This is a genomic window from Clostridium sp. CM027 (genome assembly GCF_024730565.1).
In the GTDB taxonomy this organism is placed as follows: Bacteria; Bacillota; Clostridia; order Clostridiales; family Clostridiaceae; genus Clostridium_AD; species Clostridium_AD estertheticum_B.
In genome coordinates this window covers 1,557,133-1,787,818 of sequence record NZ_CP077725.1, presented here as the reverse complement: position 1 = coordinate 1,787,818, position 230,686 = coordinate 1,557,133, and the positions used below count along the sequence as shown (strand labels likewise).

The 230,686-nt window shown below is 32.0% G+C and carries 198 protein-coding genes, 2 tRNA genes, 3 pseudogenes and 3 riboswitches (1 of these 206 cut by a window edge); of the genes and pseudogenes, 164 read left to right on the top strand and 39 right to left on the bottom strand.

The features are described 5' to 3' along the window. The 19 genes from KTC92_RS08515 to KTC92_RS08425 form a co-directional block, all read left to right on the top strand. Positions 1-799: the 3' portion of a 1-propanol dehydrogenase PduQ gene (locus KTC92_RS08515; protein ID WP_216303430.1), read on the top strand. Its footprint begins 371 nt before the window's first position; 799 of the gene's 1,170 nt are visible here — the last part of the coding sequence; its start codon lies off the left edge, out of view; the stop codon is at positions 797-799. A gap of 220 nt (positions 800-1,019) precedes the next feature. Then, complete coding sequence (gene eutS, locus KTC92_RS08510) at positions 1,020-1,364, top strand: ethanolamine utilization microcompartment protein EutS (protein ID WP_165411568.1); 345 nt, start codon at positions 1,020-1,022, stop codon at positions 1,362-1,364. 9 nt (positions 1,365-1,373) lie between these two features. Continuing rightward, positions 1,374-1,805: a EutP/PduV family microcompartment system protein gene (locus KTC92_RS08505; RefSeq protein ID WP_220286410.1), complete on the top strand. Its 432-nt coding sequence runs from the start codon at positions 1,374-1,376 to the stop codon at positions 1,803-1,805. Between the two features lie 38 nt (positions 1,806-1,843). Then, a complete protein-coding gene (locus KTC92_RS08500) occupies positions 1,844-2,419 on the top strand; it encodes an ANTAR domain-containing response regulator (protein WP_165411570.1) in 576 nt (191 codons plus the stop codon). Beyond that, positions 2,409-3,818: a sensor histidine kinase gene (locus tag KTC92_RS08495; RefSeq protein WP_220286409.1), complete on the top strand. Its 1,410-nt coding sequence runs from the start codon at positions 2,409-2,411 to the stop codon at positions 3,816-3,818. The genes KTC92_RS08500 and KTC92_RS08495 overlap by 11 nt, the downstream gene beginning before the upstream one ends. A gap of 140 nt (positions 3,819-3,958) precedes the next feature. Next, positions 3,959-5,392: an ethanolamine ammonia-lyase reactivating factor EutA gene (gene eutA / locus KTC92_RS08490; RefSeq protein WP_220286408.1), complete on the top strand. Its 1,434-nt coding sequence runs from the start codon at positions 3,959-3,961 to the stop codon at positions 5,390-5,392. Between the two features lie 22 nt (positions 5,393-5,414). Continuing rightward, positions 5,415-6,779, top strand: coding sequence for an ethanolamine ammonia-lyase subunit EutB (locus KTC92_RS08485; protein WP_216303434.1), 1,365 nt, complete (start codon positions 5,415-5,417; stop codon positions 6,777-6,779). Between the two features lie 17 nt (positions 6,780-6,796). Continuing rightward, positions 6,797-7,675, top strand: a complete 879-nt coding sequence (gene eutC, locus KTC92_RS08480; RefSeq protein WP_216303435.1) for an ethanolamine ammonia-lyase subunit EutC — start codon at positions 6,797-6,799, stop codon at positions 7,673-7,675. Between the two features lie 30 nt (positions 7,676-7,705). Continuing rightward, positions 7,706-8,359 carry an ethanolamine utilization microcompartment protein EutL gene (eutL, locus tag KTC92_RS08475; RefSeq protein WP_165411575.1) on the top strand — a complete coding sequence of 218 codons (654 nt, stop codon included), beginning with the start codon at positions 7,706-7,708 and terminating at the stop codon, positions 8,357-8,359. A gap of 14 nt (positions 8,360-8,373) precedes the next feature. After that, complete coding sequence (locus KTC92_RS08470) at positions 8,374-8,952, top strand: BMC domain-containing protein (RefSeq protein WP_220286407.1); 579 nt, start codon at positions 8,374-8,376, stop codon at positions 8,950-8,952. A 14-nt stretch (positions 8,953-8,966) separates the two neighbouring features. Beyond that, positions 8,967-10,412 (top strand): acetaldehyde dehydrogenase (acetylating), encoded by a 1,446-nt coding sequence (locus KTC92_RS08465; protein WP_216303449.1) that lies wholly within the window; start codon positions 8,967-8,969, stop codon positions 10,410-10,412. Between the two features lie 47 nt (positions 10,413-10,459). Beyond that, positions 10,460-10,756 (top strand): ethanolamine utilization microcompartment protein EutM, encoded by a 297-nt coding sequence (gene eutM / locus KTC92_RS08460; RefSeq protein WP_165411577.1) that lies wholly within the window; start codon positions 10,460-10,462, stop codon positions 10,754-10,756. 85 nt (positions 10,757-10,841) lie between these two features. Continuing rightward, on the top strand, positions 10,842-11,597 hold the full coding sequence (locus KTC92_RS08455; RefSeq protein ID WP_216303437.1) for a cobalamin adenosyltransferase: 756 nt from the start codon (positions 10,842-10,844) through the stop codon (positions 11,595-11,597). A 13-nt stretch (positions 11,598-11,610) separates the two neighbouring features. Next, positions 11,611-12,237, top strand: coding sequence for an ethanolamine utilization phosphate acetyltransferase EutD (gene eutD / locus KTC92_RS08450; RefSeq protein WP_165411579.1), 627 nt, complete (start codon positions 11,611-11,613; stop codon positions 12,235-12,237). 97 nt (positions 12,238-12,334) lie between these two features. Next, positions 12,335-13,099, top strand: a complete 765-nt coding sequence (locus tag KTC92_RS08445) for a hypothetical protein (RefSeq protein ID WP_220286406.1) — start codon at positions 12,335-12,337, stop codon at positions 13,097-13,099. Positions 13,100-13,144: 45 nt separating this feature from the next. Then, the gene (locus KTC92_RS08440) at positions 13,145-13,423 is read left to right on the top strand and encodes a EutN/CcmL family microcompartment protein (RefSeq protein WP_220286405.1); all 279 of its coding nucleotides are present in this window, start codon (positions 13,145-13,147) and stop codon (positions 13,421-13,423) included. A gap of 42 nt (positions 13,424-13,465) precedes the next feature. Continuing rightward, entirely contained in the window at positions 13,466-14,008 is a 543-nt protein-coding gene (locus KTC92_RS08435; RefSeq protein ID WP_216303439.1) for a BMC domain-containing protein, read from the top strand. Between the two features lie 73 nt (positions 14,009-14,081). Beyond that, positions 14,082-15,179 carry an ethanolamine utilization protein EutH gene (gene eutH, locus KTC92_RS08430; protein ID WP_216303440.1) on the top strand — a complete coding sequence of 366 codons (1,098 nt, stop codon included), beginning with the start codon at positions 14,082-14,084 and terminating at the stop codon, positions 15,177-15,179. A 36-nt stretch (positions 15,180-15,215) separates the two neighbouring features. Then, positions 15,216-15,668 carry a cupin domain-containing protein gene (locus KTC92_RS08425; RefSeq protein ID WP_220286404.1) on the top strand — a complete coding sequence of 151 codons (453 nt, stop codon included), beginning with the start codon at positions 15,216-15,218 and terminating at the stop codon, positions 15,666-15,668. Positions 15,669-15,747: 79 nt separating this feature from the next. On the opposite strand, the gene KTC92_RS08420 is transcribed toward KTC92_RS08425, so the two are convergent. Further along, entirely contained in the window at positions 15,748-17,319 is a 1,572-nt protein-coding gene (locus KTC92_RS08420) for an acyl CoA:acetate/3-ketoacid CoA transferase (RefSeq protein WP_220286403.1), read from the bottom strand. Between the two features lie 222 nt (positions 17,320-17,541). Here KTC92_RS08420 and KTC92_RS08415 point away from each other — a divergent pair, with 222 nt between their 5' ends. From KTC92_RS08415 to KTC92_RS08310, 22 genes are all read left to right on the top strand, one after another. Then, entirely contained in the window at positions 17,542-18,705 is a 1,164-nt protein-coding gene (locus KTC92_RS08415) for an iron-containing alcohol dehydrogenase (protein ID WP_220286402.1), read from the top strand. Further along, positions 18,706-19,551: a class II fructose-bisphosphate aldolase gene (locus KTC92_RS08410; protein ID WP_220286401.1), complete on the top strand. Its 846-nt coding sequence runs from the start codon at positions 18,706-18,708 to the stop codon at positions 19,549-19,551. 9 nt (positions 19,552-19,560) lie between these two features. Continuing rightward, positions 19,561-20,577, top strand: a complete 1,017-nt coding sequence (gene iolC / locus KTC92_RS08405) for a 5-dehydro-2-deoxygluconokinase (RefSeq protein ID WP_216303445.1) — start codon at positions 19,561-19,563, stop codon at positions 20,575-20,577. Positions 20,578-20,588: 11 nt separating this feature from the next. After that, on the top strand, positions 20,589-21,377 hold the full coding sequence (locus tag KTC92_RS08400; protein ID WP_216303446.1) for a 5-deoxy-glucuronate isomerase: 789 nt from the start codon (positions 20,589-20,591) through the stop codon (positions 21,375-21,377). A 35-nt stretch (positions 21,378-21,412) separates the two neighbouring features. After that, positions 21,413-23,347, top strand: coding sequence for a 3D-(3,5/4)-trihydroxycyclohexane-1,2-dione acylhydrolase (decyclizing) (gene iolD, locus KTC92_RS08395; protein ID WP_216303447.1), 1,935 nt, complete (start codon positions 21,413-21,415; stop codon positions 23,345-23,347). 19 nt (positions 23,348-23,366) lie between these two features. Beyond that, positions 23,367-24,380 carry an inositol 2-dehydrogenase gene (gene iolG, locus KTC92_RS08390; protein WP_220287907.1) on the top strand — a complete coding sequence of 338 codons (1,014 nt, stop codon included), beginning with the start codon at positions 23,367-23,369 and terminating at the stop codon, positions 24,378-24,380. Between the two features lie 18 nt (positions 24,381-24,398). Continuing rightward, complete coding sequence (iolE, locus tag KTC92_RS08385; protein ID WP_220286536.1) at positions 24,399-25,295, top strand: myo-inosose-2 dehydratase; 897 nt, start codon at positions 24,399-24,401, stop codon at positions 25,293-25,295. 26 nt (positions 25,296-25,321) lie between these two features. After that, complete coding sequence (locus KTC92_RS08380) at positions 25,322-26,917, top strand: solute:sodium symporter family transporter (protein WP_216303165.1); 1,596 nt, start codon at positions 25,322-25,324, stop codon at positions 26,915-26,917. A 96-nt stretch (positions 26,918-27,013) separates the two neighbouring features. Continuing rightward, positions 27,014-27,769, top strand: a complete 756-nt coding sequence (locus KTC92_RS08375; RefSeq protein ID WP_216303164.1) for a DeoR/GlpR family DNA-binding transcription regulator — start codon at positions 27,014-27,016, stop codon at positions 27,767-27,769. A 627-nt stretch (positions 27,770-28,396) separates the two neighbouring features. Then, on the top strand, positions 28,397-29,095 hold the full coding sequence (locus KTC92_RS08370) for a FadR/GntR family transcriptional regulator (protein ID WP_216303163.1): 699 nt from the start codon (positions 28,397-28,399) through the stop codon (positions 29,093-29,095). Positions 29,096-29,311: 216 nt separating this feature from the next. Next, complete coding sequence (locus KTC92_RS08365; protein WP_216303162.1) at positions 29,312-30,100, top strand: electron transfer flavoprotein subunit beta/FixA family protein; 789 nt, start codon at positions 29,312-29,314, stop codon at positions 30,098-30,100. Between the two features lie 17 nt (positions 30,101-30,117). After that, the gene (locus KTC92_RS08360) at positions 30,118-31,326 is read left to right on the top strand and encodes an electron transfer flavoprotein subunit alpha (RefSeq protein WP_216303161.1); all 1,209 of its coding nucleotides are present in this window, start codon (positions 30,118-30,120) and stop codon (positions 31,324-31,326) included. Positions 31,327-31,415: 89 nt separating this feature from the next. Next, positions 31,416-32,813 (top strand): FAD-binding oxidoreductase, encoded by a 1,398-nt coding sequence (locus KTC92_RS08355; RefSeq protein ID WP_216303160.1) that lies wholly within the window; start codon positions 31,416-31,418, stop codon positions 32,811-32,813. A gap of 110 nt (positions 32,814-32,923) precedes the next feature. After that, positions 32,924-34,447, top strand: a complete 1,524-nt coding sequence (locus tag KTC92_RS08350) for an L-lactate permease (RefSeq protein ID WP_216303159.1) — start codon at positions 32,924-32,926, stop codon at positions 34,445-34,447. A gap of 12 nt (positions 34,448-34,459) precedes the next feature. Further along, positions 34,460-35,734, top strand: a complete 1,275-nt coding sequence (larA, locus tag KTC92_RS08345) for a nickel-dependent lactate racemase (RefSeq protein ID WP_216303158.1) — start codon at positions 34,460-34,462, stop codon at positions 35,732-35,734. Positions 35,735-36,250: 516 nt separating this feature from the next. Beyond that, positions 36,251-36,742, top strand: a complete 492-nt coding sequence (locus KTC92_RS08340; protein WP_220286535.1) for a molybdenum cofactor biosynthesis protein B — start codon at positions 36,251-36,253, stop codon at positions 36,740-36,742. A 17-nt stretch (positions 36,743-36,759) separates the two neighbouring features. Continuing rightward, positions 36,760-37,983, top strand: a complete 1,224-nt coding sequence (locus KTC92_RS08335; RefSeq protein WP_220286534.1) for a molybdopterin molybdotransferase MoeA — start codon at positions 36,760-36,762, stop codon at positions 37,981-37,983. A gap of 14 nt (positions 37,984-37,997) precedes the next feature. Further along, positions 37,998-39,905, top strand: a complete 1,908-nt coding sequence (locus KTC92_RS08330) for a molybdopterin biosynthesis protein (RefSeq protein WP_220286533.1) — start codon at positions 37,998-38,000, stop codon at positions 39,903-39,905. An 11-nt stretch (positions 39,906-39,916) separates the two neighbouring features. Further along, a complete protein-coding gene (gene moaA / locus KTC92_RS08325) occupies positions 39,917-40,876 on the top strand; it encodes a GTP 3',8-cyclase MoaA (protein ID WP_220286532.1) in 960 nt (319 codons plus the stop codon). A gap of 4 nt (positions 40,877-40,880) precedes the next feature. Beyond that, a complete protein-coding gene (gene moaC, locus KTC92_RS08320; protein ID WP_253198186.1) occupies positions 40,881-41,360 on the top strand; it encodes a cyclic pyranopterin monophosphate synthase MoaC in 480 nt (159 codons plus the stop codon). Beyond that, on the top strand, positions 41,360-41,794 hold the full coding sequence (locus tag KTC92_RS08315; RefSeq protein ID WP_165411605.1) for an MOSC domain-containing protein: 435 nt from the start codon (positions 41,360-41,362) through the stop codon (positions 41,792-41,794). Before moaC ends, KTC92_RS08315 begins: the two co-directional genes overlap by 1 nt. A 31-nt stretch (positions 41,795-41,825) precedes the next feature. Beyond that, positions 41,826-43,622, top strand: a complete 1,797-nt coding sequence (locus tag KTC92_RS08310; protein WP_220286531.1) for an aldehyde ferredoxin oxidoreductase family protein — start codon at positions 41,826-41,828, stop codon at positions 43,620-43,622. 175 nt (positions 43,623-43,797) lie between these two features. On the opposite strand, the gene KTC92_RS08305 is transcribed toward KTC92_RS08310, so the two are convergent. The 3 genes from KTC92_RS08305 to KTC92_RS08295 all read right to left on the bottom strand — a co-directional run bounded on the left by KTC92_RS08305 (position 43,798) and on the right by KTC92_RS08295 (position 46,815). Continuing rightward, positions 43,798-44,814, bottom strand: a complete 1,017-nt coding sequence (locus KTC92_RS08305; RefSeq protein WP_253198188.1) for an ABC transporter substrate-binding protein — start codon at positions 44,812-44,814, stop codon at positions 43,798-43,800. Between the two features lie 89 nt (positions 44,815-44,903). Further along, the gene (locus tag KTC92_RS08300; protein ID WP_220286530.1) at positions 44,904-45,686 is read right to left on the bottom strand and encodes an ABC transporter ATP-binding protein; all 783 of its coding nucleotides are present in this window, start codon (positions 45,684-45,686) and stop codon (positions 44,904-44,906) included. A gap of 85 nt (positions 45,687-45,771) precedes the next feature. Further along, the gene (locus tag KTC92_RS08295; RefSeq protein WP_220286542.1) at positions 45,772-46,815 is read right to left on the bottom strand and encodes an iron ABC transporter permease; all 1,044 of its coding nucleotides are present in this window, start codon (positions 46,813-46,815) and stop codon (positions 45,772-45,774) included. A 206-nt stretch (positions 46,816-47,021) separates the two neighbouring features. On the opposite strand from KTC92_RS08295, the gene KTC92_RS08290 reads away from it, so the two are divergent. The 6 genes from KTC92_RS08290 (at position 47,022) to KTC92_RS08265 (ending at position 52,796) form a co-directional block, all read left to right on the top strand. Continuing rightward, positions 47,022-47,113: transfer RNA gene (locus KTC92_RS08290), tRNA-Ser, on the top strand. Positions 47,114-47,582: 469 nt separating this feature from the next. Next, complete coding sequence (locus tag KTC92_RS08285; RefSeq protein WP_220286529.1) at positions 47,583-48,284, top strand: response regulator transcription factor; 702 nt, start codon at positions 47,583-47,585, stop codon at positions 48,282-48,284. Then, entirely contained in the window at positions 48,259-49,722 is a 1,464-nt protein-coding gene (locus KTC92_RS08280) for a cell wall metabolism sensor histidine kinase WalK (RefSeq protein WP_258876419.1), read from the top strand. The genes KTC92_RS08285 and KTC92_RS08280 overlap by 26 nt, the downstream gene beginning before the upstream one ends. Before the next feature lie 86 nt (positions 49,723-49,808). Next, positions 49,809-51,128, top strand: a complete 1,320-nt coding sequence (locus KTC92_RS08275; protein WP_220286527.1) for a hypothetical protein — start codon at positions 49,809-49,811, stop codon at positions 51,126-51,128. A gap of 84 nt (positions 51,129-51,212) precedes the next feature. Continuing rightward, positions 51,213-51,407, top strand: coding sequence for a hypothetical protein (locus KTC92_RS08270; RefSeq protein ID WP_258280748.1), 195 nt, complete (start codon positions 51,213-51,215; stop codon positions 51,405-51,407). Between the two features lie 249 nt (positions 51,408-51,656). Beyond that, positions 51,657-52,796, top strand: a complete 1,140-nt coding sequence (locus tag KTC92_RS08265; RefSeq protein WP_220286526.1) for an MFS transporter — start codon at positions 51,657-51,659, stop codon at positions 52,794-52,796. Positions 52,797-52,923: 127 nt separating this feature from the next. Here KTC92_RS08265 and KTC92_RS08260 read toward each other — a convergent pair whose 3' ends face one another. The 4 genes from KTC92_RS08260 to KTC92_RS08245 form a co-directional block, all read right to left on the bottom strand. Further along, the gene (locus KTC92_RS08260; protein WP_220286525.1) at positions 52,924-53,706 is read right to left on the bottom strand and encodes an ABC transporter ATP-binding protein; all 783 of its coding nucleotides are present in this window, start codon (positions 53,704-53,706) and stop codon (positions 52,924-52,926) included. A gap of 15 nt (positions 53,707-53,721) precedes the next feature. Then, positions 53,722-54,738 (bottom strand): iron ABC transporter permease, encoded by a 1,017-nt coding sequence (locus KTC92_RS08255; protein ID WP_216303146.1) that lies wholly within the window; start codon positions 54,736-54,738, stop codon positions 53,722-53,724. Then, the gene (locus KTC92_RS08250; RefSeq protein WP_258280747.1) at positions 54,738-55,769 is read right to left on the bottom strand and encodes an iron ABC transporter permease; all 1,032 of its coding nucleotides are present in this window, start codon (positions 55,767-55,769) and stop codon (positions 54,738-54,740) included. The genes KTC92_RS08255 and KTC92_RS08250 overlap by 1 nt, the downstream gene beginning before the upstream one ends. Positions 55,770-55,875: 106 nt before the next feature. Continuing rightward, entirely contained in the window at positions 55,876-56,814 is a 939-nt protein-coding gene (locus KTC92_RS08245) for an iron-hydroxamate ABC transporter substrate-binding protein (RefSeq protein ID WP_220286524.1), read from the bottom strand. Between the two features lie 326 nt (positions 56,815-57,140). Between KTC92_RS08245 and KTC92_RS08240 the strand changes: the two genes are divergently transcribed. Both KTC92_RS08240 and KTC92_RS08235 read left to right on the top strand, forming a co-directional pair. Then, positions 57,141-58,004, top strand: a complete 864-nt coding sequence (locus KTC92_RS08240; protein WP_216303144.1) for a YitT family protein — start codon at positions 57,141-57,143, stop codon at positions 58,002-58,004. Positions 58,005-58,042: 38 nt separating this feature from the next. After that, positions 58,043-58,960, top strand: coding sequence for an LD-carboxypeptidase (locus KTC92_RS08235; protein WP_216303143.1), 918 nt, complete (start codon positions 58,043-58,045; stop codon positions 58,958-58,960). Positions 58,961-59,009: 49 nt separating this feature from the next. On the opposite strand, the gene KTC92_RS08230 is transcribed toward KTC92_RS08235, so the two are convergent. After that, a complete protein-coding gene (locus KTC92_RS08230) occupies positions 59,010-60,395 on the bottom strand; it encodes a tryptophanase (RefSeq protein ID WP_216303142.1) in 1,386 nt (461 codons plus the stop codon). A 433-nt stretch (positions 60,396-60,828) separates the two neighbouring features. Here KTC92_RS08230 and KTC92_RS08225 point away from each other — a divergent pair, with 433 nt between their 5' ends. The 3 genes from KTC92_RS08225 to KTC92_RS08215 all read left to right on the top strand — a co-directional run bounded on the left by KTC92_RS08225 (position 60,829) and on the right by KTC92_RS08215 (position 63,233). After that, a complete protein-coding gene (locus tag KTC92_RS08225; protein ID WP_165413091.1) occupies positions 60,829-61,518 on the top strand; it encodes a transcriptional regulator in 690 nt (229 codons plus the stop codon). A 150-nt stretch (positions 61,519-61,668) separates the two neighbouring features. Further along, a complete protein-coding gene (locus KTC92_RS08220) occupies positions 61,669-62,631 on the top strand; it encodes an aromatic acid exporter family protein (protein ID WP_216303141.1) in 963 nt (320 codons plus the stop codon). 143 nt (positions 62,632-62,774) lie between these two features. Continuing rightward, the gene (locus KTC92_RS08215; RefSeq protein ID WP_165413093.1) at positions 62,775-63,233 is read left to right on the top strand and encodes a hypothetical protein; all 459 of its coding nucleotides are present in this window, start codon (positions 62,775-62,777) and stop codon (positions 63,231-63,233) included. 165 nt (positions 63,234-63,398) lie between these two features. On the opposite strand, the gene KTC92_RS08210 is transcribed toward KTC92_RS08215, so the two are convergent. Continuing rightward, positions 63,399-64,766: a hypothetical protein gene (locus tag KTC92_RS08210; RefSeq protein WP_220286523.1), complete on the bottom strand. Its 1,368-nt coding sequence runs from the start codon at positions 64,764-64,766 to the stop codon at positions 63,399-63,401. An 81-nt stretch (positions 64,767-64,847) separates the two neighbouring features. Continuing rightward, positions 64,848-65,114 carry a hypothetical protein gene (locus tag KTC92_RS08205; protein ID WP_220286522.1) on the bottom strand — a complete coding sequence of 89 codons (267 nt, stop codon included), beginning with the start codon at positions 65,112-65,114 and terminating at the stop codon, positions 64,848-64,850. 156 nt (positions 65,115-65,270) lie between these two features. Here KTC92_RS08205 and zwf point away from each other — a divergent pair, with 156 nt between their 5' ends. The 11 genes from zwf to nadE all read left to right on the top strand — a co-directional run bounded on the left by zwf (position 65,271) and on the right by nadE (position 76,317). Beyond that, the gene (gene zwf, locus KTC92_RS08200) at positions 65,271-66,776 is read left to right on the top strand and encodes a glucose-6-phosphate dehydrogenase (RefSeq protein WP_216303138.1); all 1,506 of its coding nucleotides are present in this window, start codon (positions 65,271-65,273) and stop codon (positions 66,774-66,776) included. Between the two features lie 11 nt (positions 66,777-66,787). Then, on the top strand, positions 66,788-67,414 hold the full coding sequence (locus KTC92_RS08195; RefSeq protein ID WP_216303137.1) for a cyclase family protein: 627 nt from the start codon (positions 66,788-66,790) through the stop codon (positions 67,412-67,414). A 136-nt stretch (positions 67,415-67,550) separates the two neighbouring features. Beyond that, complete coding sequence (locus KTC92_RS08190; protein WP_220286521.1) at positions 67,551-69,323, top strand: aminopeptidase P family protein; 1,773 nt, start codon at positions 67,551-67,553, stop codon at positions 69,321-69,323. A 560-nt stretch (positions 69,324-69,883) separates the two neighbouring features. Then, a complete protein-coding gene (locus KTC92_RS08185) occupies positions 69,884-70,303 on the top strand; it encodes a SoxR reducing system RseC family protein (RefSeq protein WP_309137243.1) in 420 nt (139 codons plus the stop codon). A 72-nt stretch (positions 70,304-70,375) separates the two neighbouring features. Continuing rightward, on the top strand, positions 70,376-71,713 hold the full coding sequence (gene rsxC / locus KTC92_RS08180) for an electron transport complex subunit RsxC (protein WP_216303136.1): 1,338 nt from the start codon (positions 70,376-70,378) through the stop codon (positions 71,711-71,713). Further along, a complete protein-coding gene (locus tag KTC92_RS08175) occupies positions 71,710-72,702 on the top strand; it encodes an RnfABCDGE type electron transport complex subunit D (protein ID WP_220286520.1) in 993 nt (330 codons plus the stop codon). The genes rsxC and KTC92_RS08175 overlap by 4 nt, the downstream gene beginning before the upstream one ends. Positions 72,703-72,708: 6 nt before the next feature. Continuing rightward, complete coding sequence (locus tag KTC92_RS08170; RefSeq protein ID WP_220286519.1) at positions 72,709-73,281, top strand: RnfABCDGE type electron transport complex subunit G; 573 nt, start codon at positions 72,709-72,711, stop codon at positions 73,279-73,281. Position 73,282: 1 nt separating this feature from the next. After that, on the top strand, positions 73,283-73,906 hold the full coding sequence (rsxE, locus tag KTC92_RS08165; RefSeq protein ID WP_165413101.1) for an electron transport complex subunit RsxE: 624 nt from the start codon (positions 73,283-73,285) through the stop codon (positions 73,904-73,906). Beyond that, the gene (locus KTC92_RS08160; protein WP_165413102.1) at positions 73,906-74,487 is read left to right on the top strand and encodes an electron transport complex protein RnfA; all 582 of its coding nucleotides are present in this window, start codon (positions 73,906-73,908) and stop codon (positions 74,485-74,487) included. The genes rsxE and KTC92_RS08160 overlap by 1 nt, the downstream gene beginning before the upstream one ends. A 29-nt stretch (positions 74,488-74,516) precedes the next feature. Then, entirely contained in the window at positions 74,517-75,383 is an 867-nt protein-coding gene (gene rnfB / locus KTC92_RS08155) for an RnfABCDGE type electron transport complex subunit B (RefSeq protein ID WP_165413126.1), read from the top strand. A gap of 130 nt (positions 75,384-75,513) precedes the next feature. Then, positions 75,514-76,317, top strand: a complete 804-nt coding sequence (gene nadE / locus KTC92_RS08150; protein ID WP_216303133.1) for an NAD(+) synthase — start codon at positions 75,514-75,516, stop codon at positions 76,315-76,317. Between the two features lie 87 nt (positions 76,318-76,404). Here the strand turns inward: nadE and KTC92_RS08145 are convergent, their stop codons facing one another. Beyond that, positions 76,405-78,030: a methyltransferase gene (locus KTC92_RS08145; protein WP_220286518.1), complete on the bottom strand. Its 1,626-nt coding sequence runs from the start codon at positions 78,028-78,030 to the stop codon at positions 76,405-76,407. A 292-nt stretch (positions 78,031-78,322) separates the two neighbouring features. On the opposite strand from KTC92_RS08145, the gene KTC92_RS08140 reads away from it, so the two are divergent. The 9 genes from KTC92_RS08140 to KTC92_RS08100 all read left to right on the top strand — a co-directional run bounded on the left by KTC92_RS08140 (position 78,323) and on the right by KTC92_RS08100 (position 87,815). Continuing rightward, on the top strand, positions 78,323-80,032 hold the full coding sequence (locus tag KTC92_RS08140) for a peptide ABC transporter substrate-binding protein (protein WP_220286517.1): 1,710 nt from the start codon (positions 78,323-78,325) through the stop codon (positions 80,030-80,032). A gap of 66 nt (positions 80,033-80,098) precedes the next feature. Next, positions 80,099-81,055, top strand: coding sequence for an ABC transporter permease (locus KTC92_RS08135; protein ID WP_220286516.1), 957 nt, complete (start codon positions 80,099-80,101; stop codon positions 81,053-81,055). 15 nt (positions 81,056-81,070) lie between these two features. Further along, positions 81,071-81,988 carry an ABC transporter permease gene (locus KTC92_RS08130; protein ID WP_216303130.1) on the top strand — a complete coding sequence of 306 codons (918 nt, stop codon included), beginning with the start codon at positions 81,071-81,073 and terminating at the stop codon, positions 81,986-81,988. Between the two features lie 13 nt (positions 81,989-82,001). Next, a complete protein-coding gene (locus KTC92_RS08125) occupies positions 82,002-83,027 on the top strand; it encodes an ABC transporter ATP-binding protein (RefSeq protein WP_216303129.1) in 1,026 nt (341 codons plus the stop codon). After that, positions 83,024-83,992 (top strand): ABC transporter ATP-binding protein, encoded by a 969-nt coding sequence (locus KTC92_RS08120; RefSeq protein ID WP_216303128.1) that lies wholly within the window; start codon positions 83,024-83,026, stop codon positions 83,990-83,992. Before KTC92_RS08125 ends, KTC92_RS08120 begins: the two co-directional genes overlap by 4 nt. 45 nt (positions 83,993-84,037) lie before the next feature. Then, positions 84,038-84,388, top strand: coding sequence for a hypothetical protein (locus KTC92_RS08115; RefSeq protein ID WP_216303127.1), 351 nt, complete (start codon positions 84,038-84,040; stop codon positions 84,386-84,388). A 210-nt stretch (positions 84,389-84,598) separates the two neighbouring features. Further along, positions 84,599-85,159 (top strand): nitroreductase family protein, encoded by a 561-nt coding sequence (locus tag KTC92_RS08110; protein WP_220286515.1) that lies wholly within the window; start codon positions 84,599-84,601, stop codon positions 85,157-85,159. Positions 85,160-85,408: 249 nt separating this feature from the next. After that, positions 85,409-85,485, top strand: a tRNA-Lys gene (locus KTC92_RS08105). 107 nt (positions 85,486-85,592) lie between these two features. Continuing rightward, a complete protein-coding gene (locus KTC92_RS08100; protein WP_220286514.1) occupies positions 85,593-87,815 on the top strand; it encodes a flotillin family protein in 2,223 nt (740 codons plus the stop codon). A 68-nt stretch (positions 87,816-87,883) separates the two neighbouring features. On the opposite strand, the gene KTC92_RS08095 is transcribed toward KTC92_RS08100, so the two are convergent. Together KTC92_RS08095 and KTC92_RS08090 are read right to left on the bottom strand one after the other, a co-directional pair. Next, complete coding sequence (locus KTC92_RS08095; protein ID WP_165413113.1) at positions 87,884-88,462, bottom strand: NUDIX hydrolase; 579 nt, start codon at positions 88,460-88,462, stop codon at positions 87,884-87,886. A 46-nt stretch (positions 88,463-88,508) separates the two neighbouring features. Next, on the bottom strand, positions 88,509-88,793 hold the full coding sequence (locus KTC92_RS08090; RefSeq protein ID WP_165413114.1) for a hypothetical protein: 285 nt from the start codon (positions 88,791-88,793) through the stop codon (positions 88,509-88,511). 744 nt (positions 88,794-89,537) lie between these two features. On the opposite strand from KTC92_RS08090, the gene KTC92_RS08085 reads away from it, so the two are divergent. From KTC92_RS08085 to KTC92_RS08045, 9 genes are all read left to right on the top strand, one after another. Next, positions 89,538-91,013 carry a Na+/H+ antiporter NhaC family protein gene (locus KTC92_RS08085; RefSeq protein ID WP_220286513.1) on the top strand — a complete coding sequence of 492 codons (1,476 nt, stop codon included), beginning with the start codon at positions 89,538-89,540 and terminating at the stop codon, positions 91,011-91,013. A gap of 209 nt (positions 91,014-91,222) precedes the next feature. After that, complete coding sequence (locus KTC92_RS08080) at positions 91,223-94,276, top strand: insulinase family protein (RefSeq protein WP_220286512.1); 3,054 nt, start codon at positions 91,223-91,225, stop codon at positions 94,274-94,276. Positions 94,277-94,419: 143 nt separating this feature from the next. Then, complete coding sequence (locus tag KTC92_RS08075) at positions 94,420-97,671, top strand: DEAD/DEAH box helicase (protein ID WP_220286511.1); 3,252 nt, start codon at positions 94,420-94,422, stop codon at positions 97,669-97,671. A 69-nt stretch (positions 97,672-97,740) separates the two neighbouring features. After that, positions 97,741-98,931, top strand: coding sequence for a sensor histidine kinase (locus KTC92_RS08070; RefSeq protein ID WP_216303121.1), 1,191 nt, complete (start codon positions 97,741-97,743; stop codon positions 98,929-98,931). Positions 98,932-98,981: 50 nt separating this feature from the next. Then, on the top strand, positions 98,982-99,656 hold the full coding sequence (locus KTC92_RS08065; RefSeq protein WP_220286510.1) for a response regulator transcription factor: 675 nt from the start codon (positions 98,982-98,984) through the stop codon (positions 99,654-99,656). Positions 99,657-99,782: 126 nt separating this feature from the next. Next, positions 99,783-100,922 (top strand): ABC transporter permease, encoded by a 1,140-nt coding sequence (locus KTC92_RS08060; RefSeq protein WP_220286509.1) that lies wholly within the window; start codon positions 99,783-99,785, stop codon positions 100,920-100,922. Between the two features lie 16 nt (positions 100,923-100,938). Further along, on the top strand, positions 100,939-101,643 hold the full coding sequence (locus KTC92_RS08055) for an ABC transporter ATP-binding protein (protein WP_216303118.1): 705 nt from the start codon (positions 100,939-100,941) through the stop codon (positions 101,641-101,643). After that, a complete protein-coding gene (locus KTC92_RS08050) occupies positions 101,621-102,751 on the top strand; it encodes an ABC transporter permease (protein WP_216303117.1) in 1,131 nt (376 codons plus the stop codon). Before KTC92_RS08055 ends, KTC92_RS08050 begins: the two co-directional genes overlap by 23 nt. Positions 102,752-102,834: 83 nt before the next feature. Then, positions 102,835-103,281, top strand: a complete 447-nt coding sequence (locus tag KTC92_RS08045; protein ID WP_220286508.1) for a DUF2383 domain-containing protein — start codon at positions 102,835-102,837, stop codon at positions 103,279-103,281. A 48-nt stretch (positions 103,282-103,329) separates the two neighbouring features. Here KTC92_RS08045 and KTC92_RS08040 read toward each other — a convergent pair whose 3' ends face one another. Next, the gene (locus tag KTC92_RS08040; RefSeq protein WP_220286507.1) at positions 103,330-104,082 is read right to left on the bottom strand and encodes a lipopolysaccharide assembly protein LapB; all 753 of its coding nucleotides are present in this window, start codon (positions 104,080-104,082) and stop codon (positions 103,330-103,332) included. Positions 104,083-104,246: 164 nt separating this feature from the next. Between KTC92_RS08040 and KTC92_RS08035 the strand changes: the two genes are divergently transcribed. The 3 genes from KTC92_RS08035 (at position 104,247) to KTC92_RS08025 (ending at position 107,260) form a co-directional block, all read left to right on the top strand. Continuing rightward, positions 104,247-105,062 carry a ZIP family metal transporter gene (locus tag KTC92_RS08035; protein WP_220286506.1) on the top strand — a complete coding sequence of 272 codons (816 nt, stop codon included), beginning with the start codon at positions 104,247-104,249 and terminating at the stop codon, positions 105,060-105,062. A 317-nt stretch (positions 105,063-105,379) separates the two neighbouring features. Further along, the gene (locus tag KTC92_RS08030; protein WP_216302928.1) at positions 105,380-105,940 is read left to right on the top strand and encodes a hypothetical protein; all 561 of its coding nucleotides are present in this window, start codon (positions 105,380-105,382) and stop codon (positions 105,938-105,940) included. A gap of 213 nt (positions 105,941-106,153) precedes the next feature. After that, entirely contained in the window at positions 106,154-107,260 is a 1,107-nt protein-coding gene (locus KTC92_RS08025) for a DEAD/DEAH box helicase (protein ID WP_216302927.1), read from the top strand. Positions 107,261-107,322: 62 nt separating this feature from the next. On the opposite strand, the gene KTC92_RS08020 is transcribed toward KTC92_RS08025, so the two are convergent. Next, complete coding sequence (locus tag KTC92_RS08020) at positions 107,323-108,567, bottom strand: HlyC/CorC family transporter (protein ID WP_165413161.1); 1,245 nt, start codon at positions 108,565-108,567, stop codon at positions 107,323-107,325. A 338-nt stretch (positions 108,568-108,905) separates the two neighbouring features. Between KTC92_RS08020 and KTC92_RS08015 the strand changes: the two genes are divergently transcribed. From KTC92_RS08015 to KTC92_RS07965, 11 genes are all read left to right on the top strand, one after another. Continuing rightward, positions 108,906-112,310: an ATP-binding protein gene (locus KTC92_RS08015; protein ID WP_220286505.1), complete on the top strand. Its 3,405-nt coding sequence runs from the start codon at positions 108,906-108,908 to the stop codon at positions 112,308-112,310. A 274-nt stretch (positions 112,311-112,584) separates the two neighbouring features. Beyond that, positions 112,585-113,490 (top strand): DUF2156 domain-containing protein, encoded by a 906-nt coding sequence (locus tag KTC92_RS08010; RefSeq protein ID WP_216302925.1) that lies wholly within the window; start codon positions 112,585-112,587, stop codon positions 113,488-113,490. A 120-nt stretch (positions 113,491-113,610) separates the two neighbouring features. Continuing rightward, complete coding sequence (locus KTC92_RS08005; protein WP_258280746.1) at positions 113,611-114,165, top strand: GNAT family N-acetyltransferase; 555 nt, start codon at positions 113,611-113,613, stop codon at positions 114,163-114,165. Between the two features lie 342 nt (positions 114,166-114,507). Continuing rightward, positions 114,508-115,002, top strand: coding sequence for a TspO/MBR family protein (locus tag KTC92_RS08000; protein WP_220286504.1), 495 nt, complete (start codon positions 114,508-114,510; stop codon positions 115,000-115,002). A 215-nt stretch (positions 115,003-115,217) separates the two neighbouring features. Beyond that, positions 115,218-118,013, top strand: a complete 2,796-nt coding sequence (locus KTC92_RS07995; protein WP_220286503.1) for a sigma-54-dependent transcriptional regulator — start codon at positions 115,218-115,220, stop codon at positions 118,011-118,013. 355 nt (positions 118,014-118,368) lie between these two features. Continuing rightward, complete coding sequence (locus tag KTC92_RS07990; RefSeq protein ID WP_216302922.1) at positions 118,369-118,842, top strand: mannose/fructose/sorbose PTS transporter subunit IIB; 474 nt, start codon at positions 118,369-118,371, stop codon at positions 118,840-118,842. 258 nt (positions 118,843-119,100) lie between these two features. Further along, a complete protein-coding gene (locus KTC92_RS07985) occupies positions 119,101-120,078 on the top strand; it encodes a mannose/fructose/sorbose PTS transporter subunit IIA (protein ID WP_220286502.1) in 978 nt (325 codons plus the stop codon). Positions 120,079-120,121: 43 nt separating this feature from the next. After that, positions 120,122-120,928, top strand: a complete 807-nt coding sequence (locus tag KTC92_RS07980; protein WP_216302920.1) for a PTS mannose/fructose/sorbose transporter subunit IIC — start codon at positions 120,122-120,124, stop codon at positions 120,926-120,928. Positions 120,929-120,947: 19 nt separating this feature from the next. Then, positions 120,948-121,859 (top strand): PTS system mannose/fructose/sorbose family transporter subunit IID, encoded by a 912-nt coding sequence (locus KTC92_RS07975; RefSeq protein ID WP_216302919.1) that lies wholly within the window; start codon positions 120,948-120,950, stop codon positions 121,857-121,859. 244 nt (positions 121,860-122,103) lie between these two features. Continuing rightward, positions 122,104-122,469 (top strand): DUF956 family protein, encoded by a 366-nt coding sequence (locus KTC92_RS07970; protein ID WP_216302918.1) that lies wholly within the window; start codon positions 122,104-122,106, stop codon positions 122,467-122,469. 135 nt (positions 122,470-122,604) lie between these two features. Further along, positions 122,605-124,047, top strand: coding sequence for an MDR family MFS transporter (locus KTC92_RS07965; protein ID WP_220286501.1), 1,443 nt, complete (start codon positions 122,605-122,607; stop codon positions 124,045-124,047). 1 nt (position 124,048) lies between these two features. Here KTC92_RS07965 and KTC92_RS07960 read toward each other — a convergent pair whose 3' ends face one another. Further along, complete coding sequence (locus KTC92_RS07960) at positions 124,049-125,167, bottom strand: AI-2E family transporter (RefSeq protein WP_216302916.1); 1,119 nt, start codon at positions 125,165-125,167, stop codon at positions 124,049-124,051. Positions 125,168-125,718: 551 nt separating this feature from the next. Here KTC92_RS07960 and KTC92_RS07955 point away from each other — a divergent pair. Both KTC92_RS07955 and KTC92_RS07950 read left to right on the top strand, forming a co-directional pair. After that, positions 125,719-126,318 (top strand): 50S ribosomal protein L25, encoded by a 600-nt coding sequence (locus tag KTC92_RS07955; protein WP_216302915.1) that lies wholly within the window; start codon positions 125,719-125,721, stop codon positions 126,316-126,318. Positions 126,319-126,474: 156 nt separating this feature from the next. Continuing rightward, positions 126,475-126,762, top strand: coding sequence for a hypothetical protein (locus KTC92_RS07950; protein ID WP_165413144.1), 288 nt, complete (start codon positions 126,475-126,477; stop codon positions 126,760-126,762). Between the two features lie 119 nt (positions 126,763-126,881). Here the strand turns inward: KTC92_RS07950 and KTC92_RS07945 are convergent, their stop codons facing one another. Then, a complete protein-coding gene (locus tag KTC92_RS07945; RefSeq protein WP_216302913.1) occupies positions 126,882-127,241 on the bottom strand; it encodes a hypothetical protein in 360 nt (119 codons plus the stop codon). A gap of 323 nt (positions 127,242-127,564) precedes the next feature. Between KTC92_RS07945 and glpK the strand changes: the two genes are divergently transcribed. From glpK to KTC92_RS07920, 5 genes are all read left to right on the top strand, one after another. Further along, positions 127,565-129,055 (top strand): glycerol kinase GlpK, encoded by a 1,491-nt coding sequence (glpK, locus tag KTC92_RS07940; protein WP_165413142.1) that lies wholly within the window; start codon positions 127,565-127,567, stop codon positions 129,053-129,055. A gap of 69 nt (positions 129,056-129,124) precedes the next feature. Then, a riboswitch (TPP riboswitch) is annotated at positions 129,125-129,235 on the top strand. A 146-nt stretch (positions 129,236-129,381) separates the two neighbouring features. After that, positions 129,382-130,206, top strand: a complete 825-nt coding sequence (gene thiD, locus KTC92_RS07935) for a bifunctional hydroxymethylpyrimidine kinase/phosphomethylpyrimidine kinase (RefSeq protein ID WP_216302911.1) — start codon at positions 129,382-129,384, stop codon at positions 130,204-130,206. A gap of 205 nt (positions 130,207-130,411) precedes the next feature. Then, entirely contained in the window at positions 130,412-131,248 is an 837-nt protein-coding gene (gene thiM / locus KTC92_RS07930; RefSeq protein WP_216302910.1) for a hydroxyethylthiazole kinase, read from the top strand. Continuing rightward, positions 131,238-131,867: a thiamine phosphate synthase gene (gene thiE / locus KTC92_RS07925; protein WP_216302909.1), complete on the top strand. Its 630-nt coding sequence runs from the start codon at positions 131,238-131,240 to the stop codon at positions 131,865-131,867. Before thiM ends, thiE begins: the two co-directional genes overlap by 11 nt. Before the next feature lie 19 nt (positions 131,868-131,886). Continuing rightward, positions 131,887-133,260 carry an SH3 domain-containing protein gene (locus tag KTC92_RS07920; protein WP_220286500.1) on the top strand — a complete coding sequence of 458 codons (1,374 nt, stop codon included), beginning with the start codon at positions 131,887-131,889 and terminating at the stop codon, positions 133,258-133,260. A gap of 189 nt (positions 133,261-133,449) precedes the next feature. On the opposite strand, the gene KTC92_RS07915 is transcribed toward KTC92_RS07920, so the two are convergent. After that, positions 133,450-134,664: a DHHA1 domain-containing protein gene (locus tag KTC92_RS07915; RefSeq protein ID WP_220286499.1), complete on the bottom strand. Its 1,215-nt coding sequence runs from the start codon at positions 134,662-134,664 to the stop codon at positions 133,450-133,452. Positions 134,665-134,945: 281 nt separating this feature from the next. On the opposite strand from KTC92_RS07915, the gene KTC92_RS07910 reads away from it, so the two are divergent. The 4 genes from KTC92_RS07910 (at position 134,946) to KTC92_RS07895 (ending at position 141,863) form a co-directional block, all read left to right on the top strand. After that, positions 134,946-137,057, top strand: a complete 2,112-nt coding sequence (locus KTC92_RS07910) for a PAS domain-containing sensor histidine kinase (RefSeq protein ID WP_220286498.1) — start codon at positions 134,946-134,948, stop codon at positions 137,055-137,057. 242 nt (positions 137,058-137,299) lie between these two features. Then, positions 137,300-138,310, top strand: coding sequence for a CPBP family intramembrane glutamic endopeptidase (locus KTC92_RS07905; RefSeq protein ID WP_220286497.1), 1,011 nt, complete (start codon positions 137,300-137,302; stop codon positions 138,308-138,310). A gap of 67 nt (positions 138,311-138,377) precedes the next feature. Continuing rightward, positions 138,378-138,477: riboswitch (purine riboswitch) on the top strand. 92 nt (positions 138,478-138,569) lie between these two features. Then, positions 138,570-139,562, top strand: coding sequence for an adenosine deaminase (add, locus tag KTC92_RS07900; protein WP_216302904.1), 993 nt, complete (start codon positions 138,570-138,572; stop codon positions 139,560-139,562). Positions 139,563-140,084: 522 nt separating this feature from the next. After that, on the top strand, positions 140,085-141,863 hold the full coding sequence (locus tag KTC92_RS07895; RefSeq protein WP_220286496.1) for a penicillin-binding protein 2: 1,779 nt from the start codon (positions 140,085-140,087) through the stop codon (positions 141,861-141,863). Positions 141,864-141,970: 107 nt separating this feature from the next. On the opposite strand, the gene KTC92_RS07890 is transcribed toward KTC92_RS07895, so the two are convergent. Both KTC92_RS07890 and KTC92_RS07885 read right to left on the bottom strand, forming a co-directional pair. Beyond that, a complete protein-coding gene (locus KTC92_RS07890) occupies positions 141,971-143,464 on the bottom strand; it encodes a DUF1538 domain-containing protein (protein ID WP_216302902.1) in 1,494 nt (497 codons plus the stop codon). Positions 143,465-143,514: 50 nt separating this feature from the next. Continuing rightward, positions 143,515-143,841: a helix-turn-helix domain-containing protein gene (locus tag KTC92_RS07885; protein WP_165413131.1), complete on the bottom strand. Its 327-nt coding sequence runs from the start codon at positions 143,839-143,841 to the stop codon at positions 143,515-143,517. Positions 143,842-144,360: 519 nt separating this feature from the next. Between KTC92_RS07885 and KTC92_RS07880 the strand changes: the two genes are divergently transcribed. From KTC92_RS07880 to KTC92_RS07805, 16 genes are all read left to right on the top strand, one after another. Beyond that, a complete protein-coding gene (locus tag KTC92_RS07880; protein ID WP_165413130.1) occupies positions 144,361-144,522 on the top strand; it encodes a hypothetical protein in 162 nt (53 codons plus the stop codon). A 115-nt stretch (positions 144,523-144,637) separates the two neighbouring features. After that, positions 144,638-147,235: an ATP-dependent chaperone ClpB gene (clpB, locus tag KTC92_RS07875; protein ID WP_220286495.1), complete on the top strand. Its 2,598-nt coding sequence runs from the start codon at positions 144,638-144,640 to the stop codon at positions 147,233-147,235. 271 nt (positions 147,236-147,506) lie between these two features. Next, positions 147,507-148,307, top strand: a complete 801-nt coding sequence (locus KTC92_RS07870; RefSeq protein ID WP_220286494.1) for a hypothetical protein — start codon at positions 147,507-147,509, stop codon at positions 148,305-148,307. A 96-nt stretch (positions 148,308-148,403) separates the two neighbouring features. Next, on the top strand, positions 148,404-148,814 hold the full coding sequence (locus tag KTC92_RS07865) for a nucleotidyltransferase domain-containing protein (RefSeq protein ID WP_220286493.1): 411 nt from the start codon (positions 148,404-148,406) through the stop codon (positions 148,812-148,814). Between the two features lie 218 nt (positions 148,815-149,032). Further along, a complete protein-coding gene (locus tag KTC92_RS07860) occupies positions 149,033-149,638 on the top strand; it encodes a TetR/AcrR family transcriptional regulator (protein ID WP_216302898.1) in 606 nt (201 codons plus the stop codon). Between the two features lie 10 nt (positions 149,639-149,648). Then, a complete protein-coding gene (locus KTC92_RS07855; RefSeq protein ID WP_220286492.1) occupies positions 149,649-150,353 on the top strand; it encodes an ABC transporter ATP-binding protein in 705 nt (234 codons plus the stop codon). A gap of 2 nt (positions 150,354-150,355) precedes the next feature. Further along, a complete protein-coding gene (locus KTC92_RS07850) occupies positions 150,356-152,857 on the top strand; it encodes an ABC transporter permease (RefSeq protein ID WP_220286491.1) in 2,502 nt (833 codons plus the stop codon). Positions 152,858-153,081: 224 nt separating this feature from the next. After that, complete coding sequence (locus KTC92_RS07845) at positions 153,082-153,717, top strand: phosphoribosyltransferase (RefSeq protein WP_258280745.1); 636 nt, start codon at positions 153,082-153,084, stop codon at positions 153,715-153,717. Between the two features lie 46 nt (positions 153,718-153,763). Further along, on the top strand, positions 153,764-154,255 hold the full coding sequence (locus KTC92_RS07840; protein WP_220286490.1) for a dCMP deaminase family protein: 492 nt from the start codon (positions 153,764-153,766) through the stop codon (positions 154,253-154,255). A gap of 107 nt (positions 154,256-154,362) precedes the next feature. Next, positions 154,363-155,211: a MurR/RpiR family transcriptional regulator gene (locus KTC92_RS07835; protein ID WP_220286489.1), complete on the top strand. Its 849-nt coding sequence runs from the start codon at positions 154,363-154,365 to the stop codon at positions 155,209-155,211. Positions 155,212-155,394: 183 nt separating this feature from the next. After that, the gene (gntK, locus tag KTC92_RS07830) at positions 155,395-156,918 is read left to right on the top strand and encodes a gluconokinase (protein ID WP_220286488.1); all 1,524 of its coding nucleotides are present in this window, start codon (positions 155,395-155,397) and stop codon (positions 156,916-156,918) included. Positions 156,919-156,932: 14 nt separating this feature from the next. Next, complete coding sequence (locus KTC92_RS07825; RefSeq protein ID WP_220286487.1) at positions 156,933-158,252, top strand: gluconate:H+ symporter; 1,320 nt, start codon at positions 156,933-156,935, stop codon at positions 158,250-158,252. A gap of 62 nt (positions 158,253-158,314) precedes the next feature. After that, positions 158,315-159,730: an NADP-dependent phosphogluconate dehydrogenase gene (gndA, locus tag KTC92_RS07820; RefSeq protein ID WP_220286486.1), complete on the top strand. Its 1,416-nt coding sequence runs from the start codon at positions 158,315-158,317 to the stop codon at positions 159,728-159,730. Between the two features lie 340 nt (positions 159,731-160,070). Continuing rightward, the gene (locus KTC92_RS07815; RefSeq protein ID WP_258280744.1) at positions 160,071-162,266 is read left to right on the top strand and encodes a glycosyl hydrolase family 18 protein; all 2,196 of its coding nucleotides are present in this window, start codon (positions 160,071-160,073) and stop codon (positions 162,264-162,266) included. Positions 162,267-162,469: 203 nt separating this feature from the next. Continuing rightward, positions 162,470-164,461 (top strand): glycosyl hydrolase family 18 protein, encoded by a 1,992-nt coding sequence (locus KTC92_RS07810; RefSeq protein WP_220286485.1) that lies wholly within the window; start codon positions 162,470-162,472, stop codon positions 164,459-164,461. Between the two features lie 168 nt (positions 164,462-164,629). Then, positions 164,630-166,540: a family 20 glycosylhydrolase gene (locus KTC92_RS07805; RefSeq protein WP_216302889.1), complete on the top strand. Its 1,911-nt coding sequence runs from the start codon at positions 164,630-164,632 to the stop codon at positions 166,538-166,540. Between the two features lie 103 nt (positions 166,541-166,643). On the opposite strand, the gene fetB is transcribed toward KTC92_RS07805, so the two are convergent. The 7 genes from fetB to KTC92_RS07770 all read right to left on the bottom strand — a co-directional run bounded on the left by fetB (position 166,644) and on the right by KTC92_RS07770 (position 173,646). Further along, positions 166,644-167,414 (bottom strand): ABC transporter permease, encoded by a 771-nt coding sequence (gene fetB / locus KTC92_RS07800; protein WP_216302888.1) that lies wholly within the window; start codon positions 167,412-167,414, stop codon positions 166,644-166,646. Positions 167,415-167,416: 2 nt separating this feature from the next. Next, positions 167,417-168,046, bottom strand: a complete 630-nt coding sequence (locus tag KTC92_RS07795; RefSeq protein ID WP_216302887.1) for an ATP-binding cassette domain-containing protein — start codon at positions 168,044-168,046, stop codon at positions 167,417-167,419. A gap of 87 nt (positions 168,047-168,133) precedes the next feature. Continuing rightward, on the bottom strand, positions 168,134-169,036 hold the full coding sequence (locus KTC92_RS07790; protein WP_220286484.1) for an ABC transporter ATP-binding protein: 903 nt from the start codon (positions 169,034-169,036) through the stop codon (positions 168,134-168,136). A gap of 6 nt (positions 169,037-169,042) precedes the next feature. Further along, positions 169,043-170,053, bottom strand: coding sequence for an ABC transporter ATP-binding protein (locus KTC92_RS07785; RefSeq protein ID WP_220286483.1), 1,011 nt, complete (start codon positions 170,051-170,053; stop codon positions 169,043-169,045). Positions 170,054-170,128: 75 nt separating this feature from the next. Next, on the bottom strand, positions 170,129-171,688 hold the full coding sequence (locus KTC92_RS07780; RefSeq protein WP_220286482.1) for an ABC transporter substrate-binding protein: 1,560 nt from the start codon (positions 171,686-171,688) through the stop codon (positions 170,129-170,131). Positions 171,689-171,763: 75 nt separating this feature from the next. Continuing rightward, positions 171,764-172,669 (bottom strand): ABC transporter permease, encoded by a 906-nt coding sequence (locus tag KTC92_RS07775; protein WP_220286481.1) that lies wholly within the window; start codon positions 172,667-172,669, stop codon positions 171,764-171,766. Continuing rightward, positions 172,639-173,646: an ABC transporter permease gene (locus tag KTC92_RS07770; protein WP_375294760.1), complete on the bottom strand. Its 1,008-nt coding sequence runs from the start codon at positions 173,644-173,646 to the stop codon at positions 172,639-172,641. The genes KTC92_RS07775 and KTC92_RS07770 overlap by 31 nt, the downstream gene beginning before the upstream one ends. A gap of 375 nt (positions 173,647-174,021) precedes the next feature. Between KTC92_RS07770 and KTC92_RS07765 the strand changes: the two genes are divergently transcribed. The 11 genes from KTC92_RS07765 (at position 174,022) to KTC92_RS07715 (ending at position 187,880) form a co-directional block, all read left to right on the top strand. Continuing rightward, the gene (locus KTC92_RS07765) at positions 174,022-175,041 is read left to right on the top strand and encodes an ABC transporter substrate-binding protein (RefSeq protein WP_216302881.1); all 1,020 of its coding nucleotides are present in this window, start codon (positions 174,022-174,024) and stop codon (positions 175,039-175,041) included. Positions 175,042-175,135: 94 nt separating this feature from the next. Further along, positions 175,136-176,245 (top strand): ABC transporter ATP-binding protein, encoded by a 1,110-nt coding sequence (locus tag KTC92_RS07760; protein WP_216302880.1) that lies wholly within the window; start codon positions 175,136-175,138, stop codon positions 176,243-176,245. Beyond that, entirely contained in the window at positions 176,235-177,899 is a 1,665-nt protein-coding gene (locus KTC92_RS07755) for an iron ABC transporter permease (RefSeq protein ID WP_216302879.1), read from the top strand. The genes KTC92_RS07760 and KTC92_RS07755 overlap by 11 nt, the downstream gene beginning before the upstream one ends. A gap of 23 nt (positions 177,900-177,922) precedes the next feature. After that, positions 177,923-179,608, top strand: coding sequence for a sensor histidine kinase (locus KTC92_RS07750; protein WP_220286479.1), 1,686 nt, complete (start codon positions 177,923-177,925; stop codon positions 179,606-179,608). 3 nt (positions 179,609-179,611) lie between these two features. After that, a complete protein-coding gene (locus KTC92_RS07745) occupies positions 179,612-180,430 on the top strand; it encodes a response regulator (protein ID WP_216302877.1) in 819 nt (272 codons plus the stop codon). Further along, the gene (locus KTC92_RS07740) at positions 180,417-181,235 is read left to right on the top strand and encodes a Cof-type HAD-IIB family hydrolase (RefSeq protein WP_216302876.1); all 819 of its coding nucleotides are present in this window, start codon (positions 180,417-180,419) and stop codon (positions 181,233-181,235) included. The genes KTC92_RS07745 and KTC92_RS07740 overlap by 14 nt, the downstream gene beginning before the upstream one ends. Before the next feature lie 168 nt (positions 181,236-181,403). Then, positions 181,404-182,510, top strand: a complete 1,107-nt coding sequence (locus KTC92_RS07735) for an alanine racemase (protein WP_216302875.1) — start codon at positions 181,404-181,406, stop codon at positions 182,508-182,510. Between the two features lie 84 nt (positions 182,511-182,594). Then, a riboswitch (NiCo riboswitch) is annotated at positions 182,595-182,690 on the top strand. Between the two features lie 80 nt (positions 182,691-182,770). Beyond that, complete coding sequence (locus KTC92_RS07730) at positions 182,771-183,934, top strand: AI-2E family transporter (RefSeq protein WP_220286478.1); 1,164 nt, start codon at positions 182,771-182,773, stop codon at positions 183,932-183,934. A gap of 146 nt (positions 183,935-184,080) precedes the next feature. Then, entirely contained in the window at positions 184,081-184,836 is a 756-nt protein-coding gene (locus tag KTC92_RS07725) for an NYN domain-containing protein (RefSeq protein ID WP_165414485.1), read from the top strand. 373 nt (positions 184,837-185,209) lie between these two features. Continuing rightward, positions 185,210-186,523 carry an aspartate kinase gene (locus tag KTC92_RS07720; RefSeq protein WP_165414486.1) on the top strand — a complete coding sequence of 438 codons (1,314 nt, stop codon included), beginning with the start codon at positions 185,210-185,212 and terminating at the stop codon, positions 186,521-186,523. A gap of 67 nt (positions 186,524-186,590) precedes the next feature. Beyond that, a complete protein-coding gene (locus KTC92_RS07715; protein ID WP_220286477.1) occupies positions 186,591-187,880 on the top strand; it encodes a homoserine dehydrogenase in 1,290 nt (429 codons plus the stop codon). A gap of 351 nt (positions 187,881-188,231) precedes the next feature. Here the strand turns inward: KTC92_RS07715 and KTC92_RS07710 are convergent, their stop codons facing one another. Beyond that, a complete protein-coding gene (locus KTC92_RS07710) occupies positions 188,232-190,613 on the bottom strand; it encodes a homocysteine S-methyltransferase family protein (RefSeq protein WP_220286538.1) in 2,382 nt (793 codons plus the stop codon). Then, positions 190,594-191,265, bottom strand: a complete 672-nt coding sequence (locus KTC92_RS07705; RefSeq protein WP_220286476.1) for a vitamin B12 dependent-methionine synthase activation domain-containing protein — start codon at positions 191,263-191,265, stop codon at positions 190,594-190,596. The genes KTC92_RS07710 and KTC92_RS07705 overlap by 20 nt, the downstream gene beginning before the upstream one ends. Before the next feature lie 237 nt (positions 191,266-191,502). Here KTC92_RS07705 and KTC92_RS07700 point away from each other — a divergent pair, with 237 nt between their 5' ends. From KTC92_RS07700 to KTC92_RS07660, 9 genes and pseudogenes are all read left to right on the top strand, one after another. After that, the gene (locus tag KTC92_RS07700; protein WP_216302872.1) at positions 191,503-192,720 is read left to right on the top strand and encodes a cofactor-independent phosphoglycerate mutase; all 1,218 of its coding nucleotides are present in this window, start codon (positions 191,503-191,505) and stop codon (positions 192,718-192,720) included. 14 nt (positions 192,721-192,734) lie between these two features. Further along, on the top strand, positions 192,735-194,225 hold the full coding sequence (gene thrC / locus KTC92_RS07695; protein WP_220286475.1) for a threonine synthase: 1,491 nt from the start codon (positions 192,735-192,737) through the stop codon (positions 194,223-194,225). A gap of 231 nt (positions 194,226-194,456) precedes the next feature. Further along, a complete protein-coding gene (locus tag KTC92_RS07690; protein WP_220286474.1) occupies positions 194,457-195,926 on the top strand; it encodes an NAD(P)/FAD-dependent oxidoreductase in 1,470 nt (489 codons plus the stop codon). After that, on the top strand, positions 195,917-197,158 hold the full coding sequence (locus tag KTC92_RS07685) for an NAD(P)/FAD-dependent oxidoreductase (protein WP_258875994.1): 1,242 nt from the start codon (positions 195,917-195,919) through the stop codon (positions 197,156-197,158). The genes KTC92_RS07690 and KTC92_RS07685 overlap by 10 nt, the downstream gene beginning before the upstream one ends. Continuing rightward, positions 197,155-197,517 (top strand): DUF1667 domain-containing protein, encoded by a 363-nt coding sequence (locus tag KTC92_RS07680; RefSeq protein ID WP_216302869.1) that lies wholly within the window; start codon positions 197,155-197,157, stop codon positions 197,515-197,517. The genes KTC92_RS07685 and KTC92_RS07680 overlap by 4 nt, the downstream gene beginning before the upstream one ends. A gap of 39 nt (positions 197,518-197,556) precedes the next feature. Further along, positions 197,557-198,492: an AEC family transporter gene (locus tag KTC92_RS07675; RefSeq protein WP_220286473.1), complete on the top strand. Its 936-nt coding sequence runs from the start codon at positions 197,557-197,559 to the stop codon at positions 198,490-198,492. 179 nt (positions 198,493-198,671) lie between these two features. After that, positions 198,672-198,854 (top strand): annotated as a pseudogene (locus KTC92_RS07670) (IS5/IS1182 family transposase); the annotation flags it as partial. Positions 198,855-199,572: 718 nt separating this feature from the next. Beyond that, entirely contained in the window at positions 199,573-201,339 is a 1,767-nt protein-coding gene (locus tag KTC92_RS07665; RefSeq protein ID WP_220287873.1) for a reverse transcriptase domain-containing protein, read from the top strand. Between the two features lie 232 nt (positions 201,340-201,571). Further along, positions 201,572-202,819: pseudogene (locus KTC92_RS07660) on the top strand (IS1182 family transposase); the annotation flags it as partial. Positions 202,820-203,199: 380 nt separating this feature from the next. On the opposite strand, the gene KTC92_RS07655 reads toward KTC92_RS07660, so the two are convergent. From KTC92_RS07655 to KTC92_RS07635, 5 genes are all read right to left on the bottom strand, one after another. After that, positions 203,200-203,358, bottom strand: a complete 159-nt coding sequence (locus KTC92_RS07655; RefSeq protein WP_220287046.1) for a hypothetical protein — start codon at positions 203,356-203,358, stop codon at positions 203,200-203,202. Between the two features lie 60 nt (positions 203,359-203,418). Then, the gene (locus KTC92_RS07650) at positions 203,419-204,087 is read right to left on the bottom strand and encodes an ABC-2 transporter permease (protein WP_220287045.1); all 669 of its coding nucleotides are present in this window, start codon (positions 204,085-204,087) and stop codon (positions 203,419-203,421) included. Then, the gene (locus KTC92_RS07645) at positions 204,087-204,947 is read right to left on the bottom strand and encodes an ABC transporter ATP-binding protein (RefSeq protein ID WP_220287044.1); all 861 of its coding nucleotides are present in this window, start codon (positions 204,945-204,947) and stop codon (positions 204,087-204,089) included. The genes KTC92_RS07650 and KTC92_RS07645 overlap by 1 nt, the downstream gene beginning before the upstream one ends. 44 nt (positions 204,948-204,991) lie before the next feature. Continuing rightward, a complete protein-coding gene (locus KTC92_RS07640) occupies positions 204,992-205,369 on the bottom strand; it encodes a GntR family transcriptional regulator (protein ID WP_216302864.1) in 378 nt (125 codons plus the stop codon). A gap of 212 nt (positions 205,370-205,581) precedes the next feature. Further along, positions 205,582-206,226, bottom strand: a complete 645-nt coding sequence (locus KTC92_RS07635) for a helix-turn-helix transcriptional regulator (protein ID WP_216302863.1) — start codon at positions 206,224-206,226, stop codon at positions 205,582-205,584. 189 nt (positions 206,227-206,415) lie between these two features. Between KTC92_RS07635 and KTC92_RS07630 the strand changes: the two genes are divergently transcribed. From KTC92_RS07630 to KTC92_RS07605, 6 genes are all read left to right on the top strand, one after another. Next, positions 206,416-206,844 (top strand): flavodoxin, encoded by a 429-nt coding sequence (locus KTC92_RS07630; RefSeq protein ID WP_220287043.1) that lies wholly within the window; start codon positions 206,416-206,418, stop codon positions 206,842-206,844. A gap of 62 nt (positions 206,845-206,906) precedes the next feature. Next, the gene (locus KTC92_RS07625; protein ID WP_220287042.1) at positions 206,907-207,599 is read left to right on the top strand and encodes a DUF3793 family protein; all 693 of its coding nucleotides are present in this window, start codon (positions 206,907-206,909) and stop codon (positions 207,597-207,599) included. 375 nt (positions 207,600-207,974) lie between these two features. Next, positions 207,975-209,120: an efflux RND transporter periplasmic adaptor subunit gene (locus KTC92_RS07620; RefSeq protein WP_216302860.1), complete on the top strand. Its 1,146-nt coding sequence runs from the start codon at positions 207,975-207,977 to the stop codon at positions 209,118-209,120. Then, positions 209,110-209,799 carry an ABC transporter ATP-binding protein gene (locus tag KTC92_RS07615; RefSeq protein ID WP_202881874.1) on the top strand — a complete coding sequence of 230 codons (690 nt, stop codon included), beginning with the start codon at positions 209,110-209,112 and terminating at the stop codon, positions 209,797-209,799. The genes KTC92_RS07620 and KTC92_RS07615 overlap by 11 nt, the downstream gene beginning before the upstream one ends. 2 nt (positions 209,800-209,801) lie before the next feature. After that, positions 209,802-210,986 (top strand): ABC transporter permease, encoded by a 1,185-nt coding sequence (locus tag KTC92_RS07610; protein ID WP_220287041.1) that lies wholly within the window; start codon positions 209,802-209,804, stop codon positions 210,984-210,986. 52 nt (positions 210,987-211,038) lie between these two features. Further along, on the top strand, positions 211,039-211,464 hold the full coding sequence (locus tag KTC92_RS07605; RefSeq protein WP_220287040.1) for a hypothetical protein: 426 nt from the start codon (positions 211,039-211,041) through the stop codon (positions 211,462-211,464). Between the two features lie 189 nt (positions 211,465-211,653). Here KTC92_RS07605 and KTC92_RS18675 read toward each other — a convergent pair whose 3' ends face one another. Then, positions 211,654-212,958 (bottom strand): hypothetical protein, encoded by a 1,305-nt coding sequence (locus KTC92_RS18675; RefSeq protein WP_375294759.1) that lies wholly within the window; start codon positions 212,956-212,958, stop codon positions 211,654-211,656. A gap of 288 nt (positions 212,959-213,246) precedes the next feature. Between KTC92_RS18675 and KTC92_RS07595 the strand changes: the two genes are divergently transcribed. The 6 genes from KTC92_RS07595 to KTC92_RS07570 all read left to right on the top strand — a co-directional run bounded on the left by KTC92_RS07595 (position 213,247) and on the right by KTC92_RS07570 (position 219,610). Further along, entirely contained in the window at positions 213,247-213,858 is a 612-nt protein-coding gene (locus tag KTC92_RS07595) for a DNA-3-methyladenine glycosylase (protein ID WP_216302856.1), read from the top strand. A gap of 257 nt (positions 213,859-214,115) precedes the next feature. Continuing rightward, positions 214,116-214,427 carry a hypothetical protein gene (locus tag KTC92_RS07590; RefSeq protein ID WP_165413217.1) on the top strand — a complete coding sequence of 104 codons (312 nt, stop codon included), beginning with the start codon at positions 214,116-214,118 and terminating at the stop codon, positions 214,425-214,427. A 157-nt stretch (positions 214,428-214,584) separates the two neighbouring features. After that, positions 214,585-215,184: an acetylglutamate kinase gene (locus tag KTC92_RS07585; RefSeq protein WP_258280743.1), complete on the top strand. Its 600-nt coding sequence runs from the start codon at positions 214,585-214,587 to the stop codon at positions 215,182-215,184. A gap of 372 nt (positions 215,185-215,556) precedes the next feature. Then, positions 215,557-216,813, top strand: coding sequence for a Bcr/CflA family efflux MFS transporter (locus KTC92_RS07580; protein WP_220287039.1), 1,257 nt, complete (start codon positions 215,557-215,559; stop codon positions 216,811-216,813). Between the two features lie 24 nt (positions 216,814-216,837). Beyond that, positions 216,838-217,593 (top strand): sulfite exporter TauE/SafE family protein, encoded by a 756-nt coding sequence (locus KTC92_RS07575; RefSeq protein ID WP_216302854.1) that lies wholly within the window; start codon positions 216,838-216,840, stop codon positions 217,591-217,593. Positions 217,594-217,864: 271 nt separating this feature from the next. After that, on the top strand, positions 217,865-219,610 hold the full coding sequence (locus KTC92_RS07570; protein ID WP_220287038.1) for a PocR ligand-binding domain-containing protein: 1,746 nt from the start codon (positions 217,865-217,867) through the stop codon (positions 219,608-219,610). A gap of 117 nt (positions 219,611-219,727) precedes the next feature. Here the strand turns inward: KTC92_RS07570 and KTC92_RS07565 are convergent, their stop codons facing one another. Further along, the gene (locus KTC92_RS07565; RefSeq protein WP_220287037.1) at positions 219,728-219,871 is read right to left on the bottom strand and encodes a hypothetical protein; all 144 of its coding nucleotides are present in this window, start codon (positions 219,869-219,871) and stop codon (positions 219,728-219,730) included. 63 nt (positions 219,872-219,934) lie between these two features. Then, the gene (locus KTC92_RS07560) at positions 219,935-220,534 is read right to left on the bottom strand and encodes a TetR/AcrR family transcriptional regulator (protein WP_220287036.1); all 600 of its coding nucleotides are present in this window, start codon (positions 220,532-220,534) and stop codon (positions 219,935-219,937) included. Between the two features lie 134 nt (positions 220,535-220,668). On the opposite strand from KTC92_RS07560, the gene KTC92_RS07555 reads away from it, so the two are divergent. The 3 genes from KTC92_RS07555 to KTC92_RS07545 all read left to right on the top strand — a co-directional run bounded on the left by KTC92_RS07555 (position 220,669) and on the right by KTC92_RS07545 (position 224,735). Next, positions 220,669-222,321 (top strand): MFS transporter, encoded by a 1,653-nt coding sequence (locus KTC92_RS07555; RefSeq protein ID WP_220287035.1) that lies wholly within the window; start codon positions 220,669-220,671, stop codon positions 222,319-222,321. Between the two features lie 508 nt (positions 222,322-222,829). Next, the gene (locus tag KTC92_RS07550; RefSeq protein WP_220287034.1) at positions 222,830-223,558 is read left to right on the top strand and encodes an ATP-binding cassette domain-containing protein; all 729 of its coding nucleotides are present in this window, start codon (positions 222,830-222,832) and stop codon (positions 223,556-223,558) included. Next, a complete protein-coding gene (locus KTC92_RS07545) occupies positions 223,551-224,735 on the top strand; it encodes an ABC transporter permease (RefSeq protein WP_216302848.1) in 1,185 nt (394 codons plus the stop codon). Before KTC92_RS07550 ends, KTC92_RS07545 begins: the two co-directional genes overlap by 8 nt. A gap of 123 nt (positions 224,736-224,858) precedes the next feature. On the opposite strand, the gene KTC92_RS07540 is transcribed toward KTC92_RS07545, so the two are convergent. Next, entirely contained in the window at positions 224,859-225,434 is a 576-nt protein-coding gene (locus KTC92_RS07540; RefSeq protein ID WP_220287033.1) for a C40 family peptidase, read from the bottom strand. Positions 225,435-225,639: 205 nt separating this feature from the next. On the opposite strand from KTC92_RS07540, the gene KTC92_RS07535 reads away from it, so the two are divergent. The 7 genes and pseudogenes from KTC92_RS07535 to KTC92_RS07510 all read left to right on the top strand — a co-directional run bounded on the left by KTC92_RS07535 (position 225,640) and on the right by KTC92_RS07510 (position 230,488). Continuing rightward, positions 225,640-225,966, top strand: coding sequence for a hypothetical protein (locus tag KTC92_RS07535; protein ID WP_216302846.1), 327 nt, complete (start codon positions 225,640-225,642; stop codon positions 225,964-225,966). A 190-nt stretch (positions 225,967-226,156) separates the two neighbouring features. Further along, positions 226,157-226,952: pseudogene (locus KTC92_RS07530) on the top strand (nitroreductase family protein). A gap of 461 nt (positions 226,953-227,413) precedes the next feature. Then, on the top strand, positions 227,414-228,829 hold the full coding sequence (gene iscB, locus KTC92_RS07525; RefSeq protein WP_258280742.1) for an RNA-guided endonuclease IscB: 1,416 nt from the start codon (positions 227,414-227,416) through the stop codon (positions 228,827-228,829). Next, the gene (tnpA, locus tag KTC92_RS07520) at positions 228,826-229,041 is read left to right on the top strand and encodes an IS200/IS605 family transposase (RefSeq protein ID WP_220287032.1); all 216 of its coding nucleotides are present in this window, start codon (positions 228,826-228,828) and stop codon (positions 229,039-229,041) included. The genes iscB and tnpA overlap by 4 nt, the downstream gene beginning before the upstream one ends. Before the next feature lie 111 nt (positions 229,042-229,152). Next, on the top strand, positions 229,153-229,383 hold the full coding sequence (locus tag KTC92_RS07515; protein ID WP_220287031.1) for a PspC domain-containing protein: 231 nt from the start codon (positions 229,153-229,155) through the stop codon (positions 229,381-229,383). Then, a complete protein-coding gene (locus tag KTC92_RS18670) occupies positions 229,377-229,517 on the top strand; it encodes an HIT domain-containing protein (RefSeq protein ID WP_220287049.1) in 141 nt (46 codons plus the stop codon). The genes KTC92_RS07515 and KTC92_RS18670 overlap by 7 nt, the downstream gene beginning before the upstream one ends. A 92-nt stretch (positions 229,518-229,609) precedes the next feature. After that, entirely contained in the window at positions 229,610-230,488 is an 879-nt protein-coding gene (locus KTC92_RS07510) for a MerR family transcriptional regulator (protein WP_220287030.1), read from the top strand. The last annotated feature ends 198 nt before the right edge of the window (positions 230,489-230,686 follow it).

Sequence of the window (230,686 nt, the reverse complement as noted above, 5' to 3'; positions counted from 1 at the left end):
TATAGCTATACCTACAACTAGTGGAACAGGTTCAGAGGTTACAAGTTTTTCTGTAATTACAGATAAAAGTAAGAATATAAAATATCCTTTAGTATCAGATGAACTACTACCTGACGAAGCTATATTAGATGCAGAACTTGTTACAACTGTGCCAAATTTTATTACAGGAGATACAGGGATGGATGTACTAACCCATGCTATAGAAGCTTATGTATCTACTAAAGCAACAGATTATACAGATGCATTAGCAGAAAAATCTATAAAATTGGTTTTTGAAAATTTAATGAGAGCTTATAAGAATGGTAATGATTTAGATGCAAGAAAAAAAATGCACAATGCTTCTTGTATAGCAGGGATAGCTTTTAATAATGCATCACTAGGGTTAAATCATGGAATGGCACATATTGTTGGTGGAAGATTTCATGTGTCTCATGGAAAAACTAATGCTATATTACTGCCATATGTAATAGAATACAATGCAGATTTAAAAGGTTTTAATTCAAATGATTATACAAAGGCCGCTAAAAGATATTCAGAAATATCCAAAATATTAGGATTGCCATCATCAAATGTTAGACAAGGGGTAAAAAGCCTAATAGCAGCTATAAATAAGCTTTTAAATGAATTAAATATGCCTACATCGCTAAAAGAAACAGGGATAAAGGCAGATGATTTTAAAAAAGAAGTTTCACAAATGGCCCTAATAGCTATAGAGGATAGATGTACTGAAACGAATCCACGAGTACCTAATATAGAGGAAATAATAGCTTTATTTGAAAGGGTTTTTGATAAAAAATAATAGGTCACATTGATATAAATAGCACGGAAAAATTAACAATATTAAAAACGTTTTCCATATTAATTTTTCATATTGACAAATTAGAATAAAGAGTATAATATTTAAGCATAGGTACACAATGGCGTGTACATTTTAAAGAAGGCAATGAGGCTTGTTAAAAATATAATTATATTTTTAGTGAGCCTATTTTTTTATAAAAATTCAAAGAAGTGGTGATACTATGGAAGAGAAACAAAGAGTAATACAAGAATATGTTCCTGGCAAGCAAGTTACATTAGCCCACTTAATTGCAAACCCCAACAAAGATCTATATAAAAAACTAGGACTTACAGCAGATCATAAGGATGCCTTAGGTATACTTACTATAACACCTAGCGAGGCCTCTATTATAGCAGCAGACGTGGCAACAAAGTCGGCAGATGTATCTATTGGATTTGTGGATAGATTTAGTGGATCAGTGGTTATAGTTGGTGATGTAGGCAGTGTAGAGTCAGCACTTACTGAAGTTATTAAGGTTCTTAGTAATGTACTCGATTTTTCTGAATGTAAGATAACCAGATCTTAGAGGTGATATATGAAAACCTTAATGTTAATTGGAAAAACATATTGTGGCAAAACTACTTTGACTCAAGCAATAAACGAAGACGAGTTACATTATAAGAAAACTCAGACAGTTGAAATTATCGACGGAATTATAGATACTCCTGGTGAGTACATTGAAAACAGATCTTATTATAGAGCTCTTATAGTTACTTCTGCAGATAGTGATGTAATCGCTATGATTCAGGATTGTACGCAGGAAGATAGTATTTTCCCGCCAAGCTTTGCTAGTATATTTGCAAAGCCTATTATTGGAATTATTACAAAAACTGATTTGTGCTGTGATGAAAACAAGTTAAAAGCAGCAGAAGAAGTTCTAGTAAGCGCAGGAGTAGAAAGAATTTTTAGAATAAGTGCTTTTGATAAATCTGGTTTAGAAAATTTAAAGGATTATATTATGAATTAAACTTTTTAAAAATCTATTTTTATTTTATGAGGTGAAGTATGAATAAAAAAATAGTAATAGCCGATGATGAGCCTATTACAAGAATGGATTTAAAAGAAATACTAGAAGCGGCAGGATACGATGTTGTAGGAGAAGCTTCAGATGGATTTGATGCAGTATCATTGTGTAGAAAACATTCACCAGATTTAGTGCTTATGGATATAAAGATGCCTCTTCTTGATGGATTAAATGCAGCTAAAATAATTCAAAATGAAAATTTGGCCAGTGGGATAGTTCTGCTAACTGCTTATAGTGGCAAAGAGTTTGTAGAAAAAGCTATCAAAGTAGGGGCTATAGGATACATAGTTAAGCCTATAGATGAAAAATCACTTATTCCAACTTTGGAGGTAGCTATATCCAAGAGCGCAGAAATAAAAAAAATGAAAATAGAAATTGAAAAAGGTTGTAGTAAGCTAGAAGAAAGAAAAATTATTGAAAAAGCTAAAGGCTTATTGATTCAAAGAGATAAAATTACTGAGCAAGATGCTTATGACCAGATTAGAACACTTAGTATGAATAAAAGATGTTCAATGGGAGATATAGCTGAGGCTATAATAATGAGTTATGAACAGTGAAAAAATATATGAACTATGTAGAATGTACACTAATTTAGATGAAGATGACATTTTAAAAATACAGCAAATGTCATCTTGTATTAAATATTTTGCCGACATTTTAAATGCAGATGTTTTTATAGATTGTCCAACTAGAGAAGCTGACGAAGCTATAGTAATAGCTGAGGCAAAACCTATTAATAGACCTTCGATGTATCAAAATACTGTAGTAGGAGAACTAGCATTAAGAGATAATGAGCCTGCTGTGCTTAGAACATTAGATCTTGGAATAACAACCAAAGACTTGAAGGCTGTAACTCAAGAACATATAAATGTACGACAAACGGTGTCACCTATAGAGAATAACGGCAAAATTATAGGGGTTCTAATAGTAGAGAAGGACATAACAGAAAAAATAAAAAAAAAAAAACATATGGAAATGCTAGCACAAGGCTACGAGGAGTTAGCTAATACTTTAGTATCTTCTACAGAAAATGAAAATAACATAGCTGATCACTTAGATGAAGCTATTATTATCTTTGATGAAGAAGGGGTAGTTAGGTTTAAAAATCCTATTGCTGATTTACTATATAAAAAGCTTGGCTACAAGGACAGCCTACTAGGCATGGATTATGATAATTTAGCCTTAGATGATATTAATTTTACGGAGGTAATGAATTTTCCTAATTCTAATGAATGTGAAGTGCATTTAGGAAAACTGTTTTTAAAAGTTAAGAGAATAATATTAACTGATAAAAAATTAAAACTTGTTACTATGATTAGGGATATAACAATGATGAAGGAAAAAGAGAAGGAATTAATTTTAAAATCTGTAGCTATTAAAGAAATTCACCATAGAGTGAAAAATAATCTACAGACTATAGCAAGTTTATTAAGACTTCAAGCAAGAAGAAGTGATAACCAGCAGACTAAAGATGCATTAAATGAAAGCATGAATAGAATTTTAAGTATAGCAGCTACCCATGAGATATTATCGCAAGAAGGTCTGGATGAAGTAAGTATACAAGAAGTTATTTCTAATATTAAAGATAACGCTATAAGATATTTTAATGCAACTAATAAGAATATTAAAGTGAATTTAATTGGAGGTAATTTTAAAGTAAGTTCAGATAAAGCAACTTCAATAGCTCTTGTAGTAAATGAATTACTTCATAATTCTATGCAATATGCTTTTGTAGATAAACCTTCAGGTAATATAGATATTGTAATCGAAAAAAGTGAAATATATTCTACCGTTGTAATAGTTGACAACGGTACGGGATTTGATATTAATAAGGTTAGAAAAAATAGTTTAGGACTTAGTATAGTAAAGACTATAGTTAAGGATAAGCTAAATGGAGATATTAATATAGCAACAGATTCAGAAGGAACTAGAGTTGTATTTGATTTCAAAAATTAATATGGATAATGGAAACACAAGGGCGTGTTTTTAAGATAAGCGATGAGGCTTAAAGTTATTTTTTAAATGACTTTAAGCCTTTTTTTGTTCTTAAACTGTGTTTCTGAAAATTCATAAGGCATTTGAAAAGAGGAATTAATATGAGAGAAGAAATTATAAGTGTTGGTATAGACATTGGTACTTCGACAACACAACTTGTATTTAGCAAGATAATTATAGAAAATTTGGCCTCAAATTTCTCTATACCTAGAATATCCATTGTGGATAAGGAAATTATATATAGAAGTGAAATATACTTCACACCACTTAAATCACAAAAGGAGATAGATGGTGAAAAGGTTCGCGAAATAGTAAAAAGAGAGTACCTTGCAGCAGGAATAGCGCCCTCAGATGTTATAACTGGGGCGGTTATAATAACAGGTGAAACTGCTAGAAAGCAAAATGCTAATGATGTTTTGCAAAAATTAAGTGGACTTGCAGGAGAGTTTGTTGTAGCTACTGCAGGACCTGATTTAGAATCAATAATCTCAGCAAAAGGTGCAGGAGCAGATAAAATTTCTGAGGATGAAGAGTCTACTGTAGTTAACTTGGATATTGGTGGAGGAACTACTAATATAGCAGTCTTCAAAGAAGGAAAACTTTTAGATACAGGATGTTTAGATATAGGTGGAAGACTTATTAAAATTGATAAGTCTTCGGGCAAAGTTCTATATATTGCGGAGAAGATAAAGGAATTAGCTAAGTTAAATCATGTTTCTATAGAAGAGGGGCAGAAGCCAACCTTTGAGGCTTTGAATATTATAGTCGATGAAATGGTTAAACTTTTAGAGGAAAGTGTGAATATAAGAGAAAAGAGCAGCTTCTATGAAAGAATACTTACCAATAAGGGAATTAGAAGCGATATAGCAATAGATTACATTACCTTTTCTGGAGGAGTTGCTGATTATGTTTGCAATCTGGAACCTGAAGAAATGTTTAAGTATGGAGATATAGGTATATTACTTGGTCAAGCTATTAGTAAGTCAAAGTTATGTACTAAAATTGTGGTTAAAAAATCTATAGAGACCATAAGGGCTACGGTGGTAGGAGCTGGTTCTCACACCACAGAAATTAGCGGCAGTACAATAACATATACAGAGGATAAGTTTCCTATTAAAAACCTTCCAATACTAAAACTTTCAGAGGATGAAGAAAATTCAGGTCATGAAAACATGGTTAAGGTTATAAAGGAAAAACTTAAGTGGTTTACATTAGAGAATGAGCTTCAACCCGTGGCTATAGCCATAAAAGGAAAGTTGAATCCTAGCTTTGTAGAGGTGCAAAAACTAGCGGAGACTTTGCTTTTGGGAATGGAAGAGATTTTGAAAGGTGATTTTCCAACTGTTTTAGTAGTTGAAAATGATATAGCTAAAGTCTTGGGACAAACTTTATATAGACAGCTTAATTTCAAAAAAGAAGTTGTGTGTATTGACACTATAAACGTCGAAAATGGCGATTACATAGACATAGGTAAACCTCTAGCAAATGGTAGGGTTGTACCAGTAATAATTAAAACACTAATATTTAATTCATAAAAAATAAGAGGGGTGAATTATCTTGAAATTAAAAACAAAGTTATTTGGAAAAGTGTATGATTTTAAATCAATAATGGAAGTTATGGCAAAGGCAAATGAAGAAAAGTCAGGAGATAAGCTTGCAGGAATTGCAGCAGAATCTTCAGAAGAAAGAGTGGCGGCTAAGGTAGTTTTAAGTCATTTAACTTTAGAGGATTTGAGGAATTGTCCAGCAGTACCTTATGAAATAGATGAGGTAACAAGAATAATTCAAGATGATGTCAATGAAAAGATATACGCTGGAATTAAAGACTTAACAGTATCTGAATTTAGAGAGTGGATATTAAATGAAAATACTACTGGAGAAGATATTAAAAGGATAAGTCGCGGACTTACTAGTGAGATGGTAGCTGCTGTAGCTAAGTTAATGTCTAATTTAGATTTAATTTATGGAGCAAAAAAAATAAGAATTACTGCACATTGTAATACAACAATAGGACTAGACGGAACCTTATCTGCAAGACTTCAACCTAACCATACCACAGATAATCCACAGGGAATTTTAGCTTCTCTTATGGAAGGATTAACTTATGGTGTTGGAGATGCGGTTATAGGCTTAAACCCAGTTGATGATTCCGTTGAAAGTGTAATGCGAGTTCTTAAAACCTTTGAAGACTTTAAGAATAAATGGGAAATACCAACTCAAAACTGTGTATTAGCTCATGTAACAACACAAATGGAAGCTATAAGACGTGGAGCTCCTGCGGATTTAATTTTCCAAAGTATAGCAGGTTCTCAAAAAGGAAATGAAGCTTTTGGAATAACTGCAGATATGATAGAAGAAGCAAGGCAGTTAGCACTTAAAGAAGGCACAGGATCTGGCCCTAATGTAATGTATTTTGAGACAGGACAGGGTTCAGAATTATCTTCAGATAGTCATAATGGTGTAGACCAGGTAACTATGGAAGCAAGATGTTATGGATTTGCTAAGAGATATAACCCATTCCTAGTAAATACTGTTGTTGGATTTATAGGACCCGAATATTTATATGATAGTAAAGAAGTTATAAGAGCAGGTCTTGAGGATCACTTCATGGGTAAATTAACTGGAGTACCAATGGGTGTTGATGCTTGTTATACAAACCATATGAAGGCAGATCAAAATGATATAGAAAATTTATCCGTACTTCTTACAGCGGCAGGATGTAACTTCTTTATGGGATTACCTCATGGTGATGATATAATGCTTAACTACCAGTCTACTGGATACCATGAAACAGCAACACTAAGAGATTTATTACACTTAAAACCAATAAAAGAGTTTGAAGTTTGGATGGAAAAAATGGGATTCACAAAAGATGGGAAATTGACTGAAAAAACAGGAGATGCATCTGTATTTCTTAAATAATGAGAGGAGGAAAAATAATGGTATCAGAAAATGATTTAAAAAAATTGGTTGAACAGGTACTACTTGAAATGACAAGTAAAGATAAGAAAGTTACAGCTAAAGTTGAAAATTCTATTAAAACAGAGGTTGAAGATGGATTTATTGATGATATTACAACTGTTGATATTAAAAAACAACTTTTAGTTCCAAATCCAGCAGATGCTAAGGGATATTTAAAAATGAAGGAGTCTACTCCAGCGAGATTAGGAATTTGGAGAGCAGGTCCTAGATATAAAACTGAAACAGCTTTAAGAGTTAGAGCAGATCATGCAGCAGCTCAAGATTCAGTTTTCTCAGATGTTTCAGAGGAATTCTTAAAGGAAATGAATTTATTTTCTGTTAAAACAGAATGCATCAATAAAGATGAATTTATAACAAGACCAGACCTTGGGAAAAAGATAACTGAAGAGGGTATAAAAGCTATAAAAACTAACTGCAAAATGAGACCACAGGTACAAATATATGTATCAGATGGATTAAGCTCAGCAGCTATAGAAGCTAATATTCGTGATGTACTTCCAGCTATGGTGCAGGGCCTTGAGGGTTACAGAATTTCTGTAGGAACTCCATTCTTCGTTAAAAATGGAAGAGTTGGCGTTATGGATGTAGTATCTGAAACCTTAGAAGCAGATGTTACTTGTGTACTTATAGGGGAAAGACCAGGCCTTGTTACAGCAGAAAGTATGAGTGCTTATATAGCATACAAAGCTACTGTAAATATGCCAGAAGCTAGAAGAACAGTTGTATCTAATATACATAAAGGTGGTACTCCTCCAGTAGAAGCAGGTGCTCATATATCTGACATAATAAAATTAATGCTAGAAAAGAAAGCAAGTGGAGTAGATTTAAAATTATAGTAAAGAAATTATAATTAGGAGGCAAAACACATGAAAAATGAAGCTATTCGTGCAACGGTATTAGGTGTAAAAATAATATCAAATGTTAGTCAAGATTTGGTAGAAGCCTTTAATTTAGCTCCACATCATAAGAGTTTAGGAATTATAACAGCAGATATAGATGATGTTACTTATACAGCTTTAGATGAAGCTACGAAATCAGCAGAGGTAGAAATAGTATATGCAAAATCAATGTATGCAGGTTCTGCAAATGCAAGTACAAAACTAGCAGGTGAAGTTATAGGAATAATGGCTGGACCAAGTCCAGCAGAGGTTAGAAGTGGACTTAATTCTGCTCTAGATTTCATAGAAAATGGAGCAAGTTTTACAAGTGCTAATGATGATAATACAGTTCCATATTATGCTCACTGTGTATCAAGAACAGGCAGCTTTTTATCGAAAACTGCGAACATTAAAGAGGGAGAGCCTATAGCTTATTTAATAGCTCCTCCACTTGAAGCTGTATATGCATTAGATGCTGCTTTAAAAGCAGCAGATGTTAAATTAGTAACTTTTTACGGACCACCATCAGAAACTAACTTTGGTGGAGCATTGCTTACAGGTAGCCAATCAGCTTGTCAAGCAGCTTGTGATGCTTTTGCAGCAGCAGTCCAATTTGTAGCTGAAAATCCTACAAATTTTTAAAGTGAGGCAATTAAATGTATAAGGGAGCATTAGGGTTAATTGAGGTACATGGGTACCTTGGTGCCATAGAAGCTGCAGATGTGGCACTTAAGACATCTAATGTAAATCTTATAGGTTGTGAAATAGTTGATGGTGGTTTGGTTACAGTAAAGATAAAGGGTGATGTTTCTTCAGTTAAAGCAGCTGTTGAAGCGGCTGAAATTGCTGTGACAAAGTTAAATATTTTAGTAGTAGCTCATGTAATTCCTGGACCAGACTTATCAGTATGGAACACTATTGTGGAAAATACAAGCACTAAGGATTGTGACCATAAGGAATGTAGTGAAGAGGTTTTAGTTGTTGAAAGTAAAAAAATCAAGAATGTAAATCAAGACAAAAAAACACAAGAGATTAAAGCGATAGAATTTGGAGATAACACTCTAAGTAATAGTACAAGCCTAAAAGAGCAGTTAGAGAGTGAAAAAGTAAATGAACTCAGAACATTAGCGAGAAGTCTTGACTTAGATAATATGACTAAGAAACAGATAAAGTTTGCTAAAAAAGATAGGCTTGTAGAAGAGATCGTATTATTCTATCAAAGGAGGAGTAAATAGTGGATAAGGATTTAATGTCAATTCAAGAAGTTAGGGACCTAATAGCTAAAGCAAAGATTGCACAAAAGAAATTAGGCGAAATGAGCCAAAGCGAAATCGACAGAATAGTTAAAGCCATTAGTGATTCAGCTTATAATAATGCTGAAAAATTAGCTAAAATGGCAGAAGAGGAAACTGGTTTTGGAAAATGGCAAGATAAGATTGTGAAAAATACTTTTGCTAGTAAGGGAGTTTATGAATATATAAAGGATTTAAAAACTGTAGGAATAATAAATGAAGATAAAGATAAAAAATTAGTTGAGGTGGCAGTTCCAGTAGGGGTTGTTGCAGGACTTATTCCATCAACTAACCCTACATCTACAGCTATATATAAAGCTATGATATCTATAAAAGCAGGAAATTCAATAGTTTTCTCACCACATCCAATGGGTAAAAAATGTATATTGGAAACTGTAAGAATAATATCTGAAGCAGCTGTGGCTGCAGGAGCACCAGAAGGAACTATTGGATGCATGTCTATACCTACTATGCAAGGTACAGATCAGTTAATGAAACATAGTGATATTTCATTAATACTCGCAACTGGTGGTACACCTATGGTTAAAGCAGCCTATAGCTCAGGTAATCCAGCTATAGGAGTAGGACCAGGAAATGGACCAGCTTTCATAGAAAAATCTGCAGATATTCCTTTAGCAGTAAAGAGAATATTAGATAGTAAGACTTTTGATAATGGAACTATCTGTGCTTCAGAACAATCTATAGTAGTTGAAGCTTGCTCTAAGGACAAAGTAGTTTCTGAATTAAAAGCACAGGGCGCTTATTTCTTAAATAGAGAAGAAGCTGATAGATTAGCAGGATTTATACTTAGAAGTAATGGTTCAATGAATCCTCAAATAGTAGGAAAAAGTGTTGAAGCTATAGCTAAAATGGCTAACTTAAATGTTCCTACTGGAGCTAGAGTACTTATATCTGAAGAAACAAATGTAGGACATAAGTATCCATACTCAAGAGAAAAGTTAGCTCCAATTTTAGGTTTCTTCTGTGAAGAAACTTGGGAAAAGGCTTGTGAAAAATGTATTGATATATTAAACAATGAGGGAGCAGGGCATACTCTTATAATACACTCAAATAATGAGGCTGTAATTAGAGAATTTGCACTTAAAAAACCTGTATCAAGATTATTAGTTAATACTCCAGGTTCACTAGGTGGAATAGGAGCTACTACAAGCTTAGTACCAGCTTTAACTTTAGGCTGTGGAGCAGTTGGCGGAAGTGCAACTTCTGATAATGTTGGACCTATGAACTTATTGAATATAAGAAGATTGGTTTATGGAACCCGTGAAATAGAGGATATAGTAGATAGAAGTAACACTGTTAATTCTAATATTAGCAAAGAAGATTTAAATGAAGACTCTATAAATCTAATAGTAGAAAAAATCATGGAAAAATTGAAAAGCTAGTTATATAAAATTAATATAGATAAAAAAAATTTTAGGAGGAATATAAAATGGCAAGTACAAACGCATTAGGAATGGTTGAAACAAGAGGACTCGTAGGTGCAATAGAAGCTGCAGATGCTATGGTTAAAGCTGCAAATGTTACATTGGTAGGAAAAGAGCAAATTGGTGCAGGACTCGTAACTGTAATGGTTAGAGGAGATGTTGGAGCTGTTAAAGCAGCTACAGATGCTGGAGCTGCTGCTGCAGAACGAGTAGGAGAATTAGTTTCTGTTCATGTAATTCCAAGACCACATGCTGAAGTAGATGCAATACTTCCAAAAGTAAAAGAAGTAATAGAAGAATAATATTTAAAAACATACTATCCCCACAATTCAAAAGGTTGTGGGGTAGTATGCTTATATACAATCTTCTCAAGGGGATGTGAGTTATATGAGTTTGTTAACTGAAAGTGAACTAAGAAAACAACTTAAAAATACAGATATTAAAGAATACGAAGTAGTAAAGGGTGTTATTATTACCCCCTCTGCAAAACAGTATCTACAAGATAAAAACATTAAACTAATAATTGTTGATACATTGAGTGCTAAGAAACAAGGTAATTCCAAAACTGAAAAGGAAGATGAAGGAAAAATTTTCCCGAAATATATTTGCCTCAAGGGTGGTTATGTAGAGGAAAAACCAGAGCATATGACACAGTTATATGGAAATAAATTAGTACCTAAAGATCATAGGAAAATAGAGTTTAGAGGAAGACTTGATAGTCTTCAATCTAAAATTTTGGAAGTTCAAGTAATAGCTTCAAAACTTCAAAATGAAGGAGTAGCAAAAGACTTAGAGGAGATTCTATCTTTTGTACGTAACATATTAAGGGCGGAAGTATTAGAAGAAAATCTTCCGGAATTCTCTATTTTAGGAATTGGTGAGAATGACCTGAGGGAAATGTCACATAATCCTAAAAAATATTTTAATATGGATCATTTTATGCCTAATTATAAAATGGGTGAAATAGTTGTTGGACTTAATTCCATAAGAAGTAATATAAGAGAAGTTGAAATATGTGGTTTCAAGGCATTTAAAGACATTGACGCAGAGATAACAAGAAACGATATTATAAGATATTTAAATAGATTAAGCAGCTGTTTATATATAATGATGTTTAAGTTTTTGTCAGGAAAATATAAATAGAGGGGGCACATCAGTGACCGGTATAGACATTGAATACATTATAGAAGAAGTCATAAAAAGAGTAAATGAAAAATTTAAAATTACAGTGGAAGCTTCAGGAAAACATGTTCATCTTTCAAGAGAAAGTATTGATACATTATTTGGTAAGGGTTATAAATTAACAGAGGTAAAGAAATTATCACAACCAGGTCAATATAGCTGCAACGAAAGAGTTAGCCTAACTGGGCCTAAAGGAACAATTAAAAATGTAGTTGTACTTGGACCAGAAAGAACACACACACAGGCTGAAATATCTAAGAGTGATGCTGTTATTTTAGGAGTAAAAGCACCAATTCGTGAATCAGGAAAATTACAGGGTAGTGCAGGTGTAACCATATCTACAGAAAAAGCTTCTTTAACAATTAAAGAGGGGTTAATAGTTGCAAAACGTCATATACATTTAACATTAGAAGATGCAAAGTTATTTAAGGTTCGTGATAAAGATATAGTTAAAGTTGAAGTTTCTGGGGAAAGACCGCTAATCTTTGATGATGTTGTAATTAGGGTAAAGAAAGAATTTAGAACATTTATGCACATAGATTATGATGAGGCAAATGCCTGTGGATATAATAAAGGCACTACTGCAAAAATTATAAAATAGAATTGTTGTTTTATAGATGATTTTAAAAATAAGATGATATACCTTATATGTTAAGCTGTATTAAACATTATAATTTTTATATAAGGAAGTGATTTAAGTGGATATAGAAAAATTAGTAGATATGATCACTAAGGAAGTTATGAAGAGGATTCCTAGCAGTAGAAATAGTACTGCAATGGATAAAGAAAAGGTATTGGTAATAAGTTCCTCTGAAGAAGAGTTAATAGTGATTAAAGAGCTTGTAGAAGATAAATACGAGGTTCATATTTATGATAAAGAAGATATAAATTTGAGAGACTATGAGCATATAATAGTTACAAATTTATGTAATAAAGGATTATCATCAATGGCGCTTGGGTTATGTAATAATGGTGTACAAGCGTTTATAGTAGAGGCTCTTTTTAACGGTAAGAAGGTTTATGTATTAAAAGAGGGAATACAGTACAGAAAACATTTAAGTACGTCTAATGAAGCTTTATATAATCTATATAATCAATATGAACACAAAATCATGTCTTATGGAATTGCTTTAGTCCATCAAAAGGATTTATTAAAAAGCATGCAAATGGGCGCTAATCGCAATGATGAATCAGTGCAAAAATCCTGCTCAATAGAATCAAATATAGTAATCGATGATATGCATAATAAAACTGAATCACAAGCTAAAAAAGCGGTTTCAGAGGATACTGTGCAATCTCATCAAATAGTAGAAATAAATAATAAAAGACTGATTACAGAATCAGACCTTAGAAAATTATATATGAACGGAATAAAGGAAGTAAACTTAATTAAAAAAGCTATATTAACCCCACTTGCTCAAGATTTTATAAGAATAAAACGATTAAAGATAAATAGAGTTTAGGGTTATTCTAAAACATTTTAAAAAATAAAAAGGGGGGGGCAGTTAATGGTTATTGGTAAAGTTATAGGCAATGTTTGGGCTACAAGAAAAGATGAAAAATTAAATGGATTAAAATTCTTAGTGATAGAACCATCTAAAGCTGCAGCCGGCGAGGGGAGCGGAATTTTTGTTGCCGCAGATATAGTAGGGGCTGGCATAGGGGATAGTGTATTAGTGACTAAAGGTAGCGCTGCAAGCGCATCACTGCATATAAAAGATGTGCCTGTGGATGCTGTTATAGTAGGTATAATAGATAGTTTAGAAGTAGATGCAGAATTTCTATAATAAAGCACTTCTCGTATAAATAAATTTATTTGGAGTGAATCTATGATTAAAACTTTAGGAATGATGGAATTTAGAAGTATTGCAAAAGGAATAGAAATAGCGGATGTAGTTCTAAAAGCAGCAGAGGTAGAATTAGTATTTTGTAGAACTATTTGTCCAGGGAAATTTATGATACTTATATCAGGAGAAGTAGGATCTGTTAAAGAAGCCTTAGACAAGGGGACGAATCAAAGTAAAGGTTTTTTGATAGGAAGTTTTCTACTTCCTAATGTACATAAGGATATTATACAATCATTAAAAAATAAAATAAAAGTAGTACCTAATGGAGCTATAGGAGTAGTGGAGACCACTAATGTAGTTTCTGGAATATTTATCTTAGATAAGGCGCTTAAAGCAGCGGAGGTAAGGCTTTTTAAGTTAAGTCTCGGCACTTTAATTGGTGGAAAATCTTATTTTATTATATATGGTGATGTGAGTTCTGTGCAGGAAGCTGTAAAAGAAGCTTTAAGAGAAATTGATGAGAAAAAAATAGTTTCAAGTATAGTAATTCCATCACCATCTAAGGAACTAATCAGTAGCTTATAATAATAGTTAACAATGTAGATAAATTCTAAAAAAATACATATGATCAAAAAATAATTTTCTGGAAGGAGAAAAAATGGGAATAAATGAAATTATTATATATATAATGGTTGTTTTCATGGTTTTAGGTGCAATAGATAAGTGCATAGGAAATAAATTTGGTTTAGGAGAACAATTTGAAGAGGGATTTATGGCAATGGGTTCATTAACTATAGCTATGGTTGGTGTAGTTTGTTTAGCACCAGTACTTGCTAGTGTATTAAAACCTGTAGTAGTCCCAATTTACACTGCATTAGGAGCAGATCCATCTATGTTTGCTACTACTTTACTTGCTTGTGATATGGGAGGATATCCTCTTGCAAAAGAACTTGCACAAACAGCACAAGCAGCAAGCTTCTCAGGCGTAATTATAGGATCTATGATGGGACCAACTATTGTATTTACTATACCAGTTGCTCTTGGAATAATTAAAAAAGAAGACCATAAATTTTTGGCAACAGGTGTACTTGCAGGGATAATAACAATTCCTATAGGAGCGCTTATAGGTGGACTTGTAGCTGGATTTGGAGTAATAATGTTACTTAAAAATCTTGTGCCAATAATAATATTTGCAGCACTTCTTGCTGTAGGATTATGGTTAATTCCTGAAAAAATGATAAAAGGCTTTACCGTTTTTGGAAAAGGTGTAGTTGTGCTTATAACAATAGGTCTTGCAGCTATAATAATAGAAACTTTAACAGGAGTAGTTGTTATACCTGGAATGGCACCACTATCCGAAGGTATTGAGATAGTAGGTTCTATTGCAATAGTACTCGCAGGAGCCTTCCCAATGGTTTATGTTATAACGAAAGTATTTAAAAAACCTCTAATGAAGCTTGGTTCATTACTAGGTATGAATGATATTTCAGCGGCAGGTATGGTGGCGAGTCTTGCAAATAGTATACCAATGTTTGGAATGATGAAAGACATGGATGAACGGGGTAAGATAATAAACGTTGCATTTGCAGTTAGTGCAGCTTTTGTATTTGGAGATCATTTAGGTTTTGTTGCTGGAGTAGAAAAAGGAATGATATTCCCTATGATAGTTGCAAAATTAGTCGGTGGAGTTGCAGCGGTTGCGTTAGCTTGTTTTATACTTTCGAAAAATAAAAAAAATAAGTCTGTTCAAGCATAATAGCATTATAAGATAATAATGAATGGAGGAATTAAAATGGAAAATATAGATGCAAAATTAATTGAGGACATGGTTAGAAAAATCATAGCAGAAAGTTTATCAAAGGAAAAATGTGAATTTGAAAAGCACGTAGATCCTAGTGGTATAATGTCAATAAAATTAGACACTGTAAAAATGGGTAAGTTTGATACTGGCAAAGAGGGAGATGACGTACTTTTAACAGATGTTTTAACATTAGAAGAAAGTCCGAGACTTGGATGCGGTCTTATGGAAATGAAAGAAACGTGCTTTGATTGGACATTAAAATATGATGAAATAGATTATGTTATAGAGGGAACTTTAGAAGTAAATATTGATGGAAGAAAAGTTGTAGCCAATAAAGGGGAAATGATTTTAATTCCTAAAAACTCAAAAATTCAATTCAGTGTTCCAGATTATGCAAAATTTATGTTTGTGACATATCCTGCTAATTGGGCCGATATAAAGTAGATATTTTTTAAGGTAAAGACTTAGAACAAAACAAAAAAAAAGCCTCATACTATTAATTTAGTATGAGGCCTTTATCTTATTAAATATCTTGCTCTCTTGATAAACTAAAATCTATTAATCCCATTGGTTTATCATAGAAAATACGCTCATCCATAAGTTTGGGAATATCATTCATTTTTGGCTTGAAAGCCATTAAATCTAAAACATCCTTTTGCAAATCAATACCTGGTGCTATTTCAGTAAGATAAAGTCCATCCTTTTTAAGTTCGAATACAGCTCTTTCAGTAATGTACATTACTGGCTGATTTACCTTTCGTGCATATTTCCCACTAAAAGTAATTTGCTCAACTTGATCAATAAATTTAAATAGCTTACCTTCTTGTTTGATAACAAGCTTTCCATCTTTTATTTCTTGTTTAAGTCCTTGGGCTGTAAATGTTCCACAGAATATAACTTTTTTTGCATTTTGGGTAATATTGATAAAGCCACCGCATCCTGCAACACGTGTTCCAAACTTACTTACATTTAAGTTACCGTCTTTATCAACTTGAGCTAATCCTAAGAATGCTAAATCAACTCCACCACCATCATAAAAATCAAATTGGCATGCTTGGTCTAGAATTGCTTCTGGATTTACTGATGCACCAAAAGCTAATCCACCCTGTGGCAATCCACCAACTGCTCCTGCTTCTACTGTAAGTGTCATATAATCGCAAATCCCTTCTTCACTAGCAACTAATGATATTACCTCAGGTATTCCAATTCCTAAATTTACAACAGTATTAGATTTAAGCTCAAAGGCAGCTCTCCTTGCTATTATTTTCCTAATATCTAAAGGTGTATTTTCAATTGAATCCATTATTGCTTTTATTTCACCTGTACAAGCTGGATTATATTCAAATCCAACGGTCTGCTCATGTTCCTCTGGTTTTGAAACAACAACATAGTCTACATATATACCAGGAATTTTCACAAGTCGTGGATCAAGGGTGCCAGCAGCTACTACTCTTTCAACTTGAACTACAACTATTCCACCGCAGTTTTTTGTTGCTTGAGTAATGGATGTTGCTTCAAGAGTAGCTATTTCTCTTTCTAGACTAATATTACCATTTTTATCTGCATATGTACCGCGTACAAAACAGATATCAATTGGAAATGATTTATATAGTAGCTTCTCCTCACCTTCGATTTCAATTATCTTTACAATATCCTCCTTTGTAATATCATTTAATTTCCCTCCTTCAATTCTAGGGTCAACAAATGTGTTTAGTCCTACATGAGTTATAGTACCGACCCTTTTACCAGCAATATCCCTAAAAAGCTGAGAAAGAGTTCCTTGTGGAAGATTATAGGCTTCTATTTTATTTTCTACAGCTAATTTTCCTAGGGCAGGTGCCATGTTATAATGACCACCTACTACTCTTTTAGTCATTCCTTCGTGTGCAAAATGATCTGCACCTCTTCCATTTTGATTACCCTGAGCAGCGGCGTATATAAGATTTAAATTTATAGGCTTACCAGTTTCTAAAAAACGCTTTTCTAAAGCTGTAGTAAGGGTTTCAGGACAACAACTGCCAACAAATCCATCTGTTACAATATAATCGCCATCCTTTACTAACTCAGCAGCTTCTTTAGGTTTTAATATTTTCATAGAACTACATCACCTTTCACAGTATACTGTAAAATTATTAATATAGATTAGCATCATAATTATAACTATTATTCAGTTGTCTAGGATATTCCAGGGAAAATGATAATGATAATGAATATGAAGAAATAATTAAATATACTACTATTATTAACATATATTGGTTAAGTTGCGCATAATATACTTAAGAAGTGACATTAAAACAACAACATGGGAGGTTATATAATGAGCAACTTGTTTTTAACACCAAGATATATAATTACTGGAAAGGAAGCACTTAATCTAGCTGGCGAAAACATTAAACAGCTAGGGGAAAAAGCTTTAATTGTAACCGATGATGTAATGGTCAAGATTGGAAGTTTAAAAAAAGTAACAGATATGTTGGATAGTATTAATATTGAATATGCAATCTATAGTGAAGTAAATAGTGAACCGACAGATATCATGGTAAACGATGGAACTAAAGCTTATAAAGAAGGAAAATGTGATTTCTTAATTGGATTAGGTGGAGGAAGCCCTATAGATACAATGAAAGCTGTAGGGGCTATGATAACGAATACAGGGGAAATTAATGATTATTTAGGGAAAACGATTCCTAATGCAACCCCTCCTCTAGTTGCATTACCTACAACAGCAGGAACGGGTTCAGAAGCAACTCAGTTCACTATAATATCGGATACAAAGAGGGACATAAAAATGTTGTTAAAGGGATCTTATCTAATGCCAACTTTAGCAATAATAGATCCGATTTTTACAACGACAGCTCCACCTAACGTAACAGCAGCTACAGGATTGGATGCATTAACTCATGCAATCGAAGCATATACATCAAAGAAATCGCAGACAATGTCAGATACATTTGCTCTTTCTGCGGTTAAAAGGATAACTAAGTATTTATTAAAAGCTTATCAAAATGGGAATGATGTTGAAGCTAGAACAGAAATGTCAATAGCTGCACTTGAAGCTGGAATTGCTTTTAATAACTCTTCAGTGACAATAGTTCACGGTATGAGTAGACCAGTGGGTGCACTTTATCATGTACCACATGGATTATCTAATGCTATATTGTTGCAAGATTGTTTGAATTTTGCATTATATGGAACACCAGAAAGATTTTGTGATTTAGCTAAAGCTATAGGCATCTATAAGAAAGGTGAGAGTGATATAGAAGCAGGTCAAGCTTTTATAAAAGAAATTGGAGATCTATGTAGAGACTTAAACATTCAAACCCTTGAAGAGGTTGGTGTTAATAAGCAAAAATTCTTTGAAAATTTAGAAAAAATGGCGGGTGATGCTTTAGACAGTGGCAGCCCAGGAAATACAAGAAGAAAGACTGAAAAGGAAGACATAATAAATATTTATAAATTATTATGGAAACAGGTGAAATAAATGCCACTAGTAAATATGCGGGATTTATTGAGTAAAGCAGAAAAAGGAAAATATGCTGTTGGATCTTTTAGCGTAGCAAATATGGAAATGTTAATCGGTGCTATAAAGGCTGGTGAAGAGTTAAATTCTCCGATGATAATTCAAATTGCAGAAGTAAGATTAAATGCATCGCCATTAGAGTTAATAGGATCTATGATGGTTGCAGGAGCAAAAAAAGCGAAAATACCAGTAGCTATACATTTTGATCATGGTTTAACTTTAGAAAAGATAAAGGAAGCTCTCCAGCTTGGATTTACTTCAGTTATGATAGATGGTTCAAAATATCCACTGAAAGATAATATAAGGTTAACAAGAGAAGTTATAGATGAAGCAAAAAAATATAATGCAGACGTAGAAGCTGAAATAGGACGAGTAGGCGGTAGTGAAGATGGCTTAAAAGAAATATCAGGTTTGTTTACTGGGGTAGATGAGGCAAAGGAGTTTTTCGATGCAACAGGCGTTGATGCATTAGCAGTGGCAATAGGAAATGCTCACGGAGTATATTTAGAAAATCCAAAATTAAATTTTGATGTATTAGACAAAATAAACAAAAGGGTAGATGTTCCATTAGTATTGCATGGGGGAACAGGTATAAGTGATGACGATTTTAGAAAATGTGTAAGTCTTGGAATTAGAAAAATTAATATAGCAACAGCAACATTTGCTTCAGTTGAAGAAAATGTTGGGAAATTATATGAAGAGTCCGAAAAAGTTGATTATTTCGAGTTGCATGAGAAAGAAATAGAAGGTGCTTATATTAATGTAAAGAGGCATATTAAGATATTCGGAAGTCAAAACAAAGCATAGGGGGAAATAATGGGTTACATTAAATTTGATAATAGTAGAGAATTTGATATTGTGCCACTCGGAAGAGCTGCAATTGATTTTAATCCTATTGATATAAATATGCCACTTTCAGAAAGTGCGACTTTTAAAAAATATTTAGGTGGGTCACCAGCTAATACTGCAGTTGGACTTGCAAGACTAGGTAAAAAGGTGGGGTTTATTGGTAAAGTATCAAATGATAGGTTTGGTGAATTTGTTATTAACTATTTTAAAAATGAAGAAATAGATACGACGCAAATTTATTTTGCTAAAAATGGAGAAAATTTAGGACTTACTTTTACTGAAATACTTAGTCCAACTGAAAGTAGTATTTTAATGTACAGAAATGGTGTTGCAGATTTAGCGCTGGAAGCCTCCGAAATTAGTGAAGAATATATTAAGAATACTAAAGCTATTATAATATCTGGGACTGCTTTATCTCAGAGTCCGTCAAGAGAAGCAACCTTGAAGGCATTAGAGTATGCAAAGAAAAATAATACAGTAGTTATTTTCGATATTGATTATAGAGAATATTCATGGACTAATAAGGATGAGATTGCAATTTATTATGCTCTAGTCGCAAAAAACAGTGATGTTATAATAGGGTCAAGAGAAGAATTTGATTTAACGCAAACAATAATTGGACAAGATAGTAGCGATCAGGAAACCGCTAATAGATGGTTTAATTATGGTAGTAAAATTGTTGTTATAAAGCATGGAAAAGATGGATCAACTGCTTATACATCAGATAAAAAAAGCTTTAATATAAAGCCTTTCCCAGTTAAACTTCTTAAATCTTTTGGTGGCGGGGATGCATATGGGTCTGCATTTGTTTATGGATTACTTGAAGGATGGGATATTATTGACTGCTTAGAGTTTGGTAGTGCTTCAGCTTCAATGTTAGTTGCAAGTCACAGCTGCTCTGATGCAATGCCAAAAGTCGAAGGGATTAATGAATTTATAAGAAAGAGCAAAGAGGAATATGGTGAAATGGTCGTAAAATCATAAGGAGGATTTAAATGGTAGAAAGTTTAGGTAATCTAAAATACGGTGAAAATACAATATGCGAGATTAACGGTAAAAATAAAGAAATGTTAATGGATATTGCTGTAATAAAACTTGAAAAAGGTTCAGTTAAAACGTACTATTCAGATTTCAAAGAATTGGCTGTATTGATGTTAACAGGAAAACTTGAAATTAGGTGGTCAGGAAATAAAAAAGTAATAGAGAGAACTTCAGTATTTGATGAAGGTCCCTGGTGTTTACATGTGCCAAAGGATACAAAGGTCCAAGTAGAAATTTTAGAACAAAGCGAAATACTTCTTCAATATACAGATAATAAAAATACCTTTGAAGCAAAATTATATTATCCAGAAGATTGTAAAAGTGAAGTATTTGGTGAAGGGGTATGGAATGGTACTGCAAGAAGAGTAGTTAGAACAGTATTTGATTATAAAAATGAACCATATTCAAACATGGTAATGGGAGAAGTTATTACTTATCCTGGTAAATGGTCAAGTTACCCACCACATCATCATCCACAACCTGAAGTTTATTACTATAAATTTAATAAACCTCAAGGATTTGGTTTATGTCTAATAGGTGAAAATGCTTATAAGATAACAGATAGAAGCTTTGCTTTAATTCAAGGAGGCCTTGTTCATCCTCAAACAGCTGCACCAGGTTATGCTATGTACTATTGTTGGATGATAAGACATTTAGATAATAACCCATGGACTGACAGAATAGATGATAAAGATCATACTTGGCTTTGGGACAAAAATGTTAAGATATGGCCAGAAAAATAGTATAAATGATTGATTAAGATATAAGGGGGTTTGAGATGGGTACAATTAGACTGACTACTGCACAAGCAGTGGTTAAATTTTTAAATAACCAGTTTGTAAGTTTTGATGGCAAAGAAGAAAGATTCATCGAAGGAATTTTCGCAATATTCGGACATGGAAATGTATTAGGTCTTGGTCAAGCATTAGAACAAGATCCTGGCAAATTAATAGTACGTCAAGGTAGAAATGAACAAGGCATGGCCCAAGCAGCTGTGGCTTTCGCTAAGCAAAAAAGAAGGAAAAAAATATATGCATGTACATCATCGGTAGGTCCTGGATCTGCTAATATGGTAACTGCTGCCGCAACAGCAACAGCAAATAATATACCTGTATTATTATTTCCAGGTGATACATTTGCTACAAGGCAGCCAGATCCTGTACTTCAACAAGTCGAACAAGATTATGATGCTTCAATTACTACAAATGATGCTTTTAAACCTGTAAGTAAATATTGGGATAGAGTGAGCAGACCAGAACAATTGATGTCAGCTATGATAAATGCAATGAGAGTATTAACAGATGAGGGAGATACTGGCGCAGTATGTATTGCACTGCCACAGGATGTTCAAGGAGAGGCTTACGATTATCCAGAATATTTTTTCAAGAAGAGAGTGCATAGAATTGAAAGAAGAAAAGCTACGGATTTAGAACTAGAAGATGCTATAAGTTTAATAGCTAGAAAGAAAAAACCATTAATCATTTGTGGCGGAGGAGCCAAATATTCAGAAGCAGGTGAAGAACTAAAGAAATTTGCGCAGGAATTTAATATACCTATTGCAGAAACGCAGGCAGGAAAAAGTGCAGTAGAATCAACCCATTATCTGAATCTAGGAGGTATTGGAGTTACAGGTACCCTTGCTGCAAATCTTATAGCTAAAGATGCAGACCTCATAATAGGACTTGGAACAAGATTTACAGATTTTACAACAGCTTCTAAAGGATTGTTTAAGAATGATGAAGTTGAATTCTTGACAATAAATACATCTAGATATAATGCAACTAAAATGGATGCTACTAAAGTGGTCGGGGATGTATTGGTTAATTTAGAACAACTTAGATATAAGCTTATTGAAAAAGGATATAAAAGCGAGTATAACAAGGAGATTTCTGATGCCAAAAATAAATGGGGAAAAGAAATTGAGAGATTATATAGTATAAAATATAGTGAAGATAATTTCAAACCTGAAATGCTAGGACAAAATGAAGCAAGCTTAAGAGAATTTTATGAACTTTGCGGAGAAGCTCTTCCACAAACCACAGTTATAGGTGAAATTAATAATTTTCTTAAAAAAGATTATGTTGTAGTGGGTGCTGCAGGAAGTTTACCAGGCGATTTACAAAAGTTATGGACTTCAAGAGATAAGTATAGCTACCACATGGAATATGGTTATTCATGTATGGGATACGAAATATCAGGAGCTTTAGGAGTGAAGCTTGCAGAACCTAATAAAGAAGTATATGCATTTGTTGGTGATGGAAGTTACTTAATGCTTCATTCGGAATTAATAACGTCTATTCAAGAAAACAAGAAGATAAATGTATTACTATTCGATAACAGCGGATTTGGTTGCATTAACAATCTAGAAATGGGAAATGGAATGGGCAGTTTTGGAACAGAGTTTAGATATAGAAATGAAAAAAGCGGCAAGCTTAATGGTGGATTGATTCCAATAGATTTTGCAAAATGTGCACAAGGGTATGGAGTAAAAAGCTATACAGTCAAAACAATAGAAGAGCTTAAAGAAGCGCTAGTAGATGCAAAAAAACAAACTAGATCTACTTTAATAGATATAAAAACACTTCCAAAAACAATGACAAACGGTTATGAGTCTTGGTGGCATGTAGGAGTTGCTGAGGTTTCTGATAAAGATTCAATAAAAAATGCGTACATTAACAAAACAGATAATCTTACAAATGTAAGAAAATATTAAAACGGGGAGAGATGTTATTATGTTAAAGGTTGGAATTATTGGTGTAGGAAGAATTGGGAAGGTACATGGAGAAAGTATATCAAAATATGTTAAAAATGCTGAAATTAAATCAATTGCTGATGCATACTTAAACGATGCTACAAGAGAATGGGCAAAGAGTAAGGGAATACTTGAGGTATATACTGACTATAAAAAAATATTAGAAGATCCAGAAATTGATGCAGTATTAATTTGCTCCTCAACAGATACACACTCACCAATCTCAATAGAAGCAATAAGAGCAGGAAAGCATGTTTTCTGTGAAAAACCAATTGATCATGATTTAACTAGAATAAAAGAAGTCATTAATGAATTAGGTAAATCTAAGGTTAAGTATCAAGTAGGGTTTAATAGAAGATTTGACCACAACTTTAAATCAATTAAGAATGCGGTTGCTAGTGGAAAAATTGGAGAACCTCATATTTTGAAAATAACTTCAAGAGATCCTGAGCCACCTTCAATAGATTATGTGAAGATTTCTGGTGGCATGTTCTTAGATATGACAATTCATGATTTTGATATGGCTAGATATCTTTTAGATAGTGAAGTTGAAGAAGTTTATGCACTCGGTAATGTATTGATAGACAACGCTATAGGCGAAGCTGGGGACATTGATACAGCTATTATAACATTAAAGATGCAAAACGGAACTTTAGCAGTAATTGATAACTCAAGGCAGTCAGCTTATGGATATGATCAAAGGGCTGAAGTGTTCGGATCATTAGGTCAGGTTTCAATAGCAAATGATAGCACTTCATCGGCAGTAGTATCAACTCAAGATGGTGTTACAGGAGAAAAACCATTATTCTTCTTCCTAGAAAGATATATGCAGGCTTATGCGCAGGAAGTAACAGAATTTATTGACGCAATTGTAAATAATACAGATACACCTGTAGATGGTGAAGATGGGTTACAAGCTGTATTAATTGGTGAAGCTGCTACAAAATCATTACATGAGAACAGACCAGTTAAATTATCTGAAATTAAATTTTAATTATGAGGGGTGTTAATTATGTTAAATAGTAAAAAGGTCAAATTAGGTATTGCTCCAATTGCATGGACAAATGATGATATGCCAGATTTAGGAAAAGAAAATACTTTTGATCAGTGCTTGAGTGAAGCCGCATTAGCCGGTTTCCAAGGAACAGAGGTCGGAAATAAGTATCCAAAGGATGTTAAAGTTTTAAAAAAGGCTTTAGAGCTTAGAGGGTTGGAAATTGCAAGTGCTTGGTTTAGTTCGTTCTTAACTACGAAACCATATGAAGAAACTGAGGCAGAATTTGTTAAGCATAGAGATTTTCTACATGATCTTGGGGCTGATGTAATCGTTGTAGCTGAGCAAGGACATAGCGTACAAGGTGAACTAGATACTCCAGTGTTTGATGGGAAGTACCATTTTAATGAGGAAGAATGGAAGCTGCTTGGAAATGGATTAAACAAGCTAGGAAAGTTAGCTCAAGATAAGGGAATGAAAATGGTTTACCATCATCATATGGGAACAGGAGTACAAACAACAAAAGAGATAGATAAGCTTATGAGTATTACTTATGAAAATTTAGTTTACTTGTTATTTGATTCAGGTCATTTAGTATATTCAGGTGAGGATCATATAGCAATACTTAAAAAATATATAAATAGAATCAAGCATGTTCATTTAAAAGATATTAGACCGGAAATAGTAAAAAAGGTTAAAGATGAAAAACTTAGTTTCTTAAAAGGAGTTCGATTAGGAGCTTTTACAGTGCCAGGTGATGGAAGCATTGATTTTAAGCCAATATTCAAAATTTTAGCAGACAATAATTATGAGGGTTGGCTATTGGTGGAAGCAGAGCAAGACCCAGCAAAGGCAAATCCATTTGAATATGCAGTAAAAGCAAGAAAATATATTAAAGATATATGCGGAGCATAATCCTATTACAAAAAGGGGGTGACTTAATGAATCTCTTTTCAGGAATTACATTTATGGCTATCGTTGCAACTGTATGGTTTATTGCTTGGAAAAAATCACAATTAATTAACAAAGATGATGCGGATGGTTATTTCCTTGGAGGACGAAGCCTAACAGGAATAACAATTGCTGGAACAATTCTAATGACGAATCTATCTACAGAGCAAATTGTTGGACAAAATGGCCAAAGTTACGTAGCTGGAATGGAGGTAATGGCTTGGGAGGTTACAGCTGCTTTTGCTTGTGTGCTACTGGCGTTTGTTTTCTTACCTAAATACTTAAAACATGGAATTAGTACTATTTCTGATTTTATTGAAATTCGTTATGATACAACGACTAAAAGAATTATATCATTTTTGTTTCTAGTAAGTTATACAGTTACTTTTTTACCGGTCGTATTGTTTTCAGGAGCGTTAGTTTTTAATAAACTTTTCCATATAGATAAGTTATTAAATGTAAATGGCCAAGTTGCAATTATAATTGTAGCAGCATTTATTGGCTTGGTTGGACTCTTGTATGTGTTGATTGGAGGAATTTCTTTAAGTGCCTTTAGTGATACGATTTATGGTGTTGGTTTAATTGTTGGAGGTATTTCAATTCCAATTTTAGGATTAATCTTGCTCGGTAACGGTAGTTTCACTGGAGGAATTCAATTAATAATCCAGCGAACTCCAGACAAATTAAATGCTATCGGAGCACTTGATTCAAAATTGATTCCTTGGCCGACATTGTTCCTCGGGATGTTTTTCAATAATCTATTTTATTGGTGTACTAATCAAATGATTGTTCAAAAAGCATTAGCTGGAAAGAATCTCAAAGAAGCACAAAAGGGTGCTTTATATGTAGGCTTTTTTAAAATTTTTGGAGCTTTATTTTTAGTTTTTCCGGGGATTATTGCATATAATATGTTTGGAAAGACACTAAAAGTAGCTGATGATGCGTACCCATCTTTAGTCACGGCAGTACTTCCAACATGGGCTTATGGTATTTTCGGAGCAGTAATTTTTGGAGCTATTTTAAGTTCTTTCGCAGGAGCTTTAAATAGTACTTCAACCCTATTCGCATTAGACTTTTATAAACCAATAATTCGTCCTAAAGCTTCTGACAAAGAAGTTGTTAAGGTTGGAAAAATAGTGACAGCATTTGTAGCAATAGTTTCAATAGTTGTAGCCCCTTTTATTGCTTATGCACCAGCAGGTTTGTATACTTTCCTTCAAGAATACAATGGCTTTTATAATATGCCATTACTAGCAATTATTCTGCTTGGTTTCTATACAAAACGTGTTCCTGCCTTAGCCGCAAAAGTAACAATGATTTTTCATATTATAGCCTATACGATTTCTAAATTTTTATTTGCTGATGTTAATTTTTTATACGTATTGAGTGGTTTATTTTTCTTGGATATTTTAATAATGTTATTAATTGGTAAATTAAAACCGATGGAAATACCATTCAAAATTCAAGATGATGAAAGTAAAGTTGATTTAACACCTTGGAAATATGGAAAGTGTATTGGAATAGCTGTTGTAATTTGTATGATCGGAATGTATATATTATTTTCACCACTAGGACTTGCTAGATAAAAAAGAAATAAGAGAATGTTCTTATGGGTTTTTGCTATAAATACTGAAATTACAATCTATCGCCTAGAAAAATCATGTGCGAAAGGATAATTGATTATGAAAATTAATAGAATCAAAGAAATTGAGGAATATATATTAAGAAATGAATCAGTCACTTTAGATTCATTATGCGATATTTTTAAAATCTCTAAAAATACAATTCGCCGATATATAAATGAACTTGTAAAAAAAGGGAGTGTAAAAAAAGTTTATGGAGGAGTAACAGCTATTATTAAAGAAATAATTCCTTTCGAAGAAAGAAACATTAAAAATAATTATGAAAAAATGGCAATAGCTAAGGTTGCATCTGAATTTGTAAATGATGGAGATGTAATATTCATTGATTCTGGGACAACAACAATTAATATGATAGACTTCTTAAAAAACAAAAATGATGTAACTATACTGACGAATAGTTTGAATGTTATAATAATCGCACTCCCTTTTCCAAATTTAAATGTTATTTGTACGGGAGGAAGGTTAATAAGAAAAACAAATTCTTTTGAGGTGATAAATACTCTTACAATATTCAAAGATTATAATATAAATAAAGCATTTATGGCTGCTTCAGGTATTTCTATATCTAATGGAGCCACAAATTCTTCACCATTAGAATATAAAATTAAAAAAATTATAGTAGAAAAGAGTAATGAGTTGTATTTGTTAGCAGATTCGTCTAAATTTGAAGTTTCATCACTTATGACTTATTGTCAATTAACAGATATAGATTATCTTATAACAGATAGAAAACCATCTGAAAAATATATAGAATTTTTTGAAGAAAATAAAATTAATTTTATTTTCTCTGAATAATGGTTCAAGGGCATTTTTAATTATTGAGGATTATAATAAAAATAATAAAAAATTTATCAAATTAAACTGTTTTTCAGTATAATTTTTTGTTATAATTATATTCATAAAGAACATCCCTTTTGGTTTTTGTTTGTTGTCATTCAATTATGCCAAATAAGGGGATGTCCTTCTATTTTTCAACCATAAATACTGAAATTAAAGGCTATCGCATTAAAAATTTATGTGAGAAGGCTTTGCTTCTAAAAATCAATCCAAATTAGCGGGAAAACTGAATAGCATGGTTCAAAATTTAAACTGTAAGATTAATTTTGCAGCGTCCAAGATGATGAGCAGCTACGAAGGTGATGATTTAACCGATAAGACTGTATGAGTCTTGTCGGTTTTTTAATCCACTCTGATGATGTTTATTATGCCAATCCACAATTATATATAGTTATTAAGAAATTTTTTGAAGTATTATGAAACTATAATTATTACGTTGCAATACATATATTATGTTATAATGTATATATTATGTGGAATTTGAATAAAATGTATTGTGCGGGTTTTGAATATTAGAAGAAGCGTAATAGATAAAAATGTAAAATTTATATTTAACTATTTGCAGAAATATACAGGGGGAACAAAATGTTTAGTCCAATAAAAAACACAAAAGTTTATGAACAGGTAATAGATCAAATAAAAAATATGATTGATAAAGGTACGCTTAAAAAGGGTGACAAACTTCCTTCAGAGAGGAATTTAGTGGAGCAATTAAAGGTAAGCAGGGCTTCTATCCGTGAAGCGCTTAGAACATTAGAAGTCATTGGACTTATAGAGTGCAGACAAGGAGAAGGTAGTTATATAAAAGCAAATTTTCAAGATAAATTATTTGAACCGCTATCAATTATGTTTATGTTAGAGGGAAGCAATCCAGAAGAGATATGGGAGCTTAGAAAGATTGTGGAGGTTGAGGCTTCAGGCCTTGCTGCGAATAGGATAACCAGTGAACAACTAAAAGAGTTAAAAGAGCTTACTCAAAGATTTATGAATTGTGCGGACGAGAATACTAATGTTGAAATTGATAAAGAGTTTCATTATAAGATTGCTGAGTGCTCGGGCAATGTTTTAGTATTTAACATTCTTAAAACAGTTTCAACGCTTGTAGATCATTTTATTAAGGATGCAAGAAAATTAATATTAGTTGACCCAGAAAATAAAGAAATACTTTTTTCTCAGCACAATGAGATATATTTATCTATGGAAAAACATAGCTCAGCTGATGCTAGAAAAGCAATGCGGGAACATTTAGATTTTGCAAATAGGTATATGAGTAAAATAAAATGATTTCAAAACATATAATTTTGTCCAGAGCAAAAAGTGAGAGTAATAACAAATATTACCCTCGCTTTTAAATTTTTAAATAAAATAAATATTGTTAATTAATTAATTAATAATAGTAGAAATATTTTCAATAGTGTGTTATTATGATTTAAAAGATGGTCAGACCATCTTACCATTAATGAGTTTTAGATTTTCTATAAAAAGAATGGAGGAGCACATATGGAAATTTTAGTTTGTATAAAGCAAGTTCCAGGAACTTCAAAAGTTGAAGTAGATCCAGTTACAGGTGTTTTAAAAAGAGATGGTGTAGATTCAAAAATGAATCCTTATGATTTATATGCATTAGAAACAGCACTTAGAATAAAGGAAGAAAAAGGTGGGGTAATTAAGGTTATAACTATGGGACCACCACAAGCAAATGATGTAATTCGCGAAGCATATATGATGGGAGCAGATGAAGGAGCACTTGTATCTGATAGAAAGTTTGCCGGAGCAGATGTTCTTGCTACAGCGTATACACTTTCACAAGGTGTAAGGAAAATGGGAGAATTTGATCTCATATTATGTGGAAAGCAGACAACAGACGGAGACACTGCTCAAGTAGGACCAGAAATGGCTGAATATCTTAATATTCCTCACATTGCAAACGTTTTAAAAATAATAGAAATAAAAGAAAAATCAATTATTGTAGAAATGGATATGGCAAATACTGTTGAAGTAGCAGAGATTCAATTTCCATGTCTTTTAACTGTAGATAAAGATATATTTCAACCAAGACTTCCATCTTATAGGAAAAAATTAGCTACAAAAGATAGAGAAATAAAAATGATAACACTAAACGATTTTGAAGATAAAGATGAAAAGAAATATGGACTTAATGGTTCACCAACTCAGGTAGAAAGAATATTTCCACCAGATGTAAATAATGATAGAGAAACATGGACAGGCAATGGTGCAGAGCTTAGTTTAAAAATAGCTGCAAAACTTAAAGAATTAAAATTTGTATAGAGAAGGGTGGAATTTTCATGAGTAAGTTAATTTGTAACCAAGAGAAAGTAAACGATTCAAATATTCAAGAATTAATAAAGGTTTGCCCTTTTGGTGCTATTGAATACATAGATGGTAAAATTGAAGTTAATGCAGGATGTAAAATGTGTAAGATTTGCGTTAAAAAAGGTCCAACAGGTGTAATGGAATTTATTGAAACAGAGGCCGTGCAAGTTGATAAAAGTTTATGGAAGGGTATAGGAGTATATGTTGACCATGTAGAAGGAGTTATACATCCTGTAACAATGGAGCTTATCGGGAAAGCTAGGGAGCTTGCGGCAGTTGTTAATTTCCCAGTATATTGTGTATTTATTGGTTATAACATAAAGGAAAAGGCTAAAGAATTGCTTCATTATGGAGTTGATGAGGTCTTTGTATACGATTATAAAGAATTTGAAGAGTTTAGAATAGAACCTTATACAGCTGCATTTGAAGACTTTGTAAACAAGGTAAAGCCATCATCATTATTGGTTGGTGCTACAACAATTGGTAGATCTCTTGCCCCAAGGGTAGCCGCAAGGTTTAGAACTGGACTCACAGCTGATTGTACAATACTTAAAATGAAAGAAAATACAGACCTTGTACAGATAAGACCTGCTTTTGGTGGTAACATTATGGCTCAAATTGTATGTCCTAATAATAGACCACAGATGTCAACAGTAAGATATAAGGTTATGAATGCACCTGAAAAACAGTGCGATGCAAAAGGTAAGATTACAATCTGTGAAATGGATAGAGCAAAACTCGATTCGAATATTGAAGTATTAAAGGTTACAAAGAAAGAAGTTGAGGAAAATATTTCAGATGCAGAAGTAATCATTGCAGTTGGTAGGGCATTAAAATCAGAGAAGGATATGGTTATGATTCAAGAATTAGCAGACATTCTTGGTGCTCAAATAGCTGGGACAAGACCAACAATTGAAGCAGGTTGGATTAATGCTAAGAAACAAATTGGTCTTTCTGGTAGAACAGTTAAACCAAAGCTAATAATAGCTCTTGGAATTTCTGGTGCAGTTCAGTTTACAGCTGGTATGAATAGTTCAGAGCGTATATTTGCAATAAATAAAGATGAAAATGCTTCTATATTCAATGTAGCTCATTATGGGATAGTAGGAGATATTTATGAAATAGTTCCTCAATTGATTGAAAATATTAAAAATTCAGGAGCTGAGTATTGTATACGTTAACTTTTAAACTGGAGTTATAGATAATAGGCAAGTTAGTGTTTAAACTAACTAGGTTTAAACACTAAATTCAGAATCGAGGAGGTAATTTTATGGATTACAAAAAACTTGATGCTAAGGATATAGAGTTTTTAGTGTCAATATTAGATAAAGATAGGGTGTTTACTGGAGAAGCAATAAATGATGATTTTAGCCATGACGAGATGGGTGGAATAAGCAAAATGCCCGACGTATTAGTTGAGGTTCTTGAAGCAAGCGAAGTATCAAAGATTATGAAATATGCAAATGAAAACATGATTCCTGTTGTAGCAAGAGGTTCTGGAACAGGACTAGTTGGAGCATCAGTTCCAATTCACGGTGGAATTATGATAAATATGTCCAGAATGAACAAAATACTTGAGATTGATGAAGAAAACTTAACATTAACTCTTGAACCAGGCGTACTTTTAATGGAAATAAGCAAATACGTTGAAGAGTTTGATTTATTTTATCCACCAGATCCAGGTGAAAAATCGGCTACAATTGCTGGTAATATCAATACAAATGCAGGTGGAATGAGAGCTGTTAAGTACGGAGTTACTAGAGATTATATAAGAGGCCTTGAAGTAGTGCTTCCAAGCGGAGAAATACTTGATGTTGGAGGGAAAGTAGTTAAGAATTCTACTGGATACAGCATAAAAGATTTAATATGTGGATCTGAAGGAACCCTTGGAATAATCACAAAAATTATATTAAAACTTATACCACTACCTAAGAAAGCTGTATCGCTCTTAATACCTTTTCCAAATCTTGATATGGCAATAGGAACAGTACCTTTGATAGTTAAATCAAAATCTGTACCAACTGCTATAGAATTTATGCAAAGAGAAGTTATTATTGCTGCTGAAGAATTCCTAGGAAAAAAATTCCCGGATAATTCGTCAGATGCATATCTTTTACTAACTTTTGATGGTAATAGCATAGAAGAAATAGAAAGAGCTTATGAAAGTGTAGCTAACATTTGCCTTGAAGAAGGTGCTCTTGATGTATTTATAACTGATACAGATGAAAGAAAAGAAGCTGTTTGGTCTGCAAGAGGAGCTTTCCTTGAAGCTGTTAAAGCAACGACAACTGATATGGATGAATGTGATGTTGTTGTTCCAAGAAATAAAGTTGCGCAGTTCATTAAGTATACTAATGAACTTCAAAAAGAATTTGATGTGAGAATAAGAAGCTTTGGTCATGCAGGTGATGGTAATTTACATGTGTATGTATTAAAGGATGAGCTTACAGATAAAGAATGGTCAGTGAAGATTGAAGAAGTATTTGAAGCAATGTATGAAAAATCAAGGGAGCTCAAGGGTTTAGTATCTGGAGAACATGGAATTGGATTTGCTAAGAAAGCATATATGCTTGAACAATTTGGCCCTGTATATGTAGGACTTATGAAAAATATAAAATTGGCATTTGATCCTAATAATATATTAAATCCAGGAAAGGTTTGTGAATAGAAAAAATGATATCGCCAATGTCTTTTAAAGATGTTGGCGATATAATAATACTTTGATGTAGTCGATTTCAGTATTGTGACTAGTATTATTAATAGAGGAGGGAATAAAAGATGAATAATTATTTATTATTTTTCATAGCACTTATCCCCATTGTATGGCTCATGGTTTCGCTCGGTGTTTTAAAAATGCCAGGACATAAAACTTGTTCAATCACACTCGTAATTACAATAATACTTGCAATCCTAGTTTGGAAGATGCCAATTAGTCAAGCTCTCACAGCGACACTTGAGGGTGCAGCAATGGCAATATGGCCAATAATTGTTGTAATAATTGCAGCAGTGTTTACCTACAATCTTTCTATTCATACAAAAAGTATGGACGTAATAAAGGATATGATGACAGGAATCACAACTGATAAGAGAATTTTAGTTTTAATTATTGCTTGGGGTTTTGGTGGATTTCTTGAAGCAATTGCAGGTTTTGGTACGGCAGTTGCAATACCTGCCAGTATTTTAGCCGCACTTGGCTTTAATCCTGTATTTGCAGCAATAATATGTCTTATTGCAAATACAACACCAACAGCTTTTGGAGCAATAGGTCTACCTGTAACAACCTTAGCAAAGGTTGCAGCAATTGATCCTGTTACTTTAAGCTATGCAGTTGCAATTCAATTATTTGTATTAATTGCAGTTTTACCATTAATATTAGTAATGCTAACAGGTAAAAGTGTAAAGGCAATAAAGGGAGTTGTGCTTATTTGTATTGCGTCAGGACTAGCTTTTGCAATACCAGAACTTCTAGTTGCAAAATATATGGGTCCTGAACTTCCAGCACTAATTGGTTCAATAATATGTATTATTGTAACAGTTGCAATAACTAAAATATTCTATAAAAATACTGCATCTAAAGATAAAGTTAGTATATCCGCAAAACAAGGGTTATTGGCATGGGTGCCATTTATCTTAGTTCTGACTTTTATATTAATAACAAGTTCTCTTATACCAGCAATCAATAAACCATTATCATCTATACAAACATCTGTTCAAATATATAATGGCCCAGATGCAAAAATTAGTTCTTTTATATGGATTGCTAATCCAGGGACACTTATAATTCTTGCCACATTTATAGGGGGACTTATTCAGGGAGCTAAGTTTAAAGAAATAGTAAAAGTATTTATTGATACTTGCAAACAAATGAGTAAAACTGCAATTACAATACTTGCAATAGTCTCTCTTGCAAAGGTAATGAGTCATAGCGGAATGATAACATCTATTGCCGTGGTTTTAGTTGCAGCAACAGGAAGCTTTTATCCATTGTTTGCCCCAATCATAGGTGCTTTAGGTACTTTTGTAACTGGGAGTGATACCTCTGCAAATGTATTGTTCGGACCACTTCAAGTTGAAGTTGCAAAAAATTTACATATGAGTCCTTATTGGTTAGCAGCTGCTAATACTGGTGGTGCCACTGCAGGTAAAATGATTTCTCCTCAAAGTATTGCAGTTGCCACAGCAGCCACTGGACTTGTAGGAGCTGAAGGTAAGATATTAAAGGCAACTTTAAAATTTTGCCTTGCATATGTAGCAATATTAGGATTAATTACGTACTTTGGAGCAAAATATTTTATAATGTAGGGAGGAATATATATGACTAAAGTAAAAATACCATATTCAAAACAGTTTTTGGAAATTGAAATTCCAGATAAAAATTTGGTAGCAATATTAGAATCAAAAGCTCATGCATACAAAGTTGAAAGTACTCAGCAGGAAATTGTAAAAAAAGCACTTGATAACCCTATTGGAAGTGCAAAACTAGAAGAGCTAGTTAAGGGGAAGAAAAACTTAGTATTAATAACTAGTGACCATACAAGACCTGTACCAAGTAAAGTAACACTGCCAATACTACTTGAAAGAATAAGATCATCGAACCCTAAAATTGAAATAACAATATTAATTGCTACTGGTTTCCATAGACCTACTACAAGAGAAGAAATGATTGATAAGTTTGGTCAGGAAATAGTAGATAATGAAGTTATAATAAATCATGTATCAGAGGATTATGGCGATATGGTACGCGTCGGAACTCTTCCCTCAGGTGGAGAACTATTGCTTAATAAGATAGCGATGGAAGCTGAACTTTTAATTTCAGAAGGATTTATAGAACCACACTTCTTTGCAGGTTTTTCTGGAGGACGCAAGAGTGTTCTCCCCGGAGTGGCATCAGCAAAGACAGTTATGGCAAATCATTGTTCTGAATTTATAGCAAGTGAGTACGCACGGTCCGGAGTTATTGAAAATAATCCAATTCATAGAGATATGTTATACGCTGCTAAGCAAGCTAAACTGGCATTTATACTAAATGTTGTTATTGACAGTGAGAAGAATGTTATAAATGCATTTGCAGGAGATAGTGAGCTTGCCCACGTTGAAGGTTGTAAATTTGTTATGGAACTTGCAGCTGTGAAAGCTGTGAAGGCAGATATTGCAATATCAACTAATGGAGGATATCCACTAGACCAAAATATATATCAGACTGTAAAAGGTATGACTGCAGCAGAAGCAACTTGTAAGGACGGCGGACTTATAATCATGGTGTCTGCTTGTAATGATGGACATGGTGGTCAGTCATTTTATGACAATATCGCAAATGCAAGTAGCCCAAGAGAAGTTCTTGATAGGGTAATTAAAGTAGGAAGAAATGATACAGCACCAGATCAATGGGAATTTCAGATTCTTGCGCGGATACTAGATGCGCATACCGTAATTCTTGTTACAGATATGTGTGACCCTGAAATGATAAAGAATATGCATATGCAGCATGCATTTACCTTTGAAGAAGCGCTTGTTAGAGCTCTTAAAATAAAGGGAGATGATGCGACGATAACAGTAATACCAGATGGAGTTTCAGTTGTTGTAAAATAACATTCAAATTAATACTATTATTGAATATAATTTGGGGGCGGGTAAAATACATTGGGTGGAAGAATTCACATAATTTTATTTCAAGACTAATAATACTGTGGAGTGGGGAACTGAATTTTGAGTTTCCCACTTTTTTTCAATTTTAGGTAAATGTAAAAAAATAAATATATACAGGAGGGGTGAGTAGTCACTAATATTGTTACGTAAGTAGCCACATAGTATATAAATTAAAAATGTGGTAAAATACTTGTATTATAGTAAAGTGTTATAATTAAACAAAAAAGTACAAAATTTAAAAAATAACCAATAAGTATAACTTTGTCATTTATTATACCTTACTTGTGAATTTATAAGAAGAGATATATTAGTTATACTTCAAAAGCCCTATTTATTGAATTCTTCAGTAATTGAAAATATAATAATGAGATTAAAATTAAGTAAATTAAGTAAAAAAATAAGGTTCTTAAGTTTCTAGGCATAAATTGTTAAGACCGATGTTGAAAAGGAGTGATGAAAATGATAAAAACTGCAATTTTAACCATGAGTGATAAAGGTTCTAGGGGAGAAAGAATTGATGGGACAGGTCCTGCAATAAGAAATGAATTAGAAGGTAAAGGATTTGTTATAAGTTTCTATAAAATAATTTCTGATGAGAAACAGGAAATAGAAAAAGAATTGATTTATTTATGTGATGAGCTTAAGGTGGATTTAATTTTAACTAATGGAGGAACGGGGTTTTCAGAAAGAGATGTTACGCCAGAGGCAACTAGAAATGTAATTGAGAAATATGTACCCGGCATTGGTGAGGTTATGAGGATGAAATCACTCCAGATTACATCAAAGGCTGTGCTTTCAAGAAGCATTGCAGGAATCCGCAAAAAAACTCTAATTATTAATCTTCCGGGAAGCCCAAAAGGTGCTGTAGAAAATCTTCAATTTATAATACCTGCAATTCCACATGGAATTGCTATACTTACAGGGGAAGCTAGCGAGTGTGGTAGAAGTTAACAAAAGGGAGAATGAGAATGGAATTTTTTAATGTGGTATCTGTAAAAGAAGCTAAACAAATAATAGATAGTTCTTTTATCTATAAGATTGAATGTGAAAAAATTAACATTATGCAAAGCGTTAATAGAATTAGTTTTAAAGATATAAAAGCAGAATGTAATATACCAGAATTTAAGAGATCGACAGTAGATGGCTTTGCAGTAAGATCAAGAGATGTATTTGGAGCTAGTGAAGGACTCCCGTCTATGCTTGAACTAAAGGGTGAGGTATTTATGGGGAATATCCCACCCTCGGATATTGCAGGGGGGGAGTGCTTATACGTACCTACAGGAGGGATGCTTCCGGAAAGCGCAGATAGTGTTGTTATGGTTGAGTACAGCCATAAGCTAGATGATAATACAATACTTATTTATTCACCTGTGGCTATGGGTGATAATGTAATACAAATTGGTGAAGATATAAATACTCAGGATATTGTCGTAAAAAAGGGAAGTAAACTCAGGCCTTATGAGATAGGTGTTCTTGCAAGTATAGGAATTTCTGAGGTGATGGTTTATAAAAGACCTAGGGTTGGTATTATTTCAACTGGTGATGAAGTAGTACCCTGCGAGGTAAAGCCTTCTTTGGGTGAAGTGAGGGACATAAACACTTACCTGATTTGGTCTCTACTTCTTGAGGATGGAATGGAGCCAGTAAGCTATGGAATTATTAAGGATGATTATGAACTGTTAAAGAGTGCAACACAAAAAGCATCTAATGAATGTGATGTGGTACTAATTTCAGGAGGAAGTTCTGTTGGCACGAAAGATCACACTTTAAAGGTTATAGCTTCATTTGACGATGGAGAGGTCTTGGTACATGGAATAGCAGTAAAGCCTGGGAAACCAACTATAATAGGAAAACATAAAGAAAAAATAATATTTGGACTTCCAGGACATCCACTTGCATGTTGTATTATATATAAAATACTTGTTCAAAAATATATATATAGCCTAATGCTTCAAAGCGAAAAGATTTATGGAACAAATGCAGTAATGAGTATAAATTACCATAAAGCTAAAGGCCGTGAAGAATATCTACCTGTAGAGCTTGAAACAATAGAAGGCATGGTTATTGCAAAGCCGGTGTTTGGTAAATCTGGGATTATAACAGCATTTTCAAAGGCATGGGGGTATATAAAAATAGAAAAAAACGCGGAAGGTTTAAAAGAAGGACAAGCAGTTGAAGTCTATAAATTATAAAGGAGATGAGAGTATTGGCTCAAGAAGTCTTTCTATCAAATGTTGATTTGAATGAAGCAGTTAAAATATATTTTAATAAGTTATTATGCATTAAAGGTGAAAAGGAAAATGTGGTTACTTGGGAATCTGTAGGAAGAGTTTCATACTCATCAATTTTTGCGAAAATATCTTCACCCTTTTATAATAGTTCTGCTATGGATGGTATTGCAACTATAAGTACCAAAACATATGGAGCAACAGATCGGAGTCATATCCAACTACGAGAAGGAATTGATTATTTAGTAGTGGATACTGGAGATCCAATACCTAAAGAATTCGATTGTGTAATTATGGTAGAGGATTTGATAAATTTAGATAAGGGAAAAGTAGCTATTTATAAAAGTGCTGCCCCTTTTCAGAATATTAGACCAATTGGAGAAGATATTGTAAAAACACAAGTTATTATCCCTTCAAATTATATGATTAGACCAGTAGATATAGGCTCTATTATAGCTGGGGGAGTAAATAATATTGATGTTTATAAAAGGCCGGTGGTTGGAATAATTCCGACTGGAACTGAGATGGTGGAGCCAGGTGAAGAACTTAATATTGGAGACATAATTGAGTTCAATTCAAGAGTATTTTCTGCCCAAGTTAAGGAATGGGGAGGTATACCCCTAAGATTTGACATAGTAAAAGATGATTATTTACTTATTAAAGATGCTGTAAAAAAGGCAGTCCAGCAATGCGATATTATACTTATTAATGCAGGATCTTCAGCTGGTAGAGAGGATTTTACTTGTAATGTAATAGAAGAATTAGGTGAGGTTTATGTACATGGAATAGCTATAAAGCCTGGTAAACCTGTTATTCTTGGAAGTATAGAGGGAAAGCCTGTGATTGGTATACCTGGATTTCCAGTATCTGCTTATGTCGTAATGGATAATATATGCAAGAAAATAGTACATGCTTATATAGGGATAAATGAAGAAGAATATACCACTGTTGAGGTTGTACTTACTAGGCGTATAATGTCAACTTTAAAATATTTAGAATTTGTAAGAGTTAAAATTGGATTTGTTTCGGGAAAATATATTGCAACACCTATAGGTCGTGGAGCTGGAACAACAATGTCATTAGTAAGGGCAGATGGTATATTAGAAATACCACAAAATATTGAGGGCTATGAAGTAGGAACTACGGTGAATGTTAAACTTTTAAGAAGCAAGGAAGAAATTAAAAATACAGTTGTATGTATTGGAAGCCATGACCCAATAGTTGATATAGCTTCGGATCTTTTTCATATAAAAAACGGGAAGTATTTTCTTTCTTCTGCTCATGTTGGAAGTATGGGAGGAATAATGGCATTAATAGGTTCAGAAACTCATATAGCACCTATTCATTTATTGGATATGGAGAATGGTAGTTATAATATTTCTTATATTAAAAAGTATTTACCAAATAAACCTATGGTATTAATTAAAGGTGTTAAAAGAGTTCAGGGAATTATGGTTTCTAAAGGGAATCCTTTAGATATTAAATGTTTACAGGATATAGTTATAAAAGGTAGAAGATTTATAAATAGGCAAAGAGGTTCAGGTACAAGGTTACTTCTAGATTATAATTTAAAAAAGCTCCATATTAATCCACAAAATATATCAGGATATGAAAGAGAAGAATTCACCCATATTGCCGTTGCAGCAGTAGTTGCAGCAGGAGATGCAGATTGTGGACTTGGAATTTATTCTGCAGCCAAGCTTTTGGGTCTAGATTTTATAAAACTTGGGGATGAGGATTATGATTTTGCTGTGCCTAAGGAATTTATAGATATGGATATGATAAGGGAATTCATCAAAATAATTAAAACAGATGAATTTAAAAGTGAGCTTGATAAACTTGGAGGCTATGATTATACGCAAATAGGGGAAATAATTGAACTTTAGGAGACGGTTTTATGAGGGATAGTCATGGAAGAGATATCAATTATTTAAGGATATCGGTAACTGATAGATGTAATTTAAGATGTATATATTGCATGCCAGAGCAGGGAATTAAGAGTAAGAATCATGTGGATATTCTACGTTTTGAAGAGATATTAAAAATTGTGAAGGCAGCAGAAAAATTAGGTATTAATAAAGTAAGATACACTGGTGGGGAACCACTAGTAATGAAAGATTTAGACAAGCTTATATATGAAACTTCAAAACTGCCAGGAATAGATGATATTGCTATAACTACAAATGGTATTTTGCTATCTGGTATGGCATCAGATTTGAAAAAAGCTGGACTTAAAAGGGTAAATATTAGCCTTGATACTTTAGATAAAGAAAAGTTTAAAAGTATAACCAGAATAGGAAATCTAGATAAGGTAATGGAAAGTATAGATAAATGTTTAACCCTTGGGTTAAAACCGGTCAAAATAAACACAGTATTAATGAAAGGCTTTAATGATGCAGAGTTTGAAGGCTTTTTAACCTTAATTCGAGAAATGCCAATCGAAGTAAGGTTTATTGAACTCATGCCAATAGGTGAAGGTATTAAACTTTATGAAAAAAGTAAATTAAGTTTTAGGGAAATGCTAAAGTTGCATCCTGAGTTAACTGAAATAGAAACCCCTAAAAGTAGCACCGCTCAATTGTACAATCTTAAAGGGACAAAAGGAAAAATTGGATTCATTAGTCCAGTAAGTTGTAAATTTTGTGCGGATTGTAATAAAATAAGGCTCACATCTACAGGAACTATTAAAGCATGTCTTCATTCAAAGGAAGAAATAAATATTAGGAAATACCTAAATAACGAAGAGATGCTTACAAATGTATTAAAACAAGCAATTTTTAATAAACCGCTCGAACATCATCTTGAAGAGGAAAAAACCAGTAGAAGTGAAAAGATGATGTATCAGATAGGAGGATAAAGTGATGGAACTTACGCATATAAATGAAGAAGGAAGAGCTAAAATGGTTGATGTATCTGAAAAGTGTGACACTGTTCGGGAAGCTATAGCAGTTGGGTCAATTTCTATGAAAAGAGAAACACTTGAAAGAATAAGGGATGGGTCTATTTCAAAAGGAGACGTACTAGCTGTAGCACAAGTAGGGGGAATTATGGGTTCAAAAAGTACTTCGCAAATAATACCAATGTGCCATCCTATAATGATATCTGCTTGTGATATAAGTTTTAAAATTGACTTTAAAAATACTAAAATAGAAATAGAAGCAACGACAAGGACTGTAGGAAAGACAGGCATTGAGATGGAAGCGCTAACTGCGGTATCTGTCGCAGCATTAACTATTTATGATATGTGTAAGGCAATTGACAGGGAAATGCTTATAAATAATATTATGCTTGTGAGAAAAAGCGGGGGAAAATCAGGAATATTCGAAAGGAAGTCGTTATAATGGCAAAGGTTATTGCAATAAATACAAGTGAAAAAAAAGGTGTGATAAAACACCCTATAGAGAAAGGCTTTTTTAAAGTCAATCACGGACTTGAGGGAGATGCACATGCAGGTAATTGGCATCGACAGGTGAGTTTTCTTGGTGTTGAGAGTATTGATAAAATGAAAGCTAAGGGAGCTCTGGGCTTATGTTCAGGAAAGTTTGCTGAAAATATTACTACCGAAGGAATAATTTTGTATGAACTGCCAGTGGGAACTAAACTTAAAATAGGAAATGTAGTTTTAGAGGTAACACAAATAGGTAAGGAATGTCATAAGGGTTGTGAAATTATGAAATTGGTTGGTGACTGTATAATGCCAAGAGAAGGGATATTTGCTAAGGTACTAGAGGAGGGGTATATCCAGGCTGGAGATGAGATTGTAGTGGAGGAATAAGTATTTAGAGAAAATAAAAGGGGGAATTTTAATGTACGGTTACAATGGTAAAATATTAAGAATTAATTTAAAAGATAAGACTATTAAAGTTGAGGTACTTGATTTAAAGCAAGCTAAAAAATTTATTGGTGGTAGAGGGCTTGGAACAAAAATATTTATGGATGAAGTAGATCCGAGAGTTGATCCATTAAGCCCTGAAAATAAACTTATAATTATTACAGGGCCATTAACAGGTACGCCTGTTCCAACCGGTGGAAGATACATGGTAGTTACAAAATCACCACAATCAGGTACAATTGCTTGTTCAAATTCAGGTGGTTATTGGGGAGCTGAATTCAAAGCTACAGGCTATGATATGATCATATTTGAGGACAAGGCTGATGCACCAGTTTACTTAACTATAATAGATGATAAAGTGGAAATAAAGGATGCTAGCAGTCTTTGGGGAAAGCTTGTTACAGAAACTACAGATATTCTAAGGAAAGAAATGCCTGATAAATCAAGAGTTATGACCATTGGACCGGCAGGAGAAGGACTATCCAATATGGCTGCTATAATGAATGATTATGATAGAGCAGCGGCCCGTTCTGGTGTCGGAGCTGTTATGGGTTCGAAAAATCTCAAAGCTATTGTAGTTAAAGGAAGTTCAAAACCACAAGTAGCAGATGCGACGACGCTAAAAGAGGTTTCGAAAGTTTGGTTGAAGACTATAAAAGCCAATGGGGTTACAGGCACAGGTCTCCCAACATACGGAACTGCAGTACTTGTAAATATACTAAATGAAAATGGGATATATCCAACCAATAATTTTCAAAAGTCTTACTTTGAAAAAGCTGATGACGTAAGTGGAGAGGCAATGACAAAGGATTACCTTGTTCGTAAAAACCCTTGTTATAGATGTCCCATTGCCTGTGGCAGGTATGTAAAAATAGAGGATATGGGTATAGAAGTAGGCGGACCTGAATACGAAACACTTTGGGCTTTTAGTGGAGATTGTGGTATTTCTGATATGGTTACAACTTTCAAGGCGAACTACTGGTGTAATGAATATGGTATGGATACAATCTCTGTAGGTACAACTATTGCAGCGGCTATGGAACTACGTGAAAAGGGATATATTAAAGACGAAGAACTTGGAGGGACTCCTCTAGAATTTGGAAACATAGAGGGTGTAGTTGATTGGACAATAAAAATAGGTAAAGCTGAGGGACTAGGAGCAAAAATGTCTGAAGGTTCATACAGACTATGCGCATCTTATGGTGCACCAGAGTTTTCAATGTCAGTTAAAAAGCTTGAAATTCCTGCTTATGATCCAAGAGGTATAATGGGGCAAGGGCTTCAATTTGCTACTTCAAACAGAGGTGGATGCCATGTTAGAGGATATATGATATCACCAGAAATATTAGGCTTGCCACAAAAATTGGATAGATTTTCACTTGAAGGGAAAGCTACTTGGGTTAAGATTTTCCAAGACTTAACTGCATCTATAGATTCCCTTGGATTGTGTTTGTTTACGTCTTTTGCTATGGGAGCTCAAGATTATGCTAACTTGTATAATGCAGTATGTGGTACAGAGCACACTGCAGAATCCATACTTGATTCAGGAGACAGAATTTGGAACATTGAAAGACAATTTAATTTACAGGCTGGAATAGATGCGACGCAGGATACACTACCCAAAAGATTACTAGAGGAGCCAATTCCAGAAGGACCTTCAAAAGGGAATGTGCACAGATTATCTGAACTTCTTCCATCATATTATAATGAAAGAGGCTGGAATGAAAAAGGTATTCCAACGGAAGAAAAATTAAAAGAATTGGGACTATAGTTACATTTTAGTTATAAATGGACGCGATAGACAATTTGACAAGGTATATGTATTTCAATGAAAAAAGCTAGATATGACGCAACTAATGATAAGGGAATCAGTTCTGATTTAACTGATTCCCTTATCAGTAATTGCGTCATATGCATTATAAAAGTCATAATTAATACATGAAACCTTACTGCGCTTTAACTGGAGGCTTACCGCTGATTATAAGCTTTGCTTCAGCTTCGGAAAGGTCATAATTTAGAAATGTCTTATAGAAATTTATTGTCTCTGAAACAATATTTAACTTTGAAAATTTATCAGGATTTATTAATTTTGCAGCCCACTGTATCTGTAATGCTTCTTCAGCGCTATAACGATCCCACATGTATGCGCCGTCAGGATTTTGAACTACCTTTTCATTTTTAACTGCTGAAACATTTCTCCATGAATTAGTGTTCATTATAGTTTTTGCATCTTTTGAATCAGCACCCAATATTATAATATCCGGATTCCATTTTATAATTTGTTCCATAGAAGCTTCTTTCATATTACCTTTGATTTCTGATGCTACATTAATTCCACCTGCAGCTTCAATCCATGCATTGATAATTGTATTACTACCATCTACTGTTAGAGGTGAAAGGGTGTTGATATGTAAAACCTTTGGCTTCTTGTCAGTTGGTATTGCAGATGTGATATCTGTAATAATTTTTAATTTACTGTCAAGATAGGAATTGAATTTATCAGCCTTTTTTCTGGCGTCAGGGCCAAGAATATCTCCCGTTACTTGGAAACATTTTTTTAATCCATTAAAATCCGTAAAAGTCAACTGTACAGCGGGTATACCAACGCTTGCTACCTTATCTGCATATTTAGAAGTAGTAGTTAAAAAAACAATATCAGGTTTCGTCTTTAACATTTCCTCAATATTGACATCAGCTGTAGTAAAAGCAGTTGTTGCCTTATTCATCTGTGGATTTATTTGATATAACCAAGGTCTTCCTTTTGTAGTAAGTATTGTAGAAACGATTTTATTTCCTTGACCCAACATACATAAAACTTCATTATGTGCTGGCCAAGAATCAGCAATTCTATCGATTTTAATAGGAATCTCAACTTTTTTATTAGCCATGTCAGTAATCGTTTTTTTTGCTACTTGTGTTTGAACTGCAGTTGATGGACCAGTATTTTGAGTACATCCAATCATAAGAAAAATAAACATAAGTACCATCGCTAATGGCAAAATTCTTTTCGTTTTAATAAAAACACATCCTTTAATGTTTTATTTTAAAAAAATTAACTTAAAAGTGGTATTACTGATTTAATAATTTCACCATTTTTATTTTTTAAACTAATAATTTTAACATCTATGCCATAGGCAGACTTGAGATTTTCCTCTGTAACAACATCATCTACATTTCCAACAATAAAATTATTATTTTTTTGCATTAATGCCGCTTTAGTAGAACAAAGGAATGCATGGTTAGGAAAATGTGATGTCATGATTACCCCAAGACCTTTTTTAGCAAGATTATTTATCTGTTCTAAAACTCTAATCTGATTTCCAAAATCTAAATTTGAGGTAGGCTCGTCCATTATCATTATTTTTGCCTGCTGTGCCAGAGATCTGGCAATTAAGACCATCTGCCTTTCGCCACCGCTTATCTGTGTATATATACGGTTCTTCAAATATGAAATATTTAATGTATCAATTGCCTGTTCCGTAATTTCTTTATCTTTTTTTGATGGAGAAGCAAATAAGTCTAAATGTGCAGTTCGCCCCATTAATACGACATCAAATACACTAAATGGGAAAGGAGGAGTATGAGCTTGTGGGACATAGCTGATTGCTTTTGCAAAACGTTTTCTTGACCAATCTCTAATATTTTCATTATCCAATAAAATTTCTCCACTTTGAAGCTTCAAAAATCCCAATATAGTTTTAAATAACGTAGTTTTTCCCACTCCATTTGGACCGAGGATACACAATATTTCTCCGGATTTTATACTAACAGATATATCATTAATAACATTTTTAGTGCCATAACCACAGGCAACATTTCGAATAACAAGTTCCATATGCAGAACTTCGCCTCCTTTTTTTATTTAAAGAAAAAATAAATTATAAAACAAAAAAGTTAATTTAATAATTACACTTTTGCCTTTATAGCCAACCTTTCTTACCATTTAGCAACAGATAGATAAAGAATGGTGCACCAATCATAGCAGTCAAAATCCCTAGAGGAATTTCCACTGCAAATAAACATCTTGCTAAATCGTCGACAGCTAACATGAAAATGCCTCCAATCAAAAATGAAGCAGGTAACAGCACTTTGTAATTAGGTCCTACAATCATTCGTGCCAAATGAGGGATGACTAACCCTACCCAGCCTATCATTCCGCAGATAGAAACTGTACTGGCAGTAAGTAGAGTAGAACAAACTATTGTAATAGCTCTCATTTTCGTTGTATCAATGCCAAGTGATTTGGCTTCTTCATCACCAAATGAAAGTACATTAAGTTTCCATCTTATTAACATTAAAGGTATAACCCCTAAAAGCATCGGGATAAGAACGATTTTAATATCATTCATTGTAATTGAAGATAGTCCTCCCATAAGCCAGAAGGTAATAGCGGGTAGTTTGCTGTCAGGATCCGCTACATATTTAGTTAATGAAATAGAAGAGGTAAATAAGGCTTGAACAACCATACCCGTCAGGATCAGTACCAACATCTGACTGCTACCTCGACCAACAGCCTTGCTGATGGCATAAGTTAATGCAACTGCAGCAAATCCAAAAACAAATGATAAAAGCTGAATCCATACTGTTCCTAAGGAAAGTAAAATTGCAACTGCTGCACCAAAACCAGCTCCCGCAGATGCACCTAGTATATCAGCTGATACCATTGGGTTTTTAAATAAGCCCTGGAATGTTGCTCCTGATACGGAAAGTGCTGCGCCAACCAGAATTGCAGCAATAATTCTAGGAAGTCTTACATCGAACAGGACTGATTGAGTTGTATCCTTTAATAAAGCTTCACTTCCGGTGATTCTTAGATAAAATGTCTTTATTAATTGGTTTAATGAAATAGGAAACCTGCCTATTGTGAATGAAACAATAAATGTTGCAATTAACGACACAATTAGAATAAAAACAATCAAATTTTGTCCAGTTCTCTTTTGAATTTCGTTTTTAGTATAGTCCATTTCAGCTATTTCAATGTTTTTCGTATTATTCAAGTATATTTCCTCCCTGATAAATGTAAAAATTATTAAGTTTCTCTTTTATATTAACACAAATGGATATTTTATTAAATTACCAGCATGAACTATCAGAAAATATTTAATTAAAGATAGAAAGGTATTTTAAATAGAATTCAAATATGGTATAATTAAAAAGCAATTTAATACATGGAGAGATGTCCGAGTGGCCTATGGTACCTGCCTCGAAAACAGGCGAACGGGTTATTCCGTTCCGGGGGTTCAAATCCCCCTTTCTCCGCCAAAATAAAGAACTCGCTGAGAAGCGAGTTCTTTTACGTCAATTATAATAGGGATTTGAACGTGAGGGAGCATAGCGGTAAGAAAATGTTTTTAGCTATGATTATGGAGACAGGACCCTACTAGAATTACATAAAAATGGATAACAAAATGTTACTGATTTATGTAAAGTATAATTCAATTACAAAATATAAAATTTAGAAGTGAATAATAGATGACAATACCTTTGATAATTTAGTTTGAAAACAATAAAATACTATAAATAGATTTAAGTTATAAATCTATTTATAGTATTTTTATTTGCTATTTTATATTCCAACATTGAGTCTCTTTATTTCCATATTTGTATAAAAGTTATAATATTTGATATAATGTTTTTATTAAAGAGAAAAATATAACTTAATTCGTCGATAAATGTAGAATAGGTACTATAGTGAATCAGCTATTCACTATAAAATATGGGGGTGTAACATTTGAACGAGAAAATACTTGTAGTAGATGATGAAAAAAGCATTTTGGATGTATTAACTTATGCATTAAAAAGAGAGGGGTATTCAATAGAAAGAGCTTATGATGGACAAGAAGCCCTTGATAAAGTAAAAAGCTTTAACCCACATATAATAATTCTGGATTTAATGATTCCTGTAATAAATGGTTATGAGGTGTGCAAAAAATTAGAAAGTGAAAATATCGGCATTATTATGCTTACAGCAAAAAATGATATTGTAGATAAATTAGTAGGACTAGAACTAGGAGCAGATGATTATTTAACAAAACCTTTTGATCTAAGAGAAGTTCTTGCAAGGGTAAAGGCTCTGGCAAGAAGGTTCAAAAAAACTACAGATGAGAAGCGTAATGATAATCTAATTAATATTAAAGATTTTAAAATTAATAAAAACCAAAGAACCGTAAGTGTAAAAAAACTAAAAATAGATTTTACACAAATGGAATTTGATTTGTTATATTTGCTCCTATTAAATCCCAATGTAGTTTACTCAAGGGAACGGCTTTTGGATATAGTGTGGGACATGGAATATATTGGTGGCACAAGAACGGTTGATACACATGTTCAAAGAATAAGAAAAAAGTTGGGTAAAACTTATGAAAAATTAATACAAACTGTTCATGGTGTAGGATATAAAGGGGTTGATGAATTATTTGAAAATAGGGATTAAATTCAAACTTATAGCTTTTACAGCCTCACTTTTATTAGTTGTTATATCGTTTTTAAGTATTTTTGTACTTAACGGAATAAAAAATTATCAAGATAAGCAAGATCAAGCGACTTTGTTTAAGCAAAAAGATATGTTTGAGCAATATTTTAGTGAACGCTCTAACTTAGGTGATAATGGAACTAGTGATAAGGCTCAACTTGCTAGAGGAAGCGTATTTAACAAGCCATGGCTTAGAACTATACCTGCCAGTGTATATGATACAAAAGGAGAGCTTCTTTCTGGATTTAAGGTAGATGGTAAAGTGAATGAAAATAAAGATAAAAATCTTATGATTGAGTATGCTATTAAAGGTAAAGTATCATTTATAAAAAACAATGATGTAATTTACTTTTATTCACCAATTAAATATAAAAATGATATAGTAGCAATTTTAGAACTTGAATATTCAATTAAAGAAAGCAGTTTATTTTATGATAATACAAAAAAAATGTTTTATGGAACAGGTTTTCTAGCTTTGATATTTGGTGTAATCCTTGGCATTATTTACTTTTTCAACCTTACCAGAGATATATATATGATGAAAGATTCAGTAGAAAATATTCAAAAAGGTGATTTTCATGAAATAAAACTAGTCAATCGTAATGATGAATTAGGGGAATTAAGCAAAGGTATAGTATTCATGAGTAATACTATAGAAAAAAATATTGAAGATCTTAAAGTTGAGAGAGATTCTTTGAGTATGGCGATAGAAAAATTACAAAAAATGGACAAGGAACAAAAGGAATTTATAGGTAATGTAACTCATGAATTTAAGACCCCAATTACTATTATAAAAGCATATGCAGAATTAATCGGAATGTATGAAAATGACGTAAGTTTAATTAATGATGGAACCACAAATATATCAAAAGAATGTGATCGCTTGGCAACTATGGTAGATAAGGTTTTAAATTTGTCTGCTCTAGAAAAATACGACTTTGAAGTACGGAAAAAAGAAGTGAATTTAAAAGAAACATTTGATGAAATTTGCGCGCGAATTATGGGGAAAATAAAGAAAAACAACTTAACATTTAAATGTGATGTTGAAAATATTATTGTTACAATAGATGAAGAAAACTTGAGACATATTATTATTAATTTAATTGATAATGCTATAAAATATAATAGGCTTAATGGAAGTATAGATATTGAATGTCATAAAAATGGTAATAAAATAACTATAACAGTTGCGGATACAGGAATAGGCATTTGTGAGGATGATTTGTTTAAAATTTTTGAACCATTTTATAGAGTTGAAAGTCATAGAAGTCGTGAAACAGGGGGAGCTGGGCTAGGGCTAGCCTTGGTGAAAAAGTTAGTTGAAAAGCAACAGGGAACTATAAATGTAGAGTCCAAGTTAGATGAAGGTACTATCTTTTTTATTGAATTTTCTATATAGAATTTACAAAATTGTGACATTTGTTTATAATTTTGTGAAAAGTTTTTGTTACTATAAGATTACAAAGAAAAAAGGAGGGAAATTCAATGGTTAGAAAAAAGATTTTATCCCTAATTTTAATGGTAGGAGTTGTAGGTGGCATTAGCGCATATGCAATAAACTATCATAATTCATCTATGCAAAACATAAAGGTAATGGCATACAAACCATCTGCTCAAACAAATGAAAAGGGTTATCAAATCGACAAATATCAAAATATTGAAAGTGCTGCTTGGATTAATGACAATGAGGTTTTAACATTAACTAAAAAGGGAGAGTTTAAAACCCCGGATTCTATGGTGCCTATAAACTACTGCAGTATCTATAATTTAAATACAAAAAGTTCTAAAGACTTTAAAGAGGTAAATATAGATGAATTTATGGGTGTGTCTCCTGATAAAAAGTATGTTCTTTATTCAGAGGCAAGAACCATTCCTAAATGTGAAAGTCCGGAATGGCAAAAAGCTCTTGATTCAGGAGAGCTTCTTCATAAAAACGTAAAATTATTAAATTTATCTACAGGCGAAATCACGAATGTAAATACAGAAAGACTTAATAGTGATGCACAATTTATATGGATAAGTAAGAATAAAATTTTAGCAAATTATTTTGAAAAATGGGCAATCATTGATACAACTGGAAAAGTATATGCAAATGGCAGCTACAATGCTGGTAAATTTGATAATGCCCGGATATCTGGTGTTGATGATATTAAAGATTTAGGAACCACTGTAGAAGGTAAATTCTATTACACTCAAAGCAAAAGTGGAAAAGAAGGAGTTAAATTATGTACAGCGGATGTTAAAACTAAGGAAACAAAAACTATTTTTTCAAATCAATACGCTGGCATGGCCGATAAAAAAAGCAAAACAATTATAATTGATCATTTTAATAATAATGGTGAACAATCACCTGATGGAGTATTTGTAAATAGAACTTTTGGAGCTATTATTATGGATGAAACTGGTAAACAACTGCAAGATATAAAACTGCCTAAAGGTAAAATTAATAATACCTACGTAGTATCACCTGATGGAAGTAAAGTTGCTTATGAAGAAGGAGTTAATCATGATGGCCATACTCCACCTGACCCTGATACATCTATTAAAATTATAGATACTAAGACAGGTGCTATAAAAGAAATAGTTAATGGTACTAGTTTAAAAGATAAAGATGCAAAAATTGAATATCGTACATTTCACTATATAGACAAAAACGGTAAGTATGTAAAAAAGAAGATACCTGTATGTATAGCAATTTCAAATATTTGTTGGGATAGTACAAGTACTGCTTTATCATTTACTTATGGAAATTATCGTTCAGGTAATAGTGAAATAAATACGTATATTGTTAGTTTGGATAAATAGAATGTGGTTACATATAATTTAAAAGAGGAGCAAAAATATGAATATCCATCATAAAATAATAAAAAAATTTTAAAGTTACTCATTATGGCAATATGTTTATCTTTAAGCATATTTATCCTGGTAGCTTATTCACATAAAAGCGATAATACCTATAAAAATATAGGTCAGAATAAAACAGTGATTAACACTAAACTAACAAAGATAGCATTTGAGAGGAATAATAATGTGTATCTTTATGATGAAATAAATGAACAGGTTGAATCCATAGGGGATAAGTAAAAATCAAAGGAGTTATTTCAGTTGTAACAATATTGGAAGAGATGGATATACTTAATATGGTAGAATTTTAGAATGTAAAATTAATTTATGCTTATATATATACTATCAATTAAATAGAAGAATAATTGATTGTTAAGGAGCGAGGCAAATGTATTCACCTATTTAATACACAATAAAGTTATAAAACATTTCAAAATTAACTTTTAAAACAAGGTTTTTTTGTTGTGCAACTTTGGAGGTGTATTAAAAGTGAATAAAAAGGCTAACGTTTATATAATGTATATTATTGTGTTTCTACAGGGATTTGTTTTTTATGGGCCTATAGCTACATTGATAAGGCAAAATAGAAACTTATCTTTGTCTAATATGTTTTTAATAGAGTCTATATCCTGGATATTAATGATTATTTTTGAAATCCCATGGGGATGGTTTGCAGATAAATTTGGGTATAAGAAAACACTTGTTATCTCAAATTTTATATTTTTTATATCAAAAATAGTTTTTTATAAATCAACTTTCTTTGGGATGTTCCTCATAGAACGAGTGTTATTAGCAGTATCATTAGCCGGAATTTCAGGTTGTGACATTGCTCTAATATATTCATCAGTTAAGCAAGAGGAGAGTGAAAAAGTATTTGGAATATATAATGCATTTTCAACTGGTGGTTATTTAATTGCCTCTATTATGTTTTCAATACTCGTAAAACAGTCCATGGATAGTACTGCATTTTGGACTATTATACCTTATGCAGTGGCAGCAGTATTAACTTTGTTTATAAAAGAGGTTAATGTGCAGCAAATCGAAAAGCCTAAGTTTAAGCAAAGTTTACTAACAGCTTTTAAAAACAAAAGCATTATTATATTGGTAATTTCTTTTGCCTTAATAAATGAAGTAGTTCAAGTAGTAGGTGTATTTTTAAATCAATCACAATATGTGCGTTGTGGAATAAGTATTAAATATTTTGGAGTATTGGCAGTTGTTATGCAAATAGTTCGATTGAGTTCAATTAAAGCTTATAAAGTAAGCATTAAGCTAGGTTCCAATAGAAGTATTCAAATTATATATATGATTATTACTATATGTTGTACAATACTTATATTTACATCTAGCGCTGCATTAACTATACTTTCAATAATTGTTATATGTGGAAGTGCAGCTATAATTTCACCTATAGTTTTAGATATTGAAAATAGAAATATAAGTACTGCTAGCAGGGCGACCCTTTTATCAGTATTTGCTATGTTTGGAGATTTAACTGCTGCAGGAGCAAATGTAATTATTGGAAAGACGGCTGATATTTCAACGTCCTCAGCATTTATAACTTGTGTGATTATGTGTGTTTGTGCATATATATTATTGCTTCTCTATAAAAAAACATCAAAGAAATAAATACAAAAAAACAAGTTATAATAGTAGCCTCTAAAATAATGCAACAATATCAGTAATACCAATGGATTATTATGCATGCCTATGAAATCGCACTTTGCATCAAACATAGGAAAGCATATTACTAACTTTATATTAAGTTATATGTAATACAAACTGGTTTATTATTTAGGGGCTCATTAATGACTACAGCATCTATATTAAATATTTTCCTTAAGTTATCTTTAGTCATTATTTCTTTAGGACTACCAGTGCAAACTATGTTACCATCTTTAATTCCTACCATATAATCTGCAAATCTTGCGGCATTATTTAGATCATGAATAACCATAACAATGGTTTGTCCTTGCGTCTTATTCAAACTTTCTAGTAATTGTAGAATTTCTAGTTGATGTGCTAAATCTAAATAGGTAGTAGGTTCGTCTAATAATAATATTTCAGTTTCTTGGGCGAGTGCCATAGCTATCCATACTCTTTGCCTTTGGCCACCTGACAATGTCTCTATAGGTCTGTCCTTAAATTCTTGCATGCCAATTATTTTCAGTGACCAATCTATTTTTTCTTTATCTTGACTCGTTAGTTTACCGAATCCACTTTGATGAGGAAATCTTCCGTAGGCTACGAGCTCACCAACAGTTAATCCATTTGGTGCTTGAGGACTTTGTGGCAAAACTGCCATTTCTTTAGATATGAAATTAGAACTTAAATCTTGAATGTCATTATCATTTATGTATATGACTCCACTTTTAGGCTTCAATATTCTTGCAATAGTCTTTAATATAGTTGATTTACCACATCCATTAGAGCCTATAATAGTTGTGATTTTTCCTTTAGGTATGTTCAAATTTAAATTTTTTACTATGTCAAAATCTCCATAAGATATAGATAAATTTTCGGTTTTTATGCTGTTCATATGTAACCTCCTAAGTTATTCCTTCATAATTAAATAGATGAAATAGGGTACTCCAATAATTGAAATGACTATTCCAACGGGCATTTCAATAGGAGCTAAAATATTTTTAGCTATGGTATCAGACAACAATAAAATTATTGAACTAACTAGTGCTGCAGTTGGTATTAATAATTTGTGCTTTGGCCCAACAAGCCGCCTTGCTATGTGTGGCGAAATTAGCCCTAAGAATGATATGGTTCCGGCAACCGCTGTAGCCGTACCAGCTAATGCCACGGTATATATAAGTAGTGATCTTCTTTCTTTTTCTATATTTACGCCGAGTCCAACTGACAGTTCGTCGCCTAAACTTAAAACATCTAGATATCTTGCTTTATAAATTATAAGTCCGGTAAAAATAAATACAAATGGCAGAGTTGCAATAACATAACTCCAATTGGTTCCCCAAATACTTCCTGAGGTCCAAACCATTATTTTGTTGAAATCTTGAGTTGTAAATCTAAATTGAAATAGGATCAATATAGCGTTGAAAGCAGAATTAATACCTATCCCCATCAAAATCAATCTAGTAGGATTTAGACCCTTTTTCCAAGCTAAAGTATAAATAAGGAAAGCTGCAAAACCTGCTCCAAGCAAAGCTACGATAGGCATGGTAAACACCGTTAGCATGCTTATATCAGAATATACTTCTCCATTCATAAAATATATATAAATAACTACAGCCAAGGCTGCACCAGAACTTATTCCTAATATGCCAGGGTCAGCAAGATCATTTTTAGTTATGCCTTGAAGTACGGTTCCTGCTATAGCTAAGGCACTTGCCACAAGTATAGCTATAATTATTCGTGGAAGCCTCATAGTGAAGAGTACCAGTTCATGCTTTTTATTTCCCTGTCCAAATAAAGTTTTAATTACATCTAGAGGACCTATAGCAAAAGTTCCAATATTAAAACTAATTATAAATATTGAAAAGAGTAGAACGAATAATATGATTATAATCAAAATTAGCTTTTTCTTTCTTTTATGGTTTTGCATTATAATGAATTGGCCTCCTTTCTGACAATATATATGAAGAAGGGTACACCTAGTAATGCTGTTAGCGCCCCAATAGGAGTTTCATAAGGCTGATTTATCATCCTAGCTGCTATATCGCTATAAACTAGCAAATCCGCACCGAGTATTAGTGAACATGGGATTATAAATCTATAATCTGGTCCAACTAAACTTCTTACAATTTGTGGCACAATAAGTCCAAGAAAAGAAATATTTCCGGCTACAGCCACTGAACTACCGCTAAGTAATATTACGATGACTATACCAATAAATCTTATGATATTTGTCTTTTGACCAAGTCCTATGGCAATATCTTCCCCTAGGCTTAAAATGGTTATTTTAGGAGAAATGATTATTGCGGCAATGACACCAAAGGCACCAACGGAGGCTAATAATTTTACCCCTTGCCATTTTGCAGTAACAAATCCACCACCAACCCAAAAGCTTAGTTGCTGAGATAAATTAGTATACATTGCAATAGCGGTTGCGAGAGATATTAAAAGAGTTCCCAGAGCGGTTCCTGCTAAAATAAGTTTAATGGGACTAACACCTTTGCTAGATTTTGAACTTAATATATACACGAATACACCACTTAAACTAGCTCCGATAAAAGCAAAAAACATCAGTCCTGAAGTCCCTATATTAGCCCTCATCGCAAAGGCTATAGCTATGGTAAAAGTTGCACCTTGAGTGATACCCATTATAGAGGGGTCAGCTATTGGATTCCTTGTTATTCCTTGCATTATAGCACCAGACACTGCTAAAAAAGCCCCAACCAAAGCAGCTGCAATCATCCTGGGAAGTCTTATATCACGGATGATCTTTGAGTTTATATCAACGCCATCTGAAAATATGCTATTAAATACTGTATATAAGTCTATATGTTTTGCACCCAGGGATACGGACAATACCATACCAAAAAATAATATAATAAGTCCAATTACAATTAATAATGAGCTTATGATTAGTCTATTCATTTTTTTCTTATGTTCTGTAACTATCGATTTTTCCATTAAAACGGTACACCTCACATTAGCCTTAGATTAAAATGTATTAGGATAAAAGGGTGATAACGGTATATGGGAATATATCATTTATCACCTAGAAATATAATATATATTATTTCATAAATTCTTTCTTTATCAAATCAAGTAATAATTCTCTTCCTATTGGAGAATAACCTTGTGCAAAATATGGGCTGCTATCAAGCGTTGTAACATTTCCATTTTTTACAGCTCTCATGCTTTTCCAAACAGTACTACTCTCTAAATCTTTTTTATCAGCATCAGTTGCTATAACCACAATATGATCTGCGTCAATGGATGATAAACCTTCCATAGTTACTACTGGTAAACTTATTCCTTCTTGATTTGGCATGTTAGACGGTTGAGCTAATTTCATATCTGACAATAGTATTGAACCTATACCTGCATCACTGAAAATATAAAATTTGCCTGAACTTGCAAGTATCGTAAGGTAAGTTTGCGGGCCATTTTTTTTCTTTATCTCAGATCCTATACTTATAGCTTTTTTATCGTAAGCCGCTAGCCATTTTTGAGCATCTTTTTCTTGCCCAAATAGCTTGGAAACATCAGTTAATCGGGTCCGCCAATCGTTAGCATAGTCTTTAAGCATTACGACAGGTGCAATAGCTTTTAACTGATCATATATTTTTGTTTGCCTTTCGCTCATTAAAATTAAATCTGGATCTAATTTTAGTATAGCTTCCATATCCATAGTATCCATCATGGAAAAGCCTACAAGCTCAGAGGTACTCATTTTATCTTTTAGATAACTTGGTATTTCCGTAGTTTTATAAGAATCAGCATTTGCAGTACCTACGGGGATATGGTTTAAAATTAATAATTCCTCACTTGATCCAGATATATCTACAATACGTTTAGGGGTAGTAGGGACTGTTACATCACCTTTTATTGTACTAACCACCTTGGTTACACTCTTTTCTTTAACTTCTTCAACGGTTTTTGAACAACCTGTAAAAGCTATAATGGAAATTACTGTTAATGTTATTAATCCTAATAATCTTTTTTTCTTCATAATAAATCTCTCCTTGTTTAAGTTGAATTAGATATGTATACGACCCAATGATTAACCGGAATCATAAATTATTTATATGAGTGATAATTGCAAATGACAATCATTATCAGTGAATCACAATTTTCATTATATCAGAACTACTAAATATGTCAACAATTTCTTTTCAATTTTAATAAAGACAAAATTGGGGGCAAAGTTTAAGGCTAAATAAATCTTTAGCCTAGAAACGGTACAAAAAAATAATTTGACTATATATTGGTATAAAGAAGAACTATTTACGTTTATGAGTAAAGATAATTAAAATAAATAAAAATGGAGAGGCTAGTATGAAAGTTAATACAATATTAAACAAGCAAAATATAAAGAATGCATTTTTTGTGATACTGGGGTGTTTATTATCTGCTATAGGTGTAAATATGTTTTTAGTAAATGCAAAACTATTCAGTGGAGGTCTGTCAGGTATGGCAATTTTAATACAGTATGCTTTGAAGGTTCCAGCAGGATATACTGTACTACTAGCTAATATACCTTTATTGGCATTAAGTTATAGGAAATTAAACAAAAGATTTACTATATACAGCATGATAGGGACTGTATCACTATCTCTATTTTTAGTAATGACTAAAAGTTTAAGCAGTATTATTACGGTACATGATGCGCTTCTAATTTCTGTATATGGAGGGGTATTAATGGGCGCAGGAGCAGGGCTTGCATACTCAAACCACGGTTCAGAGGGTGGTATGAACATAATAGTAATGTTAATTAAAAAGAAATGTGATAGTTTTGATGTAGGTCAATTGGGTTTTATTGTAAATTGCGTTATAGTATTTTTAGGAATGCTATTAAATGGAATAACTATTGCATTATACACGTTAATGAGCATGTATATAGCAGCTTTTGTTACAGATAAGATAATCCGTGGTTTATCACGAAAAAAGGTATTACTTATAATTACAGATAAAGAGGAGGAAGTTTGTGAGTATATAACAAACTCTAAGCACCGTGGAGCTACAATACTAAAGGGCAACGCACTTACAGGCAAAGAAAGAAAAGTTATCTATTGCATAGTACATGTATCAAAATTACCAGAGTTTAAATATTCAGTGCAGAAAATAGACGAGGATGCTTTAATTTCAATAATAGATGCTTCAGAAGTAGATGGTAGAGGATTTAATTCGAATATTTTATAAAAGATATTATCTCAAATTAATTAGAGGAAGTGTTAATAATGCTTGGAAAAAGACTATGTTTAGGAGACACTATTGGACTCATTGCTCCTGCCAGCCCAGAAAATATTGAAGCAATACAAAAGGTAATTTCATTTCTAAAAAATAGAGGGTTTAATATAATAGAAGGAAAACACCTATATGATAAGTGGGGATATCTTGCTGGCAAGGATGAAGACAGAGCAACAGATATAATGGAAATGTTCAAAAATCAAGCAGTAGATATGATCCTCTGCATAAGAGGGGGATATGGTTCAAGCAGAGTACTCCCTTATCTAGATTTTGATGTAATAAAAAAAAATCCAAAGATATTTGCGGGTTTTAGTGACATAACAGTTTTTCTAAATTCATTTTATGAGAAATGTGAACTAACTACATTTCATAGCCCAATGGGCAGTTCTAATCTAGAAGATATTGAAACTTTTAAAAGTTTTATGTTCACATTTATGGAAGGGTATAAGCCCTATACTATTAAAAACCCATCTGGATTTACTACTAAGTGTATTACAAAAGGTAAGGCTCAGGGTAATCTTATAGGTGGTAATCTTGGGCTATTATGCAACTTGCTTGGAACTCCCTATGAAATTAATATGAAAGATAAAATCTTCTTTATGGAAGAGGTTGGCGAAGAACCTTATAGAGTTGATAGGATGCTAACACAACTCCTATTAGCTAAAAAACTTCAACAGTGCAAGGGGATTATTCTAGGCCAATTTAAAGGTTGTGATTTACCTAGTTATCAAAGAAGCCTTACTTTAGAAGAGGTTTTTCAAGATAGATTATATAAGTTAGGTATCCCAATGTTTTCAGGGTTTTGCTCAGGTCATGATTATCCAAAACTAACCCTTCCCATTGGGGCAAGGGTGAAAATGGATGCTGAGGCTGGAGTTATTCATGTAATGGAAGGCGTAGTGGAGTAATATAAAAGCTTGCAACTTAAAAAAAATGCAAGCTTTTATTTAAAATATCTTATTTTTTAACTGGTTCGAGACTTGCTTGGAAGTGTCTAAGAACAGCTGGCTCCCATGTAATTCGGTAACCTGTTATTTCGCTTGCTCTTTTTTTAATTGCAATTAGGGCATCTGCCATAATATCGATATGGGATTGAGTATAAACACGACGTGGAATTGCAAAACGTGTAAACTCAAATTCTGATTCTATTTGTTTTCCTGTATCAGGATCATTTCCCATCATATAAGATCCAATATCGCATGTACGAATTCCAGCTTCTATATAAAGTTCAATCGCAAGGGCTTGCCCCGGGAATTCATAGTATGGAATCTGAGGTAACAACGCCTTTGCATCTACAAATACACCATGGCCTCCTACTGGTGATTGGTACGTAACGCCTGCATCATCAAGTCGTGCTGCAAGATACTCCATTTGTCCAATACGATAGTTAAGGTAATTTTCATCAAGTCCTTCATAAAGACCAAGTGCTAAACTCTCAAGATCACGACCTGAAAGACCGCCATAAGTAATAAAACCTTCGAATAAAATTGTACGTGCCTTACAAAGTTGGAACAATTTTTCATCATCTTTAATGCCAATTAATCCACCCATATTGACAATTGTATCTTTCTTAGCACTCATTGTAAACATATCTGCATAACTAAACATTTCTTTTACAATTTCTTTAATTGATTTATCTGCAAACTCTTTTTCTCTTAATTTTACTAAGTAAGCGTTTTCAGCATAACGTGCAGCATCGATACATAATTTAATACCGTATTTTTTACAAACATTTGATGTTTCTCTTACGTTTTGTACAGATACTGGCTGGCCACCTGCTGAATTATTTGTAACTGTCATAACAACAAGACCAATCTTATCAGCACCGTACTCTTTAATTAAGGATTCTAATTTTTCAACATCCATATTTCCTTTAAAAGGTGCTCTTATAGCTGGATCTTTAGCCTCAGCAACAACACAATCAATGGCTCTTGCACCCGTTGCTTCTACGTGTGCTCTTGTTGTATCAAAGAAGGTATTAGAGATAGAGTATTTACCTTTTTCCATTAATAATCCAAACATAACCTTCTCCGCTGCGCGACCTTGATGAACTGGCTGAATATATTTATAACCAAAAATATCCTGACCTGCTCCTACAAGTTTATAGTAACTTGATGAACCGGCATAGGCTTCGTCGCCTCTCATGATACCAGCCCATTGTTCTTGACTCATTGCATTAGTTCCACTATCTGTTAATAAGTCAATATAAACATCTTCACCACGAAGGTTAAACATATTGTATTTTGCTTCAGCAATCTTTTGTTTCCTTTCCTCACGTGTAAGCATCTTAAGAGTCTCTACCATCTTAATTCTAAATGGTTCTGGTATATATTTTATGCTCATAATAAAAACCTCCATTTTATTTATTTAAAATGTAATTATGTTGAATGAATAAATCATTGCCCCCCTGTAATATAATGGTTTTTATATTTTAAACCCCCTATAGAAGGATTTTATCACTGCAATAATATATAGTCAATGGTCTTAATAAAATTATTAACAATAAATAGAAACAATCACTAGCAAATGGGATTTGTTATACTAATTTGCCTGATTTAAGGATTTTTTATAGCTTTAAATGAATTTGTAGTCGATAAGTAATTACTTTATTAATAATAAATTATTAAAAAATAACGTTTACGTTGTAACTTTTATATAATTGTGATAATCTATATAGCATATTATAAATTTAGATTTTAAAATTTCTATAATAAATACACTAGTTATGAAGTTCCATATAAAGTGGTGTAATAAATATATAAGAGTAGGTGGAAAAATGAATGACATTATGTTAAAACAATATAGCATTCTTGTAGAATTTTTAGGAAAGTCCCTAGGTCCAGATTATGAAGTTGCTTTACATGATTTTGGATATGATACAAATTCCGTAGTTGCAATAGCGAATGGATATGTTAGCGGACGAACAGTTGGCGCTCCCATGACTAATCTTGCACTGAGTATTATATCAGATAAGAGTTATAAAAATAACAACTATAAACTCAACTATAATGGAGTTTCTAAAGATCAACGCATATTGAGATCTTCAACCATGTTTATTAAGGACGAGAACGATGAGCTTGTGGGAATGTTGTGCATTAATTTCGACGATAAAAAATATGTAGATATAAGCGACCAAATATTAAAGCTTTGTCACCCAGATAAATTAATTGAGCAAAATAGCACATATGAATCTGTTAATTCTCTTTTGAATGATAATACTGAGACCTTTTCGGGATCTATTGCTGAAGTAACAGAAACTGTTTTAAATAAGGTATTAGACGACAATAACATCCCTATTGATCGATTGTCGAAGAATGAACGGATAAATATCATTGATATATTAAACCGAAAAGGTGTTTTTATGCTTAAGGGAGCTGTAAGTGAAGTGGCAAAACAACTTTATTGTTCAGAGCCTAGTATCTATCGCTATCTCAGCAAAGTCAATAGAAATATGGATTGTACTTGATAAAGAAAACAAATAAAAAACCTTGAAATTTAAAGGTTTTTTGTTATATGATGCACCATAATAAGAAACCTGACTGAAATAAAAAGCAAAAAAGTTAATTATAAATAAAGAACATACCATATAATTATGGTAGTAGGAGAAAGTTGTGAAATGATAAAATATTTACAATCAAAAACAGTTAAGATAACTTTGTCTGCAACAATAGCAATTATTATATCAAATTATATGGGATTAGAATTTGGAGTAACTTCGGGTATAATTGCAATATTAAGTATTCAAGATACGAAGAAAGAATCTATATTAGTTGCAGGTAGGAGAATAATCGCATCCACCGTAGCTATACTTTTATCTTTTATGCTATATATTTTACTTGGTAATAATCCTATTGTATTTGGACTATTTTTACTTATATTTATACCAATAACTAATATTTTGAAAACAAGTGAGGGTATGGTTATTGGCGCAGTATTATCAACACATCTTTTAATAAGTACAGATATTAATATTTTCTGGATTATAAATGAAGCAAAGTTAACTATAATAGGTATTGGGGTTGCAATGGTTTTTAATTTATATACAGCATCATTAGAAGAGGATTTTGAGAAGAACAAAGAGAAGATAGAAGAACAATATAGATTAATATTATCAGATATGGCATTAAGTTTGATTTCACAAGCTGTACCAATTTATGAGCAAGAAGTAATTTCAAGTGTTGAAAAGCTAATTAAAAATACTAAATTGATGGTACAAATAATAAATAATAATCATTTGTTTAAGAGTAATGATTATTATGTAAGTTATATAGATATGAGAAAAATACAATTAGAGGCTATAAAAAGAATGAAAAGACATTTTTCAAGATTTTATATAACCTATGATCAAACTATAATATTGTCAGAATTTACTAATGATGTTGCAACTAATATTCATGAAGATAATGATTGTATCGAACTTATTAATAAGCTCACTTTACTTAGGAAAGATTATGAAATTATGGCATTGCCAAAGAATAGAAATGAATTTGAAAATAGGGCATTATTATTTCTATTTTTAAATGATTTAGAGGACTTTTTAATTATCAAGAAGGAATTTAAAGAATGTTTTGAAAATTAACAATACGTAGTCAAGTCTAAACAAATTCATAACATATTATTTACAATTAACTACTATAATAACTACAACGAATATATATATCAGAGGCTTTGAAAATTTTAGTTTTATTAATCTAGTATTTTATTAGAAAGGTGAGGATTAAAATGAAAGAAGAAGAATTGTTATATAATGTGATTTTTCCTGAAGATAGTGATCCTAATTATATTAATTATGGTTATTTTATTGGGAAGAGTAAAAAAGATGTATTTAAATTGAAAGCTATTATAAATGAAAGTCAATTAAATCCAATATTAATTTGTGATGGCAATAAGGCAAATGCTTTTTTTGCTAAAGTTTTTCAAAGTGAAGTAGATAGGTTTTTGAAAATTGTAAGTGAACTTAAGTTTAAACAAATTAAAATAAATAGTTGTCATATGAACGAAGTAAAAAACATGTTTGAGGAAGATATAATGAATCACCGGAAAAAGGGGTATAAGCCAGCTAGATATCTATTACCACGGAGATTTAATAGAGGAATAAGAAATTGGAAATTACCAGATATAATAGAGCTAAATTCAAGAGATGAAAACAAACCAACATTAAATGGAGTAATTAATCTATAAAGATTCAAAAGGTCTATTTATTTTTAATATATATTTTTCTCGCTATTAAATAAAGGGCTTTAGCAATTTTGCTAGAGCCTTTTTGAACTTTATTTATCATAAATGAAAGTAATAAATTTTATATTACGTAAAAATCATCCATAGAAAGGGGATAACTTCAATTGGCTATCGTATATCAGTATACTGAGTGGTGTTAAAATGACCAAAATAGTTTTGGGCTGGATAATCCATATCATCATAAAATATAAAACCATCTGCAAGCATAGTTTCCTGGCCATTAGCATATTTCCAAATAGACACATTTTCAGATTTATCACTACGGAAGAATATGATGTCTTTGTTATTTATATATATTGGTGAAAAATCGAAATAATTTTGGTTATTTGTAAGCTGTTTTATTTGTTTTGTAGTTGTATCAATACTGAAAATATGGTGTTGCCCGTTTAAAAGCCATTGAGTTAAGCCGCTAGGCACATATTTTTGTTCTTTAGAGGAAGCATATAGGATTGTATTCCCATCATTTGTGTAATAAGGTGTCATGGTTGTTTCTCCCTTTGGGGATAAGGACTGAAATTTGCCAGTTAAGATATCTAAAACAACTAAATCTTTGTTATTACCCATCTCTCTACCACCACCGTAGATTAATGCTAAAGAGTTACTGTTTTTAGGGTTTGGGGATATATTATCACTATAGCCTAGTGAAACTATATTTGGATTAGTATATTCTATTAATTTATTTTGTGAAATATCGTACACTGCCAAATCAACTCCATCTGCTGCAAGAGAGCCTGCATGTGGATGTTTCCATATATACAGATACTTATCATCATTTGATATACCGATTATTATAGGATACATTCCTAAATCGTCAACTGTATCTATTTTACTTGGGATTGATTTTATAACTATTTTTTGTGTTTTTGCTATTGGATCAAAAAATAATATTCCATAATCATTTCTATAATCAGATCCATTTTTTTTATAGTATAGGTACTGCTCTGCATATATTCTTCCTTTACTATCTAAGGTAATATTTTGGTAATTAAACTCATTTTGAAGGTAAGGTTTACTGATTTTATTTACAACATCATAAACATATAAGCCGCCAGTGGTAGGAGAGTATAGTAAAGTATTTTTATCTTGCCATGCAAATGATAACTGTGACGCATTATCGACTACTTTTATATGTTCTAGTTTATCCGTTGTAATATATAAAACACTATCCTTCATGTATGAAACCAGACTTTTATCAGGAGATATGAGTGGGTGAGAAAAGGTACCTCCACTATCTAATGTGATATTATCATTTTTATCATTTAACGAGACTAAAAGTAATTCATTTTTCCGTATTACCACAGCGTTCATACTTTTAATGTCTGGAGTTTTTTTTATTGCAGTATTTTGTAATTTAAATGTTCCTATGCTCTTTTCGCTTTTACTGATTTTTGATGGACAGCCGCTTGTAATGCCAATAGCAGCTAGCAATAACATTGTAATTGTTAGGCTTTCCACCTTTACTTTTATATTTATCATGATTTCATACCACCAATCTATCTTTTTATAGATAGCATTCCCTGATTTCTATGAAACAAACTGGAATAAAAATAGCCTAAATTATATTATACAATTTAGGCCGTTTTGAATAAATATCTCTTTATATGAGTTTAAATCTTCTTCATGTAGTTGCGCAACATCTGCAAACTTGCATTCCTTATTTAATAAGGAATATTTATTTTGTCCAAATTGATGGAAGGGTAATAGATTTACTTCGGCTACATCCACTTCTTTTAATAGATTACAAAAGCCCTGAGCATCTTCCGAAAAATACAATATATAGAAATTCAACAAAAGTACTTGCAAATATACTTTTACGCATTTCATGAGTTTGTGGTATATTATTATTAATTGAAATTGTAATATGATAGCTATTTCATTTAAGTAAACCCGTAGATGTAGTTATTAATTAATATGCTATGATCAGAACAAAAAAATAAGAAATAGTGCGTATGAAAAGAATTGCAGGAAGGAGCACTTTTAATGGAGAAAAGTATGGATGAAGAACTTTCTAGTATATTTATAATTTTTGGTGGAACTGGTGATTTGACAAAAAGAAAACTTATTCCAGCTATTTTTAGTTTGATGTACGAGGAGAAATTACCTGAAAATTTTACAATTGTGTCTATAGGAAGACGGGAAAAAACAAATCAGCAATATAGAGAAGAAATGTATGAATCAGTGAAAAAATTCTCTAGGTTTTCTTTAAATGAAGAACTATGGGATAAATTTAGTAAGAAAATTTTTTATAAGAATTTTGATTTTACTTCAGATAATGAAGCGTACAAGGATTTAGATTCATTTTTGGAAATAATGGAGACTAAATATTTAACTGGAGGTAAAAGATTATATTATTTAGCAGTTGCACCAGAGTTTTTTGAAGGGATAATTAGAAATTTAAAGAATAATGCTATGGTTTGCAAAGACACTGGCTGGCAGAGGATAATGATCGAAAAGCCTTTTGGATCAAGTTTGAAAACGGCTAGGATTTTAAATGATAATATATCAAAGCTTATACCTGAAGAGGATATATTTAGAATAGATCACTATCTGGGAAAAGAAATGATCCAAAACATATTAGCAATAAGATTTGGTAACTCATTATTTGAACCACTATGGAATGCAAATTATATTGATAATATTCAAATTACGTCCTATGAACTTTTAGGCGTAGAGAACAGAGGCGGATATTATGAAAATGCTGGTATTTTAAAAGATATGCTTCAAAATCATTTGTTACAAATATTGACTATGATTGCGATGGAACCTCCAGTAGACTTTCAACCAGAATCTATAAGAGATGAAAAGGTCAAGGTATTACGATCACTCAGACCTTTTACCGCTGAGACTTGCACGGAAAATATTGTTCGGGGTCAATATGGCTCTGGCTTTGTCAATGGTATAAAAGAGGTGGCGTATAGAGACGAAGATAGGGTATCAAAAGTGTCAAACACAGATACTTTTATAGCCCTTAAGACTTATATTGACAATTTCCGGTGGGGAGGAGTACCCATATATATAAGAGCAGGAAAAAGAATGGATACTAAAAGCACAGAGATAGTTATTCAGTTTAAAAAACTTCCTGGAATTAATTATTATAAGGAGTTTAATCAGATTAGTCATAATCTTTTAGTCTTAAAAATTCAGCCAGAAGAGGGCTTTTTCTTTCAGATAAATGCTAAAAAGCCAGGTAGTGAATTTAAAATGGAAAAAGTTGAATTAGATTATTGTCAAAGCTGTAAGTATTTAAATGATTCACCCGAGGCTTATGAGAGGCTATTGCTTGAAGCAATTAGAAATAACTCATCTTTGTTTACTAGATGGGATGAACTTGAATACTCGTGGAAATTTATTGAAAGCATTGAAAAAGGATTTGAAAATAATATACCTAATTATCCTAATTACTCAGCAGGGACCTCAGGCCCAGAGGAAGCAATGCATTTAGTTGAGCGGGATGGCGGACAGTGGTGGAATACAGCACAAAATTAAGGAGGCGTAACATGATTATATATGATATATCTATGACTATAAAAAAAAGTATGGGAGTATACAAGAATATAGAGGGAAAAAGACCAGTGATTAAATTTGAAAGGAAAATCCCAAAGGATAGCATTAATGAATCTAGTATATGTATGAACTTACATACAGGAACTCATATTGATGCACCGTATCATGTAGATGATATGGGTGCTACTATTGATGCTATTGATTTAAATAAATTGATTACAAAGTGTAGAGTTTTGGATTTAACAAAAATAGTAAATGGAATAACAAAAGAAGATCTTATGGATAAAAACATTAGGCCAGGTGAATTCTTATTGCTTAAAACTCGCAACTCATTCACAGATGAATTTGAATTTGATTTTGTTTTTCTTGAAAAAAGTGGAGCAGAGTATCTAGCAGAAAGAGAAATAATTGGAGTAGCAATAGATTCACTTGGAATAGAAAGGTCTCAGCCAGAACATGAAACCCATAAAATTCTTTTTAGCAAGGGAATAACTATAATAGAAGGTGTTAGACTAAAAGAAATAAAAGAAGATGAATACTTCATGTGTGCTATGCCACTTAAAATTAAGGGAGCAGATGGTGCTCCTGCTAGGATAGTTTTAATAAAAGACTTAATATAAGTACTTATAGTTCAAAACTTAAAAATTATATAAAATTACAGTTTTTGTTTTAATAATCCCAACTTATTTATGGTATAATTAAACAAGTAATTTAAAAATTGTAAGTAAACGCTTGCAAATTAATGGGGTGAATATGATGAATGTAAAAGAAAGAATTGAAGAGTTAAGAAATGGTATGAGAGAAAGAGGCATAGAAGCATATATAGTACCTAGTTCAGATCCACATCAAAGTGAATATGTAGCAGAACATTATACTGCTAGAACGTTTATAACAGGATTTACAGGTTCTGCTGGTACTGCAATTATAACACTTACGGATGCTTATCTTTGGACAGATGGAAGATATTTCATTCAAGCAGAAAGTGAATTACAAGGTACAGGTGTAACTTTATTTAAAATGGGAGAGAGTAATGTTCCAACTGTTGAGGAATTTGTGAAGGAATCTCTTAGCGAAGGAGCAAAGATTGCTTTTGATGGCAAGGTTATTTCAGTAGAGTATTTTAGAGGGTTAGAGAAAGCGTTAGAAAGTAAGAAATTTTCATTTGAAGTTAATGAAGATTTAATAGATAAAATATGGAAGGATAGACCAGCAAGACCCTCCAGTGAGGTGATTTTGCACGATATAGTGTATGCAGGAAAGTCAAGAGGAGCAAAACTTGCGCAAGTAGTCCAGGAAATGAAGAATATGGGAGCAAATTACTATGTTATATCAGGACTCGATGATATAGCATGGCTATTAAACATTAGAGGAAGAGATGTAAAATGTAATCCCTTAACAATAGCTTATACAGTTATCTCAGAGGAAAAATGTTATTTATTTATAGATGATATAAAGATTAATTCAAAAGTTAGATCTGAGCTTGAAAAGGCCAATGTAGAAATAATGCCATACGATAGCATAGGGGAATTTCTAAAAAATATTAAAGCCGGAACAATATTATTTGATCCAGCGAAAAACAGTACTTGGATATATAGTGCCATAAAGATTAAAACGGTAGAAGCTATGGATATAACTACAAAATTTAAGGGTATAAAAAATGATGTTGAAATTCAAAATGTTAGAAAGGCAATGGTACGTGATGGCGTGGCTATGGTTAAATTTATAAACTGGATGAAAAAAACTATAAAAACGCGTAATATTACTGAAATAGAGGCATCAGATAAAATTTGCGAAATAAGAAAAGCAGGAGAAAATTTTTATGATTTAAGTTTCGCATCTATTTCAGCTTACGGAGCAAATGCATCTATGCCTCACTATACTGCTACAGAAAAAAATCAGGCTACTATAAAGAAAGAAGGCCTTTATTTATTAGATTCTGGTGCTCAGTACTTAGATGGAACAACAGATATTACAAGGACCCTAGCAGTAGGCCCATTAACGGAAGAAGAGAAAACAGATTTCACTCTAGTTTTAAGAGGAATGATTGATTTAAGTATGCAGAGATTTTTATATGGAACCACTGGTTCAAACTTGGATATTATAGCTAGAATTCCACTTTGGAATGCAGGTATGAATTTTAAACATGGAACAGGGCATGGAGTAGGTTTCTTTTTAAATGTTCATGAGGGGCCACATCGAATATCTATGGCTGCCAGTACTGTTAAGCTTGAAAAAGGAATGATAGTGTCCAATGAACCAGGGGTTTATAAGGATGGAAAACATGGTATAAGAATAGAAAACTTAGTTACTGTTAAGGAAGATGAAAAAACTCAATATGGTGGACAATTTATGAAGTTTGAGACTTTAACCTTTTGCCCTATAGATTTAGAAGCTATAGATGCGCTTTTATTAACATATGACGAAAAGGCGTGGCTAAATAATTATCATAGAACCGTATTTGAGAAACTTTCTCCATATTTACAAGGAGAGGACCTAGAGTATTTAAAGGGTGCAACAATAGCAATATAAATATAAGATTAATGAATTAAGAAGGGTTAAAGAGATGCAAATGCATCTCTTTTTTAGTTCCTTATTAGCAATGCTTTCGCATGATTACCTTTAGTTTTAGTATCATAAGAAGAAATTGTTAATATTTTAACACGATTTAACAATAATATTAAATTGAGTTAAAATAAAAAAATATTATTAAATAAAATTGTAATAATACTGAAAAAAGAATATATAAAAGCTTACGCTAATACTTTAACACAGTAATATGATTAGGGATTGTTCAAAACATTAGTACGAATAAGTAGGAATTGTGAAAATAAAAGGCGGACAAAATGTTTTGTATACATTTACAAAATAATGGTTTTCGAGTAAAAAAAATGAAAATCATCATATATTTGTTTGTTAAAAAATTAATTATCATTGACTTTTACTCTAAAAAAAACTATCTTAAGTTGTAGAAATTGAAATTAATATATAATTTAACAGGCGGTGTATAATTTTACATGTGGAATATATAAAAACTTTATCGTAGCCTTACAATAAAATTAATATTGTAGTCAAGGAGAGGAGCTGTAAAGGTGATAAAAGAGGAAGAAGGAATTATAATAGAAATATTTGAGGATAACATGGCGAAAGTCAAGGTAGGTAGGCATAACGAATGTAAAAATTGTGGTGCATGCCCAGGTGATAGTTCATTGGTGATTCAGGCTCAAAATTTTATTGGGGCTAAGGCTGGACAACGAATTGCTTTTGAAACGAAAGAAACAAATATGTTAATGGCAGCTTTTGTTGTATATATAGTGCCTCTTATTGCTATTGTAGTGGGGGTTATCGCTGGACAAGTAATAGCAAAAAAAATTGGTTATTCTGTGCGGGGTTTTCAAATAGGAGGCGGAATACTAACATTTATATTGTCCATACTGAATATAAAAATTTTTGATGAATTTGCTCATAATAATGACGAAATGCAACTTGTTATTACTCGAATTCTATCTTAAAATAGTTTTTTGATTTAAAGATATCTATATAATTCAATATATTTTAAAATATGCTAAAAGAGGGGTGGGAAAGTGATAAAAAGTTTTCGTGGAGGAATACATCCAAATGATAATAAAAATTATACCGCGGATAAGACTATAGAAATAGCACTAATGCCAAGTAAGGTTGTTATTCCTGTGAGGCAGCATATCGGTGCGCCGTGTTCACCTATTGTAGTTAAGGGTGATTTTGTAAAAAAAGGACAGGTTATAGCGAATAACACAGTTTTTGTCTCTAGCCCTGTGCATGCATCAATATCCGGTATTGTTATAGATGTGGCAGAATACCCTCATCCGGTATTTGGAAAGTGTCTTTCTATTGTAATTGAAAATGATGGCTTCGATGAATGGATAGAAGGAATTCCATTTGAAAGAGATTGGGAGAAGTTAAATGATAATGAAATAAAAGATATTATTAAAGAAGCTGGTATCGTTGGAATGGGAGGGGCAACTTTTCCAACTCATGTAAAATTATCGCCACCAAAAGAAAAGAAAATTGATACTTTTATTTTAAATGCGGCCGAATGTGAACCGTTTTTAACCGCAGATCACAGAATGATGCTAGAGTATTCCCAGCAAATTCTTACTGGTGTAAAAATAGTAATGAAGGTCCTCGGTGTTCAAAAAGCATATGTGGGAATAGAGGATAACAAGCCAGATGCAATTAGTGCTATGCAAAAAGCTTTTGCAGGAACCACAGTAGAAGTTAAGGCAATTCCTACTAAATATCCACAAGGTGCGGAAAAGATGCTTATTAAAGTGTTAGTGGATCGTGAGGTTCCATCCGGTAGTTTGCCAATGGATGTAGGAGTCGTTGTTCAAAATGTAGGAACAGTTATTGCAATATATGATGCTGTGGTAAAAGGAATTCCTTTGATACAAAGAGTAGTAACTGTAAGTGGAAGTGCTGTAAATGAACCTAAAAATCTTTTGCTTAGAATTGGAACAAGTTTTAAAGATGCTATTGAAAATTGTGGTGGATTTGTAGAGGCACCAGCTAAAATTATTATGGGTGGTCCCATGATGGGATTTGCTCAATCAAATTTAAATGTTTCTATTGTTAAAGGCGTTTCTGGAATTTTATGTTTAAATAAAAAAGATATTAATAATGGAAAGCAATCTCCTTGTATTCGTTGTGGGAAATGTGTAAGCATTTGTCCTTGTGGACTTAATCCAAGTATGCTAAGTATATTGGGAGAAAAAAACATGTATGAAGAAGCAAAGCTTGAACAAAATCTTTTTGATTGTGCAGAATGTGGAAGTTGTGTTTATGTATGTCCCGCTAAGCGGAACATAGTACAATACATTAGATATTGTAAAATGCAAAATACAGCGGATGCTGCAAAAAAAAAGGAGATGTTAGCTAAATGAATAGTGAAATAAAATTACAAGATAATCTCTTTACCATTTCAACATCTCCACATATACGTTCAGAAGCATCTATTTCTAAAATTATGTGGACTGTGAATTTGGCTTTGTCGCCAGCTGCAATTTTTGGGATTTATCACTTTGGGATTCCTGCTTTAATTATACTTCTTATGGGAAGTCTGTCAGCAGTTGGATTCGAGTGCCTAATGCAAAAAATTAGAAAAAAGAAAATAACTATAACTGACGGAAGTGCATTCCTAACAGGACTATTGCTTGCAATGTGTTTGCCACCGACGATTCCACCTTATATGGCGATAGTTGGTTCATTTATTGCTATTGTAATAGCAAAACATTCTATGGGTGGTCTTGGGTATAATATTTTTAACCCAGCTCATATTGGTAGGGCAGCTCTTATGGTATCATGGCCTATTGCAATGACAACTTGGACAAGAATGAGTACAAGTGTAGATGTAGTAACTACTGCAACGCCTTTAAATATTTTAAAACAACAAGGATATGGAAAACTCATTGATACATTTGGAAGTGCACCTCAAATGTATAAAGCTATGTTCATTGGTGCTCGCAGTGGAAGTATTGGTGAGACATCTACAGTTTTACTAGTGATTGGAGGCATATATTTAATTTATAAAGGATATGTAAATTGGGAAGTTCCTGTATTTATGATTGGAACTGTAGGTATTTTAACTTGGATATTTGGACCGACAGGTTTATTTAGCGGAGATCCGCTATTCCATATTATGGCTGGAGGCCTTGTTATAGGAGCATTCTTTATGGCTACAGATATGGTTACTATTCCTATTACAAAGAAGGGGCAGGTGATCTTTGCTATGGGTGCTGGGGCGCTTACTGTTCTAATTCGGTTAAAGGGTGGATATCCAGAAGGGGTTTGTTATTCCATTTTGTTAATGAATTCAGTTACACCGCTTATAGATCGCGTGATAAAGCCGGTTAAATTTGGAGCAAGGAGGTAGCGGAAAATGTCAGATGACAATAATGTTTTGCATAATAAAGAGTATAGTATTTTTCAAATTGCTATGAATTTAACAGTTGCTTGTTTCATATCAGGCGCAATTATTGCTTCAACCTATTTTTTTACAGCACCAGTTGCAGCAGAAAAAGCGGCTATGATGAAGACTAATGCAATGAAGTCATTGGTGGTGGATGCAGAAAAGTTTGAGCCAGTGAAGGGGAAGAAAGAATGGTTTATTGCAGAAAAGAATGGGAAAGTAATTGCATATATAGTTCCAGCAGAGAGTAAAGGATATGGGGGAGCAATAAAAATGATTGTATCTGTGTCGCCACAAGGTAAAATTATTGAATTTGCTATATTAGAGAGTAATGAAACGCCCGGACTTGGAGAAAATGCAGGTAAAGAACCTTTTAGATGTCAATTTAAAGGTAAAAAAACCAAAGATTTAGAAGTCGTAAAAGATAAATCAAAAGAAAATAATATTCAAGCTATGACTGGGGCTACCATTTCTTCAAAAGCGGTAACGAAAGGTATCAAAGAAGCTGTGGAACAGGTTACACAGTTTGTAGGGGGGAAATAATATGAGAGAGTTATGGAATATATTTAAAAAAGGGATTATTGAAGAAAATCCAATTTTTGTTCTTGCACTTAGTCTTTGTCCTGCTTTAGCGGTAACGAATAACTCGATAAATTCTCTAACTATGGGTTTAGCAGTTATCTTCGTTATTACTGCAAATAATACTATTGTATCTATTAGTAGAAAAGTAGTGAATCCTAAGGTCCGTGTACCGGTGTATATTACATCCATAGCAACCATTGTTACGGTAGTACAGTTGGTATTACAAGCATATGCGCCAGTGCTTTATAAGGCATTAGGAATATATTTAGCATTGATTGTTGTTTTTGCAATTATTTTAGCTAGAGCGGAAGTTTTTGCTTCAAAAAATTCAGTGATTCCATCCTTTTTTGATGGACTAGGAATGGGATGTGGTTTTGCACTTGCACTTTTATCTATCGGGATGATACGTGAACTTTTTGGTACAGGAGCTATATTTGGGATAAAAATTTTTGGTTCTTGGTATAATCCTGCACTTATCATGATTTTACCGCCAGGTGCATTTATACTCATTGGCTATATGGTAGCCGGGTTTAAGATGCTGACTGAACATATGGAAAAAAATAAAATTGAGAGAGGCGAAGCATAATGGGTGAGTATCTAACTCTGTTTGTAAGTGTGGTAGTCGTAAATAACTTCGTTTTAACAAGGTTTTTAGGGCTTTGTATTTTTTTTGGGGTTTCTAAGAGCTTAAAAGCCTCTATTGGTATGGGAATGGCTGTAACTTCTGTTATGACTCTGAGTTCCATGCTAGCATGGTTGGTATTCCATTTTATATTGGCTCCATTTCATTTAACATTTTTAACAACGGCGGTGTTTGTGCTTTTAATTGCTAGCTTTGTGCAGCTTTTAGAAATGATTATTAAAAAATATGCACCTACCTTATATAATATGTGGGGAATATATTTATTACTAATTGCTACAAATTGTGTTGTACTTGGCGTACCACTTTTAAATGTAGAATCAAATTTTTCATTTGTAAAAAGTGCAATATCTGCCGTTGGATCTGGTTTGGGGTTTGCTTTGGCAATTATACTTATGGCAAGTTTAAGAGAAAAACTAAGATTAGCAGATGTCCCTAAACCATTAGAGGGGCTCGGCATTGCGTTTATTTTAGCGGGCATGTTAGCATTAGCTTTCATGGGGTTTTCTGGGATTATAGCAGCATAGAAAGGAGCTGAGAAATTAATATGAGTAATATAAGTATAGCGATTGCAGTTTTAGTTGTAATGACATCAGTTGGGCTAGTGTTTGGTTTAATTTTGGCGGTTGCAAATAAAAAATTTGCCATTGAAGTAAATCCATTGATTCATATTGTTGAAGATATATTACCAAAAGGTCAGTGTGGAGCCTGTGGATATGCTGGTTGTATGGCGTATGCAGAAGCTGTGGTTATAAACCCAGATGTAGCACCAAATCTTTGCATTCCAGGGAAAGCACCTGTTGCAAAAATGGTAGCAAATCTAACTGGTAAAGTGGCAGCAGAAATGGAGCCAAAAGTGGCTTTTGTAAAATGTGCTGGTACAGTAAGTAAAGCTATTAAGGATTATAAGTATCAAGGTGTTCAAGATTGTGTTGCAGCATCAGTGCTACAGGGAGGACCAAAGGGATGTAAATATGGTTGCCTCGGTTTTGGAACATGTGTTAAAAATTGTCCTTTTGATGCAATGACAATGAGCAAAGAAGGCATACCAATTATTAACAATAAAAAGTGTACGGGTTGTGGAAAATGTAAAATAGTTTGTCCTAAAAAAGTTATTGAATTAGTTCCAAATGGAATTAATGTATCTTTGAATTGTAATTCAAACGACAAAGGTGTTGTGACACGTAAACTTTGCAAAGTAGGCTGCATTGGATGTGGAATTTGTGTTAAGAATTGTCCATATGGTGCAATAAAAATTGAGAACAATCTAGCTGTAGTAGATTGTGATGTATGTGTTTCAATATGTAATGAATCTACTTGCTTATATAAATGCCCAACGGGTGCAATTAAAAAGTCTATAGAAAGTATATCGCAGACAAGAATAGCAGCTAAATTATCTGAAAATAAAACTCTCTCTGATTAAAATGGGATGTTTTTTCTGATTTATCAATAAGGACGGATATTAATTTTAATCTTTCATTTTAATAATTTGTGGTTAATATGGGATTATATGTGATACAATAAACATATAAACAAGTTTAAGGAGGCTAGATATGGATAAAATTAAACAACAAGAAATAAGGAATGAGTTTGGTATACCTTGTCCTCTTGAAAATGAGTCAGATGAAAAGTATGCATATAGAATGATAGAAGAAATTTGTACTTTCTTAAAAAAGTATGCTATGCATACCGGAAAAAAAGGTTATGTTTGTCATCTTACAGGTGGAGTAGATAGCTTTGTTACAAGTATGCTTATAAAAAAATCAGGAATATATCTAATCAATCTATCTCTCCCATTTGGGATTAAATCAGACATGGCAGATGTAGAACTTGCAAGAGACATTATAAAGCCAGATGTATTTCAAACCTATGATGTAATGGGTCCCGTAATTGAATCCATTGAGCTTCTTCGTGGGTTACCTCCTTCAAAAGTAGATATAGGGAATACAAATTCTAGAGTGAGAATGACCGTGTTATATAGAGTAGCTGAAGTTTATGATGTTCTAGTTGCTGGCTACACGAATGTAGCCGAGCTAACTCTAGGAATGGTGACGAAACATGGTGACGATGCAGCAGATATACAACCACTTGAGGGAATAACAAAAAGCATAGTTTACGAAATGGCAAAAATATTTAATGCGCCTAAATCTATAATTAATAAAATTTCTACAAGTGGTGTATGGGACAATAGATCCAATCAAAAAGAAGTAACAGAACTAAATCATCAGGTTTGTATGTATTTAAGGGGTAAAGACATCTCAGAAGAATACGAGGAGAAAATATTAAAATTATATACAGTTTCTAAACACAAAAGACATTCACCAGTTTCTCCAAAAGACACTTGGTGGCTTGAATAAATTTGTAAAAAAAATAGATGCACCTAATGTATAGGTGTATCTATTTCTTTTATAAGTACATTAGACTCATTATGTATTTCATGTGCATTATTTTACTTTTAGCACAAATACATGAGGTGTAAGCCTACCACTTTCAATTTTTATCTCTTGAAGTAATTCAAGCTTATCATTATCCAGCAGAACTTCCCTAAATAATTGCTTTTCTATTGTATAAACAAATGCCATTCCTCCTGGTCTTATAAAATCAGGGATTTTATTTACAAATGCACTATACAAATCCGCGTACTTATTATGGGTGGTGGACTTATTGTCAAAAGGCATATTTGTTATCATCTCATCAAATTGGCCGTAAGGCACAAATTCTAATATATCTTCAGCTATAAGGTCTATATCCACATTAGCTAATTTAGAATTTATTGTTGCAGCGTTTATAGCTGTTCTAAATATATCAACTCCTGTTAAGGATCCAAATTCTTCTAATTTAGCTCTTTCAATAAGCATTGTTCCAGCGCCACAAAAGGGGTCTATAACTTTAGCACTAGGGTCTAGCCATTTTTCTATTGATTTTATTGCAATAGCCGCAGTTACAGGATTTATGGATGTAGCTAAGTCGTTTTTTCTATAGTCAAATCTATTATCCTTTACAGAATACAGTTTGACAAATACACTGCAGAGATTATTTCTTTCAAGTATTCGAATTTCAACTTCATATGAGGAAGGGCTATTTCTTAAGTTTCCACAAGAAAGTTCATCTAATTCTCTAGATAGGTTTTTTACAAACTCTGACCGTTCTCTATTAGAATCCATAGTTTTAAATTCAACTCTATACCCAAAAGGATCATTAGAATCATTATCATGGCACTGATTTAAAAAATCTACAAAATTTGCATTTATAATTGCATCAGCTATTACCTTATAATCAAAGTCTAAATCTTCACACTCAGCTAAAGGATACAAAAGTTCATAAAAGGTCCTGCAGGTGTAAATCTTATCTAAATCCTTCTCGCAGATAAGTATACCGTCATCTACAAGTCTACCATCAATCCATTTATCATCTAGCTCCTTTAAAGTAAGCTGATACTGATAATTCATAACAGTGAGCAGCATAGGTACAGGACTTTCAAATCCTTTAAACTCATGGCGCGCTGTAGGAGACAATTTATCTATGGCTCTTGTTAGTGCAAGCTTTTCCTCATTAATATGCTTATTAGTTGTTACTAGTGAGTCATTTTCTTGACAAGCTTTTTCATTTGTTACTACATCTTCAAACATTCTCTTTAACTTTTCTGCGTCATTTGCACTGCCGCAGTTCCCGATTGCAAGTACGTAGGAGTATCTTACAAATAATTTATCCTCAGCGTTATAGGCATTATATAAAGCTTCTAAATACACAGGGTCTGCGAGTTCTCCAATAACGCCACATACATTCTTTCGTACCTTTGGATCTGAATGAGAAAGAAGAGCGCTAAGTTTTTCTTTTGAATTACCAATAGTTCTTTTGAACATTCCTTTTGGCTTTTCCTTTTTTAAAATATCCCTTAAAACGGAAAGTATTCCTCTTGGATCATCCTCAGTTATTATTTTTGACCATAACATGGGAATTGCATTGTTATAATCTAGAGAAAGTTTATTTATTATAGCAGATCTCTGTTTATCATCTGAAGTTTTTAGATTTTCTATTAAACTTGATATCTTATCAGTATTTTCTATCATTTGTTACACCTCTTATGCTTAAATTTATTAAATTATAATTAATCTATTAAATACAATTATATCATACATTTATTTTTTTAGTGTGATGGGTAATTTTAAATATTTAAATATATTGCAAATTACCAAATTATAGATTAATATAATATAAAATACATACATATACTATTAATGTCAACAATAAAGATTTATTGAATAAAACAAGAATTAAAACACCAAAATGTTAAGGATATATTCCCTTATACTTAGTATAAGGTCTATATAGAAATTATTAATATTTAGGGGGGATTATTTAGTGAAAACAAAAAGGATACTTAGTTTGCTGCTGACATCAACAATGATGTTAACGGTTGCAACGGGCCTAGTGGGATGCAAAAAAGACAAAGCAACAGTTTCAACGAATACTAGTACTAAAAAAGATGATGATCAACATTTAAAGGTACCCTTAGTTGAACCTTTGACCTTAGATTCCAATGAAGCATCGGATGGATTCTCTTTCACAGTAATAAATGAAATACAAGAAGGTTTAACAAGAATAAAGGTTGTAGATGGGAAAGACAAAATTGAACCAGGAGGAGCTAAAAGCTGGGAAACATCTAAGGATGGATTAACTTGGACCTTTCACTTAAGAGATTATAAATGGAGCGATGGTGTGCCAGTTACAGCTCAGCAATATGTGGATTCATTCCAAAGATTGTTGAAAAAGGATAATGCCTTTTCATATGCATACTATGCCTATGAAATAAAAGGTGCTGAAGATTTCAATAATGGTACTGGAAAGTCTGAAGATGTTGGGGTAGTAGCAAAAGATGATAAGACATTAGCTATAAATTTAGTTAGACCTACACCATATTTTGAAAAGAAATTATCATTTGTTAATTTTGGGCCAATAAGACTTGATGTTATAAAAAAAGGTGGGGAGAAATGGAAAACAGACAGTTCAAAACAAGTTTATTGTGGGCCTTATAAAATAAAGGAATGGGTAAAGAATAACAGCATGACCTTTGAAAAGAATCCTAGCTATTGGGACGCGGAAAACGTATTCATTAAAACTGTAGATATGAATGCCATTCCAGAATTCTCAACTCAAGCTCAATTATTTGAGAGTTCACAACTAGATGTTACTGGATGTAGTCAAGAGTATGTTAAGAAGTGGCAAGACGAAGCAAAGGCAGGAAAATTTCAATATAATGAAGGGGAGGATCCAACTACCGGGTATTTAGCCTTCAACAATGATGGTGGACCAAGTGGATTAATGTCAAATAAAAAGATAAGACTTGCAATGTCATTAGCATTTGATAGAGAAGACTATGTAAAAACACTTCTGAGTAGATACTCTCCAGCTTATGGGTGGATTCCAAAGTCATTACAATCAGGTAAAGATGTATATAGAGAGCAAGTTAAAGAACCATTAAAAGATTTAGCAACTGAGTATGTAAACAAGCCTGAAAAACTTCAAGCATTATTTAAAGAAGGACTTAAAGAGCTTGGAAAGGATACAGATTTAAGCAAGATAAAACTTAAATATATTGCTATGGGAGATACCTCAGCTAAAAAACAAACTAATGAATGGTGGCAGCAACAATTTAAAACGAATTTAGGAATAGAATTATCTGTAGAAGTATTTGGAACTACTCCGCTTTTACAGCAAGCTAGAAAAGATAGAAAATGGGATGCTTGCTACGGTGGATGGGGAGCAGATTTCGATGATCCAATAAGTTTTTTCGAAATGTTTTCTAGTAAAGGTGACAATAATATAATTAAGTATAATAATCCAGAATATAATAAGAAAATTAAAGAGCTTGAAACTGAGATAAACCCTGCAAATAGATTAAAAAAATACCAAAAACTTGAAGAAATGTTAGTTAAGGATGATGTTGCTTTAGCTCCAATTTATTATCAAGATACAAGGAGATTCTCACAAAATTATGTTAAAGATTTCATGAGCCCTCATTTTGGAGGTATGTATGAATGGAGATGGGCATACACTTCTGGTAGAAAATAGTAATCATAATAATATGCACAGGAGCTCATTGTGAGCCCTGTGCGTTATAAAAAAGGAGAGAGTTTCATGATTCATTATACTATTAGAAGATTTGGGGAAATGTTACTCACGCTTTTTATAATAGCAACAGCTACATTCTTTTTATTGCAAGCGGTGCCTGGTGATCCACTAATTTCAAAAGTTGAAAAATTACCAACAAATATAAAAGAACAAATTTATATAAAATACGGATATGATAAACCGGTTGGTGAAAGATATGTTAAGTGTATTACGGGTATGTTAAGAGGCGACTTTGGTGAATCCATAGTTTATCCTGGACAAACTATGGGAAGTATAATAAAAGACAAGCTACCAGCATCTGCAAGGCTTGGAATACAACAAATGGTACTGGGAATGGTTATTGGAATTATGCTGGGGATTCTTGCAGCTATGAAAAGAGGTACATGGGTTGACTACACCGTAATAACCAGTGCTGTTTTTCTTATTTCTATACCATCCTTTGTATTTGCATTACTACTTCAAAAATGGTTTGCAGGAGATCTTGGGTGGTTTCCAGTAATAGGATGGCCTAAAGGTAAAGATTTGTGGCTGGGTGGATGGGAGTATACAGTTCTACCTACATTAGCAGGATGTTTTGGCTATATTGCACATTATTCAAGACTTTTAAAAACTTCTATGCTTGATGTTATTAATCAAGATTATGTATTAACTGCAAAATCTAAAGGATTATCAACTAAAAGATTAATATCTAAGCATATAATGAGAAACTCAATGATACCAATAGTTACATTTCTTCCTATGACTATTGTAATGTGTATAACGGGATCATTTTTTATTGAAAGAGTATTTTCTATTCCGGGACTGGGGCTTTATTATATAGGAGCAGTTCAAGGACTAGATCTTCCGATAATTATGGGACAAACAATATTAACTACGGCTATGTATATATTGTGTATATTTATGTCCGATATATTGTATACAGTTGTTGATCCAAGAATAAGACTTACAGGTGGTAAAAAATAAAGGGGGGAGTTATCAATGACAAAATTTAAAAAAGAAGAGTTTGAATTAATTGATTGTGAACAGCAAAATGCTGATATGATAACAAGACCCAATATAACATACTGGCAGGATGCTTGGAGAAGACTTAAAAAAAATCCTATTGCAATGATATCGTTAGTGATATTAATAGTATTAATATTAATGGTTATTTTTGGTCCGTATATAAATGGAAAGGATTTCAAGACGGTTAATGGAAGCAAAAAAAATATATCACCCTGTAGTGAATATTGGTTTGGAACTGATGCATTAGGAAGAGATTTATTCGCAAGAATTTGGTATGGTGGTAGAGTATCCATTGCAATAGGGTTGATTGCAACAGGCATACAAATAATTGTTGGATGCTTATACGGCGGTGTAATGGCTTACTTTGGCGGATGGATAGATGAGGTTATGATGAGAATTATAGAGGTATTAACTAGTATCCCATCATTACTTTTAACAATACTAATAATGGTAGTTTTAGGTAATAGTATTACAACTTTAATTATTGCATTGACCATTACATCATGGTGTGGTACATCAAGAATGATAAGAGGGCAGTTGATGCAACTTAGGGAAAATGAATATATACTTGCAGCTGAGGCATTAGGCGCTTCGCCGGTAAGAGTTATAATAAAACATTTAATTCCAAATACAATAGGAGTATTGATATTAACTATTGCAACTAGCATACCGGGATATATATTTGCAGAAGCAGGACTAAGCTTTTTAGGACTCGGACTTCAGGCTCCAAATACAAGCTGGGGTGTACTTATATCCTATGGACAAAGTGCAATGGCTTTTTATCCATATCAATTATTTTTTCCAACATTTGCAATTTGTTTAACGGTGTTAGTATTTAATTTGTTTGGTGATGGCTTAAGAGATGCACTTGATCCAAAACTTCGTCAATAGTAGGAGGAAAGCTATGGAAAAGCTAATAGAAGTTAAAAATTTAAAAGTATCATATAATACTTATGCCGGTGAAGTACAAGCGGTAAGAGGAATGTCCTTTGACATAGATAAAGGAGAATGTATAGCAATAGTTGGAGAATCAGGATGTGGTAAAACTGTTACTTCTAAGGCAATAATGGGATTAATACAATCACCACAAGGAGTTGTTAAAGAAGGTAGTGAAATTATATATAAAGGTGAAAATATATTAAAATTTACTGAGAAGCAGTGGCAAGATTTTAGGGGTGAGCAATGTAGTATGATTTTTCAAGATGCTTTAACAGCCTTAAATCCAACTATGAAAGTTGGCAACCAAATCGCAGAAAATTTAATAATTCACAGAGGAATGAATAAGAGTGAGGCTTTAAAAGAGGCTTTAAAAATGTTAGAACTTGTTGGAATTCCTAATGCGGATAGAAGACTTAATCAATATCCACATGAATTTTCAGGTGGTATGAGGCAAAGAGTTATGATTGCTATAGCCCTTGCATGTAATCCAAGCATGATAATAGCTGACGAGCCAACCACAGCATTAGACGTTACAATACAAGCACAGATTATAGATATAATTAAAAGTCTTCAACAAAAGCTAGGAACATCGGTTATACTAATTACTCATGACCTTGGAGTGGTTGCTGACCTAGCTAACAGGATATTTGTTATGTACGCTGGCAAGGTAGTTGAAGGAGGGAATTCTGAGGAAATATTCTACAACCCTAAGCATCCTTATACTTGGGCATTACTTAAAGCAGTGCCAAGATTAGATCTTGAAAATAAGGAAAGATTAGTAGCTATTAAAGGCACACCACCTGACATGGTTTGTCCTCCAAAGGGCTGTGGATTTGCACAAAGATGTATATATTGTATGAAGATATGTTTAACAAAGGAACCTCCTACATACAAATTTGGAGGAGAACATAGGGCATCTTGTTGGCTTCATCATGAAATGGCTCCAAAGTTAAATCTACCTTTTGAAGTTGGTGGGGGTGAGTTACAATGACAGAAAACAAAAAAGATGTAGTATTAGAAGTTAAGAATTTAAAGAAATATTTTGATGTAGGAAAAAATGCAGTTTTAAAAGCAGTTGATGATGTGAGTTTTGTAATAAGAGAAGGTGAAACTTTAGGCCTTGTTGGGGAATCTGGCTGCGGGAAGACTACTTGTGGTAGAACTTGTATAGGAATGTACAATAAAACTTCCGGTAGTGTCCTATATAAGGGAAGGGATGTTCATAAAATACAGGGGGTTGAAAAGAAAGCATTTTACAAAGAAGTACAAACAATTTTTCAAGATCCATATGCATCATTAGATCCAAGAATGACAGTTGGAGACATAATAGCAGAGGGAATTGATATCCATAAGATTGCGGCTAATGGTAAAGATAGAACAGATAGAATTCAGAATCTTTTACAACTAGTTGGGCTTAATAAAGAACATAGTAATAGATTTGTTCATGAGTTCTCAGGTGGACAAAGACAAAGAATAGGGATAGCAAGAGCATTAGCTGTTGAACCTAAATTTATAATGTGCGATGAACCTATATCAGCCCTTGATGTTTCCATACAGGCGCAGGTTGTAAATCTTCTTATTAAACTTCAGAGAGAAATGGGACTTACTTATTTATTTATTGCCCATGATCTTTCAATGGTTAAACATATGTCTGACAGAGTAGCTGTTATGTATCTAGGTGTTATAGCTGAAATTACAGAGAGTGGAGAGCTTTATAAAAATCCTCTTCATCCATATACTAAAGCTCTTTTATCAGCAATTCCAATTCCTGACCCAAGACTTGAAAGAACAAGGGAAAAGATAATGCTTAAAGGTGAGGTTCCAAGCCCAATAAATCCTCCAATTGGATGTAGATTTAAGACAAGATGTAGCTATGCTACTTCCTTATGTAGTGAGCAAACACCACTTCTTAAAGAAGTAGCTCCAAATCATTTTGTAGCTTGCCATTTATATTAAAATGATTTGTTATTTTAATATAAATGTATAGGGGAGGATAACCATATGGACAAAATTTTAATTTTTATTAAGGATATTATTAAATCAATAATATTGGGATTAATAATATCTCTAATATTAATATTAATATCTATATTAGGAGCTATTTTAGTAAAACACGGTGGAACTAAAGTCACACTAGAAATTGTACGTAGTACATTATTCATTGTAGGAGGCCTTGGCTTAATTGTTTATTCTGGCTTTATATTAAAGAGAAACGCAAGAAGATCGCTTAGAAATGATAAGCAGTGGAAAGAAAGATTTCAGGTTATAAACTTTGTTAATGTATTACTTATTATAAATATCATGATTCTGGTTTCTGGAATTGTAATTGATAATATAAGATATTATCTGTAGGGTTAGCTTAAATATAATGATGGTATTATTTTAGTGACTATATGTTGTAAAAGTGCGTACTTACATTAAACTAATACAGTAGTATTATTATAACTAATGACAATAAAAATAAATGTTTGTTTTATGTAGGGCAAATAGGGTATTATACTGTTATTAAAAGGCTTTACAATGCGGTGTATTCAAAAAAATAAGTAAACGGAGGACTTTAAAATGAATGAAACTTTAAAAAACATAAGAAATAGAAGAAGCACAAGGGCGTTTTTACCAGAACAAGTTAATGGAGCACATGTGACAGATATAATAGATGCAGGTATTTATGCACCGAGTGCTAATAATACGCAGCCATGGCATTTTACGATAATACAAAGAAAAGATATTATAGACAGATTAAGTGATGCTTTTAAAGAAATTGCTAAAAAATCTGATAATGAATATATTAGAAGATTTGCTGATAATGAAAAATTTCATGTGTTTTACAATGCACCAACTGTAGTATTAGTTTCAGGAGACAAAAGTAACAACTCCGCCTCAGTTGATTGCGCAGTGGCAGTAGAAAATATGCTTATAGCAGCAGAAGCCTTAGAAATTGGTTCTTGTTGGATTGGTCTTATTGCACATCTATTAAATAGCGAAGAAGGTGCAGAGTTTGTTAAGGAGCTTGAAATACCAGAAGGATTTAGACAAATACATGCATTTTGCCTTGGATATAAAAAAATTGAGATAACTAATGCACCAGCGAGAAAAGAAAATACGGTAAATTATATAAAATAATGATATAAGGCATCTACAAAAAATCCATCAGACTAAATTAATTCTGATGGATTTTTGCATAGTAACAGGAAACTTCACAATTATAAGTAAAAATTATGAATTTTAGTGTTAATATAGATAATATAGTAGGGGATATATAGGATTTACTATTCTTATAAAACTAATAAATAACTAGTTATCTATTAGTTTTATAAAATAAGTCTTTACAAATGCGTAAAAACAATATATAATAAAGATGTTGTCGGACATGCTTCATTAGCTCAGCTGGTTAGAGTACCTGACTCTTAATCAGGGTGTCCAGGGTTCGATTCCCTGATGGAGCACCATAAAGAAACATCAAGATCTTGTGATCTTGATGTTTCTTTTTATATAGACTAATTTTAAAATATTAACATATAATACAATAAAATATAAATTATACAAGGGGGAAATTATGGGTTCATACACCGTGTTAATTACAGTAGGTATAGTTGTAGTATCATTAATTTTAATTGCTTATGGCATAGGGTTTACAAGCATAGGAACAGATGAGGTAGGGATTGTCGAGAAGTGGTGGAGTTTAAGCGGCTCAGTGCCGGCCGATAGTCTTATAGCACTAAAGGGAGAAGCAGGTTATCAACCAGAAGTACTAAGGGCTGGTGTTCACTTCAAAACGCCTTTCAAGTATAAGGTTAAGAAGGTAAGGCTCGTAACTATACCACAAGGTCAAATAGCTTATGTATTTTCAAGGTCAGGGGAAAGTTTAGGGGATGGTCAAACTTTAGGTAAGGTTATACCACAAAGTAAGTCATTTCAAGATGTTGTGGCATTTTTGAATAATGGTGGACAAAAAGGTCCACAGAGACATATTCTTCGTGAGGGTACTTATGCATTTAACTTGGCACAATTTATTATAATCACGAAAGACAAGGTACACTCTATATTTACGTCAAAAGATGAGACGGCACAAATAGAAACAATGCGAAGTGACTTAGCTAGAGAAGGTGGGTTTAATCCTGTAATTATATCAAGTTCAAAAACTACGGAGCAATACACTCAGCAGAATGATGGTAGTGAAATGGAATCCTCATATAATAAAGGAAGGAATAAGGACGGTAACCTTGATACTATAGGTATTGTAACTATCAATGAGGGGCCTACACCGGACAATGGAGCAATTATAGCACCTATTGTTGGTGAGAGTATAAATAATGAGTTCTATCACAATAACTTCCAAGAGCCAGAAAAGTTTTTAGCTGCAGATGGCAGAAAAGGTAAGCAGATGCAAGTACTTACGGATGGAGTTTACTTCATTAATAGAATGTTTGCAAGTGTTGATATAGTACCTAAAAGTATAATAGATATTGGTTATGTAGGGGTTGTGGTAAGTTATTTTGGTGATAAAGGGGAGGATGTTTCAGGTACGGGTTATTCTCATGGAGAACTTGTAGAGCAAGGCAAAAAAGGTATTTGGAGAGATTCCATGATGCCAGGAAAGTATGCATTTAATACTTATGCAGGTAAAGTTGTACCAGTTCCTACTACTAATGTAATATTAAAATGGATTACTGGTCAAAGTGGAGTGCACAAGTTAGATGATAATTTAAAAGAGATTAGTTTAATAACTAAGGATGCCTTCGAGCCTAATCTACCACTAACCGTAGTATTTAACATTGATTATAGAAAAGCATCATCAGTTATACAAAGGTTTGGGGATATTAAAATGCTTATTGAACAATCGCTTGACCCAATGATAGCTGGTTACTTCAAGAATATTGGGCAAACTAAGACTCTTATACAATTAGTTCAAGATAGAAGTGAAATTCAGAAGCAGGCATCAGATGAAATGAAAGAGAAGTTTAAACTATATGATTTAGAGCTACAAGAAGTATTAATTGGAACACCGGCAGCTTCTGCTAGTGATACAAGAATTGAAAAAATTCTTGCACAGCTAAGAGATAGACAAGTAGCTATGGAAGAGATTAAGACCAATGAAGCTAAACAAAAATCTGCTGAAAAGCAAAGAGAATTAAATGAAGCTCAGGCAAAAGCAACAGCACAGTCAGCTCTTACGCAATCAAGTATTGACATAGAGGTAGCGGATAATAAGGGTAAATCTGAATTGAGATTGGCAGAACAGTTAGCACTAAAAACGCAGAAACTTTCCGAAGCGGACAAATATAAGAGAACTCAAGAAGCTGATGCTGAAAGATATACTAGAGAAGCCCAGGCAGCGGCACAAGCCAAAACCATTGAATTAACTGCGGGGGCTAATGCTAAACAAGTGGAACTTGCGGCAAGAGCAGAATCATTCAAACTTGAAACGGTAGGTAAAGCAACAGCACTAAATATTAAAGCAGTTGCAGATGCTACTGCTGAGCAAGAAACAAAGGTAGGTATCGCAAAGGGGACAGCGGCAAGGGCTTTAGTTGAAGCATATGGCGGCCCAGATTTACAAGTTAGGCAAAGCGTTATGATAGCATTTGCAGAGGCGTTAAAAATAAGTAAATCTCCACTAGTACCACAAACCGTAATAATGGGTGGAGCTGATGGGAATACACCTAATGCAATGGAAGGTATAATGAGTATGGTGCTTGCAAATATGGCAAATGATAAAAGTGTAGTGATGCCTAAAGATATAGATAATGTAAATGCTAAAGATGTAATAAAACAATAAAGAAACTAATGTAAAAAAACCATCAGAATAAATTAATTTATTCTGATGGTTTTTTTATTTAACAACATCTAACCTATAAAGTTTTGTATTGCAAGAAAAGCCTTAATATCTATCTTCTCATTAGAACTGATTAAAATACTAGCTTCTTCCTTGGATAATAACATAACTTCAATATCCTCATCTGGTTCTAAATAATCTTTTGATATTTCGCCGGAGCAAGTACAATACACTAAGGCAGCAGACTCGTCTGTCATACCTGTAGATATATACGCCTTAGATTTGGTCTTATCATAATCAATTTGAATCAAATCAAGGCCGGTTTCTTCTTTTAGTTCGCGGCTTACAGTAGTTTTAAAATCCTCTCCACAATCTATAAGTCCAGCTGGGATTTCATAAACATAATTATTAAGAGGAACCCTAAATTGCTTTATAACCACTAATTTATTTTGAGCTACATGAGTAGCTACAATTATAACAGCGTCTATATTGTCCTCTGCGCCATTAAAATAGTTATTTTTTAATGTAGCTAAATCTTTTCTAGAAGCTATGGACCAATTTCTAGGTTCTCCACTTTTATTGGTATACTCTGCATTATAAAGTTTTAAATACTTTGTATCTGCTAGTGTTGTAATGTTTTTTATACTCATTATTTCATCTCCAGTAATACTTCATTTTATGCTATCTATATTTAGGTTACTCAAAATCCTCTGATTTTAAATTATTCACATAATCTAAAACGGCATCTAGTGATTTAGAGGAGTACATTGCGTCTACTCCGCCTTTATGATAATAAACCGAAAAGCGATCATTTTTGAAATAGAAAATGTGATAGCTTCTACTACCTACCTGTCTATGCCCTAAACAACTTTCGTCATCTATAATAAGCTCATTCAATATTTTATTTCCTACATTGACATCATTTATGACAGCTAAACTCAAATAACGAGGTTCAAAAGTAAATTCTTTCATTGTGTTCATTTTAATTCCTCCTTAATTAATGTATATAAATTAATAGTAGCACTTTGAATGAATAAAAACAAATAAAGGAAGAAGTAATCATTAAGAAATATATGAAATATTTTACCAATATTCAATAGAGAAGTTACAATTAATAGCTAAATGTTCAATTTAAATAAATTCGATTGATTTATATTAAATAGTATTATATACTGTTTGTAGTGGAATAAAAAAATTGTAAAAAAATCGTATATGATGAAATAAGTTATACTTTTATGCTTGTTTTGTGATCAAATCAATCAAGTTAAAACTTATATTTACGTTATTTATTTTTTGTAACTTACGGTGTAATCGTTATATATTTATTTTTTATAACTTGCAATGTAATCGTTATACATACAAAGAAATGAAAAAATTTTAATGATTTATGCAATGTGAAATTATATTAGAAATCTAATAGCTAATCAAAGAAAACTTTCAAGGAAATATGGAAGTTTAAAATGACACACTAATGTGTATGATCAAAAATTACATAAGAAAAATTAACTCTTTATCAAAATTTAAGACATAATTTTTATTTTGAAATTTTGTTGAAGTTTTAAAAAAATATCGAAAGGGGGAGCTACTCTCAAATTATTCAACAGTAATTATTAACGTACGAAAATTTAATTTATAATTGTATATATATTAAAAAAACTGCGTAAATGAAATTATTAATTTATTAGTGAATATATTTGACCATATTTTGAGTAGCATATATGTTTAATGAGTTTATTAAAACTATCACCAGTATTTTTAATGGCGGGATTGATGATGTCCAGAATGGATGCATTAATTGCAGCTCCAATTTCAGTAATTTATGCAGCTATAATAGCGGCAATAACTTGTAAGTTCAAATTTAATGATATTGTTGATTCTGCTGTTGAGAACGTAAAAGAAATGCAATTAGTTTTTTTTATACTAATGCTAGCATATGCACTAGCAGAAGCGTTTATGTCAACAGGTGTTGGAGCTGCGATAATTAATTTAGCACTTACGCTTGGAATAACGGGTAGAACAGTAGCGCTTACAGGCCTTTCAGTAACAGCTGTTCTGTCAATTGCAACAGGATCTTCATGGGGAACATTTGCAGCTTGTGCTCCAATTTTCCTATGGCTAAATCATATAACAGGTGGAAATATAATGCTTACTACAGCTGCTATTGCAGGAGGAGCTTGCTTTGGAGATAATATAGGACTTATTTCAGATACAACTGTTGTAAGTTCTGGTATTCAAAGTGTTGATGTCACTGATAGAATAAAACATCAAGGTGTATGGGCTCTTATAACGTTAGTAATAACGGCAGGTATTTTCTACTTTGTAAGTGTGTCAATGAACCTTCCAACTATAGTTGGAAGTTCATCCCAAGCAATAGATCAAATCCCAGAAAGTGTGTGGAAATCCCTTGAAGTAGCTAAACCATCAGCAGTAGTACTATTAAATCAAGTTAAAACCGGAGTTCCAGTTTACATGATTATTCCACTATTGGTAGTACTTGTAGTTGCGGTAAAGGGAATGCCAACACTTGCTTGTTTAGGACTTGGAATAATAACATCGTTAATCCTTGGATTAACAGCTGGAACAATAACAGACATACCTCAATTTTTAGAATTAATGAAAAAAGGGTTCGCAGATGCAGGTTCATGGGTTATAGTAATGATGATGTGGATTGGAGCTTTTGCAGGTATAATGGGTAAAATAAATGCATTTGCACCATTGTCAAGATTGGTTTCAAAAATGTCATGCAACGTAAAACAACTTATGTTTTGGAACGGTATGCTTTCAATTCTTGGGAATGCAGCATTAGCAGATGAAATGGCTCAAATCGTAACAGTTGGACCAATAATTAAAAATCTTCTTGAAGACAACGTGGAAGGTAGTGAAGAAGACTTATATACGCTACGGCTTAGAAATGCTACTTTTGGAAGTTCTCTTGGAGTATTTGGATCTCAGCTTATTCCATGGCACGTATATATCGGATTTTATGTAGGGATAGCCTCTGCAGTTTATCCATTATACAAATTTGCTCCAATTGATATAATAAAATATAACTTTATGGCTATGGTAGCAGTATTTTCATTATTAGTTCTTACAATAACAGGTTGGGATAGATTTATACCCCATTTCAAATTGCCAAGGGAACCTGATGTAAGATTAAAGAAAAATGTAGAAGAGGAAGTAAAAGAAGAACGTTCTGCATAAAAGTAAATAAACATATCTTTATAAAAAGCTCACTGAAAAGTGAGCTTCTTTTTTATTGTAAAATTTTAATCTTATAGTTATTTTTTGATTATTTCTAAGTTAAATTTAGGATATACAATAATTGATGCATTGAATGTTGTAAATAAAACATACTACTTATAACATAAAAAATTATAATATTACAAATTTTATAGTTAAGGGGGAATCAAATGAAGAGGTTCACAAAAATAACTTCTATATTGGTAGCAATTGGATTATTATTTAATAGCTTCAGTAGTGTTGTACTAGGTGCGCAAGTTGCGCAAACGAAGCAGGCACAATTAAATAATTCATTGTCAGTAGGAAAAAGTATATCAGGCTTTATGTTAGAGTCTAAAAAATGGCTTCCCGATGTACACTCAACTGCCATAATATTTAAGCATATTAAAAGTGGGGCTAAACTGATTTATTTACAGAATGAGGATGAAAACAAAGTATTTTCAATAAGTTTCCGTACTCCAGTGAATGATAATACTGGTGTTAACCACATTATTGAGCATTCAGTTTTATGCGGTTCAAAGAAGTATCCTGTTAAAGACCCATTTTTAATTATGACTAAGCAATCACTAAGTACATTTATAAATGCGTTTACAGGACCGGATTTTACAATGTATCCAGTAGCAAGTAAGAATGAAAAGGATTTTGACAATTTGATGGGTGTATACATGGATGCAGTGTTTTATCCAAATATATCTAAAAATCCTAAAATACTTAAACAAGAAGGGTGGCATTACGAGGTTAATAGTAAGACAGGAGAGTTACATTATAATGGAATAGTATACAATGAAATGAAAGGGAATAACTCTTCTCCAGAGGTAATATTATCTAATACTATTAATCAATCGCTTTTTAATGAAAATTCATACAGTTTTGAATCGGGAGGTAAGCCAGATAATATTCCTGACCTAACCTACGACAAATTTATCGAAACATATAAAAAATATTATGTTCCATCAAATAGCTCTATATATTTATATGGAAAATTGGATATTGAACATACATTGAAATTTATGAATGATAATTATCTAAGTAAACTTAAAAAAACAACAGTGGATAGTAAAATTAAATTACAGAAACCTTATGAAAATGAAAAAAAGGTTGAAAAAACAGCTTTATATCCTGTGGCTAAAGGTGTAGGTACAGCAGATATGACGTACTTATCATCTAATTATATGATCGATAAGGTAACAGATGTAGAAAATATTTTAGGTTTTCAAATATTGCAAGAGATTCTTTTGAATACTAAAACTTCACCTCTAAGGAAATCATTATTAAATAATGGGATTGGAGGGGATGTCTATGCAAGTTTTAACCCCTCAACTAAGCAACCAACTTTCAGTATAATTGCTACCAATGCAAATGAATCAGAGAAATATAAATTTAAAGGTCTTGTTGATGATTCCTTAAAACAAGTGGTAAAAGAGGGGTTTGATAAAGAATTAGTAAATTCAGTATTCAGTGCTGTAGAACTAAGTTTGCGTACTCAAAATTCGGATGCTAACAGAGGTATGAATTATATGTCTTCAGCTTTAAATTGCTGGAATTATGATGTGAGCCCTACAGAATATCTAGAGATTACCCCAGCACTTAATAAAATAAAATCTAAAATATCCGATGGGTATTTTGAAAAGTTAGTACAAAAATATTTATTGGATAATAAAAATAATTCATTAGTTGTTTTAAAACCTTCTAGTGGATTAAATGAAATAAAAGAAGAAATGGTAAAAAAGAAACTTTCAGAGTATAAAAAATCACTATCGCAAATTGAATTAGCTACAATTAAAAAAGACGCAGAAGAATTAAAAAAATGGCAGGGAACATCAGATTCAAAAGAAAAATTATCGAAAATACCAACACTTACTCTTAAGGATTTAAATTTAAAATCGGAAGAAATTCCAACAATAGAAAAACTAGAAGGAGGTATAAAAGTATTAAGTCATCCTATGTTCACTGATGGAATTACTTATTCTAATTTATATTTTGACAGTTCAAAGGTTCCTCAAAACAAAGTATTATATTTGAAATTACTTGCGAGCGTTTTAGGTAATGTTAGTACTGAAAAATATAATATTATGCAACTTTCAAATAAAATGATGAAGTATACCGGGGGAATTGCCTTTAATTCAACATCATTTAAAAATAATACTGATAGTAATAAATACTCTCCTAAAATGAGTGTTTCAGTAAATTCTATTAATAATGCATTACCAAATTCTTTGGAACTATTAGATGAAATAATGAATCATAGTAAGTTTGATGATAAGGAACGGATGAAAGATTTAATTAAAAAAATAAGAGTAAATTATGAATCTATGTTTGTTAATGAAGGTAACCGAATTGCAATAAAACGTGCATTGTCCTATTTATCATATAGTGGTAAGTATACTGATTTGGATTATTTGCCTTACTATGATTTTATTTGTGATTTGGATGATAACTTTGATGTGAAATTTGAAGAAACGGTAAAAAATTTAAATGATGTTAAAGATATTGTATTTAACAAAGAGGACTTGGTTGTAAGTTACACTGGAGATGAAAAAAATTATGAAGACTTTGTTGTTAGTCTTAATAAATTAGGAGAAAGAATTAAGGATAAAAAATTTCCTAAGCAGAAATATGAGTTTGATTTTTCGAAAAAGAATGAGGCTTTTGTAATTCCATCTCAAGTGCAATATGTGGTTAAGGCTGGTTGTTTTAAAAAAGCAGGGTACAACTATAATGGACATATGAAGGTTCTTGAAAATATTTTAAATAGTGATTATTTATGGCAGGAAGTTAGAGTGAAAGGCGGTGCATACGGTGGGGCTATGAGTTTTACAAAGGACGAGGTATTGTTCTATTCTTACCGCGATCCAAATTTAAAGGAGACATTAAACACATTTGATGATGCTTTAAAATTTTTAAAAAACTTTAAAGCAAGTGAAAAGGATATGACTAATTATATAATAGGAACGATAGGAAGTATGGATTCTTTAGCAGGGCCATCTTCTAAAGGTCTAATGGGGGACAATATGTATTTTACAGGAACTACTCAAGCTGATATTCAAAAGCTACGTGATGAAGTGTTATCGACTACCGCGGGTGACATAAGAAACTTCGCGGATCTGTTGGATACTATAAAAAAACAGAAATTACACTGCGTTGTTGGTAGTGAAACTAAAGTAAATCAAAATAAAGATTTATTCGATAGGATTATAGTACCTATTAAGAAGGCTAAACATTAATATTTCAGCTCCGCAGCGGATGATTAAATATGCTTTAAATTGCAGTATACATTTAGAAAAGAACATAAAGCGCAAGTTTTATGTTCTTTCTGTGTTTATGGTATAATTAAAAGATTATAAAACTTAAGAACTAGGGAGAAAATATGTTGAAAGAAGATATGATATTACAAATATTTAATGAAGGAACCAGTGGTAAAAATCATGCCAGTGGGCAAAGGGTCCTTAATAATGATTTGGTTTCTTCTATAAATATTACAAATGAAGATAAATTAATATGTATAGATGGCAATGTGATTTCAGAGAAACTTTTTAATGAATATCACACGAAAATTGAGATGGATGCAGTTCGGAGAAGTATTTTTACTACATTCTGTAGCTGTTCTAATTTTGAAAGCAATGAGTTTAAAAAAGAAAATTATTGTTGCAAACATTTAGTAGCAACATTTTATAAAGCATTAGAGGATTTATCAAGTCACCCACTTTTAAGGGAAGATGATGTTATGAATCCAAGTACATTTAAAAATAGTAGTAATGTACTATCTATGCTTTTGGGCGATGAAAGACATAAAGAAGAAATTAAAATAGAGGTGTACATAAATAAAAATCAGTGGACTAGCGACCTTACAGCTGAGTTTAAAATAGGGTTAAGTTCTATGAGTGCAAGTAATCTTTATGTTTTAAAGGATATCAATCACTTTTTATTAGGGTATTATAATAATATTCCTATAAACTATAGCAAAAATTTTACTTTTAATATGGAAAATCAAAAAATGTCCACAAAGGATAAAAGGATTATTGATTTTATTGAAATGTTAAAGACGATTGAGGGAACTCGAAGGTACGTTAACAGACGTGAAGACCGGTATGTAGATGGAAAAAACATAAATATTCCTAAATATCTAACCAGGGAATTTTTCGAAATTATAATTAAGCATAGAGTCTATTTAAATGATGGCTTTTTTTATAGACCTGTGGATACAGAAATTTTATATGAGGCTCCACCCCTAGATTTTGATTTGAAAATAATAAAGGATAATTATGTGCTCAAATCTTCAAGTGGAATGCCAGCATCTTTAGGATCTAATAATGATGTTTTTTTGTATGGTACCAATATATATCTTCCAGATTATGAGTTTTGTTATAAGATAAGTCCGTACCTTCAAGTTTTTAATGAGGCAAAGGTCGTAACTATGACAAACCTCGAGGAGGAAAACATATTAAGGCGGCTAATTCCAGATCTTAATTTATTGTCACCGAATGTTGTCTTATCTAAGACTATAAAAGATAAAATAGTAATGTGTAAAAGTCAGTTTAATTTCTACTTTAATCAGGAGGGGAAAGATATTACTCTAACATTAAAGGTGAAGTATGGAAATTTTGAGTTTAATATCTTTGAGGATTGCGCAGAAAAAATAATATATAGGGATTCTAAAGAGGAAGCCCAAGTTACTTCGGTTTTAAAAGTCTTAGGTTTTCAGGAAATAAAAAATAAGTTTTATTTTTCAAAGGGAGAGGACTATATATTCAAATTTTTTAAAAGTGATATTGCGAGACTTCAAGAAATAGGGGAAGTATATTACTCCGAAAACTTTAAAGGTATAAAATCATTAGGTGCTAAGGGTATTAGTGGAGATATTAAAAGCGGAAAGTATAATTATTTTGAAATGGATTTCAAAATAGGGGATATTGAGCCACGAGAAACTACAAATATACTAAGAGCTTTTAGAAATAATCTTAAGTATTATAAGCTGAAAAATGGTGAATATCTCGATTTGGAGGAATTAGAGCTTAATAAATTCTTAAAGCTTTTAGATGTGATTACATCATCTGATAGTTACAATAATCATATTGAAATATCTAATAGTAAAGGCATTTTCCTAGATGGTTATTTAAAGGAAAATAACATTAGATATATAAAAGGAAAAAAAGAATTAAAAGAAGTAAGAGATAAGATTAAGGACATTGAGAAATTGAATTTTAAAGAACCAGTTGATTTCAAGGGGAAATTAAGAGAGTATCAAAAAATCGGATATAATTGGTTTAAAACCTTAGATTATTTAGGGTTTGGTGGAATTTTAGGAGACGAAATGGGTCTTGGTAAAACCATTCAAGCTATTACTTTTATATTAGCGAGTAAGGGGAGTAAGACTTTAATTGTAGCGCCTACATCCCTAATATATAACTGGATAAGTGAACTTGAAAAGTTTGCACCTAGGTTAAAGGTTGCTGCGGTTAATGGGTTAAAGGATGCGAGAGAAGAAATAATAAATAGTATAGCAAATTATGATGTGATTATAACTACCTATAATCTATTAAAGAGGGACTTGGAAAGCTACAAACCATTAGAGTTTGATTGTTGCATACTAGATGAAGCTCAGAACATTAAAAATCCAAACTCTCAAAATGCAATAGCTGTGAAGGAGATAGGGGCGAAGACAAGATTTGCACTATCAGGCACGCCGATAGAAAATTCTCTTATGGATTTGTGGTCTATATTTGATTTTATAATGCCAGGATACCTATATGATCAAAAGAGATTTAGCGTGAGATATCATAAAAAGCTTAAGGAAAGTCCGGAGATATTAGAAGATTTAAATAGGCTTATAAAACCTTTTATTTTAAGGCGTCGAAAAAAAGATGTTTTAAAGGAATTACCTGATAAAATAGAAAAAACGCTTTTGGTAAATTTAGAGCAGGAACAAAAGAAGGTTTATAAAACCTATGCAAACCATGCAATGGAACTTATTGAAAAGAAGGTAAAAAATGATGAGTTTAAAAATAGTAAAATAGAGATACTTTCGTATATTACAAAGTTAAGACAAATATGTTTAGATCCTACAGTACTCATGAATGATTATAGTGGTGGTAGCGCAAAAATAGAAGCTTTAGTGGAACAACTTCATAAGAGTATAGATGAGGGACATAGAGTAATTGTTTTCTCCCAATTTACTTCTGTTCTTAAGAATATACAAAAAAGACTTATAGTGGAGGGAATATCTTTTAGTTACTTAGATGGATCGGTGACTTCAGAGAAGAGAATGAATTTGGTAAAAGATTTCAATGATGGCGAAAACTCTGTGTTTTTAATAAGCTTAAAGGCTGGAGGCACAGGCCTAAATTTAACTTCAGCAGATGTAGTAATTCACTTTGATCCTTGGTGGAATCCAGCAGTAGAAGAGCAGGCCACAGATAGAGCTCATAGAATAGGTCAAAAGAATGTGGTGAGTGTTATAAAAATTATAGCTAAGGGCACTATTGAGGAAAAAATTCTGTCACTTCAAGAAGAGAAGAAAAAGCTTATATCAGAGCTTATGGGGGATGAACTATCCGGAGGCAAAGGCTTTGCAGCAATGAGCGAGGAAGATATATTTGGATTATTTGAAATGAAGGAATAAAACTTGCATGGAAATCCTTTTTATTGTAAAGTTGAGTAATAATACTATATAAAATTTATGAGGTATTTTATGAAAAATAAGATTAAGGACATTTTGCTTATTATCAAGTATATACTATTTACCGCAATTTTTTTAATAACTGCACTTTATAACGCTCAAAATCAATTGTTAATTATTACTTTAACTTTTTTATTTTTAACATCTTACACAATTAGAGTATTTTTCATATATGATAGTGAAAATCATAAAAATCTAAGTTGTTTTTCTTTAGCAATAGATTATATATTCATATTTATACTTAATATATATGATAGCTCTCATCTATCTTTATGCTTATATTATTTTATGTTGGAAGATATTGTTCTAAATTTCAAAGTAGCAGTTGGTATAGTTGTTTCAATTTTTTCCTTTGTACTTTACTGCGTAACTTTAAGTATTATGGTGAATTTTGAATTTACAAGAATCATCGTGAAAATACTTTTAAGTCTATCAGTTTTTTCTATGATTTATTTAATGTTTTTCCTTGTGAGATATTTATTAAAGCAAGCAGAAATAATTGAAGTCTCTTTAAATAAAATAACGATGGAGAAATTAGAAAAAGAATACATATATATGAATTTAAAGGATGCATATGAAAAGTTAGAGATGATGACTGTTATTAAAGAAAGAAATAAGATCGCACGGGAAATTCATGATACAGTGGGACATACATTAACAACCGTACTAGTCGAAATAGAGGCTAGCAAAAGACTGATGAAGGTAAATTCGAATTTATCACTAGAAAAACTTCACCTAGCACAAAGTCAAGTGAGAAAGGGTCTTAATGATATTCGTGCATCTGTGCGGGTGCTTGAAAAAGGTGACGAATTACTGGAGTTTTATCCTTCTTTAGATACGATAATAAAGGATACCCAGCTACATTCAGGAGTGGTAATTAAAACTGAAATAGACCCTTCATTAAATTTAACTAAAGAAGCGAAAAATGTAATTTTATCTTCTCTACTAGAGGGGCTGACAAATGGGATTCGTCATGGTAAAAGTACTGCTTTTTTGTTTAAACTTATAAAAAAGGAGGATAAAGTATGTTTTTCTCTTGAAGATAATGGAGAAGGTGCAGGTATATTAAACTACGGATTTGGGCTTCGGGCTATGAGAGATAGAGTTTACGACTTAGAAGGAAGCTTTGACATTAACTCTGATGTGCAAGAGGGATTAGAACTTCTCATTACGCTTTCTTATTCTAAAGCCTGCGTGCAATAACTTTTAGGAAAATATAATAATATTGAATGCTTTATTTTAGGGAGGCTTTTATGGACAAGATAAGGGTGTTAATTGCAGATGATCAAACCCTTATGAGGGATGGACTTAAGACAATACTTGAACTAGAGGAAAATATAGAAGTAGTGGCCCTTGCAAAGGATGGGGTGGAGGCATTAGAATTATGCTCTGAAACTAAACCTCAGGTGGTGCTAATGGATATAAGAATGCCAAATATGGATGGAGTACAATGCACCAAATTAATAAAGGAAAAATTCCCTAATATAGTGATACTCATTCTTACCACCTTTGATGATGAAGAATTCATAGTTAAAGCTTTAAGCAATGGTGCCTCTGGTTATATTTTGAAGGACATAGAGGGGGATGGACTTATAAAATCAGTGAAGGATGCTTACAAGGGTGCTTTTATATTGCCTTCTAAAATTGCTATAGTGCTTGCTGGTAAAATAGTCAAACAGTACAGTAATGACAATCAAAAAAATAATGAAAATAGTGAAGCTAATTTATTAAATTCTTTTGGGCTTTCAGAAAAAGAAACTGAAATTGCAAAAATGCTAGCTCAGGGTTTTACCAATAAGCAAATTGCATCTTCACTATACATATCTGGTGGAACAGTAAAAAACTATGTAAGTAATCTGTATAGTAAAATAGGCATTTCTGATAGAACATCAGCGGCAATATATATTAAGGATTTGCTTTTGGAATAGATATACATTAAAAAAGTAACCCTGGTCACTTTATTTTGTGACCAGGGTTACTTTTATATTACTCCTAAAATTGGTAGTATTTTATTAAAGAAATTATAAATTTTAGTTTTGAAAGGAGTTAGTAAAATGAAACCTTTATCAGCTTTAAGTTATTGCAAAAATAACAAGAAAAAACTTATTACTTCTACCATATCAATATTAGTGGCTGTTTCATTTTTATATATTTTTCAGACATTTGTAAAGTCTATAGGGGACTCACTGCAAGATCTAAAAGTAAACCCATATAAAAATCATATGACGGTGCAAAGTATTGGAAAGGACAAACCAATACCAAAAAGTATCATGAGTATCATTAAAGACAACTCTAATGTAGAAAACATAATTTCATTTGTTTCATATGAAACAGTCTATACTATACCTGGAGCTAGCACTAGTGCTTTTATTTTAGGTATAAGACCTGAAAATATAGAGTATGTTATGAAAAAAAACAACATTACATTAAAGGAGGGAAGGCTACCACTAGAAAATCATAAAGAAGTGGCACTAGATTATAGAGTATCAAAAAATAAAAATGTTGTGATTGGAGATAAAATTGGAAATTCTATTGAAAAAAATGATGCCTTAAATGGTGAGTATACAGTGGTAGGAATAGTTAAAGGCGACGGGTTTTTATCATTTATGCCTTATAACACTGATGTAGCAACAACAAATACCAATGATGCAATTACAGCGGAAAAATCCATATTAGTTTTTCCAAAGAATAACAAAATAAAAGAGGTGGATAAACTACTACTAAGTTTCCCTAAAAAAGGGGTAGCAGTGATGACTTTAAGTGGAATGATTAAACTTTATAATAAAGGAGCATCTATAATGCGTACATTAGATATGATTTGTATACTTGCGATTATTGTAATGGTTATTTCCACTGGAAGCTCTAAATATGTAGAGTTTTTTAGTAGAAAACAGGAACTTGGTATTTTAAATGCCATGGGGTATACCAAGGTGGAATTAATGAAGAAGGTATTTTGGGAAGTATTTATTGTAAATCTACTAGGATTTACTCTAGGGATAATAGTTGGATGGTTGTCTTCTGTATTAATTAATAATGGAGCATTTGGAGCCGTTGGTGGGGTTTCAGTACACTATTCTTCAAAAGCATTTTTAATGGCGCTTTATATACCACTATTTACAACGCTATTTACATTAATACCAGTAAACAGAATGATAAGTAAGCTAGATCCTATAGTTATGATTGAAGGAATATAAAAAGGAGTGAATTATTATGTTATTTAAAGTGGAAAATCTAAATTTAATATATGATATTGGAAAAGAGGTTCAGACATATGCTTTAAGAAATATTAATCTTTCATTGGAAGGAAATAGATTAATAGGCATAATGGGACCATCTGGTAGTGGTAAAAGTTCATTGCTATATTCCTTAGCAGGACTAAAAATCCCATCATCGGGAACCATAAGTTACAATAATGTGAAATTTAATGAATTATCTATTTCTAAAAGTACAGGGCTTAGGCGTAAAGATTTTGGGTTCATTTTTCAAAGACATTTTCTTATAGATTATATGACAATAGTAGATAACGTATTAACACCAATAAATGATAATAGTACTCCTGCAAAAGAAAAGGCGTTGGGTTTATTAAAAAAGCTTGGCATTGAGCATTTGGCCAATAAAAGGCCTCATCAATTATCCGGTGGGCAAAGACAAAAGGCTGCAATTGCTAGAGCACTTATAAATGACCCTAAAGTAATTTTTGGTGATGAGATTACTGCATCCTTAGACCATGCCAGTGCAATGGAAGTAATGAAGATATTGGACGAATATAAAAATAATGCCTTAGTTATAGTTGTAACACATGATGCTTCCATACTTGAAAATGCAGACGATATAATTAATATATGGGATGGCGCTGTTACCTCAATTAAAAAAAGAGGAATGGAGGGATATAATGAATCCGCTATCACCCTTTAAGTATATTAAAAATAATACTTCTAAAATATTGCCAATACTAATGTCTATAATGGTAGGTGTCTTACTAATTTATTTTTATTCACTAATAAATAAAAGTGCTACTGAGCTAACAAAGATAACAGCTACCAATATTTTCAGTAAATACACAACAGTAGCTAGCAATAGCGAAGAGCCTATTTCCAAAGATTACTTAGACAAAATAACTAATGATAATAATGTAGATTATATTGTACCATTAATTGGTGAGTATGGTTTTCTTCAATATAGTGGATTTTTGGGTGGAATGTCTATTGATGTGATAAATTTTTATGAAAAAGATATATCAAGGATTATTACTACCCTTGATATGAAACTAATTCAAGGTAGACTTCCACGGACCAATAAGAATGAAATCATTATCCCTAAAAAATATGCTCTGCAAAACGAATTAAAAACAGGAGATTATATTGGCTCAGAGGTATCCGATAGCTACGGAATAGAAGGTAAATTTAAAGTGTCAGGAATTACAGATGGTCCAGTAATGCTTGCAGTAGTCAGCGATAATAAGGATAATGTTCCGAGAAGTGCAGTAATGAAGAACTCTATAGTGTTTCATGTTAAAAATATAAAAGATAAAAATTTAATTAACTATTTATCTAAAGACACACCTAAAAATATTTTGATTAGGGATTATTACAGTGTTTCAAAGCAATATGATGAAATTCTTAAACCAATGAATAGTTTATCATTTATGCTTAATATGATAATAATAGTAGTGCTATTTATATCACTTGGAAATTTGAATTACATTAACTTCCTTAATAGAAAATACGAATTTGGAGTATTATTAGCTATAGGTTATAAAAAAAGTACACTTTATTTTAAACTTTGGAAGGAAAATTTTACGGTATGTTTACTGGGATATATATGTGGAATACTATTAACTACGTTTATAACTTTTATTTTGAATTTAACTGTACTTTATCCAACTGGTAAATTTATTCCTTTATGGAGTATTTCTGGTGCAAAGGTAGCGCTGTTTATACCAATAATTGTATCGTTTTTAAGTTTAATTGCACCTATTAAGGAACTTCGAAAAACCGACCCAATTGATGTAATTGGAGGTTAAGGTATATTAAAGTAAATAATTATGTATGACAAAATTACGAATAATGTAATTAACTAATGCTCACAATAAACAGAGGTGAGATTATGGCTTTAAATAATGATGTAAAAGAAATGAACAAATTTTTAAAGGGCATACACATGGGAGGTACTACTTTTAAGGATTATCTCCGTAAAGCTAAAGGGCAAGAGCTCAAAAATGAACTAGTTCAAATTATAGAATCATTTAAAAGACATGAAGAGGCAATTACCAATAGGATAGAAAAGTTAGGTGGTAATGCTGCCGATACTCTTGGGGTAATGGGCACTATGGCGGATTTTTTTGAGAAAATTAAACTTATACCCGTAAACACTGATTTGGAAGTGTGTGAGCATGCAATAGATGCTATGGAAATGGGAATAAAGCAAGGCAAAAAGTTTATAGAGCAGAATAAGGATTTGGATGCTAGTCTAATGAGCGAAGTAAAAGCTGTTGTAGCCGATTATGACAATCATTTAAGAAAAATACAAGAAGCAATGAGAATATGTAAATAGTAAAGTGCTCTCACATATAAGGTGGGAGCATTTTATTATTAAGCGACATTACAACAGCGAAGGAGATGATTTAATACCTATGTACATATTTTTTAATACGGTATAATGGCATTTATACCATTCATTTTCAGGTTCCAGTTCATATGCTTTTGCTGCATATTTTAAGGCTATTATTCGATTTTCCATAGCCATACATACTTTTGATTTTCCAAAATATGCAACACTTCTAGTGATATCAACTTCAATGGCTTTATTATATATTACAAGAGCCTCTTTACCCTTATGTAGAGAGAGTAGTGCACTTCCTTTACCACATAGTGCATCATAAAAATCAGGACTTAGTTTTAGGGATTCATCAAAACATTCTAAAGCTTTTTCAAAATCGTTAATAATAGCTAAAAATTCTGCTTTTTTTAAATATATGTTTGTATTTTGTTTATCGGCCTCAAGAAGTTTTTCACAATAGTAAATACATTTATCAAAGTCACCAGTTAAATCGTTTATATCAATTAACTTCCAGTAGCCCTTTGGGTCACCAGGGACTAACTGTAAATATTTATTTATGCATTTTTCAGCTTCGTAAGCTTCGTACATTTCAATATAAGCTTGAGCTTTGACAAAATAAGCCTGCGCATATTCATTGTTGAGGAAAATGGCTTTATTAAAATTTTTGAATGCTTTTTCAATTTTCCCATCATTGAAAAGCCCCTTGCCTCTTTCTATATATTCTTTAATTAGGGTTTCATCATCGCTTAAATGGATACTAGTTTTCATTAACATGCTCCTTTCAATTGCAATCACACATTAAAATTATTGACATAAAAGAAAACGGTATACATGTGACTGGAATGAAATAAATGTTTTTATCTTAAATGATAATATTTACAAACATAAAAGGGTATAGTATTCTGTAAATAAAGGTACTATTGAAAAAATACAAGAAGTATTAGAATGGAGGATTTTTTATGATAATAGACTGGCTTAAAGGCTTTGATCCCGTAGTTCAGGCTCTTTTTGCAACATTATTTACTTGGGGTGTAACTGCTTTAGGAGCGTCTTTAGTATTTTTCTTTAAAAATATAAGCAGAAAGGTGCTAAATGGTATGCTTGGGTTTGCAGCAGGAGTTATGATTGCTGCCAGCTTTTGGTCATTGCTAGCTCCTGCTATAGAGATGGCAGAACAAACAAGTACACCATCGTGGATTCCTGCAGCAGTAGGGTTCCTCGCAGGTGGGGGTTTCCTTTTGGCAGTGGATAAAATTTTACCACATCTACATCTTAATCAACCAATAGAACAGGCGGAAGGGATTAAAACTAGTTGGCAAAGAAGTATTTTATTGGTACTTGCAATAACGCTACATAACATACCAGAAGGACTTGCGGTTGGGGTTGCATTTGGAGCAGTAGCAGCTAATATTCCTTCAGCTTCATTAGCAGGAGCTGTTGCACTGGCAGTTGGTATTGGTATTCAAAACTTTCCAGAAGGGGCTGCCGTTTCTATACCATTAAGACGAGAGGGTTTCTCTAGGTTTAAAAGCTTTATGTACGGTCAGGCGTCAGGGATAGTTGAACCTATAGCAGGAGTGATAGGTGCATTTGCAGTAATAGCTATGAAACCTATTCTTCCCTATGCACTATCCTTTGCAGCAGGTGCTATGATTTTCGTAGTTGTTGAAGAACTAATACCTGAATCACAACAGGATTCAAAAACAGATATTTCAACTATAGGTGCTATGGTAGGGTTTGTAATTATGATGATATTGGATGTAGCTTTGGGATAATGTAAAAATATGATAAAAATATGCTGATATATAAATATCATTTAAATAAAGGCGGCGCTATGGAAAAGTTTAGTGGTAATCTAAATTTTCTAAAAAAACTAGGTGTTATTTTTAGTATATCAATTTTAAATGTCAGAAATAAACGAATTTATAGATAAGATTAAGATTAAATTAGGAGTTATTAATTTTGTTCATTTTGTAATTACTAATTACGACATAATACCCATATTTCATCTTGTTATATTTTTATCACATGTGATATACTGATTTTGTTAAGTAATGTAACATGCTAATTAAAAAATAAGGGGGAGATTCGTATGAAAATTAAAGCAATAATACTATCACTAGCTGTAGGTGCTACTTTATTAGTAGGATGTGGCGCTAAAGAAGAAGCAAAAAAAGAACCAACATCAACTGAGGTAGCAACAAAAGAACCAGCAAAAACTGATGTAGTAACAACAGCTTCAATAGTAGATACTCAGGCAGCATTTGAAAATGCAATAAGCAGTAAAGGTACATGGATTATTGCAACGCTTAAGGATTTAACTGTTGATAAAGAGCTTGTAGTTGAAGGTGATTTTAAAAACACTAAAGATCCAGCAGTTGCACAACGTAAAATAGGTTTATACACACAAGATGATAAACATGTAGTAACAGCTAGATTCACTTTAACTGCTCCAAAATTAACTTTTAGTAGTCCTGCAGGAAGCATAGAACATGGAACTTTCAAAGGTGACCTTTATGTAACAGCAAGCAACTTTCAGTTAAAAGATGCTACAGTAGACGGAAATGTATATTTTACTACAGATGAAGCTAAATCTACATTTAAAATGGATGATAAAAGTAAAGTAACTGGAGTTCAAGAATTAAAAAAATAAAGTATAAAGTATAATTTGTACTTTTAAAAGTACTCAAATTGAAGGCAGATATCCATTAGCAAAACTAATGGGCATCTGCTTTTTTTTAATACAATCTACACTTTATTTTAGAATATTTATAAAACTCTTCTTATTATAATTAATGTCTGCTATAATTAATTGGTTTGTATAAAAAGTTAACAAAAATATGTTTAAATAGAAAGGTAAATAAAAATGATAAAGTTTAAAGAGCTAGGACTTAGCGACGATATACTAAATACGATTAAAATTCAAGGAATTACTGAGCCAACGCCTATACAAGAGCAAAGTATTAGGCTAATAAAAGACGGTAAGGATGTTATAGCAGAGGCACAAACAGGCACCGGAAAAACACTTGCGTTTCTACTGCCAATGTTTGATAATATGTCAAATGATATAAATACGATTCAAGGATTAATAGTGACTCCTACAAGAGAACTTGCAATACAGATAACTAGTGAAGCTAAAAAGCTTGCAGAAGGTAAAAATTTAAATATTTTGGCAGCGTATGGTGGCAAGGACATAGGTGCACAGCTGAAAAAATTAAAAGGAAATATTCATTTAGTAATAGCAACACCAGGAAGATTACTAGACCATCTTAGTCGAGGTACGGTAAGGCTTGATAACCTTAAAACCATAGTATTAGATGAGGCGGATCAAATGCTTCTTATGGGATTTAAAAATGATGTGGAGTCTATCTTAGAAAAAACACCAAAAAACAGGCAGACGCTATGTTTTTCAGCAACTATGAGCTCTGATGTGAAAAAAATGGCTTATAAGTATATGAACGATCCTAAAGAAGTAATTATTAAAAAAGAAGAGACAACACTTAAAACTATAAAACAATTTTTAATAGAAACTACGGATAGACGCAAACAAGAAGATTTATGTAAAGTAATGGACGAAGATAATCCATTTATGGCCATCATTTTTTGTAGAACTAAAAGAAGAGTTGATGATCTTGAGATGGCTCTTTATAAAAAAGGTTATAATTGTAAAAAACTACATTCTGATGTAACTCAATCAAAAAGAGAAAAAATAATGAAAGAGTTTAAGAAGTGTGATATTCAGTATTTAATTGCCACAGATGTAGCAGCAAGAGGCCTTGATATAAATGGAGTTAGTCATGTTTATAACTACGATATGCCTGAAAGTGCAGAAGGATATATCCACCGCATTGGAAGAACAGGAAGAGCTGGCGAAGAAGGATATACATATTTATTTTCAGCTCCAAAGGATAAAGTTCTTTTAGATGCTATAGAAAAGAAAATAAAAGGTAAAATTCCTAGAAAAATTTTGTAGTGAATTTAAACGATAAAATACTTAAAGCTAATTTAAATTAACTTTAAGTATTTTTATTTATATTAAGTTATAATTTTTAGTTTTACTATACGATTTTTACTGGTGTTTTGTATAATAAATTTTGTGTCATTATAATTTATTGTCTCGCCTGTCTTTGGAAGCCGTCCTAGTATGCCGGTAACGAAACCGCCTATGGAATCAAAATCCTCTGATTCTATATTGAGGCCTATCATTTCATTAACCATGCTTATTTTTGTGTCACCATCAACAATATATTCATCTTCTTTGATAACTTCGATTTTATCTGTATCATCGTCGTATTCATCATCTATATCTCCCACAATTTCTTCTACTAAATCTTCGATTGTAACAATTCCAGAAGTTCCACCGTATTCATCTAATAAAATGGCTATAGGAACTCGTTTTGCACGCATATCTGCAAATAAATCTACGGTGCTTTTGTACTCATACGTAAAGTAAGGGACACGCATATGTTTCTCTATGCTGAATTCTTCTCTTCCATCTTCGAAGAAAATTAAATCTTTAATGTATAAAACGCCAATAATATTATCAACAGTCTCTTCATATATAGGCAATCTAGAAAATTGCTCTTCCCTGAAGATTTTTATGAGCTCTTCGTAAGTAGAGGTTACATTTGCTACAATCATATCAGTTCTTGGAGTCATGACATCTTTTGCTTGCGAATCTCCAAATTCAAATACATTATAAATCATTTGCTTTTCTTCGCCTTCTAAAACACCTTCCTCATGACTTACACTAACCATTGTTTTTAACTCTTCTTCAGTAATAAAAGGTTTTACCTTAGTGACTTCCCCACCAAGTACTTTTATTATTGTATTTGTTATATAAATTAAGACTGTAATAAGGGGATTTAAAATGAAGGTAATTAGACTTAATGGCCGAGCAACTTTTAAAGCAATTTTTTCGGAATTTTGTGCAGCTAATGATTTTGGTGTTATTTCCGCAAAAATCAATACAAGAATTGTCATAATAGCGGTCGCAATAGCTACCCCAGAGGCTTTATAATAGTGAATGGCTAGGGAAGTTGCTAGTGCAGAAGCACCTATATTGGAAATGTTATTCCCTACTAAAATAACGCCTAAAAGTTTACTTGGATTTTCAAGTAATTTACTAATTCGCTCAGCACCACAAACTTTTGAATCTACCATATGCCTTAGCCTTATTTTGCTTAAAGTCATCAAAGCAGTTTCAGAAGCAGAGAAAAAGGCTGAAAACAGTAATAAAATTACTAAAGATATAATTTGCCACGTACCATCGGGGTCCATAATATATTTCACGCTCCTTAAGATATAACCTAAGGAAATTATATCATAAGATAAGAAATATTTAAATGGAATTATCATTAATGTTTTAAATGATTACACAAATATGTAAATGTTATACATAAATTGATTTGTTTGAGTACATATCTTCATTTGCAATGTACCAGCTACTATCCAGTAACTGTTTTCTTGAGATAATTTTTAAAAATACAAAATACATGGGATAATGAGTAGTATTTTGTTGATATTTATCATATATATGACATTTAATATGTTATTATATACTATAAGAGTATATTTTAAGATGTTACTATAAATACAATTAATAAAGGAGATAATTCATGGAAGAAATTAAGTCACACAAAATAAAAATATTTATGTTACTATCAATAACTTTAATTATGTTTATTACAATAATAAAAGGAAGTAGTGGAATTAGCCATACAAAAAAGAATATACCCTTGGCAGCAAAGGGGGTGTTAGACTTAAGAAATTGGGATTTTAAAAAGGATGGTATGATAAAACTTAATGGAGAATGGGAGTTTTATGACAATGAGTTACACATGCCTCAGGATTTCCAAAGTATTCCTGAAGACGCTATTAGGTATGAGAAGTTACCAGGTACATTTGGACAAGAAGGCTATTGTACGTACAGATTAAAGCTACTTATAGACAATAAGAAGGAACTTTATTCAGTGAAAATAAATTTTATCCAAAATGCATATGAACTTTGGGCTAACAATAAACTAATAACATCGGCTGGACGGGTGGGCAAATCTAAAAACGAAATGATTCCAGAAAATGAGCCAGCTAGCGGCTCATTCTATGTAGAAAATGATGAAACCTATTTAGTCCTTCGGGTTAGTAATTTTTATAATAAATATGGATATGTAGATACATTAGTACTTGGGGAGTCAAAGGAAATTACAGCTATAAGAGAGCAGAAGCTAGCATTGAGCTTGTTTATTATTGGATGCACCATCATGGCAGCTATATATAGTTTTGGACTATTTATTAATAGAAGAAAAGAAAAGGCTCAATTATATTTTTCAATCATTTGTTTAATCATTGCGATTAGAACACTATTTATTGGCCAAGGGTTCTTTTTTTCACTATTCCCTCACCTTAATTATATTTTCTCTACAAAAATGAAAATATGGACCTTTTATGCATACATTCCCTTTATTATCTTGTTTATAGATAAATCTTATGAAAAAATAATGTCACGTAAAGTAGTTAAAGTATCCAATTATTTAGGAGTGGTATATACTTTAAGTGTGATTTTTACTCCGGTTAAATATTATTTATACTTTATAGCACCTTTTGAATTATCTGCACTTGCATTGCTATTTTATATGATGTGTAAGATTTGTAAAATATGCATAAATAACAAACAAACTGATCATATAGTTGTTGTTGGACTGTTTGCTTTATTTATTACAAGAATCAATGATATCTTGTATGAATACAGTATAATAATTACGGACTCATTTGCATCTCAAGGCATATTAATATTTATTGTTGTAAATTACTATGTTTTAGCAAAGAGGCAAGCCAATGAACTTTCTAACATAGAAAGTAGTAGTGCTAAACTTAAATCTTTAAATGAATTAAAAGACGATTTTCTAGCGGTAACTTCACATGAACTAAAAACTCCATTGAACGGAATTGTTGGATTAACTGAAGGAATAGTAAATAATAAATATGCTGATTTAGATGTTGAGCTCAGAGAGGACCTATTTTTGGTGAATTCTAGTGCTAAAAGATTATCTAACTTGGTTAATGATATGATGATATTTTCTAAGCTTAAAAATAATCAAATTGTGTTACGTACGAAATTTGTTAATATAAGCAATGTGGTAGAAATGGTAATAAAATTTAGTGAAATATCTATAAATAATAAAAACGTTACTTTTAAAAATTTAATAGATAAAGACACACCTTATGTATTTGGGGATGAAGATAGGATACAGCAAATTTTATATAATTTACTTAGTAATGCTATAAAATTCACACATGAGGGGGAGATAATATTATCCTATATCGTAAAAAATTCTTTTGTTGAGATTTGTGTTACAGACACAGGAATAGGAATTCCAGAGCAGAAGCTTCATAAAATTTTCAGTAGATATGAGCAGGTGGATGGAATTGCAGAAAAGTATGGCGGCACTGGAGTAGGGCTTTATGTAACCAAAGAACTTATTCAAATACAGGGTGGGACTATAAAGGTTTCTTCTGTTATAGGAGAAGGCAGTAAATTTATTTTTACTCTCCCATTATGCACTGAGGAAGAGCTCAAGAGTAATCTTCATGAAAATCTTTATAATAAAGAAAATGAAGAGACAGCAGAACTATTAGCGCAGTATTCAAATAATCTAGAACTAAAACCTGATATAGTAAGTGTATCTATAGATAATGTTAGAAAAATTATTAATGAAAATATAAATTCAAGTAAGAAAGATAGGTATAAAGTTTTAATAGTTGATGATGAGTATGTGAATCTTAAAGTATTAAAAAATTATCTATCAAATGACACTTTTGAAGTTTTAGAAGCATCCAGTGGTAAGGAAGCATTGAGAATAATCGACGAAAATGTAGATTTAGATTTAGTAATTCTCGATATGATGATGCCAGATATTTCAGGTAATGAAGTATGTGCGATTATTAGGGAAGAACAATCGATTTTTGAACTACCTGTGCTAATTATGACTGCAGATAGCAATGTAGAGCACTTAGTTATATCCTTTGAGTGTGGTGCAAATGATTATTTAAGCAAACCTTTTAATATGCATGAGTTACTCTGTAGAATAAACACTTTGATAACATTAAAGGATTCAGTTAAAAAAGCCTTAGCATTAGTAAATGAGCTTGGAGTAGCTAAAAACCAAGTTGAAGCCCTTAGCGTGCAAAATGCCGAAGCTAGTAGACAAGTTGAAGAACTTATAGCATATGACAAAGTGAAAACGGATTTTTTAACTAATATGTCACATGAACTTAGAACTCCTCTAAATGTAATTTGTAGCACAATACAGTTATTAAAGTCTCTTGATGGAGCAAAAAACTTAGGGGATGAAAAGATTAAATATTATATTAATATAATGAATCAGAATTCTCTAAGGTTACTTAGACTTATAAATAATATAATAGACACAAATAAAATAGAGGCAGATTACATAAGTCTTAACTTGAAAAATGGTGACATAGTTTATGTTGTAGAGGAAATATCGCAATCTGTAGCTGAGTATATAAAAAGTCATGAAATAACACTCATATTTGATACTGATGTAGAAGAAAAAATAATTGCATTTGATGAAGAAAAAATTGAAAGAATTATGTTGAATTTACTATCCAATGCAGTTAAATTTACAGATAAAAAGGGAAGTATTCTAGTTAATATTTATGATAAAGGTGGTTTTATTGAAATATCTGTAAAGGATACAGGAATAGGAATTCCAAAAGGCAAGTTAGAGTTTGTTTTTGAGCGTTTTGCGCAAATCGATAAATCTACATCAAGGCATAATGAAGGTAGTGGAATAGGACTAGCATTAGTAAAGTCTCTTGTAGAAATGCATGAGGGGAACATTAGTGTAAATAGTGAAGGGGGAAAAGGAAGCGAATTTATTATAAATCTCCCAGTTAGAACAGTTGACAGGGAAGAGGAAGAAAACAATCTTAATAATAAAGAGGTATTTGAAACAAACTATGAACAAAATCTATCAATAGAATTCTCTGATATATATAAATAGTTAAATCATTACCTGCGTATCTGTTTCAGGTTGATAATATAATAATATTATATTATTCGGTAATACTATAAATATAATGTTATTATATTTATAAGAAATGTAGTTAATAGAATTATAAAAAAATACGTATTTATGTTATAATTAATTAGTATCTATATGGTAACTAAAGTTCATAAAAGTATCTACTTGCAAAAAATGAGTAAACGGTCTAAAATAATAGAAGAATATAAAAATATGATGATATTTATGGTATATCCTAAGGGGAAAGGTTGAGATGATGATTTTTAAAAGACTTATGATTGAAGATAAGAATGTATTTGAAAAATTTATATATCCATATAAATTTTTAAGTTGTGAATATTCTTTTACAACTTTATATATATGGAGAGAAGCTTGTGATGTTTGTTTTACTATTTATAAAGGTGCTCTAATAATAAAAAAGAAGGATTTCGAAGGAAGATATTATTTTATGCAACCTTTGGGATATAGTAAAGAAAATCTTAAAGAAATAATAGATGCATTAAAAGAATACAAAACAGAAAACAATATGGAATACTTATTTAAAGATCTTGATGAGGGTGTTATGGAGGAGATAAGGGATATATATGATGATGCTCATGGTATCTGTATCAAGGAAGATAGAGATAACTTTGATTATTTATATGAAGCAGAAAAGCTTATAAAGCTTTCGGGTAAGAAGCTTCATGGGAAAAAAAATCATTATAATTCCTTTATAAAGAAGTATAACTATGAAGTTAAAGACATTAAAGGGGAAGAAGTAGTAAATGACGTAATAGTAGCTGCAGAAAAATGGTATGCAGGTAATAATGATGATGATGTACTTTATTACGAATTACAGGGGATAAAAGACATCGTAAAAGATATGGGAATTTTTAATAATAAAGGGATAGCTGTTTATGTAGATGAAAAGATTGTAGCGTTTAGTTTGGGAGAAAAATTAAATGATGATTTGGCAGTGATTCATATAGAAAAGGCAGATACAAAGTATAGCGGAGTCTATAGCTTTATTAACAAAACGTTTGTTGATACGAGTTTTAGTGATGTTAAGATAATCAATAGGGAACAGGACCTAGGAATCGTAGGCCTTAGAAAATCTAAATTATCCTATCATCCTTTTAAATTAGAAAAAAAATATATTTTTAATTTTGGTAATGCTTAAGGATATTTCAGCATCGCGGGTGATGGTTTAATAGAGTAGAATAGACTAGCGTACAGCTAGTCTATTTTTTGAAGAGTACATATAATCAATTCCAAATTAAAGCTGAGGAAAGGTGATAGAGTGAAAAATCTTTTGGTTGGAAAAAAAATAAAACTTACGTCTATAAACGAAGAAGATATTTTGGAACTTAAAAAGTGGCATAATGATGTGTCCTTCATGCGTAATTATGATGTAGTAAGCGCAATTCCTAAAAACATGGAAGAGGTAAAGGAGATAATAAGAGAGGCAAAAGAATGTAATAGAGCTTATATTTTTGCTGTTAAAGACAGTGAACAGGAAGAAATTATTGGTATTACAGGATTTGAAAATATATCTTGGAATAATGGAACTGCATTAATATATATAGGAATAGGGGAAGAAAAATATAGGGGACAAGGGCACGGAAAAGAAGCTCTTAAATTAACTATAGAGTTTGGATTTGAGGAACTAAATTTTCATAGAATATATCTTACTGTGCTTGAATACAATGAACCTGCAATAAAGCTATATGAGAAATTAGGGTTTAAAAGAGAAGGGGTCTATAGGGAATTTATTCACAGAGATGGTAGACGGTATGATATGTATTTGTATGGAATACTGAGACCTGAGTGGGAAGAGGCCTCAAAGGGAAAGTAAATATAATATATAAATAGGGGTGTCTCAAAATGATTGAAAAATCATTTCAAGAGGCACCTCCTTTTCATTACTATTTTTAGAACTAATTTTGATATTTCAGTCCTAAGTTTTAAGATGCGTTTTTTTTATACTGGAGAAAAGAACAGGTTTATATAGGCATAGTTCAGCTGGAATGTGTATATAATACTGTATAAGCGAAAGTGACAAGTTGCAAATTAAGGTAATTTTGCATTAGGGCAAAATAAAATAAGTATTGTCTTTAATGGTCTTTCTGCATCAGCAGATAAGCTTCATTCATTTGTCACTTTTAAATTGTCACTGAATAATGGGGAGTGTGGTAAATTGAACATTTTGAAGGTTGGGGATAAAACTAAAATAGGTGCTGCTATTCTAAGTATTATTATAGCACTTGGGGTTGGTGGTCTCAGTGGATTTTTAAGCATGGATAATATGAAAGATTATGAGGGATTTGCAAAACCGGTGTTTTCACCGCCAGGGTGGGTGTTTCCAATTGTATGGACAATTCTATATATACTAATGGGACTTGCAGCATATAGGGTATGGGAACAAGGGAAACAAGGTCAAGATGTTAAAAAAGCTCTGGTTTTATATGCACTGCAATTATTTCTGAATTTTTTATGGCCTATAATATTTTTCGAATTCAGATTATATGGACTTGCTTTTGTGGAGTTGTTGGTGCTATTAATTTTTATTTTGCTTACAACTTTTGAATTTTTTAGATTTGACAGGACAGCAGGATATCTAATGCTACCTTATATCGTATGGGTTTCTTTTGCAGGTATTCTTAATTTTGCAATTTGGTCTTTAAATAGCTAAAAATCAATGTGACAATGATAATGATTGAGTAGCTAAAACTATAAACAAATTTATACTTAATAATTTAAATTAATACTTTTTAGCATTGAAATTACAATATTGATGCTAAGAAGCTTTTTTTTTATACTTAAAACTTGAACATTTATTTCAATAGAGTTTATAATAAGGGAAGTGTATTAAGCGTATTAAGTGTATTAATATTTGGGAGTGATAATTTGAAGAGAAGCGAAAAAATATATGAGTATATTGCTGAAAAAACAGAAAAATTTAATCGTGAAAACTTAGAGGAAAAAATCGGTTTTAGCACAGCTGAAATATCTCAGAGTTTAGATATTTTAAGAAATAACGTAAGTATGGAATTAAATGAATTGCTTAGACAGCATAGAATAATAAAAATAAAATCTAGACCTGTGTTATACGTTGATAATGCTTGTTTAGAAAGGATTTTGAATAAAAAGTTGCCAGCTGGGCCAATAGAAGTAAAAAATTTAAACGAGTTATTATTGGGAAAAAATGAAAATAGCCAGGAAGAATGTCCTTTTGATAAACTTATTGGAGCACAAACTAGTCTTAAAAATCAAATTGAACAGGCAAAAGCTGCAATACTTTATCCTCCAAATGGTTTGCACACATTAATTGTTGGTCAAACAGGAGTTGGTAAAACCTTGTTTGCAAATATGATGTACAAACAAGCAAAGTATTCGAAAAAATTGGATGAAAAATCACCATTTATAGTATTTAATTGTGCTGATTATTATAACAATCCTCAACTTTTAACCTCACATCTGTTTGGACATATTAAAGGAGCATACACCGGTGCTGATAGCGAAAAGGCTGGAATTGTTGAAAAAGCAGATAGCGGTATATTATTTCTAGATGAAATACACAGATTACCACCAGAAGGACAGGAAATGTTGTTTTATTTTATGGATACAGGTATGTTTAATAGATTAGGTGAGACAGAGAGAAACAGAAAATCCTGCGTTTTAATAATTGGAGCCACTACGGAGGATCCCAATTCATCACTACTAAAGACATTTGTAAGAAGAATACCAATAATTATAACTATTCCTAGCTTTGATAAAAGGACAGCCAGTGATAAAGTTAATTTTATCAAATTTTTATTAGCGAATGAGGCGCATAGAGTAAGCAAAGTAATAAAGATTGAAGATAAAGCAGTTAAGGCAATTATTGGAAGTACGTCTAATGGGAATATTGGTAAGATGAAATCAAATATTCAACTTATTTGCGCTAAGGGTTTTTTAAATAGTATCAATAATAAGGATTTTATAGAAATAGATTTTAATTCGTTGCCTTCAGATATTAAAAGCGGATTATTTTATCTAAGTGGCAAACGTAAAGAAATGGAAGAAATATCTGGTTATTTAGATTCGCAACTAATAGTTACTCCAGAAGGTCACAGTGTATTAATTGAAAAAGATCCTTATGATCCACCTTTTAATTTATACAAGATAATAGAAGATAAGGCAGCCTTTTTGAAAAAAGGAGGTGCAGATGAGGAGTATATAAACAATTTTATTACAACTGATATTAATGTGCATATTAAGTCCTTTTATAACAAGGTTAAAAATGATGAGGATGGTAGAAGTAAAATATTAAAAATAGTAGATGAAGATATTCTTGAATTTTCAGAAGAAATAATGGACATGATTGAAAAAAAGCTTGATAAAACACTAACGGATAGATTTTTATATGCATTAAGTCTACATTTAAGTTCATTTTTAAACAGATTAAGTAATCATCAAAATCTTAAGTATAAAAATATAGAAGGTATAATAGATGATAAACGCACAGAATTCAATATTGCAGTAGACGTAAAGGGAATGGTTGAAAAAAAATATAATGTGGTTGTTCCAAAGATTGAAGTTATATATCTTACATTGTTAATCAGTTCTATTATGGAGGAACAAACAAATCAGCATGTGGCAATAATTGTAGCGGCACATGGAAGCAGCACAGCAAGTAGTATGGTTAATGTGGCAAAGCAGCTTCTAGGGGAGGGTGTAATCGAAGCAATAGATATGCCATTAGAAGTTAGTCCTACTCAAACATTAGATGAAATTATTGAAAAGGTTAAGGAAATAGACATGGGTAAGGGGGTCCTATTACTTGTGGATATGGGTTCACTTGTTAACTTTGAGTCTATAATAATGGAAAAAACAGATATAAAGGTTAAGACACTAGATATGGTTACCACCTCATTAGTATTAGAAGCCATAAGGAAAGCAACTATTTTAGATATGAATTTAAATGCCTTGTATAATTCTCTAAAGCAATTTAGAGGGTCTTCAAAGATTGAGGAAGAAGAGAAAGCGATTAATGAAGATGATGCAAATAAGAAAAGGGCAATAATAACAATATGCTCCACAGGTGAGGGGACTGCAGTAAAGCTAAAAGGACTTGTGGAGAACATTGTTAGAAGTACAGATGAAAAAGAAATTGAAATTTTACCAATAAGCATAAAAGACATAAAAAGGAAAATAACAAAAATAAAAAATAACTATAGTATTATAGCTTCTGTAGGTATTTTAAATCCTAAAATTGAAGCTCCGTTTATCTCCCTTGAAGAGTTGATTAGTGGTTATGGTGAAAATATTTTAATAAGTATAATACAGAGAAAAGACTTTAAAATTGAAAAAGGCCATGAAAATACAGTAGTTAAGGATTTATGTAAAGACAGCTTAAATCAATTTTTAACTTATTTAAATCCTTCTAAAATAATAAGTGTATTGTATCAATTTGTAAGTCTTTTAGAAGAAAACACAAAAATAAGCTTTAACAATGCAACCAAAATAAGAATAATGGTGCATGTAGGTTGTGCACTAGAGAGAATGATAATAAAGGATGGGTTAAAGTACAAGAGGGAAAAAGCTAAGATAAATTCACACTTGGTAGAGATTATTACAGGGGCAAATAAAGTATTTAAAGATGCAATAAACATAAGTTTAACTCAAGATGAAATATTATTTATAGCAGAAATGATAGAATAGGAGAAAATATACTGATACACTTCTCTTTTGATACACTTTTTATCAGCCGAAAATTAAAATTAGTATTGAAACTATAGAAGAAGTGTATCAAAATAAAAAAATAAAAAATATTAAAATAAAAAATGGCTATTTTAAAAGATTAACGACATTTGAGAATGAAAGTCTCCCACTTCTATAAGTGGGAGTATAAGTCTCCTTCTGAAGTCGTAAATGCATCTCCTGCGAAGATGTTGCAGCTCCGCAGGAGATGATTTAACACAAACATAAAAAACAATACACTATTTTGGCGCGACAATTGCTATATATAATAGTGTGACAACTTAGGTGAAAGTGCTGATTAGGAGGATGATTTATAATGAATATAGTGTTAGCAAGAATTGATGACAGATTAATACATGGTCAAGTAGCAACAATTTGGTCAAAAGACACAAAATGTCAAAGAATAATTGTATGTAATGATGATGTAACAAAGGACTCAATTAGAAAGACACTTTTGGAGCAAGTTGGACCTCCAGGAATTAAATCAAGCATTGTAGGAATTGATGAGGCAATAAGGGTTTATAATAATCCAAAATACCAAGATGATAGAGTGCTATTTCTATTCACTAATCCAACTGATGTTGTAAGAATGGTTGAAGGTGGAGTAGCCATAAAGAGTGTAAATATTGGTGGTATGTCATTTAAAGATGGAAAGAAACAAATAACTAGTGCAATATCGGTAAATGATACAGATATTGAAGCTTTCAAAAAATTAAATGAAAAAGGCATTGAACTAGAAATAAGAAAAATTTCTTCAGATTCAAAAGTAGATTTAATGTCAAAACTATAAGATTCACCATATTAACTTCTATTAGTGTATAGTACGTGCCAAAGAAACTAAGGTTGAATGGGCTTTAGTTGTAAACGTTATGATTACTTGCGATGAGCTCCAAAATTTTTGTTAAGCATCTCCACCTGGAGTGAAATCAAATGTCATTACAATTCGTAAATTATTTAAATATATCATAATTATTAATTTTGGTTACAGGTTTTTCAAAACTTTTATATAAATTTTACTGTAATAAATAAAAAATTGGAGGTATAAAAGATGGTAGGAATTATTCTTGCTAGTCACGGAGAATTTGCTAAAGGCATCTTGCAATCTGGTGCGATGATTTTCGGAGAACAAGAAAATGTACAAGCTGTTACGTTGATGTCTAGTGAAGGCCCAGATGATGTTAAAGCAAAAATGAAAGATGCAATCGCATCCTTTGACAACCAAGATGAGGTTTTATTCTTAGTTGATCTTTGGGGCGGTACACCATTCAACCAAGCAAATAGTCTATTTGAAGAACACAAAGATAAATGGGCAATCGTAGCTGGTATGAATCTACCAATGGTGATTGAAGCTTATGCTTCACGTTCTTCAATGGAATCCGCACAGGAAATGGCGGCTTATATTTTAAAAGCAGCTAAAGAAGGAGTTAAAGTTAAGCCTGAAGAATTAGAACCAGAAGATAATGGTAAATCTTCTGCAACTTCGGCGGATCAATCGAGTGTAGGTGCACCTGGATCATTCGAATATGTTTTAGCTCGTATTGACTCTCGTTTACTTCATGGACAAGTAGCGACTGCTTGGACAAAAGCTGTGCAACCGACCCGAATTATTGTCGTGTCAGATGCGGTAGCCAAAGATGAGCTTCGTAGGAAATTGATCCAACAGGCTGCTCCTCCGGGTGTTAAAGCTCATGTTGTTCCAATTAATCAAATGATTAAACTTGCAAAAAATGATCAACATTTTGGCGGACAACGTGCATTGCTTCTTTTTGAAAACTCGCAAGATGTACTTAGAGCGGTAGAAGGGGGAGTACCTTTGAAGACAATCAATGTTGGCTCTATGGCTCACTCTCTGGGTAAAGTTCAACCAAACAAAGTACTTGCTTTCAATCAAGAAGATATTGATACCTTCAATAAGCTTAAAGAAGATGGACTGGATTTTGATGTTCGTAAAGTTCCAAATGATTCAAAAGGAAATATGGACGAAATCCTCAAAAAAGCACAAGTGGAATTAAATAAACTGAAATAATTTATAATTTAACTATTTAAATGAAAAAGGGGGATTAATAATCATGGATATAAATATTGTCCAAATGATATTAGTCGTTATCGTGGCATTTATAGCTGGTATGGAAGGTATCTTGGATGAATTTCAATTCCACCAACCAGTAATTGCGTGTACGTTAATCGGCTTAGTTACAGGTAACTTAGTGCCATGCCTAATCTTAGGTGGTACTCTTCAAATGATTGCTTTAGGTTGGGCAAATATCGGTGCTGCCGTAGCACCAGATACAGCGCTTGCATCTGTTGCATCTGCAATTATTCTAGTTCTTGGTGGCCAAGGTACAGCAGGGGTTCCAGCAGCTTACGCTATTGCTGTTCCGCTAGCAGTTGCAGGGCTATTATTAACAATTATTTGTCGTACCATCGCTACAGTGTTTGTACATTTCATGGATGCTGCTGCTAAACAAGGAAATATCAGAAAAGTTGAAATGTGGCATATCATTGCTATTTGTATGCAGGGTGTACGTATTGCAATTCCAGCAGTCTTGATCTTAGCAGTTGGTGCTGGTCCGATTCGTTCAGTACTTGAAGCTATGCCTACTTGGTTAACAGGTGGTTTAGCAATTGGTGGTGGAATGGTCGTAGCTGTTGGTTATGCAATGGTAATCAACATGATGGCTACTAAAGAAGTATGGCCATTCTTTGGAATTGGTTTTGTGTTAGCAACTATTTCAGAAATTACACTTATCGGACTAGGGGCAATCGGTGTATGTGTGGCTCTTATTTACTTAAAGCTTACTAAACAAGGCGGCTCAGGTAATGGTGGAAGCTCAAATACTGGTGATCCATTAGGTGATATTATTGACACTTACTAAGAAGGGAGAGAACATGAAAATGGCAAATAAATTAAAATTAACAAAAAAAGATCGTATTTCTGTTTGGTTCCGTTCATTTTTCCTTCAAGGGTCTTGGAACTATGAAAGAATGCAAAACGGTGGTTGGGCATACGCATTGATTCCCGCAATTAAAAAATTATATAAGACTAAAGAAGATCGTGCAGCTGCATTGAAACGTCACTTGGAGTTCTTTAACACTCACCCATATGTAGCTTCACCAGTCATTGGTGTAACATTAGCCTTAGAGGAAGACCGTGCGAATGGTCTACCAATCGATGACATAACTATTCAAGGTGTTAAAGTTGGTATGATGGGACCTTTAGCTGGTATCGGAGATCCAGTTTTCTGGTTTACTGTTAGGCCAATTTTAGGGGCATTAGCGGCTTCTCTTGCTATGAGTGGTAACATCCTTGGACCAATTATCTTTTTCTTCGCTTGGAATATCATCCGTATGTCATTTATGTGGTATACACAAGAGTTTGGTTACAAAGCAGGCTCTCGTATTACCGATGATTTATCAGGTAATTTACTACAAGATGTTACAAAAGGAGCATCCATCCTTGGTATGTTCATTTTGGGATCATTAGTTAACCGATGGGTATCTGTTGTATTTGCACCCACTGTATCAGCCGTTAAGTTAGCTAAGGGTGCCTTTATTGATTGGAGCAGCCTTCCTGCAGGAGCGGAAGGTATTAAACAAGCTATGTTGCAACAATCGGGTGGCTTGTCATTAACTGATGTTAAGGTTACAACATTGCAAAATAACTTGGATTCTTTGATTCCTGGAATTGCAGGATTAGGATTGACATTACTTTGTATGTGGTTGCTTAAGAAGAAAGTATCTCCAATTACAATTATTTTTGGGCTGTTCGCAGTCGGGATTGTTTTCCACTTAATCGGTTTAATGTAATATTTTTACCCAACCTGGGCTTTTGGCCTGGGTTTTTTTATTACTTTCTATGTTAATATTGCAGCGACCCAGGAGATGATTTAATTTTATGTCTAGTAAAACTGTTTTTGACGGTTGAGCTTTGCGGAACTTGATTATTTCATCTTCAGAATGTATATTATATACTATAGTCAACAATCATTGTACAATGATTTATTAATTAATAGAAACAAATGTGTGTATAAATAGAAAAGAGGTAGATCGTATGGTTCAATCACTAAATACAAAGGTGGATCTAGTAATTGATGCAACAGCTTTTACGGGGTTTGCAGATTATGGGAAAATTATGATCGGCGACAAAGGTTTTGAGTTTTATAATTCTCGTGATTCTCGCAAATATATTCAAATTCCTTGGGAAGAGGTTGACTATGTCATTGCGTCCGTATTGCTAAAAGGAAAGTGGATTCCTCGATATGCAATCCAAACGAAGAAAGATGTTACCTATACTTTTTCTTCTAAAGAAGCAAAAAAAGTGCTTCGTGCTGTTCGAAAATATGTTGAGCCAAATCATATGGTTAATTCGTTAAGTTTTTTTGATGTGCTCAAACGAGCGGTGCAGCACCGCAGGTGATGATTTAACTAATTGGCAGTTTTTAATTTACTGTGCAGATATTTATAATTAATGGTAAAATGATATTTGTCGTTTATTTGTACTTTAGGTTAAATATAGATGATAATCATCACATTAAAGGAAGTGTAACAAAGGATGAAATCAAAAAAAAGAAGTATAGTCATTGCATTAATGGTGTCAATGTTCCTTGCAGCTGTAGAGGGAACAGTTGTGACTACTGCGATACCAACAATAGTTAAAGAGCTAAATGGGTTTGAACTTATAAGTTGGGTTTTTTCTGCTTATTTATTGACAACAGCCATTTCTACACCAATATACGGAAAATTAGCTGATTTATATGGAAGAAAAAACATTCTTTCTATTGGAATAATAATTTTTTTAGTTGGGAGCTGTCTTTGTGGGTTATCACAAAACATGTATCAGCTTATAGCTTTTCGTGCAGTTCAAGGAATGGGAGCAGGAGCAATATTTACAGTTACTTATACTATATTGGGTGACATTTTTACTGTTGAAGAAAGGCCAAAGATCCAAGGATGGTTAAGTACAGTATGGGGGATAGCAAGTTTAGCTGGTCCTTTTTTAGGGGGGTTTTTAATAGACAATTTCTCATGGCATTGGATTTTCTTTATAAACCTACCTTTTGGAATAATATCTATAGTGATTTTACAAAGAAATCTAATTGAAACTTTTGAGAAAAAGAAACATAAGATAGATTATGTAGGTGCTTTATTATTTTCAGTTGCAATTATAACGTTTTTACTGGGTAGCTTAGCAGGTGGAAGAAATAATATTATAATAGCTTTAGTAGTTACAATTGCAGTGATGATTGTGTTTTATTATGTGGAAAAAAGAGCGGATGAGCCTATTATACCTTTTGAAATTTTCACAAAAAGTAGCACCATTGTAAATATAATAACATTTTTAGCCGCAGGGATTTTAATAGGAATAGAGGTTTATTTACCTATATATATGCAAAATGTTTTAGGATTTAGTCCTACAGTTGCTGGAGTGTCTATGGCACCTATGTCTATTGCTTGGTTCTTATCTTCATTTGTTTTGTCTAAAGCTATCCCTAAATATGGTGGAAGAATAGTGATTGGCGTATCTACTCTAATTTTGCTTATTAGTTGTGTGTTTTTGTCTACTTTAAGTAGTGAATCTCTATTAGTATCAGTTATAGTTTATGGGTTCATTATGGGATTTGGATTTGGAGGAGCTTTTACTACATTAACAATAATGGTACAAGAGTCAGTGGGATATAACAAAAGAGGCGCAGCTACAGCAGCGAATTCCCTGGTGCGTACACTAGGTCAAACTATAGGCGTAAGTGTTTTTGGAATTATATTAAATATGAATATAATTAAATATTTCAATAATATAGGAAGAAAGGGAATAGAACCTAACAATTTGTATTCCAAGGCAACTTTGAGTAGTGGAGTAAGTTTGCAGCAGATAAAGCAAGCTTTAAATTCAGGGCTTCATGAAGTATTTATAATATTTATCATAATTGCTTTAGCATCATTGGCACTTTCTTTTATATTTGACTCAAAATTAAAAAATAATTCATGTGAACAATAAGTTATTTAATTAATTTTTCTTCAATTTGTTTATCATTAATTTGTTTATTCATAAAATTTTCTAGTAGGGTCTTTATTAAGGCTATAGTGGGAACTCCAAGTAACATTCCTAAAACACCAAAAAAACCTCCCCCAAGAACAATTCCTAGTATTATAAGTAGTGGACTAATCCCAACCTTATCTCCAATAATCTTTGGAGATATGAACCACCCATCAATATTACTTAAGGTTGTAATAAATAGTACCAACTGAACACATTTCATTGGGCTAAAGAATATTGTTATTATAACAGCGGGAATCATCCCTATAATATTTCCAAAATAAGGGATCATATTTGTTACACCTATTACTAAACTAAAAGGTAAAGCGTAAGGTATTTTTAATATCGTAAATCCTATAAAAGTAATAATACCAAAAATAATAGAGTCAATCATTTTCCCAACAAAATATTTCTTAAAAGTAGTGTTAACTATCTTAAAAAAATCAATTATTTTAATAGCAACTGTTTCATTTAAAACAGAATAAACAAATTTTTTAAGATTAAAAATAATAGATTCTTTATCAATCAAGAAGTAAATTGAAATTACGATTCCAGACATTAATTTCATAAAAAAAGAACCCAAACCCATTAGGTAATCAATTATAAGTTGAAAACCGGGGCTAAAATATGCAGATACATCCTTATTAAAAGAACTAAGGTAACTATCTAAGTAAGAAGTAGCATCAAATTTGTTTAGTAGTTCATTTTTAGATAAAAAATTGGTAGACCATTTATACGCTTTATTTGCAAAGTGAGGGATATTATTAAATAAATCAACGGAGCTTTTAATAATATTAGGAGTAACTAAAGTGATTATAAAAATTATTATGCCTATAAATAATGTGTAAATTATGCATATACTATAAATCCTTTTCATTTTTGTTCTCTTTTCAATAAACACCATAAGCGGGTTAAGTAAATAAGCTATGACGAAACCCCAAATAAAATAAGTAAGTAAAGAAAAAAAATTATTTAATATTGAACCTATATTTTCAACGTTGTTTACTATTCTATAAAGTAGAAGGGCAATTATAATAATAGGGACAAGCTGTATATATGGTATCTTTTTATATTTAATCAATGCAATTCCTCCAGTCAATATTTAGCCGCTTGTTATAAGATCAATGTAGTATTATGTAATTGTAATATTGTAGATTAGAAGAAGATGATTGTAGCTTATTTAATTATATCATTCTTAAAACAATTTATTAATATTCATTTTTAAAAAAATTAACGACATATTGCGTAATAATAGTAGGTTACAGAAATAGGTAACACACCTTACAATTTCTGTTTGCAAACATGTGCAATAATGTGCTATAATATAGTTATATTTAAATACTAATGTTATCTTTTAGGTAGTGATGCTGATTTTTTTATTTATTTGTATAAATAATGGATATAACATGGAAATTCAATAAATATATTTATGAAAACATGAAAGACAGCAGGGTAATTCATGTTGTCTTTTAATGTTTGTAATTATATACATTGAATTTTCAGTTACTTGTAGTTAAAAAAATCATATCATTTTAAAGTTCAACACAAATTTTAGTGAAAATTATTAGTGGTAACATATGTACATAAAATAATAAACAGAAAGGCTTTATAAGCCAAGAGGAGCGAATTATTATGGAAGAAATGATTTTAGATGCATTTGAAAGAATTCCAACAAATAAAAGATTTGTAGAGGAAGGTTTTATTGCAGGTGTAATGTATGGCGATGGCGTTAAGGAAGCAACTTCAATAAAGGTTCAAGACGTTGAATTAATAAAGATTCTTAAAAAACATGGTTCTAATGCTAAAATATGGATTAAATACGGAGAAGATAAAAAATTTGGATTTATAAAAGAAATTCAAAGACATCCTGTAACAGCAAAAATTAATCACATAGACGTACAACTTGTTTCTAAAGATCGTGAAATAAAAATGCAATTACCTATTTCTTTCAAGGGAGAAGAGAATGTAGCAGCCAATCTACTTGAGTTGAAGATTTATAAAGCTGAGATAGATGTTGTTGGAAGCATGGGTATATTACCTGATGGAATAAGTATTGATATATCACAAAAAATACTTGGAGATACAATTACAATAAAGGACTTTGATTTAAATAATCAAATAAAAGTTACTGATGATGAAAATCAAATTTACGCAGCTATAGCACAAATGAAAGAAGAAGTGACTGAAGAAGTTACAGCTGAAGCAGTTGTTGCTGAAACTGAAGCTAAATAATAAAATAGTAATTATATAATAATAAAAGGATGAACATGAAAAGTTCATCCTTTTATCTATTATGGATAAAATTTAAAATGTTTTGATGATGAGGTAAGAAAAAGAATATAAGCAAATAGATACTTATTATTGTGAGTAAAATTAGGAGGCTAAAGAATGGCAAATATATTGAGATATTCAAAAAAACAATTAGATAGAACATTAAAAGATTTCGGAAAGAGAGAAAATATAGGTTCTAATGACATATCCGAGTGGATAAGACTAATAAACGATTTTATATATGAATTTGAACTAAAGTCTGAAGTTAATGAAGTAGATAAACTTTCTATAACAACTAGCAAAGAAGAACAAGTGGTAATTGAAAAAATGATGTATGCACTAGAAGGTACAAAAACTTCTTTGAATTACATTTTTGATGGTAATATTACTTATATAGAAGAATAGGTTATTATAACAATAAAATAAATATTAAAGGAAGCCATTTAATTAAATGGCTTCCTTTAAAAAGTATCATATCATCGAAAAATTATTAAATGGAATCTAAAGAACATATAAATAAAAGTTTATTTTGAACTAGTACCTTTATTTGCATAGGATTGATTATTTAGCTTTTTTGTCTCTTCTAAAGCAGCATCACTATTGCTACTACTCATATTAGACATACCAGCACTTGATTGACTATTTAATTGTTTTGTTTCTGCTAAAGTAGAGTCACTAGTGCTGCTAGACATATTTGACATAGCAGAATTTGAAACACCACTAGTACCTTTATTTGAAGCTGATTCATTATTTAATTGAATTGTTTCTTGTAGAGTGGAAGCACTAGTGCTACTAGACATACCAGCATTTGAGTAAGAGCTTGAACCTCCATTAGCTGCTGATTGTTTATTTAATTCTTTTGTTTCTTCTAAATTGTTATTCATAAGTATCTCTCCCTTCTAATATAAAAATTACACTAATCAAGTACAGTATATAGTTTACCCATTTTATCTTAAAATATAGATGAAAATATTGAGAATTTTTACTTGAAATTTTAAGATTGTAAAAATTTTAAGATCTTATTATATATCGTAGCAGCGGCGATGTGATATTTAAAAAATAAATCTAAATTGTGAAGTTTATAAGTTATATTGCAATAAATATAATAATCAGTTATACTAAATATAATGATATATTAACGTATTTTTTTCTTTATCAATGTGTAAACGATTCAATAAGACTAATTTCAAAAAGGAGTTTTGCTAAAATGGCTAAATATATAATGGCACTTGATCAAGGTACAACCAGTTCAAGGTGTATACTATTCAATGAAAAGGGACTTATTGTAACGTCCGCTCAAAAAGAATTTACTCAGATTTTCCCAAAAGGAGGGTGGGTAGAACATGACCCAATGGAGATATGGTCAAGTCAAATTAGCGTTGCAACAGAAGCGATGGCTGAAGTTAATGCTACGGCGTCTGATATAGCAGCAATAGGTATTACAAATCAAAGAGAAACTACTGTAGTTTGGGATAGACGAACGGGAGTTCCGGTATACAATGCAATTGTATGGCAATGTAGAAGAACTGCAGAGACTTGTGATGAATTAACACAAAAAGGATTTGATAAAATTGTTAGAGCTAAAACGGGATTGATTTTAGACGCTTATTTTTCTGGAACAAAAATAAAATGGATATTGGACAATGTAGAAGGCGCTAGAGCAGAAGCTGAAGCAGGAAATTTATTGTTTGGCAATATAGATACTTGGTTAATTTGGAATTTAACAAAAGGAAAAACATATGTAACAGACTATTCTAATGCTTCAAGAACAATGCTATTTAATATTCATGAACTTACATGGGATGACGAAATTTTAGAAACATTGAACATACCAAAATCAATGCTCCCAGAAGTAAAACCTTCAAGTTGTGTATATGGCAACACCGATATTTCATTGTTTGGAGGGGAAATTCCAATTGCTGGAGCGGCTGGAGACCAACAAGCGGCATTATTTGGACAAACTTGCTATTCACCAGGAACAGCTAAAAACACATATGGGACAGGCTGCTTCATGCTTATGAATACAGGAGACAAAGCAATTCAATCTAAACAGGGATTACTTACAACGATTGCTTGGGGAATAGATGGAAAAGTAGAGTATGCTCTTGAGGGTAGTGTATTTATAGCTGGAGCAGCTATACAATGGTTAAGAGATGAGCTACGCATGATTGACAATGCTGCTGATTGCGAAGAATATGCTAATGCGGTAGAAGATACAAATGGAGTATATGTAGTTCCGGCTTTTGTTGGACTTGGAGCACCGTATTGGGATCCTTATGCAAGAGGAACAATTGTAGGTCTTACAAGAGGAGCAAAGAAAGAACATTTAATAAGAGCAACTCTCGAAGCGCTTGCTTACCAAACACATGATGTTTTAAAAGCAATGCAAGAAGATTCTGGAATTATACTTACAGAACTTAAAGTAGATGGAGGAGCTTGCAATAACAATTTCTTAATGCAGTTTCAATCTGATATTTTAAACGTTCAAGTAGACAGACCAGAGGTTACTGAAACTACAGCACTCGGTGCGGCTTATCTTGCAGGGCTAGCAGTAGGATATTGGAAGAGCAAAGATGAAGTAGCAAAGCATTGGGCAATATCAAGAAGTTTCAAACCTAGTATGACAGAAGAAAAAAGAAAAGAATTACTTCATGGATGGCATATAGCTGTTAAAAGATCAGGCATAAAACTTGAATAGTAGTAACGAAATATTAATTGTTAATAATAATTTGTTATGCTATTATTAACATATGAAATATAAAAGAATAACCTAACACAGGGGAGTTGGATAGGCCAACTGAGAGAAAGAACTTTAATTCTTTGACCCTATAACCTGATCTGGATAATGCCAGCGTAGGAAGTTGTTTATTGGTGTATTATATATGTATATATTTTTATATATCAAGATAATTTAAACACGAATCCTATGGGTTTGTGTTTTTTGTTTTATAAATAAAATGGATGAATAGTGCCGCAGGTGATGATTTAACATTTAAAAAACAATTATTTTAGGAGGGAATTGATATGAAAAAAGTTTTAACTATAGCAGGTTCTGACAGCTCAGGAGGAGCAGGTGTACAGGCAGATTTAAAAAGCTTAAGTGCGAGTGGCGTATACGGGATGAGTGTAATTACAGCGATAACAGCACAAAATACTATGGGGGTTTTTGCAGTGCAAGACTTGGGCGAAGAAATCATCAAGGCACAAATTGATGCTATTTTTACAGACATAGTTGTAGATGCGGTTAAAATTGGTATGGTTTCTGTGATCTCAACTATTGATGTGATAAGTGAGAAATTAAAACAATACAAGCCTAAAAACGTAGTACTCGATCCCGTAATGATCTCAAAAAGCGGTTATTCACTGTTAAAGCCAGAGTCAAAAACGGCTTTGGTTAAAAAATTAATTCCACTAGCGTCAATTATTACACCTAATGTCCCTGAGGCTGAAGAAATTTTAAAAGAAGTAAATTCAGATATTACGAGCATTGAAACAGTAGTAGATATGGAAAGTGCAGCAAAAGAAATGTACAAGCTAGGATGCAAAAATGTGCTTTTAAAGGGAGGACATATGCAGGGGGAAGCCGTAGATGTGTTTTATGATGGAAGTGAAATTACACATTTTACGTCTGAGAGAATAAATACAAAAAATACTCATGGAACTGGATGTACTTTGTCTTCAGCCATAGCTGCAAATTTGGCGCTTGGCTATAGCATGAAGGATTCAATAAAAAATTCAAAGCAGTATATAACAACTGCTATAAAGCATTCTTTAGATATTGGGCATGGGGTGGGACCTACAAATCATTTCTACGAATTATATAAAAAAGCAGGGATGGCAAATGATTAAGGATAGTGAAAAACTGGATTTTTAGCAGCGAGTTCTGTAAACTTAATAACACAAAGTTTAAGGGGAGTAAATAATGTATTAGTATGTATCATATTTATAGCAGTAGATATTACTTTATAAAACGTTATTTATTACTTGGAGCTACAATGCCCGTTATGATTATTACAGGATTTATATAAACAATAATTTGGAGGATGATGTCAAAATGGAAATTAATAAGAAAATAATTAAATTACTAAACAATTTAAGAGAAAAAACCCCATTGGTGCACCAAATAACAAATTATGTTACCGTTAATGATTGTGCCAATATTACACTAGCAATAGGTGGGTCACCGGTTATGGCGGAGGATATTCATGAAGTTCGCGAGATGGTATCACTTGCATCTTCACTTGTTATAAATATAGGAACATTAAATAGTGTAATTATAGAGGCTATGATTGAGGCAGGAAAGATGGCAAATGAATTAAACATACCTGTTATCTTAGATCCTGTCGGAGTAGGTGCAACAACTTATAGAACAGAAACTTGCAAAAGAATTATAAATGAAGTGAAATTAGCAGTTATTAGAGGGAATTTATCTGAAATAAAAACAATTTATGGTATTAAAACTATAACAAGAGGTGTAGATGCTAGTGAGAGTTTTTCTGTAGATAGTAATGAATTTACAAGAGAGAAAGAAATGGCAAGGAATTTTGCTGTTAAATTTAATACGGTAGTAGTTATAACAGGTGCTGTAGACATTATATCAGATGGTAAGACTCTTTACACCGCATCTAACGGTCATAAAATAATGTCTAGGGTTACAGGTACAGGATGTATGTGTACTTCCGTTATTGGTTGTTATTTAGGCGCTGGAGATAATAATTTAATAGCAGCACTCGCAGGAATTGTTTCAATGGGTATTGCAGGAGAAACAGCTTATGAAAGCTTAGATAAAAATAGCGAAGGATCAGGAACATTTAAAGTGAAAATGCTAGATGCTATTTACAGTTTATCTGAAGCTCTAATAATGGAAAGGAGTAAAATAAATGAAGAATAATGTGAATTATAGCCTTTATCTCGTTACAGATAGAGATGTGTTAGTGGATTTAGATATATTTGCAGCGGTGGAGGAAGCAATAAAAGGCGGGGTTACATTAGTCCAGCTTAGAGAAAAGAGATTAAGTACTTTAGAGTTTTATAATATTGCAGTGAAAATAAAAATTATTACAGATAAATATAAGATTCCCCTAATAATAAACGATAGAATTGATATTGCACAGGCCATAGATGCAGCGGGGGTACACATAGGTCAAAGTGATATGCCAGCGACTATCGCGAGAAGTATAATAGGAGATAATAAGATACTAGGGGTTTCTACTGCAACACTTAAGGAAGCACAAAGGGCAGAAAAACAAGGAGCAGATTATGTGGGTGTTGGAGCGATGTTTCCTACAACTACTAAAGATGATGCAAGTGCAGTTTCTGTATTAAGTTTAAAAGAAATAAAAGAAAAAATTTCTATCCCTGTAGTTGCTATTGGTGGAATTAATGAAAAAAATGTAAATTTATTAAAGATAGCAAATATTGATGGAATAGCTGTTGTTTCAGATATTCTCGGGAAAAAATCTGTAAGGTCATCAGCAGAAAAACTATGTTCTTCCATAAAGCAGAAATAATAGTGGGGGGGGATTTATAATGTTTATCAAGCCGACTGGATTCGAAAAGAACCTATCTGGAAACGAGGTAGATAAGGTAATCTATTCAAATATTCCAGGATTAAAGGAAAAAATGCTTTGCATGAACTATTGGACAAAATTGAGTGGCATGAATAAAGATATTATGAATGTACAGGAGATTGAAGCATACAACAAGAGTAGTTTAACAACTGTTGGATCAATTGTGAACTTAGAAAATTACGAAGAATCCTTTAGCATGCAAGAATTAATAAACAAGATAAATACTATTAGTTCTATGCCAAAATCTGAAAGATTCCATGAGGATGGGAAATTAGTAGTTCAAGAATATTATAATAAGTTAATAAAGAATTGCAATATTGAAAAATTAATGGACTTATTGGATATCAAATATGCAATAACCATTAGAAAGACTGTGATGAGGACATTCCCAACCTATGATAAAATATTTAAAACTGGAGATAACTATGAATTTGACAGATTTCAGGAGACCGCTGTTTATCCTGTTGAACCAATTGTAATTCTGCTATCAAGTGTGGATAAAAAGTGGTATTTTGCACAGATGTATAATTATTTAGCATGGATACCCGAAAAAGATGTGGCAATATCTAGTAAAGAAGAAATTTTTGATTATCTTAAAACAGAAAATTTCTTAGTAACTACAGGGAAAAGAGTATTTACAAATTATAACCCATTAAATGAGCAATTATCAGAAGTGAAATTTGACATGGGAATTAAAATACCACTTGCAGATATTAAGGAAATAGAAGGGGATATTTATGGTCAAAATTCCGCAGGTAATTATGTGGTTAAGCTTCCAACCAGAGATAATAAGGGAAATGTAGAATTCAAAAAAGCTCTGATTGCAAAAAATGAAGATATCTCATTAGGGTACTTACCTTATACCAGAAAAAATATCATAGTTAATGCCTTTAAATTTTTAGGCGAAAGATATGGATGGGGTGGAATGTTCAATTCTAGAGATTGTGCAAGTTTTATAATGGATGTTTATAGAACTATGGGTATTAAGCTTCCTAGGAATTCCGAGGATCAGGGGAAACTCGCAGTGGGCAATTTCTATGAAATGCCGGAAAATATGACTATGGGAGATAGAGAAAAGTTGCTGAATAAATTGAAGCCTGGAACGTCAGTATTTATGAATGGACATACAATGATTTATATAGGTAAAGAAAAAGGTCAATATTATGCTATTCATGATTTTTCAGGCTTTTATAAACCACAGCAGGACGGGAGCTTAAAATATTATAAGGTACGCGAAGTGATGGTTTCTCCATTGTGTATAGTATTATCAGAGGATGGTAAAACATATATTGAAGGATTATACGGAGCTAGAGATTTTGTTAATGTGGATTAATTAGCCTGACCATTTCGGTCCAGCGAAAAGCAATAGCTCCTCCAATAAATATAGATATACGATATAGTATGAAGTTTATCCATAGTGTTTTGAAATAAGAAGAGCAGAAACATTAGAATTTCTTAATGAAATTTCACGTTTCAATCTCTTATTTCAAGTCACGTAGGAGAAACTTCATAGATTGCACTATTATTTGTTCCTAGAAATTATATCAGCGTGGATTTTACTCCATGCATAATCTAGCGCAGAATCTAAATTATTATTATTCTTACCACCACCTTGTGCTGAAAAGGCACTTCCACCACCTTTGCCGTCTATTAGAGTTATGGCATCTTTTAAAATAGAGCTCATGCTAATTATATTCAAATCCTTAGAGCACATAAATAAAAGATTTGCTTTATCTTGAGATTTTACTCCAAATAAGACTATAACTTTTGGAGAGGATACTAATTTTGTTGCTAACATATTAGTATATTTTAAATCCCCATTATCATAAATGCATTTAAGCATCCTGATATCTTCTATTTTTGGGGCTGCCTCTAACATATTTTGAACTTCGTACTGCGCAACCTCTGACTTTAGGGCCCTTTTTTCAGTAAGTGCTTTATTAAGTTCATCTGAAAGTCGTTCTACAACGGACGAAACTGTAGCATTATTGCAGGAAAAAAGTTTAGACATTTTTTCCATGGATTCATGTTTTAAGGCATAATCAGAAACAGCCCTTTGTCCACATATAAATTCAATTCTTATTCCAGTCTTATACTTTTCAAATTTTGTAACCTTAATTAATTGAACCTCAATAGTTGAACTAGGATGTAGACCACAACATGGGTTTATATCAATATCACCTATTTTAACTATTCTTACTTTTTCACCAGCTTTTATTGGGAGTTTTTTTAGCGATAATTTTTTTAGTTCAGAGTTAGTTGGATATAGTACTTCTACTTTAATATTGTCTAATACAATTTTGTTAGCTTTTTTTTCGGCAATTTTAATTTCATTATTGCCAATAACTTTATCAATATCAATAGTTGTAGAATCCGTGCCGAGGTGAAACCCAATAGTAGTTGCATTAAATAGATCAGAAATAGCAGCAGAAAGTATATGCTGCCCTAGATGCTGTTGCATATAGTCAAACCGTTTATCAAAGTCTATGATGCATTTAACCCTATGAATTTTTAAAGGGTTCACGGCAACTACATGATAAATTTTTTCATCTTCTTCATACACATAGGTTACAGCAGCACCATTTATATATCCAGTATCACTTGGTTGACCACCACCTTCAGGGTAAAAATAGGTTTTGTCAAGTTCAACGTGATACTTGTTTTCTTTTTGGATTACGTTTATGACTTCAGCTGTAAATTCTGCTTGATATGGATTTTCGTAATATAACTTTTCCAAAGTTTTGCATCTCCTTTTGCGAGCTAGGCTTCAATAGAATACATGATGTGTTTTTAATCTAATTGTACCATAAAAATATTATGCTACAAAATAATACCGGGTTTTTACTTTGATTTTGTCATAAATTAGTAATAAATTCTAAATTATACAAAGAAAAATCCGAAAAAAAAAGGTTTACACTATATTTTGTAGAATATAATATTTTGAGAATGTTCTAAAAATAAGTCAATTCAGTTATAAAGTTAACGACATTTCAATGGATTTTTAAAGGGGAAATTAAAATGAGTGAATATGTTAATGATAATGTATTACAAGAAACAGATATTGATAAAGTTATTGAGTTATCAAAGGTTTTGTTATTTGAAAATGATAGAAATGCTTTGCATAGCAAGTTAATTAATATAATAAATAGTTATTTTAAAGTTAAAAGGGTATTAATTTTAGAGTGTGTAAATAGAAATTTTGAAGTAGTAATAGAATGGAAAGAGCAGTGTGGTGAAGCAATTTTTTATAATGAAAGAAATATTAAAGACACCTCTAATATATTTAGAGGCACCTCTAATATATTTAGAGGCATTATAGAAGAAGTCTGTGATTGCAAAAAAGAAAAAGTAATTAATAAAGGTAGTGAAGGTTTTGAAGTTTTTTACCCATTGATTTACAAGGAAGAGTTATTAGAAATTATATACATAGAGAAAAATCTTGAATATAGTAATATGGATTTAAAAATGCTTAAGCTAATTTGCTTTCAGGTTGCGGCTGTTATGGAAAGAATAAGTATAGAAGAGGCTAAAGTTCAGAAAATTGAAAGTGAAGAAGAATATAAAAAGTTATTTGAATTATCTCCTGATGCTATATGTGTGCTCAGCGGTGGGAAAATAGTATTAGCTAATCCTGCGACTGAAGGATTATTCGATGTGAAGGACTCTAAGGATATAATTGGAAGAAGTATTATGGAGTTTGTTCATCTTGATTACATTGATATTGCTAGGAGTAGAATAAATATAATATATGAAGGCGGAATGACGACACCATTTATTGAAGAGAAATTTCTTACAAGTGGTGGGTCTGTTATTGATGTTGAGTTAGGCACAGCTGCTTTTAAGTATAAGGGGGAGCTAGCAGTTTTAATAGTGACTCGCAATATTGACAAAAGAAAAAAGATGGAGAGAAATCTAAGGGAGAGTGAAACACTATTAAGGGAGATAACTGAAAATACTTCTGATATGATTATAAAAACAGATACTGATGGTAGAATTAAATATATTACAGCTGCTCAAAAGGCGATACTTGGGTATGCTACAGATAATGTCATTGAAAGGCACGTTTTTGATTTTGTTTACGGGGATGATAAGAAAAATGTATTAAGGGAAATTAGAAAACTAATTACTTCAACTACAAATGAAAAATTCAAATGTAGATGCTTGCATGCAAATGGAGATATTGTATGGTTAGAGATTTGTGGTAGTAAATTATTAGATGATAATAATAAAGTTAAAGCCTTAATATTGTCATCAAGAGATATTACTAAGCGACTTGAAAATGAAGGGATAATGAAAGAAAATGAGGAAAAGACAAGATTTTTAAATCAAGCAATAAAATATGATAGATTTAGGACGGATTTTTTTGCGAATATATCTCATGAATTAAGAACACCGATCAATGTTATTTCTGGTACTATCCAGCTTATGGAACTTAAATTCAAGGAACTCTTTAATGGAAATGAGGGTAAAAGCAAGGAATATTTAAAAACTATGAAACAAAACTGTTATAGATTAATAAGATTGACTGACAACTTAATAGATGTAACAAAAATAGATGCAGGATATTTTGAAATTCATTTAAGTAATTGTAATATTGTTAGTATTATAGAGGAAATAACTTTGTCTGTAGCTGAGTATGTATCAAATAAAGGAATATCACTTTTATTTGATACAGAAATGGAAGAAAAAATAATAGCTTGTGATAAAGATAAAATAGAAAGAATAATGTTGAATCTCATTTCAAATGCAATAAAATTCACAAATTCAGGTGGAAATATTTTAGTATATATTTTTGAAAAAAAAGATAGTGTTGTAATCTCTGTTAAGGATACAGGTATTGGAATAGAAAAAGAAAAGCAACAATGCATTTTCGAAAGATTTATTCAAGTTGATAAGTCACTTACGAGAAATAGAGAAGGGAGTGGCATAGGATTATCTTTAGTTAAGTCGTTAGTAGAAATGCATGGAGGTAAAATGTTTTTAGAAAGCGAGATTAATATAGGAAGTAAATTTAGTTTTGAACTTCCTATAAAAAAGTTACTAGATATTGAGGGAGTTTTTGTTGATAATAATTTGAGTGTTAGTAGTAATATTGAAAAGATTAAGATTGAGTTTTCAGATATATATTAATGTCTACTACCTTAGAGTAACACAGGAAACCGTGCTATAAATAGCACGGTTTTTTTATAAGCTACCCTGCAAGGTAGGGTTTTTAAGCAAAAATCCTGTAACAGAGAGTGAAATTTAAGAATTTGATTATTTTAGGTGATTAGCTTATTATATATATAGGGGTATTAATATTTAGTGAAGTTAATGCCGTGCTTAAAAAAGTATTAATTCGAAGAAAATCTTATGTTTTAAGGAGAAAATTTATGAAAGATAAAAGAATACTACTAGCTAATAGTTTATTATTAGGAGCGTTATTGTTATTTATTTCAATACCCTTAATAGCAATAAGGGTATTTAGATTACATGGTTCTATAAGCGGGGATACCTCACTTCTGCTTTCTGGAGGGGCCAGTGTTATAGCACTTGGTGGAATTGCTTTATTATATTGCAGGATTACTAAAAGAAGCTTTAATAAGGTAATGGTAATAAAGAAGATATCTCTAAAGCAAGTTTTTTTAATTATGTCTATATCAGTCGGTACTTATATTTTTGCAATAGGCGTTAATATGATAAGCATGAAGTTATTTCCCATTGCAATAAAGGATAGTATGGCAATATCTAAATTACTAAACAGTAGTTCAACATTATTAGGGTTAGTGGTGATAGTTTTGGTGCCAGCATTTTTTGAGGAAATATTTTTTAGAGGAATTTTCTTAGATGCTTATGAAGGGATAAATAAAAAAATTAAATTTTTTATAATAACTGCAATCTTTGCAACCTTTCATGGTAATGTAATGCAAATTATTTATGTAATGTTTTTGGGACTTGTTCTATTAAAGGTAAGGGAATATACAGGATCGCTTGTAGGGAGTATGACACTTCACGCAGTAAATAATGCAATATCTTTTATTTTAAGTAAAGTCGTAATGAATTATATGAAGCTTGTGAATAATGGAATAAAGAATGGTGTGATAGATCAAACACAAGTACAAGCAGCTGCGACAACTGATGCAATGAATGCTAGTTTAACTGTGATTTTACTTAGAGCTTCAATATTTTTACTAATCGGAGGATCTATATTATTTATAAACTTAAGAAAATTAAAAGAATATAAAGAGGAAAAAGATGGATTAGATCTCATTGAAGAAGAAAAGGACATTGAAGGAAAATATATAGCAAGAAAAGAAGAAATTATAGATATAGATAGAAAACAATATATTCCATTAGTTATATATTTTATTTCTATGACTGTGCTGGTTGTTCTAAGGTATTAAAGCATCTTCTGCGAAGATGCGTATCGGGGAATTTACAGCTTGACAATTTTTTTCTTTATGATAGAATATAAAAATATAAATTTTAAATCGTATAACCCCAATAATATGGTTTGGGGGTTTCTACCAGGAACCTATAATTCCTGATTACGAAGAAGATACAACTATGTTTATCTTCTTTGTGGTCAGGATTTTTTATTTTTTGCTAATTAAATCATCTCCTGTGGAGCTGAAATGTCATTAAAATTAAAAGGAGGACAATATGGAATTTAAAAATTTACCTAAAATTGATTTACATTGTCATTTGGATGGAAGTGTAAGACCGGGAACAATAATTGATATAGCAAAAGAAGAGGGTATAAGTATTCCCTACTATGATATTGAAAATATTAGAAAAGAAGTTACAGCCCCAGCAGAATGTAAATCTCTTGATGAGTATTTAAAAAGGTTTGAAATTCCGAATTTAGTAATGCAATCAAAGGAGAGTTTAAGAAGAATTACATTTGAACTTCTTTGCGATTGTGCAAAAGAAAATGTAAAATATATTGAAGTTAGATTTGCACCACTACTTCATATAACAAAGGGTTTAAGTGTAGAAGACGTAATAGAGAGTGTAATATCTGGGATCAAATATGCAGAAGAGAAATATGATATAAAAGGAAATGTAATACTTTGCTGCATGAGATTTATGTCTATTGATAAAGCCTTTGAGGTTGTAAAAGCTGGCAGAAAGTACCTCTTGAAAGGTGTAGTTGCAATAGATTTATGTGGATCTGAAGGAGAAGGCTTTTGTGAAAAATTTATAGAACCTATATCATTAGCTAAAGAATATGGATATAGAGTAACTATCCATGCAGGTGAAACAGGAATAGGAAAAAATGTCCTTGAAGCAGTGGAACTTTTGGGGGCAGAAAGGATAGGTCATGGAGTATTTATTAAAGACTGCATTGAAGCCTATAACATTGTAAAAGATAAAGGAATTACTCTTGAAATGTGTCCAACAAGTAACATCCAGACTAAAGCAATTGATACTTTTGAAAAACACCCAATTTATGATTTTTTTAATGATGGAATAAGGGTGAGCGTCAATACTGATAATAGAACTGTATCTGACACAAATATGACTAAGGAATGCGATGTATTATTAAGAGAATTTAACATTACGTTTGAGGAATATAAACAAATTTATCTTAATAGTGTTGATGCAGCATTTGCTGATTTAGAAACAAAGGAATGGTTAAGGAAATATATCTAAGTGATTAATACCCTAGTATATTAATCAAAAATTTGGTAGAATAGTATTATTATAAGTGATATTATTTAAATAAGGTTAAATACATACCAAGTGATAATCTAAATTTAGTAGAACTTAATAAATGGGCGGGCAATTTGATGTGTGGAACACTAGGATATGCCAATCCTATATATTTATTAAAAAAAAAGAAATGAGCGAAATAGAAGACTAGATTACAAATTAAGTTTTTTAAATAAAGAGCAGATTTCATCCCATATTTAGGGGTGAAATCTACTCTTTGTTTTTAAATAAGTTTCGAACGTTAATTAACTTTCACGCGTGTTAGAATTATTTTACATTTATTTTTATCCCTTAATTGTATATTATACAAAATATAATACTTGGGTATTTTCTATATACTTATGTTAAACTAAAATTCACGCGAATAAATGTTAGAATAAATTCTAATATATTGGTAACTTACAAAGAGGAGGGAAGTGCGTAAACATCGGAAGAAATTATTTAAATAGGTTGGTGAGCAAATTGAAAAGAAAAAGGGTGAGAAGTAAAAGGATTTTTTTTGCAGGTATGTTATTTTCCATAGCATTTATGGGTCTTGTGAGTAGAATGGTTTATTTAATGGTTATTAATGGGTCAGATTATAAACAGCTGGCATTAAACAATTGGACAAAAACTATAAAAATAGCTCCCCAAAGGGGGGAGATTCTGAGCAGAAACGGTTCAAAATTGGCATTAAGTGCAGATGTTTACAGGGTTGATGTTGATTTAAATGTATTTAAAAGATACTTAGAAGTTAAAAAAATACCTGAAGAACAAGCCATTGAACAATTGTCGCAGAAACTGGATGTTAAAAAGAGCGAATTTGAAAAAATATTAGATAGTAAAGATGGCAATGGCAAGCTACTTAAATTTGTATCATTGAAGAGAAAGGTTGATAAGAAGGGTGCAGATGCGGTTAAAGATTTAAAATATAATGGCATAATAATTTCAAACGATGTAGAGAGAATGTATCCAAATGATAGCGTTTTATCCCAGGTTATCGGACATACCAATTTGGAGGGAAATGGAATAAGTGGAGTAGAACAGAGTTATAATAATGAATTAGCAGGTATTCCCGGGGTAAAAGTGACAGAAGTGGATAGGAATAATAATGAATTGCCCTATAAAGAAGCAACCACGGTTCAACCTGTAAATGGAAAGGATTTAACATTAACTATAGATGAACAAATTCAAAATTTAGCTGAAAAAGTAGCAAAAGAAACATTGGATGAAAATAGTGCAAAGTCTGTAAGCATAATAATTATGAATCCGCAAAATGGTGAAATTTTGGCTATGGTTAATACACCGGGATATAATCTAAATAAGCCTTATGTAGAAGGGAAAACAGATAGTGAAGTACAGGAAATATGGAAGAATAGAGCTATCAGTAATGTGTTTGAGCCAGGATCAATTTTCAAGGTTATAACAGCTGCTGCTGCACTTGAAAATAACGTGGTGACGGACCAGGACCGATTTGTAAGTAATGGAAGCATTAAGGTTGGAAGTACAACATTGTATAATGATAATAAAGAAAATCATGGGGTTGAGACTTTTTCAGATATAATAAAAAATTCCGATAATGTTGGATTTGTTAACCTGGGACAAAAAATTGGAGAGGAAAATTTTTATAAATTTTTAAAGGCGGCTAACTTTGGACAGAAAACCGGTATAGATTTGCCAGGTGAAAGTACTGGCTTAATAAAGGATTTAAATAGTATTAAACCTATTGATCTTGCTACAATGGCCTATGGTCAAGGTGTAGCGGTTAGCCAAGTGCAGTATATCGCTGCCTTCAATGCAATAGCTAATGGAGGTACATGGATAAGACCCCATGTTATGAAAGAGATATCACATATGGTGGAAGATAAAAAAGTTGTGGATAAAAAATATGATAATCTTGGTGAAAAGGTTATAACCAGCAAAGAAAAAGCAGCTGAATTAAGAATGTATTTGGAAAGAGCTGTTAAGGAGGGAACTGGAAAGGATACCTATATGGAGGGGTACCGCATAGCTGGAAAGACAGGAACTGCAAATAAGGTTAACAGTACTGAAGGGGGTTACGGTTCTGGTAAATATGTAGCATCCTTTGCAGGTATGGCTCCTGCTAATAATCCAGAGGTAACATTGATAGTTACAATAGAAGAGCCAAACCCGGAAAAATATTATGCTGCCCAGACAGCAGTACCGGCAGCACGTAAGTTATTTTCAGGGTTGTTTAGAATACTTAACATGTCTACGGAAAATGTGAGTGATACAAATTAATACTAAATGAAAATAAAGAGCAGATCTCATCCCATATTAGGGATGAGATCTGCTCTTTGTTTTTTGAATAAGTATCGAATATTAATTAACATTCACAGGTGTTAGAATTATTTTGCATTTATTTTTATTCCTTCTTTTTTAGCCTTATGCTGAAAGATCAAACCTAAAATTTGCAAAGCAATTAATGGAGTTAAAGCAACCATGGCAATTACGCCAAATCCATCGATTAATACATTCGCTCCTTCAATGGCCTCAGCGGCACCTTGTGCAAAGGCTAAAATAAAAGTTGCTGCCATTGGACCAGAAGCTACACCGCCAGAGTCAAATGCTATTCCTACGAATAGTTTCGGCACAAAATATGACATAATAATTGAAATTGCGTATCCTGGTAAAAGAAAATGCCACAACTGAATCCCGGGTACAACTATTCTTAACATTGATAATGCTACTGCAAAGGCAACTCCGATAGAAAGAGTAAAAATTACTGCCTTCTTTTTTATATATCCATGAGTAACAATTTCTATCTGATCTGTAAGTACATGCACAGCCGGTTCAGCTAATATTACCACTAATCCAAGTATGAACCCAACAATGACAAGAATCCAACTACTATGTAGGGAAGCAATACTGTGTCCGACTACAGTTCCAATCTCTATAAAACCAGCATTTACTCCTGTTAAAAATAATATCAGTCCAATAAAAGAATATAGAATACCTCTCAATATCTTTGAAAATTCCTTTTTTGAAAGCTTAAATGATATTTTATTGAATATAAAAAATAATAATAATAATGGAAGCAAGGTGAAAAAAACTTCACTTATCATAGTTGGCAATTTTTCAATAAATGGATTTATAATTGAGGTTGAGCTGACAGTACTAGTGCTTAGGTCGCCAACAATTTTATCAGACTTTGATATAAGGCTCATAATAATAACGGATAAAATAGCGCCTGTGGATGCTACTGCTACTAGTCCGAAACTATCTTCTTCCGAGGATATTCCATCTTTTTTTATTGAAGACACTCCTAACGCAAGTGCTAATATAAATGGAACGGTCATTGCGCCCGTAGTAGCACCAGAAGCATCAAATGATATTGCTAAAAATTCAGAAGATGTAAATAAAGATAGAACAAAAATAATCAAATATATTGCAGTTAACATTTTCTTTAATGATTTATTATAAATTATTCTTAATAAACCTATAGATAGCATAATTGCAATACCAATAGATACAACAACTAAAATCGAAAGTTTAGTTATTGATCCCGATGTTACAGTACTAACTTGAGAAGCAAGAATTTGCAAATCTGGTTCAGCAATTGTAATAAAAAAACCGAGTATTAATCCCGAAAAAACTAAGACCAATACTTTACTGTTTTTAGCAAGAGAACTTCCCATTAAAGTACCAATAGGGGTAACTCCAGTGTCCACACCAAGTAAAAATATAGACAGTCCAAATATTATGAAAATTGCGCCTATTAAAAATCTAAGTATTAGATGTGTTTCAAGAGGGATGATTGTAAAATTCAATAGTAATACTATTAAAGTAATTGGGAGTACAGAAAATAAAACTTCTTTAAATTTTTTAATAATGATATTCAAATATAAGACACCTCCATTTAAAGTCTAAAAATTAGGATATATATTGTTATTTATTTGCGTTTAATATGTAAAAATTCAATGAAATTGTTCACTTGCTCGAGTTCTTGGTCGGTTAGATCATCAGTGCCAGTAAGGTGTACAGTGGTAATAGGAGAATGGGTGCTATCCATATATCCTGCCGCTTTCATAATATCATCGTAGGGCATCTCAAGAGCTCTTGCTATGCATTTTAATACCAGTGGTGATGGATTCTTTCTTTCTCCATTTTCAAGTCGATGTATCTCCGTATGACTTATGTCTGCAAGTGAAGCTAGCTTACGACTAGATAAATTTCTTGAAGTTCTATGTTCAAAAATAAATTTCCCAATATCGCTCACGATAATACCTCCATTAAAATAATATATTGTAAGTATAACATATTTGTAACCTAAAAGCAACAATATCATGCATTTCGGTTCTCATAGGTTCCGTAATTATTGAAGAATAGAGGGAATAAATGTTGAAATGGAAGGAAATAAATCATGAAGGATGTGGTTAATTATATATCCTTACTAACAAAGCACTGATTTACAATAAATTGGTGCTTTGTTAGTGGTTTTCCAAAAAAAACAGCGATTTGTATACGGATTGCTGTTTTTTTTATATAAAATATGGTATAATATAAAGTGATTGGAAATTAAGCGCGGATGAAAAAACATACGAAAAACTTGTATTTTGTATGTTTCCTGGATGATTAAGAAGGAAGGAAAAGAAAGATGATAATGCTTCAGAAAATATATAATCTTTGTGAATGTTTTGAAAAGCAAGATAGAAAAGCATGTATTGTTAAATTAATAGATAAGGGCTACAGCGAAGGGTCTGCAACAATATATTATAACATTTGGAGGAGGCATTACATGGATTCGAGTAGTAAAGATTTAATGCTTTCAGGTATTTATATAGAAACTCATAGAGTAAGAAAACTTTTAGAAGAGTGTACTTTTATGGAACGTCAAAGGTATCTTGAAGCTTTAAGTAAAGAGCAACTTGTTAGAATAGCACAGGCAGTACTCAAATAAAATTACAAAACAAATTTGTTAAATAAAAGTAATTTATTTAAAGAGTTATGGGTGTTTTTTAGTTATAATTAAATAGTGGGTAATAATTTAAAAAACTAAAGGGAGGGTTATTTACATGGATGTAGAAAAATTAACGGTAAAGGTTCAACAATCCTTAAATGAGGCTCAATTATTAGCTGTAAAAAATAATCATCAACAGGTAGATACTGTGCATTTATTTGCAGCACTTATAGCTCAAGAGGACGGTCTTATTCCTAATATATTTAGTAAAATGGGAGTGAATATAGCAAAGCTTAATGAGGAGATTAACAAAGAAATAAATAGTATGCCAAAAGTTACAGGAAGTGGTGCAGATAGTGGATCAGTTTATGCTACTAGAAGGTTTGAAGAAGTTTTTGCACGGGCCGAAGATGAAGCTAAAAAGTTTAAAGATTCTTTTATAAGTGTAGAACATGTAATGCTTGGACTTATAGATGTGAATTCTAAAGACATTCGAGATATTTTAAAGAAATTTAATATAACTAAAGAAGCTTTTTTAAATGTGTTATCGACCGTTAGGGGAAATCAGAGAGTGGAAAATGCTGATCCAGAGGGTACTTATGAGGCATTAGTGAAATATGGAACAAACCTTGTGGAACAAGCTAAAAAACATAAACTAGATCCAGTGATAGGAAGAGATGAGGAAATTAGGCGAGTTATAAGAATACTTTCTAGAAGAACTAAAAATAATCCAGTGCTTATAGGAGAACCTGGAGTAGGTAAAACTGCTATAGTAGAAGGGCTAGCTCAAAGAATTGTAAAGGGAGACGTACCAGAAGGGCTTAAAAATAAAATAATATTTTCTTTAGATATGGGAGCACTTATTGCGGGGGCCAAATTTAAAGGTGAGTTTGAAGAAAGACTTAAAGCAGTGCTTAAAGAAGTAGAAAATAGTGAAGGTAGAATAATTTTATTTATAGATGAAATTCATAATATAGTGGGAGCAGGGAAATCAGAGGGTTCTATGGATGCTGGAAACATGATAAAGCCACTGCTAGCCAGAGGAAGCCTTCATTGCATTGGGGCGACCACTTTTGATGAGTATAGGAAATATTTGGAGAAAGATAAAGCCTTAGAGCGAAGGTTCCAACCAGTAACTGTAGAAGAACCTACAGTTGAAGATTCTGTGTCAATACTTAGAGGTCTTAAAGAAAAATTTGAAATATATCATGGTATAAGGATTCATGATTCAGCCATTATTGCTGCAGCAAAGCTTTCGAATAGATATATAACGGCGAGATTTCTTCCAGATAAGGCAATAGATCTTATAGATGAAGCTTGTGCTATGATAAGGACTGATATAGATAGTATGCCTACAGATATGGACATGGCTAAACGTAAGATATTTCAGTTAGAAATTGAAAAGAAGGCTTTATCCAAAGAAAAGGATGAGGCTTCAAAGAAAAGGCTCATAATACTCGAAAAAGAGCTAAGTAATTTAAAAGATAAAGATAATGAGATGACAGCAAAATATGAGAAAGAAAAGTCTAAGATAGTTGAAATTAGAAATTTGAAAGCAGAGCTCGATGCTTCAAGGGGGGACATAGAAAAATCAGAAAGAGAATATGATTTAAATAAAGTGGCAGAGCTTAAATATGGAGTAATTCCTAAGCTAGAAGCTCAGATAAAAGAAAAAGAAAAAGAAATTCATAAAAATAATGAAACAGCCATGCTTAAAGAAGAAGTAACCGAAAATGAAATTTCACAGATAGTATCAAAGTGGACTGGTATACCTGTAACAAATCTCCAAGAAAGCGAGAGGAAGAAGCTCCTAAGACTTGAAGATGAATTATCTGAGCGGGTAATTGGTCAAAAAGAAGCAGTAACTGCAGTGTCAAATGCAGTAATAAGGGCGAGGGCCGGTATGAAGGATCCAAGAAGACCTAGTGGTTCATTTATATTCCTTGGGCCTACTGGTGTCGGAAAAACTGAACTTGCTAAAACTTTAGCTAAAATTTTATTTGAGAGTGGTGAAAACATAATAAGGATAGATATGTCGGAATATATGGAGAAATATTCTGTGTCAAGACTTATAGGGGCACCACCAGGATATGTAGGTTATGAAGAGGGCGGTCAGCTTACAGAAGCTGTTAGGCGGAAACCTTATAGCGTAGTATTATTTGATGAAATAGAAAAAGCTCACGAGGATGTGTTTAACATATTTCTTCAAATACTAGACGATGGACGCCTAACTGATAATCAGGGCAAGATTGTGAATTTCAAAAACTGCATAATAATTATGACTTCAAATATCGGAAGCAACTACCTCTTGGAAAACAAAGAAAGTGGAGGCATAGAACAGCATATCCGTGATAGAGTTATGGGCGAGCTAAAATCCAAATTTAAACCGGAATTTTTAAATAGATTAGATGATATTATATTATTTAAACCATTAGAAACAAAAGAAATAGAAGGAATAGTTGATATATTCCTAGCAGATATTCAAAATAGGCTTAAAGATAAAAACATATCAATGAAAGTAACTACGGATGCTAAAGAACTTATGGCAGAAGAAGGCTACGATCCGATCTACGGTGCACGTCCGTTAAAGAGATATATTGAAAATGTTTTAGAAACATCTATTGCAAAGAAAATTATTAGGGGAGATATAAATGATGGTTCTATCATCGGTGTAGATGCAAAGGATAATCAAATTATAATAGAAAAAATTTAACTTAATAGAGCTATTATAAGTCACTTTTCATTGAGGTGGATTTTGACAGATAACGGTAAAAGCAAGATAATCTAAAAGATAATAATAAAAGCACTTACTTAGGTAGGTGCTTTTATTATTATTTTTATATAAAATCACTAAATATTAGGTGTCATGGCTAACAAGTGGCGGTGATAACATCTAGCATTGAAAGTTTAGTTAGTGATATAATATAACTAAAGAAGCTGATTTGTATGGTGTAGATTGAGCCAAGATTTGTGAGGGTGATTAAATGAATTTCTTAGTAAACTTAATAATAAAGACATCGGTAGATACATTATATTTGACAGGGATGATAATTCTTGTAGGATTCATCCTTGGCTTTTTAAGGGAGCATTCAATAGAAAATTTGCAAAGGAGTTTTGGGTGGAAGGCAGTTGCTATTACCGCTATTGTAGGTGTTCCCATACATGAAATTTCTCATGCTATTTTTTGTTTTCTCTTTGGGCACAAAATTACAAAAGTGGTACTAATACAAAAGAGAGACGAAAATGGTGTACTTGGGTATGTAAAGCATGCCTATAATCCTAATAGTGTATATCAACAGATAGGTAATTTTTTCATAGGCACTGCACCTATATTCGGAGGAATCGCGTCTATAATAGCTTTAATGTACGTCATAATTCCTAAGACATATAATGAATTTATAACTATATCTATTAATAATTTAAATGTAACTAAATTAAACGGTATAGCTCTGAATGGAATAATGACTTCTTATGTTAATTTAATAAAAATAATCTTTTCAATTAAGAATTTTACTAATCCCTATTTTATATTGTTTTTATTTTTAGCTATATGTATTTCATCTCATATATCGTTAAGCTCTGCGGATATTAAAGGGGCCTCTAAGGGATTATTTATAATATTCCTAATAATATTAGGTCTCAATACCCTTGGCATTTCGAGATTTGTTATGGCTGAAGATATATTGAAATATAACATTGTATTAATAGGATTTCTCATAGTATCATTGATTTTTTCAAGTATAACTTACATTGTAAGTTTACTAATATCATTAATAAAAATATAATGCAATGAAAGCACTGTTTGTTATTTAGCTAGAGCCTAGTATATTAATTAAAAATTTGATACAATAAATATAATTGTTATAAAGGATGTGAAGGTTTTGGAACTAGAGGATAAAGATAAGGATATTATAAAAGAAGTTTTAATAAAAAAAATAAAACCATTTCTTATATATATATTTGGATCATATGCAAAAGGAACTTCACGCGCAAATAGTGATATAGACATAGCATTTTTAGGTGATGAAGCTTTTAGTGAATATGAAATATTTATGATTTCACAAGAGATTGCAAGTTTACTTAATAGAGAAATAGATCTTGTAGATTTAAGAAAATCATCTACAGTATTTAAATCACAAGTAGTAGGAACAGGTAAAACGATTTATTGTAATAATGATACGAGAAGAATGTATTTTGAAATGTATACATTTAAGGAATACGCTTTATTAAATGAAGAAAGAGCAGCTATATTGGAAAACATAAAGAAGAGAGGCAATGTGTATGGGGAATGATATTGTAGGATGTATTTAAATGAAAATATAACCATAAAAATTCAAGAGAAAAAGGTAACAACAATGATTAAATTCATTGTTGTTACCTTTTTTCTTCTTAGTTATTTGTTTATAATTTTTGATTCACTGTATAAGAAAGATGCGACACCTTTGAATAACACAACAGTTGAGTTTTTTTAAAAATAGAGTATACTATAAAAGAGAACGGAGGTTTTCTAATGCAATATTTGAAGGAAGAGGTAAGAAATAATATAGTAGAAGAATCTCTAAAGGAATTTAAACAAAGGGGATACAAAGGCACATCAATAAGGGGGATAGCTAAGAACTCTGAAACATCAGTGGGGAATTTTTATAAATATTTTCATAGTAAAGATGATTTGTATGAAAAATTAATTGGACCTGTATATGATAGACTAATGGATTACATTAATCAGTTTAATGAAGTAGAAATAAATGAAGAAGCAGATGATATTTTTTATAAATTAATGGAAAAGATAATGGAGATATTTAAAGAAAATAGCATAGAAATTACAATATTACTTAATAAAAGCGAAGGATCGAAATATGGAAATTGTAAAAAGACCTTCGTTGAGTTCGTAACTAGAATAGTTTCAGAGAAAATGAAATATGAGCTGTCACTCCAGGGGAAAAGACTTAAAAATAATTTTATTATTTATCTTATATCATATAACCTTGTGGAGAGTATTTCTATCATTTTAAGAGAGAAAGACGACGGAGCTCAGGTGAGAAAACTTATTATTGATATAATAGATATATTTTATAAAAATATTATGAGCAAGTTAGATTGTGAAAATATAAGTTAGGAGATAAAAAATGAAGAATTTTATAGAACTAAAAAATGTGAAAAAAACTTATACCATGGGAGAAGTTATCATCAAAGCAGTAGATGATGTTTCATTTTCTATAGAAAAGGGTGAACTTGTTGTAGTTATTGGTGCTAGTGGTGCAGGTAAAACAACAATACTTAACCTTTTGGGAGGTATGGACCAGGTTACTACTGGAAATATTATTGTGGATGGCAATGATATAAGTGAATACAATAAAAAAATGCTCACAAAATATAGGCGTGACGAAATAGGATTTGTATTTCAGTTCTATAATTTAGTACAAAATTTAAATGCAATTGAGAATGTAGAGCTTGCAGTTGAAATTTGTAAAAACCCAATGAATCCTGAAGAAGTACTTAAAAATGTAGGCCTTGAAAATAGAATGCGGAATTTCCCGTCGCAGCTTTCGGGAGGAGAACAGCAAAGAGTTTCCATAGCGAGGGCCCTTGCAAAAAATCCTAAGTTACTTCTTTGTGATGAGCCTACAGGAGCACTGGATTATAATACTGGTAAGTCGATACTTAAGTTACTATCTGATACTTCAAAAAAGCATGGCATGACTGTCATAGTCATTACACATAATTCCGCTATAACCCCTATTGCTGACAAGATAATAACAGTTAAAAGTGGTAAAGTTGAAAGCGTAATGAAAAATGATAATCCAATGTCTATCGAAAGCTTGGAGTGGTAGAAGTGAAGAAAACATTTTTTAAAAATTTATTTAGAGACATAAAAAAGACACTTTCAAGGTTCTTATCTATAGTAATAATCATTGCAATGGGAGTAGCTTTTTATGCTGGAGTTCGAGCTACTAGTCCAGATATGAAAAAATCAGCGGATTTTTATTTTAATCAAACTGAGTTTATGGATTTTAAACTTATATCTACACTTGGACTTACAAAGGATGACTTAGCTGAGGTCCAAAAACTAAAAGGTGTAAAAAAGGCTGAGGGTTCATTTTCGATAGACGCAGTAGTTGAAAAAGATAAACATTCCCTGGTGATTAATGTTAATTCAATTCCTCCTGAAAGTGGCATAAATAAGATTAAGATCGTCACAGGAAGAATAACAAAAGCTAACAATGAAGTTGTAGTGGAAGAAGGATTTTTAAAAGAAAATAAACTTAAAATAGGGGATGTTATAGAACTTAAATCAGGAAAAGATGCTTTAATAGATAATGACCTAAAAAATAGCAGATTTAAAATAGTAGGAACAGCGCTGTCACCTTTATACTTATCAGCTCAAAGACAGCTAAGTTCAGTTGGTAATGGAACTGTTCGGGGATTTATTTATATACTACCTGATGTATTTAAAAGCGATGTTTATACAGAAATATATGTAAAAGATGATAGTGAAGAATCAAAAGATAGTCTTATATTAAGTGAAGATTATAAAAAAACTTCTAACAATATGAAGCAAGATCTTAAGGACATTGGAGTTATAAGAAGTAAAGTAAGGTATTCGCAAATATTGAAAACTACGCAAGGTAAAATAAACATAGCAGAAAATAATGATATTAAAAAACCAGAATGGTATGTTCTTGGAAGAGATGCTAATCTGGGATATGAAACATATAGACAAGATAGTGAAAGAATAGATAACATAGGCAAGGCCTTCCCACTTATATTTTTCTTAGTGGCAGCTTTAGTTAGCCTTACAACTATGACGAGAATGGTTCAAGAAAATAGAATTGAAATAGGAACTTTAAAAGCTTTAGGATATTCAAGAATGGCCATAACTACTCACTATTTAATATATGCACTTTTAGCTAGTATAACAGGTAGCATAGTAGGTGTGTCTTTCGGATTTAGACTTTTTCCTCCACTTATAATGAATGCTTATAGCTCGCTTTATTCTATTCCAAGTTCTTTAACTCCTTTTAACCCTAGTTTAGCGCTTCAATCTTCATTAATCGCTATACTATTTACAACTCTTGCAGCGGGAGCGGCGACACTTGAGGAATTAAGAGAAGCACCAGCATCTTTGATGAGACCAAAACCGCCAAAGGCTGGAAAGACTATATTACTCGAAAAAATAACTTTTATATGGAAAAAGTTGAGTTTTACAAGTAAAGTTACTGCAAGAAATATATTTAGATATAAACAAAGGTTTTTCATGACCGTAATAGGCATCGCGGTGTGTACAGGACTTATGATAACAGGATTTGGACTTAAATCAGGAATAATGGGTGCTGTGGAAAGTCAGTTTACAAATATATATAGATATGATATGCAGTCAACACTTAGGAAAGACATAGACGATAATCAAAAAGATATCACACAAAATAAAATAATGAAAGATGATAACGTAAAATCAGTTTTATTTTCATATACAAAAAATGGAACGGTGGATCTTTATAAATCTGGTAGAGAAGATGCATATTTAGTGGTTACAGAAGATAAGAAGGAACTTAATAAGTATATTAATCTTACAATGAAAGGTACAGATCTAAGCCTTAAAGAAGATGGTGTAATTATTACTGAAAAATTATCGAAACTTATGAATAAAAAAATTGGAGACATATTTGAGATAACCATAAATGATAAGGTGGTAAAAGCTAGAATCTCAGGGATAACAGAGCATTATCTGCAACATTATATTTATATAAGCTCTGATTATTATAAAAAAATAACTGGGGAAAATCTTAAATTTAATGGGTTTTATGGACTTTTAAAATCAACATCAGATAGTGCAGAAGATAACACCACAAAGGTACTAACACGGACTCAAAATATAGGATCTATAAATTACAAAAACAAAACACATTTTGATTTTAATAAAACCACGAAGAGTATAAATTCAGTGGTGCTCGTTCTAATAGTATCCGCAGGAGTTCTTGCTTTTGTTGTAATATATAATCTCACAAATATAAATATAAATGAAAGAAAAAGAGAATTGTCTACAATAAAACTTTTAGGATTTTATGATAGTGAACTTGCACTATATATATACCGTGAAAATATTATATTAACGGTAATAGGAAGCCTAACTGGAATAGCTGTGGGAATACTCCTATGTGGGTTTGTAATTAACACTTCAGAGACTAATGTAATGATGTTTATGAGGAAAATTGACCCTATTTATTTTCTATATTCAGTGTTACTTACAATTTCATTTTCTATAATTGTAAATTTAGTTATGTACAGAGAATTTGGTAAGATAGATATGATAGAATCACTTAAAAGTGCAGAATAATGTTGCTTATAAAAACATAAAAATATGCCCGGGAAATAATTTGTGATTTTCCACGGGCTTTTTTTCTTTGCGTTAAATTTTATTTTGAGTTACCTTCAATTTAAAAAAGCTTGATCTGCAGCAGGGATAATTTATCTCAATGTTTGGAAGTATATATAGAAAACATAAAAAAAACGGTAGAGACTTATAAATAAAAATTAAGTTAAAAGGTGTGGTGCATTAGAATGATGTTTTTAAACAGAAAAGATGCAGGGGAAAAGCTAACTGATAGTCTTGAAAAATTTAAAGATGAAGATGTAATTGTACTTGCGGTGCCAAGAGGTGGACTCGAAATAGCTTATGATACAGTAAAAAGGTTTGGGTTTAAATGGGATTTGATTATTCCAAGAAAAATAGGTGCACCACATAACAAGGAGTTTGCAATAGGTGCAGTGTCTGTGGATGGTAGTTATTTTATAAATAATCATTACGTGAAAATGATTGGTATATCACAAGAGTATATCGAGAAGGAAGTTTTAGAGCAAACAAAAGAAATTAAAAGAAGAATGAAAGAGTACCGTGGAAAGGATACATTTCCTGAGGTTAAAGATAAAACAGTTATAATTATTGATGATGGGATTGCTACGGGATTTACTATCCTGGCTGTAATAAAATCTGTTAAAAAGCAAGGAGCTAAAAAAATTATTCTAGCTATTCCTGTAGGTCCTATGGAAGTTATTGAAGAATTTAAAGAACTTGTAGATGAGGTAATATGCATATATATACCAGAACAATTTTATGCAGTAGGTTCATATTATATTGATTTTAAGCAAGTTACAGATGAAGAAGTATTTAAAATTATGAATGAATTGAGGGGTTAGTTTATGGAGTATAAGCTTGTTTTGGTAGATATGGAGGTGTTTAATAATGAAAAAACAAAATTACATTTCGTGGGATGAATATTTTATGGGACTAGCATTGTTATCTGCTAAAAGAAGCAAGGACCCACAAACACAAGTTGGGGCTTGTATTGTCAGTGCCAATAATAGAGTTATTTCTGTTGGATATAATGGGTTTGCTTTTGGTTGTTCGGATGACGAATTCCCTTGGGAAAGAGAAGGAGAACTTCTTGAAACAAAATATCCATTTGTAGTTCATGCAGAATTAAATGCAATATTAAACAATAGGGGAGTATCCTTAGAGGGAGCTATAATTTTTGTTGCATTATTTCCTTGTAATGAGTGTGCTAAAGCTATAATTCAATGTGGAATAAAAGAAGTAGTCTATTTAAGTGATAAATATTCTGAAACTGATATTGTTAAGGCTTCAAAAAGAATGCTTAATGCTGCTGGGGTAAAATTAACTCAACTAAAACCTAAATTAAACAAAATTGAAATATCATTTAACGACACAAAATAATAAGCAAAGTACAGAATATTAATGTTCTGTACTTCAAAAGGGTACAATAGCGTTTTTTGTATTTTAATGTTAAAATAAAGTCAAAAATACTGTTAGGTGGTAATATTATGAATGACATAGGTGGTATAGAAAGATTAAGAAATATATATTCAGAACTTAAAGGAACGGAAAAAAGAGTTGGAGAATACATACTTAAAAATCCAAAGGATATTATCCATTCATCTATAACTGAGCTAGCTGAAAATTGTAAATGTGGGGAAGCTACGGTATTTAGACTTAGTAAAAAATTAGGATTTAAAGGATATCAGGATTTAAAGATAAGTATTGCTAGTGAAATTGTAAAACCTATTCTGAATATACATGAGGAAATAAAAGAGAATGATGATACCTTGGTTTTAATGCAAAAGATATTTAATTCCACAATAAGTTCTCTAAATGAAACTTTAAGAATAAACGACAGTAAGGAATTAGATAAAGCTATAGGGTATATTCATAATGCAAAAAGAGTAGCTTTCTTTGGCATGGGTGGATCGGCCGCAATAGCTCTTGATGCATATCATAAGTTTATGAGAACAGGGAAGTACTGTATATTTCATGACGATTCACATTTTCAAGCTATGGTAAGCTCCATGTATGATAAAAATGACTGTATAATAGCTATTTCAAATACCGGAAGTAATATAGAATTAGTAGAAAATTTGAGAATTGCAAAGGAAAAAGGAGTGAAAATTATAGCTATAACTTCAAATTATAAATCTCCCATATTAAAGGTATCAGATGTGGTTCTCGTATCTTATGGTAAAGAAAATCTATCAAGAAGTGAGGCTATGGAGTCAAGGATTAGTGCATTATCACTTATAGATTGTATGTTTGTTGGTACTTGTCTAAAGGATAAAGATAATTATTATAAGGTTTTAGGGCAGATAAGGGAAGGTATAGCAAATAAGAGATACTAAAATAATTTTCATACACTCGACAGGAGTGTATTTTTTTGCGCTATAATGAAAAATATTTTCAAAAAATACTTGATTAAACCTTTACATTATAATATAATAATTAGAAAGAGAATAATTTTCAGGAGATAGCAATTATACAGTTATTTAAGAGAAAAAAGAAAAATTATTTCAAAGGGGGATATTATGGAGTATTTAATTGGACTAGATATTGGAACAAGTAGTACTAAAGCAATTGCATTTAATTTGAAGGGAAATGTAATTTCAAAATGCAATATAGGTTATCCTATTTTAAACCCTAAACCTTCTTGGAGTGAGCAATGTCCTGAGGAGATGTTTGAGGCAGTTATTAATTCCATTAAATGCGTAGTAAATGAAAACACTAACAAAGGAAATAAACTTCTTGGTGTTAGTTTCAGCGCTGCTATGCACGGTATAATTGCTGTAAATGAAAATGGAGAGAAATTAACCGATTGTATTATTTGGGCAGATACCAGAAGCACAGAATATTCGCAGAGTATAAAAGATAGCAAAATAGGTCATGAAATTTATATGAAAACGGGCACCCCCATTCATCCAATGTCACCACTTTGTAAACTGGCATGGATGAAAGACAATATGAAGGAAGTATTTAAAAATACAAGTAAGTTTATTTCAATTAAAGAATATGTTTTCTTTAAACTATTTCATAAATATGTTGTGGATTATTCAATTGCATCTGCTACAGGTTTGTTTGATATTTATGAACTTCAATGGAATAAAAATTCATTAGAAGTTGCAGGTATAAGTGAGGAAAAGTTATCCTCGCCAGTATCACCAACGCAAGTATTTAAAGGTATGGATAAAAAATATGCAGATTTAATGGGAATTGACAGAGAAACAGCATTTGTTATTGGGGGAAGCGACGGCTGCCTTGCTAACCTTGGCGCCAATGCTGTAAAACCTGGAGATGCCGCAGTTACAATCGGAACCAGTGGAGCTATAAGAATAATAGCAGATAAACCCAAAAATGATGAGAGTGAAAGGATTTTTAGTTATATCCTTACTGAAGATCATTTTGTTCTTGGAGGACCTGTTAATAATGGAGGGATTATTTTTAGATGGTTCAGGGATAATTTTTCGCATTTAGAACTTACTCAAGCTAAGGATTTAGGTGTTGATACTTATGAATTATTAACAAAGGAAGCATCTAAGGTACCGGCAGGAGCAAATGGTTTGATATTTTTGCCTTATCTTCTTGGAGAGAGAGCGCCGCATTGGGATGCAAACTCAAAGGGTGTTTTCTTTGGGATAAACATTACACATAAAAGGGAACACTTCCTAAGAGCACTTCTGGAAGGCGTGATATTTGGTGTTTATAGTGTTGGAAAAGCTTTAGAGGAGACAACTGGTAATATTGATACAATTTATGCTACTGGAGGCTTTGTTAGATCTGAGCTTTGGGTTCAAATGTTAGCAGATGTATTTAATAAAAAAGTAGTAATAGCAGAAAGCTATGAAAGTTCATGTTTGGGAGCGGTAGTACTTGGTATGAAGGCAATAGGACTTATAAATAATATCGAAGAGGTAGAAAAGTTAGTCCCTATTTCTCAGACATTTAAACCAAATATAAAAAATCATGATGTTTACATGAAAACTTTCGAAATCTATGAAAGATTGTACGTAAAATTAAAAGACGAGTTTGTAAGTATTGGGTTATTACAAAAATAAAGGGGGATTTTATTATGCCATTGTTAATTGTTGCTTTAGGAGTTGTGTTATTATTAGTTCTAATGATAGCTTTTAAATTAAATGGTTTCTTGTCATTAATTATTGTGGCACTATCAGTTGGTATTTTGGAAGGCATGCCATTGCCTGATGTTGTAACTTCTATTACAAAGGGTGTTGGTGGTACATTAGGTACACTTGCATTAGTACTTGGATTTGGTGCTATGCTTGGTAAGCTAATGGCAGACAGTGGTGGAGCTCAAAGAATAGCACTTACATTAATTGATAAGTTTGGGAAAAAGAGAATACAATTGGCAGTTGTAATAACAGGATTTATAGTTGGTATGGCTTTATTTTATGAAATAGGGTTTGTACTTTTAATACCGCTAGTATTTACAATTGCAATATCTGCTGATATCCCACTTTTATATATAGGAGTTCCAATGGCAGCAGCTCTTTCAGCCACTCATGGATTTTTACCACCACATCCAGGTCCTACAGCTATAGCAGCTATTTATAAAGCGGATTTAGGTAAGACATTGCTTTATGGTATTGTGGTTTCTATACCTGCGGTAATTCTTGCTGGTCCTGTACTTACGAAGTTCTTAAGGCATATGGAACATGATATACCAAAAGGATTATTTAACCCTAAGATATTTACGGAAGAAGAAATGCCTAGTTTTGGAGTAAGTGTATTTACGGCTTTAGTGCCAGTAATACTTATGGCAACAAGAGCTGTTGCTACTATCTGTTTACCAAAAACATCACCTATATTAAGTTATACTACATTCTTAGGTGATCCAGTAATAGCATTACTTTTAGCTGTACTTTTAGCTATATTCACTTTTGGACTAAACAGAGGCAAAAAAATGCCTGAAGTGATGAAAACTGTAACTGAATCTATAGCGGGAATAGCTATGATACTATTAATAATAGGTGGAGGCGGAGCCTTCAAACAGGTTTTAGTAGATAGTGGAGTTGCAGACTATGTTGCCCTAATTATGAAAGGATCAAGCATGTCACCACTATTACTTGCATGGTTAATTGCAGCAATCCTGAGAATAGCATTAGGATCTGCGACAGTGGCTGGGCTTACAGCAGCAGGTATAGTTGGACCATTAATTGTAGCAACAGGTGCTAGTCCAGAACTTATGGTATTAGCTACAGGTGCAGGAAGCTTAATATTTTCACATGTTAATGATCCTGGGTTTTGGATGTTTAAAGAATATTTTAATCTATCAATACCAGAAACATTAAAATCCTGGACAGTATTAGAAACTATAATCTCTGTAGTTGGCTTAGTTATGGTTCTATTACTAAATATGATTGTATATTAAAGTTTTATATAGGAGAAGCCGTTCTTCTACTTAATAAGTTTTTAAAGGGAGGAATTTAGATTATGGATAAACAGCAATTTGGAGTTATAGGCGTTGGTGTAATGGGTAAAAATTTGGCAATGAACGTTGAAAGCAGAGGGCTATCTGTTTCAGTTTATGATCGAAGTAAAATTGCCACTGATGAGTTATTGATAGAGGCGAAAGAAAAAAAAATTGTGGGCACATACTCTATAGAAGAGTTTGTGAACTCTATTGAAATTCCGAGAAAAATATTGATTATGATTAAAGCAGGAAGTCCAGTGGATGAGGCAATAGAAGAATTAATACCATATATATCAAAGGGTGACATAGTAATTGATGGTGGAAATTCATTTTTTATGGACACAATACGTAGAAGTAAAAAACTTGAAGAGTTGGGTTTTAAATTTATAGGAGCAGGAGTTTCAGGCGGAGAAGAAGGAGCTTTAAAAGGCCCAGCAATTATGCCAGGAGGTCAGATTGATGCTTATAAAATAGTAGAACCAATTTTAACAGCTATATCTGCAAAAGTAGATGGAGAATCGTGTTGTACTTACATTGGAGCAAATGGGTCAGGACATTATGTAAAGATGGTTCATAATGGCATAGAGTATGCAGATATGCAGCTTATTTGTGAAGCTTATGCGCTTTTAAAAGGAGTTCTTGGACTTTCTAATGATAAAATTCATGATGTGTTTGCGCAGTGGAATAAAGGTGAGCTCAATAGTTATTTAATGGAGATAACTAGTGAAATATTTGCACAAAAGGATAATGAGTCCGGAAAGCACATGGTTGATATTATTCTAGATAAAGCAGGTCAAAAGGGAACCGGGAAATGGACTAGTCAAAGTGCTCTAGATCTAGCACTGCCAATACCTACAATAACAGAGGCTGTTTTTGCACGTTGCGTTTCGAAAGTAAAAGATGAACGAGTGTTGGCAAGTAATATATTAAAAGGACCAGATGAATTATTTGAAGGGGATATAAATGAGTTTATAGAATCAGTAAGAAGAGCTCTTTATACAAGTAAAATATGTTCATATGCACAGGGATTCGCGCTTATGAAAGCTGCAGCAGTAGAATATAACTGGGACCTTAAATATGGCGAAATTGCTAAAATATTTAGAGGTGGGTGTATTATTCGCGCTCAGTTCCTTAACAAGATTAACGTTGCCTATGAAAATGATGCTAATATTAAAAATCTAATGTTAGATTCTTATTTCAAAAATATCCTTAGTAGTTATCAAAAGGATTGGCGATTTGTAGTATCCACAGCTGTAAATTTAGGTGTGCCAGTTCCGGGGTTTTCTAGTGCAATAATGTATTATGATAGTTATAGAAGCGCAAATCTCCCAGCAAATTTACTTCAGGCACAGAGAGATTATTTTGGTGCCCATACATTTGAAAGAGTTGATAAAGAAGGGACATTCCATCATGAATGGGTAAGTGAAACTAAATAATAAATATCAAAACCTGTAGTTTATATTTTAGACTGCAGGTTTTTGTTGTTAAAAAGATATAATGAATATGTTTAAAAATATTTCGCATGCTAGTATATTACATTTTACAAGAGTTTTCAACTAAATTCTCAACATAACACTCTGGAATAGGGATTTAAAGTAATTATATTGACAAAGCTATCCAAATATGTAAAAATGAATATGGAAGTTTACAAAATAAGCATATGAAGGATAAAAATGTCGAAAAAAGTATTGCAATTTTTTAGCACAATTAGTTAGTTTAACTTTTATGGTTATTTTATTTTGGTATGGCAATCTAATTATATAAGGGGGATTATTAATGAAAGGAACTAAAATTATTTCATGTATAACTATGGCAGCACTGATGGTCATAGCTGTAGGGATAACAACAAATGTGAAAGCTGAAACGATTAAAGAAATTAAGCCGGTAACAGAAATGGCTCACAAGAATGTAGTTACATATTTCCCTAATTGGGCAATGTACAACTCTGCTCATCAATCAATGGAACCGAAGGATATACCATGGACAAAAGTTAATGTAATTAATCATTCATTTTTCTCAATAAATAAAGATTTTAAAATCACTTCAATAGATACTTATGCGGACTATGAGAAGACGATGGAGCATTCAGGAGGGTGGGATTCTCCACTAAAAGGATGTTTAGGAGAGTATAAGTATTATAAAGGCATATATCCAGATAAGAAGATACTTATTTCTGTTGGTGGTTGGACACGAGGAGAAAATTTTCATGCAATGGCTATGACGTCAGAAACTAGAAAAGTATTTACAGATAGTGTTGTTGAATTTTTAAAGCAGTATCCATTTATAGATGGTATCGATATAGATTGGGAATATCCAGGTGTAGATAGAAAGGCAGAACCAAATGATCAATACGATAAAGGATGTCCAGGTGGGCCAGAGGATAAAGTCAACTATACATTACTATTGAAAGATATAAGGGATGCATACAATGCAAATGGATTATCAGGTAAAATGTTAACTGTAGCAGCTGGAGCAGGCTATGATAAGATGGCATTAGTAGAACCATCTAAATATGAACAATATCTTGATTACATGAATGTTATGACTTATGACATTCATGGTGCATGGGAACTAACTACGAATCATCAGGCAGCATTATATGTTAACCCTGAGGATCCATCAGGTACAACCCCAACAGATTTGAAGAATAAATATAATTCAGATTATGCAATGAAGGCTTATAGAGATATTTATAAAATTTCTCCATCAAAGCTTAATATGGGATCACCATTATATTCAAGAGGTTGGAAAGGTGTTAAACCAGGACCAAATGGAGATGGGTTATATCAAAGTGCAACTGGAGCTTCTGTGGGATCTTTGGATAATCCATCCTCACCAGGTGGACAAGAGCCATGGTTTATATTAAAGCAACTAGAAACTACCCCAGGTTGGAATAAATACTATGATACGAAAGCAAATGCAGTATATTTATATAATGCATCAAAGGGTGAATTTCTAACTTATGAAGATGAAAAGACATTAAATGATAGATGTGATTATGTAAATGCCAATGGCTATGGTGGAGTATTTATTTGGGATGCTTCTGATGATGATTTATCAAAAGGATCTCCAATGACAACCATAGCATGGAATAAAATGAGTACCCCTGTAGTAAATAAACTACAAGCAGCAACTTTAACATCAGGAGCGGTAAGCAATGGAGCATATAAACTAACAGCAATAGTCCCAACTAACAATACAGCAACTTCATATACAATAATGGAAGGTGCGAAGACTATAACAAATGGTACATTAGTAGCAGGACAAACTACAACACAAACAATAGTATATGATAGTACAGGTAAGGGACCAGGAACGTATGATTACACAGTAGAACTTTCCGACGGAACCAAAAGCATTACATCAAATCAAGTAACTGTAATAGTGCTACCACCAGTAGTAAATAAACTACAAGGAGCAACTTTAACAGCGGGAGCAGTAAGCGATGGGGCATATAAACTAACAGCAATAGTCCCAGCTAATAATACCGCAACTTCATATGCTGTAATGGAAGGTACGAAGCAGTTAACAACGGGTAAATTAGTAGCAGGACAAACTACAACACAAACAATAGTATATGATAGTACAGATAAGGTACCAGGTACTTATGATTATACAGTAGTAGTAACCAATGGAACATCATCACTTATATCAAATAAAGTATCAGTAACCGTTCCAAAAGTAGTTGGCAAATTGCCAGCTAAACCAAGCTTAACTCAAGATAACTGGGATGGTAGTGCTGAGTATAAAATAATTATGAACATGTGGTGGGGAGAGAATGGTACTTCTTGGAGGCTATATGAGAATGGAGTACTAATTTCAACGAAACCATTAGTAGCAAGTGTCTTAAACGCCCAAACAGATTCCGTATCATTTAAAGGGAAAGCAAGAGGAACTTATGTGTATAAGGCAGAGCTTGTTAATGATGCAGGTGCTACAGTATCTGATGAATTCAACTATACTGTAAAATAGTAAGTAGTCAATCTAGGATATTACTTAAGATTAGCAGCTATATCATAAAGTACAGTAGCGGATTTATGACAACAAAAACAGTATAATTATTAATGGGACTGTCTTAAAAACAATAAAAAAGGCAGTCTCTTTTCTATTAATAATCGGGTCCACTTGAATCCCACTAAGACAACTAATTACAAAATATGTTAGGAGGGTTATTAATGAAAGGAACTAAAATTATTTCATGTATAACTATAGCGGCACTAATGGTGGTCATAGCTATAGGGATAACGTCAAATGTAGAGGCTAAAACGATTAAAGAAATTAAGTCAGTAATAGTGCCTGTAGTAAAACCAATCTCTGGTTCAAAACTACTTGTAGGGTATTGGCATAACTTTGATAATGGAACAGGGATTGTTAAACTTAGAGATGTTTCAACTAAATGGGATGTTTTAAATATATCTTTTGGTGAAACAAATATAGATCGGGCTGTAGTTGAGTTTTCGCCTTGCTATGGCACAGAGGCGGAGTTTAAGTCTGACATCGCATATTTGCAAAGCAAGGGAAAGAAAGTTGTACTTTCAATAGGTGGACAAAATGGCGTAGTGCTAGTACCAGATGCTACTGCAAAACAAAAATTTATTAATTCTGTGGAGGCCGTAATAGATAAATATGGTTTTGATGGAGTTGATGTTGATCTAGAGTCAGGCATTTCGATGAATGCTGGAGATACTGACTTTAAAAATCCAAGCACACCACAAATTGTAAATCTTATTACGGGATTAAGAACTATTTCAGATTATTATGGTCCTAATTTTATATTAAGTATGGCGCCTGAAACTGCATACGTTCAAGGTGGTTATAGTTCTTATGGAAACATATGGGGTGCTTACTTGCCAATTATTTATGGTGTAAAAGATAAATTAACTTATATTCATGTGCAACATTACAATGCTGGTAGTGGAGCTGGAATGGATGGTTTAAATTATAATCAAGGTACAGCTGACTATGAAGTAGCTATGGCAGATATGTTACTTCACGGATTTCCAATAGGCGGGAATTCTAGTAATGTATTTCCAGCATTAAGAGAAGAACAAGTGATGATAGGATTGCCAGCATGCTCATTAGCAGCTCCGAGCGGTGGATACATAAATCCTACAGAAATGAAAAAGGCATTAGATTATATAATGAAAGGAATTCCTTTTGGGGGTAAATATAAAATTTCAAACGCAAAGGGCTATCCAGGATTTCGAGGTTTAATGTCTTGGTCAGTCAATTGGGATGCTAAAAGTAATTATGAGTTTTCAACTAATTATCGTGCATATTTTGACGAAATAGTTAACCCAGTTTATTCATTAAAGGAAGCAATTATTTCATCAAGTGCAGTAGCTAATGGTAGCTTTACATTGATGGCTGAAGTACCAGGATATAATACTGCTAGTTCTTATAAATTTATAGATAATATAGGAGTAATTACAAGTGGTAAAATAACGCCTCAAACTTCAGAAGTAACATTAACGCAGCAAGTTGCTAATAAAAAACCCGGAACGTATGATTACACAATAGAACTTTCTGATGGAACAAAAACAATTACATCAAATCAAGTAACTGTAATAGTGCTGTCGGAAGTAGTAAATAAACTACAAGCAGCAACTTTAACAGCTGGAGCGGTAAGCGATGGAGCATATAAACTAACAGCGATAGTTCCAACTAATAATACCGCAACTTCATATGCTGTAATGGAAGGTACGAAGCAGTTAACAACGGGTAAATTAGTAGCAGGACAAGCTACAATACAAACAATAGTATATGATAGTACAGATAAGGCACCAGGTACTTATGGTTATACAGTAGTAGTAACCGATGGAACATCATCACTTATATCAAATAAAGTATCAGTAACCGTTCCAAAAGTAGTAGGCAAATTGCCAGCTAAACCAAGCTTAACTCAAGATAACTGGGATAGTAGTTCAGATTATAAAATAATTATGAACATGTGGTGGGGAGAAAATGGTACTTCTTGGAGGCTATATGAGAATGGAGTACTAATTTCAACGAAACCATTAGTAGTAAATGGTTCAAATGCCCAAACGGATTCCGTATCATTTAAAGGAAAAGCAGGAGGAACCTATGTGTATAAGGCAGAACTTGTTAATGATGCAGGTGCTACAGTATCTGATGCATTAAACTATACTGTATCAAATGGTAAATAGTCACAAAATCCCTCTATAATCTTTGATTTAGGGGAGAGGTTCACAAATATAATACATGTTCGCAATTATCACATTAAAGTTATATATGTATATAATAGTATATATATATTTTTTTATATTTTAATAATTTGAATACAAAAGATTATAATATAAGAAGGGGGAATCGGCATGTATTTGATCCCATTGCCACGGAAAGTCATAGAACGCGAAGGATTATTTTTGATAGGCCACAATACTGCCATTGTGTTAGATGTGGCATTGGATGATAACGATTTGGAAACGGCGAAGATGTTACAGCAGGAAATTAAAAAGGTTATCGCAATTACGCTTCCTATTAAAAAAGTGTTACGGAGTGCAGGGGATCTTTATGAAAACTGCATTTGCTTTCAATATGACAATATAGATACAAGAAAAGAAGCTTATATGCTGAGTGTGAGATCAAATAAAATTACAATTACCGCCTGTTCAAGCCGCGGATTCCTGTATGGAGTAGCTACGCTAATTCAGCTATGTAAGATATCACGTGCGGAAATTGGATGCACAGATATTGAAGATGAACCATCTTATTCAAACAGAGGATATATGCTTGATGTTAGCCGCGGAAGGGTGCCTACTATGAACAGTCTGAAAGTGCTGGTTGATCGGTTGTCCTTGTATAAAATCAATCAACTTCAACTGTATATGGAAAACTGTTTACGACTAGATGGATTTGAGGAAATTTGGTCGCAGACTGATCCTTTTACTCCGGAAGAAATTTTGGAACTAGATTCTTACTGCAATAAAAGAGGCATTGAACTGGTACCTTGCATAGCATCATTTGGACATTTGTATGATTTACTCCGTTCAGAGAGCTTTGGTAAATACAGAGAAATGAATACCGGTCAGGGTGAGGCATTTACTTGGTATAACCGTATGAGATACCATATCATTAATGTGTCTGACCCCGATAGTTTTGCTCTTATCACAGGAATTCTTGACCAATACATGCCATTGTTTCGCAGTGATAAAATAAACATTTGTTGCGATGAAACATTTGATTTGGGTAAGGGGAAGAGTGCTCCTATGGCAAAGGGAATGGTTTACGGAGAGATGTATCTTTCTTATGTGAATAGGTTAGTGGAATATCTTCAAAGTAAGGGAAAAAAGGTAATGATTTGGGGTGATATTCTGCAGAATCATCACGAACAGATGGGTAAACTTAATTCGCAAGTTACTTGCCTTAACTGGTATTACAATTATGGTGCTAAGGAAGAAGTTGTTAAAATTTTTGCAGATATCGGTTTGAAGCAATATGTATGTCCTAGTGTATCAGGTTACAGTAGGTTGGTGAATGCATATGACATGAGTTTTACTAATATAAGAGAGATGGCAAAGTTAGGTAATCAGTATCATGCGGTGGGATTTTTGAATACAGACTGGGGAGATTGTGGACATATTAATATGCCGGCGCTTGCCATTCCCTGCATGATTTATGGCGCAGCACAGGGTTGGAACGTTGAGGACGACAGGGATTTTAGCACCATAGACAAGGCTATTTCACTGGTTGAATATGAAGATCGCGGGAAAAATCTGGTAGGGCTGTTACGTGAACTTTCTCGTCAAGATATAATTACTTTTAACGATATGGCATTTTTCAGGGATTATAAGGTGTACAACCAGACCTACAATGATCGTGGAACCTCGCTATATGAAAAAGCTAAAAATGAAATGATGTTGGTTTCAGAGAATCAGCTTAAGGGTGCAGTTACCAAATGCAGCGAAATCATAAATTTCCTTAAACAAAATGATAGTGGTTCATATGCAGAACGCCAAGAAGAAATGCTAGAGTATTACCTTGCTGCTCGTGGTGTAGCACTTATGCAGGAGTTGACGCTGATAATTAAAAAGCGTGAGTATGCTCAGGATGTACAGCCACTGGATACTCCTTATGAATTGGCTAGTAAGCTAGAATATTGGCTGATGGATTACTGTACGGAGTGGAGGACTGTCAGTCGCGAGAGTGAATTGTATCGAATAAAAGAATTTGTTTGGCAAATCTGCTCCATCCTGCGAAAATACGATACAAAGTTACACAGTTGATGATAGATTCAAACAGAGCGATGATTCTTCAAAAATCATATAATAAAAGCTGTGAAATTAATTTCACAGCTTTTATTATATAATCATCTTCTGAAATGTCATTCTATAAGAACTGTTTCCTATTATTGTATAAAGACTTATAACCTAAGTTTAGGGATAAAAAAACTGTTATACAAACAGAAGTACAAACTGCAATCATAATGGCTATTTGGTACATAATCGCTGTGGTAGGTAGTGTACCTGACAACATCTGTCCTGTCATCATTCCCGGTAAAAAAATTATTCCCATTCCTAGCATGGAATTCATTGTAGGAATTAAGGCGGTTTCTAAAGCATTATTAGCAAAAGGCTTTAAAATATCTCTAGGCTCCACTCCTAAATTGAGTAAAGTATTAATTTTATTTTTTTCTTTGCTTATATCATCCATAAAGGTTTTTATTGCAATGTTTACTCCCGTCATAGAGTTACCAATAATCATACCAGCTAAAGGTATAGTGTATTGAGGGTTGAATATGGATTTACCAACAACTATAGTTACAAAAAAGACTAGAATAAAAAGTCCCGAAAATGTTAAAGAAGCTCCTATTGCAATTTTGAAATTTTGATTTAAGTCTTTTTTACTTTTAATTACTCTATCAATAGAAAATACTATCATAATTACTAAAAAAATTATAGTAAATATAGGCTTTGGATTACTAAAGACATATTGAAGTATATAACCCACAATTACAAGTTGAACTGTCATTCTTAAACTTGCAACTATAAGAAGTTTTGTTTGATTAACCTTTGATTTTTTCATAATTATGAGCACTATAATTAGAAGTAAATAAATAAGTGAAAATTGGAAAATACTTAGCTGTACTGCTCCTTTCATATTTATGCCTCCTTAACTATTTCAACTTTATTTTCACAAAACTCATCAACAATAGTTTTATTGTGGCTTACAATTACAATTTCAATGTTTTTTGCTTTGCAGAAATTTATTATATTTATCATCATTTCATGACTGTTTTTTTCATCTAATGCTGAAGTTGGCTCGTCGAGTAATATAATCTCAGGACATAATGATAAAAAAATTGATATATAAACTCTTTGACGTTCTCCACCAGAAAGGGTAGATGTATTTTGGTCAAGTGGAACATTTACGCAGCAAAGATCGGTAATGTAGATAATATATTCTAAGCTAGGCATAGTTTTTTGTCTTAGTGAATAAAAGGTTTTAAAATTGTCTATTATGCTTTCATCAAATAGGAAAACATCCTGAGAAACTAGGCTTACTTCACGTCTTAGAGCAATAGGGTCATATGCACCAATTGGTGTACCTTTATATAATAATTCACCAGATATTGGAGTTATAGATTGGTTTAACAGTTTTAAAAAAGTGCTTTTGCCACATCCACTTTCCCCAACGATAAAATTAATCATTCCCTTTTGAACTTTTACGTCATTATAAGTTAAATTGGATTTGTAAATAAGATTGCTTGCTTGAAATAATAATTCATTCATTTAAAATGACCTCCAAAAAAATAATATCTAAAATAGATATACAAATTCGATAACAAGTTTATCAATTAAGAATATCACTGGATAAAATTAAATGCAACAATATACAAAGTGACCTTCTGATACTTCTACCAACTGACCTTTTTCTTCTAAATGAACATCTACAATCGGATTATACTTGATACGGGCTCTATTTTCTGCACAAGCTGGATCAGGGACAAGCATTGATGAAAACAGTGCCTTAGTATAAGGATGAATTGGATTGCGATATAATTCGCAAGTTTCAGCGAGTTCAACAATTTTTCCATGATACATAACCCCTACTCGGTTGCAGACATACCTTACCATTGATAAATCATGTGAAATAAATAAACACGTCATACCATTTTCTCTTTGAAGCTTTTTAAATAAATTGATAATTTGAGCTTGAATTGAAACATCTAAAGATGCAATTGGTTCATCAGCAATGATGAATTCCGGATCAAGACTAAGCGCTCGTGCAATTCCTACACGTTGTCTCTGTCCACCTGAGCATTCAAATGGATAATAGTCTTTATAGATTTTATCAAGGCCTACCAAGTTCATAAGCTTATAAACTTTATCCATGCGTTCTTCTTTCTCCTTATACACTTTTTGGATTATAAGAGGTTCCTCAATAATTTCTTTTATAGTCATCCGTGAATTTAGAGATGATGTTGAATCTTGAAATATAATTTGCATATTTCTATTTATAAGTCTCTTTTGAGCTCTGTAAATTTTAGGATCTGATATAAGATTTCCCCTATAATAGATTTCTCCCTCTGTTGGCTTATGGATATTAATAATGCTTCTGCCAGTAGTTGATTTACCGGAACCGGATTCACCCACCAAGCCAAATATTTCTCCTTTATAAATTCCAAAAGATATATCATCAACTGCTTTAATTAAAGTATTTCTATCTAATTTGAAATATTGCTTTAAATTTCTCACTTCCAATATTTTTTCGGTTTTCATTTCATATCACTCCACATTTCTCAAATTTAATGGGGGATTTATTTTTGGCGCATCTTTGTGTAAAAGCCAAGTTGCAGCACTATGTGTATCACTGATTTTAAACATTGGTGATTCAGCTAGATAATCCATCTTCAAAGCATATTTGTTTCTCACCGCAAAAGCATCACCCTTTGGCAGGTTCAGTAAATTAGGTGGCATTCCTGGTATGAAATTCAAAAATTCCTCATCAGAATTAATTTTAGGTAAAGAGGACATTAATCCCCAAGTATAGGGATGCCTTGGATCATAAAAAATATCTTTAGCTGTGCCAATCTCAACAAATTTACCTGCATACATAATTGCAATTCTTTGGGCAATATTTGCAACAACACCTAAATCATGCGTGATAAATATGATTGATATACCAGTTTTTACTTGTAACTCTTGAATAAGATCTAATATTTGTGCTTGGATAGTTACATCTAAAGCAGTGGTTGGTTCATCAGCAATTAATACTTCAGGGCTACAGGCCAGTGCTATTGCAATAACACTTCGTTGTATCATTCCCCCAGAGAAATGATACGGATACTGATTAAATCTTTTTTCTGCATGATCTATCCCAACAAGTTCCATCAATTCTATGCTTTTCCTTTTCGCTTCCCTTTTGCTAATTTTTTGATGAATGAGTACCGCTTCCATGATCTGTTTGCCAATAGACATAGTGGGATTTAAAGAAGTCGTAGAATCTTGAAATACCATAGATATGTCCTTGCCTCTCACCTTATTCATAGATTTTTCGGATGAATTTGTTATGTTCTCTCCATTAAGAATAACTTCTCCACTTTTTATACAGCCATTTTCGGGAAGTATGCGTAAAATGCTTTTACATAATACTGATTTTCCAGATCCTGATTCTCCAAGTATCGCTAAAACTTCTCCTTTTTTTAGAGAAAAAGAAACATCTCTAACCACCTTCACTTCACCCGCTTTAGTTGAAAAGCTTACGACTAAATTATTTACTTCTAACAAATTGTCCATATTCGCTCCTATTCATTAAAAACCACAAAACAACATTATGGCGCCTTTGTAGTTTCTCTTTATTTTTTAAATTTTCTACTGAATTGTCCAGTCTGTAATATTCCGGAATATTCCGACGCCATGGTGGCCTAATACTGTTTCTGGGGTAATCCCTTTTATATTAGGTTTTGCAACATATAAGGCATCGATGTATGTGATAAATGTATATGGCATATCTTTAGCTAATTCAATTTGGAATTCTTTGTAATATTTTAATCTTTCAGCTTCGACATCAGTTTCTCTTGCTTCCTGTAATAACTCATCAACTTTGGCATTTGAATAGCTGTTGAAATTACTACCTTTACCTGTTACAAACACTTTATAAGTGTGATCGTCCGGATCAAATGGACTTCCCCAGCCAATCAGGAATGCGTCTTGATTCTCCCAATCGATTTTTGGCTGCAGCGCAACCTTCATATCAACCCCAATTGCTTTAAACTGTTGAGCACAAACGTTCGCCATATCAACTCTAACCTGGTCTCCTTCATTGCAGTTGACAGTAAATGATATTTTCTTATTGTTCTTTTCATATATTTTGTCCTCGCCAAGCTTCCAGCCCGCTTTTTCAAGCTCTTGCTTCGCTTTTTTAGGATTATAATTAAATTTTTCCATATCAGGGTTGTTATATTCTCCGGCCTGAAGTGGTGAATATGCTACTTTACCCTGTCCTAATAGAACACTGTCCAAAATAGCTAATCGATCAATAGCGTAACTTAAGGCATTGGGCAGTTCTGGATTTAACTTAAATAAGGGACTATTAAAATTATACATAATTCCTCTGTAGTCTGATGTTTTCATATCATAAACAACAAGTTCCTTATTATTTTGAAATTGACCCGCATCATGTGGTGTAACCTGCGCTAAATCCAATTCTCCGGATTTTAATTGCAGGGCTCTTGCCTTTGTATCCTCTATAATTTTAAAGACTACTTTATCAATTTGTGGTTCTTTTACATAGAAATCTTTATTTTTTACAAGAGTAATACTTTGTCCTTTATCCCAGCTCTCCATTTTAAATGGACCAGTTCCGATTGGAAATTGATTGAATTTATCTGTTGCAATGTCTTTTCCTTCTAAGAGGTGCTTAGGTAAAATACCAATTGTCAAATAACCCAGCATCGCAATATTTGGTGCCTTTAAAGTTATTTTTACCGTAGTCTTGTCTACCACTTTAATATTGGTAATATCTTCATAGTTGGAGGCTATTTCTGAAGCGTTTTTAGGATCCATAATTGTATCTAAAGTAAACTTCACATCCTCTGCCGAAAAAGGATCATTGTCATGCCATTTAACATCATTTCTTAATGTAAAAGTGTATGTTTTTGTAGCTTTATCATATTCCCAACTTTTTGCAAGTCCTGGAACAATCTTATTGTTTTTGTCATGAGTCGTAAGTCCACTAAAAATCAGGGAATTAATTTCTCCATGTTCATATAATGCGGGATTAATACTTGAATAATCCCCACTTCCATAAACTAAAACCTTTTCATTCGACGCTGTTTTCTTATCAGCACTACTATCACCGCCACAGCCTACCAATAAAACCATGCTCATAATCAGCGCCACTCCTAAAATTATCTGTTTTTTTAATTGCATAATTTTTCTCCTTAATATTTATTGTTTTATATAAAGCATCAATATTTATATTAGAAATATTGATGCTTTATATCTTTATAAATTACTAAATTCTTTATTGTTTTTCTTCCTTACATAGTTGCCTATATTCGTTATGCAAACCAATGTAACCACTAAAAATATACCCGGAATCAAGATAATCCACCAATAATTTGATAACAATGCCTTTTCCGAAAGGGAGAGCATACTACCCCATGAAATAATTTCAAGTGGAAGTCCAATCCCTAAAAAACTCAAAGTTGATTCTATTGCAATGGCACTTCCAATATTAATAACCACCATAAACATTATTGATGAAATGAAATTTGGTAGCAGATGCCTTTTTAAAATATAAAAGAATTTACCTCCAGCACATTTCGCTGCTAAAATATAACCACTATTTCTAATTTGCCTTACTTCACTTCGTACAATCTTAGAAATGTTCATCCAACTAGTAAGCCCAATTACAATGGAGAGGGATACTGGATTTGCTTGTCCTATCATTGCTTGAATGAAAATCATGGCCAAAATCGATGGTATACTAAGTGCGATTTCAGTAAAACGCATCATAATATCATCTACTAATTCAGATGCAACACCACTGAGGCTTCCAACTACAATTGCGATTGTAGTTGATATGATCGTAGCTAATACCCCGATAAACAAAGAGATTCTACCACCATACCAAATCATAGTAAAAATATTTCTTCCTAAAGAATCTGTGCCGAAATAAAAGTTGCTGTTAGGAGCTACATTAATATTACCTAGGTCCATATAAGAAGGATCAACTTTCGTTATTATCCCGTAAAAAATACATCCAAGGATGATTGTAAGTAACATTCCTATTGAGATATAAGGTCTTTCGTTTATGTGTTTTTTAAAGCTTTTTCTTTTAGCTACTTTTATCGTTTCTGGAACATAATTTTCTCCAACTATTTTAAAGTCCCTATATTGTCTTTCCAACAATTCTCACCCCGATCATGTTTCATTCTTGGATCTATTTTATCATTAATTACTTGTGCTAACATATTTACGAAAACCACCAATATCCCTGTTATTAAGCAAAGTACCATCAGCATATTATAATCATGATATTTAGCGCTCTCAAAGGATAAAGAGCCAAGTCCAGGATAAGAAAAAACTTTTTCTACCACATAAGTTCCTCCTAAAATATGAGAAACGGATATTGACATAATACTAATATAAGATGGCATAATATTTTTTAAACAATGTTTATATACAATTTTCTTTTTACTTAAACCCTTAACTTTGCATAATAACACATAATCTTGTCTGGTTTCTTCTACTAATTTATTTCTAATCATGTATGTGTAATACCAAAGGTGACTCAATATCAGAACAATTAAAGGAAGTAGAAGATGCTCTACTCGACTTCCAATGTTGCTGGATTGCCCCAGCCCATAGGCACCACTTGAAGGTAATATCTCTAAATTAATACTAAAAATTAAAATCAGTATAAGAGATACCCAAAACGATGGGATACAAGTGGTTATAACACCTATTTTGCAAATAATTTTATCTATGAGCTTGTCCTCATGTAAGGTGCAAAAAAATCCTAAAAGTAGAGCAAATAAAAAGGTTAATATATAAGCAAGCCCCCCTAGTATAATTGTATTTATATAAACATCTTTAATTACTGTCGTAACGCTTTGTTTATATTTGTAAGATATACCATATTCACCATGAGCCGCATTTGCTAACCAGCTAATATATTGCCTATATATAGGGTCGTTTAATCCGAGCTTTTTCATTGCATCCAGTTTTTGTGTAGTATTCATCCTCTCAACGCCTTCGCCATAATAAGACATTAAAGGATCTCCAGGTGATAACCTTGCCATATAAAAGACAATGATAGACAGCAGAAATATAACAAAGATGAACTGTACTATTTTTTTTTCTATGTAAATCACATTATTCATAACATTCGATCCTTTCCTAAATAACATAAATAACATAAGAACCACGAAAATTCAGCTCCTTCTTCAAAAAAGAAAAGAGTCGAAACCTTCGTGGTTTAATTTTAATAGTTATTAAATTTTAAAAATAAATTTTTACTATAAAAAATTATTCTTCTAAATAAAGACGCAAGATTCGTCTTGCATATTAAGTCTATATTATATTTCTAATTTAGTCAAATAAAATCATTTTATATATTATATTGAAATGAATATATAAAATTACGTGTTCATTTTTAAGTATATTATTCCTGTTTTTAGGTATTGTTGACAAGTAGATGTTATGATAACATTTAATCAATAACAAAACGTTTACATGAAGAAATGGGGGGTTAATTAATGAAAAAAGCAGTATCAATTTTATTGGCATCTTTTATGATGTTATCTTTAAGCGCATGTGGATCAAAAAATGAGACAACAGCCCCAAAAGCATCGGATAAATTAACTGTTTATTCACCACATCCAATAGAATTTATCGACCCAGTAGTTAATGAATTTGAAAACCGGACAGGAATTAAGGTTGAGGTTGTAGCAGCAGGAACAGGAGAACTCTTAAAGAGAGTTGAAGCAGAAGGAGAAAACCCATTAGGAGATATTCTATGGGGAGGCTCATTGTCTACTCTAGAACCAAAGAAGGATTTATTTGAAAAATATCAATCTATAAATGAAAAAGATGTTTATGATGATTATAAAAATAAAGATGGTCAAATAACAAGATTTACTGCTATACCAAGTGTAATTATGATCAATAAAAACCTTATAGGAAAGATAAAGGTAGAAGGTTTCCAAGATCTATTAAATCCTGAGTTAAAAGGAAAAATAGCTAATGCAGATCCATCGAAATCTTCTTCAGCTTTTGAACAGGTAATAAATCATTTATATGCTATGGGAAATGGAGATCCAGAAAAGGGTTGGGATTATGAAAAAGCATTAACAAAAAATTTAGATGGTAAACTATTAAGTGGTTCTTCAGCCGTTTATAAAGGTGTAGGTGATGGAGAATATACTGTAGGATTAACATTTGAAGAAGCTGCTGCAAAGTATGTAAAAGATGGAGCGCCAGTTGAAATAGTTTACCCTAAAGAGGGTACTATTGCTAAAGCAGATGGTGTCGTTATTATAAAAGGTGCTAAAAACATGGGAAATGCTAAGAAATTCATTGATTATGTAACTAGTAAGGAAGGACAGACTTTAGTAGCTAATAAATTAAATAGACGTTCAGTTAGAAAAGATGCTCCAGCGGCTGAAGGGCTTAAACCATTAGATAAAATTAAGGTAATAAAGGATGACGAAGCATGGCTTAAAGAAAATAAACAGATGATTTTAGATAAATATAAAGATATATTTACAAGCAACTAAAAAAGATGGGCCCCTAGGACTTTTAAATATTATATTATTAAAAAGCCCTAGGGTTTTTTTATAAAAAAATTTGTATTAGAAAGGAAATTAAAATATGAGTACATCCATTGAATTCACAAATATAGTAAAAAGATATGATGATAATACAGTAATTCCAAAGCTTTCACTTAAAATTAAGGAGGGTGAATTTTTCACATTGCTAGGACCTTCAGGTTGTGGTAAAACAACTCTTTTAAGAATGGTAGCAGGATTTAATACAATTGAAGAAGGAGAGATTAAGTTTAACTCAAAGGTAATTAATGATATTCCCGCACATAAAAGAAATATAGGTATGGTGTTTCAGAATTATGCTATATTCCCTCATATGACAGTATCAGAAAATGTTGAATATGGGTTAAAGCTAAGAAAATTTAGCAAAGAAGAATCAAATAAAAAACTTGAGGAAATTTTAAAAGTTGTAAAGATATATGAGTATAAGGATAGATCACCAGACAAACTTTCAGGAGGACAGCAGCAACGCGTTGCACTAGCGAGGGCTATTGTAATTCATCCAACAGTATTGCTTATGGATGAGCCTCTTTCAAATTTAGATGCAAAACTTAGAATAGAAATGAGAAGTGCTATAAGAGAAATACAAAAGAAAGTAGGAATAACCACAGTATATGTAACTCATGATCAAGAAGAAGCACTTGCTATATCAGATAGAATTGCAATTATGAACAAAGGTGTTATTCAGCAAATAGATACACCACAAAGAATTTATTTAAGACCTTCAAATGTCTTTGTTGCTACATTTATTGGTCACTCTAATATATTTAATGGAAAAATATTAGTAGAAGAGGAAAAGCAATACGTTGTATTTGAGAATGGATATAAAGTGTCTATGAATAATTTGAATAGCGGAGCGGAAAACGGAAAAGAAATTAAAATATCCGTAAGGCCAGAGGAATTTATAATAAGCAATAACAATTATGGGATTAGAGGTGTAGTTCACTTTAATACATTCCTCGGGAAATATATAAATTATGAAGTAAAACTTGATAATGGGGAAATAATTGAACTAACACAAGATACTAGTACTAATGATACTTTCCATGAAATTGGACAAGAGCTATATCTGCAAGTATACAATAAAAAAATTAATGTTTTTAACAAGGATGGGGATATAAGTCTTATTACTGGAGTGGGAAAATATGAAGAATAAAAAAGTTAAAAAGATAAAATTTGATTTTTGGACAATAATAATTCTTATTTCATTTTTAATATTCTCAGTATTTCTAATTTATCCACTAGGTTCATTGTTTTTAACTAGTTTTCAAGATGTGGAGACCGGAAAATACACTTTAGACAATTTCGCTAAGTTTTTCACTAAAAAGTATTATTATGGAACACTTATAAATAGTTTTACTGTAAGTATTATAGTAACCTTACTAGCTATTTTAATTGGTGCTCCCTTAGCTTATATCATGACTACAGTAAAAATTAAATTTAAATCAATCGTAGAGGTACTTATTATAATATCTGTATTATCTCCACCTTTTATAGGAGCATATTCATGGATATTACTACTTGGAAGAAACGGAGTTATTACAAATTTCTTCTTGAAAACCTTAGGAATACATCTTCCTAGTATTTATGGGTTTAAAGGGATTTTACTAGTGTTTACCTTGAAATTATTTCCGTTTATATATTTGTATGTTTCAGGAGCACTAAAGAAAATAGACGTTTCACTAAGTGAAGCAGCAGAAAGTTTAGGCTGTAGTGGAGTTAAAAAAGTATTTACTATTATATTACCACTGATGCTTCCTACAATAATGGCAGCGTCATTATTGGTATTCATGAATTGTCTTGCTGATTTTGGAACTCCAATGCTTATAGGTGAAGGGTTTAGAGTTATGCCAGTTTTAATTTACTCAGAGTTTGTATCTGAGGTAGGCGGTCAAGCAAATTTTGCCGCTGCACTAAGTACAATAATGGTAATTATAACAGCGGTTATTTTTTTAGGACAAAAATATGTAGTTAATAGAAAGTCATATGTTATGAACTCATTAAAGCCTATATCTGCTAAAAAGGTTAAGGGATGCAAGAACCTTTTAGCACATTTATATGTTTATATTGTTGTAGCACTAGCTGCAATTCCTCAGGTAACAGTAATATATACCTCGTTCTTAAAAACAAGTGGCTCAATGTTTGTTAAAGGGTTTTCACTAAATAGCTATAAAACAGTGCTTTCAAAACTGGGTAATTCAATTCTGAATACCTATGTATATGGTATAATAGCTATAATAATAATAATATTATTGGGAATGCTTATATCTTACGTATCTGTACGAAGAAAAAGTGCCTTAACCTCCTTCCTAGATACATTAACTATGTTCCCATATATTATTCCAGGATCTGTTTTAGGTATTACATTATTATTAGCATTCAACAAGAAACCAATGGTGCTAAGTGGTACTTTCATTATAATGATAATTGCATTTGTTATAAGAAAACTACCTTATACCATTAGATCCAGTGCAGCAATACTATTGCAACTTAGTCCAAGTCTTGAAGAAGCATCAATTAGTTTAGGTTATTCTGAAATGAAAACATTCTTTAAGGTTACTGCAATTATGATGATACCAGGGGTATTTGCAGGAGCAATATTAAGCTGGATAACAGTAATAAATGAATTAAGTTCTTCAATTATTCTATATACAGGAACTACAAGAACATTATCAGTTGCAATATACACAGACGTTATAAGGGCAAGTTATGGTACAGCAGCTGCTTTATCATCTATATTAACGGCTACAACTATCATATCACTAATAGTTTTCTTTAAATTCACAGGTAAGAAAGAAATAAGTTTATAAAAACCTAATAGGGGGATTTGCGTATGAAAAATATAAAAAGAAAATTTTTCAAGGAAGAAATAAGAAAAACTTTTATATTATATGCACTGACTCCTATTATAATTTTGTCCTTTATTTTTTATAATTTATTATTTTTGTATAGCAGTAAAGCCGTCGAGAGAAGTAATAAAAAATATAACAATAGTATATCAAATATTATAAGTAATGAGTTTGTAAGTTACAAAGTGGAAGTAGAGCATTTAGTAAAATGGGATGAAATAAAAAAGGCTTTTTATAATCAACATGACGAAGCAATGGTATATGAAAGGCTTTATAATACCGTTAATAATCATAATATAAGAAGTGTTTTTTATGTTTTTAATGAAAAAGGAGAGTCTATAATAACAAATGCTAAAGGGGACCCTCAATACGCTAAAAGTGATGATTTATTTATGGGTGGAGTTTTTAAGAAAATGAAAGACAATCCTAATAAATCTGTTATGATGCTTAATAGGGCTCAACTCGATGTGAATACAAGAACTGTATACTCTATAGGAGAAGCTATTACTGACGACAATAACCACGTTGCAGGGTTTATTGTTTTCGATATTTTAGAAAATGAGATGAACAAAATAGTTTACAGTAGTAGCAATCATCATGCTGTAATAACTGATAGATATAACAATAATATAGTTTCAACTAATAATGCACTTCTAGATGGTATAGGTAAATTGAAGCCATTTTTGGATAAAGAGAATAACTATGTATTTAATAATTCTATAATAGAAGGTAATGTTTATATTCATACAATTACATATGTGGGCTTTATAAAAAACATCTATTTAATAGGTGAAATATTTTTAATCTTAGTGTTTTTAATTTTAGTGTTTTCTATGTTATTCATTGCTAAGAAAATATCTATAAGTAAGACAAAGTCAATTGATAAATTATTGTCTGCTATTAACAGTGTTCAAGAGGGCAATTTGAACACTGTTGTCAGTATAAACTCTAATGATGAGTTTGAAGTTATAGGTCAGTATTGCAATAAAATGATAATAAGAATAAACGAGCTTGTAGAAAGAAACAAAGAAGAGGCAAGAAGAAATGCATTATCAGAGCTTAAGCAGCTAGAAGCACAATTTAACCCTCACTTCTTATTTAATACACTTGAAATGCTTAAATACATGATAAAAACAGATGAGAAGAGTGCCTCAAAGATCATTGTTTCAATGGCTAACTTGTTAAGATACAGCATAAATAAAAATTTTAATAAGGTAAAGCTTAATGATGACGTTAAATACATAGAGGATTATCTAATAATACAAAAATTTAGATTTGATGATAATTTTGATTACATTTTTAATTTAAATAAAGAAGTAGGAGAATGCTTGATACCAAAACTTATAATACAACCTATTATTGAAAATAGTATAAAATATGGATTTGAAACAAAACAATATTTAAAAATAAATATAGACTGTAGGGTTGAAAATGATAATTTAGTAATATCAATTGTGGATAACGGAGAAGGAATGAGTTATGAAAAATTATCTGGGATACTAAAACTCATTAACAAAAGTAAAAACGATACAAACCATATAGGACTTTATAATGTTCAAAAGAGAATCAATCTTATGTATGGTATGGAATACGGTATAAATATATATAGTAAACTATATGAAGGTACTAAAATAGTTATTAACCTTCCAGTACATAAAAGTGAGGAGTAGATTATGATTAAAGTGCTTATTGTAGAAGATGAAAATTTTATAAGAAAAGGATTAATCAACACTATCGACTGGCTGAGTATGGATTGTATTATTTCAGGGGAAGCTGCAAACGGCGAAGAAGGACTAAAAACGATTATAGAAATCAAGCCCGATTTAGTCATTACAGATATTAAAATGCCAATAATGAACGGCGTGGATATGTTGGAGAAAGCTAGTGAAATTTATGATTTTGAAAAGATTATCTTAACTAGCTACGGAGAATTTCCATATGCAAAAAGAGCTATAGATCTGAAAGTCTTTGATTATGTACTAAAACCAATTGATGAAGATAAATTTAAAGAGATAATCGGAAAGGTTAAGAATAAAATTGATGAGAAAAAAATATATAATGAATTTAAAAATAGTATTAAGGGTTACAAAAATATTGATGTTCTAAATTTGGAGTACTATTTAAAATCTGATAAAAAAAAATCTCAATATACTGAATCAGTAATTAACTATGTAAAAGACAATTACGCAAAAAAGATTAGTATTGAGGATATTGCAGAAAAGTTAGCAGTAAGCTCAAGCTACCTCAGTAGAAATTTAAAGGAACAGACAAATCAAACATTTCATGACTTTTTAAATAGATATAGAGTACAAAAGTCAATTGAATTACTTATGAGGGGGGAGTATAGGGTTTATGAGATATCTTCTATGGTAGGTTTTACTGATTATAAACACTATTCTACTGTATTTAAAAAATATATAAAAGCTTCACCATTAGAGTTTGCTAAAGCTAATTTATACATCAAGGGGGATAATGAAAATGATGAAGAGTAAAAATATTTCATTAGTAATTACAGATATGGATAAAACATTATTAGATAATGATAGCAAAATATCAGGAAAGAACCTGTCCTTTATTAAAAAACTTAAAAGAAATAATATTAAGTTTGCTGTTGCTACTGGAAGGTCAAGAAGCTCTCTGTGTAAATTTCTAGGAAAATATCAATTGATAGATGAAGTGGATTATATTATAAGCATGAATGGAGTAAGTATTTTCGATACTAAATCTAGGGAAACCTACGATTTCGGGTATGTAGATGAGGAAATTATTAATGAAGTTTATAATGCTTATAAAGATTATGATGTCTCATTTGCAGTCCATGAGGGTAATTGTTTGATTTGTAATAAAAAAACTACTTATACAGATATCGAATGTGAAGTAAATGGATATGGTGTAAGTGAGATAAGCGATTTTAGTAGAGCAATAAATAAAAAATATGCAAAGCTAATGATAATTGGAGAAAAATGCATAGTAGATGATATACATAGTAAGTTAGCAGAAATCGATTCTAAAAAATTTAATTTTTTTAAAAGCCATGATTATTTTTTGGAAATTGTTAAAACAGGCGTTTCGAAGGGCAATGCTCTAGTAAAACTTTGTAAATTAAAGGACATAGATATATCCAATGTAATGGCAATAGGGGATAACCTTAATGATTTAGATATGATAAAAAACTCTGGATTTGGTGTAGCAGTAGAAAATGCTCATGAGGAGTTGAAAAAGTATGCTAGTTTTATAACAAAATCAAACGATGAGAATGGATTTGCATATGCTTGTGATGAGTTAATCCATCTTTAAAATAATTGCCCAGTTGAGATGATGTATATTCATTTTGACTGGCTTATTTAAATTATTTCTATTATGGTTTATACTAGTTGCAAGTTAAGATAATTAAGTTCATATAAAAAACTTATTTAAAACCTAGTAAATATATTCTAAACATAAAATATTTTAGGAGGAATTGGCATGAAACAAAAAACTTATCCAAGTATTAAATATCCAATATTAGAAATTAACTTAAAAAATGTACGCGAAAATATTGAATACATGGTAGATTTATGTAGATCTCAGGGGATAAGCATTGCTGGAGTAGTTAAGGGGTTTAATGCAATACCAGAGGTCGTAGAACAGTTTGCACATGCAGGGTGTACATATATAGCAAGTTCAAGAATGGACCAAATAATTAAACTAAAGGAATATGGAATAGAGAAACCTTTTATGATGATTAGAATTCCAATGTTTAGTGAAATAAAAGACTTGGTACAATATGCTGATATTAGTCTAAATTCTGAAATGGAAACATTGAATATGATTGAAAATGAATGTGAATTACAAGGTAAAAAACATAAGGTGATTTTAATGCTTGACCTTGGAGATTTAAGGGAAGGCGTCTTCTATGAAAACGAATTCATAAATTTGGCGGAATATGTGGAAAATCATCTTGAAAATATAGAGTTATATGGAGTAGGAACAAATTTAGGTTGTTATGGAGCAATAATGCCTACAGAAGAGAATTTAGGAAGGCTTTGTAATATTGCTGAAATAATTGAGGGTAAAATAAACAGGAGACTAGAAATGATTTCAGGGGGAGCTACAAGTTCACTGCCTTTAGTAATAGATGGGAAAATGCCTAAAAGAGTAAATAATTTAAGAATAGGCGAGGGAGTACTATTAGCACAAGATTTAGATGAGTACTGGGGATATGATATGAGACATATGCATAAGGATACTTTTGTGCTAAAAGCGCAGGTTGTGGAAATAAAAGATAAGCCTACACATCCTGTTGGGAAAGTGTTTATTGATGCTTTTGGCAATAAACCAACCTATGAGGATAAAGGAATAAGAAAAAAGGCGTTACTTGCAGTGGGAAAACAGGATTTTGGGTTACACGACAAGCTAATACCGCAAAAACAAGGTGTTAAAATTATAGGAAGTAGTTCAGATCACTTAATTGTAGATATTGAAGAGTGTGATAGTGAAATTAAATTAGGGGACATACTTGATTTTCAAATGTACTACCCGCCAATGATGTGCTTAAGTGGATATTCAGGTATATCGAAGGTTTTAATATAAGCCATGTACAAAAAATAAAAATATTGACATATAATAGCCTTGTATGATAAATTTAAGGGAATCTCTTTGTATTGTATATAAATAACAGTACAAACTGAGCAGGTGATGAACTTGTAAAAAAGTTCGTGAAGTTGGGCCTAAATGGCAATAGGATTAAAATTATACACCTGTGGGACAGTTTATAGTTCTACGGGCCTTTTTATTTGTATAAATAAATATGACAAATGCAAAGATAATTAATTACTAAGGGGGATATAATCATGAAAAACAGATTAGACAGAAAGTATCTTAAGTATGTACTATATGTTGCCCTCACGGCAACCTTGATTTTTATAAGCTATAATGTAGTATTTAATTTCAAAGAGGTTTTTAGTAATATTACTAGTACAATCAATTCTTTATTTTCAATGATTTCTCCACTCATTATTGGTTGTATAATTGCTTATCTATTATATCCATTATCAAAGATTATAAATGCTTTTCTTGTTAAGCACTTAAAACTTAAATATAAGCCCCATTTAATCAGCATTATACTAACATACTTAGTAGTGATTTTATTATTTATTATACTTATTTATAGCATCTATGCGATGATTGGTGGACAAATTAGTCACAATGAAACCTTATCAGTTATGTTCGAAACTATTAGTGATTATATAAAACGCTATAATGAGCTCTATGATTATATTAACAGAAAAATCACGCAAAGTGGTCTCTCTCTCGATATAAAGGGGTATTTATCACAAGCTATACAGCAGATATACTCATATTTATCACTTTCTATAAATAGTACAATCAAAATATTTGCAGGTATAAGCAACAGTATTATAAATAGTTTTATTGGTTTGTTTATTTCCTTCTATTTATTAAAGGATTATGAATTTTTTAAAAAGATATATTTAAATTATGTGAGTCTTATAATGAAGGAAAGTAAATTTAAGAGCCTTAATAAAACCCTTCTTGAAATTAATTATATTGTATCTAGGTTCATAAGAGGACAGCTCCTTGATGGTTTAATAGTTGGATTAATTAGCAGTATTGGCCTGTCTTTTGTAGGCATTGATTTTGCTATTCTTATTGGATTTACTGCAGGTATTGCAAATATTATACCCTATGTTGGTCCACTAATTGGTTGTATTCCAGCAATTATTGTGGGTATTCTTAGCCCGGACCCTATGCAGGCTTTATGGGCAGTACTTCTACTTCTTGCGGTTCAACAACTTGACGGTGCCGTTATATCACCAAAAATTGTAGGAGATAGCATGGGTTTACATCCGATTTTCATAATCATGGCAATAACTATCGGGGGCAGTTTAGCAGGTATAATTGGAATGCTTTTATCTGTACCTATTGCTGGTATAATTAAACTATTTTTAATGAAAATTATAACAAAGCGAACAGATGAAACGAGTAGCGAAATTTAAAACCAGGATAATAGTTAATTATTGAAATATAGAAGGAATATTTGGAATTTTGTAGAATGTTATAATTAGTATGTTATTTTAAAGTAATGAGTTAATAGATTTATTATAAAATAAGTTAAAGACATTAAGGTGTAAAGGAGATAAAGATGGAAAAGGATATGAAAATTGCAGTTTTGATTGATGCTGACAATGTGTCTGATAAATATATAAGGTATATAATTGACGAAATTTCAAATCATGGAACACCTACATATAAAAGAATTTATGGGGATTGGACCAAGCCTCAACTAGCTTCATGGAAGAATGTATTGCTTAATTATTCTATTAGTCCAATACAACAATATAGTTATACTACAGGCAAAAATTCTACGGATGCAGCCCTAATAATAGATGCTATGGATATACTCTATTCAAGCAATGTTGATGGATTTTGCATTGTATCGAGTGATAGTGATTTTACTAAACTAGCAGCTCGACTTCGCGAAGCCGGTATGTATGTTATTGGTATGGGAGAAAAGAAAACTCCAAAACCTTTCATTTCAGCTTGTGAGAAATTTAAATATCTTGAAGTATTAGCTTCAATGGCGCCAAGACATACTGAAATAGCGACTGTTAAAGGAGCACAAATACAAGAAGAATCAAAAGGTGGTATGATAAGTCCCGGTAAATTAGTAGAGGCTATAAAAACTATTATAACTGAGATTTCAGATGAAGATGGTTGGGCATTTTTAGGAGAACTAGGTAGCACTCTTAATAAGCGGTATCCTGATTTTGACACTAGAAACTATGGTTATGCAAAGCTTACACCTTTTGTAGCCTCTTTAAAATATTTTGAGATTAGATCAACAAAAACTAGCAATCCAAGTATAAGTCTTAAATATATTAGAAATAAAGAGTGCTAACCCAAGGAGGAATGGATTTGAAGAATTTCATATCCAGTAATTGTGTGTAGTTTTATAATCAAAATAATAATAAAAGCTGTGAAGTTATAACTTCACAGCTTTTATTATTTAAAAAAAATAGATTATGTGGCATAAATATGTCGAAAATCAGGTGACATTTTGTAAAAAACGAGTATAATTAATTCAACACTAAATTACCATTAATTCATAGTACAGGAAACAGGGCGACATTTTCTGAAAGGAATATAAGTACATTTCAGCTCTGCAGGAGATGGGTTAATGAATTTTTTTATAAGAGGTAATATATACGGTGCCTTCTGTAAGTTGGAATTCATAGGTTTTTTAAAGTTAAGACATTTAGGGGGTAAAAATTATGGAGGTTATAGTTGCAAAGTTTGGTGGGAGTTCAGTATGCGATAGTAAACAATTTCAAAAAGTAAAAGATATTGTCTTGTCGGATGTTAGGCGGCGTTATGTTGTGCCATCAGCTCCCGGGAAAAGAAATAAAGGTGATTATAAGATTACAGATCTTTTATATTTGTGCCATGAGCATGTAAAAAAATCACTACCATTTGATGAATTATTTAAATTAATTGAAGAAAGATATACTGTTTTATGTAGTGAATTAAAGATTTCTATTGATATGTCAAAACATTTAAGAGAACTTAAAGAAAAAATAATTAATGGAGCTTCAGAAGAATTTGTAGCAAGTAGGGGAGAATATTTTAATGCTTTAATATTAGCTGAATATTTGGGGTACGAATTTATTGATGCTGCTGAGATTATTTTTTTAAAGAAAAGTGGACGATTGGATGAAAAGGCAACCTACGACGCCGTAAAGACTAGGTTATCAAAAGTAGAAAAAGCGGTAATTCCAGGATTTTATGGTTCTTCCAAGGATGGTGAAATAAGAACCTTTTCAAGAGGTGGTTCAGACATTACCGGGGCAATAATTGCTAGAGGTGTAGGTGCGAAGCTATATGAAAACTGGACAGATGTGTCAGGTCTCTTAATGGCGGATCCTAGTATTGTTAATAATCCCAAACTTATTGAAGAGGTAACATATAAAGAACTTAGGGAACTTTCATATATGGGTGCAAATGTTTTTCATGAAGAGGCAGTTTTTCCAGTTAAAAATCATGGAATCGCAATAAACATAAAAAATACTAATAAGCCAACAGATAATGGAACCTTTATTTTAAGTAATAAATCAGAAATTAAAGTTGGAAACATTACAGGGATAGCAGGAAAAAAAGATTTTACAGTAATAGCAATGGAAAAGACACTTATGAACAAAGATATAGGATATCGTCGCAGGATTCTTTCAATTCTAGAAAGTAATAATGTATCTTTTGAGCATATCCCATCAGGGATAGATTCAATTTCATTGGTAATTGACGATTCTGAATTAGAGAATAAAATTGATGAAATATTAGAAGAAATTGAAAATCAATGTAGTCCAGATTCATTAATAATTCACCCAAATATGGCTTTAATGTCAGTGGTTGGAGAGGGTATTATAAGAACGAAGGGGATATCTGCTAAAGTACTTAGCGCATTATCAAAATATGATATAAATATTAGAATGATCAATCAAGGGTCAAGTGAGTTAAGCATAATTATTGGTATAGAAAATGAGGATCTTGAAAATGCAATTAGGGCAGTTTATAAAGCATTTGAAAATTAATAATTACCTGTGGATAAGAAATAATATTTAAGAGCCGCAAGAGACAATTTAAAAGGGGGAAATTAATATGGAAAAGGTAAAAATAGCGATTTTAGGTTTTGGAAATGTTGGGACAGGTGTATGGAAAATACTTCACGAAAATAGAAAAGAAATAATGAAACGTTCAAATTATGAAATAGAAGTTGCTAAAATACTCGTAAAAGATATAAATAAAAAAAGAGATATAGATGTACCTAAGGAAATATTAACAGATAGTATTGATGATATTATAAATGATGAAAGTATAAAAATTGTGGTTGAGCTTATTGGTGGAAGAAAAGAAGCTAAGGAGTATATGATACGCGCAATGAAAGCTAAAAAACATATTGTAACTGCTAACAAATTAGTTATCGCGAACTGGAGCGAAGAGTTATTTAAAACAGCAGAGGAAGAAAACGTATTATTTTATTATGAAGCAAGTGTGGCTGGTGGAATTCCAATAATACGTGAAATAAATGAGAGTCTTACAGCCAATAGGATTGAACAGATAATTGGAATTATAAATGGAACAACTAATTACATATTAAGCAAAATGACAATGGATGGAATTAGCTTTGATGAGGCACTAAAAGAGGCTCAAGAAAAGGGTTATGCTGAATCAGATCCAACCTCTGATGTTGATAGCTTTGATGCTGTATATAAGCTTGCGATAATGTCTTCTCTAGCATTTGGAACTAAGGTAGATCACGATTGTATTTACAGAGAAGGAATAAGAAGTATTAGTGACATAGATATAGAATATGCTAAAAAATTTGGTTATACAATAAAGCTTTTAGCAATAGCTAAAGAAGAAAATAACAAATTAGAGTTAAGAGTACATCCAACAATGATACCTTCGAGCCACCCAATGGCAAATGTAGCCGATGCATTTAATGCGATTATGATAAAAGGAAATGCAGTTGGAGAATTAATGCTATATGGAAAAGGCGCTGGAGATTTACCAACTGGGAGTGCAGTTGTAGGTGATATAATATCCATATTAAGAAACAATGTAAAGCCTTCTGATGCAAGGGCCCTAAGTGACGAAGGTGATTTTAAAAGAGTGAAAAAATCAGAAGAAAATGAATCAGAATTCTATATCAGACTTAACGTTAAAGATAAGGCAGGAGTTTTAGGAGATACAGCAAAAATTTTTGGAAATAACAATGTTAGCATCGTATCAGTTACTCAAGATGTAATGCTTGAAAATTATGTAATATTGGCATTTATTACACATAAGAGTGAAGAAAAGAATATACGAAATTCATTAGAAAAAATAAAAGAACTAGAAAATGTAAACAAAATAGAAAGTATAATAAGAATAGAATCATTTAATTAATAGAATAAAAACAATCAACAATTTAATGGATTTTTTCGTCCTTCGATTTCCTTCCAGGGTCGAGCAAGGGTCCCGACATTGAATATAGATATGCATAATGGTATGAACTATCGACCAGAGTGACTCGAAATAAGAAGCGCAGAAACATTGAAATTCCATTTAGAAATTCTTGTTTTGCCAATATTAAATACTCGTGAGCCTGACAGGAAGTCAGGCTAGTGAACCGGCCGTAAGCCGAATGTGAGCGTCAGAGAATTTAATATTTGCAAAAGATTAGAATTTCTTAATGGAATTTCACGTTTCAAGCTCTTATTTCGAGTCACGCGGTCGATAGTTCACAGGATGCATCCCTTATTCACATTCGAATAATTTTCTTGCAAATTTTACAGTTTGAGTTGCATCTTTTGCATAATAATCTGCTCCTATCATTTTTGCATACTCTTCATTTAAGACAGCGCCTCCAACAAGAACAGTGCAATCCAAGTTATTGTCTCTAAGTGCTTTTATTGTTTCACCCATGCTCCTAACTGTTGTGGTCATAAGAGCACTTAAACCAACTAATTTAATGTTTCCGCTGCGAACTGCATTAACAACTATATCCTCGTGTACATCTTTACCAAGGTCAATTACCTCAAATCCATAGTTTTCGAGTAGGATTTTCACTATGTTTTTTCCTATATCGTGTATATCTCCTTTAACAGTTGCAAGCACAATTGTACCTTTGCTAAGTTTTTTATCCGTGCTTGCCATCATTCTTTCTTTGATTACCTCAAAAGATTTCTTTACTGCTTCTGCAGATTGTAATAATTGAGGAAGAAATATTTCTCCGCTTTCATATTTTTGGCCCACAATATCAAGTGATGGAATTAGATATTTGTTTACAACTTCAAGTTCTGACATAGTTTTCAAAAGTTCTTTTGTTATTTTCGAAGATTCTTCTTTCAAACCATCAATAATAGTTTGATTTAAATCTTTAGCATTTACAACTTCTTTACCAACTGGTTTTCCTTCAAAGGATGAATAAGCATCTATATATTTTTTTGAAGCTTTATCTTTATTCCATAAAACATTAAATGCATTAATAGTCGCCATCATATCGGGGGATAGAGGATTGAGTATTGGTGCATCAAGGCCAGCGGTTAATGCTGCAGCAAGGAACGTTCTATTTAATAGTTCTCTTTGTGGTAAACCAAATGATACATTGCTTACTCCAAGAGTAGTTTTAACTCCTAGATTAGATTTAACAAGTTCAACTGCTCGAATTGTCTCTTTAATTTCACTTTGCTGCGCTGATGCAGTTAAAACAAGACAATCTATTATAATATCTGATTTATCTATTCCGTACTCTTCAGCCTTTTGTACAATTTTCTGGGCTATTTTAAGCCTGCCTTCAGCCGTTTTTGGAATGCCATCCTTGTCAATAGTTAAACCTATTACACATGCACCATATTTTTTAACAATTGGAAATATGGAAGCCATTACTTCGTCTTTACCATTAACAGAGTTTATTAGTGGTTTTCCGTTATATATTCTCACTGCTGACTCAATTACGTCACATCTAACACTATCAATTTGAAGGGGAAGATTTATTACACTTTGTAATTCTTTTATTGTTCGTATCATAACCTCATGCTCGTCGATTTCAGGAAGTCCCACATTTACATCTAGTATATCTGCTCCTGCATCTCTTTGATTAATAGCTTCATAGAGTATATAGTCCATATTATTATTTTTTAAAGCCTCTTTAAGTTTCTTTTTGCCTGTAGGATTTATTCGCTCACCGATAATTTTTATTTGTCCTCCAAGGACTACTGTTAAAGAGGGGGAACTTACTGCCGTTATTCTTTTAACATCACGGCGTACAGGCTTTAATTTTTTAAGTTCAGCCTTTATAGCTGTTATATGCTCGCAAGCGGTACCACAGCATCCACCGAAAATCGTAACACCCATTTCTGCCATAATTTTTGCATACTGCGCAAATTCATGGGCCTGAACATCGAAAACTGCGTCTCCATTTACAAGTTTAGGAAGACCTGCATTAGGTTGGACTATAACAGGAATACTTGAGTACTTAAGTATTTTTGTTATTATTGGAAGCATTTCATTTGGTCCTAAAGAACAATTTACCCCAATTGCATCTACTCCAAGGCCTTGAAGTACGTTCACCATAGTTATTGGGTCTGTTCCCGTTAATGTGCGCTCGTCACCTTGATACGACATTGTACATACTATTGGAAGAGAACTATTTTCTTTTGCCGCAAGAATGGCAGCCTTCGCTTCATAAATATCTGACATTGTCTCAATAAGAATTATATCAGCGCCTTCCCTAGAGCCAATTTTAATCTGCTCTGCAAAAGCCTCATATGCATTATTGAATGATAATGTTCCAAGTGGCTCCATTAATTGACCAATAGGGCCAATATCAAGTGCAACAAGATTATCACCAGCCGCTTTTCTTGCAATTCTCACAGCACTTCCAACAATACCTTCAACGGTATATTGCGTGTCTTTAAGCTTATAACTATTGGCACCAAATGTATTTGTGGTAATAACGTCACTTCCTGCATCTAAGTATTCTCCATGTATTTTTTCAATGATTTCTGGGTGCAATATATTATAGCTTTCTGGTAATTCACCCATCTTAATTCCGTATTTTTGCAGCATTGTTCCCATAGCTCCATCAAATAATAAAAAATTATTAAAGTTTATTTTTCTACACACAATATCTACCATCCTTTCTGAATTCACAATTTTTATTTTTACAAATTTTACATTTTTGTAATTTATCAATTGATTTTAAACTTGCAACTTCACTAAGACCTATAAGTGCTGTTACCGATTTTCTTGGTATCATGATACTATTTTCAGTAATAGATAGTCCTATTTTTTTATAAGCATCTAAAACATTTAATATTTCTGACCCATTATTAATAGAGAAGTCTCCATATCCAGGGCTGTATCTAGTTGTAATATGCAAATTATCTATTAAGGCATTTTTCATAATCTCATCTTGCAACTCATTACATAAGGTTTCTATTGCGGTGGTTGCACAGGCGTCCATAATTAAACCCTTTGTAATATTAAATCTTGAATAGTAAGATATTCTACTATCCACATTTATCCCTAATGTTGCGGCCATAACCACACATTTTCTTGAATTTACTAGGAGATTTATTATATCTGCATCTTTTAAAACTAACGTACTACCCAAGAGGAAAATCTGATCATTTTTTCTTTCAATATCAAAAATTTCATATACAAAATTTTCTTTACATATGTCAATAATCTCACCGCAACATTCATCAACTAAATCAATTATACTCTTATTAATAATTTGATTTTTATAGCCCAAATATCTTAATACTTCTTGTTTATCAATTACCATAGTACGCTCCAATCAGTTTTACTTTTAGAATAAAGTATAAATACAATAATTGCAAATATAATATATTTTATGAATATTTATGAAATGTATGTTTGCATTGACATTTGATTTTATATGAGTTACAATAAAAAACAATAATTTGATAAAGCTCTTTTTTACGTATAGTAGTATAAAGAATGATAGTCAGATGCTTATGGTTAATACATATAATAAATAATAATAAAAAGGAGTATTAATATGAAATATATTGTAGTACTAGGAGATGGAATGGCAGATTATCCTGTGAAGGAGCTTAACGACAAAACACCTCTTCAATACGCTAATACGCCTACTATAGATTATATGGCAAAGCACGGCACTCAAGGATTAGCTAAAACTGTGCCAGAGGGTATGCCGGCAGGCAGCGATACAGCAAACATGGCTGTTTTGGGATATGATCCATTTGTGTACTATAGTGGACGTTCACCATTTGAAGCAGCAAGCATGGGAGTCCAAATGTTAGATACAGATGTAACATTTAGATGTAATTTGGTAACGGTATCTGACGACCAGCCCTATGAGGAAAAAACTATGATTGACCATAGTTCTGATGAAATTACAACGCAAGAGGCAGGAATATTAATAAAAGAATTAAGTGAGTATTTAAACGCTGAGGCAATAAAGTTTTATCCAGGTATTGGCTATAGGCATCTTATGATATGGGATAACGGACCATACTCTTGGAAACTTACACCACCACATGACATTCTAGATAAAAAGGTAAAGGATTATATGCCTAAAGGACTTGGTAGTGAAATATTTGAAGAAATGATGAAAAAAAGTTTCGAATTTTTATCAGGGCATGATATAAATAAAAAGAGAGTAGCAAGGGGACTAAAGCCAGCTAATTCAATATGGATCTGGGGTGAAGGAAAGAAACCGCTCTTATCTAGCTTTTATAAAAAATATAATTTAAAAGGCTCAGTAATTTCTGCTGTTGATTTAATAAAAGGAATAGGAATGTGTGCAGGGATGGACATTATTGATGTAGAAGGGGCTACTGGAAATATTAATACTAATTTTAAAGGTAAAGCAGAGGCCGCTCTAGGCGAAATGGCAAAGGGGAATGATTTTGTTTATATTCATGTTGAAGCTCCAGATGAATGTGGACATAGATGTGAAATAGAAAATAAATATAAAGCCATAGAGTATATAGACAATCAAATAGTAAAGGTTATAAAAGATGAAATGGATAGAACTGGTGAAGATTATAAAATGATAATACTCCCAGATCATCTTACACCACTTGTACTTAGGACTCATACAGGAGAGCCGGTTCCGTTTTTAATATATGAAAGTAATAAAGAAAAGGACAACCTAAATGGCTCTTATAATGAATTCGCGGCTAAAGAGACAGGACTATATTTTCCGGAAGGATATAAGTTAATGGATTACTTTATAAAAGGTAGTATATAGGGGGAAAAAAATTTATGAAACAAATATATTATAAGAGTACTCGCGGAAATGAAAAAGAAGTAAAATCCGCAGAAGCTATTGCAAGAGGACTAAGCGAGGATGGGGGACTTTTTGTACCAACATCAATACCAAAGTTAACTATAGGACTTGCCGAATTATGTCATATGAATTATAAAGAATTAGCATTTACTATAATGAAAGAATTTTTAACTGATTACGATGAAAAGGATTTATTAGAGGCTATAGATATGGCTTATGATGAAAAGTTTGATGTGTCAGCTATTGCGCCGATTTCAAAGAATGGTGGATTATATTTTTTAGAATTATACCATGGACCAACTTTAGCATTTAAGGATATGGCTTTATCAATATTACCTTATCTTTTAAAAAATGCAGTAAAGAAGTTAAACATTGATAAAGAAATGGTTATTCTTACGGCCACATCTGGTGATACAGGCAAAGCAGCACTAGAAGGTTTTGCAAATGTAGAAGGCACAAAGATAATAGTCTTTTTCCCACAGGAAGGTGTTAGTGAGATTCAAAAAAGGCAGATGTTAACGCAATCTGGGGATAATACTTTTGTAATAGGAATTGATGGAAACTTTGATGATGCACAAAATGGAGTTAAACAGATGCTTACAGATGAGGGCCTTCTCAAGAGATTAGAAGAAAATAATAAAATGTTCTCATCAGCTAATTCAATAAATATTGGAAGACTAATACCACAGGTTGTATATTATTTCTATGCATATGCTCAGCTTTGTAATATGGGAGACATAAAAATAGGGGAAGAGATAAATTTCTGTGTTCCTACTGGTAATTTTGGCGATATATTGGCAGGATACTATGCAAAGAAAATGGGATTACCAATTAAAAAGCTAATTTGTGCTTCAAATGAAAATAAAGTATTATTTGATTTTATAAATACAGGCACATATGATAGGGTAAGGGATTTTGTAATTACTATGTCTCCTTCAATGGATATATTGATTTCAAGTAACCTTGAAAGACTTTTATATGCTATAAGTGGGGAAGATTCAAGTAAGATAAAAGACCTTATGAATAAGCTTAAAAAAGATGGTAAATATGAGATTGATGATGATATGAAAAAAGGGCTAAAGGATTTCTTTGGAGGCTATGCAAGTGAGGAGGATACGGCAAAGGCAATAACTGAGGTTTATAAAACTACTAATTATGTAATTGATACACATACTGCAGTTTCCTATGCGGTTTATCAAAAATATTTAAAAGAATCAAAGGATAGAGCCAAGACAGTTATTGTGTCGACGGCAAGCCCATATAAATTTACGCCAGATGTTATGAAATCAATAGATGCAAAATACACAGGGCTAAATGACTTTGAATTAATAGTGGAACTTAGTAAAATAACAAAGGTCGATATTCCAGTAGGGATAAAAGATTTAGAAACAAGACCAGTACTTCATAAAACTAAATGCGCAAAGAATGAGATGCAAATACAGCTTGAAAAGATTCTTAAAATATAGTAGGATCGACCTATTGTTAATATTACATTCCCTCAGACTATTTAATTAGTTTGAGGATTTTTCTTTTATTAATAACAGGGTTAGCCATAATTGGTTAAATATTGAAAGGATTTATTGACAATATATTTATAAATAGTTAGAATAGTATTGAGGTAATTTAGTATACTCAATTAACTTAATATGAAAACTTAAATATTTATATTATTGAAAATAGAGTAAGGGGTGATGTAATTGAAAAAGCAGCAATATGATGTAATCGTTATCGGATCAGGAGTAGTTGGTAGTGCAATTGCAAGGGAACTTTCAAAATATGAAATTAATATAGGTGTATTAGAGAAAGAACTAGATGTAGTATGTGAGACAAGTGGTAGGAATAGTGGAGTGCTTCATGCAGGATTTAACAGCAAACCTGGAACACTTATGGCAAAATTTTGTGTACAAGGATGCTTAGGATTTGATAAAGTTGCAAAAGAATTAGATATACCCTTTAAAAGAACGGGGAAACTTGTAATAGGCTTTAGTGAAGAAGATATGGAAGGATTAAAAGATTTAAAAGCACTAGGAGAAAAAAATGGAGTTCCAGGTCTTGAAATTGTAGGCCGTGAAAAAATTAAAGAATTAGCACCTAATGTAGAAGGGACAGCAGCTTTATATTCTCCAATGACAGGTGTATTGGATCCATTTATATATACAATTGCATTAGCAGAAAATGCTTGCCAAAATGGTGTGGATTTTTATTTAGGTAGAGAAGTAATTAACATTGAAAAAAAAGAAAGTTGTTATAAAATTACTACAAAAAATGGAGAAACTTATTATAGTAGATGGGTAATTAATAGTGCTGGATTAAATTCTGATAAAATAGCAGGTCTGGTTGGTGTTACAGATTATACAATATATCCATGTAGAGGAGAATATTTTATTCTTGATCAAAGCATAGGCAAGTTTCTTGAAATTCCAGCCTATCCAGTTCCTAATAAGAAAGAGGGAGGTCTTGGTGTACATCTTACGCCTTCAATTCATGGCAATATATTTATCGGACCAAGTGCTCAGTATATAGATGAAAATGATAACTATTCATCAACTGAGGATGTTATGGACATGCTTATAAAAGAAGGCACAAAAATATTGCCTCAAATTAAAAGAGAACATTTTATTAGAAATTTCACAGGCATTAGACCAAAGCTTGTTAGTAAAGAAAAAGGTGGATATGCAGATTTTGTAATAGAAGAAAGAAAGGAAATCCCTAATGTAATTAACTTAATTGGAATTGAATCGCCAGGACTCACTTCAGCAGTCCCAATTGCAGAATATGTAGTAGAAAAAATTAAGAACAAGGAAGATTTAAAAGAAAATAAAAAATTCAATCCTATAAGAAATGCAGTAGTAAAGTTTATAGAACAATCTGAAGAAAAACAAGACGCACTTATAAAAGAAAATTCAGATTATGGAGAAATTATTTGTAGATGTGAGAACGTCACAAAAGCAGAAATTATACAAGCAATAAGAAATCCATTAGGAGTAGATACATTAACAGGCATTAAATATAGAACAAGATCTATGATGGGAAGATGCCAAGGTGGATATTGTCAAACTAGAATTGCAGAAATAATTATGAAAGAAAAAAATAAAAAAGTAGCTGAAATAACTTATTTAAGAGAAAATGGAAAAATGTTTTCTGGGGAGGTAAGACAATGGACGTAATTCAAAAGGAAGCAGTTATAATTGGTGGTGGCCCAGCTGGACTTGCAGCAGCTCTAAAACTAAAAGAAGAAGGTATAGAAGATGTTTTAATATTAGAAAGAGAAGAAAAGCTTGGTGGAATATTAAAACAATGTATTCATGATGGTTTTGGTTTACAAAGATTTAAGCAGGCGCTTAGCGGTCCTGAATATGCGGCTAGATTTGTAGAACAGGTAAAAAAAGCGAATATTGAATTACAAACAGGAGCGACTGTAATAAATATTACAAATAACAAGGAGGTTATATCAGTTACAAGGGAAGGGCTAAAAAAATATAAAGCTAAAGTAGTGGTGCTCACCATGGGGTGTAGAGAAAGAACAAGAGGAGCAATAAGCATACCTGGGACAAGACCTGCAGGTGTATTTACTGCTGGAGTAGTTCAAAGCTATATGAACCTAAAAAATATTATGGTTGGAAAAAGAATTGTTATACTAGGTTCTGGAGATATCGGACTTATAATGGCAAGGAGACTCACACTAGAAGGAGCAAAAGTATTGGCTGTAATAGAAAAACTACCTTATCCTAGTGGATTGCCAAGAAATATAGAACAATGTTTAAATGACTATAATATTCCCTTATATTTAGGTCATACGGTAACAAACATCAAAGGAAAAGAAAGATTGCAAGCAGTAACAGTGAGTGAATTAGATAAGAATGGACAAATTATTTCAGGCACAGAAATAGAATATCAATGTGATACATTAATACTATCTGTTGGTCTTATTCCTGAAAATGAGTTATCTCTTAAAGCTGGAGTGAAAATTGATGAACGAACTAAAGGACCTATTGTGGACGAAAATTTACAAACTAACGTAGAAGGAATTTATGCAGCTGGCAATGTGCTTCATGTGCATGATTTAGTGGATTTTGTATCTGATGAAGGAGAAAATCTTGCTAAGGCAGCAGCAAAATATATAAGAAATGAAAAACAAAATGAAAGTCATATTTTAATAACAACAGATAAAACTATTAATAATGTAGTTCCACAAAAAATAAGTGGGAAGCAAGATGTAGAGGTAACTTTAAGGGTTAGTAGGCCTTCAAGAGATGGAGTTATAGAAATTGTGCAGGGCGAAAAAGTGATTAAAACAAGGAACTTTAAAAAATTGAATCCTGCAGAAATGATACGCTTAACATTAAAAAAAGAGGATATTATTAGTGAAGAAAACATTAAGGTGGTGGTATCACAATGAATAGAGAAATGACATGTATAGTTTGTCCTAATGGTTGTGAATTAACTTTAGAACTAGAAGAAAACATTATCAAAAATGTAACTGGAGCTTCCTGTAAAAAAGGAATAGCATATGCAACGCAAGAAATACAAAATCCTAAGAGAACTATTTCATCATTAGTTAAAGTAAATAATGGAGAAATGCCACTGGTTAGTGTAAGGACAACAACATCTATTCCTAAAAACAGGATATTTGATGTTATGAAAGAAATTAAGAATATAGAAGCTGATGCACCTATAGAAATTGAACAAGTGATTATTAACAATGTGTTGGGTCTTGGCGTAGATATTATTGCTACAAAGTCTATATGTAAGAAATAAATCATTATAATTAATACGACAATTAAAAGGGGGGTATTTATGGAACTTTTAAATGCTTTTGGTAGTATATTTAGTATTGTTATAATGATAGCTATTGGATGGTGGCTAACGAAAAAAAATTGGATGGATAAGTCCGGTGCAAAGCTATTCGCAAAAATTGTTATCAATGTAGCGTTACCGGCTTTGATGATTAGCAATCTTATGAAGGACTTTGACAGGGCAAAGCTTTTAAGTTTAGGGAAGGGTATTATAGTTCCAATAATTTCAATAGCTCTTACTTATTTAATTGGCAAGACCTTTGTAAAAGTTTTTAATGTTACGAAAAATAGGCGTGGTTCCTTTTCATCTATGTTCTTTGTATCTAATAGTATATTTATCGGATTGCCAGTAAATCTAGCCTTATTTGGTTCAAAATGTGTTCCTTATGTTTTGATATACTATATAGTTAATACTACATTCTTTTGGACTATAGGTGTTTTTGAAATAAGTAAAGATGGGAATGGAGGATCTAATAAATTTGCATCACCGGATACTTTAAAAAGAATATTTTCACCTCCTCTAATGGGATTTGTAGTAGCTATAATATTAATACTTTTAGCTATTCCTGTACCTGCATTCCTAATGGATACTTGTAAATATTTCGGAAATTTAACTACCCCTCTATCTATGTTGTTTATTGGTAACACAATTTATTATGTAAATTTAAAAGGAATACGTTTCAATAAGGATATGTGGGGCATTTTATTGGGAAGATTTATAATATCGCCACTACTGGTAGTGTTAATATGTAAATTCATTCCTTTACCTCAAATCATGAAAAATATATTTATTATTCAAGCAGCTATGCCAGTAATGACTACTACTGCTATAGTGTCTAAATCTTACGATGCAGATTACCAATATGCTGCTATTATGATTGCTCTATCCACGTTATTAAGTCTATTTATAATTCCTATATATAAAATACTCCTTTAACGACATTTGGGAAGGAAAGACTCCCACTTCTACAAGTGGGAGTTCAGACCGTTGACAAACATAAAATGTAAAACACTCTAATTTAAAATTGGAGTGTTTTTTCATATTCAAAAAGGATTTTAGGACATCAATGTCGAATATATATAGTATACAAACTTTATAATTCGGAGGGCATTATTATGATTAATGAAAAGAACTTCACACAACAAAAACTAGAAATGGTGTATTTAGAAGATTTAGTTCCTAAAGACCATATTCTGAGAAATATAGATAAATACATGGATTTCTCTTTTATAAGAGAACTGACTAAAAAATATTACTGCTTAGATAATGGAAGACCTGGCGTAGGTGCGACCTTAATTACAGCATAATATCCTCGTAGTAGAGTGAACACTGCTGTAGACCTACAATTATTATTGTAGGTAACTAATATTTTCGAGACCAGCATGAGAGCCTAATATCTTATGGATACTGAGTCTGACTAATACTCCTGCCAGCCTTGCAGTAATGTAACGTTGCGAAGCATAGGTGAAGACGGAGACACTGGCAGTAATGCTACACTTCGGGTCCAGTCATATATGGTTATAATTTCCTTGTATTTAAATTTCGTAACAGATAATCCCTATCCCTAGTTCAGATGGGAGGGTGTAAAAATTTTTTTACCTCAATGTATGTCTACGCGTGCAGAAGGGGGACGACCTTATGGTGGTTGGAGAATGCGTGTGAGACGTATCCAGGTAAGAACTGAAAAGAACGGAATATAGAGGAGACCTAAGTATGATATATAAAGCGAAAATATTGGGAAAGGTGATTGACCTAATTACACTCCGTGTAATAATAATTGGGGACTGATTGCACCGAAAGGGTAAATCAATAAAGATTATGAATGGGTTAACAGCGAGGCTGTAGTACCGTTAGTATCCTATATTAAGAAATATAGGAGAGGAAAGAGCCTTAGACGTGTGATGTATATAAAATAATTTGTAAATTTCTAATTCGCCAAATTAGATGAAAGAGACTATTCGTACAGAAATGAGGAGAGTCAGACTAACGAGTATAAATAATATTTACTTCATAGATATGAAACAGAGATTTGAAGATTTTAAAAATGGAAATATAGATTTGCGTAATTTAAGTCCTTTAGTTTATTCCGAAGAGAATGTTATGCTAGCAGTACGTCAACTTAGCAAGGGTAAAGGAAGAATGACAAAAGGACCAGATGGTTCTAATTATGATACCATAGCAAAAACGAATTTTATTGAGTTAGGTATGATAGTAAAAGACCGTTTACTTAATAAAAAGATGGATTATGTTAAACGTATTTATATTCCTAAAGGTGATGGTAAGAAACGACCTATTGGCATATGCACAATCTGGGATAAGCTTGTTGAGAAGTGTATTCAGCTAGTATTAGACCCGTACTGTGAAACTAAGTTTGTTCCTAGTTCCTTTGGATTTAGGGAGCAAGTATCAACACATAATGCAATAGCAAAAGTTAAAAACCAAACTAATGTTATGCCATATGTCTTATCTGTAGACATGAAGGATTATTTTGGAACTATAGACCCTAATATTATGTATAGGGAACTATGGCATATGGGAATACATGACCAAGTAATATTAAACTATATTTATCGTTTTATTAAGAAAGGTTACCTAGAAGCAGGGTGCAAAATCTATGACCCGAAGGGTTCTGCACAAGGTAGTATTATAGGACCATTATTATCAAATGTGTACCTTCATCGTTTTGATGTATGGTTGCGAGATCAGGGTGATGATTGGCATGATAAAAGTGTTAATAAGTTTCATAATATAGACAATAGACGTTCAAATATGAGAAGAACTAATTTGAAAATTGGTATCCATGTAAGGTACGCTGATGACATTTTAGTTTTATGTAAGAGTAAGAGTGATGCTGAAAAGTTTAAATATAGTGTAACGAAATATCTTACAAAAAATATGAAACTTATTATTAATGAAGATAAAACTAAAATTTATGATTTAAAGAAAGAAAAGATGAAATATCTGGGCTATAATTTTAAGCTTTATCAAAAACGTAGTAGAATAAGAAATGGTAAGGAGCTAATGGTAATTAACAGCTTACCAAAGGATAAGGGGAATTTAATAGTAGAAGAATGTTGTAAAAGACTTAATGATATTAAAAAAATACCTAGTTATGAGAACATCATGGCTTGGAATGTATATATTATAGGATTACATAATTACTATAAAGGTATGAATGAGTTTAATAAATGTTTTGGAAAGTTAGGATGGCGAATTTACAAAAGGTTTTATAATACAATGGAAGGTCGAATTAAGTTTATAACAGAACAAAAAATCAAGAATAATTTTAGAAAGGGTACATATAAAAGTTGGGGTAAAACAGGATACTACATGTTGTATGATATACCAATTGTTCATATAGAATGGGCTAATTGGGAATATAAATTAGTGAGTGCAATAAAAGGTAAAATATGTAGAATCAATCCGTACGATTATGGTGAAAAGAAAAACCATAAGCCTGGTGTATCTCTTAATGATATTAAGTACCTTGTAGAGAGTGCTAAATTATCTCGTCAGGCAAGTAGATTTAGTCAATTTAGAATTAGTAAATATAGTTCGTTACATGGATTGAGTCATATCTCTGGGGAAGTAGTTCCAGTAGAAGATTATCATTGCCATCATATAGTGCCTTGTAATAAGGGTGGTAAAGACGATTATAATAATCTATGCATACTAAGTAAGGAGCAACATATCATACTACATAGTAATAATAGAGCAAAATTATATGATGTGGTTGGAAAGAAGTATCATAAAAGGGTCGAAGAATTGATAAGTTTGCTATAAAAAAAAAAAAAAAAAAAAAAAAAAAAAAAAAAAAAAAAAAAAAAAAAAAAAAAAAAAAAAAAAAAAAAAAAAAAAAAAAAAAAAAAACTTGATTTCAAAAGTGGTTATAAATATATTTGAGTTTTCAGTTTGTCAGACGTTGGAACGCTGTATGCGATGAAAGTCGCCCGTACAGTGTGGGAAGGGGGAAAAGACCGAGGTAGTAATATCAGAGTCTTACCTATCTTCATATCCTATTATACTTTTTAAAATGCTGTTTATTGGGTACTTATTTGGAATAAAATCTGAACGACAACTTGTAAAGGACATTGAAGTAAATGTGGCTTATAGATGGTTTCTAGGACTAAGTCTTACTGATCCTATTCCAGATCATTCAACAATTAGCCAAAATAGACGTAGACGGTTTAAAGGTACAGATGTGTTTCAAAAAATATTTGACGAAGTAGTATTTAAGGCTATAAATCTTAAGATGGTAACCGATAAAATACTTTACACAGATTCTACACACCTAAAAGCAAATGCTAATAAGCGAAAGCATGTGAAAATTGAAGTTGAAAAAACGCCGAAAGAATATATAGCTGAACTTAATAAAGCAGTAGAAGAAGATAGAATAAACCATGGTAAAAAACCTTTAAAAGAAAAAGACCCTGTTACCAAAATAAAAGAAACTAAAGTTAGCACAACCGACCCTGACAGTGGGTATATGATGAGAGGTGGCAAGCCGGAAGGCTTCTCATATTTAGATCACAGAACTGTCGATAGCAAACATAATATAATTACTGATGTGTATGTTACTCCTGGAAACATAAATGATGTTGATCCTTATATCGATAGATTAGATGTGCAAATAAAAAAGTTTAATTTTAATACAAAATATGTTGGTGCAGATGCTGGTTATGCTACAAATCTTATATGTAAAGAACTATATGAGAGGGAATTAAAATCTGTAATGGGATACCGTAGGTCTCCACATACAAAAGGAATGTACACAAAAAATAAATTCCAATATGTTAAAGAACAGGACATTTACGTATGCCCTGACTTAAGGGCTTTACATTATAAAACGACAACAAGAGAAGGATATAAAGAATATGTTGGTAATGCAAAATATTGCGAGATATGTCCAAATAGAGCTCAATGCTTTTCTGCAAAAAGCAAGTTTAAAACTATTAGAAGACATGTTTGGGAAACGTATAAAGAAGATGTTGTAAAGTTCACCAGAACAGATAAAGGCAGAAATATATATAGAAGAAGAAAAGAAACTATAGAGCGAAGCTTCGCAGATTCAAAACAACTGCATGGGCTTCGCTATTGCCATATGCGTGGATTAGAAAATGTGCAAGAGCAGTGTCTGCTTACAGCAGCAGTGCAGAATATGAAAAAGATAGCTAGCCTGCTATCTTTACTGTTTTTTGATTTTCTAACTAAGAAGATAGTTGTTATTTTAAATTTATCCATAACTCAAAATGCTATCGCATAATTGCATGCAAAAAGCCCAGTATAATAAAAAAATTATACTGGGTTTGTAAACAACCTGACTCCCACTTCTACAAGTGGGAGTTGCATGCCCTAACAAATAGAAAACTTCAGTGGGAGTATAAATCTCCTTCTGAAGTCGTCAATGCATCTTCTGCGAAGTTGTTGCAGCTCCGCAGGAGATGATTTAACAAAACAAAAAATATATAAAAAGCCTTCTTTTCATTTAAATAAGTGAAAAGAAGGCTTTTTAATAAAACTTTACTTTGTTTCAAAGGTACCTAAAAAAACGCTTGGAAGTTGTTTAGTAACACCATAGGCATGCTCTGTTGGGCTTTAGATGTCCATATATTATACTAATAAGAGAAAGAATAACAAGTATAGTTAATCTTTTTTCTCTTTTTTATTAATGAAAATTATTGCCCAAATAATTAATGATATAGACGAAATACCATAGGCGATAATTCCTAATTTATTTCCTAACATAAAAAATCCTCCCGCTAAACAAAGAAGAAATATGTTTGAAAATTGTTTTTTATTCATTAAAAACACCTCCAATCTAATTTAGTTCACTGAAATTTTTTACTGTTAAATGATTATAGTTTAAAACTCTTTATTATTATAAATACGTATAGAGATCATTAGAGAAATTAAAAGGAAAATTAATCCTATTATTAGAGCTAAAGAATTTTGTGTTAAACTAGAGGTGTTATTTACAAAATAAGTAAATTTTTGTACTGAAATATTATTTGGATTTTTGGCAATATAGTCAATAAGTGATGATGGCACAAAAAACAATACCAGAAATATTAAAACAGTAAATATCTTCATTCTAGCAACCCCAAATTTAAAATACACAGGATAAAATATAGAACTAAATATACATGTAAACATTGTAACTAAAACAATATCCAATAGTGAAATTGACCCAATAAACATTGTTAATCTAGTGGTGTTGCCTATAAACCCAACTAATGTAGAGCAAATAATGCCTATAAGCCCAAATGCAAAGGTTGATATATATTTTGCTATAACAATATCAGATCTTTTAAGTGGTAAACTATTTAATATAACTTCACTATTGTTTTTATCATCATATTGCACTGCAAGAGTTATGAACAGATATGTGATTACCATGGGGGATAGCACATATAAACCAAAGCCCTTAGGTAATATTGGAGAAAAAAAAGCTGACGCAAGAATAGCATAAAGCAAAGCAAATATAATGGTTTTTTTCTGAATAAGAATATCCTTTTTTATTAAATTTAACATTAAATATTCCCCCTAACTGTATATACCATAATATCTTCAAGAGAAGCTTTTTCAATAATGCCCCTACCTGTAAATATTTTTCTTGCGCGAGTAATATCCTTTGTTAGAGCTTCAAATCCAAAATTAGTTTCTTTTATACTTACAAATCCCCGCCTAGTATCATTGTCTAAAAGCTCCTTACGTCCTTTTACTAACCCGTAATTTTCAACAATTTCGTCTTTAGTTTGTGAGAAAACTAATTTGCCTTTATTAATAAAAGTAATATAATCTGCTATCTTTTCAAGGTCAGTAGTTATGTGAGTTGAAAAGAATATACTTACATTTTCATCTTGAATTATACTGTATAAAATATCTAACAGTTCACTTCTGAATACTGGATCCAGGCCAGCTGTGGGTTCATCCATTATAATAAGCTCTGCATTATGAGATAGAGCTAAGGCTAGAGAAAGCTTCATTTTCATTCCTTTTGATAGAGTTTTAATTTTATTCTTTTTAGGAAGTTCAAATTCTTTTATGTATTTTTCAAACAAGGTGTCATTCCAGTTTTTATAGAAAGGGCGAAGGATATTTTTCATTTCTATGATGTTTAATTCTTCATAGAAATAATTTTCGTCATAAACAAAACCGATTTTTTGTTTGATTTCTTTATTATGGTTTAAATTATCTAGTCCAAAAGCAGTTATGTCTCCACTATCTTTTTTAATAAGATTCATTATAAGTTTTATGGTGGTACTCTTTCCTGAGCCATTTGGACCTATAAATCCCATTACAGAGCCTCTTTCAACATTAAAAGTTAGATTATCTAAAGTAAAGTCTTTATATGACTTTTTTAGATTTTTTATTTCTAAAATATTATCCATGCTTATTCCTCCTCAATTAGTTCGGTTTTTAATTTTAATAGATTTTAATTTTCTTCGGTATATAGTAGTGATAGCATGCTTTGTAATTCTTCTAAACTTAAATTTAAAAATTTGCCTTCAGCTATAACCGCAGCTAGTTTTTCTTCTATAGCAGTCAATCGCTTTTCTCTTATTAGGTCCTTGTTTTGACCAGAAACATAGGAACCTTTTCCAGGAACGGTTTCTATAAAACCTTCTTTTTCAAGCTCTTCATAAGCCCTTTTAGTTGTTATAACACTTATCCGAAGTTCTTTTGCTAAACTTCTTATAGAAGGCAGGACATCTCCCTCTGAACACTCATCATTCATAATGGCTGTTTTAATCTGAGTTACTATTTGCTCATAAATTGGATCTTGTGATGAATTAGAAATTATAATATTCATATTTAACTCCTTTGTACATAGCGTATATATACTATATAAACAGTATATTCGGTATAGCATTTAATGTCAACAAAAAATATCATAAATATTTTATAGCATTGAGATATACAATAAAACTGTATATCTCAATGCTATAGGGGGTGAACGTATAAATAGAAATGGAGAATTTATATTTGAAACGGCATTTGCAGTTTATGATATTCTAGTTTCTATTAATATGTCCTTTTTCTATATTCATTAGGTGAAACACTTACATATTTCTTGAAGGTGGTACAAAAATGACTTTGACTATTAAACCCGGATTTAGTAGAAATCACATCTAAAGGATAAGAGGAATTATCTAGGATATCTTTTGCCACATTTATTCTATATATGTTTATATATTCACAAAATTTAAAACCGGTGTTCACTTTAAAAAGATAACATAGATAGTTGCTACTTATATGAATGTGAGTTGCAACTTTTTCTAAGGTTATTTTTTTCTCAATATTTGAGTGAATATAGGCCAAAGCATTGTTTACAATTTCATTTTCTGATGCTTTTTTACCATTATTAATGACTTCCGTGTAGCTTTTAATAATTTTTTCTCCTAAAGAAATTAAGTCTTCCTTCAAATGACAAGTGTCCATTAGCTTAAGATTTTTATAGCATAAGTCCTCCAAGGGGATTGAATTGTTAATACAGAAATAGGTGTATATAAAGATATTAATTGAATATATTAGTTTTTTTAATTCATCTGGGCTACTCGATGAAGATAAAAGTATATTTATCTTTTTTATATATATGGCATTGGCAGTTTCTAAGTTGTTATTTCCAATACTTAAGACCAGTTCAGTGTGATTGAGTAAATTTTTCATCGCATCTCCTTAATATTTTTAAAAAAGACAATAATAATTTTAAAAAACCTCTAACTTAAATATATTATAATATAATCAAGAATGATAATCAATATCAATGCAATAAGATAATATAAATTAAGTTTAAAAATGCATTGAAATTATTACCACATGAATGTACAAAATATTTTATATGAGGAGGAAATTGATTTGAAAAATGTAGTTATTATTTATTGGAGCGGAACAGGGAATACAGAGGCTATGGCAGTAGGGATTATGGAAGGGGCAAAAAATGTAGATGCAAACGTTAGACTACTTAATGTGAACGATGCAAAAGTAGAGGACGTAATAAATGCAGATGGAGTAGCTTTGGGATGTCCATCTATGGGCTCAGAGCAGCTTGAGGAATCAGAAATGGAACCATTTATTGAGTCAATTGCGAGCGCAATAAGCGGAAAAAACACTATTTTATTTGGTTCTTATGGATGGGGCAATGGAGAATGGATGGAGGATTGGCAAGAGAGAATGGAAACATATGGTGCTAACATTATAGTAGATGGGCTTATAATTAATAACGATGCTGATAAAGAAGGTATTGAAAGGTGTAAGGAAATAGGTGCGTTATTATCAAAAAAATAAAAGTAAACTTAATATGAAGTTGATAGTGTTAACACTATTGTGAAATTAATGGAGGGTGTTTTATGGGAATAGTAGAGTTAAGGGGATTGTTAGAAATTGTAGATGGTTATGATGATTTGGAGTATTTATTTTCAGTAATAATACGTAATGCAGGACCAACTATTAAAAAGCATAAGACATCATCTTTAATTAATTTTAGTAATAGTAATAGAAACTTAAATAACATATGGGAAAGATATAAAGATGAAGTGAAAGCTAAACTAGATATTGATTACTTTGAATTAAAAAAGGATATAACAAATACGTTTGTACTATTTTATAATAAAGAAAAAATCAAGTTAAGTATAAGCGATAATAAAAACATGGAATTTTTAAAAAGATTTGGATACAATGAAAAAATGAATATAAAGGAATGTTTATTGCTTTTAGGCAAAAGATTCGAAAATATATGCCCTCACGAAATTGGGATTTTTTTAGGCTATCCTCTAGAAGATGTAGTATCATTTGTTGATTATCCGAACGCTAAATGTAAAATGGTAGGTTATTGGAAGGTATATCATGATATTGAAAAAGCAGAAATTATTTTTAATAAATATGATGAAATTAAATTTACCATCATGAGATTAATGATGAAAGGGATGAAACCAACAGAACTATTAAATAAAGTTAATCAATTAAAACAAATAGAAGAACAAAAGCGTGGAGAATCTATATTTCAATATATGGAAAGCAAAGATATGTATAGAGTTCAATAATATTAATTAGTATATAGTGAATCTAGAGTAAAATAAACGGTGAAATTTTTTAAATAAAATTTCACCGTTTTAACTTTTATATATTTAATTTTAATATCGACTTCAGAAGGAGATAATTAGATTAAATTCCGTTTATGTCTAAATAATGACGATTAATGCATTTTGTATTGAATTATAGATCTTTATGAAATATGATATAAATAAAGCATGCTTAAATAAGGAATAAAACCATATTTATGGATGCAAAAAAATCATAAAACAAAGTTTTTGCTGCAAATGTTGTAAATCAAAGAAAAATGTGGTAAAATAATTCTGAAAGTTGTTATTAATTTAACATTTTTTTTTATTTAAAGTGTATTTATAGGGGGGAAATCTATGAAAAAGAAACATATTATTTTTTTAAGCATTATTGGTGTAATAATACTATCTGGAATTATTGCATATGTAGTTAAGAACAATAAAGATTCAGCAGGTAAGAAAGGTAAAGAAGTAGCTTTATATACAATACCGGCTAAAGAGAAAATATTTGTAAACGGTGTTGTTGTTCCTGAAAAAACGGAAAATATATATAGAGATGAAACAAAAGGAACAATAAATAAGGTTTCGGTTACGAATGGACAAGTAGTAAATAAGGGTGATGCTCTTTTTACATACAGGAACAGTTTGGTTACGGATGAGATAGATAAGGGAAACCAAGAAATTACTAATGCTAACAAGCAAAAAAAGAAATTAGTCGATAAACAAGAAGAAGCAAAACAACTTTTAGAAAAGCAGAAGGAAGAAGCAAAACAACAAGCAGAACAGGCTGGTGTCGATCCAGCTGCCATGGGTGCATCGGCTGCAGCAGGTACTGAGGCTCAAATTAGTGGCTACTCAGATCAAATAGATGCTGTGCAAGCACAAATTGATACTTCAAAAGGGATGCTTAAAAATTCAAAAGAGAAAGAATACACTTATATAAAAGCTCCTATAAATGGAAAAGTAATATTAAATGATTCTAAAGATATGACGAAACCATATATTGTAATAGAGTCTACTACAGTTTATGTAAAAGGAAATATTAATGAAAAGGATCAAACAAAGGTAAAGGAAAATCAAAAAGTGGATATACTTATATTCGCTATAAATAAAACCATAACAGGAAAGGTGAAAAGTGTAGGAAATAGTCCAGCAGCGCCAGATGCAGCGGCTGGGGCGCAAGGTGCTACAGGTGGAGCTTCTGCTATATCTTATTATGATGCAAATGTATCCTTGGATTCACAAACAGATGTTATCAATGGTTTTCATGTACAAGCCACAGTGAAACTTAAAGAAGAAGATATGAAAATACCAAAGAGTGCAATACTTGAGGAAGCTGGAAAGCAATACGTGTTCAAGGTTGTGGATAAAAAGTTAAAAAAACAAGCAATTACTTATAAAAAAGGTGTGGAATCAGAAGTTGTTGTACTTAGTGGGCTAAATGAAAATGACCGTATAGCGAAAACTACTAAAGAAATGAAGGAAGGTATTTCTGTTGAGTAATCTTATTGAGTTAACAAATATTAATAAGTATTATAAGTTAAAGGATTCTAAATTACACGTATTGAAGGATATAAATTTAACTATAGAGCAAGGTGACTTTGTTATGATAATGGGGAAATCAGGTAGCGGAAAAACTACACTTTTAAACCTTCTTGGTTTTCTTGATCATTTTGATAATGGAAAATATGCGTTTAATGGCAAGGATGTTACTCATCTTAGTGAAAATGAAAGATCAGAACTTAGAAATAGTTATCTGGGGTTTATATTTCAACAGTTTCATTTGATAGATTCATTGACTATTGGTCAGAATGTTGAGCTTCCTTTGCTTTACAAAGAAGGCACTGATGTACCTAAAAAAGAAAGAGCACACCTTGTAGAAAAATATTTAGATACGGTAGGATTGCTTCATAAAGAGAAGCAATCACCTTCACAATTATCTGGAGGACAGCAACAGCGTATTGCAATAGCAAGAGCTCTCATTAATAATCCTTACGTGATTTTAGCTGATGAGCCAACAGGCGCTCTAGACAGTAAAACTAGAGAGGAAATTATGAATATACTAAAGAAACTTAATGAAGAAAATAAAACAATAATAATGGTAACACATGATGACGATTTAACTAAATATGCTAGCAAAGTAATCCATTTAAAAGATGGAGTGATAACAAAGGTGGATTAGATATGTCTATAATAAATTTAATCAAAACTTCAGTATACAGTCTAAAATCACATAAATTAAGAGTTTTTCTCACAATGATAGGAATAATCATAGGTATAAGCTCTGTAATATCCATTATGTCAGTTGGTAATGGGTTAAAGGTAAAAATGAATGAATCTATGGCGGATACAAGCGCAAATAAAATAAATGTTAATTTTGAACCAGAAAACGTTGATGCGGATTTAACCTTGATTGAACCCTTTAGCAAATCCGACCCATATTCTCTTAAAACAGTGGCTGGAGTAGAAAAGGTTGAGGAATCAAAGGATATGCAAGGAATGGGCGGATATACATCAGGCGAGGCTGCGTATTTTGATAAAAAAGAATACATTGGACTAGAAGATTATGATGATAAAGAAATAAATGTTAAGTATGGCCGTTCTTTCAAAAAAAGTGAAAATTCTAAAAAGTTAATTATATTGGGTTATAAAGCAGCAGAAAAACTTTTCGAATCTCCAGAAAAGGCAATAGGTAGTGGAATAACAGTAAATGGAATTATATACGAGGTAGTAGGAGTTCTAGAAAAAGAGGGTGCATTCTCTCTAACAGGGGAAACAAGTTTAATTTCAAAGGAGTCAAAAGAAGATATGAATACAGAGACCGCTATTTCAAGCTTAGATGTTTATCTTAAAGCTGGTGAAGATAAAAATAAGGTTTTTGAAAACATAAAAAAGGAGCTTATAGTGGCTCATCCTAATTTAAAAGGTGAGTATAAGCTTCAGGATCCTCAGGCAGCGACTAAGATATTTGAACAAATTATTGGGTATTTAACTGCTTTCATAGCATTGATTAGTGGTATTTCCTTATTTGTTGGGGGAATAGGTGTAATGAATATAATGTATGTTTCTGTAACTGAGCGGAAACGAGAAATTGGTATACGTAGGGCTATTGGGGCAAAACCTAAAAGTATATTACTCCAATTTCTTATAGAAGCGATTATGGTGACAGGGCTTGGTGGTTTACTTGGTATATTATTCGGATTTATTTTTTGTAAAATAATTGGTATATTTATGCCATTCCCTCCAGTTATGAGCGGAGAAAGCGTTATAGGAGCAACTGCAATCTCTGTTATAATTGGAATAATTTTTGGAATTATACCAGCAATTAATGCATCGAAAATGGATCCAATTGAGGCTATTTACAATTAAATTTTGGTGGAAGCCATATTATTTTAAAAATATATTTGTCGGAGGTAAAATTATGGAAAACGTTAAAAAACCAAAAGTAGGAGCAGGTATAAAAACAATGTCGATTATTCAATTGATTATTAGTGGGTTTGGGTTAATAGCGATTATAATAGCCCTTTTAATGAAAGATAAGCTTGCAGCCCAGTATAAAACAATGGGGATGGATGTTCCTCAAGTATCAACTTCTGCTTATATTATTAGTTTAGTAATAATAACAATAATAACTATAGGTATTATTTTAATTTTAATGAAAAAGGAATTAGGAATATATATCTATTTTACTGCTACAGTGGCAAACATCGTATATACAATTGTAAGTGATGGATTTAAACCTGTATCACTTGTTGGTTTGATAATCCCTGCACTTATGGGATTCTTTATTTGGAAGAAAAGAGAAATATTTAGTACTGACACTAAAACAGAACAGATAGATGTATAGTACCTGTTATTAATAATAACAAAAAATTAATAAATATTAGACTGAAAATCCTGTTAACTCATTATGTTAACAGGATTTTTAGCATTTGACTGTATATGCGTTAATGAAAATAATGTAATAGTAATCAAAAAAGGCTGCCGTCGATAGGCAGCCAGTTAAGGTAATAAAATTAGTTATAATCTGTTGATGTTAAACAATTCTGAAGACAGATATAGTTCCAATAGCCCCAGCTAGACCTGCAAGTACTATACTAATAGGACCATTTGAATTGTTAGCAAATCTAAAAGATTGTCCTGCTGTTGCGGCATAAACCTTGTTAGAGCCATTTACAGTTGGATTTGTTACTAAAATAGATATACCACCAATAACAACTCCACTAGGGGATTCTTCTAAATCAAGTTGTAAAGCAAAGGTTAAAGGATCTGGAGTAACAGCAAACTTCCAGTCGATTACATAAACACCCGTTGTATTAATTGTAAATATACCTGTTGTTGGATCATAACTTAAATCAGGTCCTACAATATCTACAGTATCATAAATAATAGTGCCGCCAACTGGAATTGATATTTTATTTGTTGTTATAACACCATTTGCATACGAATTAAAACTTGGACCAGTAGCACCAGTTGCTCCGGTTCGTCCAGTCGCACCAGTCGCTCCAGTTCGTCCAGTAGCTCCGGTAGCTCCAGTTGCACCGGTAGCTCCGGTTGCACCAGTTGCACCAGTTCGTCCAGTTGCACCAGTCGCTCCGGTTGCTCCGGTTCGTCCAGTTGCACCGGTTGCACCAGTTGCTCCGGTTGCTCCAGTAGCACCGGTTGCACCAGTTCGTCCAGTAGCTCCAGTTGCACCAGTAGCCCCTGTTGCTCCAGTTCGTCCAGTTGCACCAGTTGCTCCGGTTCGTCCAGTCGCACCAGTAGCTCCAGTTCGTCCAGTAGCTCCGGTTGCTCCGGTTGCTCCAGTTCGTCCAGTTGCACCAGTTGCTCCGGTTGCACCAGTTGCACCAGTTCGTCCAGTTGCACCAGTTGCTCCAGTTGCACCAGTTCGTCCAGTTGCTCCAGTTGCACCAGTTGCTCCAGTTCGTCCAGTTGCTCCGGTTGCTCCAGTTGCTCCGGTTGCACCAGTTCGTCCAGTTGCTCCGGTTGCACCAGTTGCTCCGGTTGCACCAGTTCGTCCAGTAGCTCCAGTTGCACCAGTTGCTCCGGTTGCACCAGTTCGTCCAGTTGCACCGGTTGCACCAGTTCGTCCGGTTGCTCCGGTTCGTCCAGTAGCTCCAGTAGCTCCAGTTGGTCCAGTTGGTCCAACTATGCATTTTATACAGCAAGGATGACAACGATCGTGTTTGTCATCACAGTGTGGTCTATCGTCACAGTGATCTTTATCATTACAGTGTGGTTTGTCATCACAATTGTGCTTTTTAGGAATTAAAAAGTCATAAGGTTCATATTCATCGTCAGATTGATATTTTTCAGAAGAAAAATCATTGTATTTATTCAATATAGATACCTTCCTTATTAATAATATTTTTTCTATTTAAAGAGCTTGTACTTTCTCTTATTTAAGATGTTCACACTTTCTATACATAATATGCAGATGCCTTGTTTTGTGTTAAAGATATACATTAAAAATTTAGTTGAAAAAGTACTATTCCAATTATTGATGTGAAAATTATTTGTTTTGCAAAAAACAGTTATGTTCGTCATTGATTAAAAATGGTTACTTATATATAATATAAAGATATGGTTAAAAATAGATATTTATTATAGGTTTTAGGAGGAAGTTGGAATGAGACTTATTAGAGAATTTTATGCCAGAGAAGCTTTGCAGGTTGCTAAGGAACTTTTAGGAAAAACACTTGTACATGAAGTTAATGGAGTAAAGTTAAGAGGAAAGATAGTTGAAACAGAAGCATATATTGGATCAATAGATAAGGCTTGCCATGCTTACGGGGGAAAACATACACCAAGACTTGAGACTCTATATGGTATGCCTGGCATCGCATACGTATATTTTATTTATGGGATGTATCATTGCTTTAATGTAATAACAAAAGAAGAAGGAATTGCTGAAGGGGTTTTAATTAGAGCTATTCAGCCAATAGAAGGTCTAGACGAAATGTCAAAGCTAAGATTTAAAAAAGGTTATAATGAATTGACAAAAGCTCAAATTAAAAATTTAACCACAGGACCCTCTAAGCTCTGTATAGCTATGAATATAAATAAAGAAAATAACAAACAGGATTTGTGCATAAGTGAACTATATATTGAAGACGCAGTGGAAAAAGAAAAAATTGAAATTATAGAAGCTAAGAGAATTGGAATTGATTATGCAGAAGAAGCAAAGGACTTTCTATGGAGATTTTACATTAAAAACAATATTTGGGTATCTGTAAAATAGAGCAATTACATCATCTCTAAACTAATCTGGTATTTTTTGAATGGTTCTTAATCCTGTCTTTACAAGATTATAATGCATATCCACCATTTATATACTTCCTTTCGCTAATAAGTATTAAAACTTATATTATAGTTATATGATTATTATTTAAATCTTGGTTAGTTGGCTGAATAGGGAATGTTTCTTTTGATAAGAAAATTGACTATAATAATATTGATATTGAATCATTATAATAAAAATGAAGGGAAGTAATCGGAATGAGTTTTTTATTTAAAGACAATGATAAAAAAGATGGGGTACAAGAAATTAAGTTTGGGAAAATTATAAATAAAAATAGAAAAATTATAAGGGAGGCAACATTTAGAATATTAAGTACTGCAATTATATATAATGATGAAGAAGATTATTATGATACATTGGCAACATGTGTTAATGAAAATAATGTAATAGAAACAATAAGCATAGAAGGATTTGATATACATGAAAATGTAGTAGATCTTAAAGGTGCGTATATTGACTATGAAGAAGATTCAGAAGTAAACTTCACTGGGACAATATACTATTTATAATTTTATGTAGATTATGAAAAGAATTGAAAAAAATAGAGAGGTTAGTATATCGTATACTAACCTCAATTTGTTATGCCCTTCTATATTCCTTTTTTTATGGGTACTTATTGCTCACATAAGCATATTATAGTATAAAAATTAGAAAGTGGTGATAACAATGTATTTATTTCCATATGATGCATCTTGGATGGTGGCGCAACGGCACATTACTGAGCCTAGGATAATAAGTGAAGCAGAAGTAGATTTAAGAAATATTATGCGGATACTTTGGGAACAACATATTGTCTGGACGAGGATGACCATAACAAGCATAATAAAAGATTTACCAGATGTAGATTTTGTTACTAAGCGACTTCTTCGAAATCCAACAGATTTTAAGTTAGTATTAAAACCTTTCTATGGGGATGAAATTGCTTCTCAATTTAGTGAGTTATTTAAAAGTCATCTTGTCATCGCCGCACAGCTTGTTAAAGCAGCCAAAGCTGGCTATAGTAAAGAGGCAGCAGATGCTGAGAAAAGATGGTACGCAAATGCAGATGAAATCGCAGTTTTCCTTGCTAGAATCAATCCTTATTGGTCTCAAGAAAATTGGAAAACAATGTTATATGAACACTTGGCAATGACTAAAGCAGAAGCAATCGATATACTTACCAATAATTATGAAAGAAGCATCGCAGTATACGATGAAATTGAAAATCAAGCCCTAAAGATGGCAGACGTTATGGCAGAGGGCATTGTTAGACAATTTTCAAAATAAGTTATCAATTCATCTTCTGCAAAGCTGTTCAGCTCTGCAGGGGATAATTTAATTATAAAAAGTATAGATAATTAAAGGCATATAGAGTAAAATTAAAAATATGGCACTTTATGGTTAAGCAAAGGAGGAGTATTTTGGAGATTAATCAAATATCACAATTATTAACACAAACTAATACTAGTGCTAATATTAATGACCTAAATAATTCAAGTCAAGTTAATGCTTTATCACCACAGGCGATAATCTAGGAAAATCCTAATTGAAGTTTATCAGGAATGGAGCAGGAGAAATCCTGTATTTTTTTTGTGTAGGTTTATAAGGACATGTAGTAACTTGAATGATGTAATATGCTATTATTTTTGGAGGCAAAGAATGGAAAACGAAGAAAAGATATGTGACAAAAAGGAAAAGAAACAAAAATATTTGGGAGATAAGGGCTTCATAATGTTTATAGCTTTTTTAAGTGCATTTATCCCATTATCTACAGATATTTATCTCCCAGCGCTTCCTAAGATGGTTGAAAGCTTTAACACATCGGAAGGTCTAGTAAATCTTACATTAATATTTTTCTTTATATTTTACGCTGTAGGAACCCTATTTTGGGGACCCCTTAGTGATAAATACGGAAGGAAAAGAATATTACTTATAGGATTATCTGTGTATACTATTGGAAGCATTTTATGTATATTTTCTGTAAATGTTTACCAACTTATTTTTTATCGTATTCTGCAATCAATTGGTTGTGGGGCTGCAACAGCGGTGGCAACAGCTATAGTAAAAGATGTATATAGTGGTAGGAGGAGAGTAACCATAATAGCTTTAGTTCAGTCTATGGGAATGATATCACCTATAATTTCTCCAGTTATAGGAGCAATGATACTAAGTGTTCTTTCTTGGCGTGGAGTATTTGTGGTGCTATCTATAATAGGAGCTTTAGCCTTAGCTGGAAGCATAGCCATGGAAGAGACACTAGAAAAAAGATATACAGGAAGTATATTTAAATCCATAGGAAGGTTAGGCGTAGTTGCAAAAAATAAGAGCTTTATGTCACTTCTTATAATACTTTCACTGATATCTGCTGCTTCTATGTCATTTATATCATCCTCCTCGTATATTTATGTAAATGGCTTTGGATTAAGTGAAAAGGCATATAGTTATTATTTTGCTTTAAACGCGGTGTTTTACCTACTAGGGCCTTTACTATACATTAAATTATCGAAAAATTATCATAGTAATTCAATAATAACTGTCTCATTTATTGTGTTTAGTATAAGTGGGGTATTCATTTGTACGATAGGTAATTTAAGTCCTTTATTTTTTACATTATCATTAATTCCTGCGTCTCTCTTTGGTAACATTATGGCACCTGCAAGAACTAACCTTTTGCTTGAACAGTTACAGGGCGATATTGGTGCAGCATCCTCATTAATGAGTTGCGCAATGACCTTTTATGGTAGTATTGGTATGTTTATAATTTCTTTGAATTTTTCTAATAAAATAGTGGTAATGGGACTAATGCATTTAATAATAGGAATTATAAGCCTTATAGCATGGCTGATTATCTCTAAAAAACCATATATTAAACAGGTAACCTATCATATAGAGGTAGCAAATAAAAATGCTGAGTAATTATTTCAGAAGAGGGGTAAAATAATGGGAATCATTCATATGTTTAATTTATCAACGATGCAATGGATATGTTTAATAATATCGGCTGTCTTAGTAGGCGTTTCAAAGACCGGAATAAGCGGGTTTTTGATGCCTGTTATACCAATTATTGCCAGTGTATTTGGAGGGAAGGAATCTACAGGTGTTATACTTCCTATATTAGTAATAGGGGATGTTTTTGCAGTGTACTATTATAATAGACATGCTAAGTGGGAAAATATAAAAAAACTTTTGCCATGGACAATCATAGGGTTACTACTAGGTGTTATAGTTGGAAACTTTATTAATGATAAACAATTTAAGGCGGTTATATCTATTTCAGTTTTACTTTGCTTAGTCGCTTTAATTTATACTGAAAAAAAAGGTGAAAATATAAAAGTCCCAACAAATAAATGGTTTTATGCAATGGCTGGAATTGCTACTGGCTTTACATCCATGATTGGTAATGCTGCAGGACCTATATTCAGTGTGTATTTGTTAACTATGAACTTCAAAAAAAACGATTTTATGGGCACAACGGCTTGGTTTTTCTTACTTGTTAATTTGGCCAAATTACCATTGCAAATTTTATTCTGGCATAATATTGCCTTTAAGACAGTTTTACTTAGCATTGGTATGGTGCCAGCAATTGCATTAGGAGCACTTTTAGGGATGCTTATGATTAAAAAAATTAATGAAAAAAACTTCAGATATATTATTATAATCATGACATTTATAGCAGCAGTAAGACTGTTGGTATAAATTTAGAAAAAACAGTAATTCGATTTATAATCATATTCTACGCACAAGGAAATAGTAGATTTAATGATTTAGATGAAATTTTTTCTTTTCCCAATTTTGATAAATAAAAATTATTAAATAAATGAAAAAGCTGTGAGGTAATTACTTCACAGCTTTTAATATTAGCTATAGAATTTTTAATATCCTATACGACAATATTCCCCTAATTTAGCAAAGTTACTATGATAGAATGTTTTTAATAAGAGGGTATGTTACTTAGGAGGAATTATTTATGAAGAAAGTTAAATTTTCAGAACTAATAAATATTGATTCACTAAAAAAGATGGCTGAAAATATTTATGCTGCTGTAGGCATTAATTTTGGAATTGTTGATATAGACGGCGCAATTATTATTGCAACGGGATGGCAGGATATATGCACTAAGTTTCATAGAGTTCATCCAGTTACAGGCATGCAATGTTCCATTAGTGATCAATATATTAGTGACCATATTATGGATGGTGCATATATCTCTTATAAGTGTCTAAATAATATGAGGGATATTGCATTACCTATTGTTATTTCCGGAGAACATTTGGCTACGATTTTTTTTAGCCAATTTTTTTATGAAGATGAAGTAATAGATAAAGAATATTTTGCAGCACAAGCAATAGAATTAGGGTTTGATGAAAAAGAGTATCTAGATGCGTTAAGCAAGGTGCCTGTTTATTCTAAAAAGAAGGTTGATCATATAATTGAGTATTATTCAGGGCTTATTATGACGCTTGCCGAAAGTGGTTTAAGGCAACTTACGTATGAAAATTCTCAGAATGAACTTGAAAAAAGCCAAAAATATCTAAGCGCAATTTTTAATTCCGTAAGTGATTCAATATTCATTCATGATGTTTATGGAAATATAACGGATGTAAATGGAACTGCTACCACTATGTTTGGTTATTCTCGAAATGAATTAATAAGTATGAATGTATATGATATTATCTCAAAAAAACAGGACAATATTGAGCTTTATATAGATGCATTAAGTAATAAGAAAAACGGTAAGGAACATCTGATACAAGAGTTTATAGTTAAAAATAAAAGTAACAAAGATTTTTGGGTAGAAGTTAATGTTCATGCTACAAAGATTCATGAAGATGAAGTAATTATAGCGACTGTGCGGGATATTACAGAAAGAAAAAAGAATGAATTAGCATTACAGAATGAGGCTGCTGAAATAGAGAAGTTAAGATCTGAATTTTTTGCTAATATTTCTCATGAGCTAAGGACTCCGTTGAATATAATATTAGGTACAATAAAAATCATTGAAATGGGCGTTAATGATGAAAAAAACCCTATTAATAGAGAAAAGATTATTAATAATATAAATATTGAAAAACATAATTGCTTTAGATTGCTAAAATTAATAAACAATTTAATTGATTTAACTAAATTGGATGTAGGTTTTTTTGAACTGAATATGGTTAATTGTAACATTGTTAATATTGTGGAGGAAATTACGTTATCTGTAGCAGAGCATTTTAATAATAATGGCTTAAGTCTCATATTTGATACTGATATAGAGGAAAAGATAGTGGATTGTGATCTAGAAAAAATTGAAAGAATAATGCTTAACATGCTATCCAATGCTATAAAGTTTACAACTCCTGGTGGAAGCATATTTGTTAATATATCTGATTGTGAAGAATACATAACTATTTCGATTGAAGACACAGGCATAGGTATACCGGATGACAAGGTAAATCTAATATTCGATAGATTTCGGCAGGCGGATAAATCGTTTACAAGGAAATATGAAGGAAGTGGTATCGGATTATCGCTTGTTAAATCGCTGGTAGAAATACAAGGTGGGACAATAACAGTTGAGAGTAAATATGGAGTTGGTACTAAGTTTTTTATAAAACTTCCTGTTAAGGTATCGAAGCATGATAGCAAAGAAGAAAGTATTAAGTCTATTGATAATAGCATAAACGATTTTGAGCAAAGAATAAAAATTGAGTTTTCAGATGTTTATAAATAGGATATGATGGATAATATTTAATACCTAATCCATTTCGTCAAGTAGAATCTTCAAGAACTCACATCCACAAAGATAGACAAAGCCACATAATCTGTGCAGCTTTGTCTATTTTTGAATTTATTTTATTTCTTTATTAAGCATTACTGCTCCTTCAGGCATTATGTCAGGCATTTCGCCAGCTTTATATGTCTTTACATCTTCCGTAACATTTTCCGTAACATTTTTGTTAAGCATTACTGCATCTTTGGGAACCTCAGGCATTTTTTCACCCTCTTTATATACTTTGTATGTAGCAGAAAGTATGTATTAATGTTTCTCTAATCTTTATAGTAATATTTTTTTTATTACTTCGGCACACTCTTCCACTAAAATATTTTTGTTTAGAATTGATTTCTCATCATAAATAATTTCATGACATGTATCTTCAATTAAAGAATATAATAAAAAATTCTTTTCACTTTTGTTTTTTAAATTTAAATCAAAATTTTTAAATTCTTCTTGATATTTATTAAGCAAAGGTTTCTGTTGTTCACGGACTTGGTATTTAATTTCATTATCCATAGAGCATAGTATCATAATTTCTTTATGAAATTTAGGGAAAATTTTATGACTTTGAAGTATTATATTTATAGTTGTTTTTATCATTAAATCTAAATCATTTGTATCTTTAATTTTACTTAGTTCCTCAACGCTATGATTATAAATAGTGTTTCCATATAAACTTACTAACTCTAAAAATATATCTTTTTTATCCTTAAAGTACGCATAAATACCGCCAATAGCTAAATCAGCTTCTTTAGCGATTTCAGCCATACTAGTATTAAAATATCCTTTTGTATTAAATAATTTTAATGCAGCATCAATTATATTTTTTCGCTTTTCAATTGATCTTTTTTGAATCGGTACTCTTATTTTCCGTATCATAATATCACCCAATTAAATTTTAATATAAATAATATGTTTTGTCAATAATATGAAATTATTTTCATGTTATTGACATTTTTAGATATAAAAACTATAATGTGAACATGAAATGAATTTCACATTAGGAGGGTCTTATGAAAAAAAGTAAAGTTATTTTAGGTTTTACATCATTAATTATCGGTTGTTTTTTAGGTGTTTTGGATAGTACTATAGTAAATATAGCATTACCAGATATGGCAATTTACTTAGGCAAAAGTATTAATGATGTAAGTTGGATTACAACTTCGTATTTGTTATCATTTTCGGTTTTCTTAATTATAGCTTCTAAGATTGCAGACCAATTCGGAAGAAAAAAAATATTAATAATAGGGTTATTTACATTTGGGCTATCATCGCTACTTTGTGGAATAGGGAACTCATTTATATTTTTGATCATTATGAGATTCTTTCAAGGAATAGGCGCCGCAATTATAACACCCGTTGTTTTACCTTTAGGACTTGCAATTTTTGGGAAAGAAAAAAGAGGCTTTGTAATAGCAGTTTCCGGTGGTATTACAGCTTTAGCTGCCGCTGCCGGGCCACCTATAGGTGGAATAATTCTTCAGTATTTAAACTGGAAATATATTTTCTATGTTAATGTTCCAATGACTATTATAGCCGTAGTTTTTGCAGTTATAGCTCTAAACGAATCTTATGATACTACTGTATCAAAAAAAGTGGATATTTTAGGTGCTCTTTTACTTATGATAAGTATATTTTGCTTAGTTTTCCCACTGCTTAAAGGAAACGATTATGGATGGCAGTCAAAGCCAATAGTATCACTTTTTTGCATTTGTATTTTATCAATTATAGCATTTTTAATTGTTGAAGTTAAAACTAAAGACCCAATGTTACCACTTAATTTATTCAAGGAAAGTACATTTACGGCCTCTTGTATTCTCTTTATGTCAGCAGGTTTTGCAACAGCTTCGCCACTTTTATTATTAAACTTTTATTTAGAACAAATATTTAACTATTCTCCACTAAAATCTGGATTCATATTGATGACTCTCTCACTAGCTGGGACAATATCTGTTCCTCTAGGTAGTGTTTTGGTTAAAAAGATTGGGGCAAGAATTGTTAATTTCTTAGGAATATTTATTGTTGGAGTAGGTACAGTGTTGTTATCGCATATAGACATAAACACTTCAGTAACGAGCATGAGAATAACACTTGCTTTTATGGGAATTGGATTTGGGTTCTCAATACAAGCAATTGCTTCATCAATAAAATACTTACCTGTAGAAAAAACGGGTATGGCATCTGGTATTATTAATGCTGCAAGGCAAATTGGGATGTGCGTAGGCATTGCAGTTCTTGTGAGTATATTAAATAGTAATATCACAAATGCAACTAATAATATTAAACAAGCTGTTACAACTAAAATAAATTCACAAGTAAATCTAGAACCAATTATTAAAGAAAAAATGTTGAGTAAAATTAATAATTCAAATAAAAATTCAATACCAGGTTCAAAAGAAGATGTTATTAATGATATTGATAATCAAGGTAAGATGATGCTAGCTAAGGCCCCAAACAATAAAAAATCAATAGTATTAGCTACTATAAACGAACAAAAAACCAAAGTTAAATATATAATAAACTTTAGTCAAGATATTAAAAATAAGGAACTAAGCAAGGCTTTTGATAATGCTTTCGTAGTTTCCTATTCTATAGTTTTTATATTATCCATAGGTGCATTATTTACTGATAGAAAGCCAACAGATAATGAAAAAATGATGGCATAATGCTCAATTTGCCGATATACATTTTTTAATATAGCCTCAGAGTGAATGTAACACAATACCAATGATATGCTCCCCTTAAAGTAGACGAATTAAAAAACTAAAATCTGTCTACTTTAAGGGGAGCATTTTTGTATTTAGAAGAACTAAATATACAATAGAAAAAAAGTGTAAAATTTTCAAGAGATATTAAATCATCTCCTGCGAAGCTGTAACAGCTTCGCAGAAGATATATTGACGACTTCAGAAGGAGATTTATACTCCCAATGAAGTTTTCTGTTTGTTAGGGCAAGTAACTCCTACTTATAGTAGGTACTCCAGCTTATAGAGGTGGGAGAACTTCCTTCTGAAATGTCGATAAAATGATCTAAAGGAACTGGCTAAAAAATAGTAAACTATGGTATAATTTACTTATAAATTGTTGCAAATTGTCAGAACTTACGAAGGTAAACAGTTGAAAGGGGCAATTTTAAAAATATATCAATAAGATTTTACGCAAGGGGGAATTAAATTGTTAGAGGTAAAAAACCTTACTAAAAAGTTTAAAGATTTTACAGCGGTGGATGGAGTTTCTTTTGAAGTTAATAAAGGAGAAATATTAGGTCTCATCGGAGAAAATGGAGCTGGAAAAACAACTATAATGAGAATGCTTGCAACTATGCTTAAGGTAACAGAGGGGGAAGGAAAAATCTCAGGCCATGATTTAATAAGTGAGCCTGAGAGTATTAGAGAGGAAATTGGAATTTTATTTGGTGGAGAGGTTGGCCTATATGACAGGCTTACAACAAGAGAAAATATAATGTATTTTGCTCAATTAAATGGAATGAACGCATGCGATGCCAAGAAAAGCATTGAAGAGCTTACGCGAGAACTTGAAATGAGTGAATTTATAGATAAAAGGGTAGGGAAATTTTCAAGAGGTATGAAACAAAAGGTAGCAATTGCAAGAAGTATTGTCCATAAGCCTTCAGTTATGTTATTTGATGAGCCAAGTACCGGACTTGATGTTTCTGCCACAAGACTCATTCAAGATTTTATATTTAAGTGTAAGTCAGAAGGTAAGGCTATAGTTTTCTCAAGTCACAGTATGGTAGAGGTTGAAAAGCTTTGTGATAGAGTTGTAATAATACATAAGGGAAAAGTTGTGGAACATGGAACAATAAGTTCGCTTAAGGCTAAATATAATAATGAAGACATGGAAGATATTTTTGTTAATCTTATTGGAGGTAATCATGAATAAATTAGTTAGTGTAATATTGTTTAAAGAACTTAAGGACATGCTTAGAGATAAAAAGACAATAATAGTAAGTTTGTTAATTCCTCTTTTATTAATGCCTATACTTAGCTTTATTATGGGGAAAACTATGAATAGTGCTGAGGATTCTGTTGAAAAAAATATAAATATCGTGATGGTCGATAAGGGAAATAGCAGCATTGGGAAGATATTAAAAAATGATAAAACTATTAAATTTAAAACGGGCATTGATGGGAAAGCCGCAGTAAAGGATGGAGAAGCACTACTTTTTATAGAAATACCAAAGGATTTTGATGAATCTATTTCAAGTGGTAATGTTTCTGATTTAAAGATTTTTTATGATAATACAAATACAAAATCATCTATTGCACTTAGCAAGGTAACGGAAACAGTAGATAAATTAAGTAAACAAATAGTTGCAAATAGATTAAAAAAAATAAATATTGATGCAAAGATATTAACCCCGATAAAAATTGCTGAAACAAGTTTTCAAAAAGAAGACAAGGCACAAAGTCAAATGTTATTAGGTATAATGATTCCTATGTTTATACTCCTTTACAGTGCAACAGGGACAATTGCAGCAGCCACAGATCTAGGAGCAGGTGAGAAGGAAAGAGGAACACTTGAACCACTTTTAACAACAAAAGCTGGGAGACATTATATATTAACAGGAAAACTCTTTGCAATAACAATAATGGGATTTATAGTATCGGTATGTTCAATGATTGGTCTTCTAATTGCAATGAAAATACCTGGTGGAATGTTCGGAAACGGAAGTTCTTCAGTTGGTCTAAGTTACAAAGCAATAGCCTTAATTGGAGTAATAGCAATAATAACAACAATGTTTTTTGGTGCTCTTGAACTAGGGGTAAGTATATATGCTCGTTCCTTCAAGGAAGCTCAAACTTATTTGGTACCATTTTCAATAATTCCGATATTTGCCGCTTATGGAACTATGTTTATGGATTCGAAAAACATACCTTTTCTTTATTTTAATATACCATTGCTTAGTGTAAGCTCAGTGGTTAAGGAACTTACAAGTGGAATTTATAATTATGGTCATATAGGAATAACAATAGTATGGTCAATAGTTTATACGATAGTTGCTGTTATGCTAGCAAAACATATGTTTAATAAGGAAAGTGTAATATTTAGATCTTAATAATTTAACCTGTAAAATAAACAGACTTCATAACACGATGGTAACCATATGCTCCCCTTCCCGGTAACAGATTTTTATTATTTAATCTGTCTACTTTAAGAGGAGCATATTAAAGTTAGCTGGTTATTTTATTATCCTTTTACCTATTACAAATTTTTCTTTATAATATCCAGTTAATTCAGATGTTTTTATAACATCACCAGTTTTAGGGGAATGTATAAATTTGCAGTTTCCGATATAAATTCCTACATGTGATACTTGAGATGGAAGATCTGGGTTTGTCATAAAAAAGACTAAATCCCCATTTTCAAGATTATTTATATTAATAGAAACACCTTTATTTATTTGGTCCATAGTTGTTCTGGGTAAATTTATACCAAAATGTTTATAAGCATACTGAATAAACCCAGAACAATCAAATCCACCTTTTACATATTTACCTGTAGCATCTAATATTGCGGGAGTTGTGCCACCAAATAAGTATTTCATTCCTAAAAACGTATTTGCATATGACACTAAATCATTACCAGTTATTAATGATTCATATTGTTGTCCATTTTTAATATATTTAGCTTTGTTTAATGGAGTTTCAAAATTCGAAAAAATAACAAAAATCATATATACTATTGTTACTACTAAAACAATTAATATTATTAACCAAAACCTTGCTGGATTCCTTTTATTAAAAGATTTTCTCATATTGCCCCCCACACTACAATGTTTAATATAACCTTATATTAAATTACGGTATCATTTCTAAAAATATTCTAAAATGTTTAGAAAAATAAAGAATTATTACAATACCTACTAATAGCTGATTTTGATTAATAGACAAATTTATACTATAATATATTCATCTAGAATGTAATTGAGAGCATTTAGATATTGGGGAGAGGGTAATAATATGGAATATATAGGAATGTTAGCATTCTTTTTAGCTATTTCAAATATGGGATTAAGTGATAAAGTTAAAAAACTAAAAGAAGATGTTAAAAAAATGAAGAATTCAATGAAGGGGGAAGTCAAAATGTCTGAAATACTAAAAGAACTTGAAGGTAAAAGATGTACGCTTACAGTGAGTGGAAGTTTAGGGGAACTAATAGATTGTGAAGTTATAAATGTGGATGGTGAATGGATGAAGGTAAATCAATTTGCAAAAAAAGATCAACGTAAAATAAGGATAATTAGAATTGATAATATAAATAATATAAATGATGTGTCAATAATCTAATTTCTATTAAGTATAATGGATAGGTATTTAGCGTCTATCCATTATTTTTTTTGCCCTTATCGATAGGGTTACATCATTTTCAATATGTAATGTGATGTATTACCCTAATTTAGCAAAGATTATATGGTAGAATGGGTCGAATGAAGGTTTAGATAATAAAATGTGAAATTTTAAAAAGGGGATGAACAAGATGGATTTTATAACTGTAAATGAAAAAAAATGTATTAAATGCGAACAATGCATTAAGGAATGTCCAGCGTATGTTCTAAAGATGGGAGAAAAGGTACCAGAAGAAGTAGCAAATACCACTTGCATTGCCTGTGGACATTGTGTTGCTATATGCCCGAGGGAAGCTATAGATAATAAAAAAACACCACTCGCACAACAAGTTGATGCAAAAGATTTTGCTAAATTAAATGCAGAGCAGGCGGAGCATTTTCTAAGGTCACGTCGTTCTATAAGAAATTATCAAGATAAATCTGTATCAAGAGAAAAATTAACAAAATTAGTTGATATTGCAAGGCTAGCACCTACTGGAAGTAATAGTCAAGGTATATCATTTGTTGTAGTTGGACAAGCAATTAGTTGAAAAAGCTGCTGAACTTACTATTCGAATGATAGAAAAATCTCCACTAAAGGATGCATTAAAAGGATTAATCAGTACTTATAGGGAAGACGGGGTTGATTCAATTCTGCGAGGTGCGCCAAACTTAATTATAACCACTGCGGACAAAGGCTTTTCAAACGGGAGGGCTAATTCTATTTCTTGTCTGACTTATCTAGAATTATTTGCCACTTCACTAGGGCTTGGAACTTGTTGGGCTGGATTTTTTGAGTATTGTGCATCCATTAAGGGTTCACCAATGCTTAAATTATTTAATATTCCAGAAGGAAAGACGATAACAGCTGCCGTTATGGTCGGATATCCTAAATATAGCTATAAGAAATTAGTTGATAGAAATCCATTAGAAGTTACTTATATATAATATTATAGGGAGATTAAGTATGTTACATACAATTTTAGGAGCTTACTAGCATTTACTCTAAATTATCAACTGTTAATAAAGTAATTTAAGTTAAAGTCCTAATCAGTGGACAATATAAATTTCATTGATTAGGGCTTATATATATTGTACTGTGTGATTAAAAAATCTCTTTAGAAATCATTTTTGGGGGTTTTTATAGTTTTGAAAATTATATAACAAACATTTATGATATAATTGGTACATATTATAGTATGGGTGATATTTTTGATAGTAGTGATAATTAAATTATTTATATAGTATAAAATTGTCAACTACCACCTAACCTAAAGGTATAGGGGCTTGTGAAAACAAGTCGGTTGAATAGCTTAAGTCTTAACTGACTACGTTACTTTAGAATGATATAGTTACCTTGGGGTACTTCACTAGCCCCAAGCTCTAAGTGTAGCGATTAAACATTCCTAATGGTAGGGAAAGTGTTGCTATTGAAAACCTATTGTAACATTGGCGAAGTGAACTTACCCTCGCAAGAGGAGTCATTATCTGAAAGGATTGATTTTATGGTTTATGTTTTAGATGTTGATGGCAAACAATTAATGCCTACGAGCAATCCAAAAGCTAGACAATTATTAAAGCAGAAAAAGGCTATCGTTAAACACGTTAAGCCATTTACAATACAATTAACCTATAGAACAAAAACTGAATATATTCAAACTATCACTTTAGGGGTCGATAGTGGCTATTTAAATATTGGTTTTAGTGCGACTACTGATACAAAAGAACTTATATGTGGAGAAGTTAAACTACTCCAAGGTATGAGTGATAGAATAACAGAAAAGGCTATGTATAGACGCATCAGAAGAGACAAGTCGAGATACAGAAAACCTAGGTGGAATAATAGAAAAGTTGAAAAAGAATGGTTAGCACCGTCTATTCAGCACAAACTAGATAGTCACATTAGATTCATAGACAAACTTAGAGGACTGCTACCAATCAAAAAAGTAATTGTAGAAGTTGCAAACTTTGATATTCAGCAGATTAAGAATCGCAATATACAAGGTGAAGAATATCAACAAGGCGAACAAATGGGATTTTATAATCTTAGAGAATATATTCTGCATAGAGATAATCACCAATGCCAAAATCCAAACTGTAAGAATAAGGACAAAAATCCTATATTAGAGTTGCACCATATTTCATTTAAAAGTAATGGTGGAACAGACATAGGAAACAATCTCATTACATTATGCAACAAATGTCACACTTCACCAAATCACAAAAAAGGAAAACTATTAGATTTGTGGCAAACCAAAAAACCCAAAATAAGAGGGTTTAAAGACGCTACATTTATGTCTATGGTGCGTTGGAGATTGGTTAATACTATGGGTTATTTACACACTTATGGTTACATTACAAAACACAATAGGATTAAACATCAACTTGAAAAAACTCACTATAATGACGCTTTTTGTATAGCTAATGATAGCAATCAAACAAGAGTTGAGCCTATTCTATTTGAGCAAGTGAGAAGAAATAATAGAAGTTTAGAAAAATTCTACGATGCAAAAATGATAGACCTAAGAACAGGTGAAAAAGTGAGTGGTTCAGAATTGAATAATGGTAGAAGAACAAGAAACAAAAATAAGAATAGCGAAAACCTAAGAGTATATAGAGGCGAAAAAATATCCAAAGGACAAAGAAGAATAAGAAAAGGTAAATCTTTATACCAACCTAATGATTTAGTAAGGTATGATGGTCAAATATATACTGTAAAAGGCAGTCAAAATGGTGGTAAGTATGTGGCTCTAAAAGAGATTAAAAAAGTCCCGAAAGTAGAGTTGCTTACACCTTACAGATTTAGGAAAGGATTTGCTTGTTGATAGCTTATAATCCAAAACAATCTGTTTTAGAAATAGCTAGAAGCCTGAAACAAATGTCTACTTATAGAATATGGAGACAATATGACAATCATATTTATTTAAAGAAACAATTTTGGAAAGAACGTACATTTTGGAGTGATGGTTATTTTGCTTGTAGTATTGGGAATGTATCAAAATCTACCATAGAGAAGTATATACAAGGACAAGGGTAAGGGCAAGAGATTCATCCACTAACCTAAAGATGTAGTGGTTTTCTCTCCCTAAGATTTATAAAAAAAGTTAATATAGGGACCTTCTAAAAATTAAAAATTGGAGGAATAATTATGCAAAAAAAATTATATAAATCTACCACAAATAAACAAATAGACGGCGTTTGCGGTGGTATTGCTGAGTATTTTGATATAGATGCTACAGTTATCAGATTAGCTTGGGTACTTTTAACGCTAATATATGGGATAGGTATATTATTTTATATAATATGTTGTGTTGTTTTGCCAGTTAATAATAATACTCATTATGATGATGACGATACAATTCAATTTAAAGAATTATAAATGTAGGAACTTATGCTGGACAAACTATAAATCATCTACATGTGCACTTGTTTTCCAGATATATAGGTGATGTGACTGATCCAAGTGGTGGGGTAAGGAATTTAAAAGAAGCTTTAATTGAGTATAATGGATAGGCATTTAGTGCTTATCCACTATTTTTTTGTCAATTGCCTATTGACAGTTCCCTTAGAGGATAGTTTAAACTCAATTTTAGGAGGCGATGATAATGAAAATTAATGAAGTGATGAAAGAAACGGGAGTAACTAAAAAGGCAATTTATTATTATGAAGAGGTGGGACTTATTAGACCCCAAAAAGAGGAAGAAAGCAATTATAGAATTTATACTATGTATGATATTAATAGACTAATTACTATTAATGCTTTAAGAAAATTGGATTTCTCTATTAAGGATATTCAACTTATATTATTAGAAAAACAGGATGTTGCACAAGTTATAAAAAAACAGTTAGACATCATCAATGAAAAAATTAAACTGCTCGATAGCAGTAAAGGAGTGTTAGAAAATTTGATTGAACAAGGAATAGATTCAAATATTGATAATTTAAGGGTGTCAATTCAATGTTTAGAAGCCAAATCTAAAAATATTGCTGGATATATGCAAAAGGAACTTCATAGGATACTACCGGGTAATATGGGGAAAATGTTTGCGATTCATTACGGACAGTTTTTGGACGAACCGCTAGATACTAAAGAAAAAGAGAAGGCATGGATGAGCCTTATAAATTTATTAGATGCTAAGGAAGAGGTTCAATATGCAGAAAATATAAAAGAACTAATTGACGAAATGTTTGGAAAGTATAGCGACAAAGATCTGATGGAATTAAATGAAAAATCGAAAAGTGTAACAAACAAAATATTAAAGCGAGATGTGGAAGTCAGTGAGGAAGTAAAAAAAGAGGTCAAAGCAAAAATTGTAGAATACGAAAAAACGCCTCAATATCAAAAAGATTTAAAATTTCAGCGGTTTATGATGGATAATATAGCTCCTATTTTCAATGAGATTGAAATATATTTATGTATTTTAAGCACTAGATTTGAGAAGTTCAATAAAATTTTACGTGCTTCAGCTAGCACTGAAAATTAGGTGCCCATTTTCTTAAGATTATATTATGATAAGGCAGGGATAATCCTTGCCTTTATTTTTATTTGTTATAGTTATGATAATAGTATAAACGATTTTGCACTCAGAATAAAAGTTGAGTTTTCAGATATATATAAATAGTTTAGATATGCTTGACCAACGGATAATTTTAGAGGTATTGTATTGATATGATTTAATTAG

Coding starts and splice junctions, on each gene's coding strand:
- moaC (WP_253198186.1), top strand. CDS start 40,881: ATGGAACTTACGCATATAAATGAAGAAGGAAGAGCTAAAATGGTTGAT.
- KTC92_RS08065 (WP_220286510.1), top strand. CDS start 98,982: ATGGACAAGATAAGGGTGTTAATTGCAGATGATCAAACCCTTATGAGG.
- KTC92_RS07765 (WP_216302881.1), top strand. CDS start 174,022: ATGAAAAAAGCAGTATCAATTTTATTGGCATCTTTTATGATGTTATCT.
- KTC92_RS07645 (WP_220287044.1), bottom strand. CDS start 204,947: ATGGATAATATTTTAGAAATAAAAAATCTAAAAAAGTCATATAAAGAC.
- eutS (WP_165411568.1), top strand. CDS start 1,020: ATGGAAGAGAAACAAAGAGTAATACAAGAATATGTTCCTGGCAAGCAA.
- KTC92_RS08360 (WP_216303161.1), top strand. CDS start 30,118: ATGAGTAAGTTAATTTGTAACCAAGAGAAAGTAAACGATTCAAATATT.
- KTC92_RS07680 (WP_216302869.1), top strand. CDS start 197,155: ATGAATAGAGAAATGACATGTATAGTTTGTCCTAATGGTTGTGAATTA.
- larA (WP_216303158.1), top strand. CDS start 34,460: ATGACTAAAGTAAAAATACCATATTCAAAACAGTTTTTGGAAATTGAA.
- KTC92_RS07715 (WP_220286477.1), top strand. CDS start 186,591: ATGGAAAAGGTAAAAATAGCGATTTTAGGTTTTGGAAATGTTGGGACA.
- KTC92_RS08225 (WP_165413091.1), top strand. CDS start 60,829: ATGAATGACATTATGTTAAAACAATATAGCATTCTTGTAGAATTTTTA.
- KTC92_RS07510 (WP_220287030.1), top strand. CDS start 229,610: ATGAAAATTAATGAAGTGATGAAAGAAACGGGAGTAACTAAAAAGGCA.
- KTC92_RS07685 (WP_258875994.1), top strand. CDS start 195,917: ATGGACGTAATTCAAAAGGAAGCAGTTATAATTGGTGGTGGCCCAGCT.
- KTC92_RS07785 (WP_220286483.1), bottom strand. CDS start 170,053: ATGGACAATTTGTTAGAAGTAAATAATTTAGTCGTAAGCTTTTCAACT.
- KTC92_RS08120 (WP_216303128.1), top strand. CDS start 83,024: ATGACAGAAAACAAAAAAGATGTAGTATTAGAAGTTAAGAATTTAAAG.
- KTC92_RS07910 (WP_220286498.1), top strand. CDS start 134,946: ATGAGTGAATATGTTAATGATAATGTATTACAAGAAACAGATATTGAT.
- KTC92_RS08100 (WP_220286514.1), top strand. CDS start 85,593: ATGGGTTCATACACCGTGTTAATTACAGTAGGTATAGTTGTAGTATCA.
- KTC92_RS08050 (WP_216303117.1), top strand. CDS start 101,621: ATGAATCCGCTATCACCCTTTAAGTATATTAAAAATAATACTTCTAAA.
- KTC92_RS08240 (WP_216303144.1), top strand. CDS start 57,141: ATGAAAGTTAATACAATATTAAACAAGCAAAATATAAAGAATGCATTT.
- KTC92_RS08060 (WP_220286509.1), top strand. CDS start 99,783: ATGAAACCTTTATCAGCTTTAAGTTATTGCAAAAATAACAAGAAAAAA.
- KTC92_RS08210 (WP_220286523.1), bottom strand. CDS start 64,766: ATGATAAATATAAAAGTAAAGGTGGAAAGCCTAACAATTACAATGTTA.
- KTC92_RS08075 (WP_220286511.1), top strand. CDS start 94,420: ATGTTGAAAGAAGATATGATATTACAAATATTTAATGAAGGAACCAGT.
- KTC92_RS08095 (WP_165413113.1), bottom strand. CDS start 88,462: ATGAGTATAAAAAACATTACAACACTAGCAGATACAAAGTATTTAAAA.
- KTC92_RS07795 (WP_216302887.1), bottom strand. CDS start 168,046: ATGAATGAATTATTATTTCAAGCAAGCAATCTTATTTACAAATCCAAT.
- KTC92_RS08030 (WP_216302928.1), top strand. CDS start 105,380: ATGAAAATTAAAGCAATAATACTATCACTAGCTGTAGGTGCTACTTTA.
- eutA (WP_220286408.1), top strand. CDS start 3,959: ATGAGAGAAGAAATTATAAGTGTTGGTATAGACATTGGTACTTCGACA.
- KTC92_RS07980 (WP_216302920.1), top strand. CDS start 120,122: ATGGATATAAATATTGTCCAAATGATATTAGTCGTTATCGTGGCATTT.
- KTC92_RS08015 (WP_220286505.1), top strand. CDS start 108,906: ATGGAAGAAATTAAGTCACACAAAATAAAAATATTTATGTTACTATCA.
- KTC92_RS08455 (WP_216303437.1), top strand. CDS start 10,842: ATGAGTTTGTTAACTGAAAGTGAACTAAGAAAACAACTTAAAAATACA.
- iolE (WP_220286536.1), top strand. CDS start 24,399: ATGTTAAATAGTAAAAAGGTCAAATTAGGTATTGCTCCAATTGCATGG.
- KTC92_RS08505 (WP_220286410.1), top strand. CDS start 1,374: ATGAAAACCTTAATGTTAATTGGAAAAACATATTGTGGCAAAACTACT.
- KTC92_RS08350 (WP_216303159.1), top strand. CDS start 32,924: ATGAATAATTATTTATTATTTTTCATAGCACTTATCCCCATTGTATGG.
- KTC92_RS08435 (WP_216303439.1), top strand. CDS start 13,466: ATGATTAAAACTTTAGGAATGATGGAATTTAGAAGTATTGCAAAAGGA.
- KTC92_RS08045 (WP_220286508.1), top strand. CDS start 102,835: ATGGCTTTAAATAATGATGTAAAAGAAATGAACAAATTTTTAAAGGGC.
- KTC92_RS07750 (WP_220286479.1), top strand. CDS start 177,923: ATGAAAAATATAAAAAGAAAATTTTTCAAGGAAGAAATAAGAAAAACT.
- KTC92_RS08365 (WP_216303162.1), top strand. CDS start 29,312: ATGGAAATTTTAGTTTGTATAAAGCAAGTTCCAGGAACTTCAAAAGTT.
- KTC92_RS08380 (WP_216303165.1), top strand. CDS start 25,322: ATGAATCTCTTTTCAGGAATTACATTTATGGCTATCGTTGCAACTGTA.
- KTC92_RS08055 (WP_216303118.1), top strand. CDS start 100,939: ATGTTATTTAAAGTGGAAAATCTAAATTTAATATATGATATTGGAAAA.
- KTC92_RS07665 (WP_220287873.1), top strand. CDS start 199,573: ATGAAACAGAGATTTGAAGATTTTAAAAATGGAAATATAGATTTGCGT.
- KTC92_RS08010 (WP_216302925.1), top strand. CDS start 112,585: ATGATGATTTTTAAAAGACTTATGATTGAAGATAAGAATGTATTTGAA.
- KTC92_RS08115 (WP_216303127.1), top strand. CDS start 84,038: ATGGACAAAATTTTAATTTTTATTAAGGATATTATTAAATCAATAATA.
- iolC (WP_216303445.1), top strand. CDS start 19,561: ATGGGTTACATTAAATTTGATAATAGTAGAGAATTTGATATTGTGCCA.
- KTC92_RS08305 (WP_253198188.1), bottom strand. CDS start 44,814: ATGATTGGATGTACTCAAAATACTGGTCCATCAACTGCAGTTCAAACA.
- KTC92_RS07810 (WP_220286485.1), top strand. CDS start 162,470: ATGAAAGGAACTAAAATTATTTCATGTATAACTATAGCGGCACTAATG.
- KTC92_RS07760 (WP_216302880.1), top strand. CDS start 175,136: ATGAGTACATCCATTGAATTCACAAATATAGTAAAAAGATATGATGAT.
- KTC92_RS07595 (WP_216302856.1), top strand. CDS start 213,247: ATGAGACTTATTAGAGAATTTTATGCCAGAGAAGCTTTGCAGGTTGCT.
- KTC92_RS08335 (WP_220286534.1), top strand. CDS start 36,760: ATGGAATTTTTTAATGTGGTATCTGTAAAAGAAGCTAAACAAATAATA.
- KTC92_RS08280 (WP_258876419.1), top strand. CDS start 48,259: ATGAATTATTTGAAAATAGGGATTAAATTCAAACTTATAGCTTTTACA.
- thiD (WP_216302911.1), top strand. CDS start 129,382: ATGAAAAAAGTTTTAACTATAGCAGGTTCTGACAGCTCAGGAGGAGCA.
- KTC92_RS08440 (WP_220286405.1), top strand. CDS start 13,145: ATGGTTATTGGTAAAGTTATAGGCAATGTTTGGGCTACAAGAAAAGAT.
- KTC92_RS08125 (WP_216303129.1), top strand. CDS start 82,002: ATGGAAAAGCTAATAGAAGTTAAAAATTTAAAAGTATCATATAATACT.
- KTC92_RS07545 (WP_216302848.1), top strand. CDS start 223,551: ATGAATAAATTAGTTAGTGTAATATTGTTTAAAGAACTTAAGGACATG.
- KTC92_RS08500 (WP_165411570.1), top strand. CDS start 1,844: ATGAATAAAAAAATAGTAATAGCCGATGATGAGCCTATTACAAGAATG.
- KTC92_RS07790 (WP_220286484.1), bottom strand. CDS start 169,036: ATGAAAACCGAAAAAATATTGGAAGTGAGAAATTTAAAGCAATATTTC.
- KTC92_RS08260 (WP_220286525.1), bottom strand. CDS start 53,706: ATGAACAGCATAAAAACCGAAAATTTATCTATATCTTATGGAGATTTT.
- eutC (WP_216303435.1), top strand. CDS start 6,797: ATGGTATCAGAAAATGATTTAAAAAAATTGGTTGAACAGGTACTACTT.
- KTC92_RS08420 (WP_220286403.1), bottom strand. CDS start 17,319: ATGAAAATATTAAAACCTAAAGAAGCTGCTGAGTTAGTAAAGGATGGC.
- KTC92_RS07780 (WP_220286482.1), bottom strand. CDS start 171,688: ATGCAATTAAAAAAACAGATAATTTTAGGAGTGGCGCTGATTATGAGC.
- KTC92_RS07655 (WP_220287046.1), bottom strand. CDS start 203,358: ATGAATAAAAAACAATTTTCAAACATATTTCTTCTTTGTTTAGCGGGA.
- KTC92_RS08340 (WP_220286535.1), top strand. CDS start 36,251: ATGATAAAAACTGCAATTTTAACCATGAGTGATAAAGGTTCTAGGGGA.
- clpB (WP_220286495.1), top strand. CDS start 144,638: ATGGATGTAGAAAAATTAACGGTAAAGGTTCAACAATCCTTAAATGAG.
- KTC92_RS07770 (WP_375294760.1), bottom strand. CDS start 173,646: ATGAATAATGTGATTTACATAGAAAAAAAAATAGTACAGTTCATCTTT.
- gntK (WP_220286488.1), top strand. CDS start 155,395: ATGGAGTATTTAATTGGACTAGATATTGGAACAAGTAGTACTAAAGCA.
- KTC92_RS07860 (WP_216302898.1), top strand. CDS start 149,033: ATGCAATATTTGAAGGAAGAGGTAAGAAATAATATAGTAGAAGAATCT.
- gndA (WP_220286486.1), top strand. CDS start 158,315: ATGGATAAACAGCAATTTGGAGTTATAGGCGTTGGTGTAATGGGTAAA.
- KTC92_RS07745 (WP_216302877.1), top strand. CDS start 179,612: ATGATTAAAGTGCTTATTGTAGAAGATGAAAATTTTATAAGAAAAGGA.
- KTC92_RS07970 (WP_216302918.1), top strand. CDS start 122,104: ATGGTTCAATCACTAAATACAAAGGTGGATCTAGTAATTGATGCAACA.
- KTC92_RS07990 (WP_216302922.1), top strand. CDS start 118,369: ATGAATATAGTGTTAGCAAGAATTGATGACAGATTAATACATGGTCAA.
- KTC92_RS07975 (WP_216302919.1), top strand. CDS start 120,948: ATGGCAAATAAATTAAAATTAACAAAAAAAGATCGTATTTCTGTTTGG.
- KTC92_RS07590 (WP_165413217.1), top strand. CDS start 214,116: ATGAGTTTTTTATTTAAAGACAATGATAAAAAAGATGGGGTACAAGAA.
- add (WP_216302904.1), top strand. CDS start 138,570: ATGGAATTTAAAAATTTACCTAAAATTGATTTACATTGTCATTTGGAT.
- KTC92_RS07720 (WP_165414486.1), top strand. CDS start 185,210: ATGGAGGTTATAGTTGCAAAGTTTGGTGGGAGTTCAGTATGCGATAGT.
- KTC92_RS07945 (WP_216302913.1), bottom strand. CDS start 127,241: ATGAATAACAATTTAGAAGAAACAAAAGAATTAAATAAACAATCAGCA.
- KTC92_RS07585 (WP_258280743.1), top strand. CDS start 214,585: ATGTATTTATTTCCATATGATGCATCTTGGATGGTGGCGCAACGGCAC.
- KTC92_RS08425 (WP_220286404.1), top strand. CDS start 15,216: ATGGAAAATATAGATGCAAAATTAATTGAGGACATGGTTAGAAAAATC.
- KTC92_RS08160 (WP_165413102.1), top strand. CDS start 73,906: ATGGGTGAGTATCTAACTCTGTTTGTAAGTGTGGTAGTCGTAAATAAC.
- KTC92_RS07635 (WP_216302863.1), bottom strand. CDS start 206,226: ATGAAAAATTTACTCAATCACACTGAACTGGTCTTAAGTATTGGAAAT.
- KTC92_RS07535 (WP_216302846.1), top strand. CDS start 225,640: ATGGAATATATAGGAATGTTAGCATTCTTTTTAGCTATTTCAAATATG.
- KTC92_RS08410 (WP_220286401.1), top strand. CDS start 18,706: ATGCCACTAGTAAATATGCGGGATTTATTGAGTAAAGCAGAAAAAGGA.
- KTC92_RS08415 (WP_220286402.1), top strand. CDS start 17,542: ATGAGCAACTTGTTTTTAACACCAAGATATATAATTACTGGAAAGGAA.
- KTC92_RS08230 (WP_216303142.1), bottom strand. CDS start 60,395: ATGAGCATAAAATATATACCAGAACCATTTAGAATTAAGATGGTAGAG.
- KTC92_RS07640 (WP_216302864.1), bottom strand. CDS start 205,369: ATGAATATTATAATTTCTAATTCATCACAAGATCCAATTTATGAGCAA.
- KTC92_RS07675 (WP_220286473.1), top strand. CDS start 197,557: ATGGAACTTTTAAATGCTTTTGGTAGTATATTTAGTATTGTTATAATG.
- KTC92_RS08090 (WP_165413114.1), bottom strand. CDS start 88,793: ATGAACACAATGAAAGAATTTACTTTTGAACCTCGTTATTTGAGTTTA.
- KTC92_RS08170 (WP_220286519.1), top strand. CDS start 72,709: ATGTCAGATGACAATAATGTTTTGCATAATAAAGAGTATAGTATTTTT.
- KTC92_RS07985 (WP_220286502.1), top strand. CDS start 119,101: ATGGTAGGAATTATTCTTGCTAGTCACGGAGAATTTGCTAAAGGCATC.
- iolD (WP_216303447.1), top strand. CDS start 21,413: ATGGGTACAATTAGACTGACTACTGCACAAGCAGTGGTTAAATTTTTA.
- KTC92_RS08205 (WP_220286522.1), bottom strand. CDS start 65,114: ATGAAATGCGTAAAAGTATATTTGCAAGTACTTTTGTTGAATTTCTAT.
- KTC92_RS07575 (WP_216302854.1), top strand. CDS start 216,838: ATGGGAATCATTCATATGTTTAATTTATCAACGATGCAATGGATATGT.
- KTC92_RS07565 (WP_220287037.1), bottom strand. CDS start 219,871: ATGCCTGAGGTTCCCAAAGATGCAGTAATGCTTAACAAAAATGTTACG.
- KTC92_RS08315 (WP_165411605.1), top strand. CDS start 41,360: ATGGCAAAGGTTATTGCAATAAATACAAGTGAAAAAAAAGGTGTGATA.
- KTC92_RS07845 (WP_258280745.1), top strand. CDS start 153,082: ATGATGTTTTTAAACAGAAAAGATGCAGGGGAAAAGCTAACTGATAGT.
- KTC92_RS08190 (WP_220286521.1), top strand. CDS start 67,551: ATGAATGTAAAAGAAAGAATTGAAGAGTTAAGAAATGGTATGAGAGAA.
- KTC92_RS07515 (WP_220287031.1), top strand. CDS start 229,153: ATGCAAAAAAAATTATATAAATCTACCACAAATAAACAAATAGACGGC.
- KTC92_RS07855 (WP_220286492.1), top strand. CDS start 149,649: ATGAAGAATTTTATAGAACTAAAAAATGTGAAAAAAACTTATACCATG.
- KTC92_RS07880 (WP_165413130.1), top strand. CDS start 144,361: ATGGATTCGAGTAGTAAAGATTTAATGCTTTCAGGTATTTATATAGAA.
- KTC92_RS08020 (WP_165413161.1), bottom strand. CDS start 108,567: ATGGACCCCGATGGTACGTGGCAAATTATATCTTTAGTAATTTTATTA.
- KTC92_RS08235 (WP_216303143.1), top strand. CDS start 58,043: ATGCTTGGAAAAAGACTATGTTTAGGAGACACTATTGGACTCATTGCT.
- KTC92_RS07835 (WP_220286489.1), top strand. CDS start 154,363: ATGAATGACATAGGTGGTATAGAAAGATTAAGAAATATATATTCAGAA.
- moaA (WP_220286532.1), top strand. CDS start 39,917: ATGAGGGATAGTCATGGAAGAGATATCAATTATTTAAGGATATCGGTA.
- KTC92_RS08465 (WP_216303449.1), top strand. CDS start 8,967: ATGTCAATTCAAGAAGTTAGGGACCTAATAGCTAAAGCAAAGATTGCA.
- KTC92_RS08145 (WP_220286518.1), bottom strand. CDS start 78,030: ATGATAGAAAATACTGATAAGATATCAAGTTTAATAGAAAATCTAAAA.
- KTC92_RS07625 (WP_220287042.1), top strand. CDS start 206,907: ATGGGAATAGTAGAGTTAAGGGGATTGTTAGAAATTGTAGATGGTTAT.
- iolG (WP_220287907.1), top strand. CDS start 23,367: ATGTTAAAGGTTGGAATTATTGGTGTAGGAAGAATTGGGAAGGTACAT.
- KTC92_RS08035 (WP_220286506.1), top strand. CDS start 104,247: ATGATAATAGACTGGCTTAAAGGCTTTGATCCCGTAGTTCAGGCTCTT.
- KTC92_RS07805 (WP_216302889.1), top strand. CDS start 164,630: ATGTATTTGATCCCATTGCCACGGAAAGTCATAGAACGCGAAGGATTA.
- thiE (WP_216302909.1), top strand. CDS start 131,238: ATGAAGAATAATGTGAATTATAGCCTTTATCTCGTTACAGATAGAGAT.
- KTC92_RS07725 (WP_165414485.1), top strand. CDS start 184,081: ATGGAAAAGGATATGAAAATTGCAGTTTTGATTGATGCTGACAATGTG.
- KTC92_RS07815 (WP_258280744.1), top strand. CDS start 160,071: ATGAAAGGAACTAAAATTATTTCATGTATAACTATGGCAGCACTGATG.
- KTC92_RS07950 (WP_165413144.1), top strand. CDS start 126,475: ATGGCAAATATATTGAGATATTCAAAAAAACAATTAGATAGAACATTA.
- iscB (WP_258280742.1), top strand. CDS start 227,414: ATGGTAGGGAAAGTGTTGCTATTGAAAACCTATTGTAACATTGGCGAA.
- KTC92_RS08215 (WP_165413093.1), top strand. CDS start 62,775: ATGAAAGAAGAAGAATTGTTATATAATGTGATTTTTCCTGAAGATAGT.
- eutM (WP_165411577.1), top strand. CDS start 10,460: ATGGCAAGTACAAACGCATTAGGAATGGTTGAAACAAGAGGACTCGTA.
- KTC92_RS07605 (WP_220287040.1), top strand. CDS start 211,039: ATGGAAAACGTTAAAAAACCAAAAGTAGGAGCAGGTATAAAAACAATG.
- KTC92_RS07610 (WP_220287041.1), top strand. CDS start 209,802: ATGTCTATAATAAATTTAATCAAAACTTCAGTATACAGTCTAAAATCA.
- KTC92_RS08310 (WP_220286531.1), top strand. CDS start 41,826: ATGTACGGTTACAATGGTAAAATATTAAGAATTAATTTAAAAGATAAG.
- KTC92_RS07740 (WP_216302876.1), top strand. CDS start 180,417: ATGATGAAGAGTAAAAATATTTCATTAGTAATTACAGATATGGATAAA.
- KTC92_RS08375 (WP_216303164.1), top strand. CDS start 27,014: ATGAAAATTAATAGAATCAAAGAAATTGAGGAATATATATTAAGAAAT.
- KTC92_RS08195 (WP_216303137.1), top strand. CDS start 66,788: ATGATTATATATGATATATCTATGACTATAAAAAAAAGTATGGGAGTA.
- KTC92_RS08275 (WP_220286527.1), top strand. CDS start 49,809: ATGGTTAGAAAAAAGATTTTATCCCTAATTTTAATGGTAGGAGTTGTA.
- nadE (WP_216303133.1), top strand. CDS start 75,514: ATGGATAAAATTAAACAACAAGAAATAAGGAATGAGTTTGGTATACCT.
- KTC92_RS07955 (WP_216302915.1), top strand. CDS start 125,719: ATGGAAGAAATGATTTTAGATGCATTTGAAAGAATTCCAACAAATAAA.
- KTC92_RS07700 (WP_216302872.1), top strand. CDS start 191,503: ATGAAATATATTGTAGTACTAGGAGATGGAATGGCAGATTATCCTGTG.
- KTC92_RS07735 (WP_216302875.1), top strand. CDS start 181,404: ATGAAACAAAAAACTTATCCAAGTATTAAATATCCAATATTAGAAATT.
- KTC92_RS08295 (WP_220286542.1), bottom strand. CDS start 46,815: ATGGACTATACTAAAAACGAAATTCAAAAGAGAACTGGACAAAATTTG.
- KTC92_RS07965 (WP_220286501.1), top strand. CDS start 122,605: ATGAAATCAAAAAAAAGAAGTATAGTCATTGCATTAATGGTGTCAATG.
- KTC92_RS08080 (WP_220286512.1), top strand. CDS start 91,223: ATGAAGAGGTTCACAAAAATAACTTCTATATTGGTAGCAATTGGATTA.
- KTC92_RS08250 (WP_258280747.1), bottom strand. CDS start 55,769: ATGGAAAAATCGATAGTTACAGAACATAAGAAAAAAATGAATAGACTA.
- KTC92_RS07825 (WP_220286487.1), top strand. CDS start 156,933: ATGCCATTGTTAATTGTTGCTTTAGGAGTTGTGTTATTATTAGTTCTA.
- KTC92_RS07710 (WP_220286538.1), bottom strand. CDS start 190,613: ATGGTAGATATTGTGTGTAGAAAAATAAACTTTAATAATTTTTTATTA.
- KTC92_RS08220 (WP_216303141.1), top strand. CDS start 61,669: ATGATAAAATATTTACAATCAAAAACAGTTAAGATAACTTTGTCTGCA.
- KTC92_RS07920 (WP_220286500.1), top strand. CDS start 131,887: ATGTTTATCAAGCCGACTGGATTCGAAAAGAACCTATCTGGAAACGAG.
- KTC92_RS08085 (WP_220286513.1), top strand. CDS start 89,538: ATGAGTTTATTAAAACTATCACCAGTATTTTTAATGGCGGGATTGATG.
- KTC92_RS08025 (WP_216302927.1), top strand. CDS start 106,154: ATGATAAAGTTTAAAGAGCTAGGACTTAGCGACGATATACTAAATACG.
- KTC92_RS08370 (WP_216303163.1), top strand. CDS start 28,397: ATGTTTAGTCCAATAAAAAACACAAAAGTTTATGAACAGGTAATAGAT.
- KTC92_RS08245 (WP_220286524.1), bottom strand. CDS start 56,814: ATGAAGAAAAAAAGATTATTAGGATTAATAACATTAACAGTAATTTCC.
- KTC92_RS08470 (WP_220286407.1), top strand. CDS start 8,374: ATGTATAAGGGAGCATTAGGGTTAATTGAGGTACATGGGTACCTTGGT.
- KTC92_RS08135 (WP_220286516.1), top strand. CDS start 80,099: ATGATTCATTATACTATTAGAAGATTTGGGGAAATGTTACTCACGCTT.
- KTC92_RS08495 (WP_220286409.1), top strand. CDS start 2,409: ATGAACAGTGAAAAAATATATGAACTATGTAGAATGTACACTAATTTA.
- KTC92_RS07840 (WP_220286490.1), top strand. CDS start 153,764: ATGAAAAAACAAAATTACATTTCGTGGGATGAATATTTTATGGGACTA.
- KTC92_RS07555 (WP_220287035.1), top strand. CDS start 220,669: ATGAAAAAAAGTAAAGTTATTTTAGGTTTTACATCATTAATTATCGGT.
- thrC (WP_220286475.1), top strand. CDS start 192,735: ATGAAACAAATATATTATAAGAGTACTCGCGGAAATGAAAAAGAAGTA.
- zwf (WP_216303138.1), top strand. CDS start 65,271: ATGGAGAAAAGTATGGATGAAGAACTTTCTAGTATATTTATAATTTTT.
- KTC92_RS07755 (WP_216302879.1), top strand. CDS start 176,235: ATGAAGAATAAAAAAGTTAAAAAGATAAAATTTGATTTTTGGACAATA.
- KTC92_RS08255 (WP_216303146.1), bottom strand. CDS start 54,738: ATGCAAAACCATAAAAGAAAGAAAAAGCTAATTTTGATTATAATCATA.
- KTC92_RS08300 (WP_220286530.1), bottom strand. CDS start 45,686: ATGGAACTTGTTATTCGAAATGTTGCCTGTGGTTATGGCACTAAAAAT.
- fetB (WP_216302888.1), bottom strand. CDS start 167,414: ATGAAAGGAGCAGTACAGCTAAGTATTTTCCAATTTTCACTTATTTAT.
- KTC92_RS07620 (WP_216302860.1), top strand. CDS start 207,975: ATGAAAAAGAAACATATTATTTTTTTAAGCATTATTGGTGTAATAATA.
- eutL (WP_165411575.1), top strand. CDS start 7,706: ATGAAAAATGAAGCTATTCGTGCAACGGTATTAGGTGTAAAAATAATA.
- eutH (WP_216303440.1), top strand. CDS start 14,082: ATGGGAATAAATGAAATTATTATATATATAATGGTTGTTTTCATGGTT.
- KTC92_RS08270 (WP_258280748.1), top strand. CDS start 51,213: ATGGCAATATGTTTATCTTTAAGCATATTTATCCTGGTAGCTTATTCA.
- thiM (WP_216302910.1), top strand. CDS start 130,412: ATGGAAATTAATAAGAAAATAATTAAATTACTAAACAATTTAAGAGAA.
- rsxE (WP_165413101.1), top strand. CDS start 73,283: ATGAGAGAGTTATGGAATATATTTAAAAAAGGGATTATTGAAGAAAAT.
- KTC92_RS08355 (WP_216303160.1), top strand. CDS start 31,416: ATGGATTACAAAAAACTTGATGCTAAGGATATAGAGTTTTTAGTGTCA.
- KTC92_RS07570 (WP_220287038.1), top strand. CDS start 217,865: ATGAAGAAAGTTAAATTTTCAGAACTAATAAATATTGATTCACTAAAA.
- glpK (WP_165413142.1), top strand. CDS start 127,565: ATGGCTAAATATATAATGGCACTTGATCAAGGTACAACCAGTTCAAGG.
- KTC92_RS07540 (WP_220287033.1), bottom strand. CDS start 225,434: ATGAGAAAATCTTTTAATAAAAGGAATCCAGCAAGGTTTTGGTTAATA.
- KTC92_RS08175 (WP_220286520.1), top strand. CDS start 71,710: ATGAATAGTGAAATAAAATTACAAGATAATCTCTTTACCATTTCAACA.
- KTC92_RS07560 (WP_220287036.1), bottom strand. CDS start 220,534: ATGATACGGAAAATAAGAGTACCGATTCAAAAAAGATCAATTGAAAAG.
- KTC92_RS08400 (WP_216303446.1), top strand. CDS start 20,589: ATGGTAGAAAGTTTAGGTAATCTAAAATACGGTGAAAATACAATATGC.
- KTC92_RS07905 (WP_220286497.1), top strand. CDS start 137,300: ATGAAAGATAAAAGAATACTACTAGCTAATAGTTTATTATTAGGAGCG.
- KTC92_RS07705 (WP_220286476.1), bottom strand. CDS start 191,265: ATGGTAATTGATAAACAAGAAGTATTAAGATATTTGGGCTATAAAAAT.
- KTC92_RS08070 (WP_216303121.1), top strand. CDS start 97,741: ATGAAAAATAAGATTAAGGACATTTTGCTTATTATCAAGTATATACTA.
- KTC92_RS07650 (WP_220287045.1), bottom strand. CDS start 204,087: ATGTTAAATTTAATAAAAAAGGATATTCTTATTCAGAAAAAAACCATT.
- KTC92_RS07580 (WP_220287039.1), top strand. CDS start 215,557: ATGGAAAACGAAGAAAAGATATGTGACAAAAAGGAAAAGAAACAAAAA.
- KTC92_RS07870 (WP_220286494.1), top strand. CDS start 147,507: ATGAATTTCTTAGTAAACTTAATAATAAAGACATCGGTAGATACATTA.
- KTC92_RS07730 (WP_220286478.1), top strand. CDS start 182,771: ATGAAAAACAGATTAGACAGAAAGTATCTTAAGTATGTACTATATGTT.
- KTC92_RS08130 (WP_216303130.1), top strand. CDS start 81,071: ATGACAAAATTTAAAAAAGAAGAGTTTGAATTAATTGATTGTGAACAG.
- KTC92_RS08110 (WP_220286515.1), top strand. CDS start 84,599: ATGAATGAAACTTTAAAAAACATAAGAAATAGAAGAAGCACAAGGGCG.